Annotated in this window: 192 protein-coding genes, 1 tRNA gene, 4 pseudogenes and 1 other annotated feature; of the genes and pseudogenes, 150 read left to right on the forward strand and 47 right to left on the reverse strand. The window is 46.2% G+C overall.

Annotated features, from left to right (window positions below):
• Positions 1–255: 255 nt before the first annotated feature.
• The 3 genes from ccsA to BM058_RS02180 form a co-directional block, all read right to left on the reverse strand.
• The gene (ccsA, locus tag BM058_RS02170; protein ID WP_090925398.1) at positions 256–1,443 is read right to left on the reverse strand and encodes a cytochrome c biogenesis protein CcsA; all 1,188 of its coding nucleotides are present in this window, start codon (positions 1,441–1,443) and stop codon (positions 256–258) included.
• Positions 1,444–1,468: 25 nt separating this feature from the next.
• Complete coding sequence (locus BM058_RS02175; RefSeq protein ID WP_177195393.1) at positions 1,469–2,197, reverse strand: cytochrome c oxidase assembly protein; 729 nt, start codon at positions 2,195–2,197, stop codon at positions 1,469–1,471.
• Positions 2,198–2,620: 423 nt separating this feature from the next.
• Positions 2,621–3,496 carry a cytochrome c oxidase assembly protein gene (locus BM058_RS02180; protein WP_090925400.1) on the reverse strand — a complete coding sequence of 292 codons (876 nt, stop codon included), beginning with the start codon at positions 3,494–3,496 and terminating at the stop codon, positions 2,621–2,623.
• Between the two features lie 71 nt (positions 3,497–3,567).
• Between BM058_RS02180 and BM058_RS02185 the strand changes: the two genes are divergently transcribed.
• The 6 genes and pseudogenes from BM058_RS02185 to BM058_RS02215 all read left to right on the forward strand — a co-directional run bounded on the left by BM058_RS02185 (position 3,568) and on the right by BM058_RS02215 (position 9,839).
• Complete coding sequence (locus BM058_RS02185; protein WP_245736808.1) at positions 3,568–4,173, forward strand: class I SAM-dependent methyltransferase; 606 nt, start codon at positions 3,568–3,570, stop codon at positions 4,171–4,173.
• A 476-nt stretch (positions 4,174–4,649) separates the two neighbouring features.
• Positions 4,650–5,038 (forward strand): annotated as a pseudogene (locus tag BM058_RS18785) (ArsR/SmtB family transcription factor).
• Positions 5,025–7,144, forward strand: a pseudogene (locus BM058_RS02200) (heavy metal translocating P-type ATPase). Before BM058_RS18785 ends, BM058_RS02200 begins: the two co-directional pseudogenes overlap by 14 nt.
• 233 nt (positions 7,145–7,377) lie before the next feature.
• Positions 7,378–7,740 carry a thiol-disulfide oxidoreductase ResA gene (gene resA, locus BM058_RS02205; protein WP_245736788.1) on the forward strand — a complete coding sequence of 121 codons (363 nt, stop codon included), beginning with the start codon at positions 7,378–7,380 and terminating at the stop codon, positions 7,738–7,740.
• A gap of 23 nt (positions 7,741–7,763) precedes the next feature.
• A complete protein-coding gene (locus BM058_RS02210) occupies positions 7,764–8,492 on the forward strand; it encodes a cytochrome c biogenesis CcdA family protein (RefSeq protein ID WP_322787867.1) in 729 nt (242 codons plus the stop codon).
• A gap of 111 nt (positions 8,493–8,603) precedes the next feature.
• Entirely contained in the window at positions 8,604–9,839 is a 1,236-nt protein-coding gene (locus tag BM058_RS02215) for a DNA polymerase IV (protein ID WP_090925404.1), read from the forward strand.
• A gap of 52 nt (positions 9,840–9,891) precedes the next feature.
• Here the strand turns inward: BM058_RS02215 and BM058_RS02220 are convergent, their stop codons facing one another.
• The 6 genes and pseudogenes from BM058_RS02220 to BM058_RS02245 form a co-directional block, all read right to left on the reverse strand.
• Entirely contained in the window at positions 9,892–10,410 is a 519-nt protein-coding gene (locus BM058_RS02220; protein WP_090925405.1) for a DUF6262 family protein, read from the reverse strand.
• Positions 10,411–10,415: 5 nt separating this feature from the next.
• Positions 10,416–12,077, reverse strand: coding sequence for a tyrosine-type recombinase/integrase (locus BM058_RS02225; protein WP_090925406.1), 1,662 nt, complete (start codon positions 12,075–12,077; stop codon positions 10,416–10,418).
• Positions 12,067–14,277 (reverse strand): tyrosine-type recombinase/integrase, encoded by a 2,211-nt coding sequence (locus tag BM058_RS02230; protein ID WP_090925407.1) that lies wholly within the window; start codon positions 14,275–14,277, stop codon positions 12,067–12,069. Before BM058_RS02230 ends, BM058_RS02225 begins: the two co-directional genes overlap by 11 nt.
• Positions 14,264–15,427, reverse strand: coding sequence for a tyrosine-type recombinase/integrase (locus BM058_RS02235; RefSeq protein ID WP_245736790.1), 1,164 nt, complete (start codon positions 15,425–15,427; stop codon positions 14,264–14,266). Before BM058_RS02235 ends, BM058_RS02230 begins: the two co-directional genes overlap by 14 nt.
• A 133-nt stretch (positions 15,428–15,560) precedes the next feature.
• Positions 15,561–15,875, reverse strand: a pseudogene (locus BM058_RS02240) (Y-family DNA polymerase); the annotation flags it as partial.
• A gap of 58 nt (positions 15,876–15,933) precedes the next feature.
• Positions 15,934–16,602, reverse strand: a complete 669-nt coding sequence (locus BM058_RS02245) for a haloacid dehalogenase type II (RefSeq protein WP_090925409.1) — start codon at positions 16,600–16,602, stop codon at positions 15,934–15,936.
• 217 nt (positions 16,603–16,819) lie between these two features.
• Between BM058_RS02245 and BM058_RS02250 the strand changes: the two genes are divergently transcribed.
• The 3 genes from BM058_RS02250 to BM058_RS02260 all read left to right on the forward strand — a co-directional run bounded on the left by BM058_RS02250 (position 16,820) and on the right by BM058_RS02260 (position 20,655).
• A complete protein-coding gene (locus tag BM058_RS02250; RefSeq protein WP_090925410.1) occupies positions 16,820–17,110 on the forward strand; it encodes a hypothetical protein in 291 nt (96 codons plus the stop codon).
• A 287-nt stretch (positions 17,111–17,397) separates the two neighbouring features.
• Complete coding sequence (locus BM058_RS02255) at positions 17,398–18,651, forward strand: ATP-grasp domain-containing protein (RefSeq protein ID WP_090925411.1); 1,254 nt, start codon at positions 17,398–17,400, stop codon at positions 18,649–18,651.
• A 24-nt stretch (positions 18,652–18,675) separates the two neighbouring features.
• Entirely contained in the window at positions 18,676–20,655 is a 1,980-nt protein-coding gene (locus BM058_RS02260) for a hypothetical protein (protein ID WP_090925412.1), read from the forward strand.
• Positions 20,656–21,130: 475 nt separating this feature from the next.
• On the opposite strand, the gene ablB is transcribed toward BM058_RS02260, so the two are convergent.
• Positions 21,131–21,982 carry a putative beta-lysine N-acetyltransferase gene (gene ablB, locus BM058_RS02265; RefSeq protein WP_090925413.1) on the reverse strand — a complete coding sequence of 284 codons (852 nt, stop codon included), beginning with the start codon at positions 21,980–21,982 and terminating at the stop codon, positions 21,131–21,133.
• 174 nt (positions 21,983–22,156) lie between these two features.
• A complete protein-coding gene (locus BM058_RS02270) occupies positions 22,157–22,543 on the reverse strand; it encodes a hypothetical protein (protein WP_090925414.1) in 387 nt (128 codons plus the stop codon).
• A 219-nt stretch (positions 22,544–22,762) separates the two neighbouring features.
• Here BM058_RS02270 and BM058_RS02275 point away from each other — a divergent pair, with 219 nt between their 5' ends.
• Positions 22,763–23,092, forward strand: a complete 330-nt coding sequence (locus tag BM058_RS02275; protein ID WP_245736791.1) for a metal-sulfur cluster assembly factor — start codon at positions 22,763–22,765, stop codon at positions 23,090–23,092.
• A gap of 84 nt (positions 23,093–23,176) precedes the next feature.
• Here BM058_RS02275 and BM058_RS02280 read toward each other — a convergent pair whose 3' ends face one another.
• Together BM058_RS02280 and BM058_RS02285 are read right to left on the reverse strand one after the other, a co-directional pair.
• Entirely contained in the window at positions 23,177–24,220 is a 1,044-nt protein-coding gene (locus tag BM058_RS02280) for an alcohol dehydrogenase catalytic domain-containing protein (RefSeq protein ID WP_090925415.1), read from the reverse strand.
• 26 nt (positions 24,221–24,246) lie between these two features.
• Positions 24,247–25,899, reverse strand: coding sequence for a glycerol-3-phosphate dehydrogenase/oxidase (locus tag BM058_RS02285; RefSeq protein ID WP_177195394.1), 1,653 nt, complete (start codon positions 25,897–25,899; stop codon positions 24,247–24,249).
• A 211-nt stretch (positions 25,900–26,110) separates the two neighbouring features.
• Here BM058_RS02285 and BM058_RS02290 point away from each other — a divergent pair, with 211 nt between their 5' ends.
• The 13 genes from BM058_RS02290 (at position 26,111) to BM058_RS02350 (ending at position 38,156) form a co-directional block, all read left to right on the forward strand.
• Complete coding sequence (locus BM058_RS02290; RefSeq protein WP_090925417.1) at positions 26,111–27,058, forward strand: sugar-binding transcriptional regulator; 948 nt, start codon at positions 26,111–26,113, stop codon at positions 27,056–27,058.
• Between the two features lie 108 nt (positions 27,059–27,166).
• Positions 27,167–27,568 (forward strand): transcriptional regulator GutM, encoded by a 402-nt coding sequence (locus BM058_RS02295; protein WP_090925418.1) that lies wholly within the window; start codon positions 27,167–27,169, stop codon positions 27,566–27,568.
• Entirely contained in the window at positions 27,556–28,098 is a 543-nt protein-coding gene (gene srlA, locus BM058_RS02300; RefSeq protein ID WP_090925419.1) for a PTS glucitol/sorbitol transporter subunit IIC, read from the forward strand. The genes BM058_RS02295 and srlA overlap by 13 nt, the downstream gene beginning before the upstream one ends.
• Before the next feature lie 47 nt (positions 28,099–28,145).
• Complete coding sequence (gene srlE / locus BM058_RS02305; RefSeq protein ID WP_090925420.1) at positions 28,146–29,192, forward strand: PTS glucitol/sorbitol transporter subunit IIB; 1,047 nt, start codon at positions 28,146–28,148, stop codon at positions 29,190–29,192.
• A gap of 174 nt (positions 29,193–29,366) precedes the next feature.
• On the forward strand, positions 29,367–30,350 hold the full coding sequence (locus BM058_RS02310) for a thiamine pyrophosphate-dependent dehydrogenase E1 component subunit alpha (protein ID WP_090925421.1): 984 nt from the start codon (positions 29,367–29,369) through the stop codon (positions 30,348–30,350).
• Between the two features lie 30 nt (positions 30,351–30,380).
• A complete protein-coding gene (locus tag BM058_RS02315) occupies positions 30,381–31,367 on the forward strand; it encodes an alpha-ketoacid dehydrogenase subunit beta (RefSeq protein ID WP_090925422.1) in 987 nt (328 codons plus the stop codon).
• A 14-nt stretch (positions 31,368–31,381) separates the two neighbouring features.
• Positions 31,382–32,719, forward strand: coding sequence for a dihydrolipoamide acetyltransferase family protein (locus BM058_RS02320; protein WP_090925423.1), 1,338 nt, complete (start codon positions 31,382–31,384; stop codon positions 32,717–32,719).
• Between the two features lie 16 nt (positions 32,720–32,735).
• Positions 32,736–34,124 carry a dihydrolipoyl dehydrogenase gene (gene lpdA, locus BM058_RS02325; protein WP_090925424.1) on the forward strand — a complete coding sequence of 463 codons (1,389 nt, stop codon included), beginning with the start codon at positions 32,736–32,738 and terminating at the stop codon, positions 34,122–34,124.
• Positions 34,125–34,188: 64 nt separating this feature from the next.
• Entirely contained in the window at positions 34,189–35,133 is a 945-nt protein-coding gene (locus tag BM058_RS02330) for a sugar-binding transcriptional regulator (RefSeq protein ID WP_090925425.1), read from the forward strand.
• 18 nt (positions 35,134–35,151) lie between these two features.
• A complete protein-coding gene (locus tag BM058_RS02335; protein ID WP_090925426.1) occupies positions 35,152–35,520 on the forward strand; it encodes a PTS glucitol/sorbitol transporter subunit IIA in 369 nt (122 codons plus the stop codon).
• A 14-nt stretch (positions 35,521–35,534) separates the two neighbouring features.
• Positions 35,535–36,818: an NAD(P)H-dependent oxidoreductase gene (locus BM058_RS02340; RefSeq protein WP_090925427.1), complete on the forward strand. Its 1,284-nt coding sequence runs from the start codon at positions 35,535–35,537 to the stop codon at positions 36,816–36,818.
• A 12-nt stretch (positions 36,819–36,830) separates the two neighbouring features.
• Positions 36,831–37,202 (forward strand): bh protein, encoded by a 372-nt coding sequence (locus BM058_RS02345; protein ID WP_245736792.1) that lies wholly within the window; start codon positions 36,831–36,833, stop codon positions 37,200–37,202.
• Positions 37,203–37,499: 297 nt separating this feature from the next.
• On the forward strand, positions 37,500–38,156 hold the full coding sequence (locus BM058_RS02350) for an MOSC domain-containing protein (RefSeq protein ID WP_090925428.1): 657 nt from the start codon (positions 37,500–37,502) through the stop codon (positions 38,154–38,156).
• On the opposite strand, the gene BM058_RS02355 is transcribed toward BM058_RS02350, so the two are convergent.
• Together BM058_RS02355 and BM058_RS02360 are read right to left on the reverse strand one after the other, a co-directional pair.
• Positions 38,149–38,976, reverse strand: a complete 828-nt coding sequence (locus tag BM058_RS02355; RefSeq protein ID WP_090925429.1) for a YihY/virulence factor BrkB family protein — start codon at positions 38,974–38,976, stop codon at positions 38,149–38,151. The genes BM058_RS02350 and BM058_RS02355 overlap by 8 nt on opposite strands.
• Before the next feature lie 276 nt (positions 38,977–39,252).
• Entirely contained in the window at positions 39,253–39,408 is a 156-nt protein-coding gene (locus tag BM058_RS02360; RefSeq protein WP_090925585.1) for a DUF1540 domain-containing protein, read from the reverse strand.
• 120 nt (positions 39,409–39,528) lie between these two features.
• On the opposite strand from BM058_RS02360, the gene BM058_RS02365 reads away from it, so the two are divergent.
• The 10 genes from BM058_RS02365 (at position 39,529) to BM058_RS02410 (ending at position 48,094) form a co-directional block, all read left to right on the forward strand.
• Positions 39,529–39,852, forward strand: coding sequence for a DUF2680 domain-containing protein (locus tag BM058_RS02365; RefSeq protein ID WP_090925430.1), 324 nt, complete (start codon positions 39,529–39,531; stop codon positions 39,850–39,852).
• A gap of 160 nt (positions 39,853–40,012) precedes the next feature.
• A complete protein-coding gene (locus BM058_RS02370) occupies positions 40,013–40,234 on the forward strand; it encodes a hypothetical protein (protein WP_090925431.1) in 222 nt (73 codons plus the stop codon).
• 263 nt (positions 40,235–40,497) lie between these two features.
• On the forward strand, positions 40,498–40,896 hold the full coding sequence (gene tagD / locus BM058_RS02375) for a glycerol-3-phosphate cytidylyltransferase (protein WP_090925432.1): 399 nt from the start codon (positions 40,498–40,500) through the stop codon (positions 40,894–40,896).
• Between the two features lie 109 nt (positions 40,897–41,005).
• On the forward strand, positions 41,006–42,265 hold the full coding sequence (locus BM058_RS02380) for a CDP-glycerol glycerophosphotransferase family protein (RefSeq protein ID WP_090925433.1): 1,260 nt from the start codon (positions 41,006–41,008) through the stop codon (positions 42,263–42,265).
• Between the two features lie 24 nt (positions 42,266–42,289).
• Entirely contained in the window at positions 42,290–43,099 is an 810-nt protein-coding gene (locus BM058_RS02385; protein ID WP_090925434.1) for an ABC transporter permease, read from the forward strand.
• Positions 43,100–43,116: 17 nt separating this feature from the next.
• Positions 43,117–43,932: a teichoic acids export ABC transporter ATP-binding subunit TagH gene (tagH, locus tag BM058_RS02390; protein WP_090925435.1), complete on the forward strand. Its 816-nt coding sequence runs from the start codon at positions 43,117–43,119 to the stop codon at positions 43,930–43,932.
• 95 nt (positions 43,933–44,027) lie between these two features.
• Complete coding sequence (locus BM058_RS02395) at positions 44,028–44,600, forward strand: biotin transporter BioY (protein ID WP_090925436.1); 573 nt, start codon at positions 44,028–44,030, stop codon at positions 44,598–44,600.
• Positions 44,601–44,610: 10 nt separating this feature from the next.
• Positions 44,611–46,131 (forward strand): AMP-binding protein, encoded by a 1,521-nt coding sequence (locus tag BM058_RS02400; RefSeq protein ID WP_090925437.1) that lies wholly within the window; start codon positions 44,611–44,613, stop codon positions 46,129–46,131.
• Positions 46,128–47,294, forward strand: coding sequence for a thiolase family protein (locus tag BM058_RS02405; protein ID WP_090925438.1), 1,167 nt, complete (start codon positions 46,128–46,130; stop codon positions 47,292–47,294). Before BM058_RS02400 ends, BM058_RS02405 begins: the two co-directional genes overlap by 4 nt.
• Positions 47,291–48,094 carry a MaoC family dehydratase gene (locus tag BM058_RS02410; protein ID WP_090925439.1) on the forward strand — a complete coding sequence of 268 codons (804 nt, stop codon included), beginning with the start codon at positions 47,291–47,293 and terminating at the stop codon, positions 48,092–48,094. Before BM058_RS02405 ends, BM058_RS02410 begins: the two co-directional genes overlap by 4 nt.
• Here BM058_RS02410 and BM058_RS02415 read toward each other — a convergent pair.
• Positions 48,088–48,294 carry a hypothetical protein gene (locus tag BM058_RS02415; RefSeq protein WP_090925440.1) on the reverse strand — a complete coding sequence of 69 codons (207 nt, stop codon included), beginning with the start codon at positions 48,292–48,294 and terminating at the stop codon, positions 48,088–48,090. The two genes, BM058_RS02410 and BM058_RS02415, sit on opposite strands and share 7 nt — an antisense overlap.
• 176 nt (positions 48,295–48,470) lie before the next feature.
• Here BM058_RS02415 and BM058_RS02420 point away from each other — a divergent pair, with 176 nt between their 5' ends.
• From BM058_RS02420 to BM058_RS02455, 8 genes are all read left to right on the forward strand, one after another.
• The gene (locus tag BM058_RS02420) at positions 48,471–49,457 is read left to right on the forward strand and encodes an S-layer homology domain-containing protein (protein ID WP_090925441.1); all 987 of its coding nucleotides are present in this window, start codon (positions 48,471–48,473) and stop codon (positions 49,455–49,457) included.
• A gap of 161 nt (positions 49,458–49,618) precedes the next feature.
• Complete coding sequence (locus BM058_RS02425) at positions 49,619–49,873, forward strand: hypothetical protein (RefSeq protein ID WP_090925442.1); 255 nt, start codon at positions 49,619–49,621, stop codon at positions 49,871–49,873.
• A gap of 96 nt (positions 49,874–49,969) precedes the next feature.
• On the forward strand, positions 49,970–50,443 hold the full coding sequence (locus BM058_RS02430) for an acyl-CoA thioesterase (RefSeq protein WP_090925443.1): 474 nt from the start codon (positions 49,970–49,972) through the stop codon (positions 50,441–50,443).
• 76 nt (positions 50,444–50,519) lie between these two features.
• A complete protein-coding gene (locus BM058_RS02435) occupies positions 50,520–51,629 on the forward strand; it encodes an NADH:flavin oxidoreductase (RefSeq protein ID WP_090925444.1) in 1,110 nt (369 codons plus the stop codon).
• A 167-nt stretch (positions 51,630–51,796) separates the two neighbouring features.
• Positions 51,797–52,666 carry a peptidoglycan recognition protein family protein gene (locus BM058_RS18500; RefSeq protein WP_090925445.1) on the forward strand — a complete coding sequence of 290 codons (870 nt, stop codon included), beginning with the start codon at positions 51,797–51,799 and terminating at the stop codon, positions 52,664–52,666.
• Positions 52,667–52,882: 216 nt separating this feature from the next.
• Positions 52,883–52,957: transfer RNA gene (locus tag BM058_RS02445), tRNA-Val, on the forward strand.
• A 383-nt stretch (positions 52,958–53,340) separates the two neighbouring features.
• Positions 53,341–54,261, forward strand: coding sequence for a LysR family transcriptional regulator (locus tag BM058_RS02450; RefSeq protein WP_090925446.1), 921 nt, complete (start codon positions 53,341–53,343; stop codon positions 54,259–54,261).
• Between the two features lie 94 nt (positions 54,262–54,355).
• Positions 54,356–55,408, forward strand: a complete 1,053-nt coding sequence (locus BM058_RS02455) for a homocysteine S-methyltransferase family protein (protein WP_090925447.1) — start codon at positions 54,356–54,358, stop codon at positions 55,406–55,408.
• 277 nt (positions 55,409–55,685) lie between these two features.
• Here the strand turns inward: BM058_RS02455 and BM058_RS02460 are convergent, their stop codons facing one another.
• The 3 genes from BM058_RS02460 to BM058_RS02470 all read right to left on the reverse strand — a co-directional run bounded on the left by BM058_RS02460 (position 55,686) and on the right by BM058_RS02470 (position 57,421).
• Positions 55,686–56,180 (reverse strand): hypothetical protein, encoded by a 495-nt coding sequence (locus BM058_RS02460; protein WP_090925448.1) that lies wholly within the window; start codon positions 56,178–56,180, stop codon positions 55,686–55,688.
• On the reverse strand, positions 56,177–56,638 hold the full coding sequence (locus BM058_RS02465; RefSeq protein WP_090925449.1) for a hypothetical protein: 462 nt from the start codon (positions 56,636–56,638) through the stop codon (positions 56,177–56,179). The genes BM058_RS02460 and BM058_RS02465 overlap by 4 nt, the downstream gene beginning before the upstream one ends.
• Positions 56,639–56,965: 327 nt before the next feature.
• On the reverse strand, positions 56,966–57,421 hold the full coding sequence (locus BM058_RS02470; RefSeq protein ID WP_090925450.1) for a hypothetical protein: 456 nt from the start codon (positions 57,419–57,421) through the stop codon (positions 56,966–56,968).
• Positions 57,422–57,550: 129 nt separating this feature from the next.
• Between BM058_RS02470 and BM058_RS02475 the strand changes: the two genes are divergently transcribed.
• From BM058_RS02475 to BM058_RS02495, 4 genes are all read left to right on the forward strand, one after another.
• Positions 57,551–58,009, forward strand: a complete 459-nt coding sequence (locus BM058_RS02475; RefSeq protein ID WP_090925451.1) for an RDD family protein — start codon at positions 57,551–57,553, stop codon at positions 58,007–58,009.
• Positions 58,010–59,131: 1,122 nt separating this feature from the next.
• Positions 59,132–60,262: a mechanosensitive ion channel family protein gene (locus BM058_RS02485; RefSeq protein WP_090925586.1), complete on the forward strand. Its 1,131-nt coding sequence runs from the start codon at positions 59,132–59,134 to the stop codon at positions 60,260–60,262.
• 103 nt (positions 60,263–60,365) lie between these two features.
• On the forward strand, positions 60,366–60,761 hold the full coding sequence (locus BM058_RS02490) for an HPr family phosphocarrier protein (protein WP_177195395.1): 396 nt from the start codon (positions 60,366–60,368) through the stop codon (positions 60,759–60,761).
• Between the two features lie 175 nt (positions 60,762–60,936).
• The gene (locus BM058_RS02495; RefSeq protein ID WP_090925454.1) at positions 60,937–61,500 is read left to right on the forward strand and encodes a hypothetical protein; all 564 of its coding nucleotides are present in this window, start codon (positions 60,937–60,939) and stop codon (positions 61,498–61,500) included.
• A gap of 49 nt (positions 61,501–61,549) precedes the next feature.
• On the opposite strand, the gene BM058_RS02500 is transcribed toward BM058_RS02495, so the two are convergent.
• The gene (locus BM058_RS02500; protein WP_245736793.1) at positions 61,550–62,767 is read right to left on the reverse strand and encodes an MFS transporter; all 1,218 of its coding nucleotides are present in this window, start codon (positions 62,765–62,767) and stop codon (positions 61,550–61,552) included.
• A gap of 1 nt (position 62,768) precedes the next feature.
• Complete coding sequence (locus BM058_RS02505; protein ID WP_090925456.1) at positions 62,769–63,188, reverse strand: MarR family winged helix-turn-helix transcriptional regulator; 420 nt, start codon at positions 63,186–63,188, stop codon at positions 62,769–62,771.
• A gap of 178 nt (positions 63,189–63,366) precedes the next feature.
• Between BM058_RS02505 and dapD the strand changes: the two genes are divergently transcribed.
• The 3 genes from dapD to BM058_RS02520 all read left to right on the forward strand — a co-directional run bounded on the left by dapD (position 63,367) and on the right by BM058_RS02520 (position 66,490).
• Positions 63,367–64,092, forward strand: coding sequence for a 2,3,4,5-tetrahydropyridine-2,6-dicarboxylate N-acetyltransferase (gene dapD / locus BM058_RS02510; protein WP_090925457.1), 726 nt, complete (start codon positions 63,367–63,369; stop codon positions 64,090–64,092).
• A 75-nt stretch (positions 64,093–64,167) separates the two neighbouring features.
• Complete coding sequence (locus BM058_RS02515; protein ID WP_090925458.1) at positions 64,168–65,376, forward strand: aspartate aminotransferase family protein; 1,209 nt, start codon at positions 64,168–64,170, stop codon at positions 65,374–65,376.
• Positions 65,369–66,490 (forward strand): N-acetyldiaminopimelate deacetylase, encoded by a 1,122-nt coding sequence (locus tag BM058_RS02520; protein WP_090925459.1) that lies wholly within the window; start codon positions 65,369–65,371, stop codon positions 66,488–66,490. The genes BM058_RS02515 and BM058_RS02520 overlap by 8 nt, the downstream gene beginning before the upstream one ends.
• Before the next feature lie 95 nt (positions 66,491–66,585).
• Here the strand turns inward: BM058_RS02520 and BM058_RS02525 are convergent, their stop codons facing one another.
• Positions 66,586–67,407, reverse strand: a complete 822-nt coding sequence (locus BM058_RS02525) for a mechanosensitive ion channel family protein (RefSeq protein ID WP_245736794.1) — start codon at positions 67,405–67,407, stop codon at positions 66,586–66,588.
• A gap of 164 nt (positions 67,408–67,571) precedes the next feature.
• Here BM058_RS02525 and BM058_RS02530 point away from each other — a divergent pair, with 164 nt between their 5' ends.
• From BM058_RS02530 to BM058_RS02540, 3 genes are all read left to right on the forward strand, one after another.
• Positions 67,572–68,126: a peroxiredoxin gene (locus BM058_RS02530; protein ID WP_090925460.1), complete on the forward strand. Its 555-nt coding sequence runs from the start codon at positions 67,572–67,574 to the stop codon at positions 68,124–68,126.
• A gap of 24 nt (positions 68,127–68,150) precedes the next feature.
• The gene (locus BM058_RS02535; RefSeq protein WP_090925461.1) at positions 68,151–68,597 is read left to right on the forward strand and encodes a TlpA family protein disulfide reductase; all 447 of its coding nucleotides are present in this window, start codon (positions 68,151–68,153) and stop codon (positions 68,595–68,597) included.
• A gap of 101 nt (positions 68,598–68,698) precedes the next feature.
• The gene (locus tag BM058_RS02540) at positions 68,699–69,364 is read left to right on the forward strand and encodes a potassium channel family protein (RefSeq protein WP_090925588.1); all 666 of its coding nucleotides are present in this window, start codon (positions 68,699–68,701) and stop codon (positions 69,362–69,364) included.
• A 41-nt stretch (positions 69,365–69,405) separates the two neighbouring features.
• Here the strand turns inward: BM058_RS02540 and rnjA are convergent, their stop codons facing one another.
• Together rnjA and BM058_RS02550 are read right to left on the reverse strand one after the other, a co-directional pair.
• Complete coding sequence (rnjA, locus tag BM058_RS02545; protein ID WP_090925462.1) at positions 69,406–71,073, reverse strand: ribonuclease J1; 1,668 nt, start codon at positions 71,071–71,073, stop codon at positions 69,406–69,408.
• Between the two features lie 3 nt (positions 71,074–71,076).
• Positions 71,077–71,286, reverse strand: coding sequence for a DNA-dependent RNA polymerase subunit epsilon (locus BM058_RS02550; RefSeq protein WP_090925463.1), 210 nt, complete (start codon positions 71,284–71,286; stop codon positions 71,077–71,079).
• A gap of 342 nt (positions 71,287–71,628) precedes the next feature.
• Here BM058_RS02550 and BM058_RS02555 point away from each other — a divergent pair, with 342 nt between their 5' ends.
• Positions 71,629–72,405, forward strand: a complete 777-nt coding sequence (locus tag BM058_RS02555; protein ID WP_090925464.1) for a Cof-type HAD-IIB family hydrolase — start codon at positions 71,629–71,631, stop codon at positions 72,403–72,405.
• A gap of 17 nt (positions 72,406–72,422) precedes the next feature.
• Here the strand turns inward: BM058_RS02555 and def are convergent, their stop codons facing one another.
• Together def and BM058_RS02565 are read right to left on the reverse strand one after the other, a co-directional pair.
• Positions 72,423–72,971: a peptide deformylase gene (def, locus tag BM058_RS02560; protein ID WP_090925589.1), complete on the reverse strand. Its 549-nt coding sequence runs from the start codon at positions 72,969–72,971 to the stop codon at positions 72,423–72,425.
• Between the two features lie 165 nt (positions 72,972–73,136).
• Positions 73,137–73,286, reverse strand: coding sequence for a YjcZ family sporulation protein (locus BM058_RS02565; protein WP_143082971.1), 150 nt, complete (start codon positions 73,284–73,286; stop codon positions 73,137–73,139).
• A gap of 234 nt (positions 73,287–73,520) precedes the next feature.
• On the opposite strand from BM058_RS02565, the gene BM058_RS02570 reads away from it, so the two are divergent.
• The 5 genes from BM058_RS02570 to lpdA (BM058_RS02590) all read left to right on the forward strand — a co-directional run bounded on the left by BM058_RS02570 (position 73,521) and on the right by lpdA (BM058_RS02590) (position 79,626).
• A complete protein-coding gene (locus BM058_RS02570; protein WP_177195396.1) occupies positions 73,521–74,198 on the forward strand; it encodes a YkyA family protein in 678 nt (225 codons plus the stop codon).
• Positions 74,199–74,795: 597 nt separating this feature from the next.
• Positions 74,796–75,839 carry a pyruvate dehydrogenase (acetyl-transferring) E1 component subunit alpha gene (gene pdhA, locus BM058_RS02575; protein WP_090925590.1) on the forward strand — a complete coding sequence of 348 codons (1,044 nt, stop codon included), beginning with the start codon at positions 74,796–74,798 and terminating at the stop codon, positions 75,837–75,839.
• 3 nt (positions 75,840–75,842) lie between these two features.
• Positions 75,843–76,820: an alpha-ketoacid dehydrogenase subunit beta gene (locus BM058_RS02580; protein WP_090925467.1), complete on the forward strand. Its 978-nt coding sequence runs from the start codon at positions 75,843–75,845 to the stop codon at positions 76,818–76,820.
• A 99-nt stretch (positions 76,821–76,919) separates the two neighbouring features.
• Positions 76,920–78,212 (forward strand): dihydrolipoamide acetyltransferase family protein, encoded by a 1,293-nt coding sequence (locus tag BM058_RS02585; RefSeq protein ID WP_090925468.1) that lies wholly within the window; start codon positions 76,920–76,922, stop codon positions 78,210–78,212.
• Between the two features lies 1 nt (position 78,213).
• Positions 78,214–79,626, forward strand: coding sequence for a dihydrolipoyl dehydrogenase (gene lpdA / locus BM058_RS02590; RefSeq protein ID WP_090925469.1), 1,413 nt, complete (start codon positions 78,214–78,216; stop codon positions 79,624–79,626).
• Between the two features lie 458 nt (positions 79,627–80,084).
• Here lpdA (BM058_RS02590) and BM058_RS02595 read toward each other — a convergent pair whose 3' ends face one another.
• Complete coding sequence (locus tag BM058_RS02595) at positions 80,085–80,270, reverse strand: hypothetical protein (RefSeq protein ID WP_090925470.1); 186 nt, start codon at positions 80,268–80,270, stop codon at positions 80,085–80,087.
• A 292-nt stretch (positions 80,271–80,562) separates the two neighbouring features.
• Positions 80,563–82,155: a glycine betaine uptake BCCT transporter gene (locus BM058_RS02600; protein WP_090925471.1), complete on the reverse strand. Its 1,593-nt coding sequence runs from the start codon at positions 82,153–82,155 to the stop codon at positions 80,563–80,565.
• 699 nt (positions 82,156–82,854) lie between these two features.
• Here BM058_RS02600 and BM058_RS02605 point away from each other — a divergent pair.
• The 3 genes from BM058_RS02605 to BM058_RS02615 are packed head-to-tail and all read left to right on the forward strand — an operon-like array spanning position 82,855 to position 84,389.
• Positions 82,855–83,733, forward strand: a complete 879-nt coding sequence (locus BM058_RS02605) for a polysaccharide deacetylase family protein (protein ID WP_177195397.1) — start codon at positions 82,855–82,857, stop codon at positions 83,731–83,733.
• Positions 83,734–83,749: 16 nt separating this feature from the next.
• The gene (locus BM058_RS02610) at positions 83,750–84,091 is read left to right on the forward strand and encodes a nitronate monooxygenase family protein (protein WP_090925472.1); all 342 of its coding nucleotides are present in this window, start codon (positions 83,750–83,752) and stop codon (positions 84,089–84,091) included.
• Between the two features lie 19 nt (positions 84,092–84,110).
• Positions 84,111–84,389: a UPF0223 family protein gene (locus BM058_RS02615; protein WP_090925473.1), complete on the forward strand. Its 279-nt coding sequence runs from the start codon at positions 84,111–84,113 to the stop codon at positions 84,387–84,389.
• Between the two features lie 96 nt (positions 84,390–84,485).
• Here BM058_RS02615 and BM058_RS02620 read toward each other — a convergent pair whose 3' ends face one another.
• Positions 84,486–85,118, reverse strand: a complete 633-nt coding sequence (locus BM058_RS02620) for a YktB family protein (protein ID WP_090925474.1) — start codon at positions 85,116–85,118, stop codon at positions 84,486–84,488.
• Positions 85,119–85,337: 219 nt separating this feature from the next.
• On the opposite strand from BM058_RS02620, the gene BM058_RS02625 reads away from it, so the two are divergent.
• Both BM058_RS02625 and BM058_RS02630 read left to right on the forward strand, forming a co-directional pair.
• The gene (locus BM058_RS02625; protein ID WP_090925475.1) at positions 85,338–85,526 is read left to right on the forward strand and encodes a hypothetical protein; all 189 of its coding nucleotides are present in this window, start codon (positions 85,338–85,340) and stop codon (positions 85,524–85,526) included.
• A gap of 372 nt (positions 85,527–85,898) precedes the next feature.
• Positions 85,899–86,708, forward strand: coding sequence for an inositol monophosphatase family protein (locus BM058_RS02630; RefSeq protein ID WP_090925476.1), 810 nt, complete (start codon positions 85,899–85,901; stop codon positions 86,706–86,708).
• A 31-nt stretch (positions 86,709–86,739) separates the two neighbouring features.
• Here the strand turns inward: BM058_RS02630 and BM058_RS18100 are convergent, their stop codons facing one another.
• Positions 86,740–86,913 (reverse strand): DUF5325 family protein, encoded by a 174-nt coding sequence (locus BM058_RS18100; RefSeq protein ID WP_177195398.1) that lies wholly within the window; start codon positions 86,911–86,913, stop codon positions 86,740–86,742.
• Between the two features lie 152 nt (positions 86,914–87,065).
• Between BM058_RS18100 and typA the strand changes: the two genes are divergently transcribed.
• Both typA and BM058_RS02645 read left to right on the forward strand, forming a co-directional pair.
• On the forward strand, positions 87,066–88,907 hold the full coding sequence (gene typA / locus BM058_RS02640; RefSeq protein ID WP_090925478.1) for a translational GTPase TypA: 1,842 nt from the start codon (positions 87,066–87,068) through the stop codon (positions 88,905–88,907).
• A gap of 34 nt (positions 88,908–88,941) precedes the next feature.
• On the forward strand, positions 88,942–89,307 hold the full coding sequence (locus BM058_RS02645) for a YlaH-like family protein (RefSeq protein ID WP_245736796.1): 366 nt from the start codon (positions 88,942–88,944) through the stop codon (positions 89,305–89,307).
• 265 nt (positions 89,308–89,572) lie between these two features.
• Here BM058_RS02645 and BM058_RS18835 read toward each other — a convergent pair whose 3' ends face one another.
• Complete coding sequence (locus BM058_RS18835; RefSeq protein WP_177195399.1) at positions 89,573–89,740, reverse strand: BCCT family transporter; 168 nt, start codon at positions 89,738–89,740, stop codon at positions 89,573–89,575.
• 284 nt (positions 89,741–90,024) lie between these two features.
• Positions 90,025–90,225 (reverse strand): YlaI family protein, encoded by a 201-nt coding sequence (locus BM058_RS02650; protein WP_090925479.1) that lies wholly within the window; start codon positions 90,223–90,225, stop codon positions 90,025–90,027.
• Between the two features lie 178 nt (positions 90,226–90,403).
• Here BM058_RS02650 and BM058_RS02655 point away from each other — a divergent pair, with 178 nt between their 5' ends.
• Both BM058_RS02655 and BM058_RS02660 read left to right on the forward strand, forming a co-directional pair.
• The gene (locus tag BM058_RS02655; RefSeq protein ID WP_090925480.1) at positions 90,404–90,868 is read left to right on the forward strand and encodes a pyridoxamine 5'-phosphate oxidase family protein; all 465 of its coding nucleotides are present in this window, start codon (positions 90,404–90,406) and stop codon (positions 90,866–90,868) included.
• A 166-nt stretch (positions 90,869–91,034) separates the two neighbouring features.
• Entirely contained in the window at positions 91,035–92,363 is a 1,329-nt protein-coding gene (locus BM058_RS02660) for a PhoH family protein (protein ID WP_090925481.1), read from the forward strand.
• 27 nt (positions 92,364–92,390) lie between these two features.
• Here the strand turns inward: BM058_RS02660 and BM058_RS02665 are convergent, their stop codons facing one another.
• A complete protein-coding gene (locus BM058_RS02665) occupies positions 92,391–92,894 on the reverse strand; it encodes a molybdopterin-binding protein (RefSeq protein ID WP_090925482.1) in 504 nt (167 codons plus the stop codon).
• A gap of 135 nt (positions 92,895–93,029) precedes the next feature.
• Between BM058_RS02665 and glsA the strand changes: the two genes are divergently transcribed.
• The 5 genes from glsA to BM058_RS02690 all read left to right on the forward strand — a co-directional run bounded on the left by glsA (position 93,030) and on the right by BM058_RS02690 (position 100,832).
• On the forward strand, positions 93,030–93,971 hold the full coding sequence (glsA, locus tag BM058_RS02670) for a glutaminase A (RefSeq protein WP_090925483.1): 942 nt from the start codon (positions 93,030–93,032) through the stop codon (positions 93,969–93,971).
• 122 nt (positions 93,972–94,093) lie between these two features.
• Positions 94,094–94,378 carry a YlaN family protein gene (locus BM058_RS02675; protein ID WP_090925484.1) on the forward strand — a complete coding sequence of 95 codons (285 nt, stop codon included), beginning with the start codon at positions 94,094–94,096 and terminating at the stop codon, positions 94,376–94,378.
• A 244-nt stretch (positions 94,379–94,622) separates the two neighbouring features.
• Positions 94,623–98,072: a pyruvate carboxylase gene (gene pyc / locus BM058_RS02680; protein WP_090925485.1), complete on the forward strand. Its 3,450-nt coding sequence runs from the start codon at positions 94,623–94,625 to the stop codon at positions 98,070–98,072.
• A gap of 163 nt (positions 98,073–98,235) precedes the next feature.
• Positions 98,236–99,663 carry a cryptochrome/photolyase family protein gene (locus BM058_RS02685; RefSeq protein WP_177195400.1) on the forward strand — a complete coding sequence of 476 codons (1,428 nt, stop codon included), beginning with the start codon at positions 98,236–98,238 and terminating at the stop codon, positions 99,661–99,663.
• The gene (locus BM058_RS02690) at positions 99,660–100,832 is read left to right on the forward strand and encodes a GNAT family N-acetyltransferase (RefSeq protein ID WP_090925487.1); all 1,173 of its coding nucleotides are present in this window, start codon (positions 99,660–99,662) and stop codon (positions 100,830–100,832) included. Before BM058_RS02685 ends, BM058_RS02690 begins: the two co-directional genes overlap by 4 nt.
• Before the next feature lie 69 nt (positions 100,833–100,901).
• Here the strand turns inward: BM058_RS02690 and BM058_RS02695 are convergent, their stop codons facing one another.
• Positions 100,902–101,813, reverse strand: a complete 912-nt coding sequence (locus BM058_RS02695; RefSeq protein WP_322787868.1) for a COX15/CtaA family protein — start codon at positions 101,811–101,813, stop codon at positions 100,902–100,904.
• A 347-nt stretch (positions 101,814–102,160) separates the two neighbouring features.
• Between BM058_RS02695 and cyoE the strand changes: the two genes are divergently transcribed.
• The 6 genes from cyoE (at position 102,161) to BM058_RS02725 (ending at position 107,914) form a co-directional block, all read left to right on the forward strand.
• Entirely contained in the window at positions 102,161–103,087 is a 927-nt protein-coding gene (gene cyoE, locus BM058_RS02700; RefSeq protein WP_090925488.1) for a heme o synthase, read from the forward strand.
• A 91-nt stretch (positions 103,088–103,178) separates the two neighbouring features.
• The gene (gene coxB / locus BM058_RS02705) at positions 103,179–104,363 is read left to right on the forward strand and encodes a cytochrome c oxidase subunit II (protein ID WP_090925489.1); all 1,185 of its coding nucleotides are present in this window, start codon (positions 103,179–103,181) and stop codon (positions 104,361–104,363) included.
• A 20-nt stretch (positions 104,364–104,383) separates the two neighbouring features.
• Positions 104,384–106,258: a cytochrome c oxidase subunit I gene (gene ctaD / locus BM058_RS02710; RefSeq protein WP_245736798.1), complete on the forward strand. Its 1,875-nt coding sequence runs from the start codon at positions 104,384–104,386 to the stop codon at positions 106,256–106,258.
• Between the two features lies 1 nt (position 106,259).
• Positions 106,260–106,883 (forward strand): cytochrome (ubi)quinol oxidase subunit III, encoded by a 624-nt coding sequence (locus BM058_RS02715; protein ID WP_090925491.1) that lies wholly within the window; start codon positions 106,260–106,262, stop codon positions 106,881–106,883.
• A gap of 3 nt (positions 106,884–106,886) precedes the next feature.
• Positions 106,887–107,231 (forward strand): cytochrome C oxidase subunit IV family protein, encoded by a 345-nt coding sequence (locus tag BM058_RS02720; protein WP_090925492.1) that lies wholly within the window; start codon positions 106,887–106,889, stop codon positions 107,229–107,231.
• 128 nt (positions 107,232–107,359) lie between these two features.
• Positions 107,360–107,914, forward strand: a complete 555-nt coding sequence (locus BM058_RS02725; RefSeq protein WP_090925493.1) for a DUF420 domain-containing protein — start codon at positions 107,360–107,362, stop codon at positions 107,912–107,914.
• 268 nt (positions 107,915–108,182) lie between these two features.
• On the opposite strand, the gene ytvI is transcribed toward BM058_RS02725, so the two are convergent.
• A complete protein-coding gene (ytvI, locus tag BM058_RS02730) occupies positions 108,183–109,241 on the reverse strand; it encodes a sporulation integral membrane protein YtvI (protein WP_090925494.1) in 1,059 nt (352 codons plus the stop codon).
• Between the two features lie 289 nt (positions 109,242–109,530).
• Positions 109,531–109,893: a YugN family protein gene (locus tag BM058_RS02735; RefSeq protein ID WP_090925495.1), complete on the reverse strand. Its 363-nt coding sequence runs from the start codon at positions 109,891–109,893 to the stop codon at positions 109,531–109,533.
• 161 nt (positions 109,894–110,054) lie between these two features.
• On the opposite strand from BM058_RS02735, the gene BM058_RS02740 reads away from it, so the two are divergent.
• From BM058_RS02740 to BM058_RS02760, 5 genes are all read left to right on the forward strand, one after another.
• Positions 110,055–110,483, forward strand: coding sequence for a CBS domain-containing protein (locus BM058_RS02740; protein ID WP_090925496.1), 429 nt, complete (start codon positions 110,055–110,057; stop codon positions 110,481–110,483).
• Between the two features lie 292 nt (positions 110,484–110,775).
• Positions 110,776–111,159: a spore coat protein YlbD gene (gene ylbD / locus BM058_RS02745; protein ID WP_090925497.1), complete on the forward strand. Its 384-nt coding sequence runs from the start codon at positions 110,776–110,778 to the stop codon at positions 111,157–111,159.
• A 159-nt stretch (positions 111,160–111,318) separates the two neighbouring features.
• Positions 111,319–111,729, forward strand: coding sequence for a hypothetical protein (locus tag BM058_RS02750; protein ID WP_090925498.1), 411 nt, complete (start codon positions 111,319–111,321; stop codon positions 111,727–111,729).
• A gap of 57 nt (positions 111,730–111,786) precedes the next feature.
• Complete coding sequence (locus BM058_RS02755; protein ID WP_090925499.1) at positions 111,787–112,245, forward strand: YlbF family regulator; 459 nt, start codon at positions 111,787–111,789, stop codon at positions 112,243–112,245.
• Between the two features lie 27 nt (positions 112,246–112,272).
• Positions 112,273–112,689 (forward strand): SRPBCC family protein, encoded by a 417-nt coding sequence (locus BM058_RS02760; protein WP_090925500.1) that lies wholly within the window; start codon positions 112,273–112,275, stop codon positions 112,687–112,689.
• A 301-nt stretch (positions 112,690–112,990) separates the two neighbouring features.
• Here the strand turns inward: BM058_RS02760 and cbpB are convergent, their stop codons facing one another.
• The gene (cbpB, locus tag BM058_RS02765; RefSeq protein ID WP_090925501.1) at positions 112,991–113,437 is read right to left on the reverse strand and encodes a cyclic-di-AMP-binding protein CbpB; all 447 of its coding nucleotides are present in this window, start codon (positions 113,435–113,437) and stop codon (positions 112,991–112,993) included.
• Positions 113,438–113,593: 156 nt separating this feature from the next.
• Positions 113,594–113,899: a MerR family transcriptional regulator gene (locus BM058_RS02770; protein WP_090925502.1), complete on the reverse strand. Its 306-nt coding sequence runs from the start codon at positions 113,897–113,899 to the stop codon at positions 113,594–113,596.
• 237 nt (positions 113,900–114,136) lie between these two features.
• On the opposite strand from BM058_RS02770, the gene BM058_RS02775 reads away from it, so the two are divergent.
• The 3 genes from BM058_RS02775 (at position 114,137) to BM058_RS02785 (ending at position 116,617) form a co-directional block, all read left to right on the forward strand.
• Complete coding sequence (locus BM058_RS02775) at positions 114,137–114,721, forward strand: nitroreductase family protein (protein ID WP_090925503.1); 585 nt, start codon at positions 114,137–114,139, stop codon at positions 114,719–114,721.
• The gene (locus BM058_RS02780; RefSeq protein WP_090925504.1) at positions 114,718–115,053 is read left to right on the forward strand and encodes a hypothetical protein; all 336 of its coding nucleotides are present in this window, start codon (positions 114,718–114,720) and stop codon (positions 115,051–115,053) included. Before BM058_RS02775 ends, BM058_RS02780 begins: the two co-directional genes overlap by 4 nt.
• A gap of 196 nt (positions 115,054–115,249) precedes the next feature.
• A complete protein-coding gene (locus tag BM058_RS02785; protein WP_090925505.1) occupies positions 115,250–116,617 on the forward strand; it encodes an aspartate kinase in 1,368 nt (455 codons plus the stop codon).
• Positions 116,618–116,879: 262 nt separating this feature from the next.
• On the opposite strand, the gene proC is transcribed toward BM058_RS02785, so the two are convergent.
• Genes proC through proB form a run of 3 tightly spaced genes read right to left on the reverse strand, consistent with a single transcriptional unit; the run spans position 116,880 to position 120,101 of the window.
• Positions 116,880–117,716 (reverse strand): pyrroline-5-carboxylate reductase, encoded by an 837-nt coding sequence (gene proC, locus BM058_RS02790; RefSeq protein ID WP_090925506.1) that lies wholly within the window; start codon positions 117,714–117,716, stop codon positions 116,880–116,882.
• 16 nt (positions 117,717–117,732) lie between these two features.
• Positions 117,733–118,980, reverse strand: coding sequence for a glutamate-5-semialdehyde dehydrogenase (locus BM058_RS02795; protein WP_090925507.1), 1,248 nt, complete (start codon positions 118,978–118,980; stop codon positions 117,733–117,735).
• Positions 118,977–120,101 carry a glutamate 5-kinase gene (gene proB, locus BM058_RS02800; RefSeq protein WP_090925508.1) on the reverse strand — a complete coding sequence of 375 codons (1,125 nt, stop codon included), beginning with the start codon at positions 120,099–120,101 and terminating at the stop codon, positions 118,977–118,979. The genes BM058_RS02795 and proB overlap by 4 nt, the downstream gene beginning before the upstream one ends.
• Positions 120,102–120,155: 54 nt before the next feature.
• Positions 120,156–120,383: a binding site (T-box leader), on the reverse strand.
• Positions 120,384–120,497: 114 nt separating this feature from the next.
• Here proB and BM058_RS02805 point away from each other — a divergent pair.
• The 5 genes and pseudogenes from BM058_RS02805 to coaD all read left to right on the forward strand — a co-directional run bounded on the left by BM058_RS02805 (position 120,498) and on the right by coaD (position 124,367).
• Positions 120,498–121,286: an SDR family NAD(P)-dependent oxidoreductase gene (locus BM058_RS02805; RefSeq protein ID WP_090925509.1), complete on the forward strand. Its 789-nt coding sequence runs from the start codon at positions 120,498–120,500 to the stop codon at positions 121,284–121,286.
• Positions 121,287–121,352: 66 nt separating this feature from the next.
• Positions 121,353–121,628 (forward strand): YlbG family protein, encoded by a 276-nt coding sequence (locus tag BM058_RS02810; RefSeq protein ID WP_090925510.1) that lies wholly within the window; start codon positions 121,353–121,355, stop codon positions 121,626–121,628.
• 217 nt (positions 121,629–121,845) lie between these two features.
• Positions 121,846–123,036 (forward strand): MFS transporter, encoded by a 1,191-nt coding sequence (locus BM058_RS02815; protein WP_090925511.1) that lies wholly within the window; start codon positions 121,846–121,848, stop codon positions 123,034–123,036.
• A 265-nt stretch (positions 123,037–123,301) separates the two neighbouring features.
• Positions 123,302–123,859 (forward strand): annotated as a pseudogene (gene rsmD / locus BM058_RS02820) (16S rRNA (guanine(966)-N(2))-methyltransferase RsmD); the annotation flags it as partial.
• A 13-nt stretch (positions 123,860–123,872) separates the two neighbouring features.
• Positions 123,873–124,367 carry a pantetheine-phosphate adenylyltransferase gene (gene coaD / locus BM058_RS02825; RefSeq protein WP_090925513.1) on the forward strand — a complete coding sequence of 165 codons (495 nt, stop codon included), beginning with the start codon at positions 123,873–123,875 and terminating at the stop codon, positions 124,365–124,367.
• A gap of 36 nt (positions 124,368–124,403) precedes the next feature.
• Here the strand turns inward: coaD and ylbJ are convergent, their stop codons facing one another.
• Entirely contained in the window at positions 124,404–125,624 is a 1,221-nt protein-coding gene (gene ylbJ / locus BM058_RS02830) for a sporulation integral membrane protein YlbJ (RefSeq protein WP_177195401.1), read from the reverse strand.
• Between the two features lie 194 nt (positions 125,625–125,818).
• Here ylbJ and BM058_RS02835 point away from each other — a divergent pair, with 194 nt between their 5' ends.
• The gene (locus BM058_RS02835) at positions 125,819–126,862 is read left to right on the forward strand and encodes a SepM family pheromone-processing serine protease (RefSeq protein WP_090925515.1); all 1,044 of its coding nucleotides are present in this window, start codon (positions 125,819–125,821) and stop codon (positions 126,860–126,862) included.
• Positions 126,863–126,866: 4 nt separating this feature from the next.
• Here BM058_RS02835 and BM058_RS02840 read toward each other — a convergent pair whose 3' ends face one another.
• Positions 126,867–128,090, reverse strand: coding sequence for a nucleotidyltransferase (locus BM058_RS02840; RefSeq protein WP_177195402.1), 1,224 nt, complete (start codon positions 128,088–128,090; stop codon positions 126,867–126,869).
• A 149-nt stretch (positions 128,091–128,239) separates the two neighbouring features.
• Here BM058_RS02840 and BM058_RS02845 point away from each other — a divergent pair, with 149 nt between their 5' ends.
• From BM058_RS02845 to BM058_RS02855, 3 genes are all read left to right on the forward strand, one after another.
• Positions 128,240–128,773, forward strand: a complete 534-nt coding sequence (locus BM058_RS02845) for a YceD family protein (RefSeq protein ID WP_090925517.1) — start codon at positions 128,240–128,242, stop codon at positions 128,771–128,773.
• A gap of 61 nt (positions 128,774–128,834) precedes the next feature.
• A complete protein-coding gene (gene rpmF / locus BM058_RS02850; protein ID WP_090925518.1) occupies positions 128,835–129,011 on the forward strand; it encodes a 50S ribosomal protein L32 in 177 nt (58 codons plus the stop codon).
• Between the two features lie 210 nt (positions 129,012–129,221).
• A complete protein-coding gene (locus tag BM058_RS02855) occupies positions 129,222–129,842 on the forward strand; it encodes a hypothetical protein (protein ID WP_090925519.1) in 621 nt (206 codons plus the stop codon).
• 402 nt (positions 129,843–130,244) lie between these two features.
• Here BM058_RS02855 and BM058_RS02860 read toward each other — a convergent pair whose 3' ends face one another.
• The gene (locus BM058_RS02860) at positions 130,245–130,754 is read right to left on the reverse strand and encodes an N-acetyltransferase (protein ID WP_090925520.1); all 510 of its coding nucleotides are present in this window, start codon (positions 130,752–130,754) and stop codon (positions 130,245–130,247) included.
• Positions 130,755–130,942: 188 nt separating this feature from the next.
• On the opposite strand from BM058_RS02860, the gene BM058_RS02865 reads away from it, so the two are divergent.
• From BM058_RS02865 to pyrE, 41 genes are all read left to right on the forward strand, one after another.
• Positions 130,943–131,338: a DUF3397 domain-containing protein gene (locus BM058_RS02865; RefSeq protein ID WP_090925521.1), complete on the forward strand. Its 396-nt coding sequence runs from the start codon at positions 130,943–130,945 to the stop codon at positions 131,336–131,338.
• A 61-nt stretch (positions 131,339–131,399) separates the two neighbouring features.
• Positions 131,400–133,019: a bacillithiol biosynthesis cysteine-adding enzyme BshC gene (gene bshC, locus BM058_RS02870; RefSeq protein ID WP_177195403.1), complete on the forward strand. Its 1,620-nt coding sequence runs from the start codon at positions 131,400–131,402 to the stop codon at positions 133,017–133,019.
• Positions 133,020–133,172: 153 nt separating this feature from the next.
• Positions 133,173–133,604, forward strand: coding sequence for a division/cell wall cluster transcriptional repressor MraZ (gene mraZ / locus BM058_RS02875; protein WP_090925523.1), 432 nt, complete (start codon positions 133,173–133,175; stop codon positions 133,602–133,604).
• Positions 133,605–133,652: 48 nt separating this feature from the next.
• A complete protein-coding gene (gene rsmH / locus BM058_RS02880; RefSeq protein WP_245736800.1) occupies positions 133,653–134,591 on the forward strand; it encodes a 16S rRNA (cytosine(1402)-N(4))-methyltransferase RsmH in 939 nt (312 codons plus the stop codon).
• 13 nt (positions 134,592–134,604) lie between these two features.
• Positions 134,605–134,973 (forward strand): cell division protein FtsL, encoded by a 369-nt coding sequence (ftsL, locus tag BM058_RS02885; RefSeq protein ID WP_090925525.1) that lies wholly within the window; start codon positions 134,605–134,607, stop codon positions 134,971–134,973.
• Between the two features lie 129 nt (positions 134,974–135,102).
• Positions 135,103–137,286: a penicillin-binding protein gene (locus tag BM058_RS02890; RefSeq protein ID WP_090925526.1), complete on the forward strand. Its 2,184-nt coding sequence runs from the start codon at positions 135,103–135,105 to the stop codon at positions 137,284–137,286.
• Between the two features lie 80 nt (positions 137,287–137,366).
• Positions 137,367–139,301: a stage V sporulation protein D gene (locus BM058_RS02895; RefSeq protein ID WP_090925527.1), complete on the forward strand. Its 1,935-nt coding sequence runs from the start codon at positions 137,367–137,369 to the stop codon at positions 139,299–139,301.
• Between the two features lie 67 nt (positions 139,302–139,368).
• On the forward strand, positions 139,369–140,850 hold the full coding sequence (locus tag BM058_RS02900) for a UDP-N-acetylmuramoyl-L-alanyl-D-glutamate--2,6-diaminopimelate ligase (RefSeq protein ID WP_090925528.1): 1,482 nt from the start codon (positions 139,369–139,371) through the stop codon (positions 140,848–140,850).
• A complete protein-coding gene (gene mraY / locus BM058_RS02905; RefSeq protein WP_090925529.1) occupies positions 140,850–141,824 on the forward strand; it encodes a phospho-N-acetylmuramoyl-pentapeptide-transferase in 975 nt (324 codons plus the stop codon). Before BM058_RS02900 ends, mraY begins: the two co-directional genes overlap by 1 nt.
• Complete coding sequence (murD, locus tag BM058_RS02910; RefSeq protein WP_090925530.1) at positions 141,821–143,182, forward strand: UDP-N-acetylmuramoyl-L-alanine--D-glutamate ligase; 1,362 nt, start codon at positions 141,821–141,823, stop codon at positions 143,180–143,182. The genes mraY and murD overlap by 4 nt, the downstream gene beginning before the upstream one ends.
• A gap of 109 nt (positions 143,183–143,291) precedes the next feature.
• The gene (gene spoVE / locus BM058_RS02915) at positions 143,292–144,398 is read left to right on the forward strand and encodes a stage V sporulation protein E (protein WP_090925531.1); all 1,107 of its coding nucleotides are present in this window, start codon (positions 143,292–143,294) and stop codon (positions 144,396–144,398) included.
• A 21-nt stretch (positions 144,399–144,419) separates the two neighbouring features.
• Positions 144,420–145,538 carry an undecaprenyldiphospho-muramoylpentapeptide beta-N-acetylglucosaminyltransferase gene (gene murG / locus BM058_RS02920; protein ID WP_090925532.1) on the forward strand — a complete coding sequence of 373 codons (1,119 nt, stop codon included), beginning with the start codon at positions 144,420–144,422 and terminating at the stop codon, positions 145,536–145,538.
• A 3-nt stretch (positions 145,539–145,541) separates the two neighbouring features.
• Positions 145,542–146,456, forward strand: a complete 915-nt coding sequence (gene murB, locus BM058_RS02925) for a UDP-N-acetylmuramate dehydrogenase (protein WP_090925594.1) — start codon at positions 145,542–145,544, stop codon at positions 146,454–146,456.
• A gap of 15 nt (positions 146,457–146,471) precedes the next feature.
• A complete protein-coding gene (locus tag BM058_RS02930) occupies positions 146,472–147,260 on the forward strand; it encodes a cell division protein FtsQ/DivIB (RefSeq protein WP_090925533.1) in 789 nt (262 codons plus the stop codon).
• On the forward strand, positions 147,247–147,939 hold the full coding sequence (locus BM058_RS02935; protein ID WP_245736802.1) for a DUF881 domain-containing protein: 693 nt from the start codon (positions 147,247–147,249) through the stop codon (positions 147,937–147,939). Before BM058_RS02930 ends, BM058_RS02935 begins: the two co-directional genes overlap by 14 nt.
• Entirely contained in the window at positions 147,932–148,642 is a 711-nt protein-coding gene (locus BM058_RS02940) for a DUF881 domain-containing protein (protein ID WP_143082968.1), read from the forward strand. Before BM058_RS02935 ends, BM058_RS02940 begins: the two co-directional genes overlap by 8 nt.
• Positions 148,642–148,986 carry a small basic family protein gene (locus tag BM058_RS02945; protein ID WP_090925535.1) on the forward strand — a complete coding sequence of 115 codons (345 nt, stop codon included), beginning with the start codon at positions 148,642–148,644 and terminating at the stop codon, positions 148,984–148,986. The genes BM058_RS02940 and BM058_RS02945 overlap by 1 nt, the downstream gene beginning before the upstream one ends.
• A gap of 194 nt (positions 148,987–149,180) precedes the next feature.
• Entirely contained in the window at positions 149,181–150,464 is a 1,284-nt protein-coding gene (ftsA, locus tag BM058_RS02950) for a cell division protein FtsA (protein WP_090925536.1), read from the forward strand.
• Between the two features lie 111 nt (positions 150,465–150,575).
• A complete protein-coding gene (gene ftsZ, locus BM058_RS02955) occupies positions 150,576–151,724 on the forward strand; it encodes a cell division protein FtsZ (RefSeq protein WP_090925537.1) in 1,149 nt (382 codons plus the stop codon).
• 168 nt (positions 151,725–151,892) lie between these two features.
• On the forward strand, positions 151,893–152,819 hold the full coding sequence (locus tag BM058_RS02960; RefSeq protein WP_090925538.1) for a sigma-E processing peptidase SpoIIGA: 927 nt from the start codon (positions 151,893–151,895) through the stop codon (positions 152,817–152,819).
• Between the two features lie 22 nt (positions 152,820–152,841).
• On the forward strand, positions 152,842–153,555 hold the full coding sequence (sigE, locus tag BM058_RS02965; RefSeq protein WP_407690158.1) for an RNA polymerase sporulation sigma factor SigE: 714 nt from the start codon (positions 152,842–152,844) through the stop codon (positions 153,553–153,555).
• 169 nt (positions 153,556–153,724) lie between these two features.
• Positions 153,725–154,510 (forward strand): RNA polymerase sporulation sigma factor SigG, encoded by a 786-nt coding sequence (sigG, locus tag BM058_RS02970; RefSeq protein ID WP_090925540.1) that lies wholly within the window; start codon positions 153,725–153,727, stop codon positions 154,508–154,510.
• A gap of 178 nt (positions 154,511–154,688) precedes the next feature.
• Positions 154,689–154,934 (forward strand): YlmC/YmxH family sporulation protein, encoded by a 246-nt coding sequence (locus tag BM058_RS02975; protein ID WP_090925541.1) that lies wholly within the window; start codon positions 154,689–154,691, stop codon positions 154,932–154,934.
• Positions 154,935–155,037: 103 nt separating this feature from the next.
• A complete protein-coding gene (pgeF, locus tag BM058_RS02980; RefSeq protein WP_177195405.1) occupies positions 155,038–155,856 on the forward strand; it encodes a peptidoglycan editing factor PgeF in 819 nt (272 codons plus the stop codon).
• Between the two features lie 29 nt (positions 155,857–155,885).
• Positions 155,886–156,572 (forward strand): YggS family pyridoxal phosphate-dependent enzyme, encoded by a 687-nt coding sequence (locus tag BM058_RS02985; protein ID WP_090925543.1) that lies wholly within the window; start codon positions 155,886–155,888, stop codon positions 156,570–156,572.
• Between the two features lie 33 nt (positions 156,573–156,605).
• Positions 156,606–157,019: a cell division protein SepF gene (locus BM058_RS02990; RefSeq protein ID WP_090925544.1), complete on the forward strand. Its 414-nt coding sequence runs from the start codon at positions 156,606–156,608 to the stop codon at positions 157,017–157,019.
• A 25-nt stretch (positions 157,020–157,044) separates the two neighbouring features.
• Positions 157,045–157,299: a YggT family protein gene (locus tag BM058_RS02995; protein ID WP_090925545.1), complete on the forward strand. Its 255-nt coding sequence runs from the start codon at positions 157,045–157,047 to the stop codon at positions 157,297–157,299.
• The gene (locus BM058_RS03000) at positions 157,300–158,091 is read left to right on the forward strand and encodes a YlmH family RNA-binding protein (protein WP_245736804.1); all 792 of its coding nucleotides are present in this window, start codon (positions 157,300–157,302) and stop codon (positions 158,089–158,091) included.
• Positions 158,092–158,172: 81 nt separating this feature from the next.
• A complete protein-coding gene (locus tag BM058_RS03005) occupies positions 158,173–158,694 on the forward strand; it encodes a DivIVA domain-containing protein (RefSeq protein WP_090925546.1) in 522 nt (173 codons plus the stop codon).
• A gap of 366 nt (positions 158,695–159,060) precedes the next feature.
• A complete protein-coding gene (gene ileS, locus BM058_RS03010; RefSeq protein WP_090925547.1) occupies positions 159,061–161,838 on the forward strand; it encodes an isoleucine--tRNA ligase in 2,778 nt (925 codons plus the stop codon).
• Between the two features lie 40 nt (positions 161,839–161,878).
• Positions 161,879–162,367, forward strand: a complete 489-nt coding sequence (gene lspA, locus BM058_RS03015; RefSeq protein ID WP_281244664.1) for a signal peptidase II — start codon at positions 161,879–161,881, stop codon at positions 162,365–162,367.
• Positions 162,360–163,277 (forward strand): RluA family pseudouridine synthase, encoded by a 918-nt coding sequence (locus BM058_RS03020; RefSeq protein WP_090925548.1) that lies wholly within the window; start codon positions 162,360–162,362, stop codon positions 163,275–163,277. The genes lspA and BM058_RS03020 overlap by 8 nt, the downstream gene beginning before the upstream one ends.
• Before the next feature lie 205 nt (positions 163,278–163,482).
• A complete protein-coding gene (pyrR, locus tag BM058_RS03025) occupies positions 163,483–164,031 on the forward strand; it encodes a bifunctional pyr operon transcriptional regulator/uracil phosphoribosyltransferase PyrR (protein WP_090925549.1) in 549 nt (182 codons plus the stop codon).
• Between the two features lie 154 nt (positions 164,032–164,185).
• Positions 164,186–165,520 (forward strand): uracil-xanthine permease family protein, encoded by a 1,335-nt coding sequence (locus BM058_RS03030; RefSeq protein WP_090925550.1) that lies wholly within the window; start codon positions 164,186–164,188, stop codon positions 165,518–165,520.
• 63 nt (positions 165,521–165,583) lie between these two features.
• Entirely contained in the window at positions 165,584–166,519 is a 936-nt protein-coding gene (locus BM058_RS03035; RefSeq protein WP_090925598.1) for an aspartate carbamoyltransferase catalytic subunit, read from the forward strand.
• A complete protein-coding gene (locus BM058_RS03040; RefSeq protein ID WP_090925551.1) occupies positions 166,516–167,604 on the forward strand; it encodes a carbamoyl phosphate synthase small subunit in 1,089 nt (362 codons plus the stop codon). The genes BM058_RS03035 and BM058_RS03040 overlap by 4 nt, the downstream gene beginning before the upstream one ends.
• 13 nt (positions 167,605–167,617) lie before the next feature.
• The gene (gene carB / locus BM058_RS03045) at positions 167,618–170,842 is read left to right on the forward strand and encodes a carbamoyl-phosphate synthase large subunit (protein WP_090925552.1); all 3,225 of its coding nucleotides are present in this window, start codon (positions 167,618–167,620) and stop codon (positions 170,840–170,842) included.
• Positions 170,839–171,615 (forward strand): dihydroorotate dehydrogenase electron transfer subunit, encoded by a 777-nt coding sequence (locus tag BM058_RS03050; RefSeq protein ID WP_090925553.1) that lies wholly within the window; start codon positions 170,839–170,841, stop codon positions 171,613–171,615. The genes carB and BM058_RS03050 overlap by 4 nt, the downstream gene beginning before the upstream one ends.
• Entirely contained in the window at positions 171,612–172,529 is a 918-nt protein-coding gene (locus tag BM058_RS03055) for a dihydroorotate dehydrogenase (protein WP_090925554.1), read from the forward strand. The genes BM058_RS03050 and BM058_RS03055 overlap by 4 nt, the downstream gene beginning before the upstream one ends.
• Positions 172,526–173,233: an orotidine-5'-phosphate decarboxylase gene (gene pyrF, locus BM058_RS03060; protein ID WP_090925555.1), complete on the forward strand. Its 708-nt coding sequence runs from the start codon at positions 172,526–172,528 to the stop codon at positions 173,231–173,233. The genes BM058_RS03055 and pyrF overlap by 4 nt, the downstream gene beginning before the upstream one ends.
• A gap of 1 nt (position 173,234) precedes the next feature.
• Positions 173,235–173,885: an orotate phosphoribosyltransferase gene (pyrE, locus tag BM058_RS03065; protein WP_090925556.1), complete on the forward strand. Its 651-nt coding sequence runs from the start codon at positions 173,235–173,237 to the stop codon at positions 173,883–173,885.
• 64 nt (positions 173,886–173,949) lie between these two features.
• Here pyrE and BM058_RS03070 read toward each other — a convergent pair whose 3' ends face one another.
• Positions 173,950–175,668: an Rqc2 family fibronectin-binding protein gene (locus BM058_RS03070; protein WP_090925557.1), complete on the reverse strand. Its 1,719-nt coding sequence runs from the start codon at positions 175,666–175,668 to the stop codon at positions 173,950–173,952.
• A 100-nt stretch (positions 175,669–175,768) separates the two neighbouring features.
• On the opposite strand from BM058_RS03070, the gene BM058_RS03075 reads away from it, so the two are divergent.
• The 15 genes from BM058_RS03075 to spoVM all read left to right on the forward strand — a co-directional run bounded on the left by BM058_RS03075 (position 175,769) and on the right by spoVM (position 193,152).
• Positions 175,769–178,411, forward strand: coding sequence for a calcium-translocating P-type ATPase, PMCA-type (locus BM058_RS03075; RefSeq protein ID WP_090925558.1), 2,643 nt, complete (start codon positions 175,769–175,771; stop codon positions 178,409–178,411).
• A gap of 73 nt (positions 178,412–178,484) precedes the next feature.
• The gene (locus BM058_RS03080; protein WP_090925559.1) at positions 178,485–179,369 is read left to right on the forward strand and encodes a YicC/YloC family endoribonuclease; all 885 of its coding nucleotides are present in this window, start codon (positions 178,485–178,487) and stop codon (positions 179,367–179,369) included.
• An 85-nt stretch (positions 179,370–179,454) separates the two neighbouring features.
• A complete protein-coding gene (remA, locus tag BM058_RS03085) occupies positions 179,455–179,718 on the forward strand; it encodes an extracellular matrix/biofilm regulator RemA (protein WP_090925560.1) in 264 nt (87 codons plus the stop codon).
• Between the two features lie 28 nt (positions 179,719–179,746).
• A complete protein-coding gene (gene gmk, locus BM058_RS03090) occupies positions 179,747–180,361 on the forward strand; it encodes a guanylate kinase (RefSeq protein ID WP_090925561.1) in 615 nt (204 codons plus the stop codon).
• A 1-nt stretch (position 180,362) separates the two neighbouring features.
• Positions 180,363–180,569 (forward strand): DNA-directed RNA polymerase subunit omega, encoded by a 207-nt coding sequence (rpoZ, locus tag BM058_RS03095; protein WP_090925562.1) that lies wholly within the window; start codon positions 180,363–180,365, stop codon positions 180,567–180,569.
• A 195-nt stretch (positions 180,570–180,764) separates the two neighbouring features.
• A complete protein-coding gene (gene coaBC / locus BM058_RS03100; protein ID WP_090925563.1) occupies positions 180,765–181,973 on the forward strand; it encodes a bifunctional phosphopantothenoylcysteine decarboxylase/phosphopantothenate--cysteine ligase CoaBC in 1,209 nt (402 codons plus the stop codon).
• Positions 181,970–184,384 (forward strand): primosomal protein N', encoded by a 2,415-nt coding sequence (gene priA / locus BM058_RS03105; RefSeq protein ID WP_090925564.1) that lies wholly within the window; start codon positions 181,970–181,972, stop codon positions 184,382–184,384. Before coaBC ends, priA begins: the two co-directional genes overlap by 4 nt.
• 94 nt (positions 184,385–184,478) lie before the next feature.
• A complete protein-coding gene (fmt, locus tag BM058_RS03110; RefSeq protein ID WP_090925565.1) occupies positions 184,479–185,438 on the forward strand; it encodes a methionyl-tRNA formyltransferase in 960 nt (319 codons plus the stop codon).
• A complete protein-coding gene (rsmB, locus tag BM058_RS03115; RefSeq protein WP_090925566.1) occupies positions 185,431–186,780 on the forward strand; it encodes a 16S rRNA (cytosine(967)-C(5))-methyltransferase RsmB in 1,350 nt (449 codons plus the stop codon). Before fmt ends, rsmB begins: the two co-directional genes overlap by 8 nt.
• A gap of 21 nt (positions 186,781–186,801) precedes the next feature.
• Entirely contained in the window at positions 186,802–187,887 is a 1,086-nt protein-coding gene (gene rlmN, locus BM058_RS03120; RefSeq protein WP_090925567.1) for a 23S rRNA (adenine(2503)-C(2))-methyltransferase RlmN, read from the forward strand.
• An 8-nt stretch (positions 187,888–187,895) separates the two neighbouring features.
• Complete coding sequence (locus BM058_RS03125) at positions 187,896–188,648, forward strand: Stp1/IreP family PP2C-type Ser/Thr phosphatase (RefSeq protein ID WP_090925568.1); 753 nt, start codon at positions 187,896–187,898, stop codon at positions 188,646–188,648.
• Positions 188,649–190,628 carry a Stk1 family PASTA domain-containing Ser/Thr kinase gene (gene pknB, locus BM058_RS03130; RefSeq protein ID WP_245736806.1) on the forward strand — a complete coding sequence of 660 codons (1,980 nt, stop codon included), beginning with the start codon at positions 188,649–188,651 and terminating at the stop codon, positions 190,626–190,628.
• Positions 190,629–190,644: 16 nt separating this feature from the next.
• Positions 190,645–191,523, forward strand: coding sequence for a ribosome small subunit-dependent GTPase A (gene rsgA, locus BM058_RS03135; protein ID WP_090925569.1), 879 nt, complete (start codon positions 190,645–190,647; stop codon positions 191,521–191,523).
• A 2-nt stretch (positions 191,524–191,525) separates the two neighbouring features.
• Positions 191,526–192,176, forward strand: a complete 651-nt coding sequence (rpe, locus tag BM058_RS03140) for a ribulose-phosphate 3-epimerase (RefSeq protein ID WP_090925570.1) — start codon at positions 191,526–191,528, stop codon at positions 192,174–192,176.
• A gap of 895 nt (positions 192,177–193,071) precedes the next feature.
• Positions 193,072–193,152: a stage V sporulation protein SpoVM gene (gene spoVM / locus BM058_RS17970; protein ID WP_143082973.1), complete on the forward strand. Its 81-nt coding sequence runs from the start codon at positions 193,072–193,074 to the stop codon at positions 193,150–193,152.
• 97 nt (positions 193,153–193,249) lie between these two features.
• On the opposite strand, the gene rpmB is transcribed toward spoVM, so the two are convergent.
• Positions 193,250–193,438 (reverse strand): 50S ribosomal protein L28, encoded by a 189-nt coding sequence (rpmB, locus tag BM058_RS03150; protein WP_090925572.1) that lies wholly within the window; start codon positions 193,436–193,438, stop codon positions 193,250–193,252.
• Positions 193,439–193,678: 240 nt separating this feature from the next.
• On the reverse strand, positions 193,679–193,960 hold a 282-nt coding region (locus tag BM058_RS03155), incomplete at its 5' end, for an IS30 family transposase (RefSeq protein ID WP_143082969.1).

Genomic DNA, 193,960 nt, shown 5'->3' on the forward strand with positions numbered 1-193,960 from the left:
AATGGTTGTCAATTATTCCGTTTGAATTGTGGATTGTAATGTAGAAAGGGCGCTGCATAACATTTTTACATAGCTATACTTTTTAAAATTAGTCTGTTTGAAACGAATGATGATTTAGGTTGTGGAAATGGAAGTGAATTTTAGCAGGGTTGGAAGGACCATTATGAAAATGAAGTTCAACACAATGGAATCGTCCCATTAAGTGAACTTCAATTCGAATCGGTAGTTGCAAATGTAAATATTCAACTGCCGTAATCATGCATATGAATGCAGACCAGCTATAACCAGATTAACAAATATTAAATTAAACATGATAATAGCAAATCCTATAACCCCAAGCCAGGCCGATTTTTCCCCATGCCACCCTTGGGATAATCGAAGGTGGAGATAAGCAGCGTAAAATAAAAATGTTATTAAAGCCCATACTTCTTTAGGATCCCATCCCCAAAATCTTGTCCAGGTTATTTGGGCCCAAATCATAGCAAAAATGATACCGCCCAGGGTAAACACCGGGAACCCAATGGCAATGGCTCGATAACTGACCTCATCAACAAATTTCGGATTAATCCCTTTTAAAAATGGCTGCAAAGCACCTCCTACCGGTTTGCGCAATACGAGTCTCAATACCCAATAGAGTGCCAGACCTGTTAGGACAGACCAGATGACGGTATTTGCATCATCACTTCGCATCCATACCGGCATGTTAAAAAAGGGCTCCATGGCTCCCGGGGTTTGAAGAACTCCTTTATTTGGTCCTACCAGAGCTGGAAGGTTATAAATCATTTCTCCGTCACTGCCTGTTTCATCTACATACGTAAAAGCAGCTTGATATTCGAAAAGTTTGAAAATATAACGAATCAATATAAAACCGCCAACACTGATTAAAGTGTATATAATGAACTCCAGCCAAAATACTTTTTTGTCGTTTTTCGTAAAATCCAACGTCCGGATTAGATAAATAAGACCGGCGGCAAACCCTATTGCTAAAATGCCTTGACCTAAAGCCGTAGTCGTTACATGTATTTTTAACCAATTACTTTGCAAAGCAGGGATAAGAGGCTCTACTTCGGAAGGGAAGACCGAAGCAAATGCGATAATTAACATCACAAATGGCATGGTGAACATGCCTAAGAAATTTGTTTTATAAATAGCATACAAAATAATAAAGCCAAAACTGATAGCTATTCCTAAAAACGTCGTGTATTCAAACATGTTACTTACAGGAGCATGTCCTGCGACAATCCACCTGGTTATAAAATAACCGAAAGACGATGCAAAACCAGTGATTGCAAATATATATCCAAAACTTCCCCAACGATTTCCAGTGACTGCTCCTTGTTTATCACGCCATTTTTTCCCTGTGACAGATACCGCATAACTTATTGTAGACATGAAATACATGAAAAAAGCGAGCAGTAACAGATTTTGACTAATCTCAATCATTTTTATCTTTCCTTCCTTATCATAATTAAAGAGATTTATTTTCTGCTTGTTCCTTGTCTAACCGTACAGCTTCAGACAGAGAATATCCCATCAGTATAATATAAATCGCCACAGAAATGACTTTCCATGCTGCTCCTCCCACTTGTTGATCTCTAAGTGCAAAGGAACTATATACTGCTTCGCCTGAAAAAATAACGAAAATACCTAAAGGAGTGAATAACACTCCGATAACAACGATGTAAATAATGCTGGCAAATGGATTAAACGTGGTATCATTTTTGGCCGGTGAAAGGACGGGCCACCACATAAAAAAAGCAAAAGGAAGCATAATAATCATTGCGGTAATACGATACAATGGATTGGCGATGATAGTATCAAAAATAAATGGAACGTAATAGGCAGAAAATAAGATAGTGAACAATGACGTGCAAATAATAGGTTTGGTTAGTATTTTTATAAACCTGTCTACTGTCTTTAGACTATAGAGGGGTTTTAACAAGCCGTCTGACATTCCAAGAAAAATAAATATAGGTGCGATAAAAAAAGTAACGGTTTGCTGCATCATATGAACAAAAAAGATTGAGCTCCCCCATTCGAATAAGGGATTTACTTGTGCGATAAAGAAAAGGATAACACCTGTAAGGAACGAGAATTTTTTCGATTGGTTGATGTCTTCATACTTTGTTGCTTTGAAATACCAGCGGATTATAAATATAGTTATTATGAGAAGCACAATACTCCATACATAACTCAATTTTTTATCTCTCCTTTCTTTTTTATTTGTGATTGAAGTACAAAGAAACAAGTGAGATGTAACAGATGTAGAAATATAAAACTAATGCTAAAAAATAAGATGCTGGACGAAAGTTTTGCATTAACAAATAGCGTCTGTTGTTGGAGGGTGCCAACAACCGCAATAATTAATATGCTTGTACTTGTTCTACGTAATATTTTCTTGAGTGCAAAAACATTTTTGAAGAGTCCCATAATAGAAGTTGCGACAAACCAGTAGATGATAATAACTACAATGAAAAAAATCTGATTAATAAAGCTAGTTGATAAGAATAAACTTGTGAGATAACCACTTGCGAAAAATAGTAAAATGTAGCTCAAGGGTAATGTGTAAAATAACAAACGAGAAATCATGGTATACTCCTTTTATTAATGTAAAACTATCTTAAAAACGATTCTTTTTATTTGCATAGTGTGAATCAGGAATATCACTAATTGTCAATTCTCCATCCTGTTGTTTTTCTTTGTTAAGCCATTGTTTAAAAACATATCCAATCGCAGATGCGTAAATGAATTCCTGGCTGATTTTCATGATAATACCTGCCAGCCTCTGGTCCTGATGGGCGTCTAAAAAACGGAAACTATCTGCCGTTTGCATCATCGTTTCTGGGTTGGTATATGTTTCGTATAAAGGGCTTCCAGCAAAAATCATTAAAGCGCAGGCAGGGGTAATTAAGATTCCGTTAGCGAAAATATAGATAATGCGACGAAAGTCAGTAAAACGATTGAGCTCCGGTAAAGGAGCAAGAATGTGCCACCACATTAGTGCAGCAGAAGAAAATAGTGCTGCTTTAAAAACTATTTGAAGGAATGATACCTGCATCATATAATCAAAAATGACTGGGAAATGGTAGAAAGAAAATAGAGCATTAAAACCAATTAACCCAAGAATGGGGTTAAGGATAAAACGATAGGTAATCATTGATTTCCTTTTCCAGTTTTTAATTCCAACTTGCAGCAGCCATTTAGGTATAGCTAGAAGAAGGAGCGGTACTCCCGCAAAATAAACAAACACCATCTGTATCATATGAACACTAAATACGGAATGCCCTACCACAGAAAGAGGGCTTCCCCATCCCAAATATAAACATAGAAGAGCAAGTCCAAAGTATATTTTTTGGCGGACTGTGATAGATACTGAGCCCCTACCTGGTTTGGTTAGTAACCAATGAAAAAGAATTGTCATTGCTGCGAGCCCGATGATGACGTCAGGAGTCCATAACGTCCAAAAAGAAAATTCCTGAAATTTCGTTATAAACATACTTATTTCCCCTCCCCCTGTAAAAAAATAAAGGTAATAAATAATAAAGAGGTGTCTAAACGTTGTTAAATATGTGGAATCGATTTATTTATAAATGCTGGTCTCCTTGGTACAATGTATTATTTAATCGAGGCAAATTTATGAAAGCGAGAAGCCGCATCTTTTCATCTTATCCTTTCCAGGATAGTCAGCACATATTGCTCATTGGAGTCGGTACTGGGGCTGATTTAGCCCATATTCCTCTTTCCACAGTTAAGGTTACAGGAATTGATTTATCACTAGATATGTTACATCGGGCGGTAAAAAGGTATTCCCATTCAGGAGTTCATTTTCTATACATGGACGCCGAGCATATGGCTTTTCAAGATGACACATATCACGTTACCATTTTAAGTTTAATTTTGTCCGTTGTAGCATCGCCCGCCCAGGCTTTGAATGAAGCAATAAGAGTTACAAAACCGGGGGGAGATTTAATCGTGTTCGATAAGTTTACGTCGAATAAAAAAAGATATGGATTGCAAAAATTGTTGAGCCCCTTCGTTCGTTTATTAGGGACAGACATCAATGTATCTTTTGAAAACCTCGTAGAAAATGTGGAAGGGGATATAGAAATAATTCAAGAGACTCCTATTATGTTTAACGGCATGTACCGGAAAATTGTTTTAAGAAAAAAGTAATGGAGACGACGCCCCAGTGTTTTATTGAAGTATATGTTCATCTCTTGAGGTTGAAGTTGGTGTAGTAGGTATCAGCGCCAATCCATTATGTTCTTCGAATTAGATTAGTCCCTGGATCATCTCCACAGACTTATCAGTGTTTTCATAGTGTCAAGCTGTGCTGTTTTTCCTTCTATCTCTATAACAAAGGTATTCGTATTGACTCCTCGTGTTTGCATCAAAATAAATAGAACAGCAAGACAGGGGACTGCTGTGCCTCCTTTCCTCTCTTTTTCTTCATTGACATTTGTTACCACATCATTTCTCCTGAAACCATTGGCGGTCGAGTCAATTATAGTCTACTAATGATATTATTTCGTTTAAACAATTATTTGAATAAAGGTATTACAATTTTTCAACAAGAACGAATACAAATATTCAAACATAAATTATAATGTTATGATCAAATTATGATTTGAATAAGAGGAGGCAGTGTCGTGAAGACAAAAAATAATGCAAAGGACGTATGTGAGGTAACCTGTTTTAATCCTGAAAAATAGATCATATTAACAGTCAAATTGGTAACGCTGATGTGGACTATATGTCCATCATGTTTAAAGGACTCGCGGAATCTAATCGTATGAAGATCATGCAGGCATTAATGATTGAGGAGGAACTATGTGTCTGCGATATTGCTTATTTGCTTGGTTCACCGATTGCTAATGCTTCTCATCATTTGCGCTCCCTTTCAAAAATTGGATTATTAAAATTTCGAAAAGAAGGCAAACTCGTATGGTATTCTCTGGATGATGACCACATACGGGACATTATTTCGTTAGCTATGGTTCATAAAGAGGAAAAGAGGAAAAGTCATGTCGGCCAATGATCATCATAAGCAGGTATATCGGATAAAAGGTTTCACCTGAGCAGGCTGTGCTAAAACATTCGAAGAGAATGTTCTGCACCTGGATGGTGTAGCAGACGCTGATGTCAATTTTGCGGCCTCGAAAGTAACGGTATATGGAGAAACAAGCGTAGAAGATTTGGAAAAAGCAGGATCCTTTGAAAACCTGAAGGTAGTACCCGAAAACCAATCATTTGAGGAGAAGGAACAACCATTTTGGAAAAAGCATGGATCTGTCATTTTGTCGATCGTCTTTTTAATGGCTGCTTTTTTCGCTCATATATGGTCCGGGAAAGAAAGTCCGGTTATCATTATGCTATACCTTTTATCGATCGTCATCGGCGGCAGATCTTTATTTTTAACGGGGATCAAGAACCTTTTTACATTTACGTTTGATATGAGAACGTTGATGAGTATCGCTATAATTGGAGCGGTTCTTATTGGGGAATGGGCTGAAGGTGCCATAGTGGTGATTTTATTTGCCATAAGCGAGGCCTTGGAAAGCTATTCCATGGATAAGGCAAGGAACTCGATACGTTCTCTAATGGATATCAGCCCCAAAGAAGCACTTATACGAAGAGGTGGGGTGGAACAAACCGTCCACGTTGAGGACATTGAGATAGGGGATACTCTCCTTGTAAAACCCGGCCAAAAAATTGCGATGGACGGGGAAATTACAAAGGGAACTTCTACCATTAATCAGGCTGCCATTACCGGGAGTCCATGCCTGTCGAAAAAACGATTTCTGATGATGTTTTTGCCGGCACGCTGAATGAAGAAGGCATGTTAGAAGTTAAAGTGACCAAGCGTGTTGAAGATACCACATTGTCTAAGATTATTCATTTGGTGGAAGAAGCACAGGACGAACGCGCTCCTTCTCAAGCCTTCGTGGACCGGCTTGCTATGTATTACACCCCATTTATTATCACTACTGCTTTTCTGGTAGCCTTGATTCCACCACTTTTCTTCCAAGCTGGTTGGGAAACGTGGATCTATCAAGGATTAGCTGTGTTAGTGGTAGGCTGTCCCTGCGCTCTTGTTATCTCGACTCCCGTTTCGGTTGTTACCGCGGTTGGCTCCGCTGCCAGAAACGGGGTATTGATTAAAGGCGGTGTTTTTTTAGAAGAGACTGGAGCCTTACAGGCTGTCGCGTTTGATAAGACCGGCACTTTGACAAAAGGGGAACCTGAAGTAACCGATATTGTCATTCCTGATGAGGAGGGGGAAAAGGTATTATCTATTGCTGCCGCATTAGAAAAAAACTCGCAACATCCTTTGGCCGCTGCCATTGTAAACAAAGCTGAAAATCAAAACGTGCTGTATGATAAGGTGGATGTGCAGGATTTTCATTCTATTACAGGAAAAGGAGTAAAGGGTTTTATTGATGGTGTACCTTATTACATTGGAAGTCCCTCCCTTTTTTCTGATATGGAGGTTCCTTGGTGGACCGTTGAGCAGGAAATGCAAATAAAACAGTCCCAAAAACAAGGGAAAACAGTTATTCTCCTGGGGACGGCAGAAAAATTATTAGGCATGTTTTCCATTGCCGATCAAACTCGTGAGAAAACGATAAATGCTATTAAAGCTCTTCATAAGCTTGGAATAAAAGAAACCATCATGTTAACGGGTGATAATAAAGAAACAGCAGAGGCTATTGGTCGTAAAATAGGTGTTTCCTCTATTCAGGCAAACTTAATGCCGGAAGATAAAGTGTCGTTTATTAAAAAATTGACCTCAAGTTATAAAAAAGCAGCAATGGTAGGAGATGGAGTGAATGATGCTCCTGCGCTTGCCAGCAGCACTGTAGGGATTGCGATGGGAGGTGCAGGCACTGATACGGCGCTTGAAACGGCTGATATTGCTCTGATGGGGGATGACTTAGATAAACTGCCGTTTACTATACGTCTAAGCCGGCGTGCCCTTACCATTATTAAACAGAACATTGGTTTTTCCCTAGGAATCAAAGCACTTGCTTTATTACTTGTGATTCCCGGCTGGCTGACGCTGTGGATCGCTATATTTGCGGACATGGGGGCAACACTTCTCGTTACCTTAAATGGACTCCGGCTGCTAAAGACAAAAGAGTAGAATTTGAGAAGGCTGGGACACGGCCTTCTCAAATTCTTTACATATAAAAAGGTGGGCAGAAACATGTCAAAAAAGAGAAAAAGGCTTTACTTTCGCGCTGCCATTTTAAGTGGACTGGCAGTTGTCCTTTCCTATGTCTTCTATATGAATTTAACTCAAAATGAATACACATATCGATAAAGAAAGGAGATACTGCCCCTAACTTCAGACTGCATACACTGGAAGGGAAAACGGTGGAGTTAAAGGATTATCGAGGTAAAGGAATTTTTTTAAATTTTTGGGGAACGTATTGTCCGCCTTGTGAAGAAGAAATGCCTTATATGGATCGTCTATATGCAAAATATAAGGATGAAGGAGTAGAAATTTTGGCTGTTAATGTTGGAGAGTCCGATTTGGCAGTGGATCGTTTTGTGAATCGGCATGACTTATCCTTTCCAGTACCGATGGATCGTGAGAAAGAGGTCCTGGATCTTTATGGAATAAATCCTCTTCCGACCACCTTTTTAGTAGACAAAGAGGGAATCGTATTGGATATTATAATAGGTGGAATGACAGAAGAGAATATAGAAGGTTATATGGAACAGATTAAACCTTAATTTTTAAAATTTTAAAATAGGAGGTGTGTGTCTTGAGTGATCTCACTATCTGGCTTGCGTTTGGAGCTGGAATCATTTCCTTTTTATCTCCATGTGTGTTCCCGCTTATTCCGGCTTACTTAGCACAGCTCACAGGAACAACAATATCGGAGAGTCGCGTTAACGCCACAAGAGGATTAATGGTTGTAAGAAGCTTAGGGTTTATTACTGGTTTTACCATTATATTTTTGCTGTTGGGCGCTTCGTCTACTTTTCTTGGTCAACTTTTCAGCCAGTATAATAACATGCTTCAGCAAATCGGCGGAATTGTTATTGTATTGTTTGGTTTGCAGATGATGGGAATATTATCCATTAGAAGTTTAATGACGGAAAAAAGAATTCAAACGAAGAAGGAGAAGGGTTCAACGAGCTTTATAAGTTCCGTTATGTTTGGCTTGTTGTTTGCAGTAGGATGGTCTCCATGTGTTGGTCTTGTTTTAGGGTCGATTCTAACTCTTTCAAGTCAAAGTGACACGATGCTTACTGGTATGATGATGTTGTTTATTTATTCGATTGGCATGGGCATTCCTTTTTTATTTGTTACCATTTTTTATGCTAAATCCTTAAATAAAATTCGTCGTTTTAATGTATATATGCCATATATTCAAAAGGCAAGCGGGATGGTTATGGTTGCTATGGGCGTTTTATTATTTCTTGGATACTACAAGATGCTATCCAGTTATCTTGCTCAGTTTGTTCCTTTTGGAATTTAAAATATTACTTTTTGAAAAATACATCTGCTATTGAGTAAAGTTCTTTGCTTTTATACGAACATATTTTCGTGTATAATATGAAGGGACATCTTCTAAAGGGAGCATTTCATCATGAAAGAGGAAAAAATTATTTTTCTTATCGACATGCAATCATTTTATGCTGCGGTGGAAAAAACGGAAAACAGTGATCTGGATGGAAAGCCAGTGGTTGTCTCCGGAGATCCGGACAGACGCAATGGGGTTATCCTGGCTGCCTGTCCGTTAGCCAAACAAGCTGGAGTAGTCAACGCCGAGAGGTTATGGGAGGCGCAGGAAAAATGTCCAGAAGCAGTGGTAATTAGACCTAGAATGCAACGTTATATTGATGTTTCAATGCAAATTACAACCATTTTAGAGCGATTCACGGATGTAGTTGAATGCTTTAGTATCGACGAACAGTTTATAGATATTTCCAGGACTAAGCACCTGTTCGGGGACCCGATGTCTGTAGCAAGAAAGGTTCAAGCAGCCATTATGGAGGAAATCGGTCTGTGTGCTCGGATTGGCATTGGTGCGAACAAAGTTTTAGCAAAAATGGCATGTGATCACTTTGCGAAGAAAAATCGAGAGGGGATTTTCTGGTTAAAAAAAGAAAAGGTTCAAACAGATATGTGGTCGTCACCCATCCACAATATGTTTGGAGTGGGAAGTCGGATGGAAAAGCATTTTAGAAATATGGGAATTCGAACAATTGGACAACTTGCTGCTTGTCCAGTGGATATATTGAAGAAAAATTTTGGGATTAATGGCCAGGTGTTGTGGATGACAGCGAACGGCATTGATTATTCTCCTGTTTCTACAGAATCTTTTCAGGGACAAGAAGCCATTGGGCACGCTATGACACTACCAAGGGATTATGCCAGCGAGAGTGATATTAAGGTCGTTTTATTAGAGCTTTGTGAAGAGGTGGGTTTCCGTACGAGAAATTCACATTTGATGGGGATCACCATTTCCGTAAGTATAGTTGGCGCAGATTTTAATTTCCCCACCGGTTTTCATCGACAAACGAAATCCCCGGAACCCACTAACAGTACGATGGATTTATATCACATAGCGTCTGAATTGCTTCTGAAGTATTGGAACCGAAACCCCATCAGAAAAATCGGCGTCACCTTATCACAGTTAAGTCCAGACGACATGTGGCAATTGAATCTATTTGCAGACAGAGAGAAGAAATTAAACATTGGCTACACGATGGACGATATCAAAAACCGTTTTGGATCAACTGCTGTTGTACGTGCTTCTTCATTAACGAGTGCCGGACAAGCTCTTGAGAGGTCACAAAAAATTGGGGGACATTACCAATGAAATAAATGCCTCCAAAAGGGTGAAGCATGGAGCCTATGCACTATAAACCAATTCAAGTGAAATCGGGATCCAGATCATCCTTTCCCCCTTCCAATAACTCAGAGGTATCTATACCATGAATATGCAGTTTACGCAAAGCTTTCAAGTGAACATAAAGCAGTTTTTGATGCCGTGCTTTAAGTTCCTCATAGTCCTGTCTATAAACGAGGGACCGACTTTTTTCTTTTTCCAATGCTTTTTCAAGACGTGCCCTTTTGTTTTCACTTTTGTTCCATTGTGTTTCTAAGTGGGTTATTTGATCTTCCAGATATTTTGTTCGCTGTAAATGTAATTCACACTTATCATTATTTCGTTCTTGTGATGATTCAAGCCAGGCAGGATCCCATAATGAACGAAGGTGTGGTTTATATAATACCGCACGGCTCAACTCCGAAACCTCGGCTAATTTGGCGGCACTGATTTGAACGTTCACCCCTTCTAAATCCCTGAGGTATTGCAGAGCCCAATTTACACGTTCTATGCTGTCTTCTCGTTTTTCCTGTTGTAACCGACGCAATCCTTCATTTGCCATCTGAATCACTCCCAATCTGGAGGAAGATGATAATGGTTAAGTTTCTTTTGAACATTTTCCTCTTTAAAGTATTCCATTCCGTTTTCACAAATGGACAGAATGCGTTCAACATAGCTAACATTCCGTATGGCATTTTCAAAATGAGCTGCCCTTCTAGAATCCTCTGCCGTTCGTTCGACGACATCTTTCCAATAAGCATGCTCGGCTTTGTAATCCTCGTAGTATTCAAGCTTTGGTACAAACCAATCACAGGCATAGCACTCAAAATGAATAGAAGTCCCTTTTGGGTTGCAACCAGCAATGTCACTGCAGATGCCAACCCCTTTCTTCCCGTTAGCTTCCCAGGTGAGGTATCGTCTTTGATCTTTGGCCAGCTGTTTTGTTGTTCGCTCATCTAAATTCAGAATTTTCCCTCGAAATTCAACAGGACTCTCTTTAGGTTTTCGTAATCCTGAAATATTTTGATGAATGGTTTTGTGTTGTTCCACTAATTGATGTGTATAATATTTTGTCATGGATTCATTTTTGTGTCCGGTCAAACGTCGAACTTGCTCCGTGGTATAACCAATCGTATACATGCGGTCGGTTACAGCATGGTGCCGAAACTGGTGAGTGGTGGGGACAACCAGTTTATCTTGTTTACTGCGAAAATCTAATATCACCGAAAGCTGTTTAAAGAGAGCATTTACTTTTGGTCCTTTCCAATTTATAAGAGAATTTTTTAAATTGCGGCCAATTTGCATTTTTGGACGGCCACCGTTTTCTTCTACAAAACTCCAATGGCGGACAATGAATAAGTAATCGGATTTGATGTTCTTAGGGATACCATACGTATTAATTAATTCTTCAGTTTGACGTTGAAGTTTACGAATCAAATCCACAACATATCTGCCGTGTCCGGCATAAGCAACAGGGATGATTTTTTGTTCTTCGCTTTGATAACCTCCGCTTTGCTTAAAGGTTGGGATTTGAATCGTATATTCACTATAAAAGGATTTCAGGCAGTCACGTTTCATTGAAAGTACCTCAGAAATCCGGTTGGGATAGGAACGTAGAAGCCAGTACATGGTGCGAAATTCAAGAGGTATTTGTAGTGTTTCGTCTTTCATAGCTTGGTCCCATGAATGAAGAACTTCTTTAGGCAAGGTTGGCTTTAGTTGTTTATTTTGGTATTGCTTAAATGGATTGATGTCTTTAGTAGGGACAGTATTAGTCATCTCGGAAAAATCACTTAATTTCATGAAAAAATCTTGGAGAGCTGCATAAGTTACCTGCTTTGTATTCTCAGACTTATTGGACAACCGTAAATAGTGTTCAAAGCCATTGATGTGAGCACGATTAATCTCTTGTAGGGGTATGTCAGGATTCATTTGAGATATAAACTGCAGGAAATCTGCGATTTTATAACAATTCTTTTGGGTATGGCTGACTGAACCTCTGGATAACAAAGCATAATACTTTACCCAATCTTTATAATAATGTGGCACTTGGTGAAATGGAATCGTATAACTACCCTTTGGTAAAGAATTATTGTGTTTTTTGCTATAGTACCAGGAGTTATCTTCGAATTGAAAAGAACCGAGTTGACCAATGCTTCTAATCAATAATGTTTTTAAATTCTTTGTATAATCTTTACGGAGATTGTAACCACGCTTACTAGAATTCATGTTTTGGGATCCTTTCTTTCATAAATTTTTCGAGTTTTGTAATCGTATCATGGTATAGAGATAGAAGGTGATATTCTGATTGGTAGTCTCGATAACTTTCATAATTTTCTATTCCTTGCTTTTTCATCTGTTCCACCATACTGTTTATATAAATTTGCTGTTCCTCATGAAGTTTGCGCCACATGGGTAATTTCTGCGGGCCGGTTAAAAGAAGGGAACAACCGACACAGGAACGTTTTTTACAGGGGCCAAAGGAAACGTGTTTTAAACAACTCCCATGCCCTTCAGGTGTTTCTCGTGAACCCAGCATTATCTCTTTTTTCAATTGATCAATTTCTTGAGGGGTGTAAGATTCTCGAATATCTTTATCAACAGTATCAAAAAGTTGTTCAAAAAGCTGCTGATCTAATTCGGCAATTTTCAAGGCATCGACATCTTGATAATACTGCCGGGTTGTTTTTTCCACCATGTGCCCCAAAATTTCACCAACATCGGAAAGATTACTGCCCTCATTTAAAAGCTTGACAGCCAAGGTCTTTCTACATTGATGATTGGAATAATGCCATAACTCGCCTGAGTTATCTGTGATTTGATGCCTTCGTATGCAAGAATTTATGGAACTGGAAATAGTTGTGCCAAGAGGCAGGGTAACCTGCTTATCGTGGGTATGACCCTTTTTGGAGAAGGTAACAAATATATATGGAGTTTTGCCAGCATCTCTTAGATATTCTGTTTCTTTTATTTGATGCTTGATGATATCCACCATTTCGTTACTAAGAACAGGAATCTTATGGTGATCTTCTAAGCCGAGACGTCTGCGATGTTTTAAAGTTTTGTGAGTTAAGAAATGGAGATAATAAATATTTTCTTTGTTATTGTAGGTTAGACAATCTTCTTTTAGGTGTAATACCTCTGAAGCCCTCATACCAGTGTTCATCATAATAAGCCATATACGCTGGACGGACGGAGAACATTCATGAATTACACTGGTTAATTGTTCTGTTACAGCCTCCGGAATATATTGAGCATTTTTTACAAACCTATTGATATTATGGAACCTAAAACGACGGAAAGGATTTTTTAATGTTTCTTCATCTCTTTTTGACTTTAACCAATCGAAAAGGAGTCTAGATTCAGAGATAGAAGCTTGGATACTTTTAAGGCTATACTTTTTCGTTCCCGATTTTGTTTTCATCTCTTGTAAGACATCTATAAGTCTGAGGACATCAACATAATTGACTTCTAGGAACGATTTACACTCTGGTAATATCAATTCAAGACCATTTGCGATACGTCTTATATGATAAAACCTCCGAGATATCGTCTTTGGTGCTTCACCTTTTTTATACCAGTCATGTAGGTATTGTTGGATTTCCAGTTTTATATGATGGTTTATATTATTAAAGTCAAGAGAAACGGTGCGTTGGAGCTGGACATCGCGTTGAAACAATATCCATTGGAATTGACCTAGTTTCATATTAAATTGTTCCTTTTCGCTTTTATACTTGCTTTCCCAGTAATGTAAAACGTTCATAAAAACTTTGCGTTGACTGTCATCTAATAAACGATAAGAGATGGTGGTAGAGAAGGATTTTCTACAAAGACTACTGTAACTTACTCTCTTACCACCTTGAAATAATTCTCCAGCGCAAAAATGAAGATAGGCTGTAAATGGTTTATCTAATTTTGACATAGCTAAATGTAAAAAACGGCTTAATGATAGTGTTTTATAAATTTTATGAACTTCATCACAGGAATTTTTGTTAAATGCTCTTGTAAGGTTGGGCAATAGAACTTTTTTGTATAGATGATTTTCTGCTTCATCAAATAATTTTTTGAATTTTCTTACATATGTTTTATTATTTCTTCGATGAATAAAGTTACAAAATCGTTGTTTCGTAAAGTATTTTCCCGAAATCATAAAAGACTGACCACAATGATTAAAGTAATCTAGAAATAATGGACGGTATGCTGTCTCACTTAGGAGGAACAATATAAAGGGAGTGTTAAGATTGTAATCATCAGCAAGTTTATGAATAGCTGCCGTATCTTTATATAACAATGATTCTTCAAAATCTTCAATCAATTGCGAGAGTTGTTTATACCCTTCTTTCCAATTGTTGATTGCAAGAACAGTATTGTTGACGGAAATGATGTAATTTGTAGAACTATTCTGTTCAATGAGTTTAATTTTCGTCATAATTACATCCTTTCTTTTTTTCTAAAATAACAGGCTCTATTCGATCCATGATTTTCCGTTTTTGTTGCATAGAATACCCTTTTTCATAGGGCTGGATGCTTCGTTCACTTTTCCATCCTAATTCCTCATTAATAAATGTTTTTGTTATACCAAGTTCAGGATGATCTCGCATCAATTCAACAAGTTGTTGAGCCCTGGAGCTTCGTCCACTGTGAGTTCGAATTTCTGATTTTGTTAATCCAGCCTTTTCTCCGGCATTTTTCAAAATACGAAGAAAATTTCTTGGTTTCAGTGGTTTTCCCATGTGCTTTCCTTTTGAGTTAAGAAATAAATAGTCCAACTCCAGTATGTTTACTTCAGATCGTTCTGTACCCATATATGTTTGAATCATTTCAGCAAGAGACTGGTAAATATAGAGAGTACGCTCAGTAGTTTTGGCTTGGGAGCGATTTTCAATATTTTGCTCTCTTACGATTTCAAGGGAGGGATTGAAAGGGTCAAAATGATAAATTTTTAATCCAAGAATTTCTCCAATACGCATACCGGTTTCGACACTGAGCACAAAAACAATTTTGTCTCTTAAGGAAGGCAAATTACTTTGAATGGATTTATACTCTTGTTCAGAATACCACTTGAGATGATTTCGTTTTCTTCGATAAGTGACTCTGGATAGGAGCGTTTCTTCAATGTCAAACTGCCATATCTGGCCATAAAGCAGCTTGGTATTAACTAACGGGGCCTGCCTGGTTCTTTTACTACTGTAAAGAACGGGATTAGTGGAAACTTTTTTTTCATCTTCTAACCAGTGATAAAAAGACTTTAATACAGTAATATAGGTATTTAAGGCTGTAAAAGTCAATCTACTTTCATAGTTGATTACTTTTTCCCCTAAGCCAAGAAGCTCTTTTATATATTCTTCAATAACACGTTTGCTTGTTACTTGTCTGTAATGTAGCCTATTAGCCTTTAAAAAGCGAAAATATCGTAGAAGGGCATAAGCATAGCGCTCGCCCGTCAAATAACTATTTACACTAATAAAGTCTAACCAAAGACAAGCGTCTTGAATGGGAATACCATCTTCAGTAATCATATATCTTATGTCATTGTTATCCTGAGCTATTTCAACATGAATGCCATAAGTGATCTTCACTAATTATAAAACCTCCTTAAATACGTATCGTGTACAATCTTTTTTCTGTATACGATTAATATCGACTTGTCTTACAACATATTAAGAAAAAATTGTAAACTATTAGATATCGTTGATGTAATGATAACAGAACATCAACGCTGTACGGCTCCACCTGGTCGCTGATAGATTCGAAAACAGCGGCGATTTCGACGGAGGCATCGAGATAAGTCTGCATGCGCGGCTGAATGACGGTAAGACGCGGGCATTTATTCTCCGCTTCCCACAGAGCCTCTGCTGTCTGCACTCCCCACTTTTTTGCTTCCGGACAGGCGGCCAGAATCACACCGCTTCGAATCTCCGGGTCCCCTGCGACCACTACAGGATGTTCCTCCAGATCCGGCCGGAAAACTTTTTCGAGGCTGGCGTAAAAAGACTGCATATCGATAAGAAAAACAGTACGTTCCATATTCAACGCTCCATTGTACGTGTTGTACGTTTTAGTATAAGGGAACTTATGTTCTTCATCAAGGAGAAGGTTTTTCTAATGGTGCCAGGGACCTCCACTCTTCATTCGGCGGCAGCTGCAGCTCCTCAACCGGAGATCCGCTGCGGTTTACCCAGACGGTAGTAAAGCCGAATGCTTCTGCCCCGCTGATATCCCACCCGTTACTTGATAAGAAAGTGATATCAGACCGGTGGACGGGGACATTATCAAGAATAAGCTGGTAGGAGGCAGGGGACGGTTTATACTGCTTCACATCATCCACACTGAGAACAGAATCAATATAGGAACGAATACCGCCGTAACGCAGCAGTGGTTCCAACATGCTCCGTGTACCATTGCTGAATACGATCACGGTGCTGCCTTTATTTTTCAGGGTCTGCAGAACACGGCTGCTCTCGGGAAACAGTTCAAGCGATTGGTAGGCTTCCAGCAGCGCAGTTTCCGTGCTGGCGGACAGTGTAGTACCGGCTGCGGCCGCTGCATAGCGAAGTGCGTCCCGCGTTACGTGTTCAAAGGAGCGGTATTTACCCATAGCCTGGCGGAGAAATGTGTATTGTATCTGTTTTTCCCTCCAGATTCTGCTTAATGTTTCTCCTTTTTCTGGTACTGCCTGATCGCACGCTGCAGTGATGGAATGAACATCGAACAAAGTGCCGTATACATCGAACACATACGTAGAAGATGGCATTATTTTTTACCCCCTTTTTCTGTACCGTTTCCCGTTTTCTTCTGTAATCATGCATCGAGGTCGTTTGAACGTGAATCGATCTATAAAGACAAATCCGTTTTACCGGAACCTTTATTTCAGAGTACCGGTGCATGTCTGACATTTAAGATTTAATGTTTAAAATTATTTCAGCGGGGAACGCAGATAAAAGGACGCAATCAATTGAAGGAGGCTTACGATGAAGATTGACAAAATATTTTTAGGAAAAGATGAACGAGTTGTATTTGATACCGCCGAACTGACGGTTAAAAATAATGATCCGGAGCAGTGGGAAGCAGTCCTTTACGGCGTGGAAAACCAGCGCTTTTTTATGGAAGCGCTCCGCGACAGCCGTAAAGAACATTTGATTTTTGAAACCGAAAAAGGCACAATGGACGGCATGGTGGCAGTGGAAGGCCTTGATCCCGCCAGTACCGAAAATGTAGTGACCCTTACCGGTGCCAGTACATTGAATGGCTACAAACAATAAACAAAAAGAAGTACCCCGGGCTGTTTTTTTACAGCCCGGGGTTTTTTATCAGATGGAAAAGTATAGAATGTCAGCGTTTTGGTTTCAGTTCCAGCATCCAGCTGCCCGAGGTTTCTTCCCGTGTGAATTCGGGCAGCAGACTGCCCTTCGCACCCGCTCCAGAACCTGTTGCAGCTTTCAAGGGTACTTCCTCTTTTCTTTATAAAAACAACTCATAAAGTTCTGCATTCCCGGTAAAAATAGCATTATGCAAACAGCTAAAAGCGATAAAAAGGGGATGCGGAAATATGACAGGCACAAAGAACGACAACCAGTATAAAACGGCACTTATCGGATGGAGTCTGCCATCCATTGAGGCAGCGGACGAACTCGGCCGTCCTTTTGTCATTGTAGGGCCGCCGCACTGTGAGCAGTATGCTGAGAAATATGATCTTCCTTTTATTGCGTGGGATTTTGATCATTATAAAAAAAATTATTCGATGGAAGACGTATGGGAGCAGAGTGAGGAGCTTTATCAGTTACTGAAAGAGGAGAATACAGGCCTTGCGGTTCCATTGTTTGAAGATACGGTAGAGTGGGCTGCAGCTGTTAACGGAAGAATTAAAGAAGACCCGAAAATTTTCAAGCATTCTCTGCTCTTCCGTCATAAAGGAAAAATGAAACGAAGGGCTCTCCTGGGAGGATTGAAAGTCGGTGTTTTTGAAGAAGCCAACAGCAAAGAAGAAGTGAAACAGTTCTTCCGGCGTGTTAACGATGCCATGTTGAAAGCCGGGGAAGAAGACCAGGATCCGGTTCACGTAAAGGCATTTGATAAAGCAGGAGACGTAGGCCACAGGATTATCCGCACGGAAGCCGATATTGATGCTTTGGAGGATGAGGCGTTTCCCAACCTGGTAGAAAGCCATCTCGACGGGGTGGAAGTTTCCTGCGAAGTATTTGTGCATAATGGCAATATTCAATTCCTGAATATCACCGAATATATTGTATTCGGATATTCCATGATGGTACCGCCGTCTCCGGAAATCGAGAAACAGCGCAAAAAAATCAGAGGAGCTGTCCAGTCTCTGATCCGGGCGTTTGATATTCAGTACGGTCTGATTCATCCGGAATTTTTCATTGATGAAGAAGGCAAAATCAGTTTCATCGAAGTGGCCGCGCGCATTCCAGGTGGCAATATCTTTGATTTAATAAAAAAAACGTACGATTTCAATCCATTTCAGGCACACATCCTTTGTTCCGATCCGAATACGAGCGAAGAAGATCTGCGGTCATTTTTTCCAAAAGAACGGAAATCCAAAGGACATGCCGGAAGCCTGATGGTGTACCCCAGGGTAAAGAGCATCGAGAAACTGAATGTGCCGCAGGAACTGGAAGAACACCCTGGGTTTGACCGTCATACGATGTTCACTCCGGTGCAGCGAAAAGTTCCTGAAATGGAAGGCTTCGGGAACCCGCAAGGTGTGGTATTTTTCCATCATGACAACCACGACCACGTGAGAGAACCATTACGTGATTATGCTGATTTTGATTTTTACATCTAACGGAAAATGGAAAGGAGATTGCACATGGCAGTTCAAATGAACACAGGCGGGGAAGAACAAACGCTCAAACAGGCATTTGAAACATTGAATCAGGCAGCCCCTTATGCCAAGGATATGTACCAGAATCACTTTTTCCAGACAGCAAAAAAGATGGCAGAAAAAGAAGAAGGAATACGAAAGCTTTACGAATATGCGCCGCGATTTAATGAGGCAGGGGTGTTTGAAGGAGGGCCGTGGGAAGAGCCGTCTAAGCTGCAGCCGGCTCTTGTCAACGGATCCCTGCGTTCTGATGGAGTAGAATCCATTGTCGCGCTCCTTAGTGAACTCAGAATGGTTGCACTGGCCCGGGAAAAACATACCCATCCTGAAGTGAGCGCGTCCGATGCCAAAAAATATCTCCATGAAGTAATGGCAAATAATCTGGATTTTATTTTTCCGGAGGAAACCGAGGACCCCGCAGAACAGGAGCAGCAGGGGAAAGAAACTGAGCGGGCTCAGCGTCTGTTTGCCTTGATGGTGGAAGAATTGTCGCTTCAGTCCATTTCGAGTACGCTGATTGATGAAATCAAGCGGCTGATGGTGCAGCGTCCGATTATGACGGAAAGAGTGCGGTTAATGATAAGAAAAGCGGAGCAGCTGCTCCATGAAGACGTGGATGAACAGGATAGAAAAGCAATCGAAACGTTTCACAATGCGATTTCCACTGTCACAGAGCGGGCAAAACGATGCGAAAGTATCAGTGAATACCGCAACAGTCTGCAGGACCTTGATAACGAGGAACTGAGCAAAGAAGCGGCGGCGTTCGGGGAATCGATGAGAGAAACCGGACTTGTGTCCGGGTATCATGTGGCGTTGATCCGGCATTTAAATCGCAATGGTGATATAAAGATACTGCAGGAAGCGATGGGATTAAGCAGCAAAGGCAGTTCCAACCTGAAAGAGCATTATGAAACCGTACAGGAACTCATCAAAGTCTCCATTCACCTGCCGACCCGCCAGTCCCTGTACGGGCTGGCCCGTATGCTGGAACGCGGGGTTCTCTCCCAGCCGCCGGTACTTCCCGGACTTCGGCGCCTGATTGAACTGGATATCAAACAGGACGTCAGAAAAACGCTGATGGAAGCTTCAGACAGTGAACAGGAAGGTCTGACAGCAGGTGATGTGCTGACAGCGGGAGTAATTAGTGTACTCGGACAGCCGCTTGGTATAGGTCAGGGTCTTAATCCGACCTGCCAGAGTGCGAGAGCCCTCAGCCTCTGGTCGATTCATGATCCGGGCTACCTCCTCGAACTTATCCCAAGAGCGGCTCGTGACGGTGATATTGATATGGGGTTTGAAGGTCAGACCATTCATTCGAAAGATCTCCCGGGCGGCCTGGCTCCGGAACTTCATAAAGAACTGGACCCGGTTTCTCTCGTTCTTGTACCCCATCTCGACAGAATTTATGCTGACATGGTCCGACGCGTACAGTTCCGTGGTGATGATCCGCATAAATGGGTGAACCCTGCCTTTTACGGGGACTGGATAGCAAAAGCATTCAGCAAAGTATTTCAGCATAACACACAGAATGTCATCGATTATCAAGGATTTGTGCGTCTGTTTTATGCAACACATCACCGTGATTATAATGAAGGCCATGAAATGATTTATCCCAATCCTGTCGGTATCTGCGTAACGACGGTGTATGGAAATTTTCTAGGCTTCCACGCCATTACGATTCAGCGGATTGCAGATGACCCCGATGATACGTACCGAGTCTATTTCTATAACCCCAATAATGACAGCTCCCAGAACTGGGGTCAGGGGATTGAACCAAGCGTCCGTGGACACGGAGAAAAAGAGGGTGAATCCTCCCTTCCTTTTCACGAATTTGTGTCCCGGCTGTATGCTTTTCATTACAATCCTTATGAACAGGGAGATTCGTTTGCGGTTGAAAAGGAAGTTGTGGAAAAGATTGAACAGCTTGCCAAGGAAAGCTGGGGCCGTAATTTTCAGTGGGTTTAAGATAAGGCTGGAACCACGGCTGTTGATTATCCAAATATAGGAAACGTTTCGTTGGACTCCGCCTTTCCTGCCCGCTTTCCGCGGGCGTCGCCTCAGCTACATCGTAGTAAAGGAGGATCGGCTAAGTTCGGCACGTCCTGTGCCAACGCCGATCTGACTCACCTCGTATGAGCCTCCGGTGATCTTCGGCTGACGCTTTTCCCGCTGGAGTCGGGCAGACGGCTCCGTCCAACGAAAAAGAAAGAGGGATACATGCTTTGATCACAGATGCACCCTCCTCATAGAATCCTTTTCCATTCCTTTATATGGTAAATCAACAGGCGTGGGCTGGAACAAAACGAAACTGTTTAGTTGAAAAGACGGAGAAAGGGGAAAATCCTGCTCCGTCTTTTCTTTTTTGACATGCAGTTGAAAGCGTTGGGCAGATAAACGCACAAAGGCGGCTGGTACATGCCCTTTTTCAACCTCCGTTGTATCAGCGGATTCGAAGCTGCCGGTACCATATATTCATCGATTCAAGCTGTCCTGCTATGTTGCTGTTACGAACCATCGTACCTCCGTACTCAAATCCGTGGTAGACGTTCACCAGGTTCATGCCAAACGACAGGGAACGCGAATAAGAAAATAGGGACCACAGCCCTTTGCGCTGCATCTGCTGGATCAGGTAGGAAAATTGAGTGCTTAACAGTCCTTGATTTCGGTGATCCGGATGGGTGGCGCAGTCGCTCATCTCAGCACTCCGAAAAGATTCAAGGACATCGGCGGAGCAGGCGCTGACGATACTTCCTTCATATTCCATGATGGTGAAATACACTTCTTCTTTCATTATATTACGGATAAATTTTGGGTCGTGCATAGGGGTGGGATAGGTTCGAAACACGGAGCGGTAAAGACGCGCCATTTCCTCTGCGTCGTTTTCGCCCGGGTGGCGCATCGTATAACCTGTTGGAATAAGAGAACGTTCTTTTTCCGAAGGAAAGCTTAGAGCATTTTGCAGCACGAGATCCTCTTGAAGTTGATCCACGGGATGAGCACGCTGTGGTTCTAGAAACCAGGAATAGATAAAAGCGTCTGCTCCGCGGAAAAAACCTTTGATTTCTCCTTCGCGGGTGAAGGGAGCTTTTTCAAAACGGGATCGCTCTTTGTTTTTTACGTAAAAAATCAGTTTATCGCAGTTCTGTTCCACCGAAAAGTCGTGAAGCCATGCCAAAAAAGCATTCCATTGCGAGTAAGGCGGAAGTTTATAAACTTTTATCCGCTCACTGAAGGGTTCAATGACTATATCGTCTTTCAGATGAGTCGACCAACGCTGTGTGAGGATATTCATGGCGGCCCTCCGTTTTTCTAAAAATCGCCATTATTTCGGCGTACTATACAATAGATACGACCGCAAGACAGAGATTAGAATGAAATTTTTCAAAACGTGGCGTTTTCTGCCGTGAAAAAGCCCCGAAGGCAGGGAAAACCTGCCTCCGGGGCTGGCGGCGTGAAAACCGGGTATTTAACTGCAGTCGACAGAGGCTTGGGAGCAGTCCGGCTGTCCGGCGCAGACCACTGCAAATCCTGAGACAAAAAATCCGCGTTTATGAAGGAGACGTATGCTTAAATTACGCGAAACCTTATCAGGGGTAACAACAAACACCCTGGTTGCATCAATAGTTTGAATATGACGTTTTAAATAAGGATAAGGAAGCAGATGTGCATTCTTTACGGGAAAGTGATCGGCCTCCTGGTAGTCACGGACATCCAGAATGATAGTTCCCTCCGGCAGAGACTGCTCGGGGAGTGGCGCACTATTCACACCGGAAACCGGCATCCATCGCTGATAAAAAAAGATAATAAGACCAAGACTGATAATTCCAAGCAGCAAAGCTGGCCACAGCATCATTCTGTAATACCTCCACTAGGTTATTAGGAAAAGACTATACCATGCAGAATTGTATCGGCACCTTTATCGTGAATCAAACGGAATGCATGAGGTTAAACCGTAAATAGTATACTATATATACAAGCTTTACGGATAGACCCTCATCACGAAAAGACAAATTTATTTTTTTAATAGCAGATGTTTGTTAAAGTGGGAATAAGGAAAAAAGGAGGTGTCTGCATGGCCGAAGAAATGACGGAGCTCGAAGAACGAGTAATGGCTGAACTGGAAAACGTAACAGACCCGGAACTTGGCATTGATATTGTAAATCTGGGCCTTGTTTACGGAGTCGATGTAGGGGAAGAGAATAATGTTAAAATCACCATGACACTTACAGCAATGGGCTGTCCTCTTGCTGAAACCATCGTCAGTGATATAAAGTACTCCCTGCAGGATCTGCAGGAGTTTGGCGAAATTAACGAAATTGACGTAGATATCGTTTGGACCCCGCCATGGACGAAAGATAAAATGTCCCGTTACGCCAAGATTGCTCTTGGAGTGTCGGATTAATAAACAAACCCCGGAATGCCGAGCTGCTGCGCGGAACCGGGGTTGTTTTTTCACGATGCTTGTGTAGTAGACAAAACAGCCCTTTCAGGGTTTCTGCGGCTGTACGACGCATTTCAGCCCCTCTTTTCCATCGGCTGTATGGAAAGCCATATCTGTTTCATACAGGGCAAACGTATGCGTAATAAAAAAGTCAAAATCAATCAAGCCTTCGTCAATCCATTTGACAGCTTCCATATGAAGATCTCTCGGGGCCCCGTGGGTCCCGGTGACGCGAAGCTGTTTATAAATGATTTTATCCGTATCAAAGGGTGGTGGTTCGTCAGATTTAATTCCGGCAAAAAGAAGAATGCTGCCGGTTTTTTTTACGACATTCAGTGCTTCATTCTGCAAGCCTGAAGAGGGAGCGGTAACAATAACACAGTCCGCGCCCAAACCGCCTGTTTCTCCGGCAATAATGTCAGACGTATTGTTTGAAGAAGGATCAACAACAATATCGGCACCGGCCTCCGCCGCTTTCTGCCTGCGTGGAGCGGAGCGCTGGACGGCAATGACACGCGCGGCTCCCAATCGTTTAAGAGCCGCGATATACATACAGCCGATTGCGCCGGCGCCGTACACAACGACGGTGTCACCAGCTCGTGCTCCCACTTCACGGAGGCCGCTTAATACGCAGGAGAAAGGTTCTGACAAACAGGCCTGTTCAAAACTGGTCGTGCCGGCAATCTTTTGAATGGATCCAAAACGAACAAACTCACGAGGGAGAACAATGTATTCCGCAAAGCCTCCATCCACCTGATAGCCGATAGAATGCTTTTTCACACATTGGTGTCCCATATTTATTTGACAGTAATGACAGATGCCGCATGGAATGTGCGCGCCGAGCGTGACACGATCCCCTTCCTGAAAACCAGAAACTGAACTTCCTGTCTGTACAATTTCACCTGCAATTTCATGGCCGGTAACCCTTGGCATATCAATTCTGGAATCCCCCTGTTTAAAAATCCGGAGATCCGATCCACAGATTCCGACGGCGTAGACTTTTATTGTTATTTCTTCTGCTCCACAAGGGGGTACTATCATTTCCCGGTACTCAAGCTGCTGTTTTCCGGTTAATGCTACTGCGTGCATGCCATGCCCTCCTTTCAAAGGATGTATTAGGATGAAGGAAGAAAAGTTACAGTTTTCTGTAAAAGATAACGTATTCTTTCTTTTTCCCGTTCTACACGCGGAGGATCCCAGCCAAGCACTCCTCCCATCGCGCTGCTCACGGATTCGAGTGTTGCTGTTACCTTTTCCGGTTGAAATAATAGATAACTGGTGCGGCGGTCATAAAAATCTTCGAGGGAAGCGGCCATTTCCTGTTTCACTGTGTAGATGGCTTCTCCTGCTGTGTTGCGTGTCACCGGGTGTTCATACAAATGACGCACCGACTCAATCTGCTGTAACAGTGCATTCGTGTTTGACCCATAACGAAATACGTATTCTTCGACTTCCTGAAAGGTCAGTTTCAAGTGGTCATACGAACGGGTCAGCCTGTGAATAAAGGCTGTCATATCTTCTTCCGATGCAAAATGCCCGCCGCTTAATCTAATATCATCGGTGCGGGAAGATGATAATTTAAGATTTTCACGTTTGGCGGCATAAGCCAGCACTCGCTCCGCCATTTTACGATAGCCGGTCAGTTTGCCCCCGGCAATCGTAATAAGACCCGAATCGGATTCAAAAATCTCGTCGTGCCGGGACAGTTCCGAAGGTTCACTGTCGTCGTAACCGATAAGGGGGCGGACCCCGGCCCAGCTGGAAATAATATCGTCCCGAGTAAGAGTAAGAGAAGGAAACATGTCATGCAGACAGCCGATTAAATAGTCACATTCGGACTGATAAACATGCATGTCATCCAGGTCATTGTAATAGAGCGATTCTGTTGAACCGACATACGTTGTGTTTCCTTTTGGAATAACGGCAATCATCCGGCCATGATGCTGAAAGTAAATCGAAGACTGCACCGGCAGTGTTTCATAAGAAAAAACGAGATGAACCCCTTTGGCATGAACCATATGCTTTCCGGACACCGGCTCGTCTTTTTTTCGTACTTCATCCACCCATGGTCCCCCTGCATTGACCACTATGCGACCCGAAACCGTGAATGTTTCTCCGGTTACATGATCTTCCACAGTAATCCCGCTGATCCTGCCGTTATCATCGAACGTAAAACCATCCACTTCAGCATAATTTAAAACCGAAGCATCCATTTCAGAAGCCGTTTTGGCGGTTTCCATTGTCAGCCTGCTGTCATCGGTGCGGTATTCTACATACTCTCCACTCCCTTCTACCGTATTTTTGTTGAATAAGGGTTCTTTTTGAAGGGTTTGTTTCTTCGAATGCAGACGGTGTCGTTCTTCTTTTTTTACACCAGCGAGCCTATCGTACGTGGAGAGACCTATTTTCAATGTAAAGGGATTGAATGATTCTCCCTTAATCAGAGGAAAAAGCATCTGAATAGGGTAAACAAGGTGTCTGGCATTCCGGTACACGATATCACGTTCTGTACCGACTTCACGTACGATGGAAAATTCGTAATTTTTCAGGTACTTCAACCCGCCGTGAATCAGCTTCCCGGAACGGCTGCTAGTCCCGGAAGCAAAGTCTTTTCTTTCAATTAAAGCTGTCTTCAATCCCCGTGCGGCAGCATCCAGAGCTATACCACTGCCTGTAATACCGCCGCCGATGACAATCATGTCGAATGTCACGTCTGTCATGTACCGGCGGAGGGCGTCGCGGTGAACAGTAGAAAAAGTATGACTCAAAGACTCTCTCTCCTTTACAAAAGTTCTTTGTAACATCATTTGTAAATATGGTAGTCTCAGCATAGCGTACTATCCATTGTTCGTCAATAAAGGGCTTACATTTTATAAAGAAACTATTTTAGAAACAGGCAGGTCGTTCTACAACGGAGAAAATTCCTGCTATGATGTACATGATCAATATTGTGACAATTGTTAAAAGGAGGCGTTGCACATGGACTGGAAAGAGCGCAGACAAATGGTTCGAATAGCGAAACTATATCATCTGGAAAATTGGACACAAACAGAAATAGCCAAAAAAGTAGAACTCTCCCGTCCCATCATTTCCAAACTGCTGCAAAGAGCAAAGGAAATGGGGATTGTGGAAATTTATATCAACGATGAAACGCTCCATACGGTAAAACTCGAAAATGAAATAGAAAAAAAGTATAACTTGAAGGATGTTGTCGTTGCTGCTTCTGGTACCCATGGAACAGAAGTGGTCAAACGCCGGGTAGGACAAGCAGCAGCTTCCTATGTTTCTAAAAAGATAGACTCTCTGAACAGGATCGGTATTTCCTGGGGGAAGTCGATGCATGCTTTTATCGATGAATTTCCGGCACGGGCTGGAAAACATGTACATCTGGTGCCTTTGATCGGCGGGATGGGAAGCAATGATGTTCATCTTCATTCCAATCATCTGACCTTTCATCTTGCGCAGAAACTGAACACGACTTCTTCTTATCTTCATGCGCCGGCTATGGTAGAAACCGAGGATTTGAAGAACAGCCTGATGCAGTCCAAAGATATTGCCGAAGTGATAGAAGAGGGCAGAACAGTGGATCTTGCGGTGGTGGGGGTCGGTATTCCCTCGGAGAAGGCAACCATGGCGGAAATGGGATATTTCAGCCCGGATGATATCGAGTCATTAAGAGAGGCAGAAGCCATCGGGGATATGAACTCGCAGTTTTACAATAAAGACGGCATGGAAATTGTGCACACCTTAAACAATCGAACGATTGCTTTAACGATGGAGGATTTAAAGCACATTCCGGAAGTAGTCGCGGTAACCGATGGTGTAGAAAAAGTGGAAAGTCTTCATGCTGCATTGAAAAGCGGATGTATCGATGTGCTGGTAACAGACTATAACATGGCAGGGATACTGCTGGAGCAGACATTTTAACTATGATGAATAAATCTTTCTGTAGAAAGGTTGACAAAACAATGAAAGCGTTTTATTATTTTTACAAAAGTTAAGACATTATACATTTGTAAAAAGGAGGGAAAAGAGATGTGGGGTACCTTTTTTATTATCTTTGCTGCCATCTGGACATTACAATTTTTATTGACCCACCTGCAGGTGAAACATTACCAGGGCAAAATCAGGGAAATGAGCCGAAAACACAAAGGTTATCTTGGGACAGGATTTTTTAAAAAAAGATTCGGAAACGGTGCGGTGATGCTGCTGGTTTGTGATGATGAAACCAAAATCAAGGAAGCAAAAGTGATGAAAGGCTTAACTGTATTTGCAAGATTTCGAACGGTAAAAAAATTAATTGGTCTGACACTGGAGGAGAGCAGAGACCTTGATACGTTGACGGTAAAAGAAAGCAGCGCTCTGGCTGATGCTGCCGGTATGATTGAAAAAGAAATGAAAAAGAAAAGAGAGGGGAATGAAGCATGGATTTCTTAATTACACTAGCTGAAGGCTTTATCGGCATGTTTGAAGCAGGCGGTGAGACGTTTACCGGCCTGGTGACAGATATTATTCCTTTATTAATTGTTTTGATTACAGCTGTAAACGCTGTCATTAAATTCGTCGGTGAGGAACGGGTGAACCGTTTTGCCCAGAAATGTACGAAATACTTTATTCTACGTTATACTATCTTTCCATTTATGGCCGTGTTCTTTCTCACCAACCCGATGTGTTACACGTTCGGCCGTTTTCTTCCGGAACGCCAAAAGCCGGCCTTTTATGATTCGGCCGTATCGTTTGTACACCCTGTTACAGGGCTTTTCCCTCACGCCAACGCAGCAGAATTGTTCGTCTATACAGGGGTTGCAGCGGGGATTTCGGATATCGGTTTATCCCAGGGGCCGCTCGCTTTGAGATTTCTGCTTGTTGGTATTGCTGTTATGCTTCTCCGGGGTGTTGTTACGGAAATAATCACCAATTATATGATTAAAAACAATAAAAGAAAATCAGAAGCCGCGGCTGAATAAAAAACAGCAAGTCGAAAAATTGCAGGAAAACGGAGGAGGTTAAATAAATGAGTGAATATCATGCAGTAAAAGTACACAAAGGCGCGTCCGGTTGGGGTGGCCCGCTTGTTATTCAGCCGGATGAAGACAAAAAATATGTCGTATCAGTCACCGGAGGCGGAATCCACCCAGTTGCCCGGGAAATCGCCGACCGCACCGGTGCAACAGCTGTAGATGGCTTTGAACAATCCGTGGAAAAAGAAGAAATGATTTGTGCGGTTATCAACTGCGGCGGCACGGCAAGAAGTGGTGTGTATCCGCGGATGGGAGTATTGACCATCAATGTGTTCAGTAACTCTCCGTCCGGTCCGCTGATGAAATTTATCAAAGAAACGAACTTTGTTTCCGGTGTTGGAACCGATAATATTGAAGATGTGGAAGGCGGATCAGTTGAGAAAAGTGTGGAAGAAGCCAATGAAGAAATAGAAAATAAAGAATCTTCAAAAGACGAAACGCAGAAAGTAACGAAAGAGGCTGCCAAAGAACAGGTAGCAGAACAGGGGTACAACGGCAAAGAAAAAAGCAAAATCGGCCAGTTTATTGACACCCTTGGTAATAAAATCGGGAATGTCGTCAGCATTTTTTTCCAGTCCGGACGGGAAACCGTCGACACTGTTATTAAGAATATTCTGCCATTTATGGCGTTTGTCAGTATGCTTATCGGTATTATTAACTATACAGGAATCGGCGATTTAATTGCTAACTATGTTTCCCCGCTTGCTGGTTCACTCACCGGTATGTTAATTCTTTCGCTCCTTGGAGCCATACCGCTTATTTCTCCGATTCTCGCACCCGGGGCGGTTATCGCCCAGGTTGTCGGCGTGCTGATCGGTGTAGAAATCGGGAATGGTAACATTCCGCCGCAGATGGCGCTGCCTGCCTTGTTTGCGATTAACCCTCAGGTAGGAATGGACTTTATCCCTGTAGGTTTGACGCTCGGGGAAGCAGAGCCGGAAACGGTGGAAGTCGGTATACCGGCTGTTCTTTTCTCCCGTTTAATCACAGGACCAATCGCTGTTGTCATTGCGTATTTCGCTAGTTTCGGTCTTTATTAGTTGGATGGTCTTCCCTTTGCAGTCTGAGGGGGGACTTTCCCTTCTTTTTTTCTCTTTTTCATAACATTTGTAAAAATAAAGAACAAAAGAAAAAGAGAGATTGACATTAAATCTGTAGTAGATTACTATAATTACAAAAGTTATATTAATGAACAAATGTAATGGAGGTGCATCATGCTTAAATCTGTGGAACTTCTTCCGGAAAAATCAAGCGATGAATTGATTGGTCTGTTGAAGGAAATGTGGACAATCCGTTATTTCGATGAAAAAGTAGACGAATTTTTTGCCAAGGGAATGATTCACGGGACTACGCATCTTTGTGTCGGCCAGGAACCGACAGCTTCCGGACCGTGCTCGGTGCTGCGCAGCGATGACAAAATAACCAGTACGCACCGCGGCCACGGCCATTGTATTGCTAAAGGGGCGGACATCAATCTGATGATGGCGGAGCTTTTTGGACGCTCCACCGGCTACTGCAAAGGAAAAGGCGGTTCCATGCACATTGCTGATGTAGAAAAAGGAAACCTTGGCGCCAATGGCATTGTCGGAGGAGGTATTCCGCTTGCCACCGGCGCAGCACTGACATCCAAAATGAAAAACCAGGAAGATGTCATTCTCAGCTATTTCGGAGACGGCGCCGCCAATGAGGGAAGTTTTCATGAATCACTTAACCTTGCCTCCATCTGGGATCTTCCGGTCGTGTTTATCTGCGAAAATAATCAGTACGGGATGTCCGGTTCCGTCAAGGAAATGGTAAACATCGAAGATATTGCCGAACGTGCTTCGTCTTACGGCATCCCCGGAGTTGTTGTAGATGGTAACGACCTTGTTGAAATAATGAATGAAACCGATAAGGCCGTGCAGCATGCCCGGCAAGGCAAAGGTCCTGTTTTGATTGAAGCAAAAACGTACCGCTGGAAAGGGCACTCGAAATCAGATGCCCGTAAGTACCGGACCCGGGAAGAAGAACAGACCTGGAAAGAGAAAGACGGTATTAAGCGCTTTCGGGAGCTTTTGATCCATGAAGAAATTCTGACTGAAGACGATGCAGAAAATATACGTAAAGAAGCCAAACAAAACGTTGAAGAAGCAGTTCAATTCGCGGAAGAAAGTCCGGAACCTGGACTGGATACACTGCTTGAAGATGTCTACGCCTGAAATACCGCTTAGGAACAGGAGGGGAAACCAGTGAGAGAATTAACGTATGTAGAAGCATTACGCGAATGTATGTCACAGGAAATGAGAGAAAATGAAAATGTTTTTCTGATGGGAGAGGACATCGGTGTATACGGTGGAGCCTTTGGAGTCACCCGCGGAATGATTGAAGAGTTCGGTTCAAAGAGAGTGCGTAACACGCCAATATCGGAAGCCGGAATTACCGGATCAGCGATTGGATCAGCACTTACCGGCATGCAGCCGATTGTGGAGCTGCAATTCTCCGATTTTATTACCATTGCGATGGATCAACTTGCCAACCAGGCGGCAAAACTGCGTTACATGTACGGAGGAAAAGGCAACGTTCCGATGGTGCTGCGGACCCCTGCGGGCTCCGGTACAGGCGCAGCCGCTCAGCATTCACAGAGCCTGGAAGCGTGGGTTGCTCATGTTCCGGGGCTGAAAGTGGTACAGCCATCTACCGCCTATGATGCAAAAGGTCTTTTGAAAGCAGCGATAGATGATCCAAATCCGGTTATCTTTTACGAACACAAACTGCTGTATAAAACGAGCAGTGACGATGTTCCGGAAGAATCATATCGTATTCCACTCGGTCAGGCCGACGTCAAGAAAGAAGGAACAGACGTCACGATTGTGGCGACGTCCGTGATGGTCCACCGGGCGCTGGATGCGGCGGAAAAGCTTTCTGAAGAAGGAATCAGCGTGGAAGTCATTGATCCCCGTTCCATCGTTCCGCTGGATGAAGAAACCATCGTGCAGTCGGTCATTAAAACGAACCGCGTCGTTGTTGTTCACGAAGCGGTGAAGCGCGGCGGTTACGGCGCGGAAATAGCGAGTATGATTACAGAAAGCGAAGCGTTTGATTTTCTGGATGCACCGGTGAAACGGCTTGGCGCCTCGCCGGTGCCGGTCCCTTATAATCCGGAGCTTGAAAAAGCGATGACGCCCCAGACCGACGATTTGATTCAGACATGCAGAGAAACCCTGCAGCGCACGTAAGGAGGTGAATCCCTGTGGCAAAAGAAGTTTTCATGCCGAAACTGAGCAGTACGATGGAAACCGGTACGATCCTGCAATGGATGAAAAATGAAGGAGACCCGGTGGAAATGGGTGAACCGGTTTTTGAAGTCATGAGTGACAAAATAAACATTGAAGTGGAAGCCTACGAAGAAGGTTTTATGCTGAAAAAATATTACAATGTTGATGATGTGGTGCCTGTAAATACGGTAGTCGGCTATATCGGTGAAAAAGAGGAGAATGTACCGGACACTCCTCCGGAAAGTACAGAGGACTCCGAATCCGATGCTGCATCGGAACCTGAACAAAACGAACCAGCCGCACATGGCACTGAGTCTTCTTCGGTTAGACAGGTCGAACGGGGACAGATTCGCGCAACACCGGCGGCCAGACGTGTGGCAAGAGAGGAAGAAGTGAGCCTTTCTGACGTAACAGGGAGCGGTCCGAAGCAGCGGGTTCAGCAGCAGGATGTGCGTGATTTCCTCCAGAATGCTCCGAAACCTCCGAAAGCAACACCGCTTGCCCGTAAGTGGGCCGAGGATCAGAACGTTGATTTAAACACGGTGGAAGGTTCCGGCCCTGTAAACAAAATTTATACAAAAGATTTATCCGCAGCACAAGAAGAGACGGTTTCATCCGAACCGGACCGGATTCCGGTGAAAGGCGTCCGCAAAGTAGTTGCCGATCGTATGGCAGAAAGTGCATCCACCGTTCCACATGTCACGCTCAACTCTGATGTTGATATGACCGAAGCTATCCGGCTGCGGAGCCAGATTCAGGATAAAGTCGTCGAACAGACCGGTTCGAAGTTGTCCTATACTGAAATTATAATGAAAGCTGTGGCTGCAGCCCTGAAACGGCATCCATCCATCAATGCTTCCCTGTCTTCCGATCAGCAGGAAATCCTGCTGCACCGAGACATCAATATCGGGCTTGCAGTTGCGACAGAGCAGGGTCTTGTCGTTCCTGTGGTTCCGAGTGCCGGAGAGAAAGGATTGACAGCTCTCGTCAAGGAAAGCAAACAGCTCGCGGCTGACGCACGAAACCAGCAGCTGAATCCTCAGCAGATGCAGGGAGGAACATTCACCATCAGCAATCTTGGCATGTATGCTGTAGACGGGTTCACTCCGATCATCAACCAGCCTGAAGCTGCTATTCTCGGTGTTGGACAGATGAAAGAAACACCAACTGCTCGTAATGGAAATGTGGAACTGCGCCCGCTGACTACATTCAGCCTTTCCTTTGATCATCGGATTGTAGATGGAGCACCGGCTGCTGCGTTTTTGACAGAATTGAAACAGATGCTCGAAGCTCCCTATGAATTGTTGATGTAAGGAAGGAGGCGCCCTGATGCATAATTATGATATCATCATTATCGGAAGCGGTCCGGGGGGCTATACAGCTGCTCTCCGGGCTGCCAATGAAGGAAAGAAAACTGCGGTGGTGGAAGACCGTAAAATAGGGGGAACGTGCCTGCACCGCGGCTGTATTCCTTCCAAGACAATGCTGCAGCACGCTGAAGTCCTTCATCAGGTGGAAGGTTCAGCTGCCTGGGGGATAGAAACAGGAGACGTTTCTTTTTCCTACACCGCGATGCTGGAACGAAAAGAGAAGGTTGTTTCCCAGCTCGAGGCTGGAATCACAGCACTGATGAAAAAAGGGAAAATTGATGTTTTTCCCGGACGTGGCAGTGTAAATAATGAAAAGGAAGTTACCGTGGAAAAAGAAGGGCAGACTGAACGTCTGCAAGCACCTGCGGTTATTGCCGCTGCAGGGACCAGTCCGTTTGTGCCGCCTGTGAGCGGACTTCGCGAAACGGCACACTTCACCAGTGATACTATTTTTGAGAAACGAGAACTTCCCTCGTCCCTGCTTATTGTAGGAGGCGGGATCGTAGGAGTAGAATATGCCTGTCTTTTTGCCGGACTGCATGTAGACGTTACGATTGTGGAAATGCAGGAAGATATTCTAACAGGCGAAGATAAAGATGCTTCCGCCTTACTGCGGCGTTCCCTGGAAAAGCAGGGAGTTACCGTGGAAACCGGTGCGGCCCTCCATGATGTCCAAACCAAAAAGCAAAAAGCGGTAACTGTCGTATATACACGGAAGGATGGATCCAGAGAGGAAATAGATGTAGATGACGTCCTCGTGACAGCCGGCCGCAAACCGAACAATGCTGTGCTCGAAGATACATCTGTCCAGTACGTGGACGGGTTTGTCCGGGTGAATGAAAATATGGAAACCAGTGTTACCGGCTTATATACAATCGGTGATCTTGCAGCAGGAGGCTGGAAACTCGCTCATGCTGCAAGTGCAGAAGGCATTACCGCGGTGGAGCACGCCTGCGGTCTGAAGCCTTCCATTCACAAGTCCCTGATTCCAAGGTGTATTTATACGTTCCCGGAGATTGCCGCGGTTGGAATGACAGAAGAGGAAGTGCAGCAGCGTGGTTATGATTATAAAACAGAACTCATTCCATTGCAGGGAAACGGCAAGGCGATGGCAATGGAAGTGTCAGATGGATTTACCAAGATCATTGTAGAGAAAAAGCATGGCGAGATTCTGGGTGCCGTTCTTGCAGGGCCCCACGTTACTGAAATGATTGGAGAACCTGCTGCCTACATCCATCTGGAAGGGACCGTCGACGAACTTGCTTCTATGGTGCACCCGCATCCGACTTTGCTGGAGAGCTTGTATGAAGCAGCACGCTCCTGGATCGGCAAAGGAATTCATCATTAATGATTCCTGCCGCCGCCGATGGTATCATCGAAGGAAATAATACTTGTGAGTAAAGGAGATTGCTATGCTCAGTTGGGAAGAACGCCGCCAGATCGTGAAAGTAGCCAACCTATATTACTTTGACGGCTGGACGCAGGCCCGGATTGCAAAAAAAATGAATGTATCACGACCGGTGATATCCAAATTGCTTCATAAAGCAAAAGAGGACGGTATTGTAGAGGTTTACATTAAAGATGAAAGCGCTCAAACGGTAGATCTCGAACAAAAGCTGGAAAAAAAGTTCGATCTTGATGAAGCCATTGTGTTATCAACGAGCGGATTTACACCGGAGATGACGAAACGCTTTCTGGGAAAAGTCGGTGCTTCCTATCTGTCGCGCCAGCTGGATGATAATAAAACACTCGGCTTGTCGTGGGGGACGACTATTGCTTCTCTCGTCGATGAATACCCTTACGAACGCCGTGACAATGTCCAAATTGTACCGCTCGTCGGCGGGATGGGGCGTTCTCATGTCAACATTCATTCCAATTCGCTGGCATTTAATCTGGCAAAAAAAATGAATGCAGCCTGCTCTTATCTTTACGCTCCAGCCATCGTAGAAACAGAAGATTTAAGAGATCGTCTGATTCAGTCCAAGGATGTAGCCCATGTTCTGGAATTGGGTAAGAATGTAGATATAGCCGTTGTAGGTATGGGGGACCCGTTTAAGAATTCGACGATGGAAGAAATCGGCTATCTCCATCCAGAGGATCTCCACTCTCTGAGAAAAGCAGGAGTGGTAGGCGATATCAGTTCCAAATTTTTTGATGCCGTTGGTCAGGAAGTCGATCATCCTCTTAATCACCGCGTCATAGGACTGGGATTGCAGGATTTGAAGAAAATACCAAAAGTCATCGGAATTGTGGAAAGTCTGTACAAACTCGAAAGCATTGAAGCGGCGCTGAGAGGTGGTTACCTCGACGTTCTTATCATTGATGACCGGACAGCGCAGGAATTAGTGGAAAATTAAAAAGGAGGCAGCGGCAGCATGTCCGTATACTTTGAAGCAGATGTAACAACCATTGGTCCGGAAGTGGAGCTTATGCTTGAGGATAACATTTTGATTTTGTTTAACGAGTCCGCGACAGAGGATCTTAAAGAAATATCCGTTATTCACAACGGCACAACCGTTTCGGAAATGATTGAAACCGGAGATGAATTTGTGATTGATGGAACCCCTTATAAGATCCTGTTTGTGGGAAGTAAAGTAAATGAAACAATGAATGATTTAGGTCATGCCACCCTTCAGTTCAACGGGGAATCAGAATCGGACATGCCGGGCACTGTGTGTCTGGAAGACGGTATTCGCAATGAAATAGCATCCAGTTCGAAATTACAGTTTCGCAAAAACAGCTGAAGGAGGCAGAAAAAATGCTCGGAATGAATAGAAAACTATCAGCATTTGAAACCGAGGGGAAGTATATCAAAGTAGGGTTAATCGGCGCTGGGCAGATGGGCCGCGGTATGATATCCCAAATTGAGGGAATGAAAGGGATGAAGGTGGTAGCAACAGCTGATATAAATATTTCTAATGTTATCAATGCGTATAAGTATGCCGGCATCCCTGAAGAAAACATTATTCAGACAGAGAAAGAAGAAGAGGCTGTACGCGCCGTGGAAGAAGGGAAAGTCACAGCTTTTTCCGAGGCAGAAAAAGTGGCTTCCCTCCCTTCTGTAGATGTGGTCGTGGATGCGACCGGCATTCCGAATGTCGGAGCGGCAATCGCCTGGGAGGCCATCCTGAACCGAAAGCACATTGTTATGCTGAATGTGGAAGCAGATGTGACAGTCGGCCCGGTTCTGAAAAAACTGGCGGACAGCGCTGGAGTCGTTTATACCGGATCGGCCGGGGATGAGCCGGGAGCGGTAATGGAACTTTTTGATTTTGCGGACGCCCTTGGATTTGAAGTAATAGCGCTTGGTAAAGGAAAAAACAATCCATTGAATCTCGAAGCGAATCCATCAACGGCGGCGCAGGAGGCAGAAGAAAAAGGAGCCAGCCCGAAAATGCTTGCTTCCTTCCAGGACGGTACGAAAACGATGGTGGAAATGAATGCGGTGGCAAACGCAACCGGTTTCATTCCGGATCAGACAGGAATGCATGGATTCAGCGCAACAGTGGATGAGCTGGCGGACATTTTTCAACTGAAGGACAATGGCGGACAGCTCCATCATAAAGGTATTGTAGAGTACGTACAGGGAGTGGCTCCCGGCGTTTTTGCCATTATTACATCTCATAATGAAGAAGTTCATGAAGAACTCCAATATGTAAAGCTTGGAAACGGCCCTCATTATACGCTCTACAGACCTTACCATCTGACTAGTCTGGAGACACCGCTTACAGTGGCACGTGCCTTTTTTGACAAGGAACCGACCATTGCACCAAATTATGATCGTCAGGCTGAAACTGTGGCCACCGCGAAAAAAGATTTGAAAGAGGGAGAATTCCTCGACAGTATCGGCGGGTACAGTGTATATGGTACGTTGATGGAAAAATCAGAAGCCGATGGTGCTGAAGCATTTCCTATTGGTCTGGTGGATGCCAATGTAAAAGTAATGCGTGATGTACAAAAAGGAGAAACATTGACGTATAATGATATTGAGCAGACAAAAGAATCCACCATCTGGAGACTCCGCCGTCTCCAGGAACAGTAAGCGGACTGCTCCATGATGGCGGGGGATCTGATGCATGAAGAAGAGGTGAGTAACGTGAAAACGCACGAAATGCAGGCGGACCTTTACTGTATTCAATGCAGAGAAGAGACTCCTCACGTCATTCAGTATATAAATGAAGAAATATCGACTATCACCTGCCGCCGGTGCAGCCGGGTTGTGGACATCGACATTGATATTATGAACGAACTGTACGATGAGGTGTATCAGCGTATCACGACAAAGCCGGCCCGGCTTTCAAAAGAATCCCGGGAGGATTTGAGTCACTTCTTTTTTTCCCTGCCAAGCCGTGTCATCAGTAAACCGTACAGGTTGTTCAGGGACGCAAATGACACCCAGAAAGCGATACGGCGTTACCGAAAATAATGAAGAAGGCGCTGCCGGAGTGAGGCGGCGCCTTTCTTACGTTTGAAAGGCTGAAAGAAAAGGAAAGAATGGATGAAAGGAGGTAAAACGATGATAAAAAAAGTTATAAAATCCATTGTTCTCGGGTTTTTATTAAAGAAAGGGAAACAGATGATTTTCAGGCGGAAGTCATGATCTCCGGATAACTAATGAATCGTTTCTATGTGTCTGATTAGAGGCCTATTGGTGATTACTCAGATTGGAAAACTGTGTTTTCACCCCTGACATGCTAAAATAGGGAAAAAGGGGTGATGTACAATGGATTCTCAAGCTCCGGTTATTCATCATCTGGCTGCCGGACGTCCACAGGACATTCAGGATCAACAAGGACATGCTTTCCGAACAGGTATAAGGAAACAGAAGGCAGACAACATGGTGTTGAAAAAATCAGGCATTACAGGTAATGATGTGGCGGATAAAAAAAATCATGGCGGCACAGACAGAGCGGTCTGTATCTATCCTTTGGAACACTACGGCAAATGGGAAGAAGAATTTGAGAGGAAACTTGATCAGGCGGCGTTCGGAGAGAATATGACCGTGGCAGGCATGACGGAGGACATGGTGTATATCGGCAATACATACCAAGTCGGCAGCTCCGTCATTCAAGTGACCCAGGGGCGGGTGCCTTGTCTTAAAATCGACAGGCGTACCGGATGCGATGGTCTGATGAAAAGGTTTATCGCAACCGGATTTACCGGTTTTTTCTGCAGAGTACTGCAGGAAGGGGTGATACAGGCAGACTCACGCATCGAATTAGTGAAAGAAGACGCACGCCGTATCAGTGTTCTGTATGCCAACAACATTTATTTCCACGAGCGCGGCAATGTGGATGCAATGAAACGTATTCTCAACGTTCCCCCGTTGGCAGAGCAGTGGCGTAGTAAACTTGAAAAAAGGATACAAAACCTCAAGTAGTATTTTTGCGCTGATGCAGCACGGCATTGATTTCCCCGCCGATAACAAGTGTGAGCCCCGTGAGAAACAGCCACAGCATCAAAACAATGACACCCCCGAGGCTTCCGTAAGTTGCCGAATAGTTGCCAAACTGCTGTACATAAAAAGAAAATCCGGCGGAAATCAACTGCCACATCAAAGTCGCTGCTGCTGCACCGGGAAGGACGTATTTCATCGGAACCCGGGTGTTAGGGCCGAAATAATACAGGCTGCAGAGCAGTGCAATCATGACGAGGACACTTAACAGGCGGCGGACCATCTGGAGAAGAACCTCTGTGTGTTCCTGCACCGGGAGGTACGAGGTTACCGTTTGTAGAATCACATTTCCAAAAATGGATAAAACAAAAATAAGGATAAGAACGACCAGCAGCGCGAACGTTAAGAGAATGGATAACAGCCTGGTCTGCCAGAAAGCCCGTGGTGTTTTCACATTGAAAGCCTGATTCATGGCTTTTATAAATGCATTGAGACCGGTGGAGGCAGACCAGATTGTACCGATAATACCGAATGTAAGCAGCCCGGTGTTCTCATTTTGAACAATGCTGAAGACATTCTCTTCAAGCATTGCAGCTGTCCCGTCAGGCAGCGCTGACTGCAGGAGACTCATGACTTCTCCTGCTTCTATGGAAAAGTAGGGGAGTATCGAAAGGGATAAAATAAGCAGCGGAAACAAAGACAGCATATAATAAAAAGCCTGTTCTGCCGCAAGACCGAAAGCCCTGTCTTCATTCATTTCCCGAAGCAGCGTTTTAAAAAAATGATTCACGGTATGTATTCCCATAGCAGCATCCTCCTTTTCTCATGCCATTCCCCGTCTTGTCCTTTATTAACCTCTTTGTTCATAGGGAGGTGTTTGCATATAGGGGTGACCGGGAAAGCTGATATTAAAACAGAAGAGAGGGTGTCACAGAAATGATTCGAACTATACTTATGATAATCGGTCTTATTGTTGTTATCAGCGCTTTATGGAATATCTTGTTTTAAAAAGGAGGGAGTTCCCCCTGTAAAGGGACTCCCTCTTTTTGCATACCGCTGTGAAATACATATGCTTTAGTGATTAATGAGCTTTTTCAAACGTTTTGCAGTCGGTTTCCTGTTCATTTGAAGCCTGGCTGCCTTTGTGGCTGACTACATAAATCTGATCAGCACTGCAGCGATTCCCTTCCTCCCAGTAATCACAATTGTGAACTTCGCAAAGTACGTCCTGTGCTATGCTCATCACCCCCTTACTCTACTATGCGGGAAAAACAAACAAATTAAACATGAAAAAAATGCATGAAATTCCCCGCTATTCACAAACTAGGCATAGCAGCTGAAAAGGAGGAAATTGTGGATGAGACAAAAATGGATGTTAATACCTGCGGCAGCAGCTGCGCTTTTTCTCTCGGGAGTCCCTGCAGGAGTGAGCGCAGAAGAACAACAGGAAGAGCGGCAGATTGAGTTGACAGAAGCCCAGCAAAAAGAACTGGCTGAGATTCATTCCAGTATTCTGGAGAAAAGGAAAACATTAATTGACAAATATACCGAATTCGGCGTCGTACCGGAAGAAAAACGGGAACAAATGAAAGAACAGCTGGAGGAAGGTTATGCCAAACTGGAAGAGCGTCAGTTTATTCCCCCGCACCCCCATCACTGGAAAAAAGAAAAGGAAGAGTAAAAAGCCTTTCCCCTCTGAAGCAGGGGAAAGGCTTTTTACTGATAGGAATGAAATAAAACGACGAAAAAAAGAAGTTTAAAAAAATACTGAAAGAGAAATGAAGAAAGCAGAACGAATTGTTAAGATTGTAAATGTATCTTTAAGAAAGGACAGGATACCAATGCAGCAGGAGATTCAGGATTTTGTTAATAATATAAAGGTGGAAGAGCAGGCAAACCGCGTTTTCACGCCCGCGGAAATTAACGAAGAATTGTATGACGGGGAAAAGGCGCTTGAAGATGTGCTCGCCGCCTGTGAAAAGCTGGCTGAGGACGGAAAGTTAGCCAGAGCGGAAGGGAAAACCGAAGACGGATATAAAGGACAGCTTTTCACTACAAAATAAATCAGGCAAAGGCGGCAATCCAATAAAGGTTGCCGCCTTTCACATAAATGAGCGATTTTGAGATTTTCACATATTTTTTTATACTATTATGCCTATATTTGAGGAAATGAACATAGTCCATTTGTGACATGTATGATATAATTCTGAAAGTCAATAAAAAGAGGTTAATTTTTTCGTTAAGATTGTAAAAATAATTGTAAGAGAAAAAACATTTAAGAATCAATAAGAACTATCATGTTTGTCTCAAACTAGGAGGATTACACATGAAAAAAGTAATTACGTACGGCACCTTCGATTTACTGCACTGGGGCCATATAAATCTACTGAAACGCGCCAAGGATCTGGGAGATTATCTAATTGTAGCGATTTCTACAGATGAATTTAACGCCATAAAAAATAAAAAAGCGTATTATCCTTATGAACAGCGCAAGTTAATTCTTGAAGCTGTCCGGTATGTAGATGAGGTCATTCCGGAAAATGAATGGAATCAAAAAAAGAAAGATCTCCTGCATCATGATGTGGATTTACTCGTGATGGGGGATGACTGGAAAGGAAGCTTTGATCATCTGGCTCCTTTCTGTGATGTCATATATCTCCCAAGAACCGCCAATATTTCGACTACAAAGATTAAAAATGAACTGCTTCTTGCGAATGCTTATTAAAAAAGAGGGATTTTTTTCTCTCTTTTTTTGTTTTTTCCCTCCTGAACATTATATAATGAACCGAGTGGAAAAAAAGCACCGGTATGAATAAAGAGGGGTAAAGAGTTGTATGAATAACCGCCTGAAAAAAAAGTTCAACAAACGAGTGAAAAAGCCGTTAAATCAACGGAAAAAGAAGTATCTGAAGAAATGGAAGAAGTTTAAAAAGTCCAAAACAATCAGAAGCATGTACCGGAAGGTTTTCGGTTTAATTGGAAAGCTGCCGAAAAAAGAAAACATTATCGTTTTTGAAAGTTTTCTCGGCAAGCAGTACAGCTGTAATCCGCGTGCTGTGTATGAAGAACTGAAGCAGGAGGATCGTAACTTCACGTATTACTGGAGCATCGATCACCGGTTCCGGCACTATTTTGAAAAACACGGCGTGCGTACAATACATCGTTTTTCACTGCGTTGGTTTATCGTGATGATGAGAGCGAAATACTGGGTTTTTAACAGCAGGCTTCCGAAATGGATTCCAAAACCTGCCGACACTGTTTACCTTCAGACCTGGCACGGCACTCCGCTGAAAAGGCTGGCACTTGACATGGAAGAGGTCTATATGCCCGGCACGTCAACGGAAACGTACAAGAAAAATTTCGTAGCTGAGGCCGGGAGATGGAGTTACCTCGTGGCACCAAACGAGTATTCTGCTCAAATATTTGAAAGGGCCTTTGCCTTTGACCAGACAATGCTGAAGACCGGTTATCCGAGAAATGATTACCTGTTCCATTACAAGCAGGAGGACGTCGATGCTGTAAAGGAACGGCTTGGTGTGCCAAAAGGCAAAAAAGTGGTATTATACGCTCCGACGTGGAGGGATAACGAGTACCATTTTATCGGAAAATATAAGTTCAACGTGCAGCTGGATATGGAGAGGATGAAAGAAGAACTCGGAGAAGAGTACTTCCTGATTTTCCGTCTTCACTATTTGATTGCCGATCATCTTGACCTCAGAGGCTGGGAAGATTTCGCAGTGGATGCGTCCCGTTATGAAGATATCCGTGATTTATATATCATCAGTGATATGCTGATTACAGACTATTCTTCTGTCATGTTTGATTACGGGGTGCTGCAGCGTCCGATGATTTTTTATGTATATGATATCGATAATTACCGGGATACGCTGCGTGGTTTTTATTTCGATTTTGAAAATGAAGCCCCGGGACCGCTTGTGAAAACGACAGAGTCGCTGGTGGAAGAAATTAAACACGCCGATACCATCCGCTCGAGGTACGCGGAACCTATCCGACACTTTGAAGACTCTTTTCACGCGCTGGAAGACGGGAATGCTGCCAAGAGAGTGGTAGAAACTGTTTTTCCAGAGGATTAAGCAGTTGAAAAAGAGGGGATTAAAATGAAAGCAATCCTGAAGATTGCAAAAGAACTCTGGGAGAATATAAGATTAATCAATCGTCTCGCTCTTTATGAAGTAAAAATAAAAAACAACAACAATTATCTGGGGGAAGCCTGGGAACTGATTACCCCCCTCTTTTTTATGGCGATTTACTGGTTCGTGTTCGGTTTTGGTATCAGAGGGGAAAACAGTGCTGTAGGCGGCATTCCTTACTTGAGCTGGATGTCGGCGGGCATTACGATCTGGTTTTTTGTTCATCCCGCCGTGACACAGGGGTCCAAAGCTATTTATACAAAGATACGTCTCGTGTCAAAAATGAATTTTCCATCCAGTATCATTCCGGTGTACGTCATGATTTCAAGACTCTATCCGCATCTTTTGATACTGCTTTTGGTCGTGATCTACATGCAGTTCACAGACTATAAGGTATCGATTTATTATCTTCAGTTTCCGTATTTTATCGTAAGTATGCTGATGCTCATTACATCAGTTCTGTTGATAACGTCGACACTTACAACCGTCATCCGCGATATCCAAATGTTTATTCAGTCGACGATACGTGTGTTTTTATATATCAGCCCTTTTCTCTGGGTATCGGATACACTTCCTGCCTTTGTTCAGGATCTGATGAAGCTCAATCCTCTGTATTATCTGGCCGAAGGGTACCGGGCCGCTTTTTTCGGAGGGTCCTGGTACATGGTGGAGCACTGGCAGTACAGCCTTTATTTCTGGGCGGTTGTCGTTGTGTTATTCGCGGCGGGGGCGCTTCTTCACACCCGTTTTCGAAAGCATTTTATTGATTTTCTGTAGACAGGGAGGCTGGTCTTATGCAGTCCGCGGTATCGGCGAAAAACATTACAAAAACATTCAAGTTATATGCCGGCCAGTCGGAGCGTTTGAAAGATCTCGTACTCCCCGGGGAGTACGGGGAAGCATTCTATGCGCTCCGGGATGTTTCCTTTGAAGCAGAAGAAGGAGATATTATTGGTCTGCTCGGAGTGAATGGATCCGGAAAATCCACGTTGTCCAATATTATCGCGGGAATCGTACCACAGACGAGTGGAGAACTCACTATTCACGGGGAGCCGGCCATTATCGATGTCTCTTCCGGATTGAACAATAAACTGACCGGAAGGGAAAATATCGAAATGAAATGTTTAATGCTTGGCTTCACCCGTAAAGAAATTAAAAAGCTGGAGCCGGAGATCATTGAATTTGCTGAAATGGATAAATTTATCGATCAACCGGTGAAATCGTATTCCAAAGGTATGAAGTCAAGGCTTGGATTTTCGATTAACGTCAGTATTGACCCGGAGATTTTAATTGTCGATGAAGCGTTATCGGTCGGGGATAAAGCTTTTGCCAAAAAAAGTCTTGATAAAATGCAGGAATTCAAATCACGCGGCAAAACGATGTTTTTTGTGAGCCATTCTCTTACGCAGATGAAAGAATTCTGCACGAAAGCGATTTGGCTGGAATTCGGAGAAATAAAAAAATCCGGGACGCTGCAGGAAGTGGCGGAGGACTATGAAGCGTTTCTGCAGGATTATAACACCTGGTCTAAAAAAAAGCGCAAAGAGTTCCGTCAGCAGGGGTTTGCCAGACAGAGCAATCCAAAAAACGGGCGGAAGACGGCAGAGTAGACACACTCACAAATGTCAACTTACAATATGGTAGGTTGACATTTATTTTTTTCTCGTTTACATTGTGTTTTATAGATGGACAGGAGGAGTTTACAATGAATACGAGAAATATGATGTATATGGCTATGTTTGCTGCAGTCGTTGGAGTGCTGGGTCTGCTTCCGCCGATACCGATTCCTATGACCCCGGTTCCTGTTACAGCTCAGACACTAGGTGTCATGCTCACCGGTTCGCTGCTTGGTGCCAAGCTGGGAGGAGGAAGCATGCTTCTTGTGGTTGCTTTAATTGCGGTCGGCATGCCGATACTCTCCGGCGGAAGGGGAGGTCTTGGCGTTTTGCTCGGACCTAGCGGCGGCTATATATTGTCCTGGCCGGCAGCTGCGTTTGTAACGGGGTGGATTACGGAAAAGATGCTTCCTCATCTCCGGATGCCCGGTGCATTGGCTGCGAATATAGTGGGAGGACTTCTGCTCATACATATATCCGGTACACTGTATCAGACTTTTATTTCGGATCTTTCCTATCAGGGCGCTCTAATTGGCACTCTTGGATTTCTCCCGGGAGACACCCTGAAAGCAGTTGTGGCTTCTTATGTGGCAGTCCACATTGCCCGGCGCCAACCCTTCCTATTGAAAGAGAAAGAGTACAGGAACAAAAAAGCAGGTTAGGGGGACAGTCATGTCCATTGCTGCTTCCATCAGAGAAAACGCCAAATACTACCCGGATAAAACAGCCGTCTTCTGTGACGGCAGAGCCATTTCCTATCAAGAGCTGGAGGATACCACAAACTGTATGGCGCAATGGATGCACCAGAAAGAACGGAAAGCCGGAAACGGGTATTCGAAAGCGGCGGTCCTTCTGCCAAACAGTCCGGAATTTCTCGAGATTGTTCTCGGCACAGCAAAAGCAGGCTGGATGGTGGTCACGCTGGATCCTAAATGGAGCAGCGAAGAAATAACAGCCGTACTTAAACAGACAGAACCGGACTATTTGTTTCTGGACAGTACATATGACGCCTATTTCAGCGAGTGGCAAAAGGTCACCCGGATCATATCGCTGCATGTCGGGGTCAAAGAAGTCCCAACTGATGAAAGACCGTGGGACGCTGCCGAAAATATAGACGTTCCCCTTTCCGAAGAATTGCCTATGTCCCTGTTTTATATGGGATTTACCTCCGGCTCTACAGGCATGCCAAAAGGGTTTATTCGAACACAGCAATCATGGATGACAAGTTTTCAGGAAGGGGACAGGGAACTGAAAATTCGGAGGCTGGACAAGGTAGTTGTTCCCGGTCCGCTCGTCCATTCTCTCTTTTTGTTTGCCGCGCTCCACACCCTTCACGCCGGGGCAGTCTGTTACATCGAATCATCTTTTCAGGCAGAGAGGCTTCTTGAACGCTGCCGGCAGGAATCCATCACGGTTATGTACGGGGTGCCGACGATGTATGAGGCTTTGGGTCAAATCGTAGAGCGGGAACATAGCCAAAACATGCCGCTCTATAAATGCATCATTTCCGGAGATCGGTGCTCCCCTGCTGCACTGGAGAAGCTGCGTTCGCTTTTTCCCGGAGCGGAGTGGATGTCGTTTTACGGTTCTTCCGAACTCAGCTTTGTTGCCATCTGTAAAGGGGAGGATGTAATGAAGCGGACGTCCGCTCTTGGGTACCCCTTTTCCACGGTGGAATTTTCGATACGGGATGAAAGAGGCCGGGAGGTTCAGCCGGGAGAAGCCGGAGAATTATTTGTCAAAAGTCCGATGGTATTTTCCGGCTATGAGCATGAACCTTTCCCTGTTCCGAAGAAATGGATTCCATCAGGTGATATCGTCCGGGAGGAAAAGGACGGCCTGTTATGTCTGGTTGGCCGTCGTAAAAATAAAATCATCAGCGGAGGTCTGAATATATTTCCAGAGGAAGTTGAAACGCTGCTCAACTCCCATCCGTCTGTGAAAGAAACAGCGGTGACAGGGCTGACAGATGAGTATTGGGGGGAAATAGCAGCAGCGTGCATCGAACCTTCATCAGGCGTCCGGACGGAAACGCTTCATCTGGAATTAAAACATTACTGCCGGAAGTACACGGCTTCCTATAAATGCCCGAAACAATGGGTGATGATTGAGGAAATGCCGCTTACAACCAGTGGGAAACCGGCAAGGAAAAAGGCAGCCGCCCTCATTAAAAAGAAAGGGGTAAAGATATGAGCCGCAAACCTGTTATTGTATGCTGCGGACGTACACCGATAGGAAAAGCAGGAGGAAGTCTCCGTCAGATCGCACCGGAACGGATGGCGGCTGCTGTGTTTTGCCATCTGCTGGAGGAAACCGGAGTTCCGGCTGAAGACATCAATGATGTGGTGCTCGGAAACGTGATTGGTCCAGGAGGTAACCTTGCCCGTCTTTCCGCACTTGCCGCCGGTTTTCCGGTGAGTGTGCCGGGAGTGACCGTCGATCGTCAATGCGGTTCAGGAATGGAAGCCGTCTCACTTGCTTCCCGCCTGATACAAGCCGGAGCAGGAGATGTATATATAGCAGGCGGTGTGGAAAGTGTAAGCCTCGCTCCATGGAAAATGGAAAAGCCGGGTAATCACTATAAGGAATATCCCCGCTTTTATGAAAGGGCTCGTTTTTCACCGGAAGAAATCGGAGATCCGAATATGGGCACAGCAGCTGAACGAACGGCTGAAGTATACGGGATTTCAAGGCAGGATCAGGATGCTTTTGCTGCAGAAAGCCACCGTAAGGCTGTCCATGCACGGGAGCAGGGTTGGTACAACGAAGAAATCGTTCCTCTCCCGGGAAGCGGCGAGGATGAAGGCCCCCGTACCAATATCAGCCCTTCCCTGCTTCAAAGGATGCCGCCGGCTTTTGTCGAGAAAGGCACCGTTACAGCGGGTAATTCCTGTCCGGTTAATGACGGAGCAGCCGCTGTCCTGCTTATGAGTGAAGAAAAAGCAGAGGAATACGGACTGGCTCCTGAACTGGAGGTTGTCGATACCGCTGCTGCCGGTGTCGATCCAAATATTCCGGGACTCGGGGCAGTACCGGCCGTTAAACAGTGCCTTGCAGACAACGGACTGCACATAAATGACATCAGCCAAATGGAGTTTAATGAAGCGTTTGCTTCCCAGACACTCGCCTGCCTGCGCGAACTTTCCATGCCGCTGGATAACGTAAATACCGGCGGTGGAGCGATTGCGCTTGGACATCCTTACGGGGCATCCGGTGCGGTTAATATTACAAGACTCTGGTCGGAAATGAAAAGAAGGCAGACAAAGATCGGGATTGCGGTTATGGGAATCGGAGGAGGAATGGGAACGGCTGTCCTGTGCAGGAACAGAACGGTAGCAGAAGGAGAAAAACGATGATCTCCCCGGCAAAAGTAGGGAAGGCTGTCCGTGAATCTTTTATGATAACCGATTTCGACATCAAAGCCTGGGCTTCCTGTCTTAGAGACACGCATCCGCTCTATCATAATCCGTATGCAGCGAGGTCTTACGGTTATGCTGATGTTCTCATGCCCCCGACATTTCCGATGTATTTATGGAACAGGATAGTGAAACCGTGGGATCAGATATCAAATCGAATAATACTTGAAAAACAGGATTTTCGTTTCGGCAGCCCAATTACAGCAGGCATGATGACCGATGTTTCCATTACATTATCAAGTGTGGAAGAGGTGTCTCTTTTTTCCGGAACGTTTCAGCGTGTAACGGAGACCTTGCGTATGACGACAAAGAACCGGATCAGGCTGGAAGCAAATACCGTTACGCTGCGGCCGCTCGATGAACGACGTCAGCAGAATAACAAATCCCGGACATACAGGCAACGTATAGAGAGGGATGCTGTTCCCCTTGTTTTTTCGAAGCCGTGGATTACCGAATATGCACAATGTTCCGGCGATGACCAGCCTGTCCATACGGACAGAAAAGCAGCGGAGGGCGCCGGTTATCCAGCCGAAATTGTGCAGGGAATGTTGATCATGGGGGCTTCTGCGTGCTGCATGCACGAACGGCTGGAGCAAAAGGGATATATCCAACGGTATTGGCATCGTTTCCTTTCTCCGTTAACAGCAGGAGAAACACTTTATGTGCAGGCATCTTCGTCAGGAAGCATAACATCACGGACACTGGATGGAAAACCGGTCGCCCGGGGAGGGTTTCAATAAGAGCGGGAGGCCCAGTCGGAATACTGCCCGCTGCCGTCGCACCCCGGGCAGTAAAGAGGATCCGTGTAATAATATTCATTCGGCATCAGGTGAATCCCCCGTCCCCGGCAATCCGGACATTTCCCCTGCTGTTCCATTTCAGAGATTCGTTTTTGTTTAGACTTTTCTCTCCATTCCGTCCATTTGCTCCAAAGATTCATGCAGCTCACCTCCTTTTCACCCGGATTGCACTATTTCAAGGCGCCATGCGCTTTTGTTAATTAGTATGCTTTTTTTGCAGTGTATGTATACGCGGAGAAAAAGGAGATTTTTCTGTATGGAAAAAGGGTAATAGAAAAAATGATGATATATATAAATTCATGCTGGAGGGAATACGATGAAACGAACAGGTATGGCGGTGGCTTTGACAGCAGGGCTGTTTATCTCAGCCACCGGGTCTGCGCTTGCGCAGTCTTTTGATGATGTATCACAGACCTTTTGGGCGGAAAGTGAAATCACCTATCTATCGGATCAGGGAATCATTTCCGGATACGAAGACGGAGATTTTCACCCTAATGAGCCGGTGAAGCGCAGTCAGGCTGCGGCAATGATAGTGAAGGCTCTGGATTTGGAAACAGGAAATCGGCCGTCTCCCGGTTTCTCGGACATAACCCGGGATTTTCACGCCTTTGAAGAAGCGGCGGCTGTGAAAGATGAAGAAATAATTACAGGGAACGATGGCAGGTTTCTACCGAATAACTCATTGAAAAGAGGACAGATGGCTGCCGTACTGAACCGTTCTTTTGATTTTTCGGATGGAGAGGGTTCGAATTATTTCCGGGATGTTGAAGAAGGTGATGTGTTTTTCCATGATATTCAGGCTATTGCCCAGGCGGATATAACCACGGGATATCAAGATGGAACATTCGGGCCGAATGAAAATGTCACTAGAGCACAGTTTTCTGTGTTTCTCGCAAGGGCTCTTAGTCCGGAGCAGTTCGTGGAGCCGGACCGGACAACATATATAAATGAACGTTTTAGTTATGAAGTGACCTATCCGGATGACTGGACTGCCGCTCAGGAAGCTGATAATGGAGATGGAAAAGTTCTGCACAACGATACAGCTTCCACCATCCGTGCTTACGGAACACACCATATGGAAAGTACTGCACCGGACCTTTCGAACTATCAGGAAGTCACTCTCCAAAATGGAGATAAAGCGCATTATCAGTCGAAAAGGGAAGATAATACGATCACATTTGATCTCGTCCGCATTGAAGACGATATAGAGTACCATGTGAGTGGAGAAGTATCCGAAGCATTTTATTCCACAAATAGTAACGAAATCCGGGATACGATCTATAGCTTGAAAACGGTAGATTAAACAGTTCAGGACCGTTTTCACGCGGTCCTGATTTTTATGGCCGGCTTGTTGGTTTGCAGAAGAATTGTGTTATAATAACAAAGAAGCAAACGTGTAAAATGAATGAACATGACTTTTACCACAAAAATGAATACCCAAGGACATGAAGGAGGAACAACATCGTGATGGACAAAGATGCAGTACAACAGGTCGTTGAAACTCTTCCGGAACTGGATCGGGACGTATACACATTCATGCAGGAGAAATACGATGAACTCGAACAGGCCGGAGAAAAATATGATGTAGCTGCTAATGATACGTATGTAGAAAAAAAAGCAGCAGAGAATTTCAGCGTTTCTGAAGAAGAAGCGGGTACCATTTTTGCTAGAACAGAATCGCAGATAAGACGTCTGCAGGAGGAAAGAGCATCCAGATAATGGATGCTCTTTCCTGTAGAACGGCGCTTGAAAGGGGCAGGTAGAACGGCGCTTGAAAGGGGCAGGTAGAACGGCGCTTGAAAGGGGCAGGTCTATATGAAAACAGAGCAGCGGATGGAAGAATCAAGAACAATACAGACACGGCTTGTGCTGCCGCCGGATACCAATCATCTGCAGACCATTTTCGGAGGAAAGGTTATGGGTTATATTGACGAGATTGCAGCACTGTCCGCTATGAAACACTGCAGCAGTATCGTTGTTACCGCTTCAATGGATTCGGTGGATTTTCTTTCCTCGGCGAAAGCGGGAGAAGCACTTGAACTGGAAGCCTTTGTGACATCCACCGGACGGACATCGATGGAAGTGTTTGTACGGGTATATTCCCATGATTTGTTGACAAATGAAAAACGCTTGACTACTCAGTCGTTTTTGACGATGGTGGCTGTGAACGAAGAAGGACGCCCTATCGAAGTGCCGGGTGTCATCCCCGTTACAGAGGAAGAAAAACGGCTCCATGAATCAGCTGCTGCGCGCAAAGAGTACAGAAAGAAGCGCAGTGATGTGCTGTAAGCAGAATATTTCCTTAATCTAGCTGACATTTGGGATAATACCTTTTGTGCAGCACTTAAGGTAAAGGAGATAAACGATGAAAAACTTAACAGAACATACAACCGTTCAACCATTATTTCAGCCATTTCAACTAGGGGCACTTGCGCTTTCCAACCGGATTGTAATGGCACCGATGACACGCGGGTTTTCACCTGGAGGAATTCCAACAGAAGATGTTGCCTCCTACTACCGCAGACGTGCTGAGCATGATGTCGGACTGATTGTGACAGAAGGAACCGGCATTAATCATCCAGCATCGGTATCCGGGTCATCCATCCCGCTTTTTTACGGAGAAAAAGCACTGCAGGGCTGGGAGCAGGTAGTAAAAGAAGTACATACAGCCGGAGGGAAGATTGCACCGCAGCTCTGGCACGTCGGCATGACCCGCAGTCCGGGAGATGAGCCGAATACCGAGGCCATGCCTGTTGGTCCATCCGGACTGGCCCTGACAGGTGAAAAAGTATCGGAACCCTTAACAACAAAAGAAATTCATGATTTGGTGTCCGCTTATGCTCAGGGCGCTGCCGATGCAAAACGGCTTGGTTTTGATGCGGTTGAAATCCACGGTGCCCATGGTTATCTAATCGATCAGTTTATCTGGAGCCATACGAATCATCGTACCGATGAGTACGGGGGAGACCTAAAGGGCAGAACACGGTTTGCTGTGGAAATCGTGGAAGCCTGCCGGGAAGCGGTTGGTCCGGACTTTCCGATCATCTTCCGTTTTTCCCAGTGGAAGATGTCTGATTATAAGGCAAAAATCGCGGAAACGCCGGAAGAACTGGAAGAATTTCTGACTCCACTGGTTGAGGCCGGAGTAGATATCTTCCATACTTCCACGCGTCGGTTCTGGGAACCTGAATTTGAAGGATCCGATCTTAATCTGGCCGGCTGGACGAAGAAAATCTCCGGCAAACCGACGATCATCGTTGGATCTATCGGCTTGAACGGAGAGTTCACAAGCGGTGCCGGAGCAGAAACCACGAGCCTGGACGGTCTTATGGAAAGATTTCAACATGATGAATTCGACATGGCTGCTGTCGGACGTTCTCTCTTAATGGACCCCGCCTGGGCTGAAAAAGTCCGGGACGGTCGTGCTGATGAGCTGCAGGCCTACAGCCGTGAGTCGTTAAATAACCTATATTAAACACTACCTGAGCCGTTCCTTTCATGGGAGCGGCTTTTTTTCGGTGGATTGCTGCAGAAAGCCGGTCTGATAAAAAATCCATGTGTTCATTAAGCTTCCTGTCCATCCATTTTGTTCGATGCGGCATATTTTAGTAGTGAGGTTCTAAAGCGAAAGGAGGCAGAGTGATGCCGCAGGTTGAAGATCTTCGGAGCCATGTACCAAAGCGTGATGAAACGAGAAAGGAAAGCAGCATTCGCAAGATCATCCGCCATCATTCCGCGACAACAAGCGGAGATTTCTGGTCGTTTTGGCATCAGACGTGGAGTCAGTTCACCCCGGCATGGCAGACAGGTGGATATCACGAAATTATTCTCCGCGATGGCACGGTGCAGGTCTGCTACGCACCTTCCATGGTCACAAACGGAGTATCCGGCCACAATTCCTATACGTACCATATCTGCCTTGTCGGGGATGGTTCGTTTACCGATGTCCAGGAAAAGTCATGGCATGAAAGGGTAGAGCGAGCGATGAAGAACCTTCAGTTAAGTGTCTCGGATGTTCTCGGACACAGAGAACTTCCGGGGACATCTACACTATGTCCCGGTATCGAGATGAACGAGGTAAGGGCAGCATTATGGTCCGGAGAACCTCTAACAGGTAGTGAGTCCATTATCCTTAATATGGGAGACGCCGGGCAGCAGGTACAGCAGCTTCAGGCTGATCTGATGCAGGCCGGAGAAAATCTGTCGATATACGGTGCAGACGGACAGTTCGGTACAGAAACACAGGCTGCGGTGGAAGCATTTCAGAGAAAACATGGATTGAAAGAAGACGGAATCGCAGGTCCCCGCACGATGGAAAAACTGGAGGAAGTTCTGTCCGAAGGGGGTGATACAGTGGACGATCATACGCCGAATCCTTCCCACCAGAGCGCGTGGAAATGGGCGGAAGAGCAGGGTCTGTTGAATGGAAAATACCCAAGAGAACCTGTCTCAAGAGAGCAGCTGGCAACCGTGCTTCATCGTTATCATCAAATGATAAAAGGAGAATCATAGGATGTGGAAAAAACTAAAACAGATGTGGAAGTCTTTGTTTACCAAGGACAAGCGTCCACAGAAGCCGGAAGAGGGCGAAGGCGACACCGAGACCGAAAAGAACGAAATTTAATGGATTTCAGGTTCCTGAGGGAACCTGAAAAAATAATGAATATCCCTTGCGTCTTTGCTCTTTCCGTCTTATAATAAAGAATGTCGTTGATTTGAAGATAACATGAGCCGTTAGTTCAGTGGGAGAACGCCTGCTTGACAGGCAGGAGGTCACTGGTTCGAATCCAGTACGGCTCACCATACATAATACGCAGGTGGCGCCGGTTCGAGGATACCCTCGGCCCGGCGTCATTTTTTAACTGAACGCGATTTTCAAACAAATTGCAAACCTTTACCCGAATAAAGTGTTATTGATTTTATCAGCTATAACAGAGTGTATTGAGGTGGAAGACGGGGTGAGGTAATAGGCGGGCGGCCCGGACTTGCGATGAAAAATTCAGAGGAGGCTGAACCGGGGGAGGAAGAAATAGCTGCGCATGTGGACAGGTTACACTTAGCTGGACAGATTCGTTAAGGTTATATAGACTTAAATCAAATAAACGCTGGGGAGAATCAATAGGGTCGGACGAACAAGAAGAAGCTTTACGAAAGAATGTAAAGAACAAAAGGAAGGAGGAGTTTACGTGACATTGCAGCAATTGAGATATGTGATTGAAGTGGCGAAGCAGCGATCAATTAGTAAAGCTGCCCATCAATTGTTTATCAGCCAGCCAAGTCTGTCGAATGCGATTAAAGAATTGGAGAGTGAACTGGGGATTTCGATTTTTTCCCGTACGAACAAGGGAATTGTTATTACGTCAGAGGGTTCGGAGTTTTTAGGTTACGCCAGGCAGGTAATGGAACAGACAGAATTGCTTGAAAACCGCTATGCCAATACGGCTCAACCCCCGCAGCAGCACTTCTCTGTATCGGCCCAGCATTATGCCTTTGCGGTCAGTGCGTTTGTGAAACTGTTGAAAAATTACGATCGCGACGAATATGAGTTTACGTTACGAGAAACGAGGACCTATGAAATCATTGAGGATGTAAAGAACCTTCGTAGTGAAATTGGGATTTTGTATCTAAATGATTTTAACCAACAGGTCATTCGAAAGTTTCTGAGAGAGGGAAATTTAACGTTTCATGAGCTGTTTCAGGCCAGACCGCATGTGTTCATCAGTTCAACGAATCCACTCGCAGCTGAGAAATATGTTACCTTAGCTGATTTGGATCCTTACCCATATTTGTCTTTTGAACAAGGGGACTATAATTCGTTTCATTTCTCCGAGGAGATATTAAGCACCATCTCAAGGCGCAAAAATATTCGTGTCAGTGACCGGGCCACGTTGTTTAACCTGCTGATAGGATTGAATGGATACACGATTTCCACAGGTATAATCAGTTATGACATCAACGACGATGATATTGTGGCGGTGCCGCTTAACGTGGATGAGAGCATTACAGTCGGGTATATTCAACATAAGAATGCAGCAAACAGCCCGCTGGCAGCGATTTATATCAATTTCTTAAAGGAAACGATTACCGAAGAATTAACTTTGCTATAGGTTGAAACTATGACAAAGCATAGGCTTTACGTGTTATGCTATACCATTATTCAATGCTACACTGACCCTACATTACTAAAGGAGAGGGTTAGCAGTGGGGAAAAGAAGTTTAGAACAAAGATTAAATGAAGGCACAGTCGTTGCAGCCGAAGGATATTTATTTGAAATGGAGCGCAGAGGTTACTTACAGGCTGGATCGTTTGTACCAGAAGTAGCGCTGGAGCACCCGGAGGTGTTAAAGCAGGTATATCGAGATTACATGAATGCCGGTTCAGATGTGGTTTTAGCTTTCACCTATAATGCCCACCGTGAAAAAATGAGAATTATAGGGAAAGAACATTTACATGAGCCGTTAAACCGAAATGCAATTCGTTTGGCGAAAGAAGTGGCAAAAGAACATCCTGTAGAAGAAGCGTTAGTTGCAGGCAACATTTCGAATACGAATATTTTTGATCCGGAAGATGCTGATTCTGCGGAAGAAGTGAGAAGTATATTTGCAGAAATGGCCGCGTGGTGCAAAGAAGAAGGCGTCGATTTTATAAACGGAGAAACGTTTTACTACCATGAAGAGGCTGTTATTGCGCTGGAGGAAATTCAAAAGCAGGGTCTGCCGGCAGTCGTTACATTGGGGCTGATGGGCGAAAATATAATGCGGGATGGTTATACCGTTGAACAATCCTGTAACATTCTTTCTGAAAAAGGCGCGTTAGTGGTTGGGATGAACTGTTTCCGCGGACCAGATACGATGCAGCCATACCTGAAGGGAATTAGAAATGAGGTAGAAGGGCATGTCGGTGGATTGCCCATTCCATATCGCACGACAGAAGAACACCCGACGTTCTTCAACCTGCCTGATGGAGGATGCAGCTGTTCCCTGCCGACCGAAACCACGTTCCCGACATCCTTGGACCCGCTTTATCACAATCGGTACGAATTAGCAGAATGGGCGAAAGAAGCAAAAGATATAGGCATTCATTATATTGGTCTTTGCTGCGGGGCCTCCCCTGCGATGATCAGAGCAATAGCAGAAGCAATAGGATACGAAACCATTAATTCCAAATATTCACCGGATATGGAGAAACACTTCTTATTCGGCAAAGATGAAACACTGAAGGATCATAATCTAAACTACAGTAAAAAAGCATAAGTCATATGGGGAGAGGGGAAGCAGGAAAGCGATAATAAATATAGCTTTAATCGGGCGCTTATGAACAAGATGGATGCATTCTTCATGAACGGAAGCTGCATCCATTTTTAATACTGGTGTAACTGCTGGATTAGAGTTAACACTTTTGCTTGATAAGATTGATCACTTTGTGTATTACGAATTCCTCTCTGCCCCTTTTCTTGAAGAGAAACAGCAACTTTCTGTCTTTTTATGAACATGTGTGGAATTTTTTATGGATTATGCAATTTCAGAGTAATTACTTGTAAACGTTAAATTTTGAGTATATGAATTCAAAATAAAGAATGGTGATGCTTTGGATCGTTAAAAAAACGGCAAATGAAAACAACGGTTGATATCCATTTTTAAAGTTTATAATTTCAAGCCAAGTGAATGCGGTCTGCACCCCAACACCAACTAAAGAAAAGATTGCAATATACCATAAAAAAACATTCTTATAAGATCTAAACACTTCATAAAAGTATATAAAGATGTAACTCGAAGGAGCAAATAACAGATAATACAAAATATCAAATAATTCATAATCAGGTGAATCATTAATTATATAGAAATTAATGATTCCGCCGCCGATCGTAAAATCAAATAAAAATCCAAAGGAGACTCCCCATACTGAAAACAATAGAGTTATGTCTCTTGTGAATTTTTTGGGAAGCAGGAATAAAGCACCGTAAGCCAGTAAAAGCATTATCAATAGACATATTTCGTTTGTATCAAAGCCTGCCCATAACGTCACGTGTATGTCACCTCTCTATCTGCAATCTTTCGTATCAACAGAAGCGAGTAATAGGCAATGACATGTAGCAGCAAATAGTAAATGGCATCAAATCCCAAGTTCCATTTTACATAATCCGCTATGTTTAAAATGGCGGACAAACTTGATAAAAACAGCAGTATGATTAAAGATACCAAAACAACGAATATCATGTTTGATTTATGAACCAGATTTAATTGAGTGATTAGGATTACTGGAATGATTACACTTCTAAGTAATAAAAAAGCTGTATAAATCATACCTTCTTCTGTTAATTCAATCCGTTCCATGCTCTCATATACAATCCAACCCCAGTTAATATTGATAATAAGAATAACCATAAATACAAATGTATTTTCTATAATCGATAATTTCTTTGGCATCATCAAAAATGCTGTTGTTATAAACCATGCAGCAAAGAAAAATGAGGCAAAAGCCATATAGATCACACTCCTTATCCATATTGATATTATGTGTGTTTCAGGTAACAGGTATTCAAAAAAGAGGATGCTCTATATGTCATTTGCAGATACATTGTAAACTTTGACAAAAATAAGTTTGCCGGTCGATTAATATATAATGTATTTTTTCGATACCGACGGAGACAGCCTGCTTTTAGTTGGAATACGTGGAGAAAATATGTGATATGCAAACGGGCCGGATGACGTTGTTGACTGCAAAAGATGCTGGCGGAGAAGCTATTCCTTCAAGAGTATCGGATTGTACTTTCCTTTATATAGAGAAAAAACCCAATTTTTGTGCAGCCTTCATTTTTGAATTATGACCGTCTCCTGCCATTTTTGAAAACTGTAAATTAACAGTGCGATCACAGTGGTTAATGCATAAACGCCGAAAGAATTAATGTTTATTAATTCATAAATACCTAAGTGTTCGTACCATGTACTTACCATAAAAGAAAGAAAGGCATCGATGATCAGGTTCGTGGTCATATACAGCCAAAAATGGTGATGCGTGAAATATAGAATGATGATGGTCCCGGCAAAAAACAAGCCGTAAACAAAAGACGTGATATTTGTCAGTAAAAAAATATTTTCTTCTATCTGCCACCATTCAAACCGGTCCGCCACCTGAAAGACAAACGTAAGAATGAGCGTGCCGAACAAAGCCGACGGGAACACTTTTTTTATACGGGTATTGTTCAGGGGGATTAGTGCGAACCAGGGGAGGATAAAGGTCGCCCATAACAGCAGTTGATTAAACAAAAGATTACCGTCCTTTTAACCATTTTTCTTTACTCATTTCTTCTATCATGCCCAATTCATAAATATACAAACAGGAGAGGGAATGGCAGTAAGAAAATAACAAGATGATGGAAGAACGAGGAGACCGTGATGGAAGAACGGGCAGGATTCGGGCTCAGATTGGGTGCATCTATTTTAGATTTCTTCATTACAGGGGCTGTGTTCAGTATGATGACATGGCTGATATACGGGGAGATTTACCGGGAGGAATGGAATATCACCGATTTTATCAGCTTGTCCTATCTTATTTTACTGCCGGTGTTCTGGCACGGCTATGTGATCGGCAAACGGATTGTCGGGATCCGGATCGTGAAGGATTCCGGGAAGGATGTCACGCTTGGTACGATGCTGATGCGGGTGCTCGTGGCAGGCCTTGTTTACGTAGGGACGCTTGGGATCGGAGTGATCGTGAGCGCGTTTATGGTCGGGCTCCGCGAAGACCGCAAAGCGATTCATGACTTCATCGCCGGAACGTACGTAGTGAAGACATCGGCAAGAATCCGCAAAGAAGCCGAACAATCCCAGCCGCCGGCCGATACGATCCGGTAGAATCCATAGGCAGAAAAGTTTCTACCCGGCACAATGGCCGGCCAGAAGGTGAAAAGTGTATTTAAGCGCGACTCTAAGATGTACTTTAAGCATTCCGGCACTGGATTGTGTCCCTTAGACGCCGGCTAACGGTCACAATCTCATCCGCCGAGAGGAATTGTGACCCGCAGGCTGCCGATCTGCTTGATGCTGCGGTGAAACACGGCTGCTTTCTATGCAGCCTCCAGCGGTTACGGACACTTTGGATGCCAAAATGGCTCTAACCGGAGTTTTACAGACATTTTCATACCTGATATGTCCAGTAAATCATTTTACTGGACACCTTCGATAGAAAAAACGATGAAAGAGTCCGTAACCCCCCTTTTAGAGACATTCCGCCGCGCAAAATGTCTCTAACCGACACACTTCCAGCCCGGACAGCACATTGTGCCCTTCAGCTTCCCTATAAAATGCCCTTCAGCCATTCCGGAACTGAATTGTGTCTTTTAGACGCCGGCTAACGGTCACAATCTCAGCCGTCGGGAGGAATTGTGACCCGCAGGCTGCCAATCTGCTACATTACTAATAATCGAATCACACAATCTGGCATCCTGCATCATACAAAAAACAAAATAGCAAAAATAAACATAATGACAACAGACATGACCGAATCAATACCGTTCTGAAAATATGTGGTGAACTCTTCAAACCCGCTGCCGCAGGAATTAGTGTCATCCCGATAATGGGAGATAACTTTTTTGTGATCAACAGTGTTACAATAGCAATGATTGTAAAAAAACTTATAAAGCGCACCATCGGAATCTTGGTTATTCAGTTTTTGAACGCTTTCATTACATGTACCACAGCTGTTATTTCTTTTGATGTTTTGTATGTATTGATCATCTTTTCAATATATATTGGTTGTTCTATTCATAAAGTTTATGGAAGAAAATCTGTGCTTTCCGATTCAGCGCAGAGGTGGTAAGCGGAAGGACGGATATACACAGCGGCGGCCCTTTTAGTAAAATAAGAGAGGCATCTAAGGATATGAAAAAGAGGGATGTTGTCAATTGTCATCCGGTCCGGAATAACACAGAATATGGGCAGCAGCGATCCGGAACCAGTGCGCATGGAGGGAAAACAATGGATATCGTAATAAATATCATAAAAGAGTGGTGGGAGGCCTTTCTAGGCCTGCCATGGCTGAAAATAGGGATTGCATGTCTTATCTTCCTCGTGATTTTCACTTTCCGCAAAGTGTTCACGCGTTACATTTTTAAGATTGTGATGAGGTTTGCGCAAAAGTCGCCTGCCTCCTTTTTTACTAATATGCTGACTGCATTTGAGAAGCCGGTCCGTTTCTTTATCGGAGTACTTGGTGTGTACCTTGCCCTTCTCTATCTTCCTATACCTGCAGAGTCGATGAGTGTAATCAATACAGTGTACCGATCTATAGTCATTGTGGTGATCGGCTGGGGGCTGTTCAATTTCTCTTCATCGAGCTCCAATTTGTTTCACCGCTTCTCTCACAAAATGGAAGACGGAGCCGACAGTATGGTGATTCCATTTCTGTCGAAACTCACCCGATTTGCCATTGTACTGCTGACTATCACCCTGGTTGCCTACGAGTGGGGATATAATATTAATGGGCTGGTGGCCGGGCTCGGGCTCGGAGGTCTTGCTGTTGCACTTGCCGCCCAGGAAACGCTTAGTAACTTTCTCGGCGGTGTCATTATTGTGACGGAACGCCCTTTTAAAAGCGGTGACTGGATTGAGACACCGACTGTTGAAGGCATGGTGGAGGATATCAGCTTTCGAAGTACGGAAGTCCGGACGTTTGCAGATTCGCTTGTCACGGTCCCGAATAAAGTTCTTGCCAATGAGGCAATAACCAACTGGTCGGAAATGAGTGTCCGCCGTATTATGTTTACAGTGGGAGTGGAATACGGCACAGCACCGGAAAAAATCGAAACCGTCGTACAGCGGGTGGATCAGCTGCTGCGTGATCATGAAGAGGTGGATAACGAATTGATTCTCGTTCGATTCAGCGAAATGAGTGAATCGTCTTACGATATTTTCGTCTATTTCTTCACAAAATCCACGGATTGGCTGAAATGGTATAAAGTAAAAGAAGAAATCAATCTGACCATTATCCGGATTCTCGAAGAAGAAGGGGTGAATGCGGCCTTTCCTTCCCGTTCGCTGTATGTGGAGAAGGTACCAAAAGACTGGCAGAATATCGCTGGGGATACATCCGGTCCGCAGGAAGAATAGATATTGTGCGACATTTCTGTGACACCTTACCGCCAAGCGGTGGAAAATGCGCTCTGCTCCCTTTATAATAGCCAAGGATTCCATTGGAAAAGGGGGAGGCATTTTGGAACAGACGGCTGTGTTTTCTTTGTTTAAAGGACTGTCTGTACAGAAAGTGATGGAGCTTGTTCATCATTTGGAACGATATGACAGCGACGTGTTTTTTGAAAAAAAACAGACATCCGCAAACGGTAAAAGCATGCTTGGGATGATGTCGGTCTTTACAACCATACGTATCGGTGACAAGGTTCATGTCCGCGCCAGAGGGACGGATGCATCAACACTGATATCAAGTGTCCACTCCTTTCTTGAAGACGCTGAAGCAGCAGAGGAAACGTTTGGGTACTGGGAAGAAGAAGGCATGGAAACCGTTGAAAAAGCAATGACGGCATCTCTTCACAACTGGACTCCTGAAGTACGAAACGTAGCCAAATCTTATTTAAAAACGACCAGGCATTAATATAAAAGTGGAACTGTTTTTCTCTGAAACCATGCAGGAAAAGCAGTTCTTTTTTTGTCAAAAACGTTCCGGTATTAAGACAAAAGTTTGATTTTTCGGTTTGGAGGAAATCGTAGTGTAAATTCGCGGAGAAGGGGAAATACAAGTAGTAAAGAAACGAAAGGAGGGGGCCGAATTGATAAAGGCAGGCACCGCTTTTTTGTTCATGAGCGCAGCATTGCTGGCATCGTGCGGACAATCAGATAGTGAAGAAACTGATACAACACAGGGGGCTGCGTCATCTGCTGCTGTTCAATTGGAAGAAAAACAGCCTCTCTCCGACGTGAAGAGTGTCACTGATCAAAAAGGAGAAGGGGAAACGCAGTTTAACCGCCTGCTTCAGGAGCAGAAGGCTGTTTCCTTGTTTTCCTTTCTGCATCGTGACAGAGAACAGATAAAACAGAAAGCCGGTATGCCGCAGGAGAAAGGTTCTTTTGAAGGAGCACCGTTTATGCGTTACGACAGCGGAACGTTCTTCTTTCCCGGCGGATCGGAACAGGCGGAAGTATTTGCTGTACAGAATCCTGAAATAACGGCCGGACGAGTGACAAAACAGGCAGGTTCTCCGGATGAGGCATACGAGAATAAAATGGAAGGGCTCTGGACGGAAGAATATAAGTATAAAGACGGCACGATTCTTATAGAAAAACAAGCCGAAAACGCAGAGGAAATCAGCACGCTATGGTTTGAATCATCATAAATACAGAACAAGACGGAGTGGGGAAAAGATCCTTACTCCGTCTTTTTTATCAGCGGCTGGAAGATTCAGCTCCCTGCTGCATCCAACGTTTGGCAGCGGATGATTTCTTCTTTTCGAGCATGAAATGAAAGAGACCGCAGAGCAATATGACAAACACCGCACTTCCTGCAAAGAGCATAGAAAATCCGGTATAGGTGACGACAATACCGAGAAGAAAGGAACCGGCTGCAATGCCCAAATCGAACATCATAAAAAACGTAGCGGTCGCATAACTGTTCCGCTCAGGTGAGGCGGCCTGCACAGAAAGCGACAGCAGCGAGGGAAGCAGCGTTCCATATCCGATACCGATTAAACCGGCGGATATAAGAAAGGAAACCGTGCTTTCGGAAAAGCTGAGAAGCCCAAGCCCGGCCGCAAAGATAAACAGACACGGAATAATGACAATTCTCGGACCGCGTGCGTCAAACAAGCGGCCGAGATATGGACGGCTGAGAAGCATGGTCACTGCAAAAACAAGGAAAAAATAACTGGATACAGACGCCAGCCCAAGTTCCTCCGCATAAACAGAAATAAACGAAATGACGCCGGAGTAGGAAAAAGCGACAAGACTGCTGACTGCAGCAATCGGCAGTGCTCTTTTCTCGATGAGATCCTGCACTTTCATTTTACTACGCTCACCGGCGGAAGCTTTTGGTACTTCTTTTGGACGCACGAGGAGCGCGGACAGTGTGCCGGCGGCCATAATACAACTTAACAGAACGAATAAGAACTGGTAGGACACGAATTGGGTCAGGGTGAGGCCGAGAAAAGGACCGGCCACAACGGCCAGATTCATCGACATGGTGAAATAGCCCAGTCCTTCTCCGCGTCTTGCATCAGGGACAACATCTGCTGCAATTGCTGACGTAGCGGTTGTTAATATACCAAACGACAGGCCGTGAAAAATGCGGAGCAGAATGAGTGGCACGAAAGCATCAACCCATATATACCCGAAGGTCGAAATAGTAAAGACAACCACGGTAACAAGCAGTATGTTTTTCTTCCCGCCCTGTTCCAGTATCTTTCCGGAAAACGGCCGGATAATAATGGCGGTGATAAACATCGCAGTAACAACCAGGCCTCCTTTGGATTCGGAGCCGCCCAGTTCGTTAATAACATAAAGCGGGAGGGTGGTAAGCAGTGTGTAAAATATAACAAAGACGATGAAATGAACGAGAGAAATACTGAGAAAGTCTTTCGTCCAGATCGGCTGTTTCGGTTGATTCAAGTTAATCCCTTCTTTCTTCTGTTCCGAGTTTCTGCAGCAGCATGTAAAGTTGATCTGCTTCTTCCCGGGTTAACGAGCCGGTAAAGTGGTGTTCCATCTGTTCGACACTTTCTTTCACCTTTGGCAGCTGCTTCTTTGCTTGATCCGTTATGACCGCGATACGTTCCCGGCGGTCCCGCCCGTACTGCCTGATGACCCAGCCGTTTTCTTCCATTTTGGCAAGGGTGCGGGTAACCGTCGGTGCTTCCACCTGAAGGTATTTCCAGATCGCAGTCTGGGTCATCGGACCATTTTTCATCAGAATATATAAAATCGTCCACTGGGAGGCATACAGGCCGTGCGGCTGTACCTGGTCATTCAGCTCTTTTGAGAAATTCCGGGCTTTCTGATTCAGTAAATGGATGAGTCCGCTTGTATCCATGACAAACTCCTTATTATTTACTTAAGTAATTAATAACAGACCTGCTAAGTATAACGACCATACACACCCCTGTAAACCGGGGTTTTTCATGTAAGGGGATACAAAAGAGACAGAATGGTTTCTTTCGCCTGTGACGTATGATAATCTATGAAGGAGAATACTTGAGGAGGCACGTGTTATGAATCAAATGGATGCCAATGAAATTATTTCGTTTATTTCGGAAAGTGAAAAAACGACACCGGTGAAAGTACATATCAAAGGAGACGGTTTGGAACTGATTGGTTTCGGTAATGATACGAAGCGTTTTATTACTGGAAATACAGGCGTTCTTTTCGGAGAATGGAAAGATATTCAAAAAGGGATCGAAGAAAACCCGGACAAAATTGAAGACTATGTTATCGAGAATGACCGCCGCAACAGTGCCATTCCGCTGCTTGACCTGAAGGACGTACAGGCCCGTATCGAACCGGGTGCTGTCATCCGCGACCAGGTGGATATCGGCAAAAACGCGGTTATCATGATGGGTGCGACCATCAACATCGGCGCTGTTGTCGGGGAGAATACGATGATAGATATGAACGTTGCCCTTGGCGGACGAGCCACCGTTGGAAGCAACTGTCATATCGGTGCCGGTTCGATTCTTGCAGGCGTCATAGAGCCGCCTTCCGCGCAGCCGGTCGTTATCGAAGACGGTGTTGTCGTCGGTGCGAACTGCGTCATCCTCGAAGGTGTCACCGTCGGCGAAGGTGCTGTTGTTGCCGCAGGAGCTGTCGTCACCGAAGATGTACCGGCCAATACCGTTGCTGCCGGCACCCCGGCCCGGATTATTAAAGAAATTGACGATCAGACAAAAGGCAAAACAGAAATGAAGCAGGAACTGCGCCGCTTAAACGAAGACGAATAATACGTCATATTCTGCCCGGTCTGAAACACTGTTTTCAGCCGGGTATTTTTCCATCAAAAGAAGGGACGAATCACAATGAACTGGATGAACAGGGATCAGCAGTACATCATGAATACCTACCAGCGTCTTCCCATCGCTGTAACAAAAGGAGAGGGAAATTACCTTTATGATGAAGAAGGGAACAGCTACCTCGATTTATTCACAGGGCTTGCTGTAAACATTTTAGGTCACTCCCATCCTTATTTGGTGCAGAAACTTGAAGAACAGGCAGGGAAATTTCTGCATATTTCGAACGTGTTCCTGAATACGCCGGCTATTACACTGGCCGAACGGCTTGTGAAAGAGACCTTTCCGGGAAAGGTTTTTTTTGCAAATTCCGGCACAGAGGCTGTTGAAGCGGCGGTTAAACTGATTCATAAATGGAAAAAGGAAGAGGCGGGTAATAAGGAGGGCATTGCTGTCCTTGAAAACAGTTTTCACGGGCGGACGCTCGGCGCGGTTCAACTGACGCGTCAGGAAAATGTGTATCAGGACTTCCCGGCTGCCGATTACCCGGTCTATGAAACGGTTCCGGAAGACCTGGAGGCGCTGGAACGCCTTTTTCAGGAAAAGAACCCGGCGGCCTTTATGATGGAGCCGGTCCTTGGTTCAGGAGGTATCATGCCTTTATCGCGCTCGTTTATTGAAGGAGCGGCTGCTCTGTGCCGCCGGTACCGTGTACTGTTTTGTCTGGATGAGATACAAACCGGAATGGGGAGGACTGGAAAGATGTTCTCCTATCAACATACGGATATAACACCTGATCTGCTTCTTTTTGCGAAAGGAGTAGGAGGAGGCCTGCCGCTTGGAGGAATGGTTGCACGTGAAGGACTGGATACTCTGTTTGTGGCGGGGGATCACGGTGCGACGTTTGCGCCAAGCCCGCTCAGTGCCTCACTGGGAAATGCAGTGCTTGATGTCCTGCTTGACCAGGAAGGACTGGAAAGAGGAATAGAAAACGCCTCCTATTTATGGAATAGTCTCGAATACCTCAAAGTAACAAGCGGTGGACTACTTCGCGAAGTCCGTGGACAGGGTATGATGCTTGGACTTCGTCTTCAGGCACTTCCTGAAGATGTCCAGCGTATTCAAAAGCAGCTGCTCCGCCGAGGCTTTATGGTCAATGTTACCCAGCAGACAATTATACGACTCCTGCCTCCGCTCACATTGAGACCGCAGGACACCGATGCTTTTGTTGGAGCACTTGAAGAAGAACTCTTGAAGGAGGTATCCATTCATGACTGAAGAAGAACTGATTACACTCCGGAGGCAGCTGCACCAGATTCCGGAACCGGGTTTTGAAGAATGGAAGACACAAGAGCTGCTGCTTGAAAAAATCAACGCGATGCCGCAGGAATATCTCACTGTGCGGACGTGGCGGAGTGGTATATTTGTTTTCGTGGAAGGAATGGCTCCGGAAAAAACGATAGGCTACCGGACTGACATGGACGGCCTGCCGATTGAGGAGCAGACGACTCTCTCGTTTCCTTCCACGCATGAAGGTTACATGCATGCGTGTGGTCATGATTTACATATGACTATTGCGGTCGGCATTCTGTCGTACTTTGCCGGGAACCAGCCCAGTAACAATCTGTTGTTTTTGTTTCAGCCGGCAGAGGAAGGACCGGGGGGCGCGCTGCCGATGCTTCGTTCCCAGCCGTTTCAGGAATGGAAACCGGATGAAATGTATGCTCTTCACGTTGCACCGGAATATCCGAGCGGCACTGCAGCACTAAAGCCCGGTCTGCTGTTTGCCAATACGTCGGAACTGTTTATGGACCTGAAAGGAAAAGGGGGACACGGAGCAAGACCCCACATGGCCAACGATATGGTAGCAGCGGCTTCACACCTTGTTACGCAGCTCCAGACTATTGTTTCGCGCAATGTGAACCCGATGGATGCAGCCGTTGTGACTGTCGGTACCATTTCCGGCGGAACGAAACAAAATATTATTGCAGAAACGGCACGTCTGGAAGGAACGGTACGCACCCTTTCTGTGGAGAGCATGAAACAAGTGAAAGAACGGATCAAATCACTGGCTGCAGGCATCGAAACCGGTTTTGACTGCGAGATTTCCATTGATTGGGGTTCAGCTTACTGTCAGGTTAACAACGACAAGGCATTGACCGATGAATTTATGCGGTTTACCTCGGAAGAAAGTGACATGAAACTGGTGGAATGCGGGGAAGCCATGACCGGCGAGGACTTTGGTTATTTTCTGGAAGAAGTGCCGGGTGTGATGTTCTGGCTTGGCGTCGACACACCTTACGGACTGCATGATGCCCGTATTGAACCAAAAGAAGAAGCTATCACACAGGCTGTCAATCATATGACGTCCTTCTTGTCCCGTTCTTCGTAACAAGAGTGATTTACATATCGTTCTCCCTGGTGGTACTTACAGAGTTAAAAAAGCCGCGGGAAAGCTTCTGCTTTTCCGCGGCTTTTTTGTACTTTTTACTTCTCCTGGCGTTTGTCCACGTAAACCTGGTGGGGATAAGGGATGTCGATGCCGTTTTTATCGAGTGCTTCTTTGCAGGCTTTTCGCAGTTTCCGTTCAATGCCCCACTGTTCCATGTTCTCGGTTTTACCGAGAATGCGGATGACAACGTCCGATTCTCCGATTCCCTGAACGCCCAGAACGTCCGGTCCTTCTTTGATGGCAGGTTCTTCTGCGGCGAGCTGATCGCACACGTCCTGCAGCACCCGGACGGCTTCATCAATATTGTCATCATACGAGATGCCGATATCAATCATCGCTCTCATGTTGCCGCGGGAATGGTTATCCACGTTGCTGATGTTACGGTTCGGGATGAAATGGAGCGTCCCGTCAAAGCCGCGGATCTGGGTGGTTCGAAGGCCCACTTCTTCCACCACTCCGCCCACACCGGCAGCCGAAACGTAATCTTCTACATCGATCTGTTTTTCAAGCAGAATAAAAAATCCTGTGACCACATCGCTTACGAGCCCTTGAGCTCCGAAACCGATGGCGAGTCCAATCACACCGGCACCAGCGATAATAGGCGCGATGTCGAGCCCGAAAATCCCGATCAGTATTGTGATGAAAATAAAAATCAGAATATAAGAGAATACATTGACCGACAACTTATATAAGGTTTGTACCCGGCCGGCATGCATATTCCTCTGTTCCTTCATGCGCGAGAACGTACGGTTGATAATATTCTTCCCAACAGCACGCACGATAAGGAAAGCAATGACCAGAATTATTATTCTGGATGTCCCTTTGATTAAACTGGATATGTCTAAGAATTCACCCACATGACATCACTCCTTCTTTATGTAATTCAAACGAACTATACCCCGGTGGTTATCTGACGAAACGTATCATGTTTTGTCAGGAAAACTCATTATAACATAATAACGATCGATGTATAAGATAACAGGGAGAACCTGATTACAGTATAAAGAAAGGAGTATGCACGATGACAACGCATCACCTTGTCGGTAGTCCCGCTCCGCTTTTCAAAGCGAATGCTCTGTTCCCGGATCAGTCAGAGCACCTCATTCATCTGTCTTCCTCACAAAATAATGAAAGATGGGTCGTGTTATTCTTTTATCCTATGGATTTTTCCGTTGTCTGTCCAACGGAAATAACAGCCCTTCATAGTCATTTTGAGGACTTTGAAGATCTGGACACGGATGTTCTTGGCGTTTCAACAGACTCCATTTATGTTCATAAAGCGTGGACGAACACGCCGAGAGAGGATAATGGGATAGGACGTATCGCATTTCCACTCATTTCAGACAGCAGTCATCATATATCTAAAGATTACGGCGTACTACAGGAAACAGAAGGAACGGCAGCAAGAGCTGTGTTTATTATCAGTCCGGAGGGAATCGTCGTGTATTCGTTGATACATCATGACAGCATCGGAAGAGATGTAGGGGAAACACTGCGCGTGCTCGAAGCTTTGCAGACAGGAAAACCCTGCCCGGCGGACTGGAAACCGGGAGCGCAGTCACTCGAATGGAATTAGACGTGGAACGAGGGAGGTTTTAAAGTGAATAACGATTGGAAACGTCCTGCTTTCAACAAAGATGAATACTGGATCAACGAATCCTGGGCGGAGGAAAACGCAGAAGATGGCTGCCCTGTGCTTGTTCATTTCTGGTCGCTCAGCTGTAGTCACTGTGAGAAAGCGATGCCCGCGTTAAACCGCCTTTTAAGCCGGTACAAAACGAAGATTCATGTATTATCCGTACACATGCCCCGGTCATCTAAAGATCAGGATATGAATAAAGTGAAACAAAAAGCGGCTGATTTAAATATTATCCATCCTCTGGTTGTGGATAACGATAATCGGATATCCGATGAATTCCAAAATGACTATGTCCCTTCCTATTACTTGTTTCATCCAAACAAAACTCTGTTTCATACACAATCAGGAGACAGCGGCATGAAACTCCTACGCAAAAAAATCGACCGGCTGCTGGGACAGGTGGAATAGGAGGAAGCAGCAGGGGGGAATCCTGCTTTTGCGCCGAAACGTTTCATCGTTTAAAATATAGGAAGCTGTAGAAATTGAACGAACGTTCGGAGGATGAAGCCATGAAAAAACAATTTGCGGTGATTGGTCTCGGCCGTTTCGGCGGAAGTATCTGCAAATCTCTTGTGGATGAGGGAAGTGAAGTGCTTGCAATCGATCAGGATGAAGACAAAGTCAATGAATTTTCTTCCCTTGTGACTCAGGCAGCAATCGCAGATTCAACGGATGAAAAAGCGTTAAAGGGGCTGGGAATTGGTAATTTCGATCATGTTATCGTTGCGATTGGAGACGATATCCAATCAAGTATTCTGACCACTCTGATTCTCGTGGAGATGAATGTGAAGCACGTAACCGTAAAAGCGCAGAATGATTATCATGAAAAAGTATTGAATCGTATAGGAGCGGATGAAATCATTCATCCCGAGCGGGACATTGGTGTGCGGATTGCACACAACGTCGTATCCAACAGTGTATTGGATTATCTCGAAATCTCCGATGAGTACAGTATAGTGGAACTGGCAGCGGGGCCGACCATTGACGGAGAAACGATTGTGAATCTAGATCTTCGTGCCAGATACGGGTGTAATATTCTTGCGGTAAAAAGGGATGAAGATATTCATGTATCTCCAAGACCGGATAAAAAAATAGAAGAAGGAGATATTTTAATTGTAATAGGGGCGGATGATGATATTACCCGCCTGGAAAGACGCTGGATTGACGAAACATAAGAAAGAGGCTGTCCAATTAAAAGACAGCCTCTTTCTTCATGTCATACTTCCATGATGATTGGAAGTATCATCGGCTTTCGTTTTGTCTTTTCATAAAGATACGGGGAAAGCTGATCGATGACTTCATTTTTGATTTCCGACCACTGGGTGGTCTTTCGTTTCATCACTTCTTCAAGATGTTTGGTCAGTTTTGCCTGTGCATCGTTGATAAGGTCACTGGATTCACGCATGTATACGAATCCACGGGAAATAATATCCGGTCCGGCAGAGACTTTGAAATTTTTCATGTCTATGCTGACCACGACGACAACAAGCCCTTCTTCTGACAAAATGCGGCGGTCACGGAGTACGATGTTTCCGATATCTCCGATGCCGTTTCCGTCCACATAAACGGAGCCGGATGGAACTTTTCCCAGCGGCGAAGCGCTTTTTCTGGTGAGGGCAAGGACTTCGCCGTTTTCCATCACAAATGAATTCTCTTCCGGCACACCGCAGTCTTTAGCCAGTTTGGTATGCATTGTCAACATCCGGTATTCCCCGTGAATCGGCATGAAATACTGCGGTTTTAAGAGCCGGAGCATTAACTTCTGCTCTTCCTGGCTGCCGTGGCCGGAAGTGTGGATATTGTTCAGGGAACCATGAATGACTCTTGCCCCGGCTCTTGACAGCTGATTGATAATCTTATTTACCGACAACGTGTTGCCGGGGATTGGGGAGCTTGAGAAAACCACGGTGTCTCCAGGGATAATCTGAATCTGGCGGTGGGTTCCGTGTGCGACACGGGAAAGAGCCGCCATTGGTTCCCCTTGACTGCCTGTACATAAAATGGCAGCCTGATTGTCCGGAATCCGATTTAGCTGTGCTGCGTCGATAAACGTGCCTTTTGGTGCTTTAATATAACCGAGTTCCTGTCCGATTGTAATGGAAGATTCCATACTGCGTCCGAAAACAGCAATCTTACGGCCGTCCTGAACGGCAGCTTCCACTGCCTGCTGCAGCCGGTAAATATTAGATGCAAAGGTGGCGAAAATCAGCCGCCCTTCCGCCTGGCGGAAGATATTGTCGATACTTTTCCCGACAGTCCGTTCCGACATGGTAAATCCCGAAACCTCACTGTTTGTGCTGTCCGACAGCAGGCATAGAACACCCTCTTCTCCAATTTGAGCCATCTTCGAAAGGTTTGCAGGTTCCCCGACCGGCGTGAAATCGAATTTGAAATCTCCTGTGTGTACAATATTTCCTTCCGGCGTGTTTACAACGATTCCGAAAGAATCAGGAATACTGTGTGTTGTCCGGAAGAAAGAAACTTTGGTTTTTTTAAATTTAATAACCTGATCCTCATTAATCACATTCAGTTTGGCTTTTCTCAGCAGGCCGTGTTCTTCCAGTTTTCCTTTCAGAAGGCCGATGGAGAGTTTTCCGCCGTAGATCGGGACATTCAATTCCCGGAGAAGATAGGGAATGCCGCCAATATGGTCTTCGTGACCGTGCGTGACAAAGAGACCCTTGATTTTGTCTTTATTGCGGGTCAGATAGGTATAATCAGGTATTACATAGTCGATCCCCAGTAGTTCGTCTTCTGGAAACATAATTCCGGCGTCTATGAGAATAATCTCATCCTGGTATTGTATGGCATACGTATTTTTGCCGATTTCGCCAAGACCTCCGAGGGCGAAAACAGCAACCTGATTTTTTTTCATCTGTTTCATGCTTTATAGATTCTCCACTTTAAAATCTTCTTTTTTCTGTTCATGCTTCAACAAGTCCTCGGAAACCGGTTGAATGAATTCAATATTGTAATGTCTATCTGCTAATTTGCGCCGTACTTCCCGTTCTGATTCCGCTTCAACAAACATGGTATCTGTATTTTCACGTACAGGAATCTGGCTGAAGTCTTTCTGGTAAAACACTTTAAAAATCATATTGTTATCTCTCCTTTTCAGTATATGGGTCAGGACGTGCAGGGTGCGCCGGCTCCGGTTCCGGCAGGTCGGCACGCCTGTAAAACGAACTTGAATGGCATCTATTCCTCATTATAAATCAAATTGGAGGAAGTAACCATAAAGAACTTTTCAATGTTCCTCCGCACCGCAAGTGTTCAATTATCAAATTGTAATGGAAATCTTTTCGTTTTTCAATAGACCATCCATCGGCTGCGGGAGTAAATAATGAATACGTGAAGCGCCGTGTTCGATATGTTACGATAAATGTTGGACATAGAGACACGTTTAATTAAACATAGAAAGTTGCAAGGTGATGCAGACATGAAAAAACCTTCCATTGTTTTTTTTGACATCGATGGGACACTCTATACCAAAGAAATGACACTTCCCCCTTCGGCCAAAAAAGCAATTCAGGATTTGAAGGAAAACGGGGTGTATGTGGCCATTGCTACCGGAAGGGCGCCATTTATGTTTGAAACGCTCCGCCAGGAACTTGGAATTGAAACATTTGTCAGTTTCAACGGGTCTTACGTAGTGGCTGAGGGAGAAGTGATTGAGAAAAAACCGCTTGAACCAAATAAAGTGGCAGCTCTTCATTCGGAAGCTGGAATGCTGGAGCACCCGATGGTGTTTATGGATCATGAGCAGGCAGCGGCGGATTCGGATCAGAATCATTACATTTCCCAGGGTCTGGGTGATTTAAAAATGCCTTACCCTCCTACGAACCAGGAATTTTATAAAACCCATGAAATTTACCAGTGTCTCTTGTTCTGCGGTCCAGAGGCCGAACAAAACTACCGTGATACCTTCGACACGTTTCGTTTTGTACGCTGGCACCAACTGGCCGTTGATGTGGTACCTTTTGGTGGTTCTAAAGCGGAAGGCATTCAGGCCGCAGCTGCTCACCTTGGTTTCTCCATGGATGATACGGCGGCCTTTGGAGATGCTTTGAATGACATGGAAATGTTGAAAGAAGTCGGTGTCGGTATCGCAATGGGCAACGCGTTGGAAGAAGTGAAACAGGCCGCGGATTTCGTAACCTCCCCGGTTCATGAAGATGGAGTGAAACAGGGACTGGAGCGAATCGGGCTGCTTTAAAAAAGGACAACGGAGAGTTACAGCGCTCCGTCGTCCTTTTTATTTGTTTCCGGAATTTCTTCTTCTATCCGATCATAAAACATAACACCATTTAAATGGTCCAGTTCATGTTGAAACACAATAGCCGGCAGATCCCGGAGCCGCAGCCGCACCTTTTCGCCTTCCAGAGTTGTTCCCTCCAGGGTGATGCGTTTATAACGCGGAACATTTCCGGGAACTTCCCTGTCCACCGAAAGACAGCCTTCCCCGCCTTCAAGATGGGTCATTTCCACAGAATGTCTCGTGATCTTCGGGTTGAACAATCCGTAACTGTACAAGCGGTCTTTTTCATCTGTTACGTGTACGGCAAACATCCGCTTGTTAATGCCAAGCTGCGGGGCGGCCAGTCCGACACCGGAACGAAGTTCATACTTCTCTGCGGTTTCAGGATCCTGACTGTTCTGCAGAAATTCCAGCATTTCTTTTAATGTGTTTTTATCTTCCTCGGAAGGAGGCATCGGCACCTCTTCGGTAACTTGTCGAAGTGCTGGGTGACCCTCCCGGACAATATCATCCATCGTCAGCAAAATTAATCCCTCCGGTTGCATCATAACATACAGTTGCTGCACCATAATATTTTCTTAGTATAACAGAAAAAAGAAAGAGGCAAAAGCCGCCTGTTTTGTCGAAATGTTTCTGTCTGTTTCAAAAAAAGGAGCTATCCTTTAGAATAGCTCCATCAAAGTCTGTTATTAGTCTTTATAGCTGCAGTCGTTTTTGGAAGCTCCGACGATAATGAGCAGAATGAAAAGCACCACAATCAGTGCGAATGCTTTACCTGCGCCGCTTCCTCCGTTGCTGTAACCTGCTGTCTGATTTTGACCGTAATAAGGCTGATACATTTGATTGTTTCCCCACATACTCAATTCTCTCCTTTCGTAGAATGCAGGATAATAGGTCATCTCCCTTTTAACCTATGTCAAAAACACAAAAATGGATGGGCTTCTGCCTAATAGGAAGTTTGTTGATTTAGTATAGGAGTTGTTTTATGATTGTGAGGGTATGAACGTAAATATAATATATGGACTATCACTAAAGAGCAGAAAGCTGAGTGCAACAGAGAGGAGAACAGATTGTTGACACATAGGAAAAAGTTATATGTATGTGCGGCAGCCGCCGTTTTTCTGATTTTGAATGCCTGCGGAGGAAATGCCGCGGAACAAGCTTATACTCATCTGGAAGAAGCGGCATCGCTGGAAAATGGATTTGAAGAGCAGCAGGAGCCGATCATGAACTTGGAGGAAAAAGAACAGCAATTATATGAAGATATGCTTTCTCTGGGTACAGAAGATATGGAGCAGATTCAGTCATTGGCCACAGAGGCTGTCGGGCTTGCCGAAGAAAGAAAACAGCTGCTTGAGCAGGAAAAGGAAAGCATCGAGTCGGCATATGAAGAGTATCAGCTTGCGGTAGAACAGATGAATCAGGTGGAGCAGGCCCGGGAAGAAGCCCAGGCTGTAAAAAAAGCGATGGAAAATCGTTATACCTCCTATCAGGATCTTTATGAGAGCTATCAGAAAGCAGTCGAACAGGATATTGAACTGTATCATGCTTTCACAAATGAAGACCTCGAAATTGAAGATCTTCAAAACCGAATTGATACTGTCAATCAGCAGTACAGTATTGTAGTGGAAAACAAGGATGCATTCAACAGCTACACGGATGAATACAACCAGGCGAAACAAAATTTCTATGAAGCAGCGGAACTTGATATCAGCGACCCGGAATCAGAAGAAGCGGAAAATACAGAATAAAAAATGAAAAAGGTACGGTTTCCGGAACATGAAACGGCGGTTCCGGCTGTCATTTTGGCAGCCGGAAATTTTTATGGAGATATTTATTCCGTTCGTTTGTACTGTATCTGAGTTTTGATTTTTGAAGACAGGAAGCCGTCTGTTTTATCCGGGCTGTGTTATAAAAACAACCGTCATCTGAATCCGCTCACAAAAAGGGAAGCTGTTTGTAGCAATTATCAAATGATATATAACAGTTACATGTCCAACCTTATGTGACTGCAGCCCCAAAACATCATAGAAACGTTTGAAGTAAAAGGATTGACGAATCTTTTTAAAGTGGTATATTCTAATCACAGATCAAGGTTGTTTCATTTTTTTTGAACTTTTAATGAAACAGTTGTATCATGAAATGTAGGTCACCACGAAAGTCAGCTTAAACTAAACATCATACGACGTTTAAAAGGAAACATTCACGCTGATGTTTTCAGGCGGTAATGGTTATCCTAGCTGTAGGAGAAAAGGTGCGCGGGTATCTTATTTCTACCATTGGAAGAAAGGAAGAGGTGAACATTAGTGGCTAGTAATACATTAGAACAGGCGGAAGGTCACTTTGAAATGTTTCAGATTATGAATGAGGAAGGGGAAATCGTAAACGAGGACGCCTTTCCGGATCTCACAGATGAAGATCTACAGGAATTGATGAGAAGAATGGTTTACACAAGAATCTGGGACCAGCGTGCAGTATCGCTGAACCGTCAGGGACGGCTTGGTTTCTACGCACCAGTTGCAGGTCAGGAGGCTTCCATGCTTGGTTCACAGTATGCTCTTGATCAAGATGACTGGATCGTACCGGGCTACCGTGATGTTCCTCAGATCGTCTGGCATGGTTTTCCGCTGTATCAGGCATTTCTATTCTCACGCGGGCATTATCACGGCGGTCAGATTCCCGAAGAACTGAATGTTCTTTCCCCGCAGATTATTATCGGGGCTCAAATCGTACAGACAGCGGGCGTTGCACTCGGCCTGAAGAAAAAAGAGAAAAACAGCGTAGCCATTACTTATACCGGAGACGGCGGGGCATCCCAGGGTGATTTTTATGAGGGAATGAACTTTGCCGGTTCATTCAAAGCTCCGGCGATTTTTGTCGTGCAGAATAACCAGTTTGCCATTTCCGTTCCCGCTGATGCGCAGACCTCTGCTAAAACAATTGCACAAAAAAGTGTCGCGGCCGGTATTCCCGGAAGACAGGTAGACGGCATGGACGTGCTCGCTGTTTACGCAGCAACAAAAGATGCACGCGAACGCGGACTTGCAGGCGACGGCCCGTCCCTTCTGGAAACTCTCTGCTACCGTTACGGTCCGCATACGATGGCCGGCGACGACCCGACACGTTACCGTACTTCTGATATGGATGACGAATGGGAAAAGAGAGATCCACTCGTGCGTCTGCGTAAATATCTGGAGAATAAAGATCTTTGGTCTGAAGACCGCGAGAACGAAGTAGTAGACACGGCGAAAGAAGAGATTAAAGCCGCCATCAAACAGGCTGATGACACTCCGAAACAGAAGGTGTCGGATCTGATTGAAAATATGCATGATGTGCTGCCTCCTCACTTGAAGGATCAGCTTGAAGAATACAGAGAGAAGGAGTCGAAGTAAGCTATGGCGCAAATGACAATGATTCAGGCAATAACCGATGCGATGCGTACGGAGCTGAAAAACGACGAAAACGTACTTGTTTTCGGGGAAGACGTGGGACAGTACGGGGGCGTATTCCGTGCAACGGAAGGCCTTCAGAGTGAATTCGGGGAGGACCGCGTGTTTGACACGCCGCTTGCTGAATCCGGCATCAGCGGATTGTCCATTGGTCTCAGCCTGACAGGTTTCCGTCCGGTTATGGAAATCCAGTTTTTTGGATTTGTTTTTGAAACAATGGACGGTATCAGCGGGCAGATGTCACGTCTGCGTTACCGCTCCGGCGGTCAATACAACGCTCCGGTAACTGTTCGTTCTCCATTCGGCGGTGGTGTGAAGACACCGGAACTGCACGCGGACAGTCTGGAAGGTTTGATGGCTCAGTCCCCTGGACTGCGCGTTGTCATTCCTTCCTCCCCTTATGACGCAAAAGGACTGCTGATTTCATCCATCCGGGACAACGATCCGGTTGTTTTCCTGGAACATATGAAACTGTACCGTTCCTTCCGTGAAGAAGTACCGGAAGAAGAGTACACCGTTGATCTTGATAAAGCAGCAGTGAAAAGAGAAGGTAAAGATGTAACGATCGTTACTTACGGAGCTATGGTTCATACCTCTTTGAAAGCTGCAGAACAGCTCGCAGAAGAAGGAATTGAAGCTGAGATTGTGGATCTTCGTACTGTCAGTCCGATTGATGTGGACACTATTATCGAATCCGTGAAAAAGACCAACCGGGCTGTTGTAGTGCAGGAAGCGCAGAAACAGGCCGGCATCGCCAACCATGTAGTGGCTGAAATCAACGAACATGCCATCCTGCATCTTGAAGCTCCGGTTCTTCGTGTTACAGCACCGGATACGGTATTCCCGTTCGCAGCAGCCGAAGACATCTGGCTACCGGATTACACAAATGTAGTGGAAAAAGCAAAAACCGTGGTGAATTTCTAAAAAACGGGAAGCTTATGATACAAACTGAAGAAGAAACACAGGTTTTCTTTTTCAGTTTGTTCTGTTTCAAGAAATCGATAAATAAAGGAGGCAGCCGTAGTGGCTTTCAATTTCGAACTACCAGATATTGGTGAAGGCATTCATGAAGGTGAAATCGTAAAGTGGTTCGTTCAGTCGGGCGACACCGTTCAGGAAGACGACATCCTTTGTGAAGTACAAAACGATAAGGCGGTTGTGGAAATTCCTTCTCCGGTGGAAGGTACCGTGAAGGACGTTAAAGCGGAAGAAGGAGCTACAGTTAATGTAGGAGATGTTATTCTAATCGTAGACGATGGAAGTGAAGATGCTCCTGCAGCCGACAGCGGTGGAGAAAGCGGCAGTGAAGAACAACAAGAAGAACAAAAGCCTCAGGAAAGTGAAACAGAAGAAGAAAGTTCTTCCCAGCCGGAAGCGGACACAGAACAAACAGGAGATGACAAACGCGTTATTGCTATGCCTTCTGTCCGTAAATTCGCCCGTGAACAGGGCATCAACATACAGGAAGTTGAAGGAAGCGGCAAAAACGGACGTATTCTGAAAGAAGATGTAGAAGCACATGAAGAAGGCGGTAAGCCTGCATCTGCACCGGAAGAAGAGCAGAAAGAAGAAGCACCGGCTGCGTCAGCTCCTGCGTCCACCCAGGATCAGCAGGCGCTTGAAGAGCGCGTACCGATGAAAGGTATCCGCAAGTCTATTGCAAAAGCAATGGTGAATTCCAAACGCACGGCACCGCACGTTACACATCACGACGAAGTGGATGTGGCGAACCTGGTCGCGAACCGCAAGAAGTTTAAGCCGGTTGCGGCAGAAAAAGATATTAAATTGACGTACCTGCCGTATGTCGTGAAGTCACTTACTTCCGCTATCCGCGAATTCCCGGCGCTTAATGCATCCATTGATGACGAAAACGAAGAAATTGTCTACAAAAAGTACTTTAATATCGGTATTGCAGCAGACACTGACCAGGGACTTGTTGTGCCGGTGGTAAAAGATGCAGACCGCAAGTCGATTTTCATGCTTGCAGACGAAATCAATGAACTTGCCGGTAAAGCTCGGGACGGGAAGTTAAGCCCGGCTGAAATGAAAGGCGGGTCCGCCAGTATTTCAAACGTAGGTTCTGCTCAGGGGCAGTGGTTCACACCAGTCATTAATCATCCAGAGGTTGCGATTCTTGGAATTGGAAGAATTGAAGAAAAAGCAGTTGTTCGGGATGGAGAAGTTGTCATCCGTCCAATGCTTGCTTTATCCTTAAGTTATGACCACCGCTTGATTGATGGTATGACTGCTCAAAACGCCCTGAATCATGTGAAGCGTTTGTTGAATGATCCAGAATTACTAGTTATGGAGGGATAAAATGGTAGTAGGAGATTTTCCGGAAGAAGTAGATACGCTTATTATTGGATCCGGTCCGGGAGGCTATGTTGCGGCTATCCGCGCAGCTCAGATGGGCCAATCTGTGACTATTGTGGAAAAAGACAACCTCGGCGGTGTCTGCCTTAATGTCGGCTGTGTGCCGTCTAAAGCATTAATCCAGGCTGGTCATCGTTATCACGAAGCCCAGTCCGGTGATGACATGGGCATCACTGCTGAAAATGTAAGTGTTGATTTCTCCAAAGTACAGGAATGGAAATCAAGCGTAGTACAGAAGCTTACAGGAGGCGTTGACGGCCTTCTGAAAAGCAACAAAGTGAATATTGTACGCGGTGAAGCTTATTTCTCCGATCGTGATTCTGTTAAAGTGTCAACGGATGAATACAATTCCCAGACCTATAAATTCAAGAACTGCATCGTAGCAACAGGCTCCCGCCCTATTGAACTGCCGAATTTCAAATACAGCAGCCGTGTCATCGATTCAACAGGTGCTCTGTCCCTTGAAGACATTCCACAAAAGCTTGTTGTCATCGGCGGCGGCTACATCGGAATTGAACTTGCCGGAGCATATGCCAATCTTGGCACAGAAGTGACAGTGCTTGAAGGGGAAGAAAGAATTCTTACCGGCTTTGAAAAACAGATGGCACAGCTCGTTAACAAACGGCTTAAGAATAACAACGTAACGATTGAAACCAAAGCCTTTGCCCAATCCGTCGAAGAATCCGAAGACGGTGTACATGTCACGGCAGAAGTGAACGGAGAAGAAAAATCCTATGATGCCGATTACGTGCTTGTATCTGTTGGACGTAAGCCGAATTCCGATGAGCTTGGTCTGGAACAGATCGGCGTTGAGATTGACGATAAAGGCTTGATAAAAGTGGACGAGCAGTGCCGTTCCACAAACAAGCAGATTTATGCTATCGGCGATATTGTCCCGGGCGCACCGCTTGCCCACAAGGCTTCTTACGAAGGAAAAGTAGCTGCTGAAGCTATTTCCGGAGAAGCGGCAGCGGTCGATTATCTTGCGATGCCTATGGTCGTATTTTCCGATCCGGAACTTGCAAGCGTCGGCTACACCGAACAGGAAGCCAAAGATGCCGGGTATGATGTGACAGCAGCAAAATTCCCGTTTCAGGCTAATGGAAGAGCCCTTTCTCTCAATGATTCGGAAGGCTTCATGAAGCTTGTCACAAGAAAAGATGACGGGCTTGTTATCGGAGCACAGATTGCAGGGCCGAACGCTTCCGACATGATTGCAGAAGCCGGCCTTGCCATCGAAGGCGGAATGACTGCTGAAGATCTTGCCATGACCATCCATGCTCATCCAACGCTTGGAGAGATTACAATGGAAACGGCAGAAGTGGCGCTCGGTCTTCCAGTCCACGTTACAAAATAACGCCTGATATGTAACGGCATCCGTAGTATCTGTCGAATTCGTGAATATAAAAGATCCGATTATCCTGTTTGGATAATCGGATCTTTTTTTTATCAGAGGAACATGCTTTAGTCTTAGTTGATGCCCGGATCCTCTGCTCCAGGTCGATTCTCCTTGCAGTACAGAGATAAGAAAGCCGCCGGGATTCATCCTTTTGAGACAGGGGGAAAATGGGTCGAAGAAATGTTAAACGATTCATTTACAACATTTCATAACTGCACGCTGCACTTTTTTGGCGTCCCATCATATGGATAACGGGAGAGAAGACACAGGAAATACAAGAGACAGGTACCATTTTGTGTTTGAAAGAAAAGGCAAAGTATAAAGACAAAGTAGTTTATCAGAACTGATGAAAACGAGTCTGGGACAAAACCTCTAAAAGAAGCGAAAAATGGGGCTGTATCAAAAGCCGTTAAACGTTAAGGCATCCGCTGCAGGCGGACGCTTGCCGCGGGCAGCGCCTCAGCTACATCAAACGGTAAAACCGCCGTTTGATGGGATCTTCGGCTGCTGCTCTTCCCGCTGGCGTCGCCGCCTTCCGCTTCTGCCTGGGGTGAATTTTCTATATTACAGAAAAGGAGCTGCACCTTTTGATACAGCTCCATTTATCATTGCTGAGACAAACCGCTGCGCCAACATGCTTCGCTTTTACTCCAGAGCACAAGGGCGACATCGGTTCGCTGGGGCTCACCGTGTCTTCTTTGCCGCGCACGGCTCAGAAAGGAAAAGATCGGCTAAGACCGGCATGTCCTGTGCGGGCGCCGACCTGGTCCTCGGGAGAAAATCGCTACCTGCGGGGTCTTAAAATACGTGCTGTTTTCACAAAGGTCGCCGCATGTTGACTACGCTTAGTGAGTGTTTCTAAAACGGCAGCGAAATATTCGGTTTTTCGCCTTTTTATTTTTTGACTTTCTTCTTTAACTCTTCTTTTTCTTTTTTTAAACGTTCCTTTTCTTCCCTTAACTTGTTGCGCTCGGCCTGCAGCACCGCTTTGTCCGAGTGAATAATACTGCGCTCACTTTTAAGAGATTTCAGGATAGATATAACCATCAGCAGCATAATGAAAGTGAACGGCAGGGCGGCGATAATCATGGCTGTCTCAAGACCGCCGAGACCTCCGAAATAGAGAAGAACCGCAGCAGAAGACGACTGAATAGCTCCCCATACCATCTTAACAGACACTGGCGGATTCAAACTTCCATTGGTTGTCTGCATCCCGAGAACAAACGTAGCGGAGTCCGCGGATGTGACAAAGAAAGAAATAATAAGCAGAATAGCCAGTGTCACCATGAAACCAGAAAGAGGAAATTCGTTCAGCAGGGTGAAAAGGGCGAATTCATCCCCCTGATTCGACATAATCTCGTACAGTCCGCCTCCCATCAAACTGTTAATGGAAATACCGGTTCCACCGAAGACAGAGAACCAAAGCGCCCCGAAAAGAGTGGGAACGGCTATAACGCCGAGCATAAACTCCCGGATGGTACGCCCTCTGGATACCCGGGCGATAAACGTGCCGACAAACGGCGACCAGGCAATCCACCATGCCCAGTAGAAAATAGTCCAATTCTCCAGCCAGGCCCGGTCTCCAGAAAAGGCTGCTGTATTGAAACTCATGCTGGGCAGGTTTTGAATGTAACTGCCGAGTGTGGTCGTGAACACGTCCAACACGTATACCGTCGGTCCGACAGCCAAAAGAAAGAGCATTAAACCGATAGCGAGCACGATATTTGTCATACTCAGAATCCTTATCCCGCGGTTTAATCCGGTGCCTGCGGAAAACAGATAAAGCACGGTAATGATCGCTATAATAATCAGCTGGGTGACAATATTGTTTGAAATGAAATCAAAAGTGAAACTAAGGCCTCCTGTTACCTGGGCGGCACCGAAACCAAGGGAAGTCGCCACCCCGAAAATCGTGGCAAAGACGACAATCACATCGACGGCCGTTCCGTAAGGGCCGTCCATTTTATTTCCAAACAAAGGGCGCAGCGAAGCACTCACAACGCCGGGAGCGTCATGCCGGAACTTAAAGTAGGCAAGCGATAAAGCAACGATGGCGTAAATCGCCCACGGATGAATCCCCCAATGGAAAAACGAATACCGTAATGCGGCAGCAGCGGCTGCATTGGACTGCGGTTCTGCAGACGGAGGACCGTAGTAATGGTACAGCGGCTCAGCCACCCCCCAGAAAACAAGACCGATTCCCATCCCCGCGGTAAACAGGAACGCGAACCACGTAAAGTATCCGTACTCCGGTTTTTCATCCGGCTTCCCAAGTTTTATCTTTCCAAAAGGGCTGAAAATTAAATAGATCGCAAAAATAACAAAAGCTGTAGCTGATAACAGATAGAACCATCCAAATTGTTTGGATATAAAGCTCTGCATCGAACCGAGCACTTCATTTACGTTGTCAGGAGCGATTGCGCCCCATAAGATAAAAACAAACGCAATAAAAAACGAGATGTAAAAAACGGGTGTAAGCTTTCTCATCTCCGGCAGAACCACCTTTCCAAGTAATTATGAGTAACATTTTTTGCTGCAGGTGCCGGTGAACATAAATTGAAAATACGGGGCGCTATACGCCCCGTATAGTAACATTTCGTTTATGTGGTAAGGCAGAAAGCATGTGTAAAAAAGAAAAAGCTTTTCCGCTGAATATCACGCCTGTTGATTTGCCATATAAAGGAATGGGAAAGGGATCTATTAGGAAGGTGCATTTGTGATCAAAGCATATATCCCCCTTCTTTTTCGTTGGACGGAGCCGTCTGCCCGACTCCAGCGGGAGAAGCGTCAGCCGAAGATCACCGGAGGCTCATACGAGGTGAGTCAGATCGGCGTTGGCACAGGACGTGCCGAACTTAGCCGATCCTCCTTTACCACGATATAGCTGAGGCGACGCCCGCGGAAAGCGGGCAGGAAAGGCGGAGTCCAACGAAACGCTTCCTATATTTGGATAATCAACAGCCGTGGCTGAATATGTTTTTCTTAATAGTAAAGAGGTGTTAACTGTCCGCAAGCCGCAAAAATTATTATAACCATGATTGAAAGAGGAATCAACATAGAAATGATGTGCTCAACCCCCGTCACAATGTAGATAGATCGGTCTTTCTAAAAAAACTCATACCCTGGAACGATCCCTATTTTCACATATTTCTGGTAAAATAAAAATAAAAACAGGGGGAATTACAATTGAAAAAAATTTCGGCAGCAGTCTGTTTTCTTTTGCTGGGGGCCTGTGGTCTCAATACAGAAGAATCTTCAACCAACACCGAAGCGGGTCAAACACAAACCGAAGAAGAAAGCGCCATGAATAATGGAGAGAAAGAAGATAATGAGGAAACAAAAAATGCTGAAACAAATACGGAAACAGAAAATGCAGATAAGAAAGAGAAGCAGGGTGGAGACAACAAGGAAAATACTGGATCACTATATGAAGTAAACCCTGCAGATTCCTCGTTGGACACAATAAAAAAAGAAGCTGATCCGAAGAAAGTTCTTCTGACCATTGATGATGCTCCGGATACATATAGTGTAGATATGGCAAAGACACTCGCCGAAAAAGAAGTACCGGCTGTGTTTTTTGTGAACGGCCATTTTCTGAACAGTGAAGAAGGTAAGAAAAAATTAGAAAAGATAGCAGATCTGGGCTTTGAAATAGGGAACCACACTATGACACATGCCAATGTTTCAAAGCTGTCCCGTGCTGAGCTGGATGATGAGATCGAGGTGTTAAATGAAAAAATCGAAGATATCACCGGGGAAAGGCCAGGGTTTTTCCGGGCTCCTTTTGGTGATAATTCTGAGGAGAGCAAAGCTTATATAAAGGACCAGGGAATGACCTGGATGAACTGGAGCTATGGTTATGACTGGAATGCTGAATATCAGAACCCGGAAGCATTAACTGATATCATGGTTAATACAGAACTTCTAGGGAATGGATCGAATCTTCTTATGCATGACCGGGAGTGGACCAGTGAAGCACTGGACGATATCATAGACGGGCTGCGTGAAAAGGGATACGGTTTTATTGATCCTGATCATATAAAGGAAACGAACGGCGCAACGTAACAGAAAGCCGGGGCACATGCTGTTATGCGTGCATGCCCATACATTGTATCAGCTGATATTAACAGGTGCTGCAGAAACCGATACAGTTGAGATAAAAGAATCAATCGGTGCCCCAGGCCGTGTACTGAAGAACCGCCGAACCGGACAAATCCTTGAAATGAAGCAGTTTTCCCCTGTTGTTGAAGATATTTGTCCGTATATTGATGCAGAGGCCAACAAAGCTTTTATTCATGAAGGTAAGCAGGACAGCGGTTTTGGCTGGGCCGGACAGGTAACAGGCCGGATTCGCGATATCCCGTATGTGCAGGGACTTTTCAACCGAGTAAGCGAAGAGAAAGAACACGTAAAACAAAGATAAAACAGATAGGAGGATTATTATGGAAGAAGAATATCCAATGCCGTTTTCGATGGATTGGACAAAGGAAGAAATAATTGATGTGATGGAATTTTTCCGGGTGATTGAAGAAGCCTATGAAAAGCCGGTACGTAAGGAGACGGTACTGTCAAGGTACCGGCGCTTCAAAGAAATTGTCCCTTCCAAAGCAGAAGAAAAACAGTATTTACGGGATTTTGATGAAAAGGCAGGCGTTTCGTGCTGGAAAACGGTCCAGCAGGCCGGGAGAAAAGAAACGGAAGAAACTTTCAAGATGACTTAATATACGGCCGGTGTATGGGATCCGGCCGCATGCTCATCTGCCGCCTGTAAAATGCAGGAGCCTCGAGTGATGTTGGGAAAAAGCTGAACAGAGAAATCAGGGTGTTGATCCAATGGACAGCTGGTACACAGGAAGCAGGGTTTCAAACGTGTTTTTGGCTTCCTCTAAGAAAGCATCCCCGTCTTCAAGCAGAGGATCGTTTTTATCAATATGTCTGCCTATGAGAAACTCCCCTTTTTTCACATCGCGGAAACGTTCCAGTGAAGCAGTAATATCATCACTGCTGCTTTTTTTCAAAGAGAAAGCGTCCTTTTTTGTGTGATCCAGAGAAATAACATAGTGATTGGGAAGGTTTTCTATCGTTTCCTGATGTTGGAGGAAAACCTCAGCTGTTTCAGCTTTCTCCGGCATTTCATAAATGCAGGCAAACCATAAAAACACATGGTCGTCAAAAAGTCCAACCTGGAAATGAGGACGTTTTTTATACCCTCTTTTAGTGTCCGCAAGTGCAAGCCAAGTGTCGGTTGGCGGATTTTTGGTACGTCTGGCGTGTTTGGCAATATGAAGATGCATTTCCATTCCGAGCAAGACGGACAGCTCGTCGGTTAAATAGCTGCCAATGGCTGAAAATTTCGGCTGAATTCTGTTTCGGATAGCTTCCATTCGTTCGTCGAGATTATCGATAAAAAATGTTTCAAAATCCGACGGCCTGAATCCTTGAAAAGGCATGATGAAACTCTCCTTTCTATTGTCATGTTCCATACTATCCTCTTTACCCAGAGAAAATCAAATATAATCTTTATTCATTTTAACAAGAGTATCGTTTGAAAATATCGAAACATATGGTATAATATCAGAAACATAATACTCAGAATATTTTGTTAAGGTTACAATCAACCGTCAGAAGGCCCGTGGAACATCGAAACAAATAAAGGGGTGTGGGTGGCCATGGAACAAGTAATGCAGACATTGAAAAAAACCGGCGCTGAAGAGAGAATAGCCGTTCTCCGCATGGAGATTGATTATGAACTTGCAGGATTGTATGATGCCATGATGGAAGAGAATATGGAAAAAAGCAGTGAATGTAAAGACCGTCTTGAACAATTACGGTTGGAATTTATTCGTCTGGAAGCGTGACAAAACGAAACGTTTTTAAAATAGGGAAAGAGACTGGGACAAAACCTTTATAAGATAGAAGAATGCCGGACGATTTTTAAAAATCGCCCGGCATTCTTCGTTCCTGATATAAACCGCTGCGCCAAAATGCTCCGCCTTCACTTTAGAGCACAAGGGCGGCATCGATTCGCCGGCGCTCATCGTGGCTTGAAGTCAAAGTATTTTGGTTCCGCTTCTATTATGCTTTTAAACAACGCTGCAGGATATCCGTGTTCTTTTTGCGTAATATACTTTTGTCCCAGGCTCTTCAAACACGCAGCCTGTGAAGTGGGCTGTGTTTTTTTTATCCTGCGTATGAGATAATAACAAGCAGAAGAACACAGGAGGACTTACATGAACGAGAACTGGAACAATGTAAAAAATGAGGCAGTCAAATGGGTGGAGGAGGCAGGGAAGATATTAAAAGAATCCCTGTATGAACAATTGGATATCCAGACGAAATCCAACCCAAATGATCTTGTGACGGAAATGGATTATAAAGTGGAACGTATATTAAAAGAACGAATTGAACACTCCCACCCTGATCATAAAATTATCGGAGAAGAAGAAGCGGGACGTCATATACAGTCCACTGATGGCGTGATGTGGCTCATTGATCCCATTGACGGAACCACCAACTTTGTCCATCAAAAGTTCAATTTTGCGATTTCAGTTGCTGTAGTGGAAAACGGGGTAGGAAAAATCGGCATTATCTATAATGTCATACAGGATGAATGGTTCACTGCAGTTGCCGGGCAGGGAGCCTTTCTTAATGAAAGAAAGCTGGAACAAACAAAGCCCGTTACACTTCAGGAAGCTGTCCTTGGTTTGAACGGCCGGTGGCTTGCCCGGGAGAAACGGGCGGATGAACAGTCACTCCACCATATGGTCCGGCGTTCAAGGAGCGTCCGATCTTACGGTGCGGCAGCGATTGAGCTGGCCTACGTTGCATGCGGCAGACTGGACTGCTATATCAGCTTCCGCCTGTCCCCATGGGATTATGCGGCAGGGCTGGTGCTGCTGAAAGAAACCGGTCATCAGGTCTCAACCTTTCAAAACGATGAAGTACCGTTGCTTGAACCATGCAGGATTGCTGCCTCAAGACCGGGACTGCATGAAGAACTTCTTGACTACCTGTATGACCACAAAGGGTTTGAATACTAGGGTCTTCTGTCTTAAACAAGAGAGTCTTTGTTTATTGACCGGATCGGGATCGGAGTCTTCTTGCTGCAGCAAAAGAAAAGCCAAGCCCAAGTGCACAACAGACGGCAATCAGTATAGATCTCTCTGCGACGGCAATACCGAAAGAAGCAGTAGATAAGGCAGCGATAACCGCCAGGATAAGATAACTCCAATTTATCTGTTTCATAATGTCACCTTCCATTTTTAAAGTCTTCACCTCCTAGTGTACAGCGAAACCAGATTGGTGAAAACCTGAAATGTTTGTGCAGAACCATAATGTTTATGATACAATAGGAAAGTTGAAGAAGGAACGCATAGAATAGGAGCGGTGAAAAAGTTATGGCAGTACGCAACGATTTACGAAATATCGCCATGATCGCTCACGTCGATCACGGCAAAACGACAATAGTCGATGAATTCCTGAAACAGTCAGGAACATTTCGTGAGCATGAACAAGTAGACGAACGGGCTATGGATACAGACGATATAGAAAAAGAACGTGGTATCACGATTCTTGCTAAAAATACGGCTGTACGCTATAAGGACACAAGAATTAATATCATGGACACCCCGGGTCACGCAGACTTCGGAGGGGAAGTCGAACGTATTCTGCAGATGGTGGACGGTGTACTGCTCGTAGTGGATGCCTACGAAGGATGTATGCCCCAGACGAGATTTGTACTGAAAAAGGCACTTGAACAAAAACTCACTCCGCTTGTTGTGCTGAACAAAATTGATCGTGATATGGCACGCCCTAATGAAGTTATCGATGAAGTGCTTGATCTCTTTATCGAACTGGGAGCAGATGAGAATCAGCTGGATTTCCCGGTAGCATATTCTTCTGCCATCAACGGGACGGCGAGTACCGATCCGACCACGCAGGACAGCGGTATGGATGTTCTTTTTGAAATGATCGTCAATAATGTTCCAGCACCTGTTGATAACAGCACAGAGCCGTTTCAGTTCCAGGTAACGATGCTTGATTACAATGAATATCTAGGTCGTATCGGTGTCGGTCGTGTCTTCAGGGGGACTATAAAGACCGGAGACCAGGCTGTACTGATTAAACGGGACGGCTCCGTGAAAAAATTCCGCGTTTCCAAACTGTTCGGATTTATGGGGCTCAAGCGTGTTGAAATCGACAAAGGACAGGCTGGTGATTTAATTGCTATCGCCGGAGTGGAAGATATCAACGTCGGCGAAACAATTTGTCCGTCTGATTATGAAGATCCGCTTCCGCGTCTTCGTATTGACGAACCGACACTGCAGATGACATTTCTTGTGAACAACAGTCCTTTTGCGGGTCGTGAAGGGAAATTCATTACCAGTCGTAAACTCGAAGAACGTCTGCTTACACAGCTGGAGACGGATGTGAGTCTGAAAGTGGAAAACACGGATTCCCCGGATGTGTGGACCGTCTCCGGACGAGGAGAGCTTCATCTATCCATTTTGATTGAAAACATGCGCCGTGAGGGTTATGAACTTCAGGTATCAAAGCCGGCGGTCATTGTTAAAGAAATAGATGGTGTGTTAAGCGAACCGGTGGAAAGAGCACAGATTGATGTGCCCGAAGACTATACCGGCAATGTCATGGAAGGTCTTGGTGAACGTAAAGGCGAAATGCTGGATATGGTAAATAACGGCGATGGTCAGGTGCGCATGGATTTCATGGTTCCTTCCCGTGGATTAATTGGCTATACAACGGAATTCATGGCTCAGACGAAAGGGTTCGGCATTCTGAACCACAGTTTTGACGGCTATCAACCGCTTCACAGCGGTCAGGTCGGCGGACGTCACCAGGGAGCACTTGTCTCCATGGAAGACGGCAAGGCTACTCCTTACGGCATGATGCAGGTTGAAGACAGAGGTACCTTGTTTGTAGAACCGGGAACAGAGATTTACTCTGGAATGCTTGTAGGAGAACATTCCCGTGAAAATGATATAACTGTCAACATCACGAAAGAAAAGCATCTGACTAACGTACGTTCCGCAACGAAAGACACAACGGTTACGATGAAACGCCCGCGTGTATTGACACTCGAAGAAGCGCTTGAGTTTTTGAATGACGATGAGTATTGTGAAGTAACTCCTGAGTCCGTCCGTCTTCGCAAAAAAATACTGGATAAGAGTACTCGTGAGCGCGAGGAAAAAAGAAACAAACAGGAAAATAAAAATCCTTAACTTGATGGAATAGACCACGCACTAAAGAGAAGGGATGAAAAAAATGTACACTGCCGTTGCGCCTTTGAATGACATTGAAGTGACAAAAGAACAGCTGAGCTGGTTTGCCGGTGTTTTGAACGTTCATGAGGCGCCGATAACCGGATTTTGGCTGATGTATGCTGCGGTTGTGGTGATGTGTATCCTCGTTTATAACCTCGGGTTTGCACGCAGACTTCCGCTGTTGAAAAATGCGGTAGTGTACACCGTTATGTTAATTGGTGCTTTCCCCCTGACTATATTTGCTATCGGTATGCCTGTCGTGGAGTCATTACTGGCAGCTGCTGTCGTGCTTGGCATTTATAAAATCAGGCTCCGCCGGCACAAAAAAGAAAAACAGGAAAACGCAACATCTTCCTGACTAAAAGCAGCTGTTCCGCGGAGTTAATTAGCAAAATTCCCCTTCAGAAATTAGGAATGGCTTCTGTTTCTCCGTGCGTGGCAGATAGGAATGAAAAATGAAATAGGATTTGCGCTGCTGGTTGTAATTTTAAAAAGTACACAGTCAGCACCAGCGCAACTCTCTTAAGGCAGGTATTTTTCTCTTATAAAAAGGGTCCGATTATCCAAACAAGATAATCGGACCCTTTTTTATTCAACGTGTTGTATTTTTGTACCGGATTCTTTTATGGTGCAGTAACAGGGACATACTCATTTTGGTAATGTCTATATTCAATTATAGAATTTAGTGGATGAAAAATGGAGCTCATGGAGGAAGGCAGGTCTTTGGGAAAATGAAAATATGCTGAACCCCGAGCTGCTATTCCGTAAAGTGCCCAAGGATGAAGCCCCAATGAAAAAAGTATATTTTACAGCTGGGCAGCCGGATTCTCCTGTTGATCCTTCTTGGTGATGTGTAGTGACCGACAGGTTCAGCAATCCACCAAAACTCCTCCAAATTTTCACGTTTTCAAAATGACGCAAGGACCAGAATACCATAAAATTTTTTTTTTCACGGAAGGAGAGGTGGGTTAACGTAATTGTAGATGATGGGTGAAAAAAAGAGGAAGTGGTCGAGAATTCGGAGAAAAAGATGTATGTAAAAATCCGGGGAGCCTGAATGGCTGCACCCCGGAACTTACCAATCATCGTCAGAAATCGGATCCCGGTAAGGTCGGAAATTTCCCGTAGCCCATCTGTCGAGGGTTCTCCTTTCAATACGGTCATGACAGGTGCTGCACATATACGTGTGAATGGGACGGTTCCGCAGTTTTTTGGCCAGGGGATCATTATTATCCAAATCGTGTATCGTATCACAGATTACACATTTTACTTTCATACTATCCCTCCAGATACTTCCCTTTGAAAAAGGGACTGTTTCATTATAACATAGCAGTAGAGCAGTACATATTGACCTGGAGATGAAAGTCTTCAGGATGACTGCTTAAAGATTCCTCCCTCTGACTATCTTATACAGAGAATGGAATACACCGCTTCAAAATAAGGAGGGGCTGAATGTGCCGAATCATGTGGAAGCATGCTTGACCGAGGAGCTCTTGACTCTGCTCCGACAGGAACGTTACGTCACGTTGTCCACCATCGACCATGAGACGAATGCACCAAGTGTAAGTGCGATTTCCTGGCTTTATGCCATGGACTCAAAGACAGTCCGGTTCTGCGTGGAAAGCCGGTCTGCTATTCTTGATAACTTGAAACAAAATAATCAGATTGTTATTACGTTTATCGGCAGCGGATCCACGTATGCTATTTCAGGCAGAGGAACCATTATCTCTGAAGAAGTGGAAGACATGCCGATCAAACTCGGATTAATCGAGTGTCATGTCGAGGAAGTGAAAGATATTATGTTTTACGGCGCAAAGATTGTAAATGACCCGCAATTTGAAAAAACCTATGATGCCGAAGCAGCTCTGAAATTGGACAACCAGGTTATGGATGCAATGAAAAAAGAATCTCATGAATAATGCGTTGATATAATAAGTTGAGTATTTTTTACGTCAATATTGTCCAAGTTGAAGCATATGAAAGAACAAGGCCGTTTTTAATCTTTCGTTGTATTTGTCCTCCGTCCGCGTTTTATGCAAAAGAACGACGGTATAATGTTTCATATTTGAATAGGGAGGAACTGCTTTGGAAAAAATATATGTCCTGGACACAAATGTTTTACTGCAGGAGCCGCGGGCCCTTTTTCAATTTGAAGAGAATGAGGTTGTTATTCCAGCTGTGGTGCTGGAAGAAATAGACGCCAAGAAGAGGTACATGGATGAACTTGGACGAAATGCAAGGGAAGTATCGAGAATTCTTGACGGTCTCCGTAATAAAGGAATGCTCCATGAAGGAATCCCTTTGGAAAACGGGGGGAAAATCAGGGTTGAATTGAATCACCGTTCCTTCCATTTTTTAAGGGAGACGTTTGCGGAGATGACCAATGACAATCGGATTCTCGCCGTTGCAATGAACCTGCAGGCGGAACAGGAAAAAAACGAAACCCACCGGAACGTGGTTATCGTCAGCAAAGATGCACTTGTCCGGGTGAAGGCGGATGCTCTCGACATTAAAGCAGAAGACTTTCTTAACGACAGAGTCACAGAGCTTGACCAGATTTATAAAGGTAAATTCTACAGTAAAGTTGCAAAAGATACTTTGAACCAGTTTTATCAAACGCAGAACCTGCCTGTTTCCGAAATAGGGGTGGAGCAGCTGTATCCACATCAATTTGTCATTTTAAAGGACGCTTTGGGAAGTTCCGCTTCTGCTGTAGCTAAGGCTGATGAACATGGGAGGTGGCTGCGTCCGTTTTTTCACGAATCGGAACAGATCTGGGGAATTCATCCTAGAAATGTAGAGCAGAAGATGGCGATGGAACTGCTTTTGCGCGATGATATTCCGCTCGTCACACTGACCGGGAAAGCCGGGACGGGCAAAACACTGATTTCTCTTGCAGCAGGTCTCTTTCAGACCGAAGATATCGGTATGTACAATAAACTGCTGGTAGCCAGGCCGGTGGTGCCTATGGGAAAAGACATTGGATTTCTTCCTGGAGAGAAAGAGGAAAAACTGCGCCCGTGGATGCAGCCGGTTTTTGACAATCTGGAGTATCTGTTCAACACAAAAAAACCAGGGGAAATCGATCAGATTCTTGCTGGAATGGGATCCATCCAGGTGGAAGCCCTTACGTATATAAGAGGGCGGAGTATCCCGGAGCAGTTTATTATCATCGACGAAGCTCAGAACTTAACGAAACATGAAGTGAAGACCATCTTAACAAGGGTTGGTGAGCGCAGTAAAATTATCTTTATGGGAGATCCCGGCCAGATTGATCATCCATATCTGGATGAATTGAATAATGGTCTCTCCTACGTTGTTGAAAAATTCAAGGATCAGGCGGTGGGGGGGCATGTAAAGCTGGAAAAAGGCGAACGATCCGGCCTTGCCCAACTCGCTGCCGATATTTTGTAACACCGGCAGCCCGGACAACCGCTCCTTTTATTCAATTCTGAGCCCTGTCACATACGTGATGGGGTTTTCCTTATTGCTCCCATCCCCGTAATAAAGATGAATGGGTCCTGTCTCTTTCAAAGGCTCCCCGTTTTCCGAAAAACCAGCTACCATGTGAAAGGCGTCTTCAAGCGCCACTTTATATTCATCTCCGCCGGCCGTTTCGATCATGACCCGTGAAGCTGAATTATCCGGTCCGGCATTTCCAATGAATGATCCGAAGGGAATGCCGAATGTTCCGTGAATCAGCTGTTCTTTTTTGGAACGTACTTCATTCGTTCGTGTCTTGGTTGGAGCTTCGACTCCCTTTGTTATATCCTTGTCGAATTGTTCGGAGACAGATTTTTTATAGGCCTCCCATTCTTCTTCCTTTCTTTTTTCCTCGCCTTCCCACGTGTTCAAGTCAATTTTTCTTTCGTCGAAAATCCAGACAGTGGGGTCAATTGTAATGGTATACTTAACATTTCCATGTATAAAAACAATAAAATCCAAAAAAACGTCCTCCTTGTCATTGTATCTTTCTTATCCTAACATATTTTTTTCGTTGTATGAGAGCAGACGGCTCGGTTCACACTATAGACATAAAAGGCAGGCAATGTGCACCATTTTTAGGAGTGTGAAAACACAATGGCTCTTTTCGTTCAGAAAGATACTCTAGCTTCATACATGAAAGTTGTACAGCCCGAAGCCGGCAAAGGGAGCGTTGCATCCTATATCCCTGCTTTGCAGCAGGCAGACCCGGATGCGTTCGGCTGTGCGGTTCATCAAGGGAAAGAAAAGGCAGAAGCAGGGGATACTGGTATTCGTTTCACGCTTCAAAGTGTCGCGAAAGTTATCAGTTTGGCGCTGGCATTAATGGATAGAGGGAGAGAAGAAGTTTTTTCCAGAGTGGGGATGGAACCCTCCGGCAACCCTTTTCACTCCATTCAGGCACTGGAAAAAGAAAAACCGGCCAAACCTTTAAATCCAATGATTAATGCAGGAGCCCTCGTAGTTGCAGATATGCTGCAGGAAAAAAGGCCGGATACAGCTGCGGATAGATTCGTCGGTTTGATTCAGCAGATAACCGCCAATCCTGATGTGGATATCTGCGCGGAGACAGCAGTATCCGAACGAAATCATTCCAATCTTAATCGAGCCCTCTGCTATTTTTTAAAAAGCCACAATGTACTGGAAAATGAAGTGGAAGAAGTGTTAAATACGTATATCAATCTGTGTTCTGTCAAAGTGAACAGTTGTGATCTGGCACGGATAGGAAGTGTCCTTGGTGCAGACGGACGGGATCCGGAAACCGGGGAGTATTTGATACCGTCCTGGACTGCTGAAATGGTAACGACTTTCATGGTGACGTGCGGCATGTATGACGCATCCGGTTCTTTTGCAATAAACGCCGGAATTCCATGCAAAAGCGGGGTGTCCGGGGCGCTTTTGGGCAGTCTTCCGGATGGCACAGGGATTGGTGTTTACAGCCCGCCGCTTGATTCACATGGTAATAGTGCCGCTGGGACGCGTCTTCTTGAAAGACTTTCATCCGATTTTCAACTGAGCATTTTTTCCGGGCGAGTATAAAGAAAGCAGTTTCCCCGCCGATTTTTCTAAATTTTTAAAGGGTTCTTTCCTGTGTTCTGTTGCATTTTTCTCCGGCAGTCGATATGATAGGTGACAGGAGTAAATGAACAGGAGGGATCACCTTGAGCGTTGAGGCGCAGACGGAACATAAAGAGAAAGCATATGCTCTGCTTAAAGCTGACGCAGAACGGATCCGAAAATTAATCGAAGTACAGATGGACAATCTCACACTGCCTCAGTGCCCTCTATACGAAGAGGTTCTGGATACGCAGATGTTTGGTCTTTCCCGTGAAATTGATTTTGCCATCCGCCTGAATTTGATAGATGAAGACACAGGAAAGCAGATATTATCAGAACTGGAGCGGAAACTGGCTGCCTTTCACGAAGCAGCACTTGCGGGGAAATAAGAAGAACCAGGCTATTCCAAGGAGTAGCTTGGTTCTTTTTTACCTCCCGGCTTTCCTTTTTTGAAAACGCATAATATGTTCTTCTTAAAGAAAACAGCCATCTTGATGGGGAATGCTGGAATACGCAATTTTTTGACAGATCTGCTGAAAGTGTTATGATAAAGTATATTTAGAATTGTCTGATTGAAAAAGATCTCCATCATGATGTAAATAATGGAGAGTAACTTTACCAAGGAGGAATTTGATGAACGGCCTGGGAAATATTCAAAAGGTAATGGTAGCCAACCGGGGTGAAATAGCCATCAGAATCTTCCGTGCGTGCACTGAATTACATATCCGCACGGTTGCTGTTTATTCACAGGAAGATACCGGTGCATTTCACCGTTATAAAGCAGATGAAGCTTATCTTGTCGGGGAAGGACAAAAGCCGATTGATGCCTATCTTGATATTGAAAGTATCATAGAGACAGCGAAGGCGACGAACGTTGACGCTATCCACCCCGGCTACGGTTTTCTGTCAGAAAATCTTGAGTTTGCCGAGCGGTGTAAAGAAGAGGGCATTATATTTATCGGCCCCGGCACAGAACATCTTCATATGTTTGGAGATAAAGTGCGTGCAAGAGAGACCGCGATTGAAGCTGGAATACCGGTAATCCCGGGAAGCGACGGTCCTGTATCAGGGCTGGACGAAGTAAAACAGTTTGCCGACAAGCACGGCTACCCGTTTATTATCAAAGCATCTCTCGGCGGAGGCGGACGAGGAATGAGAATTGTCCGCAGCGGGGAAGCGCTTGAAGACTCGTATGACCGCGCGAAATCTGAAGCGAAATCAGCTTTTGGCAGCGATATCGTCTACGTCGAAAAATTTATTGAAAATCCAAAGCATATTGAAGTTCAGATTCTTGGTGACCACGATGGCAATATTGTTCACCTTTATGAGCGGGATTGTTCCGTACAGCGCCGCCACCAAAAAGTGGTGGAAGTTGCACCGAGTGTCGCGCTCAGTGAAGAACTGCGGGAGAATATCAGTGCCGCAGCTGTAAAACTCGCCGAAAACATCAATTACTACAATGCAGGTACAGTGGAGTTTCTTGTTAACGAAAAAGAAGAATTTTTCTTCATTGAAGTAAACCCGCGGGTACAGGTGGAGCATACGATTACGGAATTGGTTACCGGCGTGGACATTGTTCAGTCCCAGCTTTATATTGCGGCCGGGAAGTCCCTTCACGGAGAGGAACTTGCTATCCCCCGCCAAAAAGATATCCGCACCCACGGGTACGCTATACAATCCCGTGTCACCACGGAAGATCCGGCAAACAACTTCCTTCCTGATACAGGACGGATTAACGCCTACCGTTCAAGCGGTGGTTTCGGTGTGCGCCTTGATGCCGGAAACGGTTTTCAGGGAGCTGTGATCACCCCGCACTATGATTCACTTCTTGTGAAGGTATCAACGTGGGCCCTTAATTTTGAAGGTGCTGCGGCGAAGATGCTGCGTAACCTCCGCGAATTCCGAATCCGGGGTATTAAAACAAACATCGCGTTTCTTGAAAACGTCGTGCAGCATGAACAGTTTCTGGCCGGGACCTATGACACGTCCTTCATCGACTCTGCTCCGGAATTATTCGTCTTCCCGAAACGAAAAGACCGTGGAACGAAGATGCTTTCCTTTATCGGAGAGACCATTGTAAACGGTTATCCGGGCCTTGAAGATGCGAAAAAGCCGGTATTTGAACAACCTGAACTGCCTGAAATCAAAAAGAGCGAACCGTTTCCGGAAGGGGCAAAGCAGATTCTGGATCAAAAGGGACCTGAAGGACTTGCGGATTGGGTAAAAAATCAGAAAGAGGTTCTTCTGACTGATACGACATTCCGTGATGCGCACCAGTCGCTTCTGGCTACACGTTTCCGCACGAACGATCTGCAAAAAGCAGCAGAACCTACGGCACGCCTGCTTCCGAACCTTTTTTCCGAGGAAATGTGGGGCGGCGCAACATTCGATGTAGCCATGCGTTTTCTGCACGAAGATCCATGGGAGCGGCTCCTGACTCTCCGCGAAAAAATGCCGAACGTTCTTATGCAGATGCTTCTGCGTTCGTCCAATGCGGTCGGCTACAAAAACTACCCGGACAATGTCATCAGGGAATTTGTTGAAAAATCTGCAACGGCCGGTATCGATGTGTTCCGGATATTTGATTCTCTTAACTGGGTGGAAGGCATGCGCCTGACTATTAACGAAGTACGGGAGCAGAATAAGATTGCTGAAGCGGCGATGTGCTACACCGGTGATATTCTTGAGCCTAAACGGGACAAGTATGATCTGAAATATTATAAAGGGCTTGCGAAAGAGCTTGAACAAGCCGGTGCCCACATGCTCGGCATTAAAGACATGGCCGGTCTCCTGAAACCGGAAGCTGCTTATCAGCTGATCTCAGAACTCAAAGAGACGATTGATATCCCGATTCATCTCCACACACATGACACAAGCGGCAACGGAATCTTCTCCTATGCCCGGGCCATTGAAGCCGGTGTCGATGTTGTGGACGTGGCAGTTAGTTCGATGGCCGGGCTTACATCACAGCCTAGTGCCAACAGCCTGTATTATGCGTTGAAAGGAAGTCCGCGCCAGCCGCAGGTGGATATCAAGGCACTGGAAGAACTGAGTCAGTACTGGGACTATACCCGTAAGTATTATCAAGGATTTGAAAGCGGCATGAACGCACCTCACACAGAAGTGTATGAACACGAAATGCCCGGCGGCCAGTACAGCAATCTCCAGCAGCAGGCGAAAGCCGTCGGGCTGCAGGGCCGCTGGAATGAAGTGAAGAAAATGTACCGCCGTGTGAACGATATGTTCGGGGATATTGTCAAAGTAACACCTTCTTCCAAGGTGGTTGGAGACATGGCGCTGTATATGGTTCAAAATGACCTGACAGAAGATGATATTTACGAAAAAGGAGAGAACCTTGACTTCCCGGATTCCGTGGTGGAACTGTTCCAGGGTTACCTCGGCCAGCCGTATCAAGGCTTTCCAAAAGAACTGCAGCGTATCATTTTGAAAGGCCGTCAGCCGATTACCAACCGCCCGGGTGAAAACATGGAGCCGGTAAACTTCAATGAAATCAAAGAAGACCTGTACCATAAACTGGACCGGCAGGTAACGAGCCATGACATGATTTCGTACGCCCTTTATCCGAAGGTGTACATGGACTTCGAGAAATTCCGCCAGCAGTTCGGCGACGTTTCGGTACTTGATACGCCGACGTTCTTTTACGGGCTGCGTCTTGGTGAGGAGATCGAAGTAGAAATCGAGCAGGGAAAAACCTTGATTGTAAAACTCATTTCTATTTCAAGGCCGCACGATGACGGCAACCGTATCGTTTACTTTGAACTGAACGGCCAGCCCCGTGAAGTCATGATAAAGGATCAAAATGCAGACACAACAGGCGCCGAACGTCCGAAGGTGGATAAATCAGACGAGAATCAGATCGGTGCATCAATGCCTGGTACGGTAGTGAAAAAACTAGTGGGTAAAGGGGAAAAAGTGAAAAAAGGCGACCATCTTATGATTACAGAAGCAATGAAGATGGAAACGACTGTTCAAGCCCCGTTTGATGCTGAAATTAAAAATGTGTACGTTACAGACGGAGACACGATTGAGACTGGTGATCTGCTGATTTACCTGGAGAAATAAAAGAACAGGTACAGCTTTTCCCTCTAAAGATCCCGAAATTAATTTCGGGATCTTTTTTCCGGAAAAGCTCGGTTTTCTCAGTTATTTGTCAGCTGAAACGGGGAATAAGATGTAGATGAAAAACAGCATAATACATCGACCGGTTAAAGGAGTTATAAAAGATATGAATGCTCTATGGTTCAGAAGAGATCTGCGTTTAACAGACAATTACGCTATGTATGCTCTGGAAAATGAACTGGAGTATGATAAGAAGGCGGACTGGTTTGCTTTCTATCATGTAGATCCGGTATTTCTTGAAGAAAAATGTCTGCATCATCACTACTTTTTTCAGCAGGTGAGAGCATTTGAACGAGAATGCAGGGAGAAAGGAATTACTCTTCATTTTATCTACGGCAGCCGCCCGTTTCAGACCCTGCTTTCTGCCGTTCCTGAATTGTCCGCTGTATACTTCAATGAAGATGAAGCAGCTTGGGAAGCAGAACGGGACAAAGCTATTCAGGATTACCTGCACGAAAACGGGGTGCAGACCTATGCCTATCCTGATGCTCATTTTCACCACTCCGGGGATGTCATGAAAAAAGATGGATCTCCGTATAAGATATTCACCCCTTATTTCAGAGCGTGGCAGATGCTTCCCAAGCCTCGTCCATACCCTTGCTGTCTGGAACGGTTTCAACAGCGGCAGGCGGATCCTGATCTTCAGGATACCCATGAACGAGCACTTCAGGAAATGGATACCTTTGATGCAGCAATGAATAGGGAAGCTTCGCCTATATCTGAATCCGAAGCTATTCAAAAGATGAATACGTTCATCCACGAAGACCTCTCCAATTATGAAAACAGCCGGGATATTCCAGCTGAAGAAGCGACCAGCCGGCTTTCTCCGTTAATTAAAACGGGAAGACTGTCGGTCCGCACCATTTACAGCGCTTTGGAGCCGTATGTGGAACAAGGGAGCTCTGCGGCACAAAAATACCTGGCCGAACTGGCCTGGAGAGATTTCTACAATATGATTCACGCGCATTTTCCCGATCTGAAAAAGAAGGAAATGAACGAAAAATATCGAAATATGCAGTGGGAGTATCAAGAAAACCAGTGGGAGAGATGGAAAAATGGCATGACTGGTTTTCCATTTGTAGATGCTGCGATGAGACAATTGAATTCGGAAGGATGGCTTCACAATCGGGGAAGAATGGCGGCAGCTTCTTTTCTCGTAAAGGACTATCATATAGACTGGAAACTTGGGGAGGATTATTTTCGCAGACAACTTATAGATTATGATCCATCATCCAACGCCGGAGGATGGCAGTGGACTGCTTCAACAGGCAGTGATGCGGCACCGTATTTTCGTGTTTTTTCTCCTGTGCGTCAAAGCAAAAGATTTGATCCGGATGGTATCTATATCAAAACCCATGTACCGGAGTTGAACCATGTCCCGGTGCGCTTCATTCATGAGCCATGGAAAATGGACGACGCTGCGGCGGAAAAAGCAGCATGCCTGCCGGGACATGATTATCCACTGCCCGATGTCACCCATAAGACTGCAGCACAACAAGCCATTGAAATGTTCAAAGGAGACAGGAACGTATGAAAATCAGAAAAATGAATGCCTCCCAGATGCGTCAGAGTCTCGAACTGGACCAATTTGCTTTTCAGTTCGAATTCACCAAGGATGAAAAAAAGAATCATGAGCGGATTATGAAACCGGAAAATACATGGGTTGCTGAAGAAGATGGCAGGCTTATGTCCAAACTCACCATTTTACCGATGGAAGTATATATAGGTGGGACTCTTATGCCCATGGGTGGAATATCAGGTGTTGCAACATGGCCGGAATCAAGACGGAACGGTCTTGTTCGAAAGCTGCTTGATTCCGCTCTGGAAGACATGAAAAGCCGAGGTCAGGTGGTATCCTTTTTGTATCCTTTCTCCATTCCGTTTTACCGTAAATTCGGCTGGGAGCTGTTTGCCGATGCAGTCACGTGGAAAATCAAAAAAGAACAGCTTCCGAATAGAGAAGAAATCATTACAGGGAAGATCAGACGGATCCCACCTGCCGAATGGCCGACACTTCAACGCATCTATCAGTCGTTTGCAACGTGTTATAACGGAATGATTAACCGGGATGAAACATGGTGGCGGTATACGGTGCTGAAAAAGAAAAAAGGACAGATTGCCGTTTTTTCGAACGATGCCGGGGAAGATAAAGGCTATATGATTTATCAAATTAAAAATAATCATATGAAAGTCCATGAATTTATAGCACTGGATGAAGAAGCAAGGGAACAGCTTTGGCGGTTTACTGCTAACCACGATTCCATGATTGAAGAAGCAGAAATGAAACCGGCAGTTCAGGACCCAAGTCGTTTCATGCTCCCGGATTCATCGATTGAAGAAAAGCGGGAAAGTTATTTTATGGCTCGTATTGTCGATATGAAACACTTTCTGCAATTATATCCTTTTCAGTTGGAAGAAGGACAGGAAATAACGTTTCAAATAAAGGATCCCGGTGCTTCTTGGAACAATGGGGTGTTCACTGTACGTAAGGATGGCTCCGGACAAGAAGTGGAGCACTTCCCAAGCGGCGGATCAGAAGATAGCTTGAAGATGGATATAAATACTGCAGCTGCTGTTTTTCTAGGCTATATTTCTGTGTCTGCCGCAGGGCGTATGGGTAAAATCAAAGGCTCCCGGGAAACAGCCGCATTACTTGATGCCGCTGTTACACCAGAATCCCCTTTTATCTATGACTTTTTCTAAAAGGAACCGAAAAGGGCCGGCTGCATGAGACAGCCGGCCCTTTTTACAAATATGCGTATAGTGGAGTGGTTAATAGCCGTTTCTTCTGGTAATGACCATTCCCATGTAGGAAAGAATGGTGAATAAAACGGTAATAGTCAGGGAGTGGACGAGAGCGGGTGGCAGATACGAATCAACGAAAAGAATCGAAATTCCGGCTCCTGCCTGGACGAGCACAAGCAAAAAGACAGCAATGCTTCCAAAAAAGAGGACAGGATACCTGCGGAAGCGGCGGATTGTCCAGATTAACAGTACAAGAAATAGTACTGCAAGCACCATAGCTGCAGCCCGGTGGATCATCTGAATGCTGAGTTGGTAAGCCAGTCCACTTCCCATGTCAGGTATAAAGCTGCCGTTACAAAGCGGAAAACCATTGCAGACATGTGTTGCGCCCGTATGTTTCACGTAAGCTCCGGTGTAAATAACGAGATAACTGTATACGAGCACCCCGAATAAATAATTGCGGTATGCCTTGGAAACCTGTACGTTGGTGACGCTTGATTTTCCATCTTCAAAAGCAAGAACAGTAAGCAGAGCCACCGCAGCAAAGGAAATGGTCGATATTCCAAAGTGAAGGGCCAGAACAATGTCATTGTTGCCCCATATCACAGCGCCGGCCCCCATAAAGCCCTGGAAAAGTATAAATAGTACAGCCATTAACGCCAGAAATTTGGTTTCCCGCAAATGACTTAGTTTTTTCCAGGACCATACTGCTAAAATAAATACAAACATTCCCATTAACCCCGACCACGCGCGGTGTGAGTATTCTATAATTGTTTCTTTTGCGGATGATTCGGGGATAAGCTGACCGTAACAAAGGGGCCATGTTGCCCCGCATCCTTCAGCAGATCCGGTCTTTGTAACAAGCGCTCCCTGCAGGAGGACAATCAGCATACCGATTGATGTTACAATACCAAATGTCTTCAAACCTTTATTCAACATATACACCTCCCCGTCATTTGACGGATGGATTCCACTTATCAATCGTACATTATCATCGTAATGAAAACGCGTGAAAAAAGTCAATTTCAGCGGGGTGAACAATTTGCAAACATTATAAAATGTGACCATCGTGTGAAACTTTTTAAACTAATGAAATCCCGGTGGCTGTAATCTGCATCAGCTGTGGTATACTATTGGGGGAAAAAGCAGAATTTCGATTCTCTAAGAAAGCGGGTATATGGTACAATTTGATTATTAGTGGTCCATGACTTAAAGTGCGCTGCAACAGGTTGTCTGCTTCGGGCTCGTATTGTTCCAGGCCGCCGGATGATAAGGGGGTGAAAGGTTTGGATGAATTCAATGCGGTTCCGCACGCAGCTGACAGCAAAAAAGGTTATTCAGAACAAACGCATCCTTCTTTGTGGAGGGACTATGCAAGTGCAGCCGGAATCCCGGCAGTGTGCTTTTACCTGGTTTTTGTTGCTGCATCAATGGTTATTGCTTCGAGCTACTCGGACTTCCCTCTTCTGCAGAACCTGCACATTCTGATTCTGACGCTGGCCGGTGCAGGACTGACTGCTGCCGGAAGCTTCATGTTAAATAACTACCTTGACCGGGATCTGGACGCGGTTATGAAACGGACGAAACATAGACCGGCCGCAGCGGGAAGAATAAAACCGGCACGAATGTTAACCTCGGGTTTGATGCAGGCAGCCCTGGGCATTATGATATTGGGATCTGTGGAGCCTGTATCCGCTGTAGCAGCGGCAGCCGGACTTGTCGTTTATATAGTGATTTACACTCTTTGGCTGAAAAGGGTTTCGACACTTCATGCCGCAGCTGGGGGGATAGCCGTCGCGGCAGCTCCGCTAATTGGCTGGGGCGCGGTAGATCCGGCCCTGCACTCTCATTCATGGCTGCTTTTTTGTATACTGTTTATGTGGTATCCGCCTCATTTTCTCGCGCTTGCCATACAGCGTGCGGAAGAATACCGGGCCGCAGGCATACCGGTTCTTCCGGCCCAAGCCGGGGACGCTGTAGTGAAACGGCAGATTGTTCTGTACGCTGCAGTGCTTCTTGCAGTTACTCTTTTTTTGCGTGAATTTGGAAGCGTTTATACGTTAACAGCCGCCTGTCTTGGGGCCGGGTGGCTGATTCCGGGAGCTGCAGGCTTTTTCCTGAAAAATAACACAGGATGGGCCCGTTATATGTTTGTTTATTCCTTTCCATATATGACGATATTATTTATAGTTATGGCTGTTGTTCATATGTGAAATACTACCGGCAGTTCACTGCATGCTGCTGTAGATGAGTAAATAAATTTGGTATTTCTTACTTCATTGGAAAGAGAGGTTTGATGATTCGATGAAAAGACATCTGGGATTACTGCGTCTTCTCCCGCTGACAGCGGTATTTATGCTGCTTGCCGGGTGCGGGGAAGAAAGATTGTCTGCGCTCGATCCTTACGGGCCGCAGGCAGAATGGATTCTCGACAACATGATTTTAAGCCTGTATGTCATGGCACTGGTCGTGATTGTTGTATTTGTTCTCTACTTTATTGCTGTATTTAAATTTCGGAAAAAACCGGGTGATGAGGAACTTCCAAAGCAGGTGGAGGGCAGTAAAGCACTTGAACTTACGTGGACGATCATACCTGTAATTCTGCTTGCCATACTCGCTGTTCCGACTATCTGGGGTACATATTATATGGCCGAAGAAGTGCCGGAAGCCGCCGGCTCCAGTGGGGAAGAATCCGGTGATGAAGAACAAAGCGGAGAAGGAGGGGACTCCGGGAACGGTGAAAGTTCTTCAGAAGAGTCTCCTCAAGGAGAAGATGCCCTCGTTATTGATGTTACAGGGCACCAGTTCTGGTGGCAGTTTGACTATCCGGACGGATTTTCGGCGGGCAATGAAGTGTATATCCCGACAAATGAAAAAGTCTGGTTTAATTTAACCGCCAGTGACGTTATCCACTCCTTCTGGGTTCCAGCTCTTGGAGGAAAAATCGACACCATTCCGGGTGTGGAAAACACCATGTGGCTGGAAGCAAACGAACCCGGTGTATATAAGGGGAAATGTGCCGAATTGTGCGGCCCGTCACACGCATTGATGGACTTTAAAGTCATTGCAATGGAACCGGAAGAGTATGAAGCCTGGGAAGCAGAAATGGCCTCAGGAAATGCTTCCGGCGGGCAGTCGTCCGAAGAAAGTGGATCAGAACAGGAAACGTCAGATAACGATTCCGGTGAAGGGGCATCCGCTGCATCAAACGGCAGACAGGCTTTTGAAGATCAAGGCTGTATAACCTGTCACGCAGTCGATGGACAGGGCACCGGCCAGGGACCGACGTTATCCAACTTCGGAGACCGTGAAAAAATTGCCAATATCCTCGAACCTACAGATGAAAACCTCGAGGATTGGATTCGTCATCCAGGTGATATCAAGCAGGGAAATAATATGCCGGCCTTTCCGGATATGAATGATGAAGATATGAACGCTATCGTTCAGTACCTTCAATCCCTTAGTGCAGAAGAAAATATGAATCAGTAATGAAAAGGGAGGTTAATGACGTGGCAACAGCTACTGCTACCAACACGAATAAAAGTGTATTATGGGACTGGTTGACAACTGTGGACCATAAAAAACTCGCTGTACTGTATTTAATAGCCGGCGCCTTATTTTTTTTGAAAGCCGGCCTTATGGCCATATTTATGCGTATTCAGCTTATGTCGGCAGAGAACACGTTTCTCAGCGGTCAGACATTTAATGAATTTGTTACGATGCATGGAACTATCATGCTCTTTCTGGCTGTCACTCCACTGATATTTGCATTTATGAACTTTGTGATTCCGCTTCAGATCGGAGCAAGAGACGTTGCGTTTCCGTTTGTGAACGCTCTAGGTTTCTGGATTTTCTTTTTCGGTGGACTGCTCGTAAGTGTCAGCTGGTTTTTCGGTGGTGCTCCGGACGCGGGGTGGACAGCGTATGTTCCCCTGTCGAGCGGAGAATACGGCGATCTAGGCCTGGACTTTTATGTTCTGGGACTGCAGATCAGCGGTCTTGGTACACTTGTATCAGCCATCAACTTTATCGTTACGATTATCAATATGCGCGCGCCGGGCATGACGATGATGAGACTTCCGCTTTTCTGCTGGACTGGTCTTGTAACATCAATTCTTATTGTCTTTGCTTTTACGCCGCTTGCAGCGGGACTGGCGCTTTTGATGCTGGATAGAATTTTTGGAGCACAGTATTTCAACCCTGGAAGCGGGGGGAATCCTGTTCTGTGGCAGCATATCTTCTGGATTTTCGGACATCCTGAAGTATATATTCTTGTGCTGCCGGCTTTTGGGATTATTTCAGAGGTCATTCCGGCCTTTTCGAAAAAACGATTGTTTGGGTATACCGCCATGGTATTTGCTACGCTTATTATCGCATTTCTTTCCTTCATGGTGTGGGTCCACCATATGTTCACCGTCGGCATAGGACCGATTACCAATTCTGTATTTGCGATTGCAACGATGGCTATTGGTGTTCCAACCGGAATTAAAATATTTAACTGGCTCTTTACAATGTGGGGCGGGAAGATAATATTTAACACAGCAATGCTTTGTGCTTCCTCTTTCGTACCGACGTTTGTGCTCGGCGGAGTAACAGGTGTTATGCTGGCGATGGTTCCAGTGGATTATTTGTATCACGACACATACTTTGTTGTCGCACACTTCCATTACATCGTTGTTGGAGGTATTGCCCTCGGTCTTCTTGCCGGTACATTTTACTGGTATCCGAAAATGTTTGGACATAAGTTGAACGAGAAACTCGGGCAGCTCATGTTCTGGATGTTTTATGTCGGGTTCCACCTGACATTTTTCATTCAGCACATTCTCGGTCTTATAGGAATGCCCAGACGTGTATTCACGTATCTCGATGGCCAGGGTATGGAAACCATGAACCTTGTTTCCAGTATCGGTGCTTTTATGATGGGAGCTGCCATCATTGTACTGTTGATTAATGTGGTATATTCCGCTTATACGTCTAAACGGGTTACAGTACGTGATCCGTGGGATGCACGTACGCTGGAATGGGCTACAACAACACCGGTGCCTGAATACAATTTCGCTCAGACACCGCAGGTGCGTTCCCTTGATCCATGGTTTTATGAAAAAGTGCATGGGGACGGCACGATGAAACCGGCTGAACCAATGGATGAGATCCACATGCCGAATGGATCTATTCTGCCGCTTACCATAGGTCTGGGGCTGTTTGTCTGGGGATTTGGCATGATTATGATGCAGATGGAGAATCCGCTCATTCCGGAATGGATAGTCATAGGAGCAGGTGTTATTATAACCTTCGGCTCTATGCTGCTTCACTCGATACATGAAGATCATGGTTATCATATACCTCTTGATAAGATCAAAAAAATCGAAAAGGAGGTAAGCTGATATGTCTGATTCCGTTGATGTAAGCAAAGGCCTCCCTCCAAACCCCGAGAAAGCAACACTAGAGGGTAAAAACAAATTTCTGGGATTCTGGGTTTTTCTAGGCGGGGAAACCATTATGTTTGCTACGTTTTTCGGAACGTTTCTCGGCCTTCGTGACGGCACGGCGGGCGGACCGTCAGCCTCAGAACTGTTCTCGCTTCCGCTCGTCTTTATTATGACAATGCTGCTTTTGACCAGTTCGTTGACCAGTGTTCTGGCTATGTACTCCATGAAGAAAAACAACTTTAAGAACATGATGGTACTCACTGGTGTCACTGTGCTTTTGGGCTTTGCTTTTCTCGGTTTTGAAATATACGAGTTTTACGAGTATGTCCATCACGGTGGACTTGGATTTACGACCAGTGCGTTTGGATCTTCCTTTTATTCCCTGGTGGGTCTGCACGGAGCTCACGTAACATTTGGTCTGTTCTGGTTTATCACACTAATGATACGATACAGCCGTACCGGAATTACGTTGACAAATGCGCCTAAATTTTACCTGGCGAGCTTATACTGGCACTTTATCGATGTCGTATGGGTCTTTATTTTCACGGTTGTGTATCTAATGGCTATAGGAGGTGCGTAATACATGTCCGATGAAATGTCTAAGCCGTTTGACAAAAGTGCCTTGACGCATGAAGAATTGTTGAAAATAAACCGCGAACGAAAAATACAGATAACGGCGTTTGCATGTATGATCTTTTTAACACTGCTTGCTTTTATAGCAGTCGCAATGGAAATGATTGCTCCAGGTTTTACCGTTCCTTTTATTCTTCTTTTGGCGGTTGTACAGTTTGCACTGCAGTTGTTCTATTTCATGCATCTGAAAGATAAGGACCACGAATGGCCCAATGCCTTTATGCTCACAGGGATTGTGGTTTCTACACCAGCGGTGATTGCTTTGATCCTGCTGCTTGGTGTAACAAAATATTGATGGAACAGAACTGCTCCTCTTCATTTTAAGAGGAGCAGTTTTCGTTCACTTGATTGTTATAGAAGCACCATAGGCAGACGGACTTTGTGCTGTATAATGGATGTACAATGAAAAAAGGAGGATGAGCCATGGCAGAAAATACTGCTTATCCCGAAAAATCAAAGAAAGACCGCAGTAATACTTGGATTGCTGTTACGTTAACGGTAGTCATTAATGGACTGATTACTGTACTGTTTTTTATGGACGGGTATCAAGGGGAAGTGGGATTTGATCTGACGATTCTGCCGCTTATAAATGCTGTTTTGAACAGTTTCACGACTGTATTTCTTTTGGTTGCCCTGTTTTTCATTCTGCGGAAAAATATAAAAATGCATCGTCGTTTTATTTATGGAGCTTTTACGACGACGTTTCTGTTTCTGGGAACGTATCTTACGTATCATTTTCTTGCGGAATCCACAGCTTATGGTGGAACAGGGCTGCTTGCGTATATCTATTACTTCATTTTGATTACTCATATTCTATTGGCCATTGTGATCGTACCACTTGCCGTTGTGACCTTTTTAAGGGGGATCAAATATCAGAAAGCCCGCCACCGGAAAATAGCCAGAGTCACCATGCCGTTATGGTTGTATGTCAGTATTACCGGTGTCGTCGTTTATCTGATGATTTCTCCCTATTATTAATGTAAAATCATGCAGCCTTTTTTCAACCGGGGAATAAAAAGAAGCTGGGACAAAAGTAAAACAGGCGGAGGACAGCACGAATGTCCTGCGGCGTTGTTCAACAGTCGAATGGTAGCGAAGCATTTTGGCGCAGCGGTTTGTCTCAGCAACGAAAAATGCCGAACGATTTTTTTATCGTTCGGCATTTTTCTATCTATAGAGGTTTTGTCCCAGACTCTTTACATTATTTTGTAACCGGCGCGCCGCTCGATGACTGTTCGGTGTTTTCTCAGATTTTGAAATTCAGCTTGATAATTCCCGCTTCTCTAGCCGAAGTGAACGCGATAACAGCAAGCGGTCCGATAATAAAACCAACGACTCCAAGCACGGAAAGACCGAGATAAAGCGAAATAAGTGTGGCTAGTGCGGACAATCCAATGTGACTTCCCATTACCTTCGGTTCCACGGTACGGCGGATGATCAAAAGCACAATCGCAAGCACCATCAGTTGGGTTCCCAGTAACAAGTCGCCTGCAATAAAGTGATAAAGCGACCACGGTGCAAGCACTGCAATCGACCCGATAATCGGGATGAAGTCAACCACCCAGATAAGAATGGACATCAACAGTGCAACGTCTGGCGTGAAAATGTATAAACTGACTAAGGTTACGGCGAGAATAATGAGGCTTACCAAAAATTGAGCTTTGAAAAAGCCAAGTATCACATAGGACAAACGGGACGTCATGAAATGAAATTTTTCTGCTGTACTCTCTTTCATGAAAGAGTACATCTTTCTTCTTAACCGCGGCAGATCCATCAAAAAAAGGAATAAAGCAATCAAATAAACAAGTAGCGATATGATGAAGCCGGGGATGGAAGCCAGCACTCCCGGAATCCGGTCAGCGTAAGACAGCAGGGCATCCCTGTAGCTGTTTAGTCCATTGATAATCTGTTCATTAATCTGATTAATGGTATCCGGCGGCAGATTCATACTTTGATACGCACTGTCAATTCTGGACTGCAGGCTTAACAATGCTTCATTTAATTCACTAACATACCCCGGCAGGTTATTAATGAAAAATATCACCTGGGACACGAGTTGTGTTGTAACAAAATAACCGCAGAGTGCAAGAATCAACAGAAATAAAACAAACACAATCATAACGGAGATATTTCGTTTTATGTTCCATTTTTCGTGCAGAAAGCGGACTCCGGGCGATAAGAAAAGGGCGGTAATCAGAGCTGCAATAATTGGTCCTGATACCGGGAGAATGTAATATGCTCCCAAGAGAAGCAGCAGCACACCCAAAACCCGCAGTAATACTTTTTTATTAAAAATCGACGGCACTTTCATGCTCCTTTCGACGTACTCCCTGTATTAAACGAAGCGGCACTCTTTCATTATAATAGTGGAGCACCCGGTTGGACAGAAAAAAGCATTGCAAATCGAATCCATTATACTAAACCGCCTGCAGACGGGCCATCCGGTTCATCGGATGAAACGAGAAAACCGGGGAATTCCTGATCATTCCCCGGCAATTTAAATATCCGTACAGTATAGGAGAAAGTGGAACATGTTGTAAACGGATGCGTTTTGCAGAATGCTCTAACTGTCACTTGTACTATGTACGGCAGTGTTATAACGTTTCTGCCTCCTGCAGATCCTGCTGGAGCTTTTCAATCTTCTGCGTGCACTTTTTGATGATTTTTTCAGGGAAATCTTCATCGTATTCTATGCCGTGAGGATAATAGTGGCGGCCGAAAAACGGTGTCAGCAGACGCACTTCAGCGTCTTCTTTTGGTATTTCACCCTGAACAGCAACGGCCTGTACCCTCAGATAATAAGTGGCGTCATCTGTTTGGTCGAGCAGTTTATAGTCAAAGGTGACGCGTTCATAATCCCATTGCCCTTCGTGGATAAACCCGTTACTTTCCATAATCCGGACGAGACGGCCGAAGTTAAATTCTTTTCCGTGAAAATCATAATCTTCAATTTTCATATCGGACCTCCTGATTTTCCTTAACTTATCATATTTTGCACTACTTTAATCTTAATATGAATATTTTGAAGATGCAATCTTATTGTGTGACAGAAGAAAGAATAATCCGGCGTTTTCCTGTACATAGTATAGAAAGATTAAAAAAGGAGGATGGATAGAAGATGCAAATGATGAAAGATGTAATGACCACGGATGTTGAGACGTGCTCCCCTGATGATAATGTAGAAAATGCAGCAAAAATGATGAAAGAACATCATATCGGAGCCATACCGGTTATTCAGGAGAACAATTTAATGGGAATGATCACCGACCGTGATATTGTCGTACGCTGCATCGCTGAAGGCAAATCTGAATCTTCACCGGTAAAAGAAGTGATGACTACAAACATCGTGACAGCAGAACCGGATATGGATATTGAAGAAGCAGCAAAATTGATGGCCAGCCGTCAGATCCGCAGGCTTCCTGTGGTTGAAAATCAACAGCTGGCAGGCATTGCTGCGCTGAAGGATCTAGCCGTTGATGAACAAACCGATGCCAAAGCTTCTTTTGCTTTGAATGAAATTTCAGAAGAACGGCAGGTACATCATTAAAAGCGAGTCTGGGACAAAACCCTTATGAGATAAAAATGCCGAACGATTTCTTAAAATCGTTCGGCATTTTTGATTCTTAAACGAAACCGCTGTGCCAAAGTACTCCGCTTTTCCTCCAGCGCACAGGGGCAGCATCGATGCGGCTGTTGAACAACGCCGCAGGAGCAGGACATTCGTGTTCTCTTTTGCCTGTTATACTTTTGTCGAGATAAAAAAATGAAAATGAAACGCACGCTGTATGGTCGTCTGCGTACACTGACAGTAAAGAATCGTTTACAGGAGGTGCAGGGGCATGAATAGTTCCATTCCGGAATCCATTTATGAGTTCCGGGAGTTTCTTTACAGGCACCCGGAATTAATAAAAGAAGTACGCGCGGGAAGACAAACTTGGAATCAACTTTATCAGGATTGGATGGTTCTTGGAGAGAATCATGATCAATGGGGTTCCTACAGAATAGACGATGACTCTGTTCAGAATCGAAAAAAAGACAAAACCGGTGATACGCTTTCCAGTGTTTTAACCATTTTGGAACAAGTAAACATCGATGATCTGCAGAAACAGATTTCCCAGTTCAGCGGCATGATGGGCAATGTGCAACAGGTCATGCAGCATTTCAAAAAACCGGAGGAACCGCCGAAGCCGCCGCATAATCCTTTTTCTTTCCGCGGATTTTAATAAAAAGGATACAGCCGCACACTGAAATTATACATGAAACGATGCAGCATGAAAGGAACAACAAAAAAATTGATGGAAAATGAAATCTGAAAAACAAAAAGACATTTTGTTTAAAAACCTTTCTTTGCCACATACTACAGGGTGAAGGGAGGTTTTTACATGAAACACATTCCGGCCCTGGCAGCAGTTGTAATAATGGGAATTGTTCCAACTTTTCATGCCGCAGCCGTTCCAGAAAAGACAAACAGTCTCGAAGTCCGAACCATTCCTGTCGGGGCAGAGCAGCAGAGTGAACCAGAGAACTGGAACCTTCAGTATAAAATAAAACAGCAGCATGTGTATGTGGAGTGCATCCTCCCGGATTTTCCACTTGCTGAGAAGGAAAAGAAGGGACACGGTTTTCTTCTCGTGAAAATAGACGGAAACACAGCAGCAAAAATGGGACAGGCAGCTTTTGTATTGAAACATTTACCGCCTGGGAATCACAATATTACTATCGAGCCTGTTTCTTATCAGAATTCTTCGAACAAAGATACTGCATCATTTGAAGTGGAGATTTCATCTTCCTAAACTGTACCTTCAATTAGCGGCGTCGCTCATGTTACAATAAATACTGGAGGTGTTTTTATGTCTGCAGTTGTTTCAACGCCTGTTAACATACTGGAAGAGTCACAGCAGCTGGGAGAAATGATTATTCAGTCTGATGTTTATCATCAATATAATGAAGCACGGAACAGAATGGATAATGACAGAGAGGCCCAGAAACTGATAAAGAATTTCACAGACGTGAAAGATAAATATGACGAAGTTCAGCGGTTTGGTAAGTACCATCCGGATTATAAAACCATATCCAAGGAAGTCCGCTCTGTTAAAAGGGAAATGGATATGCATGATACTGTCGCTGAATACCGCAGAGCCGAGCGCGAACTTGAAGAACTGCTCGATGAAGTATGCGGAGAAGCGGCCGGCATTGTTTCGCCGACCATTAAACTTCCGGGAAACAATCCTTACTTTGAAGATGAGGCTGGGGGCTCCTGTGGTTCTGGAGGAGGCTGCGGATCGGGAGGAAGCTGCGGCTGTTCCTGATGCAAGCCCGGAAAGGAAGCAGTATTTATGTTTCACGGCACGTTTGTGTATCAGACACTTTTACCAGCGGATCGATGGGAAGTCTGGCGTTTTTTCGATAATCCTGCGAACCTGGAAAATATAACGAAACCCGGCAATATCAAGGTGAACTATGGTGATGATCAAAACATCCATATTGACCTGCGTGCGGGAGGGTTGTCGTTAACCTGGCGGGCCGTCATTACAGAACGCCGGGAACTGGATTATTTCATTGATGAAGCTGTTTCTCCGCCTTTCCCCCTGATCAGCTGGAAACATCATCATTCCCTGCACACTCTTGATATGTTCACAGGAGTGACAGACTATATTTCATTTGAAAGCAGGGTCCCGGCATCTGTTATAAAACCGGTACTTGAATGGATGTTCACGCAGCGGAAACGGGAACTTATGAAAATATTCAAGTAAGAAAAACAGAAATGAAAGAGCAGTGCCTTATAATCTCTAAATATAACAAAGCCCGGGACAAAAGTATAACAGGCAAAAGAGAACACGAATGTCCTGCGGCGTTGTTCAACGGCCGCATCGATGCCGCCCCTGTGCGCTGGAGGAAAAACGGAGTATTTTGGCGCAGCGATATATATCAGGAACGAAGAATGCCGAACGATTTTTTTAATCGTTCGGCATTCTTCTATCTTATAGAGGTTTTGTCCCGGTCTCTTTTACTATTCCCTTCGCGGCACCTTTGTTGGAGAATAGTGTTGTGCTGTTAAAGTTTTTCCAAGTGGCGGTGGATAAGGGCAAGAATCGACCGGCGTGTCATAATACCGATAAATGACCGGTCATGGTCTTCGATACATACAAAAGGATGATTGATGGAGAGCATCAATGCTTTCCCAAAGGTCTCATCCTGTTTCATGCGTGGGACTTTTTCTGTCATCACATCGGAAACAGAATAATCGTGCAGCCGGTCCATCTCAATACGCTCCATACCAAGAATGGAATCGAGAATCTGAGCTTTGCCTACCTGTCCCTGAACTTTGTACTGTGGGTCAAGGACGGGGATGGCGGTGTATCCGGATTTAATAAGTACAAGCAGGGCATGATCAAGGGGATGATTCGACTGAACATGTGCCACTTTTTCCTGGGGAATCATCAACTGGAGAATCTCGTGATCTGTAATTTGACTGTTTTTTAATGTTTGAAGCAATATCATCACTTTCTTTCCTTAATATAATAAGACAACTAAAAGAAAGCGGCTCGCAGGCGGACGGGGTTCAATAATACAACCAATTATAATAGTAGAAGGAAGCTGCAGGAATGTCAAGTTGAATGGAAACGATTTCTTTAAGAAGGGATATGGGAAAATGTTTTATTTTCTCATATTAAAAGCAGCATTCAACTGACCGCGGAGCATTCTTTCACGAAGTTCTTTTTTAGGAAGTTTTTTCTGTTCCATCCGGCGGATATCAAATGTCTGCATTCCGTCTTCCATTTTGTCGGCAATATCAATCAGACGTTCCACGTCATCAAAAGAGTATTTGCGGGTACCGCCTTTTGTACGATCGGGAAATATGAGTTTCCGCTCTTCGTAATAGCGGATTTTCCGTTCCGATAATCCTGTAAGTTCACTGATAACACCAATTGTGATGACTTTCTTATCTTTGTAGGAAGACATAGGCATGCGCTCCTTTTATCTGTAACTCATTTTCTTATGTACAAATATATCACATATAAAAGAAAAAGGGGTCATTCATGTTAGAAAAATTAACATATGAAGAAAAAGAAAACTAACATAAAAAACGATTTTCATAAGAATATTAAGCAGGTTTGATGGAATAACAGGAACGGCTGGGAAACGAAAGGTAATCGGGTTATAATATAAATAAAGAACAGAGTGGAAGGGTGAGAGGCTATGGATTTACAGGATGGACTGCTTACAAGAAGAACCATATACAAGTTTAAAAAAGACAGTGTTGACCCTGCATTGATACGGAGAGCACTGGAGTGTGCTGTGCATGCCCCGAATCATAAGATGACACAACCGTGGCATTTTTACGTGCTGCAGGATGAAGCAAAAGAAAGACTGGCGCAGCGGAAAAAAGAAATGAAGTGGGAAGGATTTTTGGATAAAGAATCCGATCATGCTAAAAAAGCGGGAGAAGCCGCCTATCAATATATCAACGAACTGCCTCTGGTGATTGTTGTAACTGCCCATCGTTACAGCGTGAATCCCGTCCGTGAAAAGGAAGACTACGCAGCCGTCTCCTGCGCGGTCGAGAACTTTATGCTCGCTCTTTGGTCGGAAGGTGTGGGGTCGAAGTGGTCAATTGGTGCTCTTGTACAGGATCAAAAACTTCATAACATTATCGGGGCGGGCGAAGAAGAGAGTGTTGCAGCTGTGTTGTATGCAGGATATCCGCAGGAGATTCCAAAACGGCAGCAGAGAGATCTGGATGAAAGTATAACCTGGGTAACTGAAGCGGAGTCTAAAACATGAGAAAATGGATAATGATTTGTACGGGACTTGCTGCTGCATTGATTCTGTCCGGATTTTTCATTCCGGTGCAGCTGCAGGCTCCCACCAATGTACGTGTTATTCTTGATCACACGAATCAGATTTACGTCAGTCCTCCCTGCTTTAATGATGCACAGCTCAGTAATTTTCTGGAGGAAGCAACTTACGGAGAAGCTTCCAGAGAAGGGTATGAGCCTGCATCTTCCTGTACTTCGAGAAGTTTGACAGAAGAAAATGTCACGATTCACGAAGCGCTTTTAAAACTCACCGGTCTTCAGCCAAGCAAATGGAGCAGTGATGTCTGGGATCCATAATGAAACAGTACATACTAGAATGAATGATAGATACAGCGTGCACTTAAAATGATAACGTCTCACAAGGTTATATCCCCAAGGATGGAGGGAGAGGATAAAAAAACAGTTTTGTCCGCTTCCGGATCATATGGTAAGCTTATTTCAGCAACTAAAAGAGAGCTTGATATTATGATATGTAGGAGTTGTAAAGACGAAGATGAAAGTAGCAAAGTTTGGTGGAAGTTCATTAGCTGATGCAGAACAGATAAAAAAAGTATCGGATATTATTACGTCGGACACCGAGCGCAAATTCATCGTGGTTTCTGCGCCGGGGAAACGAAGTGATGAAGACAGGAAGGTAACTGATTTGTTGATAGAGCTCGGAGAAACCTATCTTGAATACGGCTCCGCGGAGGAAACACTGCAGCTTGTAGTGGAGCGTTACCGCAGCATTGCGGAAGGACTCGGGCTCAGTAATGACATTGTGACAACCATTGAGAATGATATAAGAAACCGTCTGGCCTATAATGTGTCGGACAGCGGGCGCTTTATGGATCAGATGAAAGCAGCCGGGGAGGATAACAATGCAAAAGTAATTGCCAGGTATCTGCAGAGTATCGGTTTTGTAGCAGAATACGTAAATCCCCGGGATGCCGGTCTCCTGGTCAGTGATACCCCGGGAAATGCGCAGATTCTTGATGAAGCCTATGATCATCTGTATTCTTTGCGGGAACGGGACGGCATTTCCATTATTCCGGGATTTTTTGGTTATTCCAAAGAAGGGGGACTTGTCACATTTCCAAGAGGCGGATCGGATATTACAGGTTCCATCGTGGCAGCCGGAGTTCAGGCTTCCCTGTACGAAAATTTTACTGACGTGGATTCTGTATTCGCCGCCAATCCAACGGTAGTGGATCATCCATGTTCTATTAAACGGATGACCTTCCGCGAAATGAGGGAACTCTCTTATGCAGGATTCGGTGTTTTTCATGATGAAGCACTGATCCCGGCATTTAAAAGTAACATTCCCGTCTGCGTAAAAAACACGAACAACCCATCCGCAGACGGCACAATGATCATTAATGAACGGGAATATGCCATGAATCCCGTGATAGGCATCGCAGCGGATAAAGGTTTCAGTACCATTTATGTAAGGAAATACTTAATGAACCGGGAAGTCGGTTTTGGACGCAGACTCCTTGGTATTCTTGAAGATGAAGGTATTTCCTATGAACATATTCCTTCCGGTATTGATGATACATCAGTAATAGTGGAAAAAGATCAATTGAACCCGGAGAAAGAAGAGCGCATTCTCCATCGCATTAAAAATGAACTTAATGCTGATGACGTGTATTTTGAAAAAGACTTCGCCATGATTATGCTGGTTGGAGAAGGTATGCACGAGACAGTCGGCATTGCAGCAAGAGCTACAAAAGCAATGTCTGAACAGGGCGTAAATATCGAGATGATTAATCAGGGATCTTCAGAAGTATCCCTTGCGTTTGGTATTCATGACGAAGATGTAGATAAAGCGATCCGTGGACTATATGAAGAATTTTTCAGCACAAAAGAAGTGCTGCAATAGACAATACAAAACGAGTTTGAAACAGCGTCCGCCATAGAAGGCCTCCCTGATAAGGGGAGGCTTTTTTGCATTAGGCAGAGAAAGTATTGCCGTATGTGTCTGAAAGCCGGCCTGAGGGCACTAAATATACGGATTATTTTTAAACGTTTTCACTGCTTATTGACAAAAATTCCAAAAAACCCTTCCGGTTATCCAAAGCGATAACCGGAAGCGTTTTTTTCTGTCAGGGTATAATAATATATTCCCGTGGTCTATTTCCTTGTCAGGATGATCCGGGTGGTGTGTTCTGTTCTCCGAGGGCAGCAGAGCGGGAGATGGCTGCCAGCACGCTTTTTTTGAATGCTTCCTGAAGGTTATGTCTTTCCATTTCCTGAAAGGCAGCTTCTGTCGTTCCTCCGGGGCTCTGTACTTCCTGATAAAGTTCCGCAGGAGTTTGATCTGATTCACGCATCCGGACAGCTGCGCCAAACATCGTCTGAATGATCAGATCCCGGGCTTTTTCCTCTGGAAGACCGGACGCCGCCGCTGCCTGCTCCATGGCTTCGGCAAAATAATAGAAGTAGGCGGGGCCGCTTCCGGCAATGCCGGTGACAGCATTCATATTCTCTTCTTTCACGATGACAGCCGTTCCTATGGAAGAGAACAATTCAGAAGCGGTCTGCAGGTGCTCATCCCCGGCATGCGCCCCCTTTGCCAAAGCGGTGGAAGACTGTCCAACTTTGGCCGAGGTATTTGGCATGACACGTATGACCGGATTGTTATGATGCAACTGCTCTTCAATTTGGCTGGTCTTTATGCCGGCAAGCACGGAAAAGATTACTTTGTCTTGTGTCAATCCGGAAGCGGCAGTCTGAAGGGCATCTCTAAGTTGTTTTGGTTTGACAGACAGAATCACAATGTCTGCTTCTGCGGCAGCTTCGGCGCTGTCGGAATAAGGGAGAATACCATAAGTTTCTTTTAAGTGCGCTAAACGGGCCTCATTGGACTGATTGGCTGCCAGGATACAGTGCGGCGGCGGCAGCAGTTCATCGGCGACGAGACCGCCGATGATTGATTCTGCCATCGATCCTGCGCCGATAAATGCGATTTTTTTGTCCATATCGTTTATGAACCTCCTATTCCTTAATCTGGCCGGATCCGTCTACAAGATATTTGTAGGACGTTAATGCTTCCAGTCCCATTGGACCGCGGGCGTGGAGTTTTTGTGTGCTGACTCCGATTTCGGCGCCGAAGCCGAATTCAAACCCGTCAGTAAACCTGGTGGAGGCATTGTGATAGAGAACAGCAGCATCAAGTTGATCATAAAAGTACTGTTTATGGTCTGTGTTTTCTGTGATGATGGCTTCGGAATGCCCGGTTCCGTATTGTTTGATATGGGTGACGGCTTCTTCTGGATTTTTGACGATTTTCACAGCGGCGGTCAGGTCGAGAAACTCTTCCTCCCAGTCCTGATTGGAAGCTGGCTTGATGTCCGGATGAAGGGACTGAATATAGTCATCTCCGCGTATTTCGACTCCTTCAGCGTGCAGGGCTTCCACTAATCTTTTTCCGTACCGCTCCGCCCAGTCTTCCTGCACAAGAATCGTTTCGGCAGCGTTACAGACTGATGGGCGGTCTGTTTTGGCGTTTACTGCTATTCGGACAGCCATATCTTCTTCGGCACTTTCGTCAATAAATACATGACAGTTGCCGATGCCGGTTTCAAGTACAGGCACAGAAGACTCCTGTACAACAGTCTGAATAAGTCCGGCACCCCCTCTTGGAATAAGAACGTCGAGACAGTCGTTCATTGTAAAAAGGTCCGATGCCGCTTCTCGGGATGTGTCTTGTGCAAGCTGCACCGTATTCTTTGATATCCCGCGTGAAGCCAGAGCAGCATGAATGGAAGCGACAATCGCTGCGTTGGAAAAGTAGGCTGAAGAACTTCCGCGCAGGAAAGCGGCATTTCCGGTTTTTAAACATAACGCAGCGGCATCTGCGGTAACGTTCGGACGTGCTTCATAGATGATTCCCGCCACACCGAGCGGTACCCGTACTTTTTGAATGTGAAGGTCATTCGGCCGGGTCCACGATTCCATTTTCTGTCCGATTGGATCCGCAAGATCCGCTACCTGGCGGAACCCTTCCGCCATTCCTTTGATTCTTGTTTCAGAAAGGCGGAGACGGTCCATGAGGGCGGTGGAAATCCCGTTTTCTTCCCCGGCCTGCAGATCCTTCTCGTTTTCAGATAGAATAACTGGTATATCCTGCTCCAGCTGTCCGGCCATTGCGCGCAGCAGTTCATTTTTTTCGGTTGTGGTTAAAAGAGCTGCAGCGGCGGAAGCTTCTTTTGCTTTTTTTCCCTGTTCGATCATTATACTCATTGTGATTTTCTCTCCTTTTCTGCCGGAACCCATTCATCCCGGTGAATCACTTCTGCTCTTTTTGTTTCTGTCCATTCTACGGCTTCCTGTGACGACTTTCCTTTGATCCCCATAATTTCAGCGGCGGACATGTTAACCTGTCCTTTGCCGATGAGGTTTCCCCGCTTATCTTTTACTTCCACCACGCCGGCACGTTCAAAACGTCCGTGCACTTCGAGGATTCCCGCCGGGAGAAGGCTTCTTCCTTTTTGAAGGAGGGCCGCCCGCGCGCCGTCGTCTACTATAATTTCGCCTGCCGGCAGGGAATGAAGGGCGAGCCACTGTTTCTTGCTGTTCAGGACAAAACGTCCCGGAAAGCCGATGTAGGTGCCATCCCCTTTTCCGGCGAGAATATCCTGAAACGAAGAAGCTCCCTCCGCTTTTCCGATAAAAGCCCGCAGTCCCAGAGAAAGCCCGATTTTGGCAGCCTGCAGCTTGGATTTCATACCGCCGGTTCCGACTGCGCTGCCGCTGCCTCCCGCCTGCTCAAGCTGTTCATCTTCTATTTCGGATAAAAAGTGATACCGCTTGGCATTGGGGTCCGTGTTTGGATTGGAATCATAAATGCCGTTAATATCGGTGATTATCATCAGACATTCCGCGTGAATGAGCCCGCCGACGAGGGCGGAGAGCATATCATTATCTCCAAACGTCAATTCATCAACAGCGATGGAATCATTCTCATTGATGATCGGCACTACCCCGCGCTGAAGAAGTTCGGTAAGCGTAGAATAGGCGTTCTGATACTGCGATTTATTGGAAAAATTGTCTCTCGTTAAAAGGATCTGACCGGTTTCAATCTGGTAATGTCTGAACGCTTCCGTGTAAGCCTGCATCAACCGGCCCTGTCCGACGGCGGCTGATGCCTGTTTGCCTGCGAGAGTGACCGGACGGGTGGGATATTTAAGTCCCGAGAAACCGGCGGCAACGGCACCGGAAGAGATGATGACAACCTGGTGACCTTCCTGATACAGTGCCGCAGCAGCTTCTACGAATTCCAGCAGTTTGGGCCGGCTCAGCCCACCGCCGGTGCTCGTCAGGGAACTGCTTCCAATTTTTATGACGACTCGTTCTTTCTTCATGGTTATCCTCCGAATGTGTAGTGAAAAGCATAAAAAACTCTTCCATCCTTTAAGCAAAAGGACGGAAGAGTCACTTATCCGCGGTACCACCTTTATTAGACGAACACCTAACGTCCGTCTCTCTCTACCCTTTGATATCGGAAAAGCACCGGCCGGGTTATTTCCCCGGCAGCTCGAGGGCGGGTTCGAAAAACAGGAAATCCCTGCCGGGTTTTCAGCTCTGCCCCGGCTCTCTGTTATGGATACCTGTTTTTTTCTACTATTCCCTTTCACAGCTGTAATATAGTATAGGTTTATTTACGTTTCCTTCATTACCTCTTATTATCTGAAACAACGAATTTGTTTGTCAAGTCAAATGAGTGATAAAGTGAAAGAAAAAGGGTGGAAGGGGGCGGAATGTTGCACGAGCGGATGCAGACGATCATGATTACAGGGGCATCGAGCGGGATAGGGAAGGAACTTGCTGTCCGCGCTGCCAAAAAGGGGCATTATCCATTGTTGATCTCCCGTTCCCGTGAAGAACTCGAAACACTGCAGGACAGACTTCATCAGGAAGGGAAAAAATGTTCGATATATATAGCGGATGTTACGGATGAGCAGTCCTGCAAAGAAGCGGCTGCCGCTGTTATGTCCGAAGTGGATCAGCTGGATGTTGTTATTAACAACGCTGGTGCCGGGGTTTTCGCCGCTGTTGAAGATATTGGCATGGAAGACGCGTCCACCATGTTGAATGTGAATGTTATTGCCCCTTTTTTCATGACGAAACAGGTACTGCCTGAAATGAAGAAACAACGCCGCGGCATCATCATAAATATTGGATCTCAGGCCGGCAGAATGGCTACCCCGAAAACTTCTGTCTATGCCGCTTCAAAACATGCTGTGATTGGATTCAGCAATGCCCTCCGGCAGGAAGTCCGTGATTACGGGATTCACGTCTCTGTTGTCAATACCGGCCCTGTACGTACTCCTTTCATTCAAAAAGCCGACCGCTCGGGACAGTACGAAAAATCGGCGGGTCCCTGGATGCTTACGGCTGACAAAGTCGCTGAACGTGTACTGAAGCTTATCACACGTCCGCGCCGGGAACTGAACATGCCCTGGTGGATGGATATCATATCCCGCCTGTACGGACTCTGTCCGGGGTTGATTGAAAAGGCTGGAAAACGCTGGTTTCAAAAGAAGTGAGGCCGGTTGCCGCCCGGAATCGTTCATGCTATCCTGAAGTATATCAGTAATAAAGGAGGCGGACGAATGCATACACCACGAACCGGAATCGCCGTCTGGCTCCGTTCGACGAAAAATGTACGGCACCTGCGCAGGTACGGCATCGTTTACTATGTGTCCAAACGTTTCAAATATGCTGTGTTATACTGCAATCAAGCGGACGTCGATGAAGTTATACCGAAAATAGAGGCCCTGTCCTTTGTTGAAAAGACCGAAAAATCACGTAAACCGGAAATCCGTACAGAGTTCAGCGGCCCTGTAAAGCCCAAAGAACAGGATTATCATTATAACGCGGGTCTGTAAAAGATGCGGGGCGGCATCACCCTGCCCTAAATGAGAGTGGAACCGGGACAAAAGAAAACAAGCCATTGATCATCCGAATGATAGAACGGGGTGCTGCACGTGAGCATGTTGTTCTTTCGTTCGGATTTTTTGGTTGATTGGAAGTTTTTATTCTCCTTATTTGTTACCTTCCTTTGTTTGTTATAGAATAGCAGGAATAGAAAGAAGGGAATAGGGAATGATCGACTGGAAGAAGAATTTATATATTCTTACGGCTTCGATTTTCATTGTCATGGCTGCGATGACAATGATTGTGCCATTTCTTCCGCTGTATCTGCAGGAACTTGGCATAACCGACCCCGCTGAAGTCAGCACCTGGGCGGGGCTTATTTTCGGTATTAATTTTTTCAGTGCGTTTCTTGTATCCCCTTTATGGGGAAGACTCGCCGACCGGCACGGAAGACGCTTGATGGTGCTGCGCTCCGGCTTTGGGATGGCCGTCGTTATGATATTGATGGGATTTGCCTCCGGCCCGTGGAGTCTCTTTTTCTTCCGGCTCCTGAACGGGACGATATCAGGTTTTAATCCGGCCTCTATTGCTCTTGTTTCCACGAATACGCCAAAAGAGCACGTTGGTCGTGCCTTGGGCATTCTGCAGGCGGGAGCGGTGGCAGGAAGTATCTGCGGCCCGCTTTTTGGAGGCATTATGGCAGAAATCATCGGATTCCGGATGATTTTTAACATTACAGGAGCAGCCATTGCTGTCGCAGCATTAACGGTTTTGTTTTTTGTGAAAGAAGATTTCACGCCGCCGCAGCATGAAGAAAAAACAAGCACTATGCAGGATTTTAAAACCATTGCCGGGATCCGGCCCATCCCCGCGATTTATGCCATTATCTTTGTTATTCAGTTTGGACTTGTCGGAATCAACCCGCTCGTTTCATTATTTGTAGAAGATCTAAGCGGCGGGATGAACAGTGCGTTCTTTGCCGGACTGGCCGTGTCATCAATGGGATTTGCCAATATGCTCGCTTCGCCAAAGCTCGGAAAATGGAGTGACACGAAGGGGCCGCATTATGTGTTGTACGGTTCTTTAATGGGAGCTTTTTTATTCTCCATTCCGCAGGCCTTTGTCACCGAACTGTGGCAGCTTATTGTGATGCGGTTTTTTACAGGACTGTGTCTCGGTGGTCTTCTTCCCGCTGCCAATACGTTAATACGACAGCTGGCCCCGGAAGGCATGGAAAGCAGGACATACGGTTTTTCGAACAGCTTTTTGTTCCTCGGCAACATGCTTGGACCGATGATCGGTGGTGTTATCGCAGGGATCACAGGGATACGAAGCTTGTTTATTATGTCGGCACTGCTTCTTTTCGCCGGTATTATTCTGATGAGAAAACAGGTTGTCCCTGTACTTAACAGCAAATAAAAAAAGGCTGTTCCTCAGGGTAAAGGAACAGCCCGTCCGCACTATATGACGGACTATGGGAGAGGAGAAACCGGAGGAAGAACTTATGGGGAAACGTAAGTCTTCTCCGCGGTTGTCAGCAGCACGGATTCATGCTGCTGTTTGTCATTATGTACGTAATTTTATCAACCTATACATGAATACGGGAAAAAGTATCAAATACTGTTGTTGGAGCGCTTATTATTGTATGGTAGGATAAGTACGATATCGACGAAAGGGATGCGCTGATATGCGGGTTATTTCAGGAAAATATAAAGGAAAGCCGCTCAGAGCGGTGCAGGGAATGAAAACACGGCCTACTTCTGATAAAGTAAAAGAAGCTGTCTTTCAATTGATCGGCCCTTATTTTGAAGGAGGGGCTGTGCTGGATCTTTATGCCGGCACAGGAGGTGTTGGGATAGAAGCGCTGAGCAGGGGACTGAACCAGGCTGTATTTGTGGACAAGCATCCCCGGGCTTTGAAAGTGATCAAGCAGAATCTCCACCAGGCAGGGGTGAAGGAAGAGACAGAAGTGTACCGCAGTGAAGCAGAGCGGGCACTGACTGCGCTCACAAAGCGGCAGCGCTCCTTCGATTATATTTTTATGGACCCGCCTTATGCGGATGATCCTATTCCTGCACTGCTTGGTATTATTTCCGAAGAAAATCTACTGCGGCCAAACGGAATCATCATCTGTGAACATTCCTCCGCTGCAGAGCTTCCCGCACACATCAACCGCTTGGAACAACAGGCCGTCCGGCGGTACGGGGATACCAGCATATCCATCTACCGGACGGCGGAATGAAGGAGGAAAGAAAATGACGGATACCGCAGTTTATCCCGGAAGTTTTGACCCGGTAACAAACGGTCATCTCGATATTATTGAACGTAGTGCCAAAGTCTTTAATAAAGTGGTGGTTGCCGTTTTACATAACCGCAATAAAGAACCGCTTTTCTCGGTCGATGAAAGGATAACGATGCTGAGGGAATCGGTGGAGCATATACCGAATGTGGAAATTGATTCGTTTAACGGCCTGCTCATCGATTATGTGCGGCAAAAGCAGGCGAAGACAATTGTACGAGGGCTCCGGGCGGTATCGGACTTTGAATATGAACTTCAGGCAGCTTCCATTAACCGAAAGCTGGATCCTGAAATTGAAACATTTTTTATGATGACAAACAATCAGTATTCATACCTGAGCTCGAGCATTGTTAAAGAAATTGCAAAATATGAAGCGGATGTCAAAGGGCTCGTTCCATCTCCGGTCGACGAGTATCTGTACGAAAAGTACGGCCCGTTTACCGCTGAATAATAGAGGGCTGTTCCGGCAGAGGAACAGCCTCCTCTATTATTTGTGACCGGGCGTTCGGACCTGATTTTTCCTGAGATGCAGACAAATCAGGTAGAAAAAAAGAATACAGACAGAAGCAGTGCCGCCGAAATGATGGGAGGCACTTAAGCTGTGCTCCCAAAGAGATACGAGTACCGGCTCCTCTATCGGTCCGGTGAAAACAGGCTGGTCGGTTTGGTGCAGATAAAGTGGTTCAAAACTTAGATATGCAATGGCTGCAGCAAGTAATGCATGGAGGCAGCGGGCGGCCAAAAAAGGCAGGTAACGTATGTCCGTCTCCGCCAGAATACCTGCTACCTGTGCGTGTACGGAAAGACCACTGAATCCGAGAATAAACGAAACAACCACCATTTTTTCAAGCAGAGATACAGTATCCAGGCTGCTTGTCAGTCTGCTTCCTGACGTGATTTCAAGAATGCCTGATAAAAGCGGGACCGCCGTTTCACTTCCTATGGAAAAAAGAGAAAGAGCAACTGCCGGGAGAATAGAGAGATAATCGATGACAGCCGTTACCTGAAACATTCGGTAAAGTACGGAAAAAATACAGATGAATCCGCCGATCATGAGCAGGGTGTGCACAGAAGAAATGACGGCGTCTCCCAGCTTTTTTCCGAATGGGCGTCTGTCCTTGTGCTGTTCGTCAAGCAGTGCTTGAAAAGCAGTGCCAAACGAAAAGACAGAAGAGGAAACAGTGCCTTGGTCATGGGAAGCATGAAACCTCATAATAAGACCGACAATAATGTTGGAGCTGTAGTGGGAAAAGGCGAGCAGCAGACCCAGTTCCGGTGTGTGGAAAAAACCTGCTGCAACTGCACCGCCAAGAAACAGCGGGTTGGAAGCATTGGTAAAGCTGACTAAACGCTCGGCTTCCGCTCTTGTTATCTTCCCCTGCTTTCGAAGATCGGCTGTGAACTTTGCTCCTGACGGGAAACCGGTAATAAAACCGGCTGCCCATACGAAACCTCCTGCTCCCGGAACACAAAACAGCGGCCGCATCACAGGGTCAAGCACAACACCCAGAAAGCGGACGACACCAAAGGCGGTTAGAAGCTCAGCGGTAACAAAAAAAGGGAAGAGGGCAGGGAAAACATTCCGCCCCCAGATGAGCAATCCGTTTTTTGATGAATCAAGTACCTCATCAGGGTATAGAATTAAACACAGGGCAAACAAGCAGACAGAAAATGCTGCCGCTGCACGTACTACATGATTTTTTTTCAAACCGATTTCCGCCTCCTGTTCCAATCAGCTGCATGCGTCCGAGTTTGAAGCATCCGCTGCTGTGTTTATCATAAAATATGCGGGGCTCAGGCACAGACTGCAGGGTTGTCCTGTTCTGATTTATATCTATGTAACAAGAAAAGCAGGAAACACCGTTTGAATAAAAAAGATATATGACTAAAGGAGAAACTAGAATGATGAAACAACTCCGCTCCCGGCGCACCTGGATTATTATAATCGTTTTGCTTGCTGTTCTCGCATTAAATCAGATACCTCTGCCGTATTACTATTCCCAGCCTGGAGAGGCTTCCCCTCTTCACGACATGGTTACCGTTTCGAATGGATATGACGAACAGGGAGAATTTTATTTAACAACGATCAGACAGCAGCGGGCTAATATTCCTCTTTATATATGGTCACAGTTATCCGAGTACCGCGATCTCACACCAACAGATCAGTTTCTGCGGGAAGGAGAGACAGATCAAGAATATTTCCACCGTCAGAACAGGTTGATGAACAGTTCCCAGGAAGCCGCTAAAATTGCAGCATACAAACAGGCGGACAAGGAGTATGAAGTAGATTATCAAGGGGTCAAAGTCTCAGAAGTGATTGAGGGGATGGATGCCAAAAACCATCTGCAGGCAGAGGATCTTATTATTGAATGGAATGGAGAAAAGGTGCGCACATTGGAGAAAATGAATAGCAGACTGGAAGGAATGGAAGCTGGAACAGAGGTGACGCTGACAGTGAGGAGGGGAGAAGACACACTGGAAGAAACGATGGAGATATCGGAATTTCCAGAAGATATGACCAGTTCGAGCCGTGCCGGTTTAGGTCTGTTGTATCCCTATACGAAGCGGAACGTCCAGTTTGATCCCAATGTTGAAATCGACGCTGGTTCGATTGGCGGACCTTCCGCAGGCTTAATGTTTTCGCTGGAAATTTACAATCAGCTCACCGAGAATGATCTCACCCGGGGTATTGATGCAGCCGGCACAGGTACAATAGATGATGAAGGGAATGTCGGCCCGATTGGAGGAATATCCGAGAAAATTGTGGCTGCAGAGAATTCCGGTGTGGATGTCTTTTTTGCACCGGACACTGATGCAGCGTCCCCTTCCAATTATGAGCAGGCAAAAAAGACAGCTTCCGACATAAACGCAGACATGACCATCGTGCCCGTTGAGCATATGGAGGATGCGGTTTCTTATCTGAAAAACCTGGAATCCGCATCCTGACAGGTCAGTCTTCGAAAAAAAGCGGGGGTTCTTCATATTCGCGCCGCCATCTTATGGTTCGCTCTGCCGCCGGAAGCGGAAGGTAGTAAGCTGCGGCCGCTTTTTCGTCCAACTTCTGCTGCGGGGTTTTATCTTTGGGCAGAGAGGAAATCATAGGGATGTCTACATGTTTTTTGATTGTATTTAAATAGGCCCTGCCGTTCTTGTTCATCCCGAGAAGACGAATGTGGTCAGCCTCCCCGGTTTCCATGGCAGCAGCGGCTTCGGCTTTAGAAGTTCCGGTGAGCACCTGCGTTGCAAAACGCTGCAGTCTTGTCCACGTATACCGTTTTGTCTTGAAGGCATGCATAAATTCGTGGAACGTGCTGTTTCGTTTCATCACAGACTGCATCCGGTGGTGAAGTCCTTCTTCTGCTTCGTACATTTCTCCAAGCAGCGCCGCCGGCAGAGTCAGTGCTTTCGCCTGCAGGTAAGAAAAATACTTTTCCCATTCATAAAAGGAGGAACCGGAATCCAGATAATTCTTAAGACGGCGGTATACCGGGGCGGGAAGTGTCTGCTCCACTGCTTCTGGTGTACCCCCGTCTTCTGTCAGGCGTCGTCGTATGCTGGTTGCGCTTGAAATGTCCGCTTCTGTAAGGTTGTGGTCATGGTAGCCCGCCGTAACACGCGCAATGGTCTGCAGACTCATCGAACTGCCCAGTTCATTTACGGCTTTAGTGTAAAAATAACCAAGAATATTGTTCGGCTGCGACAAGTCGGGAAGGTGTTTCCCGGGGGCCATATGTTGAAACGCCAGCGAAGCCGCTTTTGGAAAGCTGTAGCCGAGACTGCTGTATTCTTTGATATGGTGTCCGTATTCCGTGCGGCGGGACTGAAGGAAATCCAGGAGATTTAAAAATGGTTCGATTCGGCCGTGCTCACTGCCGAAGCTGACAGTATCCACGCCCAAATGGTTCAGAATCGAAACGGCCCCTCTGGCAAACCACTCCGCATGCTGACTAGAGAAGATATACGGCAGCTCCACGACAAGGTCTGCTCCGCTCTGCAGTGCCATTTCCGTCCGTTCGCGCCTTGGAAGGAGAGCAGGTTCTCCGCGCTGCAGAAAATAGCCGCTCATGACGCAGATAACAACGTCAGCATCAGCAGCTTCCCGGGAAGCCTGAAGATGGTAGTAATGACCATTGTGAAAAGGGTTGTATTCAACAATCAGACCGACAGCTTTCATGCTGCGTACGCTCCTTTTTCCAACCGGTGTAACCATGACAAACCGATGGTAGTTGTTCTTCATTTATTACAGTATAATGTAAAGAGAAAACATTGACAAATAGGTTTATGGTGGATATAATTACTCTTGTTGTCCAGAGGTGATACCCAATGAGATGGAGTATTCAACAACTTTTAGCAAAAAAAGGCGAAGGACTGGAAATCGAATCGACGGCCGATGTCAGTGAACTGATAGACCGGGACAGAGAACTGCGGAATATCAGTCCTGTTCAGGTTTCCGGAAGAGGAGATTTCACAGGGGAAACCGTTACCTTCCATGTCCGTCTGAAAGGATCGATGGTCCTTCCATGTGCCCGCTCGCTTGCTGATGTCAACTACCCGTTCAACATCCTTATGACGGAAAGTTTCCGTCTGGACGGTATGCAGGCTGATGAAGAAGACGTTCACCTGCATGAACCCGAGAATGGTTATGTAGACCTGCTTCCTTATGTTAAAGAAAACATTCTGGTCGAAATCCCGATACAGGTTTTTGCCGAAGATATTGATGAAACCGAATCACCGGCGCCTCCAAACGGGAAAGACTGGGACATTATCACGGAAGACGAAGCAGCGGAAAGAAAAGAAAAGGAAGAAAACGATATCGATCCACGAATGGCCGATTTAGCCAAGTATTTTGACAAATAAAAATCAGGTGAAGGCATTCGTTCTAAATGAAAACTGAAATACCTAAAAGGAGGTGTGACTGATGGCAGTACAACCAAGACGTTCTTCCAGTACTCGTAAGAATAAACGCCGCACGCACAAAAAACTAACCATAAAAGGTATGGTGGAGTGCCAGGATTGTGGAGAAATGAAATTATCGCACCGTGTCTGCAGAAACTGCGGTTCCTATAAAGGAGAAACCGTGGTGGAAAAGAACTAATAATGGTGTAGAGAAGCTGTTTTACCGAAAGTTTTTTCGGTAAAACAGCTTTTTTAGTATCTCTGACATGTAAAATCTGTGACTGTGAAATCCTCTTTTCCGTCCTCCAGGAATAAAAAGAGGCAGACTGGGATATAATCGTTTGATAGAACGATTCTATCTTTCAGATGCTGTTCATAGAAATGAATCAAAAGAACGGAGGGATGAAAAATGACGGGGTTCCGGCAGGACGCGTGGTCCACGGATGAAGATATTATGCTCGCAGAAATTGTGCTGCGGCACGTCAGAGAAGGAAGCACCCAGTTGTCGGCTTTTCAGGAAGCAGCAGAAAAATTATCCCGCACCGCTGCAGCGTGTGGATTCAGATGGAACGCATGTATCCGTAAAAAATATGAAAAGGCAGTAGAACTGGCGAAAATGAGACGCACTGGAAATGATGAAGAGGAAGAAGAAAACGTTAGGGATGTGGAACACCCACCTGCACAGGAAAGAAAACCGGATGTGCAGGAACCGGTAAAACCGGCGGCAGCAGAAAATGATGAAGAAGGGATAAAACAGCAGCTGCAGGAAACCATTTCTTTTCTGAAAGGTTTGTCTTATGTGCTGGAGGACCGCGGGGATAATGGGAAAGAACTGGCCGAAAAGAAAGAAGCCATGGAGGCGGAGAATAAAAAGCTCGAAGAGGAACTCGAGCGGACCAAACAGGACTTTATGAAACTCCGGCATGATTATAAAGCGCTCATGGATGTAATGGATAAAGCAAGAGCACTCTCAGAAGGTTCCCTTTCCTCCCTGACCGAAGACAAAGACAATGTAGAAGAAACCAGCTGATAAAACGAAACATGAAGCATTACCAGAAATAAAAAGGAGCTGTATCAAAAGATGCAGCTCCTTTTCTGTAATATAGAAAATTCACCCCAGGCAGAAGCGGAAGGCGGCGACGCCATTTCAGCAGTTCGCCGGCTAAAACCGGTCACGTCCTGTGACCATCGCCGGCACTAGAACATCCTGTTCGTCGAAGCAGCAGCCGAAGATCCTATCAAACGGCGGTTTTACCGTTTGATGTAGCTGAGGCGCTGCCCGCGGCAAAGAAGACACGGTGAGCCCCGGCGAACCGATGTCGCCCTTGTGCTCTGGAGTGCAAGCGTCCGCCTGCAGCGGATGCCTTAACGTTTAACGGCTTTTGATACAACCCCTTTTTATTTATTGATGGTTTTGTCCCAACTCTTCTTCTTATTCCGGAGGGGTCATATCCGACTGAACGGGTGATTGTTCCTGTGGTTCCACCCCTTCTGGATACCATACATAAGGATTTTCACCACGGTCCCGTTCAGGGTTATACGTGACATTTTCAAAACCCATCTTCTCCCAGAAATAGTCAGAACGCTGTCGGGCGTTTGTTTTGACCGGGAGATTAAACGATTTTGCATAGTTGACAAGTGCTTCACCGAACCCGCGGCCGCGGTATGGCTCGAGAACTTCCAGTTTCCAAAGTTCCAGGTAGTTTTGCGGTGGTTCAAAATAAAAATCAAATTTGGCGTCTATTTTATATAAGCACATACGTGCCACCAGACGGTCTCCATAATATATGCCGTAGAAAGGAGATTCGCTGTCATTTTCAATAATATTCTCCTGCAGTTCTTCTTTCATGGAAAGTTCCTGAACGCCGACTTCCTTGAAATTCTGAAATTCTTCAAGGGTCTTAAAATTAACAAGCAGTCGTTTTATTTCCGGTTGTGTCATGTTCATCCTCCCTTATAAAACGGTTTCCCTCCATTTTACTATAAAACAGGTCTGTTTTGGGGGTGGATGTTATGTGATGGGAATAGGCGTAATTCTTTTAATATTCAAATAGAATTAGATATTGCCAACCTTCGTTAAATTTTATATGCTGGCAAAGAACGTATTTACATACAGAGAAAGTTGGAAGAATGTTGACAGATGTATTGGTTGCAATTGGGACAGTGCTTCTCGCTTTTCCGCCGGCAGTATGGTATCTCCTTTATATCATTATCGTCAAAACTACTAAAAATAAGGGAAAGGCACTCCGCAGTGCATCGGACACTACAGCAGTACTCTTCATTGCAGGGGTGGGTCTTCTTTTACATGAAATGACGGGTGATTCGTACTTATGGCTGCTGCTCATCATTGTACTGCTTACAGCGGTTGTTTTTACTGTTATTCATTACAGAACCAGACATGATATTGAATTTAAACGTCTGGTGAAAGGAATATGGCGCTTTACCTTCTTTCTTTTTCTGATTGTTTACCTCCTCCTTTGTGTGTATTCATGGGGGAGCGGTCTGCTTTCTACTTTCCTTGACTGAAAGAACATGATAGTCTGAACATCAGAAAAGTATGATGCGGCACTGGAAAGGTTGGAACACAATGCAGGCAGAAACAGTCCCCTCATTTCATCGAACATCCTTCGTGGAAGATTACATAAAACAGGAGGACCGTGCTCTTTCTTTTTTTGATTACGGTCTGTCGGATGAAGACATAGAGAAGCGTGTGAAAGAAGTGACCTCCAAAAGCTTTCAACGCACAGAACTGTACAACGTTCTTTATACATACAACCAAAAGCATTCCTGCAGCCGCTCCACCTTGGAGCAGCTCAAGAAAATGAAAGATCCGGAGTCTTCTGTCGTAATCACCGGACAGCAGGCAGGACTTCTTACAGGACCGCTTTATACAATATTTAAGGCTGTAACAGTATTGAAAGAAGCAGAAGAAAAGGAAAAACAGATAAAGAAACCGGTGCTTCCAGTGTTTTGGATAGCCGGAGAAGATCATGACTGGGAAGAAGTCAACCACATTTATCTTCCCGGTGAAACCGCCCCGAGCAAAATCACGTATCAGGGAGAAGTAAAGCCAGGACACCCGGTTTCTGAACAGAAATTGGAGACAGCAGCATTTGAGGCGTGGTGGCAAGAAGTTTCCAAGGTTCTCCACGAAACACCACACACCAAAGAGTTATATGAAAGCTTCAAAGAAATAGCCGGGCGATCTGACTCTGTATCGGATTTTTTTGCAGAAGTGATGCACTGGCTTTTCAGCGGAAGCGGCTTGATTTTAATGGATGCCTCCGACCAGGGGATCCGGAATCTGGAGTCTACCATGTTTCAACAGCTTGTTAATGAACATGAAGTGGTGGAACAGGCTTTGAAACAGGGGTTGAAGAACCGGGGAGAAACAGCATATGGACGACCGGACGGCTTTCAGGAAAACAGCTCCCATTTTTTCTATCACGACCCGAACCGCATCCTTCTCTATAAAGAAGGAGTCGATGATTTCTCTGATAAAAACGGGCGTGTTCATTTTTCATCAGCCTTCCTCAAAGAAGAGGCGGCCCGCCACCCGGAGAAATTCAGCACGGATGCTCTGACCAGACCGCTGATTCAGGATATGCTCCTGCCGGTCCTTGCTTATGTGGGAGGGCCGGGTGAGATCAATTACTGGTCGGTGCTGCAGCCGCTTTTTCATCAGTTCAGCCGGTTTGTTCCTCCGGTCATCGCCCGGGTGGAGGGAACCATTGTTCCACGGAATGTGCAGTCAGCACTGAACAGGGAACATCTCTTTGCTGAGGATCTTCTCCGACATGGTCCAAAAGCCTATGTGACGCAGATTCGACAGAATGCCGTCGCCATTGACGGTACTGTTCTTGGGGAAGAACTACTGCAAAACATCCGGCCTTATCATGACCGGATGAGATCGGCCTGGGAAACAATCGCTCCCTCCGAGGAGAGCTATGGAGAGAAAAACTGGAACATTATCGAGCAGGAAATCAAGGCGTTTGCAGGACGGATTAACCGGTATCAGGAGGAACAGGAAGAAGAACGAATGAAGCGGATAAACAGAGCCGGGAGGCTTCTTCTTCCTTTCGAACGTCCACAGGAAAGGGTATATAATATTTTGTTTTTCTTGAATGAGTACGGCAGTCATTTCGCGCTGGATATCATGCAGGCTCTCCAGTTGAGCAATGAACGCCATCATTTAATAAACTTGTAAAAAATAAGAATAATCATGCGCCCTGCGGCGGATTTTTGTCCCCTTCATAAAGAAGGGGATTTTTTTGTCGGCAAAAAATTTTGAAACAGCCGTGGTATAAAGTGGGGGAATGTGGTACGTTATAGTTAGAAAGTGGAGGGAGATGGATGTTCAATGTTTATGGGAGAACATCATCATAATGTGGATGACAAAGGAAGAATGATTATCCCCTCCCGCTTTAGAGACGGGCTTGGAGAGACGTTTGTCATGACCAGGGGGATGGATGAATGTCTGTTTATCTACCCTATGGAAGAGTGGGAACGTCTGGAGAGTCGTCTGAAGTCCCTTCCTTTCACGAAAAAAGATGCCAGAGCCTTTACTCGTTTCTTTTTTTCCGGAGCAGCGGAATGTGAACTGGATAAACAGGGGAGGGTGAGCATCCCTTCCACGCTGCGCCGCTATGCAGGCATTCAAAAAGAGTGTGTTGTAATCGGCGTTTCCACGAGGGTGGAAGTCTGGAGTCGGGAGAAATGGGAAGTTTACTTTGAAGAGTCACGTGAATCATTCTCGGACATTGCAGAAAACATTGTAGATTTTGATTTTTAAAATAAAGAAATGAATGTTTCATCAGCCTGTAAAGAAAGGAGGGAGATTTTGGGAGCATTTCGTCATGACACTGTACTGCTTGAAGAAGCTGTGGACGGGCTTGCTGTGAAAACGACCGGGGTTTATGCCGACTGCACGCTTGGCGCCGGCGGACATAGTGAACGTATCGCATCCAGGCTTGGAGAACATGGACGTTTGTATGCTTTTGAACAGGATGCAACGGCTCTGGATCATGCAGCAGAAAGACTTTCTCCTTATGAAGACCGCATCACATATATCCATGATAATTTCAACGCTCTTCCGACTGCGTTGGAAAAAGAAGGTGTCCATGGTGTGGACGGCATATTATTTGATCTTGGTGTTTCTTCTCCTCAGTTTGATGAACCGGAAAGAGGATTCAGCTATCGTTTTGATGCACCTCTGGATATGAGGATGGACAAGCGCATCGAACGGACCGCTGCTGTCATCATAAATGAATGGAGTTTTCAGAAACTCCACGAAATCATTGCCAAGTATGGTGAAGAAAAGTTTGCCAAGCAGATTGCCCGCAAAATCGAAGAAAGACGGAAAAGAGCACCGATAAACACGACGTTTGAATTAAATGAATGTATTAAAGAGGGAATCCCGGCACCGGCCCGGAGAACGGGCGGCCATCCTTCCAAACGGACCTTTCAGGCCCTGCGGATTGCGGTAAATGATGAACTCGACGTATTTGAAACAACTCTTCGTTATGCGTGTGACCTTCTGCACCCCGGAGGGAGATTATGCGTGATTACCTTTCACTCGCTGGAAGACAAAATCTGCAAAAGAATATTAAAGGAAAAGAGCACCATACCGGATCTCCCGAAAGGTCTTCCGGTTGTTCCGGAAGGAATGGAACCGGAAATGGAATTGGTCACAAAAAAACCAATCACCGCGGATGAACAGGAACTGAACGAGAACCACCGAGCCCATTCAGCAAAACTGCGGATTGCAGAGAAAAAGTAGAGGGGGGATTCTGATGGATAATCTGGCCCGGAAGATGCAGAGACAGCAGCAGACAGAAAGAACGGTACATAGAGAAATGAAGACTCATCATGTTCCAGGCAGAGTCACAAAAGGTGAAAAGGTGATTGTCATGGCTATGCTGGCAGCGTTTATTGCCGGCTGCCTGATTCTTGTCTCAAATTATGCAGGGATATACGGGCAGCAGCAGGAGATTGCCAACCTGAACCAGTCAATAAGCCAGCAGACAGAAACAAATCAAAGCCTGGAGCAGGAGGTATCCGAATTAAGTGCCCCTGAACGGATTATGCATTACGCCAAAGATGAACTTGGAATGGAACTGGACGATAAGCAGGTGCAGGTCATTCAGGGTTCCGGATCCTGATGGGATCTTGTATGAAAAAGGGGGGAAGGCCCGGAGCCGGCCTCCCTTATCGTGTGTACAAAGCCGTACCGTTGAAGTGAAATTCCCATCAGCATTTACCGCTGAGACCGGGATGAAAGTGGTGAAACAATGAACAATCAACGAAAAAGAATGATGATGCGGGCTTTCATCCTGCTGGGAGGCGTTGTTGTTTTTTTTCTCGTATTTACAGGACGCATTGTTTACGTTCAAGTGAATAAAGAAGTGGGTGGGGAAAACCTCGCTCAGATGGCGGAATCACGCTGGACGACAAGCCAAACGCTGGAAGGAGAGCGGGGCACCATCTATGACCGGGACGGGGAGCCGCTCGCAGAAGAAGTACAGTCATATACAGCGTTTGCTATATTGGACGAAGAGTACGAAAAACACGTAAAGAATGTTGAAAAAACGGCAGAAAAGCTTGCTCCCTTGATTGGGCTGGAGATCACAGAGCTTGAGAATATGCTGGAAAAAGGGAAAGAAGAAGGGAAATTTCAGATTGAACTTGGGTCGGATTCCAAGTATTTAAGCCTGTCGAAAAAACAGGAAATTGAGCAGCTCAATCTGGAAGGTATCCATTTCCGCAAAGAACCGAAACGCTATTACCCGAATCAAACGTTTGCTTCTCACATACTGGGTTACACCGAACGTGACATGAGTGAAGCCAAAATGGGACTGGAGCTGGAACTCAATGACGCATTGAGTTCTTCAGATGGATCCGTCTCCTACCAACAGAACCGTAAAGGTATTCCGTTGTGGAATATGGAAGAAACAGTGAAAGAGCCAAGGGACGGGGAAGATGTTCATCTGACGATTGATTCCAATATTCAGACCGTACTGGAACAGGCTATGAGCAAGGTGAATGAAAAGTACAGTCCAAATAAAATGACAGCTGTGGTTGCCAACGCTGAAACAGGAAAAATTCTCGGTATGGGAAACCGTCCCAGTTTCAACCCGAATAAGTATGAGTCCATCACCAATTACACGAATTACGCTGTCTCTGATCGGTTTGAACCAGGATCCACAATGAAAATGTTCACTCTTGCCGCAGCACTGGAGGAAGGTGTTTATGACGGCAGTGAAACGTATCAATCCGGTACCTATAGTGTTGCTTCGGAGACCATTAATGATCACAACAATGGCGAAGGCTGGGGAACTATTACGTATGATGAAGGGTTCCGGCGTTCCTCCAACGTTGCGTTTGCCAAAGTGGCACTCGAAAAACTCGGACCTGAAACATTCTTTCAGTATATGAACGATTTTGGTTTCTCCGAGCCTACAGGCATTGATCTTCCCAATGAAGCGGACAGTCTGCTGGCAGAACCGAATGAACTCAATACCGCCATCACTGGTTTTGGACAATCCAGCTCTGTAACACCGATTCAGCAGGTTCAGGCGGCGACCGCTGTTGCCAACGACGGCACGATGATGAAACCCTTTATTGTAAAAAACATGTATAATCAGACAGAAGAAGAGTACTCCTACGAAGCTGTTCCGGAAGCCGCCGGTACTCCGATCAGCGAATCGACCGCGGCGCAAGTGAGAAAACGAATGAGACAGGTGGTTGCTTCTGAAGAAGGAACAGGACAGCCTTTTCAGATTGACGGTATTAATGTTGCAGGAAAAACCGGTACCGCTCAGATTAACGATCCTAATGGCCCCGGTTATTTAAGCGGTCAGGATAAGAATATTTTTTCATTTATAGGTATGGCTCCTGCAGACGACCCGAGCATTATCGTTTATGTGTCTGTAGACCGCCCGGATCTTGAACCGACAGAAGCAGGGTCGGCTCCTGTGTCCCAGATATTTAATCCTGTCATGAAACAGAGCCTGTCTTACCTGAACTTGACACCTGAAGATGTGGAAGAAGAAAAAGTATATGAAGAAGACGGAATGAAGGCAAAAAGTTACAGCGGGGAATCGGTGAATCATGCGGCATCCCGTCTGGAAAAAAATAATTTGAAGCCTGTCATTATTGGAAACGGAAATACGGTGAAAAGTCAATATCCCGAGCAGGGAGAGCCTCTTATTATAGGCAGCAAAGTATTTCTCAAGACGGATGGTAAAGCAGAAATGCCTGATATCAGCGGGTGGTCACTGCGGGATGTGAAGCGGATCAGTATGTTTGCAGGTCTGGAACTTGATCACATTGGATCTGGTTATGTAACCCAGCAGAGCATTGAACCGGGAGCAGAGATTCAGGACGGAGGCTATTTAACAGTGGAGCTGAAAAAAGACCCCGAACAGGAGGAGAGCGGAAGCAGCGGGGAAGAAGACCGGCAGCAGAGGGAATGAGGAAGACATGCTGTTCTGAAAGCCGAAGAACCAACATAAGCTGATAATACATATCAGAATCTTATGGTGGTGGATCGGACATGCGCGTATCGTTTGTTACAGTACGAAAACGTCTTTTCTTTATACTCGCAGCGGGGGCAGCGGCAGTCGTTATTCTTTTGCTCAGGCTTGCTTTTGTACAGTTTTCCATGGGAGAGCGTCTCACGGAGTTTGCACAGGATTCCTGGAGCAGGGACATCCCGTTTGAAGCGGAGCGCGGGGATATCCTTGACCGCAACAAAGAGATGCTTGCGGGCAATATCAGTGCCCCTTCTGTTCTGGCGGCTCCTAAACAGATAGAAGAACCGGAGCATGCTGCTGCAAAACTCGCAGAAGTACTTGGAGCTCCTGAAAAGAAAGTACAGGAGTGGCTCACTGAAAATCAGTCGCTTGTACGTCTTTCCCCGGAAGGCCGTAAAATCAGCATGGAGAAAGCATCAAAGGTGCGGAGTCTCGGCATTGAAGGCATTTATATTGCTGAAGACAGCCGCCGTCACTATCCAAAAGGATCGTATCTATCCCATGTTCTTGGGTTTGCCGGTATTGATAATCAGGGGCTGACTGGACTGGAGCAGTATTATGATGAGAACCTGAGCGGCGAAGCGGGAAACGTTTCCTTCTTTTCGGATGCGAAAGGAAGGAAACTGGAAGATATGGCGGAAGTCTATGAGAAACCGAATCCGGGAAAAGATCTGATGCTTACCATTGATGCTGATGTTCAGTCTATTATCGAGCGCGAGCTTGATGCTGCAGAAGCTGTCTATCAACCTGACGGGGCTCTTGCTATCGCGATGGACCCCGATTCCGGTGAAATACTCGGAATGAGCAGCAGACCCGATTTTAACCCGGAAAATTTCCGGGATGTTCCCCCGGAAGTGTATAACCAGAATAAGCCGGTCTGGTCCCAGTATGAACCCGGTTCAACGTTTAAAATTATAACACTGGCCGCTGCTCTGGAAGAAAATAAAGTGGATTTAAAGAATGACCATTTCCATGATCCGGGGTACATCGAAGTAAGTGGTACGAAACTCCACTGCTGGAAAAAAGGCGGACACGGAGAACAGACATACCTTGAAGTCGTGCAGAACTCCTGTAACCCGGGATTTGTAGCAATGGGTGAAAAACTCGGAAAAGACGTTTTATTTGACTACATTGACCGTTTTGGTTTTGGAAAAGAAACGGGCATCGATCTGCAGGGGGAAGGCACAGGTATCCTGTTTGACCGGGAAAACGTCGGGCCTCTTGAACTTGCCACAACATCATTCGGGCAGGGCGTCTCGGTTACCCCGATACAACAGGTCACCGCGGTGGCGGCTGCGGTTAATGGAGGGGACCTCTACCGTCCATATATCGGAAAAGAGTGGCTGGATCCCGAATCCGGAAAAGTAATTTCTGCCAGGACACCGGAAATAAAAGAACAGGTTATTTCCGAGGAAACATCCCAAAAAGTCCGCAACGCGCTTGAACATGTCGTGGCTAAGGGAACCGGGCGTGGTGCTTTCGTCGACGGCTATCGTATAGGAGGAAAAACCGGGACAGCTCAAAAAGCGGTAGATGGAAAGTATCTAGAGAACAACCATATTGTTTCTTTCATTGGCTTTGCCCCTGCTGACGACCCTGAAATCGTTGTATATACAGCTATCGACAATCCTAAAGACACCCTTCAGTTCGGCGGAGTTGTGGCGGCTCCGATTGTCGGCACCATTATATCTGACAGCTTATCTGCCATGGGAGTGGAAAAACGGACGGAACAGATAGAAAAAGAGAAGCAGTGGGATGATGAAACGCTTGTGGAGACACCGGATGTGACCGGTAAATCATTAAAAGAACTGCACGAGGCGTATTATCCTTTCCGGATTGAAAAAGAAGGAGAGGGAACCATGGTTGCAGCACAATCACCACAGCCGGGAGAAAAAATCAAAGAAGGCGGCGTTATCCGGCTTTATCTGGATGACAAATCGACAGCTTCCGATTAGAATAGATAAGGTGCACGTATGCACAAAAAAACAAAGCTTGAATATCGCTTCAGGAGAGAATTCGAAAATGAAAACATTACACAACTTGATATCTTATCTTTCAGTAAAACAACAGAATACGGCAGATAATCCCGGCATTTATTCGCTGCATATGGACTCCCGCACTGTGGAGCCTGCGGGCTTATTTTTTTGCATACGAGGATATACAGTCGATGGACACGATTTTGCAGAAGAAGCAGCTGAAAAAGGCGCAGCGGCGGTAATCACCGAAGAAGAACTGAATCTGGACGTTGTGCAGGTCGTTGTTCCGGATACGAAACGGGCCATGGCCATTCTGGCTGCCGTTTATTATAACCATCCAAGCAGGTCTTTTTCTCTCATTGGAGTGACAGGAACCAATGGCAAAACGACTACAACTCACTTTATTGAACAGATCTTTCAAAAAGCCGGTCAAAAAACCGGCCTGATTGGTACGATGTATACAAAAATCGGCACCGGCGTTACAGAAGCCGGTAACACCACTCCAGAGTCCCTCGTTCTTCAGGAGACATTTCATCAAATGGCGGAAGCAGAAATTGACGTCTGCACGATGGAAGTATCCTCCCATGCTTTGGATCTCGGCCGCGTCAGAGGGTCTGCATTCAATACGGCTGTTTTCACCAATCTTACCGCAGAACACCTGGATTACCATAAAACGATGGAAGCATATAAACAGGCCAAGGGTCTCTTGTTTTCCCAACTTGGCAATACTTATGATGGAGAAAGACAGACAGCAGTGCTGAACGCGGATGATGCGGCCTGCGAAGACTATAAAAGAATGACAGCGGCTCCGGTACTGACATACGGGATAGATACACCGGCTGATATTCAGGCCGTACACCTGGTAATGTCGGCCGGTGGAACGTCGTTTCAGTTGAAAACACCACTGGGGAGTTTAGATGTCCACTTCCCGATTGCAGGACGATTCAGCATATATAATGCGCTTGCTGCTGCTGCTGCCTGCATGGCAGAAGGGGTGGACCCCGAGATCATTGCTGAAGCTTTGTCAGAGATAAAAGGTGTGGCGGGAAGGTTTGAACCTGTGGATGCCGGACAGCCATTTGCTGTCGTTGTTGATTATGCCCACACTCCCGACAGCCTTGATAATATCCTTCAGACAGCAGCGGAAATGACCGAAAAATCCATGTATGTCATCGTTGGCTGCGGTGGTGACCGTGATACTGCCAAACGACCGGAAATGGGACGAATTGCCGCTTCGCTGGCGGATTATGCTGTATTCACCTCCGACAATCCACGTTCTGAAAACCCGGATACTATTTTGGAACAGATGGCAGCAGGTGCTCCGGACAGAGGCAATGTCTCCATCGTTCCCGATCGAAGGGAAGCAATTGAATGGGCGGTTCAACAGGCAGAGCCGGAAGACGTCATCATTATTGCCGGAAAAGGACATGAAACCTATCAGGTGATAGGCGGAAACGTTCTGGATTTTGACGACCGCCTTGAGGCCGAAAAAGCCATTTATAAATGGAACAGGAAAGGGGGCAGGTAATGATGGTTGCTGCTATTACCGCCGGTCTTATTACGGCTTTTCTGCTGACAGTAATCTTTTCGCCGCTTACCATCCCCCTCCTGAAACGACTGAAATTCGGGCAGAGCATCAGGACGGAAGGACCGGAAAGCCACATGAAAAAAGGCGGAACCCCTACGATGGGCGGGATCATGATTTTAATATCGGTTCTGGCTGCGTCCATTATCATTCAGGGTATCGTTCTATCCTGGTCAACCAATACATTTCTTCTGCTTTTGGTGACCATCGGATTCGGAGTGGTAGGGTTTATCGATGATTATATAAAAATAACGAAAAAAAGAAACCTGGGATTAACTTCACGCCAAAAACTTGCAGGGCAGATTCTGATTGCCGTGATTTTTTTCGGTGTGTTAAACGACAGTTCTTTCAGCACAGACATTGCCGTTCCAGGTACATCCTGGTCTTTTGAAGCCGGCTGGTTTTACTTTCTGCTTGTCGTTGTCATGCTTGTCGGTTCTTCCAATGCTGTTAACCTGACAGATGGACTGGATGGACTGCTGGCCGGCACAGGGGCTGTTGCGTTTGGAGCATTTGCGGTTCTGGCCTGGCACGTCGACATGGCCGATGCTGCTGTATTTGCTGCAACGGCAGCCGGGGCGGTGCTTGGCTTTCTCGTATTCAACGCCCATCCTGCCAAAGTGTTCATGGGAGATACCGGATCTCTTGCGCTCGGAGGCGGTCTGGCTGCGCTGGCTATTATTACAAAAATGGAATTGCTGCTCGTGATTATCGGATTTGTTTTTGTTATGGAAACCCTGTCCGTTATTCTGCAGGTGTTTTTCTACAAATGGAAGGGAACAAGGCTGTTTAAAATGAGCCCCCTTCACCATCATTTTGAATTATCCGGATGGTCCGAATGGCGTGTTGTTGTAACCTTTTGGACGGCCGCAGCAGTATGTGCGGTGGCCGGTATTTATATTGAGGTGTGGATATGAGAAATACACAATGGTTTAAAGGAAAAAAAATACTTGTCATCGGACTTGCAAAGAGCGGCATAGCTGCTGCAAGGCTTCTAAACGACATGGGGGCAGTGGTTACTGTCAATGAAGCAAAAGATATGACAGGTACCAAAGAAAAATCGGAACTGGAAGATATGGGAATCCGTGTTATTTCAGGGAGTCACCCCCTACATATTGTGGATGAAGGTATCGAGTATGTCGTGAAAAACCCAGGTATCCGTTATGATACCCCGATTATCCGCCGTGCTGTCGACAAAGGACTGCCTGTTGTAACAGAAATTGAACTGGCCGGGATGGTTTGCGGCGGGAGTATTGCTGCTGTCACCGGGTCCAACGGAAAGACAACAACGACAACACTGATTCATGAGATGCTTCTAGAAAGCAGTGTTCCATCTTATGCAGCAGGTAATATTGGGCGTGTTGCCTGTGAGACAGCTCCAGCTGTCCAACCGGGTGAAGTGATGGTTACAGAAGTATCCAGCTTTCAGTTAAAAGGTACGGAAGAATTTCATCCCCGGACAGCGGTGCTTTTAAATATCGTGGATGCCCATCTGGATTATCATGGAACCAGAGATGATTATCAACAGTCCAAAGCAAAAATTTTTGTGAACCTAACATCATCGGATGCTGCGGTGTATAACGCGGAGGACCCTGTGGTGGCCGCGATCGCAGAGCAGTCAGATGCAGATAAGGTTCCGTTTTCCGTCAATGCGTGGTCCACAGAGGGAGCCTTCATCCAACATGGATGGTACTGGTTCCGCGACACTCCCATCCTTTCTGCAGACGAAGCAGCACTGCCTGGCCGCCACAACCAGGAAAATATGCTGGCAGCTATTGCCTGCGCGATGCTTAACGGTGCAGAACCAGACGCCGTACGAACGATTCTGCGTCATTTTCAAGGGGTGGAACACCGGCTGCAGTTTGTAGGGAGGGTTCATAATAGGGACATATATAACGATTCCAAGTCCACCAATATATTATCCGCTCAAAAAGCAGTGGCAGCGTTTGAGGCGCCGATTGTTCTACTAGCCGGAGGGCTGGACCGGGGGAATTCATTTGATGAACTCATCCCTTCCCTGCAGAAGACAAAAGCAGCTGTATTTTACGGAGAAAGCAGGGAGAAACTGGCAGAGGCGGCCCGGAAAGCGGGGCTGATATCGTGGCAGTTCGCCGATACCCTGGAAGAAGCAGTAGAGAAGGGATTTCAGTTGACCGACGAAAAAGATGTATTTCTCCTTTCTCCGGCGTGTGCAAGCTGGGATCAATTTCAAACATTTGAAGAACGAGGAGACACATTTATAAAAGCCATTAAATCAGTGAAGGTTCCACGGTAATTTAAAGAAAACCTGTTACGTATAAAGCTGCATGTTGAGAAGGCATGTTCCATTTCACCCGGCATATAAATAGTGGAAAAAGACTTTTCCATGTAAAGAGGTGGCCGTTGTGAAAAAACATGTGCAGCCCGTTGATAAAATACTGCTTTGTTCCCTTTGTTGTCTGCTGATTATAGGATTATTTATGGTCTACAGCGCAGGAACGGTAGTCGGGGAAGATGCCAGGCAGGACCCGTACTATTTTCTGAAACGTCAATTTCTGTTTACGGCCGCTGGTGTGACGGCCATGGCGGTACTGAGCCGGACGGATTACAGAGTGTGGCAGCGCTGGTCACCGGTGCTGCTGCTCAGTTGTTTCCTGCTGTTGGTGCTTGTGCTTATACCAGGTATAGGAATGGTCCGCGGGGGCGCAAGAAGCTGGATTGGTGTAGGAGCTTTTTCGATCCAGCCGTCTGAATTTATGAAGCTTGGAATGATTATATACCTCGCTTACTACTTGACGCGCCATCAGAAGCGGATAACATCTTTTGGGAAAGGGTTACTACCAGTACTCACTCTTATATTTGCGGCGTTTGGTTTGATTATGATGCAGCCCGACCTTGGTACCGGCGCGGTTATGACGGGCACATGCTTTGTGCTGCTGTTTGCAGCGGGAGCACGAATCAAGCATTTTTTTATACTGGGTGGTGCCGGGGTTGTCGGTCTGGCAGGCTTGATTGTTTCGGCCCCTTATCGTCTGCAGCGGATTACCTCATTTCTTGATCCCTGGTCAGATCCGCTCGGTACAGGATTCCAGATTATCCAGTCCCTGTACGCTGTGGGGCCAGGCGGGTTATTTGGACTGGGTTTTGGCGGAAGCCGGCAGAAACACTATTACCTGCCGGAGCCGCAGACTGATTTCATATTTGCTATTCTGGCCGAAGAAACAGGATTCATTGGAGCTGGATTTGTACTTGTACTGTTCGGAGTGTTTTTGTGGAGAGGACTTGCCGCCGCGATGACCGTGCCGGATATGTTCGGAGCACTGCTTGCATCCGGAATCTGCGGGATGATTTTTATACAGGTGCTGATTAATGTCGGTGTCGTCACCGGTTTGTTTCCGGTTACCGGCATCACACTGCCATTTCTAAGTTACGGAGGGTCTTCGCTTACGCTCTTATTGGCGGCAGCAGGTATTTTGTTGAATATCACAAAGCACCGGACAACTTATGATTAAAAGGGGATATGGGAGGATATGATGAAAGTTGTTGTAACAGGTGGAGGGACCGGAGGCCATATTTATCCGGCCCTTGCTCTTATCAAAGAAATAGAGCGACTGGAACCAGGAAGTGAATGTTTGTATATCGGAACCGAACAAGGACTTGAAAGTGATATTGTGCCGCGTTCGGGCACCCGTTTTGAAACAATTACCATCAGCGGATTTCAACGCAGCCTGACCTGGAAAAATGCAAGAACGATATGGCGTTTCTGGCGGGGGACAAAAAAAGCGAAGCAGATGCTTACTTCCTTTGGTGCCGATATTGTTATCGGAACCGGTGGTTATGTGGCCGGTCCGGTTGTATTTGCTGCTTCAAAGCTGGATATTCCGACTGTCATCCATGAGCAGAACAGCATCCCGGGTCTGACAAATAAGTTTTTAAGCCGGTTTGTGGATAATGTCGCTGTATCAATCAAGGATTCCGCTGCTTATTTTCCTGCCTCCAAAGTACGCTGGACAGGGAACCCCCGGGCTTCAGAAGTATCAGGGGTACGAACAGAAAATCCGCTGCCCGCTCTTGGTCTTGATCCACACAAAAAAACAGTCCTCATTGTAGGTGGCAGCCGGGGGGCTAAGCCGATAAATGACTCCTTTCTGGAAGCTCTTCCCGAAACAGCAAAAAAAGAATGGCAGTATCTGTATGTTACGGGGACTGTTCATTATGATAAAGTGATAGAAGAAACGAAAAAAGCCGGAAATCCGGATAATGTTATCATTCAGCCTTTTATTCATCATATGCCTGAAGTGCTGGCGTTCACGGATCTATTAATATCAAGAGCAGGCGCTACGACGCTTGCAGAAATTACAGCGCTTGGAGTCCCATCGATTCTGATACCAAGTCCACATGTTACAAACAATCACCAGGAAAAAAACGCAGAATCGCTGAGTCGTACCGGTGGAGCCGTTGTGTATAAGGAAAACGAATGGAATGGTACGGCACTCCTTTATGAAACAGACGCCATCCTTTCCGATGAAAAAAGATGGGAAACGATGCACGAAGCTGCGAAAACACTGGCGGCGCCGGATGCTGCAGCCGACATTTTCCGCATCATGCAGCATTTAATGCAGCCGTCCGGCTGCGAAAAGGAGGAAAGATGAATGATGGAACAGGTTTTCCGCGAGTTGCAGGAGGCTGACATTGGAAGAGTTGCATGGAAGGAACCGATGTCCAAGCATACGACCTGGAAAATCGGCGGACCGGCGGATGTGCTTATTGAACCAGAGGGAATAAAAGCACTGCAGCGGGCCATGGCTGTTATTACAACATGGAATGTACCGTGGCGGGCTGTGGGAAGAGGATCGAATCTTCTGGTGGAAGACGCTGGTATTAAAGGAGTTGTCATTAAGCTCGGCCGGAACATGGAGTATATGGAAGAAAATAATATACAGATTCGGGCAGGAGCCGGTTTCTCTTTTATTAAACTGGCTACGATCTTGAGTAAAAAAGGATACTCCGGTCTTGAATTTGCCGGAGGCATTCCGGGAACCGTCGGCGGAGCTGTTTTTATGAACGCCGGAGCCCATGGTTCGGATATGTCTGATATTGTCGTGAAAGCTCATGTTCTCTATCCTGACGGTAGTCTGGTGTGGCTTACCAACGAAGAGCTGGAATTTTCCTACCGCACTTCCATTCTTCAAAAAGAACGGGCAGTAGTCTGTGAAGCAGTACTGGCTTTGAAAGAAGGAAACAAAGAAGAAGTGGTAGAGGAAATGAAAAAACATAAAGATTACCGCCGCAGCACCCAGCCATGGAATTATCCGTGTGCCGGCAGTGTATTTCGTAATCCGCTTCCCAATCATGCCGGAGCCTTGATTGAAAAGGCAGGATTAAAAGGATACCATCACGGAGGTGCCGGTATTTCAGAACAGCACGCGAATTTTATTGTTAATCTAGATCAGGCCAAAGCTTCGGATGTTTCAGCCATCATCCGGCATGTTCAGGATACCATTTACGAATTATACGGGATTACCATGCAGACGGAAGTGGAAATAGTAGAACGAAACGCAAACCTATGACAGGAGGGTCTGCAGGTGGCAGACAAAAAGGTAATACCCGCAGAAGAAAAAATACCGGCATTAAAAGAAAAACGAAAAAAACGCACCAACCGCCGGCTTATTACGTACCTTTCTGTGTTCTTTTTCCTTATTCTGCTCGTTGTTTATTTTCAGTCACCGCTCAGCCATATCCGCCAGATTACGGTGGAAGGACATGAGCATATTTCACAGGACAATATAATAGACCGTATCAATCTGCAGAAAGGGGATGGAATGTGGACGGCGGATTTGTCCCAGGCTGAAAAGTCCGTCCAAAGCCACGAGGAAATCGAGAACGTTTCGGTGGACCGTTCCTTTCCCTCCACCGTTACAATACAAGTTGAGGAATACCAGCGCATGGCTTATGTGGAAGACAACAGTTCGTTTGTTCCTGTTTTGAAAAACGGAGAGGTTCTTTCGGAAAAAACATACGAAGAACTGCCTTCTGACGCTCCTATTCTGCGGGATTTTGAAAACAGGGACAAGCTTGCAGCTTTTTCAAAAGAATTGAGCAATCTTGGAGAAGGGGTTATAAATCGCATTTCTGAAGTGATTTATTCTCCTGTTGAAGATGATCAGAATCGGCTGAGACTTTATATGAATGATGGAATAGAAGTAGAATCGACGATTCAGAACTTTGCTTCCCACATGGCACAGTACCCTTCTGTGGCAAGGCAGGTCGATCCTGATGCAGAGGGAATACTTCATATGAAGATGAGTCCTTATTTTGAAGCAGAACAGTCCGACGCGGCAGAAGGAGAGGAGGAGAGAGTTGAAGAAGAGTAATATCCGCTGGTTTACCGCTTTGCTTTTCATGATTGGGTTTCTCCTTGCTGTAACTTATCAAACGGCAGCGGACGGGGGGCAGCAGGATCAAGACACGAATGACCGGGAAGAAGATCGTTTAAGAGAAAGTGTACTTGAAGAGCAGGAAAAGAATAAAAAGCTGTCAGAAGAATGGAGAAACCTGCAGCAGCAGGTACGGGAGATGGAAGAAAGTCTGGCTGAAAGTGAAACATCTTCTTTTAATCTAGTGGAAGAATTGAAGAAAATGAGGATGCTCACTGGAGAAGTGCCGGTTAAGGGGGAAGGGATCTCTGTCACCCTTAATGATTATCAATACGCCCCCGACGATGAAAATCCAAACCGGTTCTTAGTGCACGAACGCCACATCCAGCAGGTTATGGACGAGCTCTTTCTTGCCGGTGCAGAAGCTGTCTCTGTCAACGGCTACCGGGTAACCGAAAATACATATATTCAGTGCAGGGGTCCGGTGATTACCATTGATAGTCACACATCCTCCGCTCCTTTTGTCATAGAGGCGATAGGAGAATCCGGACAGCTCGAAGCGGCCCTGGAAATGAACGGAGGTGTGAAGGACCGGCTGGTCAATGAGAATGTGGAAGTAGGTATTCAGAAGAAAGATCTCGTCACGATGCCGGCCGTGGGAGAAGGGAGTGAATAAATTGCGGGTTGTGCTGAAAACAGCCGTACTCCTTGTGACCGTCCTCTGTGGGTATACCGCAGCATCTACAACAGAACATATTCCCTTCACGAATGCTTCAGACCGTAATGACGTTCTCAAGCTTCAGGAAACACTGGAAGAAGAACAGGAGCGCAGGCAGGGCCTTTATGAACGCATCAGGGAAAACGAAAGTCTTCTGAAAGAATATAATACTGAACAGAAAAACAGCAGGGAATATGCGATGCAGCAAGCTGTAGAAGATCTTAAAGCAAAAGCGGGAATGACAGAACAAAGTGGAAACGGCGTAAAAATAACCATTTCTCCATCCAGTAGTGTAAATATCGGCGAAGGCAGATCGGTCCGGCCGGTCCTTTTGAGGAGGCTGGTGAATGAACTGAACCAGTTTGGAGCTGGTGCAGTATCCATAGAAGGAAAACGAATACTGGAAACGACGGCTTTTCGCAGTATAGATGGTGTCACCCATATCGACGGCCGAAGACTTCCGGATATTCCCCTTGAAATGAAAGTGATGGCGGAAAATACCGATCAGTTATACAATGAACTGCTCGTCTCCGAATCAAAAGAATACTTTTCTTTGGAAAATATGAAATTAAACGCTCAGAAGAAAGAAAACCTTACTGTTCCATCTTATAATGAAGTGAGACGGGTTCAGCATATGGAAGTTATGGAGGAAGATGAATAATGTGGCTTCCGGTACTCGGCCTTTTAACAGGTATACTGATTGGACTTTTGACCGGAGTGGAAGTCCCGCCGGCTTATCATATTTACATTCTTCTTCTTCTGCTTGTTATGGTGGACGCCCTTTTTGGAGCATTAAAGGAAACCTTGAAACAAAACTATTCCAACATCCTTTTTCTTACCGGTCTATTCCTCAGCTTACTGTTGGCATGGGGGCTGGCTTTTCTGGGCCGCCAACTTGGTGTAGAATTATATCTGGCACCACTGATAGCTCTTGGCATAAGAATCTTTCAAAATACCGCTGTTATCAGGAGGGAAATTCTCTCCCTTGTTCGATCAAATAAATGAATGTGCAGGCCTATGCAGGAAAATCAGATATACAAAACGAAGTGTAATGGCACTGAAAATAAAACGTAATTAATTTTTCTGTCATTTTCCACACGTACCGCCGGTTTACATGATATGATGGAATAGAGATCAACTGTCTTGATAGAAGGCGTATCAGATACAGCAGACACATATGCAGTAGGAGGTGCCATGACATGAACAACGAAGATACGTACGTCAGCCTTGATATAGGTACGTCCGGAGTGCGGGTCATTATCGGAGAAATGTCCGGTGGATCCCTGAAAGTAATGGGGGTGGGCAACGCTCCGTCCACCGGATTGAAGAAAGGCGCGATTGTTGATATTGATGAAACCGTCCAATCCATTAAAAACGCTGTTCAGGAAGCGGAAAGGATGGTCGGACTTGAAATTGAACAGGTGGTTGTCGGGGTGAACGGTAATCACATCCATATGCAGAACTGCAGCGGAGTTGTGGCTGTCTCAAGCCCCGATCGTGAAATCAATAATGAAGACATTGAACGGGTTATGGACGCAGCACAGGTTCTCTCCATCCCGCCTGAGCGCGAAATCATTGATGTAATCCCCAACCAGTTTATCGTTGACGGGCTGGATGGAATCAGCGACCCGCGCGGCATGCTGGGTGTTCGTCTGGAAATGGAAGGAACTATTATTACCGGAGCCAAAACGGCATTACATAATTTACTTCGGTGTGTGGAAAAAGCCGGGCTGACTGTAGCAGATATCTGTCTCCAGCCGCTGGCTGCCGGAACGGTGGCAGTATCCAAAGATGAAAAAGCCCTTGGTGTCGCGCTGATAGATATCGGCGGCGGGGCTGCGACTGTTTCTGTTTTCCAGCACGGAAAAATGCAGGCAATGTCGGTTCTCAATATTGGCGGCGACCATATCACCAACGACATATCCGTCGGACTTCGAACCTCTTCGGAAGAAGCCGAACGGATAAAGCGCGAGAATGGACATGCCTTTATTGATGATGCCTCCGATGAAATAACGTTTGAAGTGGCTTCCATTGGAAGTGATGAGCCCGAAGAATATTCACAATACGAGATTGCACATGTTATTGAACCGAGAATGGAAGAAATATTAGAATTGGTGGATGATGAAATACACAAGCTCGGTTATTCAGATCTTCCCGGCGGCTGTGTACTTACAGGCGGCACCATAATGATTCCCGGTTCCCTTGAGCTGGCCCGGGATGTGCTGCGCTTGAGCGTCCGGACAGCTGTACCGGACTATATCGGCGTGCGGGAGCCGGTTTATACTATCGGTATCGGATTGATAGAGTTTGCCCATCAAAATGTAAAAATCCAGGGCCGGGAACCTTCCGCCTCCGTCTCTTCCGGTAAAACAGAAGCTGCCCCTGCGGCGGAACGGGCGAAGCCGGAAAAAAGGGATAAAAATGAAGACGACCCCGGTGTGAAGGATAAAATGAAGAATTTCTTTAAAGTATTTTTTGAATAGCGGTTTCGTGCTGCAGCCTTCCACGTTTCAACCTGTAAAGCGACGGGAAAGGACGTTCTGGAACAAGGTGCACGGTAATTTGAAAGATCTGACGAATGAGGAGGACCTTTAATGTTGGAATTTGAAATGGATATGGAATCACTCGCACAGATTAAGGTCATTGGTGTAGGAGGCGGCGGTTCCAACGCAGTAAACCGTATGATTGAAAACGGACTGCAGGGTGTTGAATTTATCGCCGTAAATACGGATGCACAGGCCCTTCAGCTGTCCCATGCTGAAACAAAACTGCAGCTTGGCGGAAAGCTGACAAGAGGACTTGGTGCCGGAGCGAACCCTGAAATCGGCAAGAAGGCTGCCGAAGAAAGCAAAGAACAGATAGAAGAAGCTCTGACCGGTGCAGATATGGTGTTTATTACTGCCGGTATGGGAGGTGGAACCGGTACAGGTGCCGCTCCCGTCATTGCCGAAGTAGCCGGCGAAGTAGGAGCACTGACAGTTGGAGTCGTGACACGTCCGTTTATGTTCGAAGGAAAGAAAAGATCGACCCAGGCATCAGACGGCATTTCGGAATTGAAAGAAAACGTCGATACGCTGATCGTTATTCCAAATGACCGGCTGCTTGAAATCGTAGACAAAAACACACCGATGCTTGAAGCTTTCCGAGAGGCAGACAACGTTCTCCGTCAAGGTGTGCAGGGAATTTCCGATCTTATTGCGGTTCCAGGGCTCATTAACCTGGACTTTGCCGACGTGAAGACTATTATGAGTGAAAAAGGGTCTGCTTTGATGGGTATTGGTATTGCTACAGGCGAAAACCGTGCAGCAGAAGCTGCAAAAAAATCCATATCGAGCCCTCTCCTTGAAACGTCTGTCACTGGTGCGCAGGGTGTTTTGATGAATATTACCGGAGGTACCAATCTCAGCCTGTTTGAAGTACATGAGGCAGCGGAAATCGTATCGGAAGCCTCGGACTATGATGTGAACATGATTTTCGGGTCTGTCATTAATGAAAACCTGAATGATGAGATTGTCGTCACTGTCATTGCGACCGGTTTTGAAGATAACAATGACCAAAAGCAGCAGACAGAACGTAAACCTGCAGGCCAGCAGCGCAGAGAGGTTTCCCAGTCTGCTTCCCGCCCTGCGCCGGAAAAAGAGAAACCTGCAGAAGAAACACAGGAACAGCGGCAGGAACCATCCGAAGATGAGGATACGCTCGACATTCCAACATTTCTTCGGAACCGCCGCAGAAGAAAATAAATACTGCCCAAACAGCTTCCGTGGCTCCTATGCCATGGGAGCTTTTTTTATGCAGGCAGAAAAAGACGGCTGCTTGACAAAATTAGTGAAAAGAAGAAGAAATGTCTACCATAAAATGACACACTTTGAAGCAGAACCGATTTATAATAAGCAGTACTTCTCCTGTTCATGAAACGAAGGGAGGGGAGTGCTGTATATTATGTTGACCTTTTATGGGGGATGAATGTTTGTATTCACCTGCTGCTCTTCTGGGGAACCGCAAAGTGGACAAGAAAGCAGGTGTCCGCCAAAAGACTGTGGATTGTATCCGCAGCAGGATCCTGCAGCGTTTTTACAGTTCTGACTCCATTTGAGGACTGGCTGCTGCAGCCCGGAAGCGCATTACTTCTTTCTGTGGTGCTTGTACCAGCAGCGCTTGGCTTTTATTCGGTAACGTTATTTCTTCAGCAGCTGTTTGTGTTTTATATGCTCAGTTTTTTAACTGCCGGTATCATAACCGGTCTTCACATGATGGTGTACTTTCAAGTTGGACAAGGTCCGTCTTGGATGCCGGGAGCCTCTCTTTCTTACGGATTCATTCTAACGGCGGTTCTCCTTGCAGCTGTAACCATTCATATGCTGCAGACTGTCGGAAAAAACCGGGGAACGAAAATCGAGAAAACAACGACGGTCATTTTGGAAATTGACGGACAGCGGTGGGAGGCTTCTGCTTTGGTGGATACCGGGAACCAGTTGAAAGACCCGCTTTCCGGTACACCTGTTATGGTAGTGGAGCTGCAGCTGTTTGCATCCATTCTGCCCGAAGAAGAGTACAGCACATGGAAAAAAATAATGGAAAGTGGAGCAGTGGGAAAACTGGAAGACTTCCGTATATGGAAACAACGATGGAAGGTAATTCCTTACCGGTCGGCGGGCCAGGAAATGAAATGGATGTTCGCCCTTCGTCCGGACGGAGTATATCTGAAAGAGAAACAGCATGAATCAGTCCCGCTTCTGGTTGGTGTCGACCCTTATCCCCTTTCAGGAACGAATGATTTTCAAATGATTATTCCGGCGGAAGCGCTCCCGGAATCCGATGCTTCCCGGAGCGCTTAACCTTGAGACAGGAGGTATTTGTTTGAAGAAAGGAACAATCACCGTATTTTGGATGAAAATACTAAGAAAAGTTGGCTGGAAGCCGGATGACCTTTATTATATTGGCGGCAGTGAAGCCCTGCCACCTCCCTTATCCAAGGAAGAAGAAGCTCATTATATCAGCAGACTTCCCGAAAATGATGAGGCAGCCCGGTCCGTACTGATTGAAAGAAATCTCCGCCTTGTCGTCTATATTGCGAGAAAATTTGAGAATACAGGAATTAATATAGAAGACCTCATCAGTATTGGAACGATAGGATTGATAAAGGCAGTAAACACATTCAATCCGGAAAAAAAGATTAAGCTTGCGACCTACGCTTCCCGCTGCATTGAAAACGAAATATTGATGCATCTGCGGCGGACGAATAAGCTCCGTTCTGAAATATCGTTTGATGAACCGCTGAATATCGACTGGGATGGAAATGAACTGCTCCTGTCAGATATTCTGGGAACGGATGAAAATATTATTACAAAAGGCATAGAAGACAAAGTGGACCGGCGGCTCCTGAAAAAGTCTCTCGAAATACTTAACCCCAGGGAAAAACAGATTATGGAGATGCGCTTTGGGCTGGCCGGAGACAAAGAACAGACACAAAAAGATGTAGCGGACCTGCTCGGCATTTCCCAGTCCTATATATCGCGTCTTGAAAAGCGGATTATTAAACGTCTTCGCAAAGAATTCAATAAAATGGTGTGAGACCTGAAAAACAGGATTGGAGGCCATTCCGCCGCTTCTAGATAAAGGGGTTGTCTCTTATCCAACTGCATATTTTTCCCTCGTCAGGACATACTGAACATGAACAAACATGATGAGCAAATGAAGCCGTCCGCGGTTCATTTCGACATCCAGACCTGGGGGGAAAACGTTGGCACGCAGTAAAGTTGAAATATGTGGTGTAGATACATCAAAGCTTCCCGTTTTAAAAAACAAGGAAATGCGCGAATTGTTCAGTCAAATGCAAAATGGAAATGAGGCGGCCCGGGAAGAATTGGTGAATGGAAATCTTCGTCTCGTATTGAGTGTCATTCAGCGTTTCAATAACCGCGGAGAACATATGGATGACCTTTTTCAGGTTGGCTGTATCGGTTTAATGAAATCGATCGACAATTTTGATCTCAGCCAAAATGTACGTTTTTCGACATACGCGGTACCGATGATTATCGGGGAAGTACGCCGTTACCTCCGCGACAATAATCCCATACGCGTCTCAAGATCGCTGCGGGATACGGCGTATAAAGCACTTCAAATGCGGGATAAGCTCATGGAGGAAGAAAATCGGGAAAAAGAACCGACCGTTCAGGAAATGGCACAAAAACTGGAAATGCCGAAAGAAGATGTCGTATTTGCGCTCGATGCCATTCAGGATCCTGTATCGCTGTTTGAGCCGATTTACAACGACGGCGGAGATCCAATTTATGTGATGGATCAGCTCAGTGATGACAAGGAACAAGATAATAAATGGACCGATCATCTGGCTCTTCAGGAAGCGATGGTTCAATTGAACGGCCGGGAGAAAATGATTCTGGATATGCGTTTTTTTCAGGGAAAGACACAAATGGAAGTGGCTGATGAAATAGGCATATCGCAGGCACAGGTCTCGCGTCTTGAGAAAGGGGCCATATCCCAGATGACCCGTTTTTCAAGCATGTGATGACACTAATAATAAGAGTTCAGCCTTCGTCAAAAAAGACGGAGGCTTTTTTTTGTCGGAATGAATATGAAGACCGGACTGTCTGCATATAATGAATTACATTCTCTCCTGCCGCATGCTTTATGAAGTAATGGAGGACGGACAAAGGTATGAACCTGAACGTAAAGGAGATCATTCGATGCGGATATCGGAACTGCAGGCAAAAGATATTGTGAATATGCACACCGGCAAGCGCCTCGGCCATGTAGGGGACGTGGATATCAATGTGGAGACAGGACATATTGAAGCAGTGATTGTAGGAGGATCTGCTAAGATGATGGCGCTGTTTCATAAAGAAGATGAGTTCATGGTGCCATGGACTCATATAGTGAAAATTGGTTCAGATGTCATTCTCGTCAATTTATATGAGCCGGACCCTGACTAATCCGCTGAATAACTGGAAAAGAAAGCTTTTCTATTGCAAACACGGGAAATATGTTAAAATGGGTACAATGAAAACGACATCCTTCAAAAAAGGAAGAGATTGGATGGAGCAGGAACCTTTCTACCGCTTTGACAACCGCCACTGGCGGGTGAAAACAGAAATTCTGCCAAAAGAAGTGACAGCCGGCATATCGTCCCGTTCGGGAGGGGTGAGTGAATGGCCGTATGACTCCCTCAACACAGCTTTCCATGTTGGAGATGACTCCCGCGCTGTCCGTGAAAACAGACGTCTTACAGCGGAATCTGCCGGATTTCCGCTGAAAAACTGGGTGGCTGCCGAGCAGGTTCATAAAGCAGATATATTAAAAGTGGACAATACGCACCGAGGCATGGGAGCATTGGAGCGGGAAAGCAATGCAGGGAATTACGACGGTCTGTACACTCGTGAAAACGACATCCTTCTTGTCAGTTTATATGCGGACTGTGTTCCGCTCTTGTTCTCGGCTCCGGGATATGCCTGTATTGGATCGGCACACGCAGGATGGAGAGGTACGAGTATGAATATAGCCGGGAAGTTTGTTTCGACCTGGCACACGGATGAAGGTGTTCCTCCGGAAGACGTTCATGCGGTCATCGGACCGGCTGTATCGGAAAGAGTGTATGAAGTGGACGATGTTGTTATTGACGCCATGAGGAACGTGCTCCCCGAAAATGAATGCGCTCCATGGAAAGCATCTTCTTCCGGAAAATGGTTTCTTTCTGTAAAAGAAATGAACCGTCTGCTTCTGAAGCAGGCGGGAGTGCCGCCCGAACAGATTTATATGAGCCCGCGCTGCACCTATCTCGAGGAAGAGAACTTTTTTTCCCACCGCAGGGACGGCAGTGCTTCCGGCCGGATGGCGGCTTTTATCGGAATGAACTGAAAAGGAAGGCAGAAAGGAGATGCTTGCTTGTGAATGTGAAGGAAAACCTCTCCCGGATCGAACAAGAGATACAGGCTGCCTGCAGCCGCTCGGGAAGAGACCGCTCGGATATACATATCATTGCTGTAACGAAATACGTGACGGTCAATAGAGCGTTGGAAGCTGTGGATGCGGGGATTTGTCATATCGGGGAGAACCGCCTGCAGGGAGCTCTCGAAAAGTGGGAAGCATGCCGCGGACAGGCTTTTCTCCATTTTGTCGGATCCCTGCAGACGAGAAAAGTAAAAGACATCGTAGATAAGTATGACTATTTTCATTCTCTGGACAGGCTGGGGCTTGCACGCGAATTCCAGAAACGAAGTCCGGAGAACCATATCGTTCCCTGTATGGTGCAGGTAAATGTTTCCGGGGAAGACAGCAAAGCCGGAGTCGCCCCGCAGGACCTGGAAGGTTTTATTGAGGATCTGAAAAACTACCCTGCTGTACAGGTGGCCGGATTGATGACAATGGCACCGTTTGAAGAAGACCCGGAGCAGACAAGGCCTGTTTTCAGGAAACTGAGGGAGCTGCGTGATGACATCCAAAAGCAGCAGTATTCCCACGCCCCCTGTAATCATCTATCGATGGGAATGTCCAACGATTTTGCGGTTGCAGTCGAAGAAGGAGCGACCTTCGTGCGTATAGGTACAGATCTGGTCGGAACGAGGCACGGATAAATCCGGAGACCGGACCATCAAGGAGGAAAGCCGATGAGCTTCAAGTCCAAATTTAAACGTTTTTTTGAACTCGAAGACGACGTCGTGGAAGAAGAGGTGGAGCGTCCGTCTGAAAAGGAACGGACAGATTCCGGGAAAGAGGAAAAAGGCGGGAATGTGGTGAGTCTGCAAAGCGTACAGCAGTCTTCCAAAGTGATTCTGATGGAACCGCGTGAATATGACGAAGCCCAGGAGATTGCCGATCACCTGAAAAACCGGAAATCGGTCATTATTAATCTGCAGCGGGTCGATTCCCAGCAGGCCAGAAGAATCGTTGATTTTCTGAGCGGCACTGTTTATGCTGTAGGAGGGGAGATTCAAAAAATCGGCCCCAGCAACTTTTTGTGTACACCGGATAATGTAGATGTTTCCGGTGATATTTCTGAAATATTATATCCACAGGATTAATAATAAATAAAGGAGAATGCCCCGCATGCAAATCATAGGAACTCTGCTGCTGAATGGGATGCAGATATATTCGTATCTCATCATTATTTACATCCTGTTGTCCTGGTTCCCCAACGCCCGGGAATCATCTATCGGAAAAATACTGGGGTCTGTCGTGGAACCGTATCTCGAACCATTCCGCCGCATTATACCGCCGCTCGGTATGATAGATATTTCGCCGATTGTTGCCATTGTAGCCCTGCATTTCGCAAGATTCGGTGTAATGGCGTTGTTTTTTTAGATGATGCCGGTACTTGAACATTTCCGCAAAGAAGAGCATCCGTTTGTCGAGCAGGCGCTGGAATGGAAAAACACGGTCGAAACGATGTATCAGCGCAGACTGACCGGTTTTCTGAATCCAAGGGAACAAGATATTCTGGCTTCCATTGTCGGCCGGGATGAGGTCGTCTATTTATCTTTTTGGGGAGGGCAGGAACACTGTGAGCGGAAAAGAGCGCTCCTTTATCCGTTTTATGAAGAAATCAACGAGGGGGATTTTGACATCCACCTGTTTCAAATCACCTACCCGCAAAAGTTTGTGTCGCTTTCTCATCCTGATGTACTGGGGTCTTTGACAGGTCTGGGCCTCAAACGTGAGAAATACGGGGATATTGTGAAAGGCGATGGGATTTTTCATTTTACGGCCGCGGGTGACGTCTCGCTGTATATTGAGATGAATCTCGAACAGGTTGGCAAAGCTTCCGTACGAACCGAACTTCTCCCCCTTTCAGAGATGCTGCCGATGGAAGATCACTGGGAGGAAGTACATACGACGGTTTCCTCGCTGCGCCTGGATGTCATGGTTGCAGGCATGTATCAGCTCTCACGCAGCAAGGCTCTGCCTTTTATAGAAAAGGGCAGAGTGAAAGTCAACTGGAGAACCGAAGATAAGCCTTCTTTTACTTTAGAGCCCGGGGATTATATCTCGGTACGGGGGAAAGGAAGAAGAAAATTCATCGACTCAGCAGGAGAAACAAAAAAGCAGCGGATCCGGATTACGTACGGAACAAAAACAGATAACACAAACACGTAAAGCAGGAAAAAGACAGATGCTGTCGAAGATTATATCACAGGAAGACATAATTAACAGAAGGATAGCAGGAGGTGCGGTAGTTTGCCATTAACACCACTCGATATTCATAATAAAGAATTTACAAGAGGGTTCCGGGGTTATGATGAAGATGAAGTGAATGAGTTTCTCGATCAGGTCATTAAAGATTATGAAAGTGTCATGCAGGAAAAAAATGAGCTGTTTACGAAAGTAAATGAACTGGAAGAAAGATTAGAGCATTTCTCCAACATTGAAGAAACGTTGAACAAATCCATTCTGGTCGCGCAGGAGTCTGCTGAAGAAGTGAAGCGTAATGCCCAGAAAGAATCCCAGCTCATCATTAAGGAAGCCGAGAAAAATGCCGACCGCATCATAAATGATGCCCTGAATAAATCGAGAAAGATTGAACTTGAAATTGAAGAGCTGAAGAAACAGGCGTCCGTATACCGTACTCGTTTCAAAATGCTCATCGAGGCCCAGCTTGAGATGCTGCATAACGAAGACTGGGATGAGGTAGTGGACACCGAAAATGAAGAAGAAAGCCGGGAAAGTGTACACACCGGGGAATCCAGACAGGTTGACTAAAAGATCTCATCTGTTCTATACTTTTACAATAAAACAATAGTCATCTCAACGAAGAAAGGGACGTGCCTGATGACAGAAACCGCTTGGTTCAGCGAACTGTGGATGGTGGGAGCACAGCAGCGGTCTCATTTATGGACATCACCCTGGAGTTCCCGCGCCGAATAAAGGAGGCGTGAGGCGGCTTTCGGCCGTTATACCGAATCAAGAGGATGATGGATGCTGAGATCCGTCATACAATCAGGGTGGTACCGCGGGCCTTCTCGTCCCTTTACAGGGGCGGGAAGGTTTTTTTGCACCGTTTTCTTAGAGAAGTACATGCTCCCAAATGGTTACAGGCGGCATGAGAATACAATAGGAGGATGAATCATGAGCTATAAAGAAACATTATTAATGCCGAAGACAAAATTCCCGATGAAAGGAAACCTTCCCAATAAAGAGCCGGAACGACAGAAACAGTGGGAAGAGGAAAACATGTATGAAAAGGTTCAGGAACGGACGAAAGGACGGCCGCTCTTTGTACTTCATGACGGGCCGCCTTATGCAAACGGCGACATTCATATGGGCCACGCTCTGAACAAAATACTAAAAGATATTATTGTACGGTATAAATCGATGAACGGGTACCATGCTCCTTATGTTCCCGGATGGGATACCCACGGCCTCCCTATTGAAACGGCGCTGACAAAAAACAAAAAAGTGGACCGCAAAAAGATGTCGACGGCAGAATTCCGGAAAGCCTGCGAAGAATATGCGATGAATCAGCTCGACCGGCAGCGCAGTCAGTTTAAGCGTCTCGGTGTGCGCGGGGACTGGGACAATCCTTATATCACCCTTAACAAAGAATACGAAGCCCGGCAGATTCAGGTTTTTGGAGAAATGGCGAAACGAGGATATATCTATAAAGGACAAAAACCTGTATTTTGGTCTCCTTCTTCAGAATCAGCACTGGCTGAAGCAGAAATTGAATACCATGATAAAAAATCACCGTCCATTTATGCAGCATTTGATGTGAAAGACGGCGGCCGGGTTCTGGATGGAGATGAACAGTTTATAATCTGGACAACCACTCCATGGACCATCCCGGCCAATCTGGCCGTAGCTGTTCATCCGGAGCTGGACTACGCCGTTGTACAGGTGCAGGAAGCGAAGTATATCGTTGCGCGTGATCTCGTGGAAAATCTGGAAACGGAACTGGAGTGGGACAGCCCTCAGATTCTGCAGACAGTAAAGGGGAAAGAACTCGAGCATCTGACAGCAACGCATCCGATATACGGCCGCGATTCCATCGTCATTCTCGGAGACCATGTGTCTCTTGATGCAGGAACGGGCTGCGTGCATACCGCTCCGGGACACGGGGAAGATGACTACAGGATTGCCCAGCATTACGGTCTGGAAACTCTCTGTCCGGTAGATGACAAAGGGTACTTCACGGAAGAAGCACCTGGATTTGAAGGTGAATTCTACGATCATGCCAATAAACCTATCACCGAAAAGCTTGATGAAGTTGGATCACTGCTGAAACTTACTTTCATTACGCATGCGTATCCCCACGATTGGCGTACAAAGAAGCCGGTTATATTCCGGGCGACCGCTCAGTGGTTCGCCTCCATTGAGGATGTACGCAGTGAACTGCTTGAAGCTGTAAACGGCGTGACATGGCTGCCTAAATGGGGAGAGACCCGTCTTTACAACATGGTCAGAGACCGCGGGGACTGGTGCATTTCCAGACAGCGTGCGTGGGGCGTGCCGATTCCGGTCTTTTATGAGGAAGACGGCACCGAAATTGTTACCGACGAAACGATTCAGCACGTATCCCGTTTGTTCCGGGAACACGGGTCGAATATCTGGTTTGAATGGGAGACAAACGACCTCCTGCCGGACGGCTACACGTCGGAAAAAAGTCCAAACGGCGGGTTCACAAGAGAAATGGACATTATGGATGTCTGGTTTGACAGTGGTTCATCCCATGAAGCGGTGCTCGAAGAACGGGAGGAACTAAAACGCCCTGCGGATGTTTATCTCGAGGGGTCCGATCAATACAGAGGCTGGTTCAACTCATCACTGACGACCAGTGTGGCGACAAATGGTGCATCTCCCTACGATATGATCATCAGTCACGGTTTTGCTTTGGACGGCTACGGTCGGAAGATGAGTAAATCACTCGGTAACGTGATGGTGCCAAACGATATTATGAAGCAGCTTGGAGCTGACATTTTAAGGATGTGGACGGCTTCGGTCGACTATCAGGCGGATGTACGCATCTCAGATGAGATACTGAAACAGGTCGCTGAAGTATACAGGAAAATGAGAAACACTTTCCGTTTTCTGCTCGGTAATCTCCAGGATTTTGATCCAGGCGCGAACCGTGTTCCTGAGGAAGAACTGTCCGAACTGGACCGCTACATGAAGCTCCGCCTGAATGACCTGGTGGAAAAAACCAAGCGTGGATACGATCAGTATGAATTTGCGCATGTGTATCACACTCTCCATAATTTCTGCACGATTGACTTAAGTTCCTTCTATATGGATATTGCCAAAGACACGCTTTATATCCGCCCGGAAAATGATTCGTCGCGGCGTGCTTTCCAGACGGTCATGTATGACACGTTAGTTGCCCTTGTGCAGTTGTCAGCGCCCATCATGCCGCACACAGCTGATGAAGTGTGGGAGTATATTCCGGGAACAGAAGCGTCAACGCCGCAGCTGACGGATATGCCCGAACCTGTCAAAAAACAGGGGAACGAAGAACTGAGACGTAAATGGGATACCCTTATGGAAATCCGTGACGAGGTATTAAAGGCGCTGGAAGAGGCCAGAAACAACAAGGAAATCGGCAAGTCACTAACAGCCGCTGTTACCATTTATGCCGGAAATAATGTATATCCGTTTTTGTCAGAAGAAAACCTGGAACAACTGTTCATCGTTTCTAAAGCTCATCTTGCAGACGCAAAAGAAGCGGCGCCCGATTCCGCCGAGCATTTCGAACATACCGCTGTTGAGGTGCATCCGGCTGAAGGTGAGACGTGTGAACGGTGCTGGACGGTGCGGACAGATGTCGGCAGCGATCCGGATCACCCTGGTCTGTGCAGCAAGTGTGCCGATATTGTTAAAAATCATTACAGTCATGTCAATACAGCCGACTAATGTTTCGGCCGCATGCGGCTGAAGAAAAGCAGGTGTTCCAATAAATATGAAAAAGTTGTTATATTATGGACTGGCGCTGTTTACCATTGCGGTCGACCAGCTGATGAAATGGCTTATCGTTCAGTATATGGATGTGGCAGAAAGTATAGAGGTTATTCAGGGGTTTTTCTATTTGACATCCCACCGTAACTCAGGAGCTGCTTTTGGCATGCTTCAGGGACAGATGTGGCTGTTTTACATCGTAACGGTGATTGTGGCTGTTTTCATCATCTATTATCTGCACCGGTACGGCATGCAGAGTAAATGGTACGGCATTCCCCTGGCGCTTATTCTCGGAGGAGCGCTCGGTAACTTTATTGACCGGGTGCTTTTCGGGGAAGTGGTGGACTTCTTTAATGTCTACATTTTCTCGTACAATTATCCGATATTTAATATCGCTGACTCCGCTCTTGTCACCGGGGTGTTCATGCTCATCGTGAAAATGGCGGCAGATGACTGGAAAGAAAAGAGGAAAGAAAAACATGGATAATTATCACACATGGCAGGTAACAAAGGAAGACGCCGGAACCCGGATTGACAAATTTCTGGCCGGATCCGGCAGTGGCTGGTCAAGAACGAAAGTACAGCAGTGGGCCGGCGAAGAGAAGATTCTTGTCAATCAAAACGTTGTGAAAAGCAATTATATTCTCCGGGACGGCGATAAGGTGGAAGTCAATGAAAAAGAAGAAGAAGAGAATCCGCTGCTTCCGGAATCACTGCCGCTTGATATTTATCATGAAGATGAAGATATCATCGTTATCAATAAGCCAAAAGGTATGGTCGTTCATCCAGCTCCGGGTCATCGTGGCGGCACTCTTGTAAATGCTTTGCTTCATCACTGCACGACGTTATCTTCTGTAAATGGCGAAGAGAGGCCGGGTATTGTCCACCGTCTTGACAAGGATACGTCGGGACTTATGGTCTGCGCTAAAAATGACAACGCTCATCTGCACCTTGCCGCTCAGCTTCAGGAAAAGCAGATGAAGCGGGTGTATCAAGCGATTGTGCACGGGAGTATTGTGCATGACACCGGGGTCATTGAAGCTCCTATCGGGAGGGATACCGGTGATCGTCAAAGAATGGCGGTTACAGATTATCATTCCAAAGATGCGGTCACTCACTTCCGGGTGATGGAGCGTTTCGAGGAGTTTACCATGGTGGAGTGCCGTCTTGAAACCGGAAGAACGCATCAGATCAGGGTTCACTTCTCCTATATTGGTCACCCGGCTGCAGGAGATCCAAAATATACCCGGAAAAAAACGACCGGCCTCAGCAGTCAGGCTCTCCATGCTTCAGGCCTTTCTCTGATTCATCCGGTGCATGAAGAATGGATGAACTGGGAAGCACCACTTCCTGAAGAAATGAACGTAATGCTTGAAGATCTTCGAAAAAAGGATTGACCCTGAAAGCATAATCTGACATAATCTATACAAACGATATGAAAGTCCTTTAAAGACAGTCCTGTGAGGCTGGGAAGGAAACGGCTGCCACCCCCTTTTTTAACAGGGGTGGTGTATCAAAAACGGTCGAACATCCTCTCACCTAAACGGGCGGGAGGATTTTTTTATGACAAAATGTTTCGGAAGAAAAAAGGTTGTGGGATGAATGGGCGAAGATCGGACGTTACTGGATGAACAGGCGGTGCGGCGGGCATTAACACGGATTTCGCACGAAATTATTGAAAAAAATAAAGGCGTGGAAGAATGCGTGCTCGTCGGTATTAAAACAAGAGGCATTTACATTGCCAATCGTATAGCTGCAAACATTGAACGGATTGAAGGAAATGCAGTACCTGTCGGTGAGGCGGATATTACGTTGTACCGGGATGATTTAACATACCGGTCCGGTGAAGGGGAGCCGGAGCTTCGGGGAACGGATATCCCGGTGGATATTAAAGATAAGAAAATCATCCTGGTGGATGATGTTCTGTACACCGGCCGTACAGTAAGAGCCGCCATGGATGCGGTCATGGACCTCGGAAGGCCCGCTCACATTCAACTGGCGGTGCTTATTGACAGGGGACACCGGGAACTTCCGGTCCGCCCGGATTATGTTGGGAAAAACATCCCTACATCCAAAGAAGAAATCATTGCCGTGCAGCTGCAGGAGACAGACCGGTTTGATGAAGTGACGATTAAAAGCAAAAGCAGTTAAACCCGCTTTAAATCAGTCCAGTGAGGCTGAAAAGGGGTATAAATGGAGCAGGAGAGACGTGTCTTCCTGCCTCCTGTTTGTACCTCTTTGCCTGACGGGCAAAGATTTTTTTTGCTCATTGAAGAGAACACCACCAGAACAGGAGAGATGACAAATGGAAGACACCCAGGTGAAATTGAAAAAAAACGACATACCAAAATGGAACAAATGGCTTATTCTGAGCATGCAGCATTTATTCGCCATGTTCGGCGCCACTATTCTCGTTCCGGCGTTGACGGGCCTCAGCCCGGCTGTTGCGCTCCTTTCGAGTGGACTTGGAACCCTCGTTTACCTGATTATCACCAAAGGGCAGATTCCTGCGTATCTGGGATCATCGTTTGCCTTTATTATGCCCGTCACATCTGCCATGGCTCTCGGGGGTCCGGAAGGAGTCATGATTGGGACATTCGCAGCCGGTGTTGTCTACAGTATTACGGCGCTGCTTATAAAAAAGACAGGCGTACAGTGGCTGATGAATCTGCTTCCGCCCGTTGTCACCGGACCGGTCATTATGGTCATCGGGCTTGGCCTTGCCGGAACAGCAGTGGAGATGGCGATGAACTTTGATGATCAGAGCGGGCAGTACGTACAACCGGCCCTTCATTTCAGCATTGCTCTGGCGACCCTTGCTATAACGATTCTCGTTTCTGTTTTTATCAGAGGGTTTCTGAATCTCATTCCGATTCTTATAGGACTGACGGGAGGCTACGCGATTGCACTTCAAGCCGGGATCGTGGATATGAGCGGGATCGCACGGGCAGCCTGGTTCCGGGTTCCGGATCTGGTTGTTCCTTTTATAGGTTTTGAACCGCAGTGGTCGTGGAACATTATTTTCCTCATGACACCGATTGCGATTGTGACGCTGGCTGAACATATCGGCGACCAGCTTGTCCTAAGCAAAGTCGCCGGCGAAAATTACGTAAAAAAACCCGGGCTGCACCGCTCCATCATGGGAGACGGAGCAGCGACGATCGTGGCTTCTCTGATCGGAGGACCGCCGAATACAACGTACGGTGAAAATATTGGCGTCCTCGCGATCACGAGGGTTTTCAGTGTGTACGTTATTGGAGGTGCAGCGGTTCTTGCTATCATATTTGGATTTATCGGGAAAGTGGAGGCCTTAATAGCGAGTATCCCGGGTGCGGTGATGGGCGGGGTATCCATCCTGCTGTTTGGCATTATAGCCTCGTCCGGTCTTCGGATGCTCATAGACAATAAAATTGACCTTGGTGTAAGACGAAATCTGATCATCGTCTCTGTCATACTCGTTATCGGTATAGGAGGTGCTTTCATCGAGATTGGTGAGAACCTTGAAATTTCGGGGATGGCCCTTGCAGCGATAACCGGTATTATTCTAAACGCAGTTCTGCCTGGAAAACAATACGGATTCGGTAACGGTGCCATGTTTGAATCCCTTGAGGAGAGCATGAAAGAAGACGACGCCGCCTGACTTACTCATAATGCCCCGCGTTCTCCAGAAACGAAAAAGAAGGAGGAACAGCCGATGATTCGAATGGATGCTGAGGACAAAACGAAAACAAACAGCGGCCCGGCGCACGTGCTGACGATGGAAGACTGGGATGTGAGTGCCATTCATGCACTGCTTGAAAAAGCCCAGTATTTTGCCGACAACCCGGAAAAACTGCCGCTGCAGCGCTTATACGCCGCCAACCTCTTTTTTGAACCAAGCACCCGTACGAAAATAAGTTTTGAAGCGGCGGAGCGGAACCTCGGTCTGGATCTGCTCCATTTCGAAGCGGATACATCCAGTGTCATCAAAGGAGAAAGCCTGTATGATACCGTGAAGACCCTGGAAAGTATCGGAGCGGATGTTGTGGTGATCCGTCACGGCCGGGAGCGTTTTTTTGATGAACTTCGCGGACACGTCAACATACCGATCATTAATGGAGGCGACGGCTGCGGCCACCATCCGACTCAGTCTTTTCTGGACCTGCTTACAATCCGCCAGGAATTCGGCACCTTCACCAATGTGAATATCGTCATTGCCGGAGATATTTATCACAGCCGTGTAGCACGTTCGAACCTGGAGGTACTTGAAAGACTTGGGGCGAACGTGTATGTGAGCGGTCCGAAAGAATGGATGAGTGACGAGCTTCTCCAGCGGTATCTGCCGATGGATGAAGCCGTGGAAGCCGCTGATGTCATGATGATGCTTCGTATTCAGCATGAACGTCATACAGTCAAGATGGTTGCAGGTCCCGATGAATACCACAAACGGTTCGGTTTGAATGAAGAGAAAGCGGCACGCATGAAACCAGGCGCTGTTATCATGCACCCGGCACCGGTCAACCGTAATGTGGAACTTGCGGATGCATTGGTGGAATCCGGCAGGTCCAGGATTTTTAAGCAGATGAAAAACGGAGTGTTTGTGAGGATGGCAGTGCTGCATTACGTACTGGAAAAACAGAAAGGATGGCTTGATCAATGAAACGAAAGCTGATGCTTGAAAACGGAAGCGTATTTACAGGAGAGGCGCTCGGAAGTACGCGCCCAACAGCAGGGGAAGTAGTGTTTAACACAAGCATGACAGGGTATCAGGAAATATTATCCGACCCTTCCTACTGTGATCAAATTGTTACTCTGACCTATCCTTTAATCGGTAACTACGGTATTAACCGTGATGATTTTGAAACACTCCACCCGGCAGCAGGCGGTTTAATTGTAAAAGAATCCGCTCATCACCCAAGCAATTTCCGGAGCGCTGCCCATCTTGATGACTGGTTAAAAGATAAAGATATCCCTGCACTGTCCGGGATTGACACCCGGATGCTGACGCGCATCATCCGCGAACACGGCACACTCTATGGTCGGATGTTCAACGTCGAAGAGGATGAAAAAGAGATATTGGAAGAACTCCGTGCGCTGCAGCCGACACGCAATAAAGTGAAAAAAGTGTCGACCCGCGCGGCCTATCATGCACCCGGAACCGGCCGCCGCGTTGTTCTGATGGACTACGGGGCAAAACACGGCATCAGCCGCAACCTGATTCAACGGGGATGTGACGTGTTTGTTATGCCTTATGACACGCCGGCCAAAGATATTTTTGAATTGAATCCGGACGGCATCATGCTGAGTAACGGCCCCGGTGACCCCGAAGATGTGCCGGAAGCTGTTGAAACGCTGAAAGCTGTACTCGGCCATATTCCGATTTTCGGCATCTGCCTCGGTCATCAGCTTCTCAGTCTGGCCTGCGGCGCCTCTTCATCAAAACTGACATTCGGTCACCGCGGAGCCAATCATCCTGTAAAAGATGTACGGACCGGACGGGTCGATATGACTTCCCAGAACCATGGGTACACGATTGACAGACAATCTCTGATGGGCACAGACCTGCAGTTGACTCATGTCAATGTGAACGATGGAACCGTGGAAGGTATTGTGCATAATGAATATCCTGCTTTCAGTGTGCAGTATCATCCGGAAGCGTCACCTGGTCCCGAGGACTCAAATAACCTGTTTGATGAGTTTATGAAGATGATGGACAAAGAAAAAGCAGCGACATCTTTCGTATAAAGGGGAGAGAGACATGCCAAAACGTACAGATATTCAGAAAATACTAGTGATCGGTTCCGGTCCCATCACCATCGGGCAGGCGGCGGAGTTTGATTACGCCGGCACCCAGGCCTGCCAGGCACTCAAAGAAGAAGGGTATGAAGTTATTCTCGTGAACTCCAATCCGGCAACCATCATGACGGATACAACGATGGCCGATAAAGTGTATATGGAGCCGATCAGCCTTGAATTTGTCATCCGGGTCATACGCAAAGAAAAACCGGATGCGCTGCTGCCGACGCTCGGCGGTCAGACCGGTTTGAATATGGCGATGCAGCTGTACCGGGAAGGCGTTCTCGAAGATCACCGTATATCCCTTCTCGGCACAGAGCTGGAAGCCATAGAGAAAGCCGAAGACCGGGAAGTGTTCCGTTCTCTCATGCGGGAGCTGGATGAACCGGTACCCGAAAGTGAGATCGTGAACACGTTTGAGCAGGCAAAAACATTTGTAGAATCGATTGGTTATCCGGTCATTGTCCGTCCGGCCTACACACTCGGCGGAACCGGGGGAGGTCTTGTCCATAACGAAGAAGAGCTGGTCGAAACCGTGGAAACGGGACTGAAGTACAGCCCGGTGACACAGTGCCTCATTGAAAAAAGTATAGCCGGATTCAAAGAAATTGAATACGAAGTAATGCGGGATGCAACAGGGGAATGCATCGTCGTATGTAATATGGAAAACCTGGATCCGGTCGGTATTCACACCGGCGATTCGATTGTCGCCGCGCCAAGTCAAACGCTTTCCGACCGCGAATACCAAATGCTCCGCAATGCCTCCCTGAAGGTTATCCGGGCGCTTGAAATCGAAGGCGGCTGCAATGTGCAGATGGCCTTGTCCCCGGACAGTTTTCAGTACTATCTAATTGAGGTGAATCCACGGGTGAGCCGTTCTTCTGCGCTTGCATCCAAAGCAACAGGCTACCCGATCGCGAAGCTGGCGGCAAAAATAGCAGCAGGCTACCGTCTTGATGAACTGAAAAACCCCATTACCGGAACGACGTACGCAAGTTTTGAACCGGCCCTTGACTATGTCGTCACCAAAATTCCGCGCTGGCCGTTTGACAAATTCGAAGCAGCCAACCGCAAACTTGGGACACAAATGAAAGCCACAGGAGAGGTCATGGCCATTGGACGGAATATGGAAGAATCCATCATGAAAGGGATCCGTTCACTTGAGATAGGCAGACACCATTTGTGTAACCCGGAATACAGAGAGTACGCAGATGAAACACTGACAGATAAACTCATCCATGCCGAAGACGACCGCCTGTTTGTTATCGGAGAAGCGTTTCACAGGGCATGGACTGTCGAACATCTGCATCATCTCACCGGAATTGACCCTTTCTTTCTGGAGAAACTTCTGGGGATTGTCAGAATGAGCGGAGAACTGTCATATGAGCCGGGACATGTTGAAAATCTCGCTGCCGCGAAAGAAATCGGCCTCCCTGATTCTGAAATCGCAGGACGGTGGGACTGGCAGGAAAAAGAAGTATACGAACTCCGCCGCCGTAAAGGTATCATGCCTGTATATAAAATGGTGGATACGTGTGCCGCTGAATTTGAATCGGAAACGCCGTATTACTATTCCACCTATGAACAGGAGAATGAAAGCAGCCCAAACGGCCGTCCATCTGTGCTTGTGCTTGGTTCCGGTCCGATCCGCATCGGACAGGGTATCGAATTTGACTACGCAACGGTGCACGCTGTATGGGCGCTGCAGGAAGAAGGCTATGAAGCGGTTATCATGAATAATAACCCGGAAACGGTATCGACGGACTTCAGTACGTCTGACAAGCTGTATTTTGAACCATTGACGGTGGAAGATGTGATGCACGTCGTGGATCTGGAACAGCCGGAAGGTGTCATCGTTCAGTTCGGGGGGCAGACCGCTGTCAATCTGGCCGATGAACTGCATGCGCGTGGTGTAACCATTCTCGGCACGACGCTTGAGGATATGGACCGTGCCGAGGACCGGGATAAATTTGAACAAACCCTGCATGAGCTCGACATCCCGCAGCCTCTCGGCAAAACAGCGGTGTCGACGAATGAAGCCCGGAAAATAGCATCTGATATCGGCTACCCGGTTCTTGTACGTCCGTCGTATGTGCTGGGGGGCAGAGCCATGGAAATCGTTGATAATGAAACGGAACTGTGTTCTTACATGGAGCGGGCTGTGAAAGTGAATGAAAAGCACCCTGTCCTGATCGACCGTTACATGGTTGGCAAAGAAGTGGAAGTAGATGCGGTGTCCGACGGAGAGACAGTGTTTATACCAGGAATCATGGAGCATATTGAAAGAGCCGGCGTCCATTCCGGTGATTCGATTGCGGTGTATCCAACCTGGTCCCTGGGTGAAGCGGTCAAACAGAAGATTGTCGAGCGCACGGTGGCCATTGGCAAGGGACTGAATATAAAAGGGCTTCTTAATATCCAGTTCGTCATTCATGAAGAAGATGTTTACGTTCTTGAGGTGAATCCAAGAGCAAGCCGTACCGTACCGTTTCTAAGTAAAATTACCGGGGTTCCAATTGCGGCTGCGGCAACGAGAGCTATTGCAGGTACAACGCTTGTGGAACAGGGATACGCTGACGGTATGCTGCCGGAGAAAAAAGAAGTATCGGTGAAAGTTCCGGTATTTTCTTTTGCGAAACTGCGCCGCGTGGATATTTCACTCGGACCTGAAATGAAATCAACAGGTGAAGTCATAGGACGGGACGCATCTCTTGAAAAAGCACTCTATAAAGGACTGATTGCATCAGGCATGAGTATACCCGCACACGGTTCGGTCCTTTTCACGGTGGCGGACAAAAACAAGGACGAAGCATTAAAACTGGCACAGCGTTTCCATGCCATCGGCTATACGCTTCTTGCGACACAGGGAACAGCTGATTTTCTGCGCAGACACGATATACCTGCTCAGACGGTAAATAAAGTATCCGAGTCTTCACCCGATCTGCTCGATGTAATCCGCAAAGGTCAGGCTCAGTTTATCATTAACACATTGACACAAGGCAAACAGCCGGCGCGGGATGGCTTCCGGATCCGCCGGGAAGCTGTTGAAAACGAAGTAGTCTGCATGACGTCAATGGATACAGCGGATGCACTGCTGAGGGTGCTTGAAATGTTCTCCTTTTCCACCGAGGCCGTACCGGAAATGACAAAACGCGCGACACCGGCATCCGGCGGGGTCACGGTATGAAAAAAGAAAACATGATTATAACCACTCACCGCCGTATTGCCCGTGATGTTTATGAAATGGAGCTGGAGGGAGATCTTGTCCAGGAGACAGCCGGTCCCGGGCAGTTTCTCCACATTCTTCCTCCTTTGAGCGATTCCATGCTGCTGCGCCGCCCGATCAGCATCTGTAAAACCGATAAAAAAAACAGCCGGTTGACGATTGTCTACCGGGCGGAGGGGAAAGGGACGAACCAATTGGCCTTGGCTCCGGTAGAAAGCAGGCTGGATGTCATGGGGCCGCTTGGCAACGGCTTTCCGGCAGCTGATGTGCCTGCGGGGGAGCACGTACTGCTCACCGGCGGAGGAATCGGAGTGCCGCCGCTGTATGACACCGCCTGTAATCTGCGGGAAAAAGGAATTGAGCTGACAACGGTTCTCGGATTCTCAGATAAAGGGGCGGTATTTTATGAAGAACCATTCAGAGAGCTTGGGGATGTGTATGTAGCGACCGAAGATGGAAGCTACGGCACAGCAGGTTTCGTAACAGACGCGATAGCGGGTGAAAATCTGTTTTTTGACCGGATTTTTGCCTGTGGCCCCGTCCCGATGCTGAAAGCTCTGGAGACAGCTTATCCAAAAGCGCGGGGCAGTATTTCACTGGAAGAACGAATGGGATGCGGACTCGGCGTCTGCCTGGCATGTGTCTGCCACAGCCGGGAGGATACAGACGGAACGGATTACCGGAAAATCTGCAGTGACGGGCCAGTATTTTCGTGGGGAGAGGTGCTTTTATGAGCAGAATGTCAGTAAGTCTGCCGGGGCTTGAGATGAAAAACCCGGTCATGCCGGCGTCGGGATGTTTTGGATTCGGAGAAGAAATCGGAGCCCTGTACGATCTGGACGAACTAGGTGCGGTTGCACTGAAAGCCACGACGCTTGAACCACGTTACGGGAATGAAACGCCGCGTGTAGCTGAAACAGCATCTGGTATGCTGAATGCCATCGGACTGCAGAACCCCGGACTAAAAAAGGTGATATCGGAAAAACTTCCACCTCTCGCTTCCCGGGATGTCCCGCTTCTTGCCAACATTGCCGGAAGTACGATGGAAGATTATGAAGCGGTGGCGGACGCGCTTTCAAGTACCGGAGCAGTTGGTGCGCTGGAGTTGAATATTTCGTGCCCGAACGTGAAACAAGGAGGCATTGCCTTTGGTACCGATCCCGCATTGGCAGCAGAGTTGACCGAACGGGTGAAGGCTGTATCAAACGTTCCGGTGTATGTGAAACTGTCACCGAATACAAGTGACATCACACGAATAGCCGAAGTGGTGGAGAAAGCAGGAGCAGACGGTTTGACGTTGATTAACACGCTGACGGGAATGAAAATCGACCGGAAAACAGGCAGGCCGCTGCTTGCCAATCAAGCTGGCGGATTATCGGGCCCGGCGGTCAAGCCGGTTGCCATCCGGATGGTTCACGCCCTGCGGCAGCAGACGACACTTCCCATTATTGGAATGGGCGGCATTATGGAAGCTGAAGATATTATTGAATTCATTATGGCTGGTGCTGATGCGGTAGCTGTAGGCACCGCTAATTTCACGAATCCTTTTATCTGCCCTGAATTAATCGCGGAACTGGACGGTATTTTAGAAAACGAACAGGTGGATCATCTGTATGATCTGCGTGCGGAGGAGGCTGGTGTGCGTTGAACCATCCGCTGATTATTGCAATGGATTTTAAAAACAAAACAGAAGCCGGCGCGTTTCTGGATAAATTTGGAGAAGAGAAGTTGTTTTTGAAAATCGGAATGGAGCTGTTTTACCGGGAAGGACCGGCTCTTGTTCATGCATGGAAGGAAAGAGGCCACAGCGTGTTTCTTGACTTGAAGCTGCACGATATTCCAAATACAGTAAAAAGTGCCGCCCGCCAGCTTGCTTCTCTGGAAGTAGACTTAACAACGGTGCACGCTGCGGGGGGAAGAAAGATGATGGAAGCGGCGCTTGAAGGTCTGGAAGCAGGAACACCGGCAGGGAGCACTGTTCCGGCATGTGCGGCAGTGACCCAGTTGACAAGCACAACCGAACACATCATGAACAAAGAAATCGGTATTCCGGGAACATTGGAGGAATCCGTTCTTCGCTACGCAGCAGGTGCCGCTGAAGCAGGGATCGACCATGTCGTTTCTTCGGCGTGGGAAGTGCCGTCTATCAAAAATCAGACACCGGCTATGAAGGCTGTCACTCCGGGTATCCGCCTGAAAGAAGATGCAGAAGATGACCAGAAGCGGGTTGTTACGCCGGCTCGGGCAAAAGAATGCGGCAGTGATGCGATTGTTGCGGGTCGCAGCATAACTCTGGCAGAAGAGCCGCTTCATACGTACCGGATGATGATGAAACAATGGAGGGAGTATTAAAATGAGAGAATGGCTGGCAGAGGAACTATTAAAAATCGAAGCCGTGAGTTTAAGTCCGAATGAGCCGTACACGTGGACATCCGGCATCAAATCCCCAATCTACTGTGACAACCGGTTGACCTTGTCTTATCCCGCTTTGCGCAAAGCCATTGCCCAAGGTTTGGCGGATATGATACGCAGGAAATATCCGCAGGCGGATCTCGTGGCGGGAACAGCAACAGCAGGAATTGCCCACGCCGCGCTCGTTGCAGATATACTTGAACTGCCGATGATTTATGTCCGCAGTTCCTCCAAGTCCCACGGAAAGGAAAACCGGATTGAAGGAGAAATACAGAGCGGGCAAAAGGTGGTCATTGTAGAGGATCTTATATCCACCGGAGGGAGTGTCGTTAAAGTAAAGGACGCTTTACTTGAAAACGGAGCCGAAGTCCTCGGCACGGCTGCCATTTTCACCTATGGACTTCAAAAAGGAGAAGGCCAGCTGCAGCAGGCAGGACTTGAATGGGAAACCCTCACCGACTATGGCACTTTAATTGAAACGGCGCTAGATAACGACTATTTAAGCGGCAAAGAAGCCGGGCGCCTACGTCTCTGGAAGAAGGACCCCGAAGACGAGAGCTGGATGCAGACCGATGAAGTGTTTCATTCGTAACAACCTGTGCAAAAAACCTGACTTCCACTGTTTGTGATGGAAGTCAGGTTTTTTGTGATGTGCTCTATTCCTTTGTGTGCAGGCGCAGGATCAGATCCTGGTCGGGGGTGACAAACACAGTGGACTGGTTGTCATAGGTAACGAAACCTGGTTTTGACCCATTTGGTTTCCATACGTGTTTAATACTTGTGTAATCGACGGGGACGGACCCGGATTCCCGGGCTTTCGAAAAATAGGCGGCGATGTTGGCAGCTTCAAGCAGTGTCTCTGTTGATGGATCACTGCCCCGGATCACAACGTGGGATCCGGGAATATCTTTTGTGTGAAGCCACGTATCTTCGCGGTTCGCCGTGCGGGACGTTAAATATTCATTCTGTTTATTGTTTTTGCCGACCAGAATTTCCGCGCCGTCCGACGATGTATATCTTTCGAGAACCGGTTTGGCCGGTTTATTTTTTCTTCGTTTTTTCTCCGGCCGTTTTTTGATATAGCCGCCTTCAGACAGTTCTTCCCGGATTTCTTCAATATCAGAAGGAGCAGCGGTCTCGAGCTGCTGGATGAGTTGTTCGAGGTACTGCATCTCGGACCGGGCTTCAGTGATCTGTTTTCTGCTCATCTCAAGTGACGTCTTCGCCTTGTTGTACTGGCGGAAGAATGCCTGTGCATTATCAGACGGGGCTTTCTGCGGATCGAGTGGAATCGTTACCGTCCCGCCGTTCTCATCATAATAGTCCATGACGTTTACTTCTTCTTCCCCGCCTTTGACAATATGAAGATTTGCTGTCAGAAGCTCTCCGAATTTCTGCGCTTCGTGCGCATTCTCCGCCCGTTTTTCCGTTTCTTCGAGCTTTTTGATTTTCTTTTTGTTTTTCTGCCATTCATTGCGCAGCATACGCTCCAAATCGTGAGCCCGCTGTTTGACGCGGTCCCTTTCGGCCTTTCCGGAATGAAAACGATCCAGCATTTCGCCGGTGGAAGAAAACGTCTTTTGTTCTCCTCCGAGGTGGTGGATGTCCAGAACGGAATAGTATTCTTTGCCGTCCTGCTCGATAATCTGAGGTGTGTAGTCTTCATCCGCTGCCTGCTTCATCAAGGTCGTGAACGTGGAAGCGATGGCTGCAGCTCCCGCGCCGATGCCGCAGCGGTGAATCACTTCTTTTGCTGTCTGCGGAGAAATTCCCGTGAAGTGCTGAACCAGCTGCTGATCCAGTTTTCCCCTATTCATATCCAGTTTGCGGATGACAGTCTCTTCATCGGCTTCAAGGGGATTCACTTTTTGCTGGGCCGGGGGATGAACGTATTCTCTGCCGGGCAGGATCGTACGGTAACTGTTTACCGACGGGGGAAGATGTTTCATGCTGTCGAGGATGATTCCCGTCTCTTTTTCGACGAGCATGATATTGCTGTGTTTTCCCATAATCTCCACAACGAGATGTTTTATGGAAGTATCCCCGAGCTCGTTCTTTCCTTCGATGACGAAGGTGACAATCCGTTCCATACCTTCCTGCCTGATTTCCCGGATAAAACCTCCTTCGATATGTTTGCGGAGCAGCATGCAGAACATCGGGGGTTCCTTGGCATTATCAATCTTCATCCCGGTAACATGCATTCTTGCAAAACCAGGGTTCGCTGATAACAAAACCTGATGATTCTGATGGTTTGCCCGGACGGTGAGAAGCAGGTCGGTTTTATAAGGCTGTTTTATTTTAGTGATACGGCCGTTCAAAAATGTATGACTGCATTCATCAACGGCTGCTTTCGTCATGATTCCATCAAAAGACATACGGACATTCCTTCCTTTCTGCTGTCTCACAAGTATAGCATGAATAACGGCTCGTCTGAATACAATGTGATGATACGTTGAACGACAAGGAGCGAGCGGAATGAACTGGTACAGCCAATCCCGGGAAGAACTGGAACGAATTCTGAACGTGTCGGCAGCATCGGGTCTGACAGACGAAGAGGCTGCGGCGAGAAAGAAACAGCACGGAGCGAACCGTCTTGAAGAAAAGAAAAAAACACCGCGATGGAAACTTTTTCTGCAGCAGTTTCAGGATATGATGATTATCCTTTTGATCGGAGCGGTTCTTGTTTCAGCACTGCTGGGTGAATACGCAGATGTATTTACCATTCTTGGTATTGTTTTATTAAATGGAATCCTTGGCTTTGTACAGGAAAATAGAGCGGAGAAATCACTGGATACACTGAAACAGCTGTCTTCCCCGATGATAACTGTTCAACGCAGCGGATCATGGAAAACGATCCCCTCTGAAGATGCGGTGCCGGGGGACATTGTGAAATTAAGAAGTGGTGACAAAATCAGCGCTGATATCCGTCTGATCAACGTTCAAGGGTTGACGACGGAAGAGTCTCCTTTAACAGGGGAGTCCCAGCCGGTTGAAAAAGAAGCAGCGGCGCTTGAGAATAAAGATCTCCCTATCGGAGAAAGAGTGAACATGGCGTTTTCCGGTACGCTTGTCACAAAAGGACGAGGGGAAGGTGTTGTAGTCGCTTCCGGAATGAAGACGGAAATGGGGAAGATCGCCCATCTGCTGTCAGAATCAAAGACAAACGAGACACCACTGCAGCAGAGACTGGCCCACCTGGGAAAAATATTAATCAGCGGAGCACTGATTTTAACCGCACTCGTCGTGTTGCTGGGTATCGTACAGGGGCAGCCGTTTTACAAGATGATTCTTTCCGGTGTGTCGCTTGCGGTCGCTGCTATACCGGAAGGACTGCCTGCGATTGTTACAGTCGTGCTGGCGCTTGGAGTGCAGCGTATGATTAAGCAGAATGCCATCGTACGACATCTTCCGGCAGTGGAAACGCTGGGGTGTGCTTCCATCATCTGTTCAGATAAAACAGGAACGCTTACCGAAAATAAGATGACGGTGACCGGAATATGGAATGAATATGGATTAGCTGTGCGTAAAAAGCGAACAGACCGATTCGAACGGCGCCGCTGCGAAAATCTACTCATCCAGTCTGTTCTTGCAAGCCAGCACGCCGTCGATACGTATCTGGAAGGCGGAACGAGCGGCGGCGACGCAACAGAGACTGCTTTAATGGAAGCGGCACAGGAACTGGGAATCTCTTTTCCGGATCTGTTTTCAGAGTACGAGGTTCAGAAGGTGTTTCCCTTTGATTCGGAGCGCAAACGAATGACGATGCTTGTTAAAGACAGGCAGGGAAAGCGCTTTGTAATCAGCAAGGGTGCCCCGGATGTACTGCTGAAAAAATGCACACGTCTGCAAAAGCAGGATAGAGCCGCCCCTCTTTCCAGTGGAGACGTGAAGGAAATCAAACAGGTGATTGAAACGATGGCTTCTAAATCCTGGCGTACGATTGCAGTGGCATCGAGATCTCTATCGTCCCATGAACGAATCGAAACAGCGGCTGATGCAGAGAAGGATCTGACATTCTCAGGCATGGCCGGTATGATGGATCCCCCGCGTCCTGAAGCTGCCGCCGCTGTTCGGGAATGCCGCAAAGCCGGTATCAAAACGGTTATGGTTACCGGAGACCATAAAACGACCGCCGCAGCAGTTGCCCGCAGTATCGGCATTCTGCCTAAGTATGGAAAGGTGATGAGTGGACAAGAATGGAATACATCAGCTCCCGAAAAGAAACGCGAAATGCTGCAGCGTACGTATGTGTTTGCCAGAGTCAGTCCACGGGACAAGCTCGATATCGTACAGGAACTGCAAAAAGCAGGGCACGTCGTTGCCATGACAGGAGACGGGGTTAATGATGCACCTGCATTGAAAGCTGCTGACATTGGGGTTGCAATGGGACGGACAGGTACAGACGTTGCCAAAGAAGCTGCTGCTCTTGTTCTGCGGGACGACAATTTCTCAACGATCCGCGCAGCAATTAGAGAGGGGCGCAACATTTATGACAATATCCGGAAGTTTATCCGCTATATGCTGGCCTCCAATGTAGGAGAAATTCTCGTCATGCTGTTTGCGGTCATGCTCACGCTGCCGCTGCCACTTGTTCCGATACAGATTCTCTGGATTAATTTAATTACAGACGGTCTGCCTGCGATGGCTCTCGGAGTGGATCAACCGGAACGCGATGGGATGAACAGGCCGCCGCGTTCAAAATCGGAAAGTATATTCGCTGACGGCATGGGAAAAAAGATTATCAGCCGTGGTTTTTTAATCGGTATTGTCACGCTGATTGGGTTTATGACTGCATTATGGGAGCATCCGCAGGATCTTGTTCGTGCACAGACTATTGCTTTTTCGACTCTGGTGATGGCCCAGCTGATACATGTGTTTGATTGCAGGGCGTCGTCGTCCATCTTTGATCGGAGGCCGTTTGAGAATACATTTCTTACGATGTCGGTATTATCGTCTGTCCTGCTGCTTTTGATTGTCATCTATGTTCCGCTGTTTCAGCCTGTGTTTCACACCACACCGCTTACGGCAATGGAATGGCTTCTCGTTTTGGCCCTGGCGTCTATCCCGACTTTTGCCCTTGCTGGAGGCCGGAACTGGAAAAACGATCGAAACGGATAGAGGGATTTTCCCTTTTCTTCGGCTTGTAGAGGGTGATAAAATTAGCTAGAATAGGAGAAGCGGAAGTGATAGAATGCTAAAAAGTATGACTGGTTATGGAAGCAGCACAGTGGAGACTGCACAAGGGCAGATAGCGGTGGAAATGAAATCGGTAAATCATCGTTTTTGTGACATTCAATTTCGTATGTCTCGTTCCCTGAATTATCTGGAGGATACACTCCGCCGCCGGATTCAGGAGAAGGTGGAACGGGGCAGGGTGGAAGTTTTCATATCTATGGAAGGGGGATCCCGTTCCACACGAGATGTGAATGTAGACTGGGAACTTCTTCACCAGTTCCTCGACCGTGCTGATGAAATGGAACAATGGAATGTGTTTGATTCAAAACTTCGACTGCAGGATTTTCTGCTGCACCCGGAGATTTCCGTCGTAGAAGAACGAAGCGGGTTGAACGAGACCTTTGAAGCAGGCGTAGAAGAAGCGGTGGCAGAAGCGGCTGCGCATTTGTCCGACATGAGACAAAAAGAGGGAGAAGCGCTTCAGAGAGATCTGGAGAATAGACTCAGCGGGCTCAAGCAGGAGGTCCAAAACATTTATCAAAAAGCACCATCAGTAGTGGAGGATTACCGGGCGAGGCTTTATGAAAGAATGCAGGAAGCTTTTAGGGAAACAGGGTATGCTCCCGATGAACAGCGGCTGTTGACGGAAGCAGCGGTTTTCTCCGATAAAGCCGATGTGCAGGAGGAAGTAACCCGTCTTTTTTCCCACTGCAGCCAGTTTTCATCCATTCTGGGTGAAGAAGGCGTCAAAGGCAGAAAACTGGATTTCCTTGTACAGGAGATGAACCGGGAAGCAAATACAATCGGTTCAAAAGCTGGAAGTGCTGAAATCGGCCAAATTGTAGTGGAAATGAAAAGTGAGCTTGAAAAAATGAAAGAACAGGTGCAGAATATAGAGTAGATACCGAACGCATTTTCGATTGCAGAACAGAAAGCTCAAAAAACATAGAGCGAAGCCGCCGCTTTGGATGAAGTGAGGGATTGTTGTGAATATTAAACTGATAAACATCGGGTTCGGCAACATCGTGTCGGCAAACCGGATTATTTCCATCGTCAGCCCTGAATCAGCACCTATCAAACGAATTATTCAGGAGGCCAGAGACCGGGATATGCTCGTCGATGCAACATACGGACGCCGTACAAGGGCCGTCATCATTGTTGACAGTGATCATGTCATTTTATCGGCTGTACAGCCGGAAACGGTTGCGCAGCGACTGACGACACGGGATGATTCCACCGACGATTCATAATTATTTTTGCAGAAAGGCGTTGGAATCCATGCAGGATGATAAAGGTTTATTGATTGTGCTGTCCGGGCCTGCAGGAGTCGGAAAAGGTACGGTCTGCCGTGCGCTGCGGGAGCAGAATACGGATATTCAGTACTCAGTATCAGCTACAACCAGAAACCCCAGAGAAGGAGAAACCCACGGGGTGAACTACTTCTTTAAATCAAAACAGGAATTTGAACAGATGATTGAAGAAGACCGCCTTCTCGAATGGGCCAGATATGTAGACAATTATTATGGTACTCCACTCGATAATGTGCTTGATACAATCAGTACCGGACAGGATATTATACTGGAAATAGAAGTCCAGGGGGCCAAAAAAGTCAGGGAAAAACATCCCGAAGGCGTTTATATCTTTTTGATGCCGCCGAGTCTGGCGGAGCTGCGTTCCCGTATTACAGAACGTGGAACCGAGACCGAAGAGCTGATAAATAAACGTATGACGGTGGCCAGGGAAGAACTTGACATGATGAAGCACTATGATTATGTGGTGGAAAATGACGAAGTCGGCTTGGCTGTAGAGCGTATCCGTTCTATTGTCACCGCCGAGCACTGCAGAAAAGACAGGCTTATAAACAAATATCAGCAACTAGTGGAGGTTGAATAACATGCTTTATCCATCTGTAGACACACTCATGAATCATATTGATTCCAAATATACACTATGCACCATCTCGGCGCTGCGTGCCCGCGAACTTAAGGAACTGCAGCAGAATCCTGAGTTTTCCGGCAAGGATTATGATTCCTCGAAACTGGTCGGTAAGGCATTGAAAGAAATTGATGAAGGTACTTTGGGGTATAAACACACGGAATAACAAATACCGGAAGGAGGCTGTATCAAACGGTACAGCTTCTTTACATATGCCGGGAAAAACAGATCATCCGGAAAAAGAAGGAGTCCGGGCACGCCTGTCTCTTTCTATTCCCTGTCATCATGTTTTTCGCGGGCTTTTCTTTTGATAATAAGTATCTTTTGTTTTTACCGGTAAATAAAGAGGAGGGACAAGACGATGCTTGAAGGCAGACATGTAGTGCTCGGGGTCACCGGCGGTATTGCCGCTTATAAATCGGCTGCACTTGCCAGCAAGCTGATACAGGCCGGGGCAGAAGTGAAAGTAGTTATGACTGCCCACGCAGAAAAGTTCATCACACCGCTTACGTTTCAGGCATTGACCCGGGATGTCGTGTATGACGACACTTTTGCTGAAAAAGAGCCGGAAAAAGTAGCCCATATCGATGTGGCTGACTGGGCAGATCTTATTTTGATTGCACCTGCCACCGCGGATATACTGGCTGAGGCAGCAACTGGTCATGCCCGGGATATGCTGACAACGATCCTGCTTGCCGCCCGCTGTCCGGTGTATGTGGCTCCTGCCATGAATGTAAATATGTATGAGCACCCGGCTGTAAAGAGTAATATGCATACACTGGAAAACAGAGGGGTGCGATTTATTGAGCCTGGAGCCGGGTATCTAGCCTGTGGATGGATTGGCAGGGGAAGAATGGCTGAACCTGAAGATATTACCGCATTTCTGTCTGCTGAGTATGATAGAGACCAGTCTGTTTTCTCCGGAAAAAAAGTACTTGTGACAGCTGGACCGACCCACGAATATAGTGATCCGGCCAGAGTGTTTACGAATCCTTCCAGTGGAAAAATGGGATTTGCCGCTGCAGCGGAAGCGGCTTCGCGAGGTGCAGATGTGACATTGGTAGCAGGTCCGGTACAGCTTGAAACCCCTCCGGGTGTAGAACGGATTAATGTTACGACAGCAGAGGAGATGTATGAGACGGTCACCAGGCTCTATCCGGTTATGGACGCCGTCTGCAAAGCAGCAGCAGTCTCCGATTATCGTCCGGTTACCGTATCACCGGATAAAACGAAAAAACAGGATGGAACTTTTACTATAGAAATGGAGCGCACCAAAGATATATTGGCCGAGCTCGGACGTCAAAAAACGAACCAGGTACTGATTGGTTTTGCAGCGGAATCATCGAATCTTGAAGACTATGCGCGCAGTAAGCTTGAAAAGAAAAATCTGGATATAGTTGTTGGGAATCTCATCGGATCGGACCATGCAGGTTTTCAGAGTGACACAAATGAAATGATGATTCTGCAGGGCGGCGGTGAACCGCAAAAGCTTCCGCTTCTTACAAAGACGGAGGCGGCGGTACGGATATTTGATGCAGTGGAACCATTCCTGAAAAGGGATGAATCCTGATGTATGCGAAAGTCATTGTGGATGTGGCAGCTGCCCGTACAGACAAGGCTTTTGATTATCTGATACCGGAAGAACTGGAAGAAATGGTCCACCCCGGTATGCGCGTCATGGTCCCTTTTGGCCCGCGCAGTATCCAGGGATTTGTATGGGAAGTGACAGAGCATACTGAATTGACACGGGTCAAGCCCGTCAAAGAGGTGCTTGATCCTTCACCGGTACTGACCGGTGAAATGCTTGAGCTGGGAGAATGGATCGCAGAGGAGACGGTCTGTTTTTTAATAACAGCTTACCAGTCGATGGTTCCATCCGCTATTCGGGCAAAACCAAAAAAAATCATAAGGTCAAATGTGGAAAGTACGAATCTGCCGGAAGCATTGAAGCCGTTTTTTGACGGAAAAAATGAAGCAGCCTGGGATGATGTGGTGCAGACAAAAGAAGCCGCATCGGCTCTGAAACAGATGACAGCGGATGGATCCGTTATGGTTGATTACCTGCTTAAGGATAAAACCGGAAAAAAAGTAACCCGTATGGTACGTATAGAAGGCGGGAAAGCCGATGAAGATTACAGCCGCATTCTCGGTGCCAAGGCAGTTAAACAGGTGCAGGCAATGAACTGGATTTCCCGTCATTACGCCGATAAAGCGGTCCCTGTACGGGAAGTGCAGGAAAACGCCCGGGTTACGTCTGGTGTGCTGCAGGCGTTGATAAAAAAAGGTTTTCTTCTTGAAGAATCGATTGAAGCCTATAGAGATCCTTATCAAAACCGTGTATTTACCGAGTCGGAACGCCCTTCGCTGACAAAACAGCAGGAAAAAGCGCTGGCACCGGTACAGAATGCCCTTTGGAAACAGAGCTACGAACCCTGCCTTCTGCACGGAGTAACAGGGAGTGGAAAAACGGAAGTATATCTGCGTTCGATTGAAAGTGTTCTCAAGGAAGGAAAAGAAGCCATCGTTCTTGTTCCGGAAATCTCACTCACTCCCCAGATGGTGGAGCGTTTTAAAGCACGTTTTGGTTCCGAGGTGGCCGTTTTGCACAGCGCCCTCTCCTCCGGGGAGAAATACGACGAATGGCGGAAAATCCACCGGCGTGAAGTAAAAGTAGTGGTTGGAGCCCGGTCCGCCGTTTTTGCACCTTTCAGTAACCTGGGACTTCTGATTATTGATGAGGAGCATGAGGGAAGTTACAAACAGGAAGATCATCCACGTTACCACGCGAGACAGGTCGCATTGTGGCGAGGACGCTGGCACAGCTGTCCGGTTCTTATGGGAAGTGCTACGCCGTCACTTGAATCCTACGCGAGAGCCTCCCGCAATGTGTACCGGCTTCTTGAAATGCCAAAACGGGTCAACGAGGCCGTCATGCCGGAAGTGGAAGTGATGGATATGAGAGAGGAGCTGAAGAAAGGAAACCGTTCAGCGTTTTCCGAACAGCTCCTCGAAAAAATGCAGGACCGGCTGGAAAAAAAAGAACAAATCGTTCTTTTTCTCAACCGGCGCGGTTACTCCACTTTTGTTATGTGCCGCAGCTGTGGTTATACCCCGTCCTGCCCGCACTGCGAAATTACGTTGACCTACCACAACACCGGGAGGAGGTTGAAATGCCATTACTGCGGCTACGGGGAACCATTAATGCAGACCTGTCCGGACTGTGGAAGTGAACATATCCGATTTTTCGGCACCGGGACCCAGAAAGTGGAAGAAGAGATCACCAGACTTCTTCCAGAGGCAGATGTTATAAGAATGGATGTCGATACGACGTCCCGCAAAGGGTCACATGAAAAGCTTTTGGATTCTTTCCGCAAAGGCGAGGCGGATATTCTTCTTGGCACCCAGATGATAGCCAAAGGACTGGACTTTCCGAAAATAACGCTTGTCGGGGTGCTTGCTGCTGACACGATGCTGCATCTTCCGGATTTTCGCGCGCCGGAACGAACTTTTCAGCTCTTAACACAAGTGAGCGGAAGAGCAGGCAGGGACAAGCTTCCCGGGGAAGTGATTGTTCAGACTTACACCCCGGAGCACTACAGTATACAACATGCGAAGTGGCATGATTTTCATGCATTCGCCCGGGAGGAGATGGTCCAGCGCAAACGAGGGGGATATCCCCCCTACTTTTATTTGACGCTTATCACCATCGCCCACGAAGATGCAGCGAAAGTCATGAAGACAGCAGCACGGATTGCAGATCTTTTAAGAAAGCAGCTTTCCCCGGAAGCAAGGATTCTCGGACCAACTGTATCACCCATCGCGCGAATCAAAGATAGATATCGGTATCAATGCATGATAAAATACAAAAATGAGCCGGAACTGATCCGGATACTGAATGATTTAAACGCGCAGTACCAAAAAGAAATGGCAGAAGAAAACCTCACCATTTCCATTGATATGGAACCGCAGATGTTTATGTGATGCACCAGCCCCGTTGATGAAAGTTTCCTGATACGGGGTTGTTTTAATGACAGGTGTCTATTTTTCGTGTCAAGAGAAAGCAGAGGGATAGAAAATGAAAATCGTGTTTATGGGTACTCCGGATTTTTCCGTTCCTATTTTAGAAGGTATTCTGGAAGAGAATTGGGAAGTCGCGGGCGTAGTCACACAACCGGACCGTCCAAAGGGCAGAAAAAAAATTCTTACGCCCCCTCCGGTTAAACAGGCTGCAAAAGCGCACGGCCTTCCAGTGCTGCAGCCGGAGACTATGAAAAACGAAGAAAATGTACAGGCAGTACTGGATCTTCAACCGGATGTGATTGTTACGGCCGCTTTCGGGCAGCTGCTTCCGGAATCTCTGCTCTTTACTCCGCCTTATAAAGCTGTTAATGTTCATGCTTCCCTGCTTCCCAAATACCGCGGCGGTGCACCTATTCATCGGGCTGTGATAGACGGAGAGGAGAAATCCGGCGTGACGATCATGTATATGGAAAAAGAAATGGACGCCGGAGATATACTGGCCCGCCGGGAAGTGGAGATCACTGAAACGGACACAGCCGGTACACTTCATGATAAATTGAGCGCCGCCGGACGAAGTCTTCTGCTGGAAACACTGCCCCGTCTCGCGAATCATGAGCTCACCCCGAAACCGCAGAATCCGGAGGAAGCAACATTTGCCCCCAACATTAAGAGGGGAAGAGAGAAGATTAACTGGAATCAACCGGGACATGTCATTTATAATCAGATAAGAGGAATGAACCCCTGGCCCGGAGCCTATACGACGTATAACAAAAAAACGCTGAAAATCTGGGAAACCCGAAAGACACATGTATCTTCAGCTGAGAAAACGGCACCGGGAACGATCCTTTCCCTGGAGGAGGATGGTATCTTGACAGCTGCTGCTGATGACACGGCAGTGAAAATTACATCGCTGCAGCCTTCCGGAAAAAAGGTGATGAATGCAGCGGATTATCTCAGAGGATCCCATGAGCTGAAGCCGGGAGAAATGTTTAACGGAGACGAGAATAATGTATAAAAATGTGAGAGAAGAGGCGCTGCAGCTTCTGATCCGAATTGAAAAAGAAGGGGCGTACAGCCACATCCTTTTGCAGCATGCCCTGCAGGACAACAGCATTTCCGGTAAGGACGCCCCATTGTTGACCGAACTGGTCAATGGAACAATAAAACGCAAAAACACTCTCGATTTCTATATCGATCCGTTTGTTAAAAAAGGGACGGATTCCTTGTCATTCTGGGTGCTGGAGCTTCTGCGGCTGACTGTTTATCAGATCGTTTTCCTTGACCGTATACCGCAAAGAGCTGCTGTTCATGAAGCGGTCCAGATTGCGAAGAAAAAAGGACACAAAGGCATCAGCGGTCTTGTGAACGGTGTACTCCGTTCGATGCTCCGCAGCGGTGTTCCCGACATTGACGCCGAGCCCGCCGGTACGGCTCGTGATATTCTTGAAACGAGTCACCCGGAATGGCTGCTGGAGGAATGGACGGCGGCGTACGGCAGAGAACAGGCACTCGATATGGCACATGCGAATCTAGAATCCCCTGTTTTGACTATTCGTGTTAATCGTGTAAAAATCAACAGGGAGGAATTAAAGCAACGACTGAGTGAAGAAGGCTGCAGTGTTGTAAATGGTAACATTTCACCGGATGCGCTTCTCGTTCAGGAAGGAAATGTGTTTCAGACCAAAGCTTTCAAAGAAGGCCTTTTTACTGTGCAGGATGAAAGCTCGATGCTCCCTGCTGCCCTCCTCGATCCAAATCCGGGAATGAGAGTGCTTGATACGTGTGCGGCACCGGGTGGTAAGACAACACACGCCGCCGAAAAAATGAACAATGAGGGCAGGGTGCACGCTCACGATCTTCATGAGAAGAAGATCCGCCTGATTACAGAACAGGCAGAGCGTCTCGGCCTCTCAAACATCCAGGCTTCTGCTCTTGACGCGCGGAATCTCCAGCGGCAGTATGACCGGCAGTCGTTTGACCGGGTGCTTGTGGATGCTCCGTGCAGTGGTCTCGGGGTTATCCGGAAAAAGCCGGAACTGAAATGGAGACCGCAGGAAGGACTTGACCGTTTTCCGGAGATTCAGCTGGCCATTCTGGAAGAAGCGGCAGCTGTGACGGCTCCCGGGGGACGTCTGGTATACAGTACGTGTACAGTGCGTACACAAGAAAATGAACAAGTCGTGGAAGCTTTTCTCGAAAAGAATCCCGGCTTTGTAATAGATAAACAGGCAGCACCAAACCTGCCTCAACCGGCAGATAAGGCTATGGAGGAAAACAACATGCTGACGATTCTGCCTCAGGAATATCAGTCGGACGGATTTTTTATGGCAGCACTGAGGAAAATAGAATCATCATAAATAGAAAGGGTGTACTACACCATGGAAGCATTAAAAACAAAAGTGGCGGCCGAAAGCGTCGGTCTGCCGTCCATTTATTCTCTGGAATATGGAGAACTCCAGGAATGGCTGGAGGAACAGGGGGAACCGTCGTATCGCGCCCAGCAGATCTTTTACTGGCTTTATCAAATGAGAGTGACTTCTTTTGAAGAAATGACCAACTTATCGAAGAGTCTCCGTAACAATCTAAGCGAAACATTTTCCATTACTGTTTTGAAAGAAGTTACCCACCAGGAATCAGTAGATGGAACGGTAAAGTATCTGTTTGAACTGAAAGACGGCTACACCATTGAAACCGTCATGATGAAACATGACTACGGAAACAGTGTCTGTGTGACTTCACAGGTCGGCTGCCGGCTAGGCTGTACGTTCTGTGCATCCTCCCTGGGCGGATTGAAACGCAATGTGGAAGCAGGCGAAATTACAGCTCAGATTATGGAAATCCAAAAAGACCTGGATCAGATTGGGGAACGGGTGGATTCCATTGTTCTTATGGGAATCGGCGAACCGTTTGATAATTATGATGAAGTCATTTCTTTCCTGAAGATTATCAATCATGATAACGGACTGAATATCGGCGCCCGCCATATTACACTGTCAACGAGCGGCATGGTACCAAGAATCTACGATTTTGCCGATGAACAGCTTCAGATTAACTTCGCCGTTTCCCTGCACGCACCAAATTCGGAAATAAGAGGGCGGCTCATGCCGGTCAACCGGGCATGGCCTGTTGAAAAACTGATGGAATCCATCCATTATTATCAGGAAAAAACAAACCGCCGTGTCACTTTTGAGTACGGTCTTTTCGGCGGCGTGAATGATCAGGTGGAACATGCCGAGGAACTGGCCGATCTGATTAAAGGATTGAAATGCCACGTCAACCTCATCCCGGTTAATGACGTGCCGGAACGGGACTACGTGCGGACGACGAGAAATGACATTTTCGAATTTGAACGGACACTCAGAGAACGGGGTGTAAATGTGACCATCCGCCGTGAACAGGGCCATGATATTGATGCAGCCTGCGGCCAGCTGCGTGCTAATGAACGTGCAGAAGAAACGAGGTGAGACCCCCGGTGGATAAAGTGTATGTAACAGATACAGGAAAAGTTCGGGAACACAACGAGGATGACGGCGGTATTTTCACCAATGAAGCCGGCGATTATCTGGCCGTTGTGGCAGATGGAATGGGAGGTCATCAGGCAGGAGATGTTGCCAGCAGTATGACGGTGAATCTGCTGCGTTCTTTCTGGGAGCCCATCCAACATTCCTTTTCTGTGGAGGAAGCCAAGCACTGGCTCGAAGAACAGATCCGCCAGGTAAACCAATACGTGTATGACCAGGCGGCATCTGATCAGAAGATGGCAGGAATGGGAACTACCATTGTTGCTGCGGTCTGTATGCGTTCTTATATGGTTATTGCTCATGTTGGTGACAGCCGAGCCTACCAAATATCAGAGCATGAACTGAATCTGATTACAGAAGATCACTCCTTGGTTAATGAGCTGAAACAGAGCGGACAGTTGACCGAGGAGGAAGCGAAAGATCATCCCCGTAAAAATGTTTTGATGCGGGCGGTCGGCACGGAGCCGGATGTGAATATTGAGACAGTGTCGCTGCAGTGGCAGATTGGAGATGGCCTGCTGCTCTGTTCGGACGGCCTGACCAATAAACTGGAAGCTGAAAAGATTCATGAACATCTTCAAGCTCCGGGTTCCTTACATGAGCGGGCCCTCTCGCTCATACATACGGCCAAGGAACGAGGGGGAGAAGACAATATAACACTAGCCGTGATTTTACAGTCTTCTCTGGAGAAAGAGGTGGAGTAATTGAGCAGCCTTATCGGGAGGAGAATCAGTGAACGTTATGACATCTTGGAGATGATAGGCGGGGGAGGCATGGCTCATGTGTACCGGGGCAAAGATTCCATTCTTGAGCGCCCGGTGGCAGTGAAGGTGCTGCAGCCGCAGTACAATGATGACCAGGAATTTATCCGTCGGTTTTACCGGGAGGCACAGGCTGCCACCAGTCTTGCCCACCCTAATATCGTCAATATTTATGACGTTGGAGAAGAAGAGCAGCTGTACTATATTGTGATGGAACATATAGACGGGGTCACATTAAAGGAAAAAATTCAGCAGACAGGTCCGCTCCCTCTTGAACAGGCTGTCCATCTTACAGGACAGGTGCTTAATGCCATCAGTCATGCCCATGCCAACCAGATTGTTCACCGCGACATTAAACCGCACAATATTCTGTTGAACGAAGAGGGGGATGCAAAAGTAACGGACTTTGGTATTGCCCGTGCCTCTTCAGCGGCTACTATTACTCACACCAACTCGGTAATGGGGTCTGTGCATTACATGTCTCCGGAACAAGCCAAAGGGGGAGCCATAACGGCACAATCAGATATTTATTCACTGGGGGTTGTATTGTATGAAATGGTGACCGGCACCTTGCCCTATACAGGTGATTCAGCTGTCGGAATTGCCCTGAAACACCTTCAGGAACCACTGCCGTCTCCTTCTGAAAACCGGCCCGGTCTTCCCCAGAGTATTGAAAATATCATCATCAGGGCGACGGCAAAAACAATGGAAGACCGCTACGAAGATATCTCACAGATGCAGCAGGATCTGCAGACGGCACTGAATCACGAGAGAAGAAATGAATCTCCTCTCGTGCTGCCGGTGGACGAAGAAGCAACGAAAGCTGTACCTGCCATAAAAGAAGAAAACGGGGATGAGGGCGCAACGTTTCAGGCACGCACCGGTGCAACGGGAAACGGAGGAAAAAAGCAGGCAGACAAGCCGGCAGCTCCTAAAAAGAAAAAAAAGAGCTGGTGGAAAATTATCATGCTTTTGTTTCTGCTCTGTTTCGGCGCCGTCATCGCCGCTTTCACGATTTTGCCGGATTTACTGATGGCAGATGATGTCGACGTTCCGGATGTAAGAGATTTGTCTGAAGAAGAAGCCGTTCAGGAACTTGAAGATGCCCGGCTGAACGGGGAAACACAAAGAGCGGCCGACGACGAAGTGGAAGAAGGACATGTTATCAGCCAGGAACCTGGTGCCGGTTCTACTGTAAAAGAAGACAGTGCAGTACAGCTTTATGTGAGCAGCGGACCTCAGGCAGAGAGTATGCCGGATTTAAGCGGAGTGTCCCGCGACCGGGCGCAAGAGATGCTGAGCGATTACGCCGGGGTGGAGTTCATCCCTTCCCAGACTTCAGAGTATCCGCCGGATCAAATTATTGAACAAAATCCTGAGGCAGAAGAAAATGTTGTTCCCCGTGACACAACGGTCGAATTGACATACAGCACAGAACGTGAATTTTCCCTGCAGAATCTGCAGGGTGAATCCCGTGAAGCAGCGGAAAGTTATCTGGAAACATCCAATCTGGAGGGGACGTTTGAAACGCAGTTTTCTGAATCAGTGGAAGAAGGAAATGTTATAGAACAGTCTCCTTCCCCTTATTCAATGGTGACAGAAGGGGAAACCATTACATTCGTCGTTTCAAAAGGTGTGCAGGAAGAACCGGAAGCACAACAGGAAACACCATCGGAGCAGGTAGAGGCAGTTATCCCGGTTGAAGTCTCCCAGGAAGATCAGGAACAAGGCAGGGAATACAGTATCCGCATCGTTTATGAAGATGCCGGTACAAGCGGCCCGACCATTTTCGCTGAAGAAACCATCACCGAAACAAAAACGTACCGGGTTCCGCTTGAAGTAACACCGCAGACCGACGGAACGTACACGTTATACGTTGATAATGAAGAGGTACAGTCCAACAGCTTTTCTTACGGGGAATAAGAGGACAGGAGGAAATATGGCAGAAGGTTTAATAATGAAAGCGGTCAGCGGATTTTATTACGTTTACGATCAGGGTGAAATCTATCAATGCAGAGCAAGAGGACTATTCCGCAAAAAAAAGATCAAACCACTGGTCGGGGATATGGTGGAATATGAAGCGCCAAATAAAGAAGAGGGGTATCTGCTCCAGGTCATGGACAGAAAAAACGAGCTCACCCGGCCGCCTGCGGCTAACATTAATCAGGCATTTATCGTTTTTTCAGCGCAGCAGCCAGCATTTTCAACTGCTATGCTGGACCGCTTTCTTGTTCATATGGAAGCGTTGGATATTTACCCGGTCATTATTGTCAATAAAGAAGATCTGGCGGATGAGAACCTTCAGAGAGAGCTCGCATACTATCAGGAAACATATAAAAACACAGGGTATCCGTTTCATCTCGTATCAAGTATAACAGAAGCCGGGGTGCAGGAGCTTCAATATTACATCAACGGCCGTGTCAGTATGGTAACCGGGGAGTCCGGGGTCGGTAAAACAACCCTTTTGAACCTGCTGATTCCTTCTCTTCATCTTGAGACAGCTGAAGTGTCAAAACGACTTGGACGGGGCAGGCATACGACAAAGCACTTACAGCTTATCCCCTGCAAAGAAGGATTTATTGCTGACACCCCCGGGTTCAGCTCCCTTGAATTTGAACAAATAGATGAAGAAGATCTGGATCTCTGTTTTCCCGAAATGAAAGAACGGCTGCCATTCTGTAAATTCAGAGGATGCACGCATCGGAAAGAACCGGGATGCGCTGTCAAGCAGGCGGTGGAAGACGGAGGCATTGCGTCTTTCAGGTATGAGCACTATACACAGTTTTTTGAAGAACTCGCACAGCGACGGAGGTATTAATCATGACAAAAGTAGCGCCATCGATTCTTGCGGCAGATGTTTCCCGTTTAAAAGAAGAAATTGAAGATGCAGAGCTGGCAGGGTCGGACTATATTCATGTGGATGTAATGGACGGTCATTTTGTCCCCAACATTACGATGGGGCCGTTCGTTGTATCATCCATTCGACCTCACACATCCCTGCCGCTTGATGTTCACCTAATGATCGAAAAGCCGGAACGTTATGTAGAAGACTTTGCCCGTGCCGGCGCCGATATTTTGTCTGTTCACGCCGAGGCTTGTCCTCATCTGCATCGCACCATTGAACAGATTCATGAACATCAGATGAAAGCAGGTGTCGTACTTAATCCTGCAACGCCGCTGTCATCCATTCAGCACGTTTTGAAAAATGTGGATCTGATCTTATTAATGACTGTTAATCCAGGCTTTGGAGGACAGGCTTTCATTGAAGAAGTGCTCCCAAAGCTTGCAGAATTGAGGAGTATGCTTGATGCTTCCGGGCATGATGCAGAACTGGAGGTGGACGGCGGAGTTGATGAACATACGGCACCTCTTTGTCGTGAAGCCGGAGCAGACGTTCTTGTCGCCGGTTCAGCTGTGTTTAAAAAACAAGACAGAAAAGCAGCGGTGGAAGCAGTTAGAACTGGACTTTGAAACAGATGGAGTCTGGGACAAGACCTCTAAAAGAAGCGAAAAATGCCGAACGATTTTTTTAAAATCGTTCGGCATTTTTCGTTGCTGAGACAAACCGCTGCGCCAACATGCTTCGCTTTTACTCCAGAGCACAAGGGCGACATCGATTCGCTGGGCGCTCATCGTGTCTTCTATGCACTCCGGAGTACAAGGGCGACATCGATTCGCTGGGGGCTCATCGTGTCTTCTATGCAGCGGGCACGGCTCAAAAGGGAAGATCGGGTCAGATCGGCATCTCCTGGCGGGCGCCGACCTGACCCGCATCCTGCGGTGGACACCAGCGACGAAAAATGTGTGCGTAGTGTCCACCGATCACTCTTTGATGGACACTACGATGCTAAAATCAGAAGAAAGTGGGTGCCGGAGAAAATGAATGGACACTATCCCGCCGGAAAGGAAGTCTTAGTATCCTTCAACCCTATTTCCACAGACACAATATATACTGTCAGGCGGTTTAGTGTCCACGGAACCGGCCGGGTCCGCAATAACCGCAGCGAATGCCCGGCCGCATCAGCTGGGTACTTTTGACTATTCGTCAACGTTTGATACAGCCCCCGTTGATGATCTATGAATGGCTTTGTCCCAGTGCTTTTTTAAAGGAGAAAAACAAAAATTATTCATGAATGAAGACAGCTGATTGAAAAACGCAGGAATCTTGTAAGTAAGGTTTGGGTATGCTGAATGGCAGAGACAGAATTTTTTTGCGAAATTCTATGTACTATTTGCTCTTTGTTGAATATACATATAAAAGAATGTTTGAAAAGCGGAGCGGTTCAGCATGGAAAGGAGTCAACCGGACCCGTGACGGACAATGCGGCGCGTGCCGCATTCATCACTGAATGAGGAGGAGTTTATCATGAAATTCTATACGATCAAACTGCCGGGATTTCTGGGAGGATTCGTACGCGCTGTCATTGGTACTATTAAGAAATATTAACGATAATATTATTATGTAAACTTATGAAGTGTATAAAAAAACGGGGTGACCTTTGCCGGGCATCCCGTTTCTTTTAAAACTGCATTATATGAATCAATTATACGCGTTGTACTTTGCCGGCTTTAAGAGCTCGGGCGGAAACATACACACGCTTTGGCTTTCCATCGACCATGATGCGTACCTTCTGAACGTTCGCACCCCAGCGCCGTTTCGTGGCGTTGTTGGCGTGTGAACGATTGTGTCCTGTTTTCGGACCTTTTCCTGTTACACTACATTTGCGGGCCATGGACATGCACCTCCTTATCGTCTTCCGTGTTGCTGTGCACAATGTCATTCATACTTTTTTATTCTAGCACAGGGAATTCAGCTATGCAATCACAGATTAAATCCTGAAAGAAAGTCGGATTCCACAGCTGCTGTACTGGTTACAGGGGGGTAAACCGGCAAGACATTTCCGGTCGTATAAAGACGGAACCTTAGATTGCAATAATAAATGCAACAACCACCTCAATTCCATTATTTGTAACTAAAGAACAGATGCCAACCCCTGTTCGAATCGGTCGTTAGGAGACTGGTATCCCAGTATTTTACGGGGGAGGGTGTTGCACCAATTCTCCACATAGGCAATGACGGTATCGTCCAGGTCATCGATGGATTGTCCTTTGGGTATAAACCGTCGGATCAATCCGTTATGGCGTTCGTTCGTGCCTCTCTCACTGGAAGTATAGGGGTGCGTATAATAGACGCTAACCTGATCACAGTCAACGGCTTCGGTAAGTTCGCTGAATTCGGAACCGTTGTCGGATGT

It is taken from the genome of Salibacterium qingdaonense, assembly GCF_900114715.1.
Classification (GTDB): Bacteria; Bacillota; Bacilli; order Bacillales; family Marinococcaceae; genus Salibacterium; species Salibacterium qingdaonense.

What these genes read in the sequence shown, in the direction of transcription:
- ccsA (WP_090925398.1), bottom strand. Translation starts at nt 1,443, where the DNA reads ATGATTGAGATTAGTCAAAATCTGTTACTGCTCGCTTTTTTCATGTAT.
- BM058_RS02180 (WP_090925400.1), bottom strand. Translation starts at nt 3,496, where the DNA reads ATGTTTATAACGAAATTTCAGGAATTTTCTTTTTGGACGTTATGGACT.
- BM058_RS02185 (WP_245736808.1), top strand. Translation starts at nt 3,568, where the DNA reads ATGTGGAATCGATTTATTTATAAATGCTGGTCTCCTTGGTACAATGTA.
- BM058_RS02215 (WP_090925404.1), top strand. Translation starts at nt 8,604, where the DNA reads ATGAAAGAGGAAAAAATTATTTTTCTTATCGACATGCAATCATTTTAT.
- BM058_RS02220 (WP_090925405.1), bottom strand. Translation starts at nt 10,410, where the DNA reads ATGGCAAATGAAGGATTGCGTCGGTTACAACAGGAAAAACGAGAAGAC.
- BM058_RS02225 (WP_090925406.1), bottom strand. Translation starts at nt 12,077, where the DNA reads ATGAATTCTAGTAAGCGTGGTTACAATCTCCGTAAAGATTATACAAAG.
- BM058_RS02230 (WP_090925407.1), bottom strand. Translation starts at nt 14,277, where the DNA reads ATGACGAAAATTAAACTCATTGAACAGAATAGTTCTACAAATTACATC.
- BM058_RS02245 (WP_090925409.1), bottom strand. Translation starts at nt 16,602, where the DNA reads ATGCCATCTTCTACGTATGTGTTCGATGTATACGGCACTTTGTTCGAT.
- BM058_RS02250 (WP_090925410.1), top strand. Translation starts at nt 16,820, where the DNA reads ATGAAGATTGACAAAATATTTTTAGGAAAAGATGAACGAGTTGTATTT.
- BM058_RS02255 (WP_090925411.1), top strand. Translation starts at nt 17,398, where the DNA reads ATGACAGGCACAAAGAACGACAACCAGTATAAAACGGCACTTATCGGA.
- BM058_RS02260 (WP_090925412.1), top strand. Translation starts at nt 18,676, where the DNA reads ATGGCAGTTCAAATGAACACAGGCGGGGAAGAACAAACGCTCAAACAG.
- ablB (WP_090925413.1), bottom strand. Translation starts at nt 21,982, where the DNA reads ATGAATATCCTCACACAGCGTTGGTCGACTCATCTGAAAGACGATATA.
- BM058_RS02270 (WP_090925414.1), bottom strand. Translation starts at nt 22,543, where the DNA reads ATGATGCTGTGGCCAGCTTTGCTGCTTGGAATTATCAGTCTTGGTCTT.
- BM058_RS02275 (WP_245736791.1), top strand. Translation starts at nt 22,763, where the DNA reads ATGGCCGAAGAAATGACGGAGCTCGAAGAACGAGTAATGGCTGAACTG.
- BM058_RS02280 (WP_090925415.1), bottom strand. Translation starts at nt 24,220, where the DNA reads ATGCACGCAGTAGCATTAACCGGAAAACAGCAGCTTGAGTACCGGGAA.
- BM058_RS02290 (WP_090925417.1), top strand. Translation starts at nt 26,111, where the DNA reads ATGGACTGGAAAGAGCGCAGACAAATGGTTCGAATAGCGAAACTATAT.
- BM058_RS02295 (WP_090925418.1), top strand. Translation starts at nt 27,167, where the DNA reads ATGTGGGGTACCTTTTTTATTATCTTTGCTGCCATCTGGACATTACAA.
- srlA (WP_090925419.1), top strand. Translation starts at nt 27,556, where the DNA reads ATGGATTTCTTAATTACACTAGCTGAAGGCTTTATCGGCATGTTTGAA.
- srlE (WP_090925420.1), top strand. Translation starts at nt 28,146, where the DNA reads ATGAGTGAATATCATGCAGTAAAAGTACACAAAGGCGCGTCCGGTTGG.
- BM058_RS02310 (WP_090925421.1), top strand. Translation starts at nt 29,367, where the DNA reads ATGCTTAAATCTGTGGAACTTCTTCCGGAAAAATCAAGCGATGAATTG.
- lpdA (WP_090925424.1), top strand. Translation starts at nt 32,736, where the DNA reads ATGCATAATTATGATATCATCATTATCGGAAGCGGTCCGGGGGGCTAT.
- BM058_RS02330 (WP_090925425.1), top strand. Translation starts at nt 34,189, where the DNA reads ATGCTCAGTTGGGAAGAACGCCGCCAGATCGTGAAAGTAGCCAACCTA.
- BM058_RS02335 (WP_090925426.1), top strand. Translation starts at nt 35,152, where the DNA reads ATGTCCGTATACTTTGAAGCAGATGTAACAACCATTGGTCCGGAAGTG.
- BM058_RS02340 (WP_090925427.1), top strand. Translation starts at nt 35,535, where the DNA reads ATGCTCGGAATGAATAGAAAACTATCAGCATTTGAAACCGAGGGGAAG.
- BM058_RS02345 (WP_245736792.1), top strand. Translation starts at nt 36,831, where the DNA reads ATGATGGCGGGGGATCTGATGCATGAAGAAGAGGTGAGTAACGTGAAA.
- BM058_RS02350 (WP_090925428.1), top strand. Translation starts at nt 37,500, where the DNA reads ATGGATTCTCAAGCTCCGGTTATTCATCATCTGGCTGCCGGACGTCCA.
- BM058_RS02355 (WP_090925429.1), bottom strand. Translation starts at nt 38,976, where the DNA reads ATGGGAATACATACCGTGAATCATTTTTTTAAAACGCTGCTTCGGGAA.
- BM058_RS02365 (WP_090925430.1), top strand. Translation starts at nt 39,529, where the DNA reads ATGAGACAAAAATGGATGTTAATACCTGCGGCAGCAGCTGCGCTTTTT.
- BM058_RS02370 (WP_090925431.1), top strand. Translation starts at nt 40,013, where the DNA reads ATGCAGCAGGAGATTCAGGATTTTGTTAATAATATAAAGGTGGAAGAG.
- tagD (WP_090925432.1), top strand. Translation starts at nt 40,498, where the DNA reads ATGAAAAAAGTAATTACGTACGGCACCTTCGATTTACTGCACTGGGGC.
- BM058_RS02380 (WP_090925433.1), top strand. Translation starts at nt 41,006, where the DNA reads ATGAATAACCGCCTGAAAAAAAAGTTCAACAAACGAGTGAAAAAGCCG.
- BM058_RS02385 (WP_090925434.1), top strand. Translation starts at nt 42,290, where the DNA reads ATGAAAGCAATCCTGAAGATTGCAAAAGAACTCTGGGAGAATATAAGA.
- tagH (WP_090925435.1), top strand. Translation starts at nt 43,117, where the DNA reads ATGCAGTCCGCGGTATCGGCGAAAAACATTACAAAAACATTCAAGTTA.
- BM058_RS02395 (WP_090925436.1), top strand. Translation starts at nt 44,028, where the DNA reads ATGAATACGAGAAATATGATGTATATGGCTATGTTTGCTGCAGTCGTT.
- BM058_RS02400 (WP_090925437.1), top strand. Translation starts at nt 44,611, where the DNA reads ATGTCCATTGCTGCTTCCATCAGAGAAAACGCCAAATACTACCCGGAT.
- BM058_RS02405 (WP_090925438.1), top strand. Translation starts at nt 46,128, where the DNA reads ATGAGCCGCAAACCTGTTATTGTATGCTGCGGACGTACACCGATAGGA.
- BM058_RS02410 (WP_090925439.1), top strand. Translation starts at nt 47,291, where the DNA reads ATGATCTCCCCGGCAAAAGTAGGGAAGGCTGTCCGTGAATCTTTTATG.
- BM058_RS02415 (WP_090925440.1), bottom strand. Translation starts at nt 48,294, where the DNA reads ATGAATCTTTGGAGCAAATGGACGGAATGGAGAGAAAAGTCTAAACAA.
- BM058_RS02420 (WP_090925441.1), top strand. Translation starts at nt 48,471, where the DNA reads ATGAAACGAACAGGTATGGCGGTGGCTTTGACAGCAGGGCTGTTTATC.
- BM058_RS02430 (WP_090925443.1), top strand. Translation starts at nt 49,970, where the DNA reads ATGAAAACAGAGCAGCGGATGGAAGAATCAAGAACAATACAGACACGG.
- BM058_RS02435 (WP_090925444.1), top strand. Translation starts at nt 50,520, where the DNA reads ATGAAAAACTTAACAGAACATACAACCGTTCAACCATTATTTCAGCCA.
- BM058_RS18500 (WP_090925445.1), top strand. Translation starts at nt 51,797, where the DNA reads ATGCCGCAGGTTGAAGATCTTCGGAGCCATGTACCAAAGCGTGATGAA.
- BM058_RS02465 (WP_090925449.1), bottom strand. Translation starts at nt 56,638, where the DNA reads ATGGCTTTTGCCTCATTTTTCTTTGCTGCATGGTTTATAACAACAGCA.
- BM058_RS02475 (WP_090925451.1), top strand. Translation starts at nt 57,551, where the DNA reads ATGGAAGAACGGGCAGGATTCGGGCTCAGATTGGGTGCATCTATTTTA.
- BM058_RS02485 (WP_090925586.1), top strand. Translation starts at nt 59,132, where the DNA reads ATGGATATCGTAATAAATATCATAAAAGAGTGGTGGGAGGCCTTTCTA.
- BM058_RS02505 (WP_090925456.1), bottom strand. Translation starts at nt 63,188, where the DNA reads ATGGATACAAGCGGACTCATCCATTTACTGAATCAGAAAGCCCGGAAT.
- dapD (WP_090925457.1), top strand. Translation starts at nt 63,367, where the DNA reads ATGAATCAAATGGATGCCAATGAAATTATTTCGTTTATTTCGGAAAGT.
- BM058_RS02515 (WP_090925458.1), top strand. Translation starts at nt 64,168, where the DNA reads ATGAACTGGATGAACAGGGATCAGCAGTACATCATGAATACCTACCAG.
- BM058_RS02520 (WP_090925459.1), top strand. Translation starts at nt 65,369, where the DNA reads ATGACTGAAGAAGAACTGATTACACTCCGGAGGCAGCTGCACCAGATT.
- BM058_RS02530 (WP_090925460.1), top strand. Translation starts at nt 67,572, where the DNA reads ATGACAACGCATCACCTTGTCGGTAGTCCCGCTCCGCTTTTCAAAGCG.
- BM058_RS02540 (WP_090925588.1), top strand. Translation starts at nt 68,699, where the DNA reads ATGAAAAAACAATTTGCGGTGATTGGTCTCGGCCGTTTCGGCGGAAGT.
- rnjA (WP_090925462.1), bottom strand. Translation starts at nt 71,073, where the DNA reads ATGAAACAGATGAAAAAAAATCAGGTTGCTGTTTTCGCCCTCGGAGGT.
- BM058_RS02550 (WP_090925463.1), bottom strand. Translation starts at nt 71,286, where the DNA reads ATGATTTTTAAAGTGTTTTACCAGAAAGACTTCAGCCAGATTCCTGTA.
- BM058_RS02555 (WP_090925464.1), top strand. Translation starts at nt 71,629, where the DNA reads ATGAAAAAACCTTCCATTGTTTTTTTTGACATCGATGGGACACTCTAT.
- BM058_RS02565 (WP_143082971.1), bottom strand. Translation starts at nt 73,286, where the DNA reads ATGTATCAGCCTTATTACGGTCAAAATCAGACAGCAGGTTACAGCAAC.
- pdhA (WP_090925590.1), top strand. Translation starts at nt 74,796, where the DNA reads ATGTTTCAGATTATGAATGAGGAAGGGGAAATCGTAAACGAGGACGCC.
- BM058_RS02580 (WP_090925467.1), top strand. Translation starts at nt 75,843, where the DNA reads ATGGCGCAAATGACAATGATTCAGGCAATAACCGATGCGATGCGTACG.
- lpdA (WP_090925469.1), top strand. Translation starts at nt 78,214, where the DNA reads ATGGTAGTAGGAGATTTTCCGGAAGAAGTAGATACGCTTATTATTGGA.
- BM058_RS02595 (WP_090925470.1), bottom strand. Translation starts at nt 80,270, where the DNA reads ATGGAGCTGTATCAAAAGGTGCAGCTCCTTTTCTGTAATATAGAAAAT.
- BM058_RS02600 (WP_090925471.1), bottom strand. Translation starts at nt 82,155, where the DNA reads ATGAGAAAGCTTACACCCGTTTTTTACATCTCGTTTTTTATTGCGTTT.
- BM058_RS02610 (WP_090925472.1), top strand. Translation starts at nt 83,750, where the DNA reads ATGCTGTTATGCGTGCATGCCCATACATTGTATCAGCTGATATTAACA.
- BM058_RS02615 (WP_090925473.1), top strand. Translation starts at nt 84,111, where the DNA reads ATGGAAGAAGAATATCCAATGCCGTTTTCGATGGATTGGACAAAGGAA.
- BM058_RS02620 (WP_090925474.1), bottom strand. Translation starts at nt 85,118, where the DNA reads ATGCCTTTTCAAGGATTCAGGCCGTCGGATTTTGAAACATTTTTTATC.
- BM058_RS02625 (WP_090925475.1), top strand. Translation starts at nt 85,338, where the DNA reads ATGGAACAAGTAATGCAGACATTGAAAAAAACCGGCGCTGAAGAGAGA.
- BM058_RS02630 (WP_090925476.1), top strand. Translation starts at nt 85,899, where the DNA reads ATGAACGAGAACTGGAACAATGTAAAAAATGAGGCAGTCAAATGGGTG.
- BM058_RS18100 (WP_177195398.1), bottom strand. Translation starts at nt 86,913, where the DNA reads ATGAAACAGATAAATTGGAGTTATCTTATCCTGGCGGTTATCGCTGCC.
- typA (WP_090925478.1), top strand. Translation starts at nt 87,066, where the DNA reads ATGGCAGTACGCAACGATTTACGAAATATCGCCATGATCGCTCACGTC.
- BM058_RS02645 (WP_245736796.1), top strand. Translation starts at nt 88,942, where the DNA reads ATGAAAAAAATGTACACTGCCGTTGCGCCTTTGAATGACATTGAAGTG.
- BM058_RS02650 (WP_090925479.1), bottom strand. Translation starts at nt 90,225, where the DNA reads ATGAAAGTAAAATGTGTAATCTGTGATACGATACACGATTTGGATAAT.
- glsA (WP_090925483.1), top strand. Translation starts at nt 93,030, where the DNA reads ATGGCTCTTTTCGTTCAGAAAGATACTCTAGCTTCATACATGAAAGTT.
- pyc (WP_090925485.1), top strand. Translation starts at nt 94,623, where the DNA reads ATGAACGGCCTGGGAAATATTCAAAAGGTAATGGTAGCCAACCGGGGT.
- BM058_RS02685 (WP_177195400.1), top strand. Translation starts at nt 98,236, where the DNA reads ATGAATGCTCTATGGTTCAGAAGAGATCTGCGTTTAACAGACAATTAC.
- BM058_RS02690 (WP_090925487.1), top strand. Translation starts at nt 99,660, where the DNA reads ATGAAAATCAGAAAAATGAATGCCTCCCAGATGCGTCAGAGTCTCGAA.
- BM058_RS02695 (WP_322787868.1), bottom strand. Translation starts at nt 101,813, where the DNA reads ATGTTGAATAAAGGTTTGAAGACATTTGGTATTGTAACATCAATCGGT.
- coxB (WP_090925489.1), top strand. Translation starts at nt 103,179, where the DNA reads ATGAAAAGACATCTGGGATTACTGCGTCTTCTCCCGCTGACAGCGGTA.
- BM058_RS02715 (WP_090925491.1), top strand. Translation starts at nt 106,260, where the DNA reads ATGTCTGATTCCGTTGATGTAAGCAAAGGCCTCCCTCCAAACCCCGAG.
- BM058_RS02720 (WP_090925492.1), top strand. Translation starts at nt 106,887, where the DNA reads ATGTCCGATGAAATGTCTAAGCCGTTTGACAAAAGTGCCTTGACGCAT.
- BM058_RS02725 (WP_090925493.1), top strand. Translation starts at nt 107,360, where the DNA reads ATGGCAGAAAATACTGCTTATCCCGAAAAATCAAAGAAAGACCGCAGT.
- BM058_RS02735 (WP_090925495.1), bottom strand. Translation starts at nt 109,893, where the DNA reads ATGAAAATTGAAGATTATGATTTTCACGGAAAAGAATTTAACTTCGGC.
- BM058_RS02740 (WP_090925496.1), top strand. Translation starts at nt 110,055, where the DNA reads ATGCAAATGATGAAAGATGTAATGACCACGGATGTTGAGACGTGCTCC.
- ylbD (WP_090925497.1), top strand. Translation starts at nt 110,776, where the DNA reads ATGAATAGTTCCATTCCGGAATCCATTTATGAGTTCCGGGAGTTTCTT.
- BM058_RS02750 (WP_090925498.1), top strand. Translation starts at nt 111,319, where the DNA reads ATGAAACACATTCCGGCCCTGGCAGCAGTTGTAATAATGGGAATTGTT.
- BM058_RS02755 (WP_090925499.1), top strand. Translation starts at nt 111,787, where the DNA reads ATGTCTGCAGTTGTTTCAACGCCTGTTAACATACTGGAAGAGTCACAG.
- BM058_RS02760 (WP_090925500.1), top strand. Translation starts at nt 112,273, where the DNA reads ATGTTTCACGGCACGTTTGTGTATCAGACACTTTTACCAGCGGATCGA.
- cbpB (WP_090925501.1), bottom strand. Translation starts at nt 113,437, where the DNA reads ATGATATTGCTTCAAACATTAAAAAACAGTCAAATTACAGATCACGAG.
- BM058_RS02770 (WP_090925502.1), bottom strand. Translation starts at nt 113,899, where the DNA reads ATGTCTTCCTACAAAGATAAGAAAGTCATCACAATTGGTGTTATCAGT.
- BM058_RS02775 (WP_090925503.1), top strand. Translation starts at nt 114,137, where the DNA reads ATGGATTTACAGGATGGACTGCTTACAAGAAGAACCATATACAAGTTT.
- BM058_RS02780 (WP_090925504.1), top strand. Translation starts at nt 114,718, where the DNA reads ATGAGAAAATGGATAATGATTTGTACGGGACTTGCTGCTGCATTGATT.
- BM058_RS02785 (WP_090925505.1), top strand. Translation starts at nt 115,250, where the DNA reads ATGAAAGTAGCAAAGTTTGGTGGAAGTTCATTAGCTGATGCAGAACAG.
- proC (WP_090925506.1), bottom strand. Translation starts at nt 117,716, where the DNA reads ATGGACAAAAAAATCGCATTTATCGGCGCAGGATCGATGGCAGAATCA.
- BM058_RS02795 (WP_090925507.1), bottom strand. Translation starts at nt 118,980, where the DNA reads ATGAGTATAATGATCGAACAGGGAAAAAAAGCAAAAGAAGCTTCCGCC.
- proB (WP_090925508.1), bottom strand. Translation starts at nt 120,101, where the DNA reads ATGAAGAAAGAACGAGTCGTCATAAAAATTGGAAGCAGTTCCCTGACG.
- BM058_RS02805 (WP_090925509.1), top strand. Translation starts at nt 120,498, where the DNA reads ATGTTGCACGAGCGGATGCAGACGATCATGATTACAGGGGCATCGAGC.
- BM058_RS02810 (WP_090925510.1), top strand. Translation starts at nt 121,353, where the DNA reads ATGCATACACCACGAACCGGAATCGCCGTCTGGCTCCGTTCGACGAAA.
- BM058_RS02815 (WP_090925511.1), top strand. Translation starts at nt 121,846, where the DNA reads ATGATCGACTGGAAGAAGAATTTATATATTCTTACGGCTTCGATTTTC.
- coaD (WP_090925513.1), top strand. Translation starts at nt 123,873, where the DNA reads ATGACGGATACCGCAGTTTATCCCGGAAGTTTTGACCCGGTAACAAAC.
- BM058_RS02835 (WP_090925515.1), top strand. Translation starts at nt 125,819, where the DNA reads ATGATGAAACAACTCCGCTCCCGGCGCACCTGGATTATTATAATCGTT.
- BM058_RS02840 (WP_177195402.1), bottom strand. Translation starts at nt 128,090, where the DNA reads ATGAAAGCTGTCGGTCTGATTGTTGAATACAACCCTTTTCACAATGGT.
- BM058_RS02845 (WP_090925517.1), top strand. Translation starts at nt 128,240, where the DNA reads ATGAGATGGAGTATTCAACAACTTTTAGCAAAAAAAGGCGAAGGACTG.
- rpmF (WP_090925518.1), top strand. Translation starts at nt 128,835, where the DNA reads ATGGCAGTACAACCAAGACGTTCTTCCAGTACTCGTAAGAATAAACGC.
- BM058_RS02855 (WP_090925519.1), top strand. Translation starts at nt 129,222, where the DNA reads ATGACGGGGTTCCGGCAGGACGCGTGGTCCACGGATGAAGATATTATG.
- BM058_RS02860 (WP_090925520.1), bottom strand. Translation starts at nt 130,754, where the DNA reads ATGACACAACCGGAAATAAAACGACTGCTTGTTAATTTTAAGACCCTT.
- BM058_RS02865 (WP_090925521.1), top strand. Translation starts at nt 130,943, where the DNA reads ATGTTGACAGATGTATTGGTTGCAATTGGGACAGTGCTTCTCGCTTTT.
- bshC (WP_177195403.1), top strand. Translation starts at nt 131,400, where the DNA reads ATGCAGGCAGAAACAGTCCCCTCATTTCATCGAACATCCTTCGTGGAA.
- mraZ (WP_090925523.1), top strand. Translation starts at nt 133,173, where the DNA reads ATGTTTATGGGAGAACATCATCATAATGTGGATGACAAAGGAAGAATG.
- ftsL (WP_090925525.1), top strand. Translation starts at nt 134,605, where the DNA reads ATGGATAATCTGGCCCGGAAGATGCAGAGACAGCAGCAGACAGAAAGA.
- BM058_RS02890 (WP_090925526.1), top strand. Translation starts at nt 135,103, where the DNA reads ATGAACAATCAACGAAAAAGAATGATGATGCGGGCTTTCATCCTGCTG.
- BM058_RS02895 (WP_090925527.1), top strand. Translation starts at nt 137,367, where the DNA reads ATGCGCGTATCGTTTGTTACAGTACGAAAACGTCTTTTCTTTATACTC.
- BM058_RS02900 (WP_090925528.1), top strand. Translation starts at nt 139,369, where the DNA reads ATGAAAACATTACACAACTTGATATCTTATCTTTCAGTAAAACAACAG.
- mraY (WP_090925529.1), top strand. Translation starts at nt 140,850, where the DNA reads ATGATGGTTGCTGCTATTACCGCCGGTCTTATTACGGCTTTTCTGCTG.
- murD (WP_090925530.1), top strand. Translation starts at nt 141,821, where the DNA reads ATGAGAAATACACAATGGTTTAAAGGAAAAAAAATACTTGTCATCGGA.
- murG (WP_090925532.1), top strand. Translation starts at nt 144,420, where the DNA reads ATGAAAGTTGTTGTAACAGGTGGAGGGACCGGAGGCCATATTTATCCG.
- murB (WP_090925594.1), top strand. Translation starts at nt 145,542, where the DNA reads ATGGAACAGGTTTTCCGCGAGTTGCAGGAGGCTGACATTGGAAGAGTT.
- BM058_RS02945 (WP_090925535.1), top strand. Translation starts at nt 148,642, where the DNA reads ATGTGGCTTCCGGTACTCGGCCTTTTAACAGGTATACTGATTGGACTT.
- ftsA (WP_090925536.1), top strand. Translation starts at nt 149,181, where the DNA reads ATGAACAACGAAGATACGTACGTCAGCCTTGATATAGGTACGTCCGGA.
- ftsZ (WP_090925537.1), top strand. Translation starts at nt 150,576, where the DNA reads ATGTTGGAATTTGAAATGGATATGGAATCACTCGCACAGATTAAGGTC.
- BM058_RS02960 (WP_090925538.1), top strand. Translation starts at nt 151,893, where the DNA reads ATGAAACGAAGGGAGGGGAGTGCTGTATATTATGTTGACCTTTTATGG.
- BM058_RS02975 (WP_090925541.1), top strand. Translation starts at nt 154,689, where the DNA reads ATGCGGATATCGGAACTGCAGGCAAAAGATATTGTGAATATGCACACC.
- pgeF (WP_177195405.1), top strand. Translation starts at nt 155,038, where the DNA reads ATGGAGCAGGAACCTTTCTACCGCTTTGACAACCGCCACTGGCGGGTG.
- BM058_RS02990 (WP_090925544.1), top strand. Translation starts at nt 156,606, where the DNA reads ATGAGCTTCAAGTCCAAATTTAAACGTTTTTTTGAACTCGAAGACGAC.
- BM058_RS02995 (WP_090925545.1), top strand. Translation starts at nt 157,045, where the DNA reads ATGCAAATCATAGGAACTCTGCTGCTGAATGGGATGCAGATATATTCG.
- BM058_RS03000 (WP_245736804.1), top strand. Translation starts at nt 157,300, where the DNA reads ATGATGCCGGTACTTGAACATTTCCGCAAAGAAGAGCATCCGTTTGTC.
- ileS (WP_090925547.1), top strand. Translation starts at nt 159,061, where the DNA reads ATGAGCTATAAAGAAACATTATTAATGCCGAAGACAAAATTCCCGATG.
- BM058_RS03020 (WP_090925548.1), top strand. Translation starts at nt 162,360, where the DNA reads ATGGATAATTATCACACATGGCAGGTAACAAAGGAAGACGCCGGAACC.
- pyrR (WP_090925549.1), top strand. Translation starts at nt 163,483, where the DNA reads ATGGGCGAAGATCGGACGTTACTGGATGAACAGGCGGTGCGGCGGGCA.
- BM058_RS03030 (WP_090925550.1), top strand. Translation starts at nt 164,186, where the DNA reads ATGGAAGACACCCAGGTGAAATTGAAAAAAAACGACATACCAAAATGG.
- BM058_RS03035 (WP_090925598.1), top strand. Translation starts at nt 165,584, where the DNA reads ATGGATGCTGAGGACAAAACGAAAACAAACAGCGGCCCGGCGCACGTG.
- BM058_RS03040 (WP_090925551.1), top strand. Translation starts at nt 166,516, where the DNA reads ATGAAACGAAAGCTGATGCTTGAAAACGGAAGCGTATTTACAGGAGAG.
- carB (WP_090925552.1), top strand. Translation starts at nt 167,618, where the DNA reads ATGCCAAAACGTACAGATATTCAGAAAATACTAGTGATCGGTTCCGGT.
- BM058_RS03050 (WP_090925553.1), top strand. Translation starts at nt 170,839, where the DNA reads ATGAAAAAAGAAAACATGATTATAACCACTCACCGCCGTATTGCCCGT.
- BM058_RS03055 (WP_090925554.1), top strand. Translation starts at nt 171,612, where the DNA reads ATGAGCAGAATGTCAGTAAGTCTGCCGGGGCTTGAGATGAAAAACCCG.
- pyrE (WP_090925556.1), top strand. Translation starts at nt 173,235, where the DNA reads ATGAGAGAATGGCTGGCAGAGGAACTATTAAAAATCGAAGCCGTGAGT.
- BM058_RS03070 (WP_090925557.1), bottom strand. Translation starts at nt 175,668, where the DNA reads ATGTCTTTTGATGGAATCATGACGAAAGCAGCCGTTGATGAATGCAGT.
- BM058_RS03075 (WP_090925558.1), top strand. Translation starts at nt 175,769, where the DNA reads ATGAACTGGTACAGCCAATCCCGGGAAGAACTGGAACGAATTCTGAAC.
- BM058_RS03080 (WP_090925559.1), top strand. Translation starts at nt 178,485, where the DNA reads ATGCTAAAAAGTATGACTGGTTATGGAAGCAGCACAGTGGAGACTGCA.
- gmk (WP_090925561.1), top strand. Translation starts at nt 179,747, where the DNA reads ATGCAGGATGATAAAGGTTTATTGATTGTGCTGTCCGGGCCTGCAGGA.
- rpoZ (WP_090925562.1), top strand. Translation starts at nt 180,363, where the DNA reads ATGCTTTATCCATCTGTAGACACACTCATGAATCATATTGATTCCAAA.
- coaBC (WP_090925563.1), top strand. Translation starts at nt 180,765, where the DNA reads ATGCTTGAAGGCAGACATGTAGTGCTCGGGGTCACCGGCGGTATTGCC.
- fmt (WP_090925565.1), top strand. Translation starts at nt 184,479, where the DNA reads ATGAAAATCGTGTTTATGGGTACTCCGGATTTTTCCGTTCCTATTTTA.
- rsmB (WP_090925566.1), top strand. Translation starts at nt 185,431, where the DNA reads ATGTATAAAAATGTGAGAGAAGAGGCGCTGCAGCTTCTGATCCGAATT.
- rlmN (WP_090925567.1), top strand. Translation starts at nt 186,802, where the DNA reads ATGGAAGCATTAAAAACAAAAGTGGCGGCCGAAAGCGTCGGTCTGCCG.
- rsgA (WP_090925569.1), top strand. Translation starts at nt 190,645, where the DNA reads ATGGCAGAAGGTTTAATAATGAAAGCGGTCAGCGGATTTTATTACGTT.
- rpe (WP_090925570.1), top strand. Translation starts at nt 191,526, where the DNA reads ATGACAAAAGTAGCGCCATCGATTCTTGCGGCAGATGTTTCCCGTTTA.
- spoVM (WP_143082973.1), top strand. Translation starts at nt 193,072, where the DNA reads ATGAAATTCTATACGATCAAACTGCCGGGATTTCTGGGAGGATTCGTA.
- rpmB (WP_090925572.1), bottom strand. Translation starts at nt 193,438, where the DNA reads ATGGCCCGCAAATGTAGTGTAACAGGAAAAGGTCCGAAAACAGGACAC.